General features: G+C 57.4%; 181 protein-coding genes, 5 tRNA genes and 3 pseudogenes (2 of these 189 only partly in view). 65 read left to right on the forward strand and 124 right to left on the reverse strand.

The genetic code is table 11. From position 1 onward, the window contains the following. From fcl to DESU86_RS08865, 3 genes are all read right to left on the reverse strand, one after another. Positions 1-384 carry the 5' portion of a GDP-L-fucose synthase gene (gene fcl / locus DESU86_RS08855; protein ID WP_179980716.1) on the reverse strand. It extends 561 nt beyond the left edge of the window, so the window shows 384 of its 945 coding nt (coding positions 1-384); the start codon lies at positions 382-384; its stop codon lies beyond the left edge, outside the window. A 5-nt stretch (positions 385-389) separates the two neighbouring features. Next, a complete protein-coding gene (gmd, locus tag DESU86_RS08860; protein ID WP_179980717.1) occupies positions 390-1,538 on the reverse strand; it encodes a GDP-mannose 4,6-dehydratase in 1,149 nt (382 codons plus the stop codon). Between the two features lie 110 nt (positions 1,539-1,648). Further along, a complete protein-coding gene (locus DESU86_RS08865) occupies positions 1,649-3,091 on the reverse strand; it encodes a mannose-1-phosphate guanylyltransferase/mannose-6-phosphate isomerase (protein ID WP_179980718.1) in 1,443 nt (480 codons plus the stop codon). 489 nt (positions 3,092-3,580) lie between these two features. Between DESU86_RS08865 and DESU86_RS08870 the strand changes: the two genes are divergently transcribed. Both DESU86_RS08870 and DESU86_RS08875 read left to right on the forward strand, forming a co-directional pair. Continuing rightward, entirely contained in the window at positions 3,581-4,966 is a 1,386-nt protein-coding gene (locus DESU86_RS08870) for a hypothetical protein (RefSeq protein WP_179980719.1), read from the forward strand. Between the two features lie 2 nt (positions 4,967-4,968). Continuing rightward, the gene (locus DESU86_RS08875; protein ID WP_179980720.1) at positions 4,969-6,285 is read left to right on the forward strand and encodes an oligosaccharide flippase family protein; all 1,317 of its coding nucleotides are present in this window, start codon (positions 4,969-4,971) and stop codon (positions 6,283-6,285) included. On the opposite strand, the gene DESU86_RS08880 is transcribed toward DESU86_RS08875, so the two are convergent. The 4 genes from DESU86_RS08880 to DESU86_RS08895 form a co-directional block, all read right to left on the reverse strand. Next, positions 6,241-7,251: a glycosyltransferase family 9 protein gene (locus DESU86_RS08880; protein WP_179980721.1), complete on the reverse strand. Its 1,011-nt coding sequence runs from the start codon at positions 7,249-7,251 to the stop codon at positions 6,241-6,243. The genes DESU86_RS08875 and DESU86_RS08880 overlap by 45 nt on opposite strands. A gap of 70 nt (positions 7,252-7,321) precedes the next feature. Then, positions 7,322-8,731: a phosphomannomutase gene (locus tag DESU86_RS08885; protein ID WP_179980722.1), complete on the reverse strand. Its 1,410-nt coding sequence runs from the start codon at positions 8,729-8,731 to the stop codon at positions 7,322-7,324. Positions 8,732-9,544: 813 nt separating this feature from the next. Continuing rightward, entirely contained in the window at positions 9,545-10,120 is a 576-nt protein-coding gene (locus DESU86_RS08890; protein WP_179980723.1) for a hypothetical protein, read from the reverse strand. A gap of 471 nt (positions 10,121-10,591) precedes the next feature. Next, complete coding sequence (locus DESU86_RS08895) at positions 10,592-11,776, reverse strand: tyrosine-type recombinase/integrase (protein ID WP_179980724.1); 1,185 nt, start codon at positions 11,774-11,776, stop codon at positions 10,592-10,594. A gap of 609 nt (positions 11,777-12,385) precedes the next feature. Here DESU86_RS08895 and DESU86_RS08900 point away from each other — a divergent pair. The 5 genes from DESU86_RS08900 to DESU86_RS08920 all read left to right on the forward strand — a co-directional run bounded on the left by DESU86_RS08900 (position 12,386) and on the right by DESU86_RS08920 (position 17,096). Continuing rightward, positions 12,386-13,165, forward strand: a complete 780-nt coding sequence (locus DESU86_RS08900; protein WP_179980725.1) for an ABC transporter ATP-binding protein — start codon at positions 12,386-12,388, stop codon at positions 13,163-13,165. Between the two features lie 102 nt (positions 13,166-13,267). Continuing rightward, positions 13,268-14,299 (forward strand): ABC transporter substrate-binding protein, encoded by a 1,032-nt coding sequence (locus tag DESU86_RS08905; RefSeq protein WP_179980726.1) that lies wholly within the window; start codon positions 13,268-13,270, stop codon positions 14,297-14,299. Positions 14,300-14,463: 164 nt separating this feature from the next. Next, complete coding sequence (locus DESU86_RS08910; protein ID WP_179980727.1) at positions 14,464-15,315, forward strand: ABC transporter permease; 852 nt, start codon at positions 14,464-14,466, stop codon at positions 15,313-15,315. A 127-nt stretch (positions 15,316-15,442) separates the two neighbouring features. Beyond that, the gene (locus DESU86_RS08915; RefSeq protein ID WP_179980728.1) at positions 15,443-16,795 is read left to right on the forward strand and encodes an acyclic terpene utilization AtuA family protein; all 1,353 of its coding nucleotides are present in this window, start codon (positions 15,443-15,445) and stop codon (positions 16,793-16,795) included. Between the two features lies 1 nt (position 16,796). Continuing rightward, positions 16,797-17,096 (forward strand): AtuA-related protein, encoded by a 300-nt coding sequence (locus DESU86_RS08920; protein ID WP_179980729.1) that lies wholly within the window; start codon positions 16,797-16,799, stop codon positions 17,094-17,096. 378 nt (positions 17,097-17,474) lie between these two features. Here the strand turns inward: DESU86_RS08920 and DESU86_RS08925 are convergent, their stop codons facing one another. Continuing rightward, on the reverse strand, positions 17,475-17,741 hold the full coding sequence (locus tag DESU86_RS08925) for a TOBE domain-containing protein (RefSeq protein WP_332068188.1): 267 nt from the start codon (positions 17,739-17,741) through the stop codon (positions 17,475-17,477). Between the two features lie 342 nt (positions 17,742-18,083). Next, positions 18,084-18,278: a twin-arginine translocase TatA/TatE family subunit gene (gene tatA, locus DESU86_RS08930; protein ID WP_179980731.1), complete on the reverse strand. Its 195-nt coding sequence runs from the start codon at positions 18,276-18,278 to the stop codon at positions 18,084-18,086. Positions 18,279-18,626: 348 nt separating this feature from the next. Here tatA and DESU86_RS08935 point away from each other — a divergent pair, with 348 nt between their 5' ends. The 3 genes from DESU86_RS08935 to bioF all read left to right on the forward strand — a co-directional run bounded on the left by DESU86_RS08935 (position 18,627) and on the right by bioF (position 23,662). Beyond that, the gene (locus DESU86_RS08935) at positions 18,627-21,638 is read left to right on the forward strand and encodes a glycosyltransferase (protein WP_179980732.1); all 3,012 of its coding nucleotides are present in this window, start codon (positions 18,627-18,629) and stop codon (positions 21,636-21,638) included. A 156-nt stretch (positions 21,639-21,794) separates the two neighbouring features. After that, positions 21,795-22,496, forward strand: a complete 702-nt coding sequence (locus tag DESU86_RS08940) for a 6-carboxyhexanoate--CoA ligase (protein WP_179980733.1) — start codon at positions 21,795-21,797, stop codon at positions 22,494-22,496. A 2-nt stretch (positions 22,497-22,498) separates the two neighbouring features. Then, on the forward strand, positions 22,499-23,662 hold the full coding sequence (gene bioF, locus DESU86_RS08945) for an 8-amino-7-oxononanoate synthase (RefSeq protein ID WP_179980734.1): 1,164 nt from the start codon (positions 22,499-22,501) through the stop codon (positions 23,660-23,662). A 434-nt stretch (positions 23,663-24,096) separates the two neighbouring features. Here bioF and DESU86_RS08950 read toward each other — a convergent pair whose 3' ends face one another. Then, a complete protein-coding gene (locus tag DESU86_RS08950; RefSeq protein WP_179980735.1) occupies positions 24,097-25,059 on the reverse strand; it encodes a GGDEF domain-containing protein in 963 nt (320 codons plus the stop codon). 1,167 nt (positions 25,060-26,226) lie between these two features. Between DESU86_RS08950 and DESU86_RS08955 the strand changes: the two genes are divergently transcribed. Next, the gene (locus DESU86_RS08955; RefSeq protein WP_072312028.1) at positions 26,227-27,267 is read left to right on the forward strand and encodes an IS481 family transposase; all 1,041 of its coding nucleotides are present in this window, start codon (positions 26,227-26,229) and stop codon (positions 27,265-27,267) included. 66 nt (positions 27,268-27,333) lie between these two features. Here the strand turns inward: DESU86_RS08955 and DESU86_RS08960 are convergent, their stop codons facing one another. Next, positions 27,334-27,687: a helix-turn-helix domain-containing protein gene (locus tag DESU86_RS08960; protein WP_179980736.1), complete on the reverse strand. Its 354-nt coding sequence runs from the start codon at positions 27,685-27,687 to the stop codon at positions 27,334-27,336. Between the two features lie 2,006 nt (positions 27,688-29,693). On the opposite strand from DESU86_RS08960, the gene DESU86_RS08965 reads away from it, so the two are divergent. Beyond that, on the forward strand, positions 29,694-30,284 hold the full coding sequence (locus DESU86_RS08965; protein ID WP_179980737.1) for a hypothetical protein: 591 nt from the start codon (positions 29,694-29,696) through the stop codon (positions 30,282-30,284). Between the two features lie 353 nt (positions 30,285-30,637). On the opposite strand, the gene DESU86_RS08970 is transcribed toward DESU86_RS08965, so the two are convergent. The 11 genes from DESU86_RS08970 to nifH all read right to left on the reverse strand — a co-directional run bounded on the left by DESU86_RS08970 (position 30,638) and on the right by nifH (position 43,572). Continuing rightward, positions 30,638-31,699 (reverse strand): hypothetical protein, encoded by a 1,062-nt coding sequence (locus DESU86_RS08970; protein WP_179980738.1) that lies wholly within the window; start codon positions 31,697-31,699, stop codon positions 30,638-30,640. After that, on the reverse strand, positions 31,696-32,418 hold the full coding sequence (locus DESU86_RS08975) for a Fe-only nitrogenase accessory AnfO family protein (RefSeq protein ID WP_179980739.1): 723 nt from the start codon (positions 32,416-32,418) through the stop codon (positions 31,696-31,698). The genes DESU86_RS08970 and DESU86_RS08975 overlap by 4 nt, the downstream gene beginning before the upstream one ends. Positions 32,419-32,476: 58 nt before the next feature. Then, on the reverse strand, positions 32,477-33,340 hold the full coding sequence (locus tag DESU86_RS08980; RefSeq protein WP_179980740.1) for a homocitrate synthase: 864 nt from the start codon (positions 33,338-33,340) through the stop codon (positions 32,477-32,479). Next, positions 33,333-34,427, reverse strand: coding sequence for a homocitrate synthase/isopropylmalate synthase family protein (locus DESU86_RS08985; RefSeq protein ID WP_179980741.1), 1,095 nt, complete (start codon positions 34,425-34,427; stop codon positions 33,333-33,335). The genes DESU86_RS08980 and DESU86_RS08985 overlap by 8 nt, the downstream gene beginning before the upstream one ends. Positions 34,428-34,511: 84 nt before the next feature. Next, complete coding sequence (gene nifB / locus DESU86_RS08990; protein WP_179980742.1) at positions 34,512-37,277, reverse strand: nitrogenase cofactor biosynthesis protein NifB; 2,766 nt, start codon at positions 37,275-37,277, stop codon at positions 34,512-34,514. Positions 37,278-37,384: 107 nt separating this feature from the next. Then, positions 37,385-38,827, reverse strand: coding sequence for a nitrogenase iron-molybdenum cofactor biosynthesis protein NifE (nifE, locus tag DESU86_RS08995; RefSeq protein WP_179980743.1), 1,443 nt, complete (start codon positions 38,825-38,827; stop codon positions 37,385-37,387). Positions 38,828-38,886: 59 nt separating this feature from the next. Continuing rightward, positions 38,887-40,251, reverse strand: coding sequence for a nitrogenase component 1 (locus tag DESU86_RS09000; RefSeq protein ID WP_179980744.1), 1,365 nt, complete (start codon positions 40,249-40,251; stop codon positions 38,887-38,889). 2 nt (positions 40,252-40,253) lie between these two features. Continuing rightward, on the reverse strand, positions 40,254-41,843 hold the full coding sequence (nifD, locus tag DESU86_RS09005) for a nitrogenase molybdenum-iron protein alpha chain (RefSeq protein WP_197957554.1): 1,590 nt from the start codon (positions 41,841-41,843) through the stop codon (positions 40,254-40,256). 11 nt (positions 41,844-41,854) lie between these two features. Then, positions 41,855-42,232: a P-II family nitrogen regulator gene (locus DESU86_RS09010; RefSeq protein ID WP_179980745.1), complete on the reverse strand. Its 378-nt coding sequence runs from the start codon at positions 42,230-42,232 to the stop codon at positions 41,855-41,857. A gap of 9 nt (positions 42,233-42,241) precedes the next feature. Next, a complete protein-coding gene (locus DESU86_RS09015; protein WP_179980746.1) occupies positions 42,242-42,568 on the reverse strand; it encodes a P-II family nitrogen regulator in 327 nt (108 codons plus the stop codon). A 182-nt stretch (positions 42,569-42,750) separates the two neighbouring features. Then, positions 42,751-43,572: a nitrogenase iron protein gene (gene nifH / locus DESU86_RS09020; protein ID WP_179980747.1), complete on the reverse strand. Its 822-nt coding sequence runs from the start codon at positions 43,570-43,572 to the stop codon at positions 42,751-42,753. 653 nt (positions 43,573-44,225) lie between these two features. Here nifH and DESU86_RS09025 point away from each other — a divergent pair. Next, positions 44,226-45,848, forward strand: a complete 1,623-nt coding sequence (locus DESU86_RS09025; protein ID WP_232088309.1) for a sigma-54-dependent Fis family transcriptional regulator — start codon at positions 44,226-44,228, stop codon at positions 45,846-45,848. Between the two features lie 518 nt (positions 45,849-46,366). Here the strand turns inward: DESU86_RS09025 and ggt are convergent. Next, a complete protein-coding gene (gene ggt / locus DESU86_RS09030; protein ID WP_232088310.1) occupies positions 46,367-48,124 on the reverse strand; it encodes a gamma-glutamyltransferase in 1,758 nt (585 codons plus the stop codon). A gap of 187 nt (positions 48,125-48,311) precedes the next feature. On the opposite strand from ggt, the pseudogene DESU86_RS09035 reads away from it, so the two are divergent. The 3 genes and pseudogenes from DESU86_RS09035 to galE all read left to right on the forward strand — a co-directional run. Next, positions 48,312-48,596 (forward strand): annotated as a pseudogene (locus DESU86_RS09035) (hypothetical protein); the annotation flags it as partial. Between the two features lie 512 nt (positions 48,597-49,108). Further along, complete coding sequence (locus DESU86_RS09040; RefSeq protein ID WP_179980748.1) at positions 49,109-50,515, forward strand: FAD-dependent oxidoreductase; 1,407 nt, start codon at positions 49,109-49,111, stop codon at positions 50,513-50,515. After that, positions 50,512-51,483 carry a UDP-glucose 4-epimerase GalE gene (galE, locus tag DESU86_RS09045; RefSeq protein WP_179980749.1) on the forward strand — a complete coding sequence of 324 codons (972 nt, stop codon included), beginning with the start codon at positions 50,512-50,514 and terminating at the stop codon, positions 51,481-51,483. Before DESU86_RS09040 ends, galE begins: the two co-directional genes overlap by 4 nt. 319 nt (positions 51,484-51,802) lie before the next feature. Here galE and DESU86_RS09050 read toward each other — a convergent pair whose 3' ends face one another. From DESU86_RS09050 to DESU86_RS09065, 4 genes are all read right to left on the reverse strand, one after another. After that, positions 51,803-52,786 carry a hypothetical protein gene (locus tag DESU86_RS09050; RefSeq protein WP_179980750.1) on the reverse strand — a complete coding sequence of 328 codons (984 nt, stop codon included), beginning with the start codon at positions 52,784-52,786 and terminating at the stop codon, positions 51,803-51,805. Between the two features lie 342 nt (positions 52,787-53,128). Further along, positions 53,129-53,260, reverse strand: a tRNA-OTHER gene (locus DESU86_RS09055). Between the two features lie 198 nt (positions 53,261-53,458). Continuing rightward, complete coding sequence (locus DESU86_RS09060) at positions 53,459-55,855, reverse strand: toll/interleukin-1 receptor domain-containing protein (protein ID WP_179980751.1); 2,397 nt, start codon at positions 55,853-55,855, stop codon at positions 53,459-53,461. Positions 55,856-56,003: 148 nt separating this feature from the next. Further along, positions 56,004-56,606 carry a hypothetical protein gene (locus tag DESU86_RS09065; RefSeq protein WP_179980752.1) on the reverse strand — a complete coding sequence of 201 codons (603 nt, stop codon included), beginning with the start codon at positions 56,604-56,606 and terminating at the stop codon, positions 56,004-56,006. 201 nt (positions 56,607-56,807) lie between these two features. Here DESU86_RS09065 and DESU86_RS09070 point away from each other — a divergent pair, with 201 nt between their 5' ends. After that, entirely contained in the window at positions 56,808-57,422 is a 615-nt protein-coding gene (locus tag DESU86_RS09070; RefSeq protein ID WP_179980753.1) for a hypothetical protein, read from the forward strand. Between the two features lie 53 nt (positions 57,423-57,475). Here the strand turns inward: DESU86_RS09070 and DESU86_RS09075 are convergent, their stop codons facing one another. Beyond that, positions 57,476-58,039 (reverse strand): hypothetical protein, encoded by a 564-nt coding sequence (locus DESU86_RS09075; RefSeq protein ID WP_179980754.1) that lies wholly within the window; start codon positions 58,037-58,039, stop codon positions 57,476-57,478. A gap of 838 nt (positions 58,040-58,877) precedes the next feature. Between DESU86_RS09075 and DESU86_RS09080 the strand changes: the two genes are divergently transcribed. From DESU86_RS09080 to DESU86_RS09095, 4 genes are all read left to right on the forward strand, one after another. Further along, positions 58,878-59,714, forward strand: a complete 837-nt coding sequence (locus DESU86_RS09080; RefSeq protein WP_179980755.1) for a hypothetical protein — start codon at positions 58,878-58,880, stop codon at positions 59,712-59,714. A 349-nt stretch (positions 59,715-60,063) separates the two neighbouring features. Beyond that, positions 60,064-61,122 (forward strand): tyrosine-type recombinase/integrase, encoded by a 1,059-nt coding sequence (locus DESU86_RS09085; protein ID WP_179980756.1) that lies wholly within the window; start codon positions 60,064-60,066, stop codon positions 61,120-61,122. A 344-nt stretch (positions 61,123-61,466) separates the two neighbouring features. Beyond that, positions 61,467-62,432: a XamI family restriction endonuclease gene (locus DESU86_RS09090; RefSeq protein ID WP_179980757.1), complete on the forward strand. Its 966-nt coding sequence runs from the start codon at positions 61,467-61,469 to the stop codon at positions 62,430-62,432. Beyond that, positions 62,390-63,934, forward strand: a complete 1,545-nt coding sequence (locus DESU86_RS09095; protein WP_197957555.1) for an Eco57I restriction-modification methylase domain-containing protein — start codon at positions 62,390-62,392, stop codon at positions 63,932-63,934. Before DESU86_RS09090 ends, DESU86_RS09095 begins: the two co-directional genes overlap by 43 nt. Before the next feature lie 142 nt (positions 63,935-64,076). Here DESU86_RS09095 and DESU86_RS09100 read toward each other — a convergent pair. The 4 genes from DESU86_RS09100 to DESU86_RS09115 form a co-directional block, all read right to left on the reverse strand. Beyond that, positions 64,077-64,171, reverse strand: a tRNA-Ser gene (locus DESU86_RS09100). Between the two features lie 85 nt (positions 64,172-64,256). Then, positions 64,257-65,075 (reverse strand): tetratricopeptide repeat protein, encoded by an 819-nt coding sequence (locus tag DESU86_RS09105; RefSeq protein ID WP_179980758.1) that lies wholly within the window; start codon positions 65,073-65,075, stop codon positions 64,257-64,259. Next, positions 65,069-65,932: a nicotinate-nicotinamide nucleotide adenylyltransferase gene (locus DESU86_RS09110; RefSeq protein ID WP_232088311.1), complete on the reverse strand. Its 864-nt coding sequence runs from the start codon at positions 65,930-65,932 to the stop codon at positions 65,069-65,071. Before DESU86_RS09110 ends, DESU86_RS09105 begins: the two co-directional genes overlap by 7 nt. Continuing rightward, complete coding sequence (locus DESU86_RS09115) at positions 65,932-67,203, reverse strand: glutamate-5-semialdehyde dehydrogenase (RefSeq protein WP_179980759.1); 1,272 nt, start codon at positions 67,201-67,203, stop codon at positions 65,932-65,934. The genes DESU86_RS09110 and DESU86_RS09115 overlap by 1 nt, the downstream gene beginning before the upstream one ends. 183 nt (positions 67,204-67,386) lie before the next feature. On the opposite strand from DESU86_RS09115, the gene DESU86_RS09120 reads away from it, so the two are divergent. The 3 genes from DESU86_RS09120 (at position 67,387) to DESU86_RS09130 (ending at position 70,762) form a co-directional block, all read left to right on the forward strand. After that, entirely contained in the window at positions 67,387-68,157 is a 771-nt protein-coding gene (locus tag DESU86_RS09120; RefSeq protein ID WP_179980760.1) for a tetratricopeptide repeat protein, read from the forward strand. A gap of 130 nt (positions 68,158-68,287) precedes the next feature. Further along, complete coding sequence (gene iorA, locus DESU86_RS09125; protein ID WP_179980761.1) at positions 68,288-70,144, forward strand: indolepyruvate ferredoxin oxidoreductase subunit alpha; 1,857 nt, start codon at positions 68,288-68,290, stop codon at positions 70,142-70,144. A 9-nt stretch (positions 70,145-70,153) separates the two neighbouring features. After that, complete coding sequence (locus DESU86_RS09130) at positions 70,154-70,762, forward strand: indolepyruvate oxidoreductase subunit beta (protein ID WP_179980762.1); 609 nt, start codon at positions 70,154-70,156, stop codon at positions 70,760-70,762. Between the two features lie 386 nt (positions 70,763-71,148). On the opposite strand, the gene rlmN is transcribed toward DESU86_RS09130, so the two are convergent. Then, positions 71,149-72,237 (reverse strand): 23S rRNA (adenine(2503)-C(2))-methyltransferase RlmN, encoded by a 1,089-nt coding sequence (gene rlmN, locus DESU86_RS09135; protein WP_179980763.1) that lies wholly within the window; start codon positions 72,235-72,237, stop codon positions 71,149-71,151. Positions 72,238-73,114: 877 nt separating this feature from the next. On the opposite strand from rlmN, the gene DESU86_RS09140 reads away from it, so the two are divergent. Next, positions 73,115-73,771, forward strand: a complete 657-nt coding sequence (locus tag DESU86_RS09140; RefSeq protein WP_179980764.1) for a hypothetical protein — start codon at positions 73,115-73,117, stop codon at positions 73,769-73,771. Between the two features lie 660 nt (positions 73,772-74,431). Here DESU86_RS09140 and DESU86_RS09145 read toward each other — a convergent pair. From DESU86_RS09145 to DESU86_RS09215, 15 genes are all read right to left on the reverse strand, one after another. After that, on the reverse strand, positions 74,432-75,763 hold the full coding sequence (locus tag DESU86_RS09145; protein WP_179980765.1) for an HD domain-containing protein: 1,332 nt from the start codon (positions 75,761-75,763) through the stop codon (positions 74,432-74,434). A 326-nt stretch (positions 75,764-76,089) separates the two neighbouring features. Continuing rightward, a complete protein-coding gene (dsrP, locus tag DESU86_RS09150) occupies positions 76,090-77,259 on the reverse strand; it encodes a sulfate reduction electron transfer complex DsrMKJOP subunit DsrP (RefSeq protein WP_179980766.1) in 1,170 nt (389 codons plus the stop codon). 12 nt (positions 77,260-77,271) lie between these two features. Further along, positions 77,272-78,054, reverse strand: a complete 783-nt coding sequence (gene dsrO, locus DESU86_RS09155; protein WP_179980767.1) for a sulfate reduction electron transfer complex DsrMKJOP subunit DsrO — start codon at positions 78,052-78,054, stop codon at positions 77,272-77,274. After that, positions 78,054-78,434 carry a sulfate reduction electron transfer complex DsrMKJOP subunit DsrJ gene (gene dsrJ, locus DESU86_RS09160; RefSeq protein ID WP_179980768.1) on the reverse strand — a complete coding sequence of 127 codons (381 nt, stop codon included), beginning with the start codon at positions 78,432-78,434 and terminating at the stop codon, positions 78,054-78,056. The genes dsrO and dsrJ overlap by 1 nt, the downstream gene beginning before the upstream one ends. After that, positions 78,435-80,078 carry a sulfate reduction electron transfer complex DsrMKJOP subunit DsrK gene (gene dsrK, locus DESU86_RS09165; protein WP_179980769.1) on the reverse strand — a complete coding sequence of 548 codons (1,644 nt, stop codon included), beginning with the start codon at positions 80,076-80,078 and terminating at the stop codon, positions 78,435-78,437. A 12-nt stretch (positions 80,079-80,090) separates the two neighbouring features. Beyond that, on the reverse strand, positions 80,091-81,110 hold the full coding sequence (gene dsrM, locus DESU86_RS09170) for a sulfate reduction electron transfer complex DsrMKJOP subunit DsrM (RefSeq protein WP_179980770.1): 1,020 nt from the start codon (positions 81,108-81,110) through the stop codon (positions 80,091-80,093). 121 nt (positions 81,111-81,231) lie between these two features. After that, entirely contained in the window at positions 81,232-81,765 is a 534-nt protein-coding gene (locus tag DESU86_RS09175) for an RsbRD N-terminal domain-containing protein (protein ID WP_179980771.1), read from the reverse strand. Positions 81,766-82,354: 589 nt separating this feature from the next. Continuing rightward, positions 82,355-83,380, reverse strand: coding sequence for a hypothetical protein (locus tag DESU86_RS09180; RefSeq protein ID WP_179980772.1), 1,026 nt, complete (start codon positions 83,378-83,380; stop codon positions 82,355-82,357). Positions 83,381-83,805: 425 nt separating this feature from the next. Next, positions 83,806-85,077, reverse strand: coding sequence for a sulfate adenylyltransferase (sat, locus tag DESU86_RS09185; RefSeq protein ID WP_179980773.1), 1,272 nt, complete (start codon positions 85,075-85,077; stop codon positions 83,806-83,808). 856 nt (positions 85,078-85,933) lie between these two features. After that, a complete protein-coding gene (locus tag DESU86_RS09190) occupies positions 85,934-86,473 on the reverse strand; it encodes a single-stranded DNA-binding protein (protein ID WP_179980774.1) in 540 nt (179 codons plus the stop codon). Between the two features lie 41 nt (positions 86,474-86,514). Further along, positions 86,515-86,853, reverse strand: a complete 339-nt coding sequence (locus DESU86_RS09195) for a hypothetical protein (RefSeq protein ID WP_179980775.1) — start codon at positions 86,851-86,853, stop codon at positions 86,515-86,517. Positions 86,854-87,212: 359 nt separating this feature from the next. Continuing rightward, complete coding sequence (locus DESU86_RS09200) at positions 87,213-87,863, reverse strand: biotin attachment protein (RefSeq protein ID WP_179980776.1); 651 nt, start codon at positions 87,861-87,863, stop codon at positions 87,213-87,215. 102 nt (positions 87,864-87,965) lie between these two features. After that, positions 87,966-90,215 carry an acetyl-CoA carboxylase carboxyl transferase subunit alpha/beta gene (locus DESU86_RS09205; protein ID WP_179980777.1) on the reverse strand — a complete coding sequence of 750 codons (2,250 nt, stop codon included), beginning with the start codon at positions 90,213-90,215 and terminating at the stop codon, positions 87,966-87,968. A 15-nt stretch (positions 90,216-90,230) separates the two neighbouring features. Continuing rightward, the gene (locus tag DESU86_RS09210; RefSeq protein WP_179980778.1) at positions 90,231-90,416 is read right to left on the reverse strand and encodes a DUF1847 domain-containing protein; all 186 of its coding nucleotides are present in this window, start codon (positions 90,414-90,416) and stop codon (positions 90,231-90,233) included. A gap of 13 nt (positions 90,417-90,429) precedes the next feature. Beyond that, the gene (locus DESU86_RS09215) at positions 90,430-91,869 is read right to left on the reverse strand and encodes a biotin carboxylase N-terminal domain-containing protein (RefSeq protein WP_442873483.1); all 1,440 of its coding nucleotides are present in this window, start codon (positions 91,867-91,869) and stop codon (positions 90,430-90,432) included. A 277-nt stretch (positions 91,870-92,146) separates the two neighbouring features. Here DESU86_RS09215 and DESU86_RS09220 point away from each other — a divergent pair, with 277 nt between their 5' ends. From DESU86_RS09220 to DESU86_RS09230, 3 genes are all read left to right on the forward strand, one after another. Continuing rightward, positions 92,147-93,061, forward strand: a complete 915-nt coding sequence (locus DESU86_RS09220; RefSeq protein WP_179980779.1) for a purine-nucleoside phosphorylase — start codon at positions 92,147-92,149, stop codon at positions 93,059-93,061. Between the two features lie 57 nt (positions 93,062-93,118). After that, positions 93,119-94,948 carry a translational GTPase TypA gene (typA, locus tag DESU86_RS09225; RefSeq protein WP_179980780.1) on the forward strand — a complete coding sequence of 610 codons (1,830 nt, stop codon included), beginning with the start codon at positions 93,119-93,121 and terminating at the stop codon, positions 94,946-94,948. A 553-nt stretch (positions 94,949-95,501) separates the two neighbouring features. Further along, the gene (locus DESU86_RS09230; protein ID WP_232088312.1) at positions 95,502-97,547 is read left to right on the forward strand and encodes a cache domain-containing protein; all 2,046 of its coding nucleotides are present in this window, start codon (positions 95,502-95,504) and stop codon (positions 97,545-97,547) included. Positions 97,548-97,730: 183 nt separating this feature from the next. Here the strand turns inward: DESU86_RS09230 and DESU86_RS09235 are convergent, their stop codons facing one another. From DESU86_RS09235 to DESU86_RS09245, 3 genes are all read right to left on the reverse strand, one after another. Next, positions 97,731-98,264: a GNAT family N-acetyltransferase gene (locus DESU86_RS09235; RefSeq protein WP_179980781.1), complete on the reverse strand. Its 534-nt coding sequence runs from the start codon at positions 98,262-98,264 to the stop codon at positions 97,731-97,733. A gap of 207 nt (positions 98,265-98,471) precedes the next feature. Then, a complete protein-coding gene (locus DESU86_RS09240; protein ID WP_179980782.1) occupies positions 98,472-103,607 on the reverse strand; it encodes a translocation/assembly module TamB domain-containing protein in 5,136 nt (1,711 codons plus the stop codon). Next, the gene (locus DESU86_RS09245; RefSeq protein WP_232088313.1) at positions 103,607-105,541 is read right to left on the reverse strand and encodes an autotransporter assembly complex protein TamA; all 1,935 of its coding nucleotides are present in this window, start codon (positions 105,539-105,541) and stop codon (positions 103,607-103,609) included. The genes DESU86_RS09240 and DESU86_RS09245 overlap by 1 nt, the downstream gene beginning before the upstream one ends. Before the next feature lie 334 nt (positions 105,542-105,875). Here DESU86_RS09245 and DESU86_RS09250 point away from each other — a divergent pair, with 334 nt between their 5' ends. Continuing rightward, positions 105,876-106,223 carry a DsrE family protein gene (locus DESU86_RS09250; protein WP_179980784.1) on the forward strand — a complete coding sequence of 116 codons (348 nt, stop codon included), beginning with the start codon at positions 105,876-105,878 and terminating at the stop codon, positions 106,221-106,223. A gap of 411 nt (positions 106,224-106,634) precedes the next feature. Continuing rightward, positions 106,635-107,465 (forward strand): hydroxyethylthiazole kinase, encoded by an 831-nt coding sequence (gene thiM, locus DESU86_RS09255; protein ID WP_179980785.1) that lies wholly within the window; start codon positions 106,635-106,637, stop codon positions 107,463-107,465. Between the two features lie 416 nt (positions 107,466-107,881). Here thiM and glgP read toward each other — a convergent pair whose 3' ends face one another. The 4 genes from glgP to DESU86_RS09275 all read right to left on the reverse strand — a co-directional run bounded on the left by glgP (position 107,882) and on the right by DESU86_RS09275 (position 117,484). Then, positions 107,882-112,138: an alpha-glucan family phosphorylase gene (gene glgP / locus DESU86_RS09260; protein ID WP_179980786.1), complete on the reverse strand. Its 4,257-nt coding sequence runs from the start codon at positions 112,136-112,138 to the stop codon at positions 107,882-107,884. Between the two features lie 241 nt (positions 112,139-112,379). After that, on the reverse strand, positions 112,380-113,831 hold the full coding sequence (locus tag DESU86_RS09265) for a glycoside hydrolase family 57 protein (RefSeq protein WP_179980787.1): 1,452 nt from the start codon (positions 113,829-113,831) through the stop codon (positions 112,380-112,382). Continuing rightward, positions 113,828-115,186 (reverse strand): glycosyltransferase, encoded by a 1,359-nt coding sequence (locus DESU86_RS09270; protein ID WP_179980788.1) that lies wholly within the window; start codon positions 115,184-115,186, stop codon positions 113,828-113,830. The genes DESU86_RS09265 and DESU86_RS09270 overlap by 4 nt, the downstream gene beginning before the upstream one ends. A 159-nt stretch (positions 115,187-115,345) precedes the next feature. Next, positions 115,346-117,484, reverse strand: a complete 2,139-nt coding sequence (locus DESU86_RS09275) for an amylo-alpha-1,6-glucosidase (protein ID WP_179980789.1) — start codon at positions 117,482-117,484, stop codon at positions 115,346-115,348. 838 nt (positions 117,485-118,322) lie between these two features. On the opposite strand from DESU86_RS09275, the gene DESU86_RS09280 reads away from it, so the two are divergent. From DESU86_RS09280 to DESU86_RS09300, 5 genes are all read left to right on the forward strand, one after another. Then, positions 118,323-119,444: a branched-chain amino acid ABC transporter substrate-binding protein gene (locus DESU86_RS09280; protein WP_179980790.1), complete on the forward strand. Its 1,122-nt coding sequence runs from the start codon at positions 118,323-118,325 to the stop codon at positions 119,442-119,444. Positions 119,445-119,651: 207 nt separating this feature from the next. Continuing rightward, complete coding sequence (locus DESU86_RS09285) at positions 119,652-120,557, forward strand: branched-chain amino acid ABC transporter permease (RefSeq protein ID WP_179980791.1); 906 nt, start codon at positions 119,652-119,654, stop codon at positions 120,555-120,557. Beyond that, positions 120,554-121,603, forward strand: coding sequence for a branched-chain amino acid ABC transporter permease (locus DESU86_RS09290; RefSeq protein ID WP_232088314.1), 1,050 nt, complete (start codon positions 120,554-120,556; stop codon positions 121,601-121,603). The genes DESU86_RS09285 and DESU86_RS09290 overlap by 4 nt, the downstream gene beginning before the upstream one ends. Continuing rightward, on the forward strand, positions 121,600-122,370 hold the full coding sequence (locus tag DESU86_RS09295) for an ABC transporter ATP-binding protein (protein WP_179980792.1): 771 nt from the start codon (positions 121,600-121,602) through the stop codon (positions 122,368-122,370). The genes DESU86_RS09290 and DESU86_RS09295 overlap by 4 nt, the downstream gene beginning before the upstream one ends. 3 nt (positions 122,371-122,373) lie before the next feature. After that, positions 122,374-123,084, forward strand: coding sequence for an ABC transporter ATP-binding protein (locus DESU86_RS09300; protein WP_179980793.1), 711 nt, complete (start codon positions 122,374-122,376; stop codon positions 123,082-123,084). A gap of 298 nt (positions 123,085-123,382) precedes the next feature. On the opposite strand, the gene DESU86_RS09305 is transcribed toward DESU86_RS09300, so the two are convergent. After that, positions 123,383-124,375, reverse strand: coding sequence for a DMT family transporter (locus tag DESU86_RS09305; protein ID WP_179980794.1), 993 nt, complete (start codon positions 124,373-124,375; stop codon positions 123,383-123,385). Positions 124,376-124,798: 423 nt separating this feature from the next. On the opposite strand from DESU86_RS09305, the gene DESU86_RS09310 reads away from it, so the two are divergent. Beyond that, positions 124,799-125,734 carry a LysR family transcriptional regulator gene (locus DESU86_RS09310; RefSeq protein WP_179980795.1) on the forward strand — a complete coding sequence of 312 codons (936 nt, stop codon included), beginning with the start codon at positions 124,799-124,801 and terminating at the stop codon, positions 125,732-125,734. A 191-nt stretch (positions 125,735-125,925) separates the two neighbouring features. On the opposite strand, the gene DESU86_RS09315 is transcribed toward DESU86_RS09310, so the two are convergent. From DESU86_RS09315 to DESU86_RS09375, 13 genes are all read right to left on the reverse strand, one after another. Next, positions 125,926-126,756, reverse strand: a complete 831-nt coding sequence (locus DESU86_RS09315; RefSeq protein WP_179980796.1) for a MipA/OmpV family protein — start codon at positions 126,754-126,756, stop codon at positions 125,926-125,928. Between the two features lie 9 nt (positions 126,757-126,765). Continuing rightward, entirely contained in the window at positions 126,766-127,935 is a 1,170-nt protein-coding gene (locus tag DESU86_RS09320; protein ID WP_179980797.1) for a phosphoglycerate kinase, read from the reverse strand. Positions 127,936-128,061: 126 nt separating this feature from the next. Beyond that, positions 128,062-130,062, reverse strand: coding sequence for a transketolase (tkt, locus tag DESU86_RS09325; protein WP_179980798.1), 2,001 nt, complete (start codon positions 130,060-130,062; stop codon positions 128,062-128,064). A gap of 10 nt (positions 130,063-130,072) precedes the next feature. Continuing rightward, the gene (rpe, locus tag DESU86_RS09330; protein WP_179980799.1) at positions 130,073-130,801 is read right to left on the reverse strand and encodes a ribulose-phosphate 3-epimerase; all 729 of its coding nucleotides are present in this window, start codon (positions 130,799-130,801) and stop codon (positions 130,073-130,075) included. Between the two features lie 255 nt (positions 130,802-131,056). Continuing rightward, positions 131,057-131,410 carry a MerR family transcriptional regulator gene (locus DESU86_RS09335; protein ID WP_179980800.1) on the reverse strand — a complete coding sequence of 118 codons (354 nt, stop codon included), beginning with the start codon at positions 131,408-131,410 and terminating at the stop codon, positions 131,057-131,059. Between the two features lie 373 nt (positions 131,411-131,783). Further along, entirely contained in the window at positions 131,784-134,189 is a 2,406-nt protein-coding gene (gene pheT / locus DESU86_RS09340; RefSeq protein ID WP_179980801.1) for a phenylalanine--tRNA ligase subunit beta, read from the reverse strand. 235 nt (positions 134,190-134,424) lie between these two features. Continuing rightward, positions 134,425-134,922: a translation initiation factor IF-2 gene (locus DESU86_RS09345; protein WP_232088315.1), complete on the reverse strand. Its 498-nt coding sequence runs from the start codon at positions 134,920-134,922 to the stop codon at positions 134,425-134,427. A gap of 9 nt (positions 134,923-134,931) precedes the next feature. After that, the gene (gene pheS / locus DESU86_RS09350) at positions 134,932-135,969 is read right to left on the reverse strand and encodes a phenylalanine--tRNA ligase subunit alpha (protein WP_179980802.1); all 1,038 of its coding nucleotides are present in this window, start codon (positions 135,967-135,969) and stop codon (positions 134,932-134,934) included. Positions 135,970-136,174: 205 nt separating this feature from the next. Then, positions 136,175-136,531, reverse strand: a complete 357-nt coding sequence (gene rplT / locus DESU86_RS09355; RefSeq protein ID WP_179980803.1) for a 50S ribosomal protein L20 — start codon at positions 136,529-136,531, stop codon at positions 136,175-136,177. Between the two features lie 283 nt (positions 136,532-136,814). Further along, complete coding sequence (gene rpmI, locus DESU86_RS09360) at positions 136,815-137,012, reverse strand: 50S ribosomal protein L35 (RefSeq protein ID WP_179980804.1); 198 nt, start codon at positions 137,010-137,012, stop codon at positions 136,815-136,817. Positions 137,013-137,132: 120 nt separating this feature from the next. Further along, on the reverse strand, positions 137,133-137,663 hold the full coding sequence (gene infC / locus DESU86_RS09365) for a translation initiation factor IF-3 (RefSeq protein WP_179980805.1): 531 nt from the start codon (positions 137,661-137,663) through the stop codon (positions 137,133-137,135). 1 nt (position 137,664) lies between these two features. Further along, positions 137,665-139,608, reverse strand: a complete 1,944-nt coding sequence (gene thrS, locus DESU86_RS09370) for a threonine--tRNA ligase (RefSeq protein WP_179980806.1) — start codon at positions 139,606-139,608, stop codon at positions 137,665-137,667. A 179-nt stretch (positions 139,609-139,787) separates the two neighbouring features. Continuing rightward, a tRNA-Val gene (locus tag DESU86_RS09375) sits at positions 139,788-139,864 on the reverse strand. Between the two features lie 381 nt (positions 139,865-140,245). Between DESU86_RS09375 and DESU86_RS09380 the strand changes: the two genes are divergently transcribed. The 4 genes from DESU86_RS09380 to DESU86_RS09395 all read left to right on the forward strand — a co-directional run bounded on the left by DESU86_RS09380 (position 140,246) and on the right by DESU86_RS09395 (position 143,590). Further along, the gene (locus DESU86_RS09380) at positions 140,246-140,686 is read left to right on the forward strand and encodes an MOSC domain-containing protein (RefSeq protein ID WP_179980807.1); all 441 of its coding nucleotides are present in this window, start codon (positions 140,246-140,248) and stop codon (positions 140,684-140,686) included. Positions 140,687-141,076: 390 nt separating this feature from the next. Next, the gene (locus DESU86_RS09385; protein WP_232088316.1) at positions 141,077-142,075 is read left to right on the forward strand and encodes an ABC transporter substrate-binding protein; all 999 of its coding nucleotides are present in this window, start codon (positions 141,077-141,079) and stop codon (positions 142,073-142,075) included. Then, a complete protein-coding gene (locus DESU86_RS09390) occupies positions 142,068-142,844 on the forward strand; it encodes an ABC transporter permease (RefSeq protein WP_232088317.1) in 777 nt (258 codons plus the stop codon). Before DESU86_RS09385 ends, DESU86_RS09390 begins: the two co-directional genes overlap by 8 nt. After that, positions 142,841-143,590 carry an ABC transporter ATP-binding protein gene (locus DESU86_RS09395; RefSeq protein WP_179980809.1) on the forward strand — a complete coding sequence of 250 codons (750 nt, stop codon included), beginning with the start codon at positions 142,841-142,843 and terminating at the stop codon, positions 143,588-143,590. The genes DESU86_RS09390 and DESU86_RS09395 overlap by 4 nt, the downstream gene beginning before the upstream one ends. Positions 143,591-143,671: 81 nt before the next feature. Here DESU86_RS09395 and DESU86_RS09400 read toward each other — a convergent pair. After that, positions 143,672-143,827 (reverse strand): annotated as a pseudogene (locus DESU86_RS09400) (transposase); the annotation flags it as partial. Positions 143,828-143,988: 161 nt separating this feature from the next. On the opposite strand from DESU86_RS09400, the gene DESU86_RS09405 reads away from it, so the two are divergent. Then, positions 143,989-145,971: a DUF2075 domain-containing protein gene (locus DESU86_RS09405; RefSeq protein ID WP_179980810.1), complete on the forward strand. Its 1,983-nt coding sequence runs from the start codon at positions 143,989-143,991 to the stop codon at positions 145,969-145,971. Positions 145,972-146,427: 456 nt separating this feature from the next. Then, the gene (locus tag DESU86_RS09410) at positions 146,428-147,453 is read left to right on the forward strand and encodes a hypothetical protein (RefSeq protein ID WP_179980811.1); all 1,026 of its coding nucleotides are present in this window, start codon (positions 146,428-146,430) and stop codon (positions 147,451-147,453) included. Between the two features lie 89 nt (positions 147,454-147,542). Here DESU86_RS09410 and DESU86_RS09415 read toward each other — a convergent pair whose 3' ends face one another. The 5 genes from DESU86_RS09415 to DESU86_RS14705 form a co-directional block, all read right to left on the reverse strand. Continuing rightward, the gene (locus tag DESU86_RS09415) at positions 147,543-147,779 is read right to left on the reverse strand and encodes a hypothetical protein (protein WP_179980812.1); all 237 of its coding nucleotides are present in this window, start codon (positions 147,777-147,779) and stop codon (positions 147,543-147,545) included. Beyond that, on the reverse strand, positions 147,772-148,044 hold the full coding sequence (locus tag DESU86_RS09420; RefSeq protein WP_179980813.1) for a hypothetical protein: 273 nt from the start codon (positions 148,042-148,044) through the stop codon (positions 147,772-147,774). Before DESU86_RS09420 ends, DESU86_RS09415 begins: the two co-directional genes overlap by 8 nt. Then, positions 148,037-148,294 (reverse strand): hypothetical protein, encoded by a 258-nt coding sequence (locus DESU86_RS09425; RefSeq protein ID WP_179980814.1) that lies wholly within the window; start codon positions 148,292-148,294, stop codon positions 148,037-148,039. Before DESU86_RS09425 ends, DESU86_RS09420 begins: the two co-directional genes overlap by 8 nt. Before the next feature lie 96 nt (positions 148,295-148,390). Further along, the gene (locus tag DESU86_RS09430) at positions 148,391-149,260 is read right to left on the reverse strand and encodes an IS3 family transposase (protein ID WP_269474309.1); all 870 of its coding nucleotides are present in this window, start codon (positions 149,258-149,260) and stop codon (positions 148,391-148,393) included. Beyond that, positions 149,257-149,436, reverse strand: coding sequence for a transposase (locus tag DESU86_RS14705; protein WP_442873484.1), 180 nt, complete (start codon positions 149,434-149,436; stop codon positions 149,257-149,259). The genes DESU86_RS09430 and DESU86_RS14705 overlap by 4 nt, the downstream gene beginning before the upstream one ends. 43 nt (positions 149,437-149,479) lie before the next feature. Between DESU86_RS14705 and DESU86_RS09440 the strand changes: the two genes are divergently transcribed. After that, positions 149,480-150,714, forward strand: a protein-coding gene (locus tag DESU86_RS09440) for an IS3 family transposase (protein WP_179979460.1) whose coding sequence is annotated in 2 segments (ribosomal slippage) — positions 149,480-149,837 and positions 149,837-150,714 — 1,236 coding nt in all. Because the reading frame shifts where the segments join, the coding sequence is not laid out codon by codon here. A 13-nt stretch (positions 150,715-150,727) separates the two neighbouring features. On the opposite strand, the pseudogene DESU86_RS09445 reads toward DESU86_RS09440, so the two are convergent. From DESU86_RS09445 to DESU86_RS09455, 3 genes and pseudogenes are all read right to left on the reverse strand, one after another. Beyond that, positions 150,728-150,835 (reverse strand): annotated as a pseudogene (locus DESU86_RS09445) (transposase); the annotation flags it as partial. Positions 150,836-151,120: 285 nt separating this feature from the next. Continuing rightward, positions 151,121-151,206 (reverse strand) — tRNA-Leu (locus tag DESU86_RS09450). A gap of 78 nt (positions 151,207-151,284) precedes the next feature. After that, positions 151,285-151,686 (reverse strand): hypothetical protein, encoded by a 402-nt coding sequence (locus tag DESU86_RS09455; protein WP_179980817.1) that lies wholly within the window; start codon positions 151,684-151,686, stop codon positions 151,285-151,287. 293 nt (positions 151,687-151,979) lie between these two features. On the opposite strand from DESU86_RS09455, the gene DESU86_RS09460 reads away from it, so the two are divergent. Then, the gene (locus tag DESU86_RS09460) at positions 151,980-152,450 is read left to right on the forward strand and encodes a phosphatidylglycerophosphatase A family protein (protein WP_179980818.1); all 471 of its coding nucleotides are present in this window, start codon (positions 151,980-151,982) and stop codon (positions 152,448-152,450) included. Between the two features lie 98 nt (positions 152,451-152,548). On the opposite strand, the gene infA is transcribed toward DESU86_RS09460, so the two are convergent. The 6 genes from infA to DESU86_RS09490 all read right to left on the reverse strand — a co-directional run bounded on the left by infA (position 152,549) and on the right by DESU86_RS09490 (position 156,210). Continuing rightward, positions 152,549-152,767, reverse strand: a complete 219-nt coding sequence (gene infA / locus DESU86_RS09465; protein ID WP_006008898.1) for a translation initiation factor IF-1 — start codon at positions 152,765-152,767, stop codon at positions 152,549-152,551. Beyond that, on the reverse strand, positions 152,760-153,029 hold the full coding sequence (locus DESU86_RS09470; protein WP_179980819.1) for a hypothetical protein: 270 nt from the start codon (positions 153,027-153,029) through the stop codon (positions 152,760-152,762). The genes infA and DESU86_RS09470 overlap by 8 nt, the downstream gene beginning before the upstream one ends. Positions 153,030-153,183: 154 nt before the next feature. Further along, complete coding sequence (lgt, locus tag DESU86_RS09475) at positions 153,184-154,077, reverse strand: prolipoprotein diacylglyceryl transferase (RefSeq protein ID WP_179980820.1); 894 nt, start codon at positions 154,075-154,077, stop codon at positions 153,184-153,186. Further along, on the reverse strand, positions 154,077-154,565 hold the full coding sequence (moaC, locus tag DESU86_RS09480; protein ID WP_179980821.1) for a cyclic pyranopterin monophosphate synthase MoaC: 489 nt from the start codon (positions 154,563-154,565) through the stop codon (positions 154,077-154,079). The genes lgt and moaC overlap by 1 nt, the downstream gene beginning before the upstream one ends. A 100-nt stretch (positions 154,566-154,665) precedes the next feature. Continuing rightward, on the reverse strand, positions 154,666-155,850 hold the full coding sequence (locus DESU86_RS09485; protein ID WP_179980822.1) for a metal-dependent hydrolase: 1,185 nt from the start codon (positions 155,848-155,850) through the stop codon (positions 154,666-154,668). Positions 155,851-155,859: 9 nt separating this feature from the next. After that, positions 155,860-156,210: a chemotaxis protein gene (locus tag DESU86_RS09490; RefSeq protein ID WP_232088318.1), complete on the reverse strand. Its 351-nt coding sequence runs from the start codon at positions 156,208-156,210 to the stop codon at positions 155,860-155,862. A gap of 154 nt (positions 156,211-156,364) precedes the next feature. Here DESU86_RS09490 and DESU86_RS09495 point away from each other — a divergent pair, with 154 nt between their 5' ends. The 6 genes from DESU86_RS09495 to leuB all read left to right on the forward strand — a co-directional run bounded on the left by DESU86_RS09495 (position 156,365) and on the right by leuB (position 162,980). Further along, positions 156,365-157,012, forward strand: a complete 648-nt coding sequence (locus tag DESU86_RS09495) for a phosphatidylserine decarboxylase family protein (protein ID WP_179980823.1) — start codon at positions 156,365-156,367, stop codon at positions 157,010-157,012. A gap of 51 nt (positions 157,013-157,063) precedes the next feature. After that, positions 157,064-157,825 (forward strand): CDP-diacylglycerol--serine O-phosphatidyltransferase, encoded by a 762-nt coding sequence (gene pssA / locus DESU86_RS09500; RefSeq protein WP_179980824.1) that lies wholly within the window; start codon positions 157,064-157,066, stop codon positions 157,823-157,825. A 120-nt stretch (positions 157,826-157,945) separates the two neighbouring features. Further along, positions 157,946-159,493 carry a 2-isopropylmalate synthase gene (locus DESU86_RS09505; RefSeq protein WP_179980825.1) on the forward strand — a complete coding sequence of 516 codons (1,548 nt, stop codon included), beginning with the start codon at positions 157,946-157,948 and terminating at the stop codon, positions 159,491-159,493. 338 nt (positions 159,494-159,831) lie between these two features. Beyond that, complete coding sequence (locus DESU86_RS09510) at positions 159,832-161,094, forward strand: 3-isopropylmalate dehydratase large subunit (protein ID WP_179980826.1); 1,263 nt, start codon at positions 159,832-159,834, stop codon at positions 161,092-161,094. A gap of 138 nt (positions 161,095-161,232) precedes the next feature. Next, positions 161,233-161,724, forward strand: coding sequence for a 3-isopropylmalate dehydratase small subunit (locus tag DESU86_RS09515; protein WP_179980827.1), 492 nt, complete (start codon positions 161,233-161,235; stop codon positions 161,722-161,724). 182 nt (positions 161,725-161,906) lie between these two features. Then, positions 161,907-162,980, forward strand: coding sequence for a 3-isopropylmalate dehydrogenase (leuB, locus tag DESU86_RS09520; protein ID WP_179980828.1), 1,074 nt, complete (start codon positions 161,907-161,909; stop codon positions 162,978-162,980). A 480-nt stretch (positions 162,981-163,460) separates the two neighbouring features. Here the strand turns inward: leuB and DESU86_RS09525 are convergent, their stop codons facing one another. Further along, entirely contained in the window at positions 163,461-165,752 is a 2,292-nt protein-coding gene (locus tag DESU86_RS09525; RefSeq protein ID WP_179980829.1) for a sensor domain-containing diguanylate cyclase, read from the reverse strand. Positions 165,753-165,963: 211 nt separating this feature from the next. Here DESU86_RS09525 and trmFO point away from each other — a divergent pair, with 211 nt between their 5' ends. Continuing rightward, positions 165,964-167,325 carry a methylenetetrahydrofolate--tRNA-(uracil(54)-C(5))-methyltransferase (FADH(2)-oxidizing) TrmFO gene (gene trmFO, locus DESU86_RS09530; protein ID WP_179980830.1) on the forward strand — a complete coding sequence of 454 codons (1,362 nt, stop codon included), beginning with the start codon at positions 165,964-165,966 and terminating at the stop codon, positions 167,323-167,325. Between the two features lie 622 nt (positions 167,326-167,947). On the opposite strand, the gene DESU86_RS09535 is transcribed toward trmFO, so the two are convergent. Further along, complete coding sequence (locus tag DESU86_RS09535; RefSeq protein ID WP_179980831.1) at positions 167,948-168,868, reverse strand: EamA family transporter; 921 nt, start codon at positions 168,866-168,868, stop codon at positions 167,948-167,950. Positions 168,869-169,277: 409 nt separating this feature from the next. Next, positions 169,278-169,766, reverse strand: coding sequence for a septal ring lytic transglycosylase RlpA family protein (locus DESU86_RS14625; protein WP_269474325.1), 489 nt, complete (start codon positions 169,764-169,766; stop codon positions 169,278-169,280). A gap of 34 nt (positions 169,767-169,800) precedes the next feature. Here DESU86_RS14625 and DESU86_RS14545 point away from each other — a divergent pair, with 34 nt between their 5' ends. Then, the gene (locus tag DESU86_RS14545; RefSeq protein WP_232088433.1) at positions 169,801-170,274 is read left to right on the forward strand and encodes a hypothetical protein; all 474 of its coding nucleotides are present in this window, start codon (positions 169,801-169,803) and stop codon (positions 170,272-170,274) included. A 518-nt stretch (positions 170,275-170,792) separates the two neighbouring features. On the opposite strand, the gene tsaB is transcribed toward DESU86_RS14545, so the two are convergent. The 23 genes from tsaB to DESU86_RS09655 form a co-directional block, all read right to left on the reverse strand. After that, positions 170,793-171,671, reverse strand: a complete 879-nt coding sequence (tsaB, locus tag DESU86_RS09545; protein WP_179980833.1) for a tRNA (adenosine(37)-N6)-threonylcarbamoyltransferase complex dimerization subunit type 1 TsaB — start codon at positions 171,669-171,671, stop codon at positions 170,793-170,795. Next, the gene (locus DESU86_RS09550; RefSeq protein WP_179980834.1) at positions 171,668-172,888 is read right to left on the reverse strand and encodes a M50 family metallopeptidase; all 1,221 of its coding nucleotides are present in this window, start codon (positions 172,886-172,888) and stop codon (positions 171,668-171,670) included. Before DESU86_RS09550 ends, tsaB begins: the two co-directional genes overlap by 4 nt. Then, the gene (gene dxr / locus DESU86_RS09555; RefSeq protein ID WP_179980835.1) at positions 172,882-174,213 is read right to left on the reverse strand and encodes a 1-deoxy-D-xylulose-5-phosphate reductoisomerase; all 1,332 of its coding nucleotides are present in this window, start codon (positions 174,211-174,213) and stop codon (positions 172,882-172,884) included. The genes DESU86_RS09550 and dxr overlap by 7 nt, the downstream gene beginning before the upstream one ends. A gap of 488 nt (positions 174,214-174,701) precedes the next feature. Continuing rightward, on the reverse strand, positions 174,702-175,520 hold the full coding sequence (locus DESU86_RS09560) for a phosphatidate cytidylyltransferase (protein ID WP_179980836.1): 819 nt from the start codon (positions 175,518-175,520) through the stop codon (positions 174,702-174,704). Further along, entirely contained in the window at positions 175,510-176,316 is an 807-nt protein-coding gene (uppS, locus tag DESU86_RS09565; RefSeq protein ID WP_269474311.1) for a polyprenyl diphosphate synthase, read from the reverse strand. Before uppS ends, DESU86_RS09560 begins: the two co-directional genes overlap by 11 nt. Positions 176,317-176,836: 520 nt before the next feature. Next, positions 176,837-177,397 (reverse strand): ribosome recycling factor, encoded by a 561-nt coding sequence (gene frr / locus DESU86_RS09570; RefSeq protein ID WP_179980837.1) that lies wholly within the window; start codon positions 177,395-177,397, stop codon positions 176,837-176,839. 139 nt (positions 177,398-177,536) lie between these two features. Continuing rightward, positions 177,537-178,250: a UMP kinase gene (gene pyrH / locus DESU86_RS09575; protein ID WP_179980838.1), complete on the reverse strand. Its 714-nt coding sequence runs from the start codon at positions 178,248-178,250 to the stop codon at positions 177,537-177,539. A gap of 141 nt (positions 178,251-178,391) precedes the next feature. Further along, a complete protein-coding gene (locus DESU86_RS09580) occupies positions 178,392-178,724 on the reverse strand; it encodes a DUF4911 domain-containing protein (protein WP_179980839.1) in 333 nt (110 codons plus the stop codon). Positions 178,725-178,741: 17 nt separating this feature from the next. Then, the gene (locus tag DESU86_RS09585) at positions 178,742-179,092 is read right to left on the reverse strand and encodes an AzlD domain-containing protein (protein ID WP_179980840.1); all 351 of its coding nucleotides are present in this window, start codon (positions 179,090-179,092) and stop codon (positions 178,742-178,744) included. Next, on the reverse strand, positions 179,089-180,015 hold the full coding sequence (locus DESU86_RS09590; protein WP_232088319.1) for an AzlC family ABC transporter permease: 927 nt from the start codon (positions 180,013-180,015) through the stop codon (positions 179,089-179,091). Before DESU86_RS09590 ends, DESU86_RS09585 begins: the two co-directional genes overlap by 4 nt. A 452-nt stretch (positions 180,016-180,467) precedes the next feature. Further along, positions 180,468-181,004 (reverse strand): HPP family protein, encoded by a 537-nt coding sequence (locus tag DESU86_RS09595; RefSeq protein ID WP_179980841.1) that lies wholly within the window; start codon positions 181,002-181,004, stop codon positions 180,468-180,470. 215 nt (positions 181,005-181,219) lie between these two features. Beyond that, a complete protein-coding gene (locus DESU86_RS09600) occupies positions 181,220-182,536 on the reverse strand; it encodes a 4Fe-4S binding protein (RefSeq protein WP_179980842.1) in 1,317 nt (438 codons plus the stop codon). 277 nt (positions 182,537-182,813) lie between these two features. Beyond that, positions 182,814-183,275 carry a pyridoxamine 5'-phosphate oxidase family protein gene (locus DESU86_RS09605; protein ID WP_179980843.1) on the reverse strand — a complete coding sequence of 154 codons (462 nt, stop codon included), beginning with the start codon at positions 183,273-183,275 and terminating at the stop codon, positions 182,814-182,816. After that, complete coding sequence (locus DESU86_RS09610; protein WP_179980844.1) at positions 183,250-183,798, reverse strand: flavodoxin family protein; 549 nt, start codon at positions 183,796-183,798, stop codon at positions 183,250-183,252. The genes DESU86_RS09605 and DESU86_RS09610 overlap by 26 nt, the downstream gene beginning before the upstream one ends. 269 nt (positions 183,799-184,067) lie before the next feature. Continuing rightward, positions 184,068-184,799, reverse strand: a complete 732-nt coding sequence (locus tag DESU86_RS09615) for a Crp/Fnr family transcriptional regulator (protein WP_179980845.1) — start codon at positions 184,797-184,799, stop codon at positions 184,068-184,070. A gap of 503 nt (positions 184,800-185,302) precedes the next feature. After that, entirely contained in the window at positions 185,303-186,079 is a 777-nt protein-coding gene (gene fliS / locus DESU86_RS09620) for a flagellar export chaperone FliS (protein WP_179980846.1), read from the reverse strand. A 26-nt stretch (positions 186,080-186,105) separates the two neighbouring features. Next, complete coding sequence (gene fliD, locus DESU86_RS09625; protein WP_179980847.1) at positions 186,106-189,207, reverse strand: flagellar filament capping protein FliD; 3,102 nt, start codon at positions 189,205-189,207, stop codon at positions 186,106-186,108. A 680-nt stretch (positions 189,208-189,887) separates the two neighbouring features. After that, on the reverse strand, positions 189,888-190,739 hold the full coding sequence (locus DESU86_RS09630; RefSeq protein ID WP_179980848.1) for an MlaA family lipoprotein: 852 nt from the start codon (positions 190,737-190,739) through the stop codon (positions 189,888-189,890). Then, positions 190,729-191,373 carry a Tgt2/MlaC family protein gene (locus tag DESU86_RS09635; RefSeq protein WP_179980849.1) on the reverse strand — a complete coding sequence of 215 codons (645 nt, stop codon included), beginning with the start codon at positions 191,371-191,373 and terminating at the stop codon, positions 190,729-190,731. Before DESU86_RS09635 ends, DESU86_RS09630 begins: the two co-directional genes overlap by 11 nt. Then, positions 191,374-191,826 carry an outer membrane lipid asymmetry maintenance protein MlaD gene (gene mlaD / locus DESU86_RS09640; protein WP_179980850.1) on the reverse strand — a complete coding sequence of 151 codons (453 nt, stop codon included), beginning with the start codon at positions 191,824-191,826 and terminating at the stop codon, positions 191,374-191,376. A gap of 279 nt (positions 191,827-192,105) precedes the next feature. Continuing rightward, on the reverse strand, positions 192,106-192,921 hold the full coding sequence (locus DESU86_RS09645) for an ABC transporter ATP-binding protein (protein WP_179980851.1): 816 nt from the start codon (positions 192,919-192,921) through the stop codon (positions 192,106-192,108). 375 nt (positions 192,922-193,296) lie between these two features. Beyond that, entirely contained in the window at positions 193,297-194,034 is a 738-nt protein-coding gene (locus DESU86_RS09650; protein WP_179980852.1) for a YebC/PmpR family DNA-binding transcriptional regulator, read from the reverse strand. 32 nt (positions 194,035-194,066) lie between these two features. Further along, positions 194,067-194,699: an RlmE family RNA methyltransferase gene (locus tag DESU86_RS09655; protein ID WP_179980853.1), complete on the reverse strand. Its 633-nt coding sequence runs from the start codon at positions 194,697-194,699 to the stop codon at positions 194,067-194,069. 183 nt (positions 194,700-194,882) lie between these two features. On the opposite strand from DESU86_RS09655, the gene DESU86_RS09660 reads away from it, so the two are divergent. The 3 genes from DESU86_RS09660 (at position 194,883) to DESU86_RS09670 (ending at position 197,932) form a co-directional block, all read left to right on the forward strand. Next, the gene (locus DESU86_RS09660; protein ID WP_179980854.1) at positions 194,883-195,419 is read left to right on the forward strand and encodes a superoxide dismutase family protein; all 537 of its coding nucleotides are present in this window, start codon (positions 194,883-194,885) and stop codon (positions 195,417-195,419) included. Between the two features lie 329 nt (positions 195,420-195,748). After that, positions 195,749-197,560, forward strand: a complete 1,812-nt coding sequence (locus DESU86_RS09665) for a glycosyltransferase family protein (protein WP_232088320.1) — start codon at positions 195,749-195,751, stop codon at positions 197,558-197,560. A gap of 296 nt (positions 197,561-197,856) precedes the next feature. Continuing rightward, positions 197,857-197,932 (forward strand) — tRNA-Ala (locus DESU86_RS09670). A gap of 367 nt (positions 197,933-198,299) precedes the next feature. Here the strand turns inward: DESU86_RS09670 and DESU86_RS09675 are convergent. The 7 genes from DESU86_RS09675 to hchA form a co-directional block, all read right to left on the reverse strand. Further along, positions 198,300-198,947, reverse strand: a complete 648-nt coding sequence (locus tag DESU86_RS09675; protein WP_179980855.1) for a DUF1847 domain-containing protein — start codon at positions 198,945-198,947, stop codon at positions 198,300-198,302. 40 nt (positions 198,948-198,987) lie between these two features. Then, positions 198,988-199,848, reverse strand: coding sequence for an ABC transporter permease (locus DESU86_RS09680; protein ID WP_179980856.1), 861 nt, complete (start codon positions 199,846-199,848; stop codon positions 198,988-198,990). Then, on the reverse strand, positions 199,848-200,684 hold the full coding sequence (locus DESU86_RS09685; protein ID WP_179980857.1) for an ABC transporter permease: 837 nt from the start codon (positions 200,682-200,684) through the stop codon (positions 199,848-199,850). The genes DESU86_RS09680 and DESU86_RS09685 overlap by 1 nt, the downstream gene beginning before the upstream one ends. 60 nt (positions 200,685-200,744) lie before the next feature. Continuing rightward, positions 200,745-201,839: an ABC transporter substrate-binding protein gene (locus tag DESU86_RS09690; RefSeq protein ID WP_179980858.1), complete on the reverse strand. Its 1,095-nt coding sequence runs from the start codon at positions 201,837-201,839 to the stop codon at positions 200,745-200,747. Positions 201,840-203,085: 1,246 nt separating this feature from the next. Next, on the reverse strand, positions 203,086-203,718 hold the full coding sequence (locus DESU86_RS09695) for an NAD-dependent dehydratase (protein WP_179980859.1): 633 nt from the start codon (positions 203,716-203,718) through the stop codon (positions 203,086-203,088). Positions 203,719-203,852: 134 nt separating this feature from the next. Continuing rightward, positions 203,853-204,575 carry a PA1136 family autoinducer-binding transcriptional regulator gene (locus DESU86_RS09700; RefSeq protein WP_179980860.1) on the reverse strand — a complete coding sequence of 241 codons (723 nt, stop codon included), beginning with the start codon at positions 204,573-204,575 and terminating at the stop codon, positions 203,853-203,855. Further along, a complete protein-coding gene (gene hchA, locus DESU86_RS09705) occupies positions 204,575-205,426 on the reverse strand; it encodes a glyoxalase III HchA (protein ID WP_179980861.1) in 852 nt (283 codons plus the stop codon). Before hchA ends, DESU86_RS09700 begins: the two co-directional genes overlap by 1 nt. 205 nt (positions 205,427-205,631) lie before the next feature. On the opposite strand from hchA, the gene rfbB reads away from it, so the two are divergent. From rfbB to rfbC, 3 genes are read left to right on the forward strand one after another with little or no spacing between them, the layout of a single operon-like run. Next, the gene (rfbB, locus tag DESU86_RS09710; RefSeq protein WP_179980862.1) at positions 205,632-206,750 is read left to right on the forward strand and encodes a dTDP-glucose 4,6-dehydratase; all 1,119 of its coding nucleotides are present in this window, start codon (positions 205,632-205,634) and stop codon (positions 206,748-206,750) included. Continuing rightward, positions 206,747-207,640 (forward strand): glucose-1-phosphate thymidylyltransferase RfbA, encoded by an 894-nt coding sequence (rfbA, locus tag DESU86_RS09715; protein ID WP_179980863.1) that lies wholly within the window; start codon positions 206,747-206,749, stop codon positions 207,638-207,640. Before rfbB ends, rfbA begins: the two co-directional genes overlap by 4 nt. Beyond that, complete coding sequence (gene rfbC, locus DESU86_RS09720) at positions 207,631-208,179, forward strand: dTDP-4-dehydrorhamnose 3,5-epimerase (RefSeq protein ID WP_179980864.1); 549 nt, start codon at positions 207,631-207,633, stop codon at positions 208,177-208,179. The genes rfbA and rfbC overlap by 10 nt, the downstream gene beginning before the upstream one ends. Positions 208,180-208,637: 458 nt before the next feature. Here the strand turns inward: rfbC and DESU86_RS09725 are convergent, their stop codons facing one another. The 3 genes from DESU86_RS09725 to DESU86_RS09735 all read right to left on the reverse strand — a co-directional run bounded on the left by DESU86_RS09725 (position 208,638) and on the right by DESU86_RS09735 (position 212,139). Beyond that, positions 208,638-209,777, reverse strand: coding sequence for a double-cubane-cluster-containing anaerobic reductase (locus DESU86_RS09725; protein WP_179980865.1), 1,140 nt, complete (start codon positions 209,775-209,777; stop codon positions 208,638-208,640). Between the two features lie 193 nt (positions 209,778-209,970). Further along, the gene (locus DESU86_RS09730) at positions 209,971-210,756 is read right to left on the reverse strand and encodes an acyl-CoA dehydratase activase (RefSeq protein ID WP_179980866.1); all 786 of its coding nucleotides are present in this window, start codon (positions 210,754-210,756) and stop codon (positions 209,971-209,973) included. Positions 210,757-211,542: 786 nt separating this feature from the next. Next, positions 211,543-212,139, reverse strand: a complete 597-nt coding sequence (locus tag DESU86_RS09735) for a PadR family transcriptional regulator (RefSeq protein ID WP_232088321.1) — start codon at positions 212,137-212,139, stop codon at positions 211,543-211,545. 424 nt (positions 212,140-212,563) lie between these two features. Between DESU86_RS09735 and DESU86_RS09740 the strand changes: the two genes are divergently transcribed. After that, positions 212,564-213,532: a radical SAM protein gene (locus tag DESU86_RS09740; RefSeq protein ID WP_179980867.1), complete on the forward strand. Its 969-nt coding sequence runs from the start codon at positions 212,564-212,566 to the stop codon at positions 213,530-213,532. A gap of 441 nt (positions 213,533-213,973) precedes the next feature. On the opposite strand, the gene DESU86_RS09745 is transcribed toward DESU86_RS09740, so the two are convergent. The 4 genes from DESU86_RS09745 to DESU86_RS09760 form a co-directional block, all read right to left on the reverse strand. Further along, positions 213,974-216,379: a hypothetical protein gene (locus DESU86_RS09745; RefSeq protein ID WP_179980868.1), complete on the reverse strand. Its 2,406-nt coding sequence runs from the start codon at positions 216,377-216,379 to the stop codon at positions 213,974-213,976. Further along, the gene (locus tag DESU86_RS09750) at positions 216,376-218,586 is read right to left on the reverse strand and encodes a hypothetical protein (protein ID WP_179980869.1); all 2,211 of its coding nucleotides are present in this window, start codon (positions 218,584-218,586) and stop codon (positions 216,376-216,378) included. The genes DESU86_RS09745 and DESU86_RS09750 overlap by 4 nt, the downstream gene beginning before the upstream one ends. A 20-nt stretch (positions 218,587-218,606) precedes the next feature. Further along, on the reverse strand, positions 218,607-219,404 hold the full coding sequence (mazG, locus tag DESU86_RS09755; protein ID WP_179980870.1) for a nucleoside triphosphate pyrophosphohydrolase: 798 nt from the start codon (positions 219,402-219,404) through the stop codon (positions 218,607-218,609). 190 nt (positions 219,405-219,594) lie between these two features. Beyond that, positions 219,595-220,083 (reverse strand): CvpA family protein, encoded by a 489-nt coding sequence (locus DESU86_RS09760; RefSeq protein WP_179980871.1) that lies wholly within the window; start codon positions 220,081-220,083, stop codon positions 219,595-219,597. A 340-nt stretch (positions 220,084-220,423) separates the two neighbouring features. On the opposite strand from DESU86_RS09760, the gene DESU86_RS09765 reads away from it, so the two are divergent. From DESU86_RS09765 to fdnG, 6 genes are all read left to right on the forward strand, one after another. Continuing rightward, a complete protein-coding gene (locus DESU86_RS09765) occupies positions 220,424-221,080 on the forward strand; it encodes a molybdenum cofactor guanylyltransferase (RefSeq protein ID WP_179980872.1) in 657 nt (218 codons plus the stop codon). Positions 221,081-221,320: 240 nt separating this feature from the next. Further along, a complete protein-coding gene (locus tag DESU86_RS09770; RefSeq protein ID WP_179980873.1) occupies positions 221,321-223,003 on the forward strand; it encodes an FmdE family protein in 1,683 nt (560 codons plus the stop codon). A gap of 948 nt (positions 223,004-223,951) precedes the next feature. Continuing rightward, positions 223,952-224,968: a glycosyltransferase family 2 protein gene (locus DESU86_RS09775; protein ID WP_179980874.1), complete on the forward strand. Its 1,017-nt coding sequence runs from the start codon at positions 223,952-223,954 to the stop codon at positions 224,966-224,968. A gap of 404 nt (positions 224,969-225,372) precedes the next feature. Beyond that, positions 225,373-225,855: a GtrA family protein gene (locus DESU86_RS09780; protein WP_179980875.1), complete on the forward strand. Its 483-nt coding sequence runs from the start codon at positions 225,373-225,375 to the stop codon at positions 225,853-225,855. A gap of 419 nt (positions 225,856-226,274) precedes the next feature. Further along, the gene (locus tag DESU86_RS09785) at positions 226,275-227,726 is read left to right on the forward strand and encodes an ArnT family glycosyltransferase (protein WP_179980876.1); all 1,452 of its coding nucleotides are present in this window, start codon (positions 226,275-226,277) and stop codon (positions 227,724-227,726) included. Positions 227,727-228,275: 549 nt separating this feature from the next. Continuing rightward, positions 228,276-230,686: the 5' portion of a formate dehydrogenase-N subunit alpha gene (gene fdnG, locus DESU86_RS09790; RefSeq protein WP_179980877.1), read on the forward strand. 631 nt of this gene lie beyond the right edge of the window; the window shows 2,411 of its 3,042 coding nt (coding positions 1-2,411); it begins with the start codon at positions 228,276-228,278; its stop codon lies beyond the right edge, outside the window.

Here is a 230,686-nt window from a genome sequence, read left to right on the forward strand (position 1 = left end):
CCCTGTGAGCAGATACTCTTCCTTGATGGGCTGTGGGCACATCTTGGGGTATATGCACGATGACCCCAGAAACAGCAGTTTTTTGCAGTTGTTGCTGTAGGCGCTGTCTATGACGTTGTTCTGTATCTGCAAGTTCTGGTAGATAAATTCTGCTGGATATGTGGCGTTGGCATGAATGCCGCCCACCTTGGCGGCGGCAAGTACCACGATGGCAGGCCGGTACTGCGCAAAAAAGGTTCGCACTGCCGCCTGATCACACAGATCCAGTTCTGCGTGCGTGCGCGTCAGCAGGTTTTCATAGCCATCACGGGCAAGAGCGCGACAAATGGCACTGCCCACAAGCCCGCGGTGGCCTGCTACATAAATAAGCGAATCTTTGTCCATGCGGGCTACTCGTTATGGCTGAATGTCTTGAATCCTGCCACCTTGCACACGGCATCACGCATGCTCAGGGCTAGATCTTCGCGCGCCATTTCGGCCACCATATCCTCAAAGGATGTGCTCGGCTCCCAACCCAGCTTTTCCTTGGCCTTGGCCGGATTGCCCAGCAAGGTTTCCACCTCGGTGGGGCGGAAGTAGCGCGGGTCTACCCGCACAATGACATCGCCGGGCTTGACGTGGCACTCCAGCCCCTGACGGTTGCCAGCAGCCTGCTGCAGTTTATTCAGGTCCACAGCTTCCACTGTGCCGGTCTCGTCCACGCCTTGGCCTTGCCATGCAAGCGTTAAACCCACTTCAGCCGCTGCCGTGTTGACGAAATCGCGTACTGAGAATTGTCGCCCTGTGGCAATGACAAAGTCGTCCGCTTGTTCCTGCTGCAGCATAAGCCACTGCATTTCAACATAATCCCTGGCATGCCCCCAGTCGCGCTTGGCGTCCAGGTTGCCGAGATAGAGGCAATCCTGCAGCCCGAGCACCATACGGGACATGGCGCGGGTGATCTTGCGGGTAACAAAGGTTTCACCGCGGATAGGCGATTCGTGATTAAAAAGGATGCCGTTGCAGGCATACATGCCGTAGGCTTCGCGGTAATTGACCGTAATCCAGTAGGCGTACAGCTTGGCGCAGGCGTAAGGCGAACGGGGGTAGAAGGGCGTTTTTTCGGTCTGCGGCATTTCCTGCACCAGGCCGAAAAGCTCGGACGTGGAGGCCTGATAAAAACGGGTTGTCCCCGTAAGCCCGGCAATGCGTATGGCCTCAAGCAGGCGCAGGGTTCCCAGGGCATCCACATCGGCCGTGTATTCCGGCGATTCAAAGGATACCTGCACATGGCTTTGGGCTGCCAGATTGTATACTTCGTCGGGCTGCACTTCCTGCATGATGCGGATGAGATTGCTGGAATCACTCAGATCGCCGTAGTGCAGTATAAAATGCCGCGCACTGGTGTGCGGATCCTGATAGAGATGGTCAATGCGGTCTGTATTGAAGAGCGAGGCGCGGCGCTTGATGCCGTGCACCTCATAGCCTTTGCGTAACAGAAATTCTGCAAGATAGGCCCCGTCCTGACCGGTGATGCCCGTTATGAGCGCTTTCTTCATGATCCTTATTTCCTGACCTGACAAATTGTCATAGTATTTTTTACGTTCAGATTGCTCAAGGTGAACTTATAAGTCTATATTGCATGGTGGACGATGTCCACCCGGTGGTTTCATCTGTTTTCGTTGCCGTGCGCCGGTAAATCTTCGCGTCCGTACACATCGGCAAAGCGCACAATGTCGTCTTCGCCCAGATATGCGCCGGACTGGATTTCAATAAGCACCAGAGGGATGACGCCGGGGTTTTTCAGCCTGTGCCGCGTTCCCACGGGAATGTAGGTGGACTGGTTTTCTGTATACAGGCGGGTTTCATTGCCGTTGGTCACCTCGGCCGTGCCGCTGACAACTACCCAGTGCTCGGCGCGGTGGTGGTGCATCTGGAGGGAAAGCTCCGCACCTGGATTGACAATGATACGTTTGACCTGAAAACGGCCGTCCATAACGAGCGTTTCGTAGCTGCCCCAGGGGCGGTAGACCAGCGGATGCTGTCTGCATTCGGTTCGCCGGGCTGATTGCAGGCGGCCGACCATGGTCTTGACCTCCTGCACCCGCTCGCGCGGGGCCACCAGCACGGCATCGCGTGTTTCCACAACCACAAGGTCGCGCACGCCAATGGCCGTCACCAGGCGATGCTGGGCGTTGAAATAACAGTTCTCCGCGTCTTGGGTCATGATGTCGCCGTGGCAGACGTTGCCGCTGTCGTCCCCCGCTTCCGCCTGATAGAACGCCTCCCATGAGCCAAGGTCGCTCCAGCCTGTGGACAGGGGAACTACCGCCGCACGGTCCGTTTGCTCCATGACTGCATAGTCGATGGAGTCGGACGGCGAGGCCAGAAATGCGTCCGCGTCCGGGCGGCAGAACGCGCCGTCGGCTGCGCGTCTTTGCCAGGCGGTGCAGCAGGCGGCGTGTATTTCGGGGGCGAAGCGTTCAAGCTCTTTCAGGTACACGGAGGCACGCAACAGAAACATGCCGCTGTTCCACAAAAAGCCGCCCTGATCCAGCATGGATTGGGCCGCCGCTGTATCGGGTTTTTCCACAAAGCGGGCCACGCGGAAGCCGCCGTAGCTCAAAGCTTCGCCTTGTTCGATATAGCCGAAGCCTGTTTCCGGGCTTGCGGGCGTGATGCCGAAAGTGACGATATGCCCTTGTTCCGCCAGGGCTGCGGCAGACCCCACTCCCTTGAAGAAAGCGGCTTCATTACCGATGGCATGATCGGACGGCAACACCAGCATGAGCGGGTCCGCTCCGTCGCGGGCAAGGGTGAGAGCCGCGAGAGCAATGGCCGGCGCGGTATTGCGCGGTGCGGGTTCTAAAAGAATGGTGGCGCGAACGTCACATTCGTACAATGCGGCCGTTACATAAAAACGGTGGGCCTCATTGCAGACAATGACCGGTTCCAGGCTTTCCGGAGTACGTTGCGCCCGCAAGAGCGTGTCTTTGAACAGGGTACGCCCCTCGCCCAGATCCACAAACTGTTTGGGGTAGGTCTCGCGCGAGAGCGGCCACAGGCGTGTGCCGCTGCCGCCGCAAAGTATGACAGGAGCAATGCTTGACATGGAATTACTCACAGGTGTTCAAATAAATGCTTTATACCGCACAGGGGTCTGCACGCCCGCTGTGGCGCACCGCCCGAAAGATACACTAATCGCGGGTGCAGAACAAGGTCGTCGAGCCTGACCCATGCGCTTGCCCAGGGGCCACAACTGTACCCCACGGCAGAGTTGCAACTAATGCTCAAGACATAAATTCCTATCAGAGGCAGCTATACCGCAACAAGATATGCATCTAGTTTTTATTGAGGCGCGCGTCATATGCAGTGTGACAGCCAAAAACAGCTGAATTGAAGACAATATACTTTCTTTAATTTTAATAAGTTAGATATTTTTTAATGTCTGGCAGCAATGGTTTGAATTAATGTGCTTTCTAGTTTAAAAATAATTGGTTTGCCACACGTGCCCATCTGCAAAAAAATAACATTGGCATAAAGCGGTACGCAATAAAACAACAGGCCACAAGGCCAACAAAAGATTGTTCAGGAGAGCTACATGCCACCAACAGAAATTATTTCAGACGGTATCAAGGACGGCCTGCGGCGTCTGGCCTTCTGGCTTTGGTTCGGCAGCATCTTCTCGCTTGTACTGCCTTTTGCTTGGCCACAACTTTGTCCACAGGCCGTTGAGATAAGTCTTCACCTTCTCTGGCTTGAATTTATCATAACAGGCTGTGTCTGGTGCTTTTTTGAGGACAATTGGCCCGCGCTAGTTGGGGCGGGCTGGCTTTTGGCCTGTACGCTTGGGGTGTGGCTCCCTTTAAAAGGGACTCTCTTTTTCGCGCAATCGCCCCCCTCGTTTACTTCTTTTGTCTGGATGTTGCTGTTAGGGTATTCAAGTCTCAGGCTGGGCCTGGCCTGCGCCTCTCGCATCACCTTTCTTCAGATAGGTCTGGCCAAGCTGTGCCGGATGCTTTCCCCGGAAATTATTGCACCCCGCACCTACAAGTATAGCCTTTATGGGATAAGCGTACTTTCAATCGCAACTATAATTGGATTTTATATTTACTTTGAAACAATACCATTATTTTCAGACAATCCGGCAATTTCCAGGTATCAGCACTTCAACGGGCCATATACACACAATCTCGCGAGATTTTATTACAGAATATTTTCTTCACTATCACTCGTTTCATCTTTTTTTATTGTTTCTTTGTATGCAAAGAAATTGACAACAAAAGAAAAAATATTAGCGTTCACGACTGTCATGCTGTCCTTGGGCTGCATGCTTGGCAGCGGCTCACGGGGAGATGCCGCGGCATTGTCGCTGTTTATAGCTATCATTGCCATATTCTCACTGCAAGGACGCAAACGTCTGTTTGTCGGAGGGATCTTGGGCCTGTTCTTCGGTATAGTTTTTTGTCTACTCACATATTACCGAAACAAAAGCGGCCTTGTTTCTTTTGCCGTTATTTTTCCCGAAATCGGGGATGCGGTGCTTTTGATCAATGCGGCGGACAAGCATGACGTTCCCTGGGCTTGGGGAAAAACATATGCTTCCGCGATACTTTCTTTTATTCCAAGCTCTCTGTGTCCATTCAGGATGACCTACGGCTTTGGCCGCTACTCTCTTGAGATCCTGCACATGGGGAGCAATATCCCTATCGCGCCGAGCTATGGCGGATTGCGGCCCACCTTTGTTGGCGAAGCCTACCTGAATGGAGGGATACCCGGAATTTTGATTTTCGGCTTTTTGCTTGGCACGCTTCTCGGTACATGGCGCAGCCTGCAGAAAAAAATCACCCCGGAGTCCGGAGCCTGTGTACTTTTTTTTACGCTTTCCCTGTTTACCGTTATGGTTTCCGACTTTTATGGACTTTTACATGGCCTAGCGCTCCTTATGGGACTCGTATGGCTTAGTGAGCGTATTTTTACGAGGTAAAAGTGACTTTTACGCCACAAAAAGATATTCATAAGATTATACACGGAATGCTGATTACTGCATTTTGTAAAATATTTGCAGTGTTATGTAGCTATCTACTATATTTTGTTCTGGCAAAAGTATTAGGCGTAGAGGGGCTGGGGCTTTTTTCACTTGCCTTTACCATTGTCGTGGCGGCTTCTTTTCTTGGACGTTTTGGGCTTGACTATGTGCTTTTACGCTACTCAACGCTCTATTTTTCCAGCCAGCAATTGGGCGTGTTGAAGGCATGGTACGCGCGTGCCATGCTCTTTGCAGCCGTAATATCCATGCTGCTGTGCGCGGGCATATTTTTGAGCGGCTCCTGGCTGTGTCACGTGGCCTTTAACAAACCAGGGCTACTCGCGCCATTGCTGTGGATGACCGTTGGGCTCATTCCGCAAGCATTGCTTTTCTTACAGGCCGAAACATTGAAAGGGGCTGGGCATATCAGAGCCTCGCAAATCCTCCAGGGCGATGGTGGCGGTGTGGTCGTCCATGGCACAGCCCTGGCATTTTCAATACCACTTAGCTTCTTTTATGGAGTAGAGGGGGCGTGCATAGGTTTTGCTGGGGCAAGTTGGCTCGCGTTTTTTGCGGGTTGCCGTATGGCAGGACACCTCTTTGGCGAGGTAAAAAGACAAGAAGCACCGCCCTACAAAACGCTTTTCCACCTGGGTACTCCGCTGTTTATAGCCTCGGCTCTATCTTTAATTGTTGCACGGGCGGGGATAGTACTGCTCGGTATATGGGAATCCGCGGCAATTGTTGGCATCTTTGCCCTTGCCCATAAGCTGGCACTACTCGGTTCCAATATCCAGACTGCGGGATGCACGGTGGTGGGGCCGCAACTTGCGGTACTGTATATGAAAGGTAATACGGCTGCATTGGCACAATATTATCGCCACGGCAGTCGTCTTATACTCACCCTGGCCTTTGTGGCACTGGGTGGAGCAAGTCTTTTTGCAAGCCCCTTGTTGGGGCTTTTTGGTTCGGAACTTATGGACGGAGTACCTATCCTGCGGCTTTTGTGCCTGGGGGAACTCTTGGCACTCCTGTTTGGCCCTGTGAGTCTTGCCCTCATCACAACCGGACACAGCAGGCAACACTGCATTGCGGTGGGTATTGCCAGCGCAGTGACACTGGCCGCTGGCCTGCTGCTTATTCCCCGGTACGGCCTGTCTGGAGCCGCAGCGGCAGTGGCGGTAAGCACTGTCACACAGAATGCTGCTCAGGCCATCTACGTTAAACGCCTGTTAGGCTTCTTCCCTAGTATTTTTCGCATAGGAAAAATTTCCTGAAAGGTGTTTTTGCACAGCAATAAATACCGCTTCAGGCTGAATTTGCTTCATACAAAATCTGTCAACACACGCTGCATAGTTTTTTCCATCATAGCAGGGCATGCAGGGCAGCGTCACAGGTGACTGCAAGGCGCTATGGCGCGGCGAAGGCCAGATTTTTTCACTGGCAAGTGTCGGCCCGAAAAGGCTCACACATGTGCCACCAGCCACTTTCATCAAGTGTATCGGGCCACTGTCGTGAGCGACAAGAAGTTCTGCGCTAGCAAGAAGGCACAGCAAACCTTCAAGCTTTGTTTTGTTAATATACGATGTTACCGGTATCCCTTTAAAAGTCTCTTCAAGTAGCCCCGTTGCGTCCATACCTATCAGGCCCACGCTGTAGCCAGACTCACACAACCTTCGGGCCAGATGAACATAGTGCTCCAAAGGCCATTGACGTAGTATATCCGTTGCCGCCTGGGTTGGACACCCTGGTGCAAGAAGAACCTGTGGAGCCTGAACTTTTTGCGGAAAGGACACCTGAGGTATGACAGCCTCCCCCCCAGCAAAACATTCCCGCCCTGATGCAAGCCGCATATATTCAAAAACATGGTAACGGCCAGGAATAAGCCACCGACTGCCCCGAAATGAACGAACTGACGCACAACGCGCACCCAACCGCAGCAGGTGATAGCGCCAGTCGCGGTATGGCACAAGGCAAACGTCAAACCTGCGTCCAAGAAGCTTGAAAAAAACAGATATCACGCTAGACATCTTTTTTTTCAGACATCCGTTGAGTATAGCCTGCTCGTCAACAGTAATAATTTCATCAACAAGATTTGTCATTTCAAGAAGAGGTCGTGCGGCTTTGCCTGTGATCCAGGTGACCGTATTACCGCTCTGTCGAATCTTTAGCTCGGTCAGCATGGCGGAGGCCATGACCACGTCCCCCAAAGCCCCAAGCTTGATTATCAGATATGCTGCCACTCTTTATCTCCTTGACGATAAACATACATTAATCTTCAGCAAGATTAAAGGTGCGCATCAATTCCTATATTCATGCCAATACAGCTCCGTTTCGCGACTCCAGCAGGTGCAGGAGTTCGGCGGTTTTGTCTTCCAGCAGGGCGCGGTTGCCGCGGGTTTCCACATTGAGGCGCAGCAGCGGTTCAGTATTGGACATGCGCAGGTTGAAGCGCCAGTTCGCAAATTCCAGGTTCACGCCATCCATGCTGTCTTCGTGGAGGGCGTAGGGGGCGTACTGTTCCCTCACAAGCTTCATAAGGGCAGGCGCGTCCTGCACGCGGCGGTTGATTTCGCCGCTGCACGGATAGGCGTTCATGCGCTCGGCCACAAGCTCCGCCAGGGGGCGACCTGTGCGGTGCAGCAGTGTTGCCACCAGCAGCCAGGGCAGCATGCCTGAATCGCAGTAGGCAAAATCTCGAAAATAGTGGTGGGCGCTCATTTCGCCGCCGTATACGGCGTCTTCGGCCCGCATGCGCTCCTTCATGAAGGCATGGCCGGTTTTGCCCATGACAGGCTGGCCGCCTGCGGCAAGCACCACTTCACGGGTGTTCCAGTAGACGCGCGTGTCATGAACCACCTTGCCGCCGGGAGCGCGCCGCAGCAATTCCTGTGCCAGCAGACCTATGCAGTAGTAGCTCTCAATGAAATTGCCGTTGCCGTCATAAAAAAAGCAGCGGTCAAAGTCTCCGTCCCAGGCGATGCCCATATCCGCTCCGGCCTCGCGCACGGCAGCGGCGGTGGCGGCGCGGCGTTCCGGCAAGAGCGGGTTGGGTACGCCGTTGGGAAACGATCCGTCAGGCTCCATATGCAGGCAGGTGAAATCAAAGGGCAGGCCTTTTACCAGTTCTTGCAGCACAAGGCCCGCGCAGCCATTGCCCGCATCGGCCACGATTTTGAGGGGCCTGCGGCCCTTCGCGGGCGCGTTCTGGCCCGCGCCGCTGTAATCGAGCAGCCAGCGCACGTATTCGCCTCTGAAACAATCCTCGTGCAGGGCAGGGTAGGGCGCGTCCGCAGTGGCAGCGCGGGCATCCTCCGTCAGCAGTTCAGCCACCCGGTCGCGCAGGGCGAACAGGCCGGAATCGCCACTCACGGGAATGGCCCCGCCACGCACGAGCTTGAAGCCGTTTTCATCCGCCGGGTTATGGCTGCCGGTGATCATGATGCCCGCATCAAAGGGCCTGTTGGCGGCGGCATAATAAATTTCTTCCGTACCGCAGAGGCCGATATCCGTAACATTGGCCCCGGCCGCGCGAAGGCCGCTGGCAAGGGCGTCGCGCAGCAGAGGCCCGGAAAGGCGGGCGTCCCGACCCAGCACCACATGGCGCGCGCCAAGCACTTCCACCACGGCCCGGCCCAGGGCATGCGCCAGGGGGGCATTGAGAGCATCGGGCACACGGCCACGAATGTCATAGGCTTTGAAGCAGGAAAGGGGCGTGTTCATGCGGTTCCTTGGTTTTGTCATCGCTGCGGCGCGGCCGCCATGAAACAAATATCGTGCGACACTGTTGTAGCCAACTTGAACGGACTTTGCCAAGCCCGTTTTTGCCTGCCGCAACGCAGCATATGCTGCGCGGCAGGCACGCCCTGCATGGAGAGGGGCGGCGGATCACGTTTGGAAAGTATAGTACATGCAGCAAACGGCACTACCGTGCGACAAGACTGCCAACGCCTGTCCGGAGTCCGGCGTCGCACCACGCGCGACCGTGGCGGCAGCCGTTGAAGCCAGCCGCACACTGGCCGCGCGCGCTGGCCTGGGCTGTGGGTCATGCTGGCCCCACTGGTCGTGCTACGCCCGCGCGCAGCCGGTTTTTGGGGGCAGCAGCGGGTCAAGATTGTTGACCTAGCAAATATATTTTTTTAGGCTACGCCATGCCATTGCATATTGAAAGAAGCCACAAGGCATTCTTCCTTGGCAGAGATATAAATAATCTATAACTATTTAAAATAATAAATTTAAAAATATTTTCAATATTTTTTACCATCAATCATACCAACGTTTTTTGCGGGTGAGGTCGGACTTTTGGGGACGGCCTTGCCCTTTCTTTTTGCCATGCCCTGAAAGGCATCCGTGTAAAAGCTGAAACGCGACGTATATCCAGGCGCGTGTGCGCAACCTGTCCATACCTAACTACAAGCAAATGCACGCTTTCTCCGCTTGTTGCAACCATCTCGCATAGCAGTTCGCGTTCCGTATCTTTTTGTATGTGTTTGTGCGGCGGAATGGAAAGGCGGGGCAAGAGGAGGTAGCACTACCTCAACGCATGAGGTCTGTTACTGTTTCGTCTGATTCGATAATTTTATAATTATTTTGGAAATTTTTCCAAAACATAAACATTGGTGACATGGCCTCGCTGATAAACATCAGTTCAACGGGAGATAGAAGTTCAACATCTCCCATTTTGACATAAAGCCTTCTCAGTTTTTCGCCAAGCCAATATTCGAGCAGTCGTGCCGGGATGGCATGCATTTCATTCATGGGATCATTTTGTAGAAGGTGTCGATCCGGATCGTTTTTGGCGTCCATGAAGAACTCAAACAAGGTGGTTTGCCCCATTACGCCCATAGCGTCATAGACTTTATTGCGTAGTCTTAATGCTTGAGGCAGGGGAAACAGATTGAACAACGCCTTTGAGCATTCAGCAACAGTGGCATTGAATAAGCCGTCAGAATGTGGAGCCAAGTCGTCTATCATGACTGTATCTTTTAAAAAATAATGCAAGAAGTCTTTTTTAATGTTATCGTCATTTTCTGCTGCCCAGTGATTTATGTGGACACAAAAGACTATGGCGGCGGCACTTTCGCTCATTTTTTTCTTGAACAAGCCGAACATGTTGTAATCTCCATTTGTTTAATCAAGTGCGTGAGAAGCATCACGCCGAATGCGCTGCCTTGGGGGTGTCCAGAGGGCAGGCCCTTGGCAGGCTTTGAGACGGTGTGTCACAGCCGTCATCCTGTACTCCCCTCGCGAGCCTACGCAGAAACGATATACGCAGAAGTCATCTTTGGGAAGTCCTTGAACTTACAATGGGCGGCGGGCTGTTCAGGCTTCTGTTTTGCGGTCACAAGCGAAACGGTCGCCCACACTTTGCATAGCAAAGTATAGTGGGCTAGACTTTTGGCTTTCGCAAAGACCGGAAGCAGACGCGCTCACCATTTTTCATGTCGCCAAATCCGGGGCTGTTCCGCCCTTTTTTTCTCCTGGCACACGAAGAGGGGCGGCGCGGTTTTTGTGAGCGATACCCAAGGAAATATCGCGCTGCAAAAAGCCGTGCCGCCCCGATGAGTCAGCGTTAGCTGTGGCTTACTGTTTCTCTTTCAGTGCCGACAAGTAGTCGGAAAACTCCTGTATCATTTTGCGACGTTCCGGCAGGTATTCTGCATAGTTGTAGGCCGCCCGCACTCCGTTGCGCTCACTGTGCGCAAGCTGGCGCTCTATCCAATCACGGTTGTAACCAAGTTCGTTCAGCAAGGTAGAAGCCATTGAGCGGAAGCCGTGAAAGGTCATTTGCTCCTTGGTGTACCCCATACGGCGCAGTGCCACCACCAGCGTTCCCTTGTGCATATGTGGCTCGCTCTTGCTCCCGCCGGGGAATACATAGCGTCCGCTGCCAGAAAAATTGTGCAATTCGCGCAGAATAATTAAGGCTTGCCGGGAAAGCGGCACGATATGCACCTGTCGCATTTTCATCCGGGCTGCCGGGATACGCCATTCGGCTTTTTCAAAATCGATTTCCGCCCATTCCGCGCCCGCAAGCTCACCAGCTCGCACGAATACCAGCGGGGCAAGCCGCAGGGCGCATTGCACGGCGTAGCGGCCTGAATAAGCGTCCAGGGCCCGGAGCAGAGCGCCGATTTCTTTTGGCTCGGTTATGGCGGCATGATGGTTTATCGGCTCCGGTGTGAGCGCCCCGCGCAGATCGGCGGCAACGTCTCTTTCCGCTCTGCCTGTGGCGATAGCGTAGCGAAAAATGCGCCCGCTTTCGCGTAAAGCCCGGTGCGCCGTGGTCAGGGAGCGGCCTTCAATGCGCCGCAGTATGTTGAGCAGTTCGGGAGCGGTAACGGCGCTGATGGGCCTTTTCCCAATGGCGGGGAACAAATGAACTTCCAGCCTGCTCTTGATAACCGCCGTGTAATGCGGAACCCATGAGCCGGAATACTTGTCCAGCCATTCCCGCGCCACGGCTTCAAAGGAGTTTCTTGCGGCTTCCACCGCCGCCGTTTTTGCGGCCCGCTTTGCGGTACTGGGGTCTATGTTGTCTACCAGCAGCTTTTTTGCGTCCTCGCGCCGCTCCCGCGCTTCTTTCAGGCCGATAGCCGGATATGGCCCGATAACCAATAACTTTTGCTTACCTCCAAAACGGTAGGCCATGCGCCATGATTTTTTGCCTGTGGGCGTGACGTACAGGAACAACCCGCCGCCGTCCGAAAGTTTTTGCACCTTGCCGTTGCCGTTTACCCGCCGTATGCCAACGTCCGTCAGTTTCATGCAGCCTCCCGCCTTCTTGATAAAAAGTAGCGTCCCGCACTGAAATGCTGTATGATGCCTTATTCGGAACAGACCAGCATTACAGGTCATCAGTGAAGAATTGATACCAAGAACGTACCAACAAGTCTACCAACAATGGACAGGGATTTTAGGGTATCAAAGTGGACGAAAAACGGAAATAATTTCCGCATATTTGTATGAAATTATTGAATTTTATGGCTGTACAGAGATGTGGCTGGACTGACTACATATCTCCTTGGCGGAGGGCATGCCTCCGTAAAGCGTTCACCCCTTGTCCGAAAGAAACCGGGAAGGGGTGATTCGTGAGTCTGCGCTTTTTCCCGGCAGGTTGTCGGGAATTCTTTGAAGTAAGACCTTCTCTCTGCGCAGGGGCGCGCTCTGACGTCCCTACAGCGTTGCGTCTGGTTACGGCAGCACGCAGTTCACGCCCTTTCTCTCTGTATTTCTTCGCACAGAGTCTTTTTTACGATCCCTTGTCTGTTCCGAGATTATCCAGGCAAAAATGTTGTCTGTACCATATGGCACCCCGGCGCTCTATGCTTCCGGGGTCTTTGCATTGTGGCGTACGGCACAATGCCATGGAGCAGTATGTCCGCCATTACCATTGAAAATGTGGCGTTCGCCTACGATTCCGAACCGGTATTGCAGGATCTTTCCGTGAATATTGCTTCCGGGGACTTCGTCTGCATCCTGGGGGAATCCGGGTGCGGCAAGAGCACGCTTCTGCGCATTCTGGCAGGCCTGTCGCGGCCCACACAGGGTCGGATTCTTATTGGCGACAGGGAAATCACCGGCGCCGGCATGGACAGGGGCGTTGTGTTTCAGGATTACAGCCTGTTTCCCTGGCTGACCAATGGCAAAAATATCGTGCTGGCCCTGAAGGCGCGGTTTCCTGAAAAAACGGAAAACGAGCTGAAAAAGATCGTGTATGAGGGGCTTGTGAATGTGGGGCTTGAGGCCAGCGTCTTTGACAAATACCCCTTTGAGCTTTCCGGCGGCATGCGGCAGCGGTGCGCCATCTGCCGCGCCTTTGCCCTGGACCCGCCCGTGCTCCTGATGGATGAGCCCTTCGGCGCGCTTGACGCCATTACCAGGGTCAAGTTGCAGCACCTGATTCTCTCGCTGTGGCAGAAGGACGAGAGCAACAGAAAGACCATCATTTTCGTCACGCACGACGTTGACGAGGCCTTGCTGCTCGCCAACAAAATCCTGCTCTTCGGCTCAAGCCCCAGCGGCATCATCTATACGCACAGCTTTGAAAAAGACAGCAAGCCGCCCCTGGACGACATGTTTGAGGATCACTCCATCCTCGCTCTGCGCAACGAACTGATCCGGAATCTGAACAAGGATATCATGAAGCGGGTATGACCCGTCATTGTTCGCGCCCCCACAGGGGAAGGTTTTTATGTGGTACAACTGACTGAAATAGTTGATATTTTACTTTTATCTAACTACCGTGGAGACCTCAGTATGAAAAAAGCGTTACGCGGCATTGTTTTTTCCCTGCTGCTGTCCTTGTGTGCCTTTGCGGCTTTTGCGGCGGACGCCCCGCAGACCTTCAAGGTGGCGTACAATCCACAGACCGGCAATATTCTTGGCTTTATAGCCCTGGAAAAAGGCTATGACGCGGAAGAAAACATCAAGATCGAACTGGTTCCTTTTTCCAATTCGACGGATGCGCTGAACGCCCTGCAATCGGGCAAGGTGGACGTTGCCGTTTCTTTCGGCACCACGGCCCCGCTGACCTTCGTGACCAAGGGCGCGGACTTCACCATTTACGGCGGCTATGTTTCCGGCGGCATGCCTGTCTATGCCAGGCCCGACTTTGAATACAAGGGCATGCAGTCCTTTGTGGGACACAGCGTGGCCGTTCCCCGTATGTACACGCCGGAAATCGTCTGGCGTGGAGCCATGGCCAAGGCGGGTCTGGATCCCAACTCGCAGTGCACGGTTCTGGAATTCAAAAAACCCACGGAAGTTCTTGAAGCCGTCAAATCAGGAAAAGTCGATGTGGGCATAGGCACGAACTCCACCTATTTGCAGGCCGTTGCCGCCGGGCTCAAGATCGTGACCTGGACCAATGATCTTGACCCCATGCACGTCTGCTGCCGCCCTGTGAGCAAAACGTCCCTGCTGACAGATAATCCGGCCCTCGTGGTTTCTTTTCTCCGCGCCTGGATCAAGGCCGAGCGCTTTTTGATCACCAATCCCGAAGACTGCGTGCCCATCAACGCCAACTACCTGAAGCTCGACGAAACGCAGGCACGGCAGATGCTGCTTGAAACCAACCAGGTGTTCGAATCAGACCCGAAAACCAACGGCGTGCGCTACATGTGGAAGCTGCTGGGTGACCTCAACTATGCGCAAACTGGCGGCATTGATATTGAAAAGCATCTGAATTCCGTCTTGTACGAGCAGGCCCTGAATTCCCTCGCGGCGGAAAATCCCAATGACAAAGTCTACGCCATGTTCAAGGAACGCTACGTCAAGTACAACAAATAAGGAAACGCTGATGTATTCCATTTGGCGGACTTGCTCCACTTTTTTTGAAACAGTCGAGGACGGAAGAGTCCACTCCTGCTTCAAAAAAAGAGCGCGCCTTGCCAAACGAAACTACTGCGCGTTTCCAAGAAGCTCTTTAATCAGTGTTTTCATAGGTATGCATGATGAGCGCCATTATTGACAACCAAGACCTGCGTTCGCGGGCTGGCGGCAAAAAAGCCGCCGCCCCGCGAGGGCAGGGGTTTTTCGCCCGCTGGAGCGCCGCCGTCGGGACGGCGCTCCTGGTGGGGATAATCCTGCTGGTGTACGAACTCTGCACCGATGTTTTCGGCCTTCTGGACGCCATGCTGTTTCCCGGTCTCGGCAAGATCGGCGCGGCGCTGGTGCGTTCTTTGCCGCAGCTTTTTGAATCCTGCGTAAGTTCCATGAGCCTGCTGATTCCCGGCTATATCATCGGAGCCTTGGGCGGTATTGTTCTTGGGGTGTTTGTGGCCATGCACCCCTGGTTGCAGCGGGCGGTACGGCCCCTCATTTTCGCTCTCAGCCCCGTGCCCCCGTCCATGCTGACGCCCTATCTCATCGCCGTGCTGCCCACGTTTTACGCCTCATCCGTCGCCATCATCTTTCTTGGCGTGTTCTGGCCGTATCTTGTGGGCACCATCACGGGCATAAGCCTCATTGACAAGAAATACCTGGACAATGCGGAAATTCTGCAACTGAAGGGTGCGCGAAAACTGTTTTTCGTCATCCTTCCGGCAGCGGCCCCCCATATCTTGTCCGGCGCGGGAACGGCACTGACCTTTTCCTTTATTCTTCTGACCGTGGCCGAGATGTTCGCCACAGATTCCGGCCTGGGGCATTTCATCCAGTACTACGCGGATTTCTCCGATTACGCGCGCGTGCTGGCTGGCCTCTTTTTTACCGCCGTGGTCTTTGTGTGCATCATGCTGGTGTATGAATACATTAAACGTAAAACGCTTTTCTGGATGCTGTATGGCGCCGCCAATGGCAGATAGCCAGCGTAAATTTTTGCGCGGTCGCCCCGTGGCCGCGCCCCGCAGGCATCCTGAAAAGGCTTCAGGCCGAGACGCCCCGCAGCAATAGGAACCGATGGGACGCCCCCCGTGTCGCAAGGAAGAAACCATGAAAAAAATCCGAATGAGTTGCGCTTCCGGCGGATGCACCTATGAGCGCATGGAGCCGGCCATTGAAGTGCTGGAAAAGGGCGACCTCGATTACATCGTCTTCGAGTGTCTGGCGGAAAGAACCATCGCCAATGCGCAGATGGAAAAGCTGAAAGACCCCTCCAGGGGCTACAATCCCATGCTTGAGGAGCGGATGCGGGCCATCCTGCCCCTGGTGGCCGAAAAAGGCGTAAAGATCATCTCCAACATGGGCGGAGCCAATACGCCGGGCGCTGTGGCGAAAATTCTGGAAATAGCGGCGGAAAAAGGCGTACGTGGATTAAAAGTGGCCATGGTGCGCGGCGACGACATCACCGCCATGACGCCGCGCTATTACGACGTGCCGCTATGGGATTCCGGCCAGCCTTTGCGCACGCTTGCCGACAGCATCGTTTCGGCCAACATCTATCTTTCCGGCGATCCCATCAAACAGGCCCTGGATTTGGGGGCGGATATCGTCATTACCGGCCGCGTGGCCGACGCCTCGCTGTTCGTGGGCCCTCTCAGGCACGAATTCGGCTGGGACGCGCACTCCCCCGACCGGCTCGGCCAGGCCATTTTGCTGGGGCACCTTATGGAATGCGCCAACCAGCTCACCGGGGGATATTACGCCGACCCCGGCTACAAGGACGTGCCGGATATGCACCGACTCGGCTTTCCCATCGCCGAGATCGACGAAAGTGGCGTATTTTCCATCACCAAGGTCGCAGGTTCGGGCGGCCGCGTCTGCGTGGATATCTGCAAGGAACAGTTGTTATATGAAATCGGCGATCCTGCGGCCTATATCACGCCTGACGGCATAGCGGATTTTTCGCAGGTGACTTTCGAGCAGGCGGGCGAAGACAGGGTAGTGGCCCGTCATGGCCGCGCCCTGCCCGCCCCCGACACCTACAAGGTGAATATCGGCTACAAGGACTGCTACACCGGCGAGGGCAGCATCAGCTACGGCGGAAAAAACGCCCTGGCCAGAGCAAAGCTTGCGGCGGAAATTGTGGAAAAGCGCCTGGAACTTTTGGGCGTGGCCCTGGACGAGTTCCGCGTGGACTACATAGGCTATAATTCTTTGTACCGTGACGCCATTTCCTCCGGCATTGCGCCACAGGCTCCGGCCGAGGTGCGCATGCGCGTGGCGGGGCGCTCGTCCATTCCGGAGGCCGTGGCCCGCATGACGCGCGAGGTGGATTGCCTCTATATCAACGGCCCTGCGGGCGGGGGCGGCATACGTTCCGAATTCGGGCCTGTGATCTCCGTTGAAAATATCCTTATCCCCCGGGCGGACATTACCCCGACCGTGGAACTCTTCGAGATCTGAAATGAAACTGAGAGAAATCGCTCACGCCAGGGCAGGAGACAAGGGCAATACCTGCAACATCTGCGTCGTGCCCTATGACGAGGCGCAGTATCCGCTTTTGAAAGAAAAACTGACCGGTGACAGGGTACGGGCTTTTTTCAGCGACATCTGCCTGGGCGAGGTCATCCGTTATGAGGCCGATGCCGTGAGCAGCCTGAACTTTGTGCTGAAAAATGCGCTCGGCGGCGGCGTGACCCGCAGCCTTGCCGTGGACAAGCACGGCAAAACCCTGGGCATGGCCTTGCTGGAAATTGACATCTGATGCCGCGAACCGCGTGGACGGCCCAGTTTGTTGGGTATTTTGCTTTGAAATGCTTTGTGGGGGAGGGACCCTTTTGCAAAAGGGTCTCCTCCCCCACGCCCCCACCCCCTAAAATCCTTATTGGCGTTTCAGGGGGTTACAAGGGTGTCCTGATCTGGAGCGGGATTTTCTGAGGCAACGCCTTTCAGGCTTTGCGCGCTCTCAATAGTAAGCTGCTCTGGCGCAGAGCGTTTGGCCCAGGTATTTGGGCTAGCGTCTGGCCATGGCGGCCATGCGTCTGTCCCAAGCGTCTGGCCCAAGCGTCTGGCCCATGCGTCTGGGCAACCAATTGTATTCAGCGTTCTGGGGCCGTGCGAGCGGCGCCCGCCGTGAGGCGTGTTATTCCTTGGCGGGAATGACGTGGATTGCCTTGACCAGCAATACCACCTGATCCCCTTCCTTCAGGTTCAACTCCTCAAGGGATTCGGTGCTCAGGATGGACGTCATTGTCCCCGGCTCGGCAAGTTTGCATGAGATTTGCGACATGACGTCGCCTTTCTTGACCTTCGTTACCGTGGCTTTCATTGAGTTACGTACGCCGTATTTCATCTTTGACCTCCTGAATTGGGGTTGTGGCTCTTTTTTACCACCTCGCCAGGGAGACATCAATGAAAACAGCCGCAATACGCAGATAAAGTTTGTCGGGACATTTTACTTTTTTAAAAAATGTAAATGCCCTGACTCTGCATAAGAGCGTCAGGTGTTGTAGAATGGCCTTGCCGTATCGCAAACACGTTGGCAACGTCTTTGCCCCTGCGGCAGGCAAGGCTCTGCTTGCATGTACGCGGCACGCCGTTTCAGGCGGAGTATGGAAAAAGATGCAAACGCGGTTTCCGTCACCACAGGCGCGGCATGCCACGGGCGGGCATGGCAAAGAGCGCGGCCCGAATCCCTGGACGGGGAAGGCCACCACGAGCCGCAGCGCGTCGTTCCGACGTGTTGTTGTCGTTATTCCGGCTTGTTGCCGTCTTTATCCTTGTTGCGGGCGGCGGGGTCGTCGGTTTCCTGCTCGCTGATGGACTGCTTGAAGTTTTTAATGGCCTTGCCAAGCCCGCTGCCGATTTCGGGCAACTTTTTGGCGCCAAACAATAGAATCACAACTACCAGCACAACAAGCAGATGTTGTATGCTCAGTGCTCCCATACCATGCATCCTTGCGTTGGGGTTTGTCCTTACGGGTTACAGGCTTTACTGATTGACGCTTACAGCATAGACGTCTGATCGTGCAAAGGCAAATGGCGCGCTTTCACCTCAAATCCTCTCTGACGGCGGCTTGCGGCGTGTTTCCGGCACGGCGTGCGCCTGCATGCCGCGACATGCGGTTGCCGTCATCCTCCGTTCCCTCCGCCGGATGCCGCGGCGCAATGGCTGAGGCCGCGCTCTGGCGCTGTTTGACCTTGCCCTGAGCGCATACTACTCTTCTCCGGCATGCCATGGGCGCGGTCATGACGGGCGCGGCCAATGCCGAAAGCAGAAAACTCTGGAGGGCGCATGTCCGGCCATATTGAAGCCTCAATTATCATTCCGGTCTATAATCAGTGGGCTTTTACGCGTGCCTGCCTTGAGGCCCTGGCTGCCACGACGGCAGACAAAGCCTGTGAAGTGATCGTTGTGGACAATGCTTCTTCGGACGCCACGCCGGAGCAATGCCCCCTTCTGGGGGCGCAGCTTTTTGGAGCCAGGTTCAGATACCAGCGCAGTGAAACCAACCTTAACTTCGGCCCAGCGTCCAACCTGGGCGCCAGACTGGCGCAGGGCGTCTTTCTTGTTTTCCTCAACAATGACACGGTGCCGCTTCCCGGCTGGTATCAGCCGCTCATAGACGATTTTTCGGCCTACCCGGATATTGCCGCCACGGGGCCGGTGCTGCTCTATCCTGAAAGCGCGCCTTTTGGTCATACTGTACAGCACCTTGGCGTTTTTGTTTCACCCTCTCTCAGGGTCGGACACCTCTATGAAGGCATAGCCGCTGACTGCGAACTGACAAAAAAGCGCCGTTTCTTTCAGGTGATAACGGGAGCCTGCCTGGTGATGCCGCGCTCCGTCTTTATGGACATTGGCATGTTTGACGAAGGCTATATCAACGGCGTGGAAGATGTGGACATCTGCGCCCGGCTGTATAGTCAGGGTTACAGAATGACCGTAAACCCCGATTCGCGGGTGATCCACCATACCAGCCAGACCCCGGGACGGCATCGGCATGAACAAGAGAACTTCGCCCGCCATGCGCGGCACTCTCAGTCATTGCTTACGCCTGACTGGCATCTGCATCTGAAAAATGACGGCATGTTCTTGAAGGTAGGGCCGTGGCAGACCCTGCAAGGCGCATTGCCCATACAGCAATGCCAGCAACTGGACAGAATCGCCGCCATATCCTCCCGTGATGAAATTCGGGATATTCTTGTGCGTTATCCCTTGTGGGAGGAGGGCTGGCAGGCCATGGTCCGCGCAGGCTGCGACGCCGAAGGGCCCGACCGCATCGTCGAGCGGCTTGCCATGTTAAAACTTTTTCCCTCACCGGAAAAAGCACTGGAACTGTACCCTGACGCATGCCTGGCGCGCAACAAGGACGTCGCTTCGTACGCATTCGGCAATCTGGTGGGCTTCTGCAAGTCTTTTGAAGAATATGTGGCGGCAGCGGAATCCATGCGCCAGTGGTGCGCGGACATCGGAATGGACGAACTGGCGGAGCAGTATACGGCGTGGCAGGCGGGAGCGGACGGGTTTTACGCTGCCAGCTATGTGCCTTTCATAAATGCGTTCTGGAACATGAGCAGGCTGCTTCCTCTCCCCCCTGGGGAGGACTGGTCATACACGCTTTGGCGGCATGGCGCCGGTCGGCCTTCGCAAGCCCCTGAAACCGCAGATCCGCTTTGCGCCTCGCCGGAAAAAGGCCTTGCTTTTTCCATACTCATGCCGGTTTACAATCCCAGAAAAGAGCACCTTGTCGCCGCGATAGAATCCGTGCTCAGCCAGCAGTATCCGCACTGGGAGCTGTGCATCGCTGACGATGCCTCCACAGACCCTGTGGTCAGGGATGTTCTGGAGGGCTATGCCGGCAGGGACTCCAGAATTCACGTCATCTACAGGCCGGAAAACGGCCATATCGCTGCCGCCACCAATACGGCGCTTGCCGCTGCGCGCTATCCCTATGCGGCTCTGATGGATCAGGACGATCTGCTCGCGCCCGAAGCCCTGCGTATTGTGGCTGAAGCCATAGCGGCCCACCCCGAGGGCCTGCTCTTTTATTCAGATGAGGATAAAGTCAGCGATGATGGCGCTGCCTTTTATCCACACTTCAAAAACGGCAAATGGGATTGGGATCTGCTGTACGCGCAGAACTTCGTCAACCACCTTGGCGTATACCGCACAGACCGCATGCGAAATATCGGCGGATTCAGGGAAGGCTTTCGCGGATCGCAGGATTTTGACATGCTGTTGCGGTATACGGCGGGAGAGGACAGAGCACGTTTTGTCCACATCCCCCAGGTTCTTTACCACTGGCGGGCGCATGCGGGCAGCACGGCTGTGGACGTTGGAGTGAAAAGCGAAGCCGTAGACAGCGCGAGACGGGCAGTTCAGAGCCATATGGATCTTTTTTTCAACAATGCCGAAGTGCGTATTTTGTCTCGTACGCAGTTTATGCGAGTGGAATTTGCTTTACCAGAAAAACGTCCTTTAGTCAGTCTGATACTTGATATGGGGGAATCCCTGCCGCTTCTGGAGGCCCAGCTTTCCGCCCTGGCAGCGCGCACGACCTATGGAAAATATGAGGTTCTGGCATTGCACAGCGCGGCGGCGTCCAGGGCGTCCCTTGCCAGGGTTCAGCGCCTCATATCCAAAAGTATCCGGCTCTTGCCGCATCCTGCCGGGTTTTCACAGGCGCAAAGGCTGCAGCTGGGGGCGCAGCATGCGCAGGGGCAGATTTTAGGATTTCTTTCCGGCGGTGTGGTTCCCCTGACAAAAGGCTGGCTTGAGGAACTGGTTTCCTGCCTTTGCCGTGATGGGGTTGGGGCCGTGGGCGGCAAACTGCTGCATGCAGGGGACATGCTGCACGGCGGCTATCTTGTGGACGCCAGCAGCCGACTGACCGCCATTTTTCGCGGCCTGGCTTCTGACGAGCCCAGCTGGTTTGGCTGGAACATGCTGGCCAGGACGGTAGACGCCCTGGACGGTTTATGCCTATTCACCCCTGCCGCGACGCTGGCTCAGGCTGGCGGTTTTGACGCCGCCATGCCGCATGCCTCTGTATGGGATTACTGCTTGCGTCTGGGTGACAAGGGCCTTCGTTCGGTATGGTGGCCTTTTGCGGAGTTTTTTCTGCCCCAGGCAGTTGAAAGGACGGGGCAACAGTCGCTTTCACCCTATGACGACGCCACGGCCGACCCTGCATTCATGGTCCGCTGGGCTGACCGGCTTGTTCCGTTCAACAAAAACCTGCTGGCCAGGGGCGCGGGCTGGGTGTTGTTTACAGGCGAGGCTGGCCGGCCCAGGGTAACGTAAGTTGCCCGGCGGCGCTTGAAGGCAACGGCCCATACGGGCGGTGTGGAGCGGTTTGTCTGCCATTTTCGCGTTGGGGTACTCTGCACAGACCCACACGGGCGGTGCGGAGCAATGATGTTTTTCAGTGATGCTTCAGCAAATGAGGAAGCCAAGGGCATGTTATACAGTATCAAGATGCGGGCAGAAAATGGTTCCCGCCATATTTCGGGCGCGGAGCGCATTGTGGAGCGCCATGAGATGTCTCAGGCCATGGACGCTCTGACCCGCCGCGGCATGGAACATCCCAATGGCCCGGCGGAAACCGTGACTGTGACCGTGAGGCCCGTCACACGGCCCCTTGTGACCATACAGGCCCTGCCCGTCAGCGAGCCCAGGGTGCGCAACCTTGAAGAGGCCCGGCAAGTGCTGGATGCGGAGCTTTGCGCCATGGGGCTGCAATCCGGCCCCGTGCTGTCCCTGCTGTACGGATTGCGGGAACCCATGCGCGGGGCCGTGCTGCTGGATGCGGACAGTCTGCGGAGGCTGGAGCCGGATCAGCGGCGCGGGGTGCGGGCCACATGTATGGACTATACGGGCAACAGCGGCGCGGGCAAAAACCATTTCAAGGAGGCGCTCTGCCTTTCTAGCAAGGTGGCCCATTGCCCGCAGATTATCGGCGAGTTGTGCATTTCCGACGACCCGGATTATACCACAGGCTATTTTGCTTCCCGTGATCGGGGGTATGTGCGCATTCACCACATCAAGAAATGCGGCATGCACCTGGGGGGGCGCATTTTCCTGTTCAGGGGAAGCCCAGAAAGCGTGCAGCAATGCATGGATTACCTCGAAAACCAGCCCGTCATGGTGTGTATGGAGTAGGCATGGACAATTTCGCCTCACGTATTGACGCCATCAAGGCCGCCCACCTGTACCGCGTGCTTCGCACCCTTTCGACGCCGCAGGGCAGGGACGTGGTCATTGACGGCCAGCGTGTGCTGCTTTTTTCGTCCAACAGCTATCTTGGACTTAACACCAACGACTACATCTGCCGTGAGGGCATTCGCGCCATAGAGGAATTTGGCGTGGGTTCCGGCGGTTCGCGCCTTGTGACCGGCAACATGACGCCGCACATGCGTCTTGAGGCAGCGGTGGCCCGATTCAAGGGCAGCGAGGCCGCCCTGGCCTTTACCAGCGGCTACACGGCCAATGTGGGCGTCATCAGCGCCTTGTGCCACAAGGATGCCGTGATTTTCAGCGATGCGCTGAACCATGCCAGCATCATTGACGGTTGCCGTCTGGCGCGAGGGCTCACTGCGGTGTACGCGCATAACGACATGGACGACCTGCTGAAAAAGGTGCGCCACTTCCGGCCCCGGCAGGGCTTTATTGTTACCGACAGCGTATTCAGCATGGACGGAGACATAGCGCGGCTGCCCGACCTGGCAGCCATAGCCAGGGAGCACGGCCTGACGCTCATGGTTGACGACGCGCATGCCACAGGCGTGCTGGGGGCCACGGGGCGCGGCTCGCTGGAACACTTCGGCCTGAGCCACGAAGACGTGCCCGTTGTCACGGGCACGCTCAGCAAGGCGGTTCCCAGTGAGGGCGGCTTTGTCTGCGGCAGCGCAACCCTTTGCGAACTGATCCGCAATACGGCCCGTTCCTTCATTTTCACCACGGCGCCTTCACCCTCCACGGCAGCCACGGCTGCGGCAGGCATTGCGTATATAGCCGCGCACCCCGAACTGGTGCGCCAGCTTCAGGACAATGTGGCCTATTTTGCGCAAAACCTTGCCCGGAGAGGCTTGGGCACTCACGGGCAAAGCCCCATTATTCCCATCTTGGTGGGGGACGAGGCAAGGGCCGGCCGCGCCGCCGAGGCATTACTGGCCCTGGGGGTTTTTGCGCCGTGCATACGGTATCCCACGGTGCCCAAGGGGATGGCGCGGTTGCGGCTGACGGTCATGGCCGCCCATACCCGGGAGGATCTGGATTATGCCGCGGACTGTCTTGAAAGAGCGCTTGCCGCCGCAAGGGCGGACTAGAGCATTTTACCTTTGAAAAAGTGTAAATGCTCTAACGCTGCACTTTCGTGCAGCGCGTCACAACGTGGCGTGGATTCAGCCGAGCTTTAGCCGTTGCGACGCAGGAAGCTACGGATAAAGACAGCATGAGTAACTATACATCTTGTTCTGCGTAATCGCTGTCGCCATTCGTAAGGCTCGCAGCCTCGCCAACGACTGCCGCAAAGACAGCAATTGGTTAATAGAGCGACCAGCCTGCTGATGGTTGTCGCAAATCGCATTTTTCGGCTGAATGAACACTTTGAAATGCTTCTCATTTCAAAGTTGATCTGCTCTAGGGTGTTTTATTACGGGCAAGATGGCGGATAAACGGCTGCTGCCGCCGCGCCCATGGCAATTTTAGCGTGAAACAGCCCGGAGACGCGCGCTCCGCCATTTCGGGTAAAAGGGGCCGATCAGGCTTTGGCAAAGGGCTTTTCATTGCTGACAACCTTGTTTCTGCCGCACTTTTTGGCGACATACAGGTTTTTGTCCACCAGTTTCATCGCGTTATCAAAAGCGGAGTTCAGGTTTTTATGCGGATTGTCCAGGTTGACGATCTTCACGCCAAAGCTGGCCGTCACGTTCACTTCATGCCCTTCGTAAATAATGCCTGTCTGACTGAGGCTCTGCCGCAACTGCTCCGCCACGTGAACTCCCTGCTGTATGCCGGTATGCGGCAGCAGCAGAATGAATTCCTCGCCGCCATACCTACAGCAGAGGTCATCCTTGCGCAGGCGTGATTGCAGAAGCCGGGCCGTATGGCGCAGCACTTCGTCACCACAGGCATGGCCCCATGTGTCATTGATTGTTTTAAATGAATCAAGGTCCATCATGATGATGACGGCCTGTGAGCCTTTTTCCGCATGCGTTTGCAGGGCATCGAGAGCCAGGTTGGTGAAGGCCCGGCGGTTCAGCAGGCCTGTCAGCGCGTCACGGTTGGACATCTCCTTGTACTCGGTGGACTGGGTGGTAAGCTTGGCAACGCTTTTGTCCAGCTCTTCGGCCATGGTGTTGAAGGCAGTGGAAAAGTCGCCAAGAAAATTCACGCGGTGCTGATAGTCGCCCCTGGCGATGCAGCGAGTCTGCCATGTCAGGTGGCGCAAATCTGCCTGAAGGGATTTCAGCGAACCGATGACATAGCCCTTCTCGGCGCATCTGTACTCCAGCTCTCCCCGGCTCAGGGCGTTTGTCATGTGGCGGATGCCGAAGAGCAGCGAGTTTAGCTCTTCCATGCCGGGAATGTCGCGCAGAGCGTCCGGTATCTCTTCACATTCCAGCGTACTGCGGCTCAGTACCGCCTGCACGTAGGTTATGACTTCTTCCGCCTGTGAATCGCTAGCGCGCACAGCAAAATGAGTGATAATGTCTTGAGGCATAGGCTGTTTCCCCGTTGGTACTACGCAACAACAATTCTTGCAGTGGTGTAATGGCGGAGGCAGGCACGGACTGCTGTTCTTGTTCCGGGCTTTTTCATCTGCAACGCCCGGGCTTTGCCGTGCAGGAATTGGCAAAAAAGACCGCCCGCCAAGAACGCCAGGTGTTTCCTGTGACCACTGCCGCCATCCGTAAAAAAGCGCGCACGCACGCCAACGACCGCGCAACTGGCTGTTGCGCGGTCATGGCCGTAGGGCCCGGGCATTGGGCCGCAAGGTCCGGTGGTCTACGTGCCGACTGCCGCCATTGCGCTGTAGGCAAAAACAGCATGCCCGGATTCAGAAAAGAATGCCTCGGGGATGCCTTTGCGCTTGCTGCGTCAGGTTTTGACCAGTTTTTTTCTTGAGTAAAGCCTCGTAAATAAAAATAAAGTACTGCATTAAACCCTGTCAACATATAATGGGGTCAATAATTGAGATGATTTTGTCGTCAGGCAGAACTGGCTTACTTCTTTGAGCTATTTATACGAGCCATGCTCGTGGAATAAAAGTTTCCCCCTGTCCGGGCTCCAGAACAGGAGTATGCCAGGGATATGCGGGAAGTCGGATGCGGCACAGTGTTTCTGCGCCGAGCGCTTGGTGTTTGGGGGACCGCGCCCCGGTTTTTGCCGTTGTCGGGGGTGGGAGCAGGGGGCCTTTTCTTCCGCGCCAGGCGGCATGATGCGCCTTGCCGTGCGCGTGCCCGCCAGAGCGCGGGAGGGGCACGGCTGCTCGCTCCTCCCCTGCGGGAGGTATCGGACAGCGGTAGGGCGAGGCATGAGAAGCAGGGGGACAGGGCGAGGCGCAGGGGTGTGGGGCGAGACGCAGAGGGCAGGGCGAGGCGTCGTTTGTCGGATTTTTCCGCAACTGCCCAGCGGCCAAAAGCTTACGGCATAAAAAAACCGCCAGCAGGTATGCCTGCCAGCGGCTGCGTCCTCGATGCGGCATGCTGCTCCACGCGGTCAAATTGCCCGGCCGGGAAGAACAACATGCTGTAGCAACAGGCTACGACTTTAAATGAAGTAGTCGCGATTTGATCTGACAGTTGTCCCTTGAAAAGCGAGGGGAACTCCGTTTTGATGGAAGTGTAAACGTACCATCAACCGGGCACAGCGCCCACGGAGTTTCCCCATGGAAAGTTTCAATCAAAACGTCATCAAACACAAGACCGGACTTCTCAACCTTGCTGCCGAACTCGGCAATGTCTCCAGAGCCTGCCGCATCATGGGCTTTTCCAGAGATACCTTCTACCGGTATCAAACAGCACGAGACGCCGGAGGCGTTGAAGCGCTGTTTGAGGTCAGCCGCAAAAAGCCCAACCTGAAAAATCGCGTGGAAGAGGCCACGGAACTGGCGGTGTTGGATTTTGCGATAGCCTTCCCTGCTCATGGGCAAGTGCGGGCCAGCAACGAACTGCGCAAAACCGGCGTATTTGTGTCGCCGTCAGGGGTGCGTTCCATCTGGTTGCGCCATGACCTGGCCTCAATGAAGCAGCGCCTGAACGCCCTGGAGAAGAAGTCCGCTGAAGAGGGCATTGTGCTCACCGAAGCCCAGGTACAAGCTCTGGAGCGTAAAAAACACGACGATGAGGCTTGCGGCGAAATAGAAAGCCATCATCCCGGATATCTCGGCAGTCAGGACACATTTTACGTCGGCACCATCAAGGGCGTCGGCCGTATTTATCAGCAAACCTTTGTGGATACCTACTCTAAGTGGGCGGCTGCCAAGCTCTACACTACCAAAACACCCATCACCGGAGCCGACCTGCTCAATGACCGGGTTTTGCCATTCTTCACTTCAATGGAAATGGGCATTATCCGCATGCTGACGGACAGGGGCACAGAGTACTGCGGCAGACTGGAAACGCATGACTACCAGCTTTATCTGGGCATAAACAACATAGAACACACCAAGGCCAAGGCGCGGCATCCGCAGACAAACGGCATCTGCGAACGTTTCCACAAGACCATCCTGCACGAGTTTTACCAGGTTGCCTTCCGGCGGAAACTGTATAACTCTCTGGAGGAACTGCAGGCCGATCTGGATGTCTGGATGGAACATTACAACATCGAAAGGACACATCAAGGGAAAAAGTGTTGCGGCAGAACGCCATTGCAAACACTCCTTGACGGAAAACAGATCTGGAAGGAAAAGGTCGGACAACTCAACTAACCTGACAATCGGAACCATCAAAACGGAACCGACTGTCAGATCAAGTCTGAACTACTACACTTTAAACTACGTCAGCTTTTTTCCGTCCATCGCTCTTCTGACAAGCGCAAAAAAGAACTCTTGCATTACGCAGCTTGATGATGGCCTGGACATGCTGTTTGGCAGGATCTCCGCGTTGGCCTCACCGGGGTGCAGATATTGGGCTCCCATGCCGCTGCGTACCCAATCCGGATTGATTCCCTGTTTCTTCAGCAGCTTCAGCAGCCATTCCGCAGGTATTGCCATGCGTTTCTTGGCGTCAGAAATGCATGACTGCGACACTCCAAGAAACTTTGCCAAATCTTGCTGCGTCTTGCACCCTGTGACGGATTTTATGCGCTCCATCGCAAGAGAATAGTCAAAAAAATTATTGTCCATCATTGTTGCTCCTGATCTTACACCACGGTTTCGTGGCTTGAGTGCTTTCTTGTGCAAAAGTGTTCTGACCAGAAGCGCTCAAGGCGTCTCCCCCATAGAGTCAACCACTTTTGTATGCTATATGGATACTTCTCCAGGAATGGTGTTTGGCAGGGCAGAGCAACTCCGGAGCGCGGCCCTGCCATGGCGGCAGCCCGGAGCCTCCCAAGGGGGAGCAGAATGTAGGCGAGGTGAAATTTCTTTCCGAAACAGCGGGCGTAGCTAGAGCGGATGTAAACTGCGCTTTCGCGCAGGATGAGTAATCTGTAAATGTATAACAGCTTTTTTATATGCTTGTTTTTAATCATAGGTTATGAAATTTCTGCTTAAAATGAATCCGTTGCTTATTAAAAATAGGTAATACTATGGCAAAAAAGTCTCGAAAAATCTATTTAAGAAAAACACTAAAGGTATCTTCCATTTTAAGTCAAATAATTTTGTCTTTCGATAAAATGGTAGAATGGTCTATATCTGCGCTTGTACAAAGGTGATAAACAGGCGTCAGGCCAGCACTGTTCTGCTGTAGCAGGGGGATAATTGAGATTTTCAGAGTGTGTTGTTTACACGGGCTCATAATACATCATTAAAATTTTCAATACGGTTGTACTGCTACTTTTAATGGGTAGTTATTAGAAAATTTAGTTTTTATTGTGTGCGTGCGTAAAAAATAGGTATGCAAATTTGATAATAATTTCTAATCGCGCTTTATGCGGCTATGCGATCTCTTATTTTTATAAAGATAAAGGAGCATAAGGGCAAAAACCGCGATTCACGTGGCGTTTCAGCCGACTATACGGCGTCTCGAAAACCGAAAATCCTAAATGTTGTATCGGTCAATATAGGGAGAACTGGTTTTGTCTTTTGCGATCTGGTTGAATTGGCGCATAAGGCTTGTGTTAATCGTTGACGTAACTTGATGATGGCATTAAAAATTAATCAAAGCACTAACAAATGCGGATTACTTCAGGGCAGCATCACTTTTATTGCGTGCCTTTTATGTAAAAGTTTTTCCTGGATATGCGCAGAGTATTTTTGGGTGTTATAGAGCCTGCCATAAAGTTGCGTATCATAGTGTTTTTTTCCTATTAAATAGTTGGCATAAAGAAAAAGGCTGGCGTTTTGACGTTACGCATGGGTAGGGGCTTTGTCAGAGCGGCTGCTGCAGGCACAGTATATCCGCTTGGCAGCGGCATGCGCCTGAGGGCACCCAAAGGCGCAAGTGCATTCCGTCAGCATGGTTGCGCGCTGCAACGGGCGCAGCGATATTTTTGAGTGTATATTTTTGGATCCTGGTACTGTTGAAATGCTTCATATTGCAGGGTTGTGATTCTGCAAAAGGCGATTTCCGCCAGAACTGTCGCAAGAGTGCAGCGCGCTGCACTCCCACGCAGTCTCGAAGCTTGTACCCTTTTTCAAATGTAAAATGCTCTGGATGTACTCTCATGGGTTTGCATACGCGGCCATGATGCCGTCTGGCGCAGTCGCGGCAAAAAATAGTATCCCTGGCGTTATTGGTTGATCAATCAGAGATGGGCGTGTTGTGAATAAGTCCAGAGCGGCAAACAAACGCCATGGCATGGGCCATGATGCGTATATGCCGCAACAACTACGACGTATAACGACGTGTAGAATGGTGTTCTGGTGGCTATGCAACGCATAAACAAAGGGTTCGGGCAGCCATGCGCTTAGCGATCGATGATATCTGCAGCATCTGGAGCTCGGACAATCATGAAGCCTTTGCAACAGCTCAGAGACACAGGGCTTCTGTCAAGGTGGTCTGCTGTATACCCTGGAAGGGCAAGCCTAGTGACGTGCTCCTGTACGGTCGCCTGCGCAATGTTGCCGGCAGGGAGGCAACGCTTGCGGTGCAGCAGGCGGAGGTACTGCCCAGGCGTTGCAAGATTTACCCGTACGGGTGTGATTTCTTTTTCTATCTGGACAGGAGGGATCCGGAAAATGGCCTGGAAAGGATGGGATACAAGGGTGAGGGCCGGGTACTTGGCGTAACCAGGAACGCGGGAGGCGAGGTCAGTCAGGTGCATTTGCTTCTGGCCAGCAAGTGCGTCGTCAGGCGTATGCGCCGCGACAAAAGGATAGAGTGGAACGAACACTACTGCCGGATGTCCGGCGTGCTGCATGTGCCCCAAACGCCGGAGTATGGCTGCGACCTGAAAAACATGCTGCATGAGCACCGTTGCGCGGTTGTTGGCGGAACGCCCATTGTAAATATTTCAGCCAGCGGCGCATGCCTGTGGATTCCCGACGAACCGGAAGTCAAGTGCATATCGGGCGAGCCGGACATCTTGCTGTATATGGTCGCCGTGTCGGATTCGCCCACCAATTTGCCCTATGTATTTTTAGGCAAAAAACTTGGCTATATGCGCGAGACGCAGGGAAACTTCCTGGCTGTGCGCGTAAACTTTGTGTATGAGCTGGACTGTGAAAAGTCTTCAAGCCGTCTCATCTGGAACAAAATTGCAGGCAACGGGTCGTCACGGCTGCGCACGTACCTCAGGCAGTATGAGGGCGAAGCGCGTGAGGAGGACTGGCTTGATATTTGACCCTGGAACGGCATGCCCGTGAAGCTGCCCCATGGCGGTACAGGATCTGTCCCCCGGCTGCCCCATCATCATTGCGGGCGGCGGCCGCCCGATGTGCGGGGAGGGGCGGGGGAGACGGCCGGGCTTCGGGCCGTCCGCCACAAGCCCTCTCAGGCAGCGGGCGTGCGGACAGACGGAAGGCATGGTGCTCCATAATGGAGAGGCTCACGCTGCGTCCAGGGCGTGCGGGCAGACGCAGGCTTTCGGCGCTGTGCCCGCCTGTATGTTCACGCGCCAGCGCGGGTGCGCAGAATGGCGTAACATGCGCGCAACATGCGCATAGAATGCGCGGATTCGGGGCCTGAGGGCCAGCGCTAGCGCCGGGCGTCGGCAGGGTCGCCTGAGGGCCGTGCGCGCATATCCGGCAGGCTGATATGGGGCCGTATCCGCACCTCATCCACTGCAAACGCATATTCTTCACTACCATCGTCAATGGCGAGCAGCCCGTCCGGGCCAAAGCTGAGGTGCAAGGGCACAATGATTGTGTCCAGGCCAGTCAGCTGATCTGTCTCCATCCTGGGCTGCACAATCATTGTGCGGCCGTCATGAGTGCAGTGCAGCGCCACGTTGACCGTGCTGAGGGCCAGTACCGGGCTGACTTCGCCCTGTGTCTGCCCTGGCGCGAACGCTCCGCGCGCATTTGCCGCGTCAGAAGGTCCGCTGGCGTCGGGTTGGGCCTCAAGCGTTGCGGGGCGGGCGAATTCCAGCGAGTTGACGTCGCCACAAATGCCCTGGGCCGCAGGGTCAAAGGCGCGGATGTCCCCCAGAGCCGTGGGAACGCTGACCGGCCATGCCGGTTCGCAGCTCCGCACGGAACCGTCCTCGTAAAAAGCGCAGCCATACCGCACGGGCAGCGGCCCCACAGGGGTGGGGACATTCCATACCTCGCCGGGCCAGAGGGTGACGCTGGCGCAGTGCCCGCCGGGATAAAAGCGCAGGCCCTGCACCTTGCCCGTAAAACGGCCGGGAGGCAGCAGCAGGTCAAGGCTGGGGGCCAGCGCCGCTTCATCCTGTTCCGTCCAGTAGCCGCTCAACCTGCCCTTGCGGGTCAGAATGCGCTTGAGCGTGCCGCCGGGATGCCAGGACAGCCATTCGGCGGGCAAGAGGCCCAGGGGCGTGGGCACGGGCGTCTGCTCCTGCAATTCCAGGGTGCGCCACATGCCGTTGGGGTAGAGGGTAAAGCTGCTTTCGCAGCTGCGGCGGATGTCCGAGACATCGTACAGGGGCGTGAGCCAGCCTTGGGGCGTGGGGGCCATGTCCGGCTCAAGGCAGTGGCAGGCGCGCGGCGCGCCGTTATCCCAGCGGGAAAGAACGTGCACATTGTGCATGCAGCCATAGGGCGTCATCACGGTTTCAAGCGTTGTGGCCATGCTCATGTTCTGTCTCCCATGGGGCCATTGCGGGCGTCATCGCACAGGGCGTGTGAAATGCGCAGGCGCAGGCGGCCATCCTGCGTCCGCGAACGGGAGCAGGTCAGGTTGTGATCCTTTATATGCCCTTCCAGCCAGGGCGGCATGTGGGAACAGATGATCTCGAGCTCCACAAAGGGCGTTGACGCCAGGAAGGGGCGCAGGGCTTTTTTGGAGGAAATTTCGGGGTGTGCCGCCTGAACCTCCACAAGGTTGATTGTGTACGCTCCAGGACTGTCGCCAGCCACGGGCTCTGCCGGAACCTGAGCGGAAGGCTCGGCAGAGGCCGCCACTTCTGCCGCCAGGGCGTCAAGAATTTCTGGGCTGAAACGTTCAAGTTCACACAGGCAGAAGCCCATCTGGTTCAGTTCGCTGTAGGCCAGGCCAGAAATGGAGGTTCCGGCGATGACGGCACCCAGAGGCAGGAGCTGTTCGATGGTTCTCAAACGAGTGCGCATGTCCACCAGTTCATAACAACCTGAAAGGGTGAAGGGGATGATTTTCAGCCGCCGCCATGCGCTAACGGGAGACAGGCAGGCTTCGCCGCCATGCCCTGGGGGAGTCGGGCCAGCTTCGCCGCCGTGTCCGGCGGGGGGCCGTTGCCATACAGCAAGACGAGTACACCTCTTGGTCGTGGTCAGGCATTCCTGATCGTCTTCCAGAAGGGCAATGCAGGTACATTCCATATGAGCCTCACTGGTAGGGTTCCGTTGGGTGGAACCGGTTTCAGGCAGTGCGCGTGCTTCATGAAGCGGGAAACGCGCACCGCGCCGTGTGGGCGGCGGGCACGTTCCACGCTTCCAGAAGGGCGCGCGGAATAAAGGGAGCGGCCTTTTTTTCAAGGCGGGCCGCGCCCTGACCACTGACTGCACAGATGTGATGTTCAAGGCGATCCAGAGCCGCCGTAAAAGCTCCCATGCCGCAGTTGCCCGCCCGTTCGCCAATGCCCCACAGGGTGGTGTCCACATAGCGCGCTCCCGCGTATGCGGCCATGAGCGAGTTGGCCACGGCCATGCCAAAGTCATTGTGGGCGTGTATCTCGGCCTCCAGCCCCTGCCGGAGCACAAGGCGCACGGCCTTGGCCACGGCATCCGGCGTGTACCTGCCCACCGTATCGCTGAGGCGTATGCGCCGGGCCCCGGCCTGGGCCGCCGCGGTCGCCGCCTGCGCCAGTTGTTGACCGGTGACGTGCGATATGTCCTCAAAACCCACGCTGACCTCGGCCCCGCCGGAGGCGGCCAGTTCAATGCAGCGCTGCAGGGCGGCCATGACCTTGTCCCTGTCGCTTCTGAGCTTGCAGAATATCTGCCGGTCAGAAAGAGGGCAGCATACGTGGATGACATGTGGCGTGCAGGCCAGGGAATTCTTGATGTCAGCCTCGCAAAGCCGGTTCCAGGTTGAAACGCGGGCCTGAAAGCAGACGTCCATAATCTTGCACAGGGTTTTTCTTTCGCCAGGCCCCATGGCCGGGATGCCCGCCTCTATCTGGCCCACGCCCGCAGCGTCCAGCAGGGCCGCCAGGCGCACCTTGAGACCGCGCGAAAACGCGAATCCCGGGGCCTGCTCTCCATCGCGCAGCGTGGTATCCACAAGAATGACGTCAGCCATGCCTTTTCTCCGGTTGGGCGGTTGCGCCCTTTGCGCCTTTTGCTGCGGTTGCGCCCTTTGCGGTGGCCGCGCTTTTTGTGGAGGTCGTGACGGCCCGCTGTTTTCTGCCGGAGGGCAGGTTGACGGATTCGCAAAGCGTGGCGAACTGCCTGTCGCTGAGACTGTGCTGCTGGCGCACGGCCATTTTTTGCACAACAGCCAGCAGGCGGCCTTCGCGCGCTTCGGGCAGATCAATGCCCAATTGGGCGGCCTTGAGGCGCAGGGCGGCCCTGCCGGAGTGCTTGCCCACCACGATGCTGCGCTCAAGGCCGACGCTCTCGGGCGCATAGGCTTCATAAAGGGCGGGATTTTTGGCAATGCCGTCCACATGAATGCCCGATTCCACGGCGAATATCTGCTTGCCCAGCACAGGCTTGTGGGATGAGACAGTGAAGCCCGCCTTGTGCAGCAGGGCCGCTGCCTCGGGCAGGCGGTGCAGGTTGCGCAGGCCTGTTTGCACCTCATGATTTTCAAGGCACAGGGCCACTTCTTCCAGTGCCGGGCCGGAGGATGGCCCGTGCAGGGCAGATCCGCCTATGCTGCCCGCAACCCGCCTGCCGCCCCGCATAAGCCACAAAACCGCCAGAGCGGTGGCGCAGCCCGCCTGATCGCCAGGGCAGAATTCCAGCACATCGCGCAGGGGCATGAGCCTGTCAAAAAAGCCGCATTCCGTGTAGGGGAGGCCGTGGTCGCAGCCACGCAGACGCAGCCATGATGCCTGGCCGTCTGAGGGCAGGCCCGCGTCCATGCCCGGGGTGTCTGTTATATATTCGCCGCCAGCTTCGGCATCTGGCAGAGGTTCGTACTGATTGGCATAGAACGTGCCCTGTCTCACGGTGGGCGCGTTGGGCGCGGCGGCGTGGATCGATTCCGGCAGGTCGGGCGGAATTTCCACAAAAAAGCCCATATCCTGTAAAAGAGCCAGCCATTTCACGGCCCAGGGGGTAAATTCCTCGCGTGAGAATTTGGGTCTGCGGCGGTATGAACCTGGGCGCATGGCAGTGCTGAAAAGGCTGAGCGTGGTGTCCAGCAGTTGAAACGTATGCATGTGGCATGCCTGCCTTTGGTTGGTAGTGCCCCTGAGGGCGACGCGGCCCGCCAAGCCTCGGGCCGCGCCGCGAGAAGGATGAACTCAGCCGCAAAGGGCCCTGGCTGCCTCATTAACGGCTGTGTCTACCTTCTCGTAACGTGTAAATACGCTGATGCCCCTGTTTTGCAGCTTTTCCAGAGGGCTCGCGCCGATGCGCAGGGCCACCACGCCCTCGCAGTCCTCAACGGCGGCAAGAATGCCGTCCATGCGCCCCGTCTTTTCACCGCAATCATCCATACCCTTGCAGTAGCGGGACACGCTGCGCGTTTCCACAAAGCTGGCTTGTTGTCCGTCGCTTTCATAGATGAAGAACTGGTCTGCCTGGCCAAAGTGCTGATCCACGGTGCCGCCCGTCTTGGAGGCCACGGCTATGCGTATGCGCCGGGCAATGGGCGCGGGGCTGGCTGCGGGCTTCATCGCCGCCGCCGGGGCCTGGATCTGGGCAGGGGCCGGGATCTGGGCAGGGATCGCGGCAAGCCCCGCGTCAATTTTGACGGGCCGGTAGTCAATGGAGCGGTCGTCACCCAGCAGGCCTATGGCGTCAGCCCGGCACTGCTTGCAGTGGTACATCTGCTTCAGGGTCGGCTCGCAGCGCTTGCGCATGTCCGTAAGTTCCTTGTTGCTCACAAGGGGCATGTGTTCGAAGGCGCTGCCCTTGACGGGAATAAGCTGCATGATGTTGGTCATATGCGCGCCAAGGTCGCGTACGGTCTCCACAACCTCGGGGATGTGGTGGTCGTTGATGCCCTTGAGCAGCACCGTGTTGACCTTGCAGACAATGCCCGCCGCCGTGAGCGCCCGCAGGCCCGCCAACTGGTTTGCCAGAAGCAGTCCAGCGGCGGTTTCGCCCGTGTAGCGCTTGCCGTTGAATTCGGCGTAACGGTAGACGCGCGCCCCGATGGCGGGGTCCACGGCATTGATGGTCACGGTGGCGTGGCTCACGCCCACGCGCTTCATGTCCTCCACAAACTCGGGCAGGGCCAGGCCGTTGGTGGACATGCAGAAGGTGATGGCCGGGTCTTCGGCGCGGATCATTTCCAGCGTGCGAAAGGTGGCCTCGGCATTGGCAAGGGAATCGCCAGGTCCGGCTATGCCCACCACCGTAAGGTTGGGCATGTCGCGCCGCACTTCAATGAAACGCTCAAAGGCCTGCTGAGGCGAAAGCACGGCGGTGGTCACGCCCGGGCGGCTTTCGTTGGGGCAGTCGTACTTGCGCAGGCAGTAGTTGCAGCTCAGGTTGCACAGGGGCGCGATGGGCAGATGCAGCCGGGCGGACGTGGAGCAGGCGCCGCAGCTGAAGCAGGGGTGGGACGCCGTGCGCTCGCTGATGCTGGGAACAGCAGGCGATGGCGCAGGCCGTGCCGTATGCGGCACGGCCTGCGGTTCCACCGGACTACAGGTGAGGTCGCTGATTGGGGTGTTGGCGTTTTTTTCCTCTTCTTCCCTGTAGTACTTGTGGAACAGTTCTTCGCGAAAGCTGACCTCAGTACGTGCCAACATGGCGTTGGCGGTGGACTCCATCAACGAGGTTGCTCCGTCGTACAGCACAAGGCGCGTGCGCTGGCCGCCCATCCTGTCGTGAATGGGAAAGCCGTAGCGCAGCAGGGGGATGTGGCGGCGCTCCTCAATGCGGCGGCCATCGCCATTGCCTATCATGAGGTTCACGTCGTGGTGCAGCAGCGCGTTTTCAATGGCCGTAAAATCGGCGAAATCAAGGATGTCGAAACTTTCCACAAACTGGGTTTCAGCGGCCTTGGTCAAGATCGGGCGCAGGGCCGCGTCCAGACCGGGACAACGCGCGCCCGTGGCCACGACCACCGGCGTCACGCCGTTTTCACAGCAGGCGTGCGTGAGGGCGTGCACCATGTCCGGTTCGCCGAAGATGGCGGCGCGGCATTGGGCATTGTACTTGTGGGCGTCTATCATGGCGTCCAGGTGCCGGGCGCGATCCTGCCGCACACTGTGAGGCATCTGCCCGCCCAGGGCTTCAAGGGTGGACACAAAGGCGTCGGAAAGGCTCAGGCCCACGGGCAGGCCCATGCGCAACAGGGGCACGCCGTGGGCTTCGCGCAGGTATGCGCCGGGGGAGTATTCCTCAGGGCAGAAGGGGGCCAGTTCCAGCGTTATGCGCGCCCCGGCCATGAGGGCGATGTCTTCAAGGGTCGTGCCGTGCTGGGGCAGACGGTTGTAGGTTTCCTCGTGGCCGCCGTCCAGATTCTGCGAAAGGTCGGGCAGCAGCACGTAGCCGAGCCCGCTCGCGTCCAGCAGGGCCTTGAGCGCCCGCGTGTCGGCGGCGGAAAGGTGCCCCGTGATGATGTTGACGCGGCCGTTGGGCGTGGGATTCATAGGCACCTGGCGCACCACGGCGTGCAGCGCGCGGAAAAATCCTTCATACTGCGAACCGCCGTAGCCGGGTGAGGCCACGGATATGATGGCGGCCTTCACATCCGGGTGGCTTTCGTAAAAATCCCTGATGATGGCGGGCACGTCCTCGCCAATGGTTTCGGCCAGGCAGGTGGTGGCTATGCCGATGACCTCGGGATCATACAACCTGATAAGGTTTTCCAGCCCCTTGATGAGGTTTTTTGCGCCGCCGAACACCGTGCCCTCTTCGGTCAGGGAGGAGGAGGCGATATCCACTGGTTCGTTGTAGTGGGTGGCCATGTGCCGCCGTATATAGGTGCTGCACCCTTGCGAACCGTGCAGAATGGTCATGCACTTTCTGATGCCGTAAAAAGCTGTGGCCGCGCCCAGGGGCATGCACATCTTGCAGGGGTTGGTGTTCAGGTTTACCAGGTTGGCGCTCATGGTCGTCTCCTTGTTTCCGCGGGCGGAAGCGGCGCGGTCTTGCGATATGTCTGGGCGATATGTCTGGGCTGTGCGGCTGGGCAATGCGGCTTGGCATTGCCTTTTGGCTATGCGTGGCTGGCTGACAGGGCCTGGCGCACCAGGTCTGCCTGTACTGCGGCCGTGGCCGCGTAGGAATCGGCCCCTCGCGTGTGTTTCCAGACGGGGCTGCTGATGGAAAGGTTCACCTCGCGGGTGAAGTTTTCCACGCCTTCAAAACCGCCCAGAGCGTGCTTGCGCTCGTGGTTGTGGTCGCAGAAGGCAATGCCCAGCTTGTACGCCAGGGGGCGTTCCTTGACGCCGCCCACCAGAATGTCCGCACCCTTTTCCTTCATGAAGGCTTCCAGTTCCGCCGGATTGGCGTCGTCCAGAATGACGGTGCCGGGGTTCACCAGGCCCGCGATGATTTCATAATCTTCGGGCTTGCCGGTCTGGGTGCCCACAAGCACGGTTTCTATGCCCATTTCGTTGAACTGACGGATGAGCGAGATGGCCTTGAAGCCGCCGCCCACAAAGATGGCGGCCTTTTTGCCCACAAAGTGCGGCTTGTAGCGGTCAAGAAAGTCCGTGGCTGCAACGGAGCGCTTGCCGATAATGGCCTCGGCGTGGTGCAGGGCCTGCACGTTGCCCAGGCGCTCGGCCACCTGCCGCAGGGCCGTTGAGGTGTCTTCAACGCCAAAGAAGCTGGCGCGCATCCAGGGCACGCCCAGTTCGTCTTCCATGCGGCGGGCGAGGTACATCATGGAGCCTGCGCACTGCACGATATTGAGTTGGGCGGCCGGAGCCTTGATAAGCGCCTCATAGGCCGCGTCGCCGGTGATGGCGGCAACAACGGGAATACCCATGGCGCGCAGGTAATTTTTGATGATCCACATTTCCCCGGCCAGATTGTAATCGCCAAGGATGTTGACGCCCTGGATCTTGGGCTGGCCCGCGTGCGGCAGCATGAGCTGCATGAGGGCGTTGCAGGCCATGCGGTAGCCTGTGGACTTGGTGCCCGAAAAGCCCGGAGCCTTGACCGCGATGACGCGGATGCCGTGCTTTGCTTCGGCCTGGCCGCACACGGCTTCAATATCGTCGCCGATAACGCCCACGATACAGGTGGCGTACACAAAGATGAGCTTGGGCGCGTAGTTGGCCACGGCCTCGTCAATGGCGGCGGCGAGTTTTTCCGCTCCGCCGAAGACGATGTCCTTTTCCTGAAGATCAGTGGAAAAACTGTTGCGGTACAGTTCAGACCCGCTGGTCAGACTGCCGCGAATGTCCCAGGTATAGCTGGCGCAGCCGATGGGGCCGTGCACGATATGAAAGGCGTCGGTAATGGGGTTGAGCACCACGCGCGCACCGCAGTACACGCAGGCCCTCTGGCTCACGGCCCCGGCCACGCTGGCCGTGTCGCAACGCATGCCGTTGCCGCCGCAGCCGCCACTGTTCCCCTTCGTGGTATTCGCGCCATGTTCTTCCTTGGTGTGGATGGATTGGCGACGTTCTTCAAGTATTTCTGCAGACATGGGGAACCCCCTCGCGGGGCGGAGCCGTGACGGCCCCGCCCGATTGCGGCCTTGCGGCCCTACATAACAAGTTCCAGATCTTCGTCCGCGCAATTGCGGTCGTATTCGTCCATAAGGGCGTCAGCGATCTTGGCGGCCAGATTGAAGGCCCCACGGTAGCCCACGATGCTCTGCGAGCCGTGTCCGTAGCGGTCGAGCACGGGAAAGCCCGCCCGCACCAGGGGAATGTTTTCGGCCTTGGCTATCTGCTTGCCGTGCGAGTTGCCCAGCAGAAGATCCACAGGTTCGTTCTTGATGAACTGATGCAGGTCAAAGAGGTCCTTGGCGGCAAATGCCTGACACTGCGATTCCTTGCCGTATTCCTTGAACAGGGCCGTAGCCAGCCTCACAAAAGCATCGCCGGGCGTGCCCGTGAGCACATAGGTTGGAGTCATGCCCAGTTCGAGGCAAAAGCGGGTCAGACCAAGCACCGTGTCGGGGTCGCCGTACACAGCCACCTTTTTGCCGTAGAAGTAGGGGTTGGCGTCCAGCATGAGATCCACCAGGCGGCCGCGTTCTTCTTCCAGGTAGGGGTCAACGTCGCCGCCGTTGAGCGAGGCCAGCGCCATGATGAAGGTGTCGGTGTCGGCCAGGCCGAGGGGCAGGGGCAGCAGGTCGAAGTCCACGCCGCACTTGCGCTTGAGCTGGCTTGCCGGCTCCTCACTGGTGAGTCGGCCCATGGCCATCACCTTGCGGCAGGAGCCCAGCGAGCGGATTTCATCAATGGTGGTGCCGCCGTCAGGATACATCTTGTATTTGCCGGTCATGGGGGCGTCCATGACGTTGGAGCAGTCGGGGAACATGATGTTTCTGATCTTCATGCGCTTGAGCATGTGCTTGTATTCGCGGATGTCGCCGGGGTTCACAAAACCGGGAAAAACCCCCACCGTCTCCGTGGCCTTGCCCTTGGCGGCCAGATACTTGATGAAGCCCGCCATCATGTTGGCAAAGCCCGTGACGTGCGAACCCACGTAGCTTGGCGTGTTGCAGTGCACCACAAGCTTGCCGTCGGGGATGTCCATTTCCTCAATATAGGTATTGAGATCGTCGCCGATGGTTTCGGAAAGGCAGGTGGTGTGCACGGCAATGATGTCGGGATCGTACACGTCAAAGACGTTCTTGGCACCCTGACGGATGTTGGGGCCGCCGCCGAACACGCATGCGCCTTCGGTGAAGGAGCTGGAGCAGGCGATGGCAGGTTCCTTGAAATGGCGGCTCAGATAGGTGCGGTGATAGGATACGCACCCTTGCGACCCGTGGCTGTAAGGCATGCAGTTGTGCACGCCAAGGGCCGCGAACAGCGCGCCTACGGGCTGACAGGTCTTGCAGGGGTTGATGAGCGCGCCCGTGCGATTGATGTGGGTCTTGGGTGTGAGGTCGAGCATTACTATTCTCCCACTGTGCCTTGCAGGGTGGCGCGGGTCTTCCAGGGCGGAGTGACCATGTGCCACGCCGGGGTGAAGAAGCCAAGGCAGACGTCTTTGGCGAACTGCACAGCGCCCTTGAAGCCGGCGTAGGGGCCGCTGTAGTCATAGCTGTGCAGCTGACGGGAGAGCGTGCCGGCCTTTTGCAGGGCGTACTTGTCCTTGATGCCGGAGAAAAACATGTCCGGCTTGAGAACTTCCATAAACTTGTCGGCCTCGTACATGTTGAGGTCGTCCACCACAAAGGTTCCCGCGTCCATATCACGGATCATGCCGTCGTATTTTTCCAGAGGAATCAGCGCGGTAAGCTTGTCGTACTCTTCCTGGGTGAGATAGGCGTGGTACTTCTTGTCGTCCTTTTCAACCGTGATGTGTTCGATGTTCTTGCTGTCGGCGTCGTCCTTGATGTCGGGGATGACTTCGCGGCCTTCATAGTCGTCGCGGTGGCCGAACTCGTAGCCTGCCAGCACGGTGCGCACGCCCAGTTCCTTGAGCAGGCCCTGGTAGTGGTGCGAGCGGCTGCCGCCCACGAAGAGCGCGGCGGTGAGGCCATTGAGGCGGGCCTTGGCGGCGGCCATTTCGTCCTGAACCTCGGCCAGTTCCTCGGCAATGACCTCTTCCGTGCGTTGGATGAGGGCAGGGTCGCCAAAGAAGGCGGCCATGTGGCGCAGACTTTCGATGGTGCCTTCAAGGCCGATGAAGTTGACCTTGAGCCAGTCCACGCCGTACTTGGTCTTCATCATTTCGGCGATGTAGTTGATGGAGCGGTGGCACTGCACAAGGTTGAGGTTGGCCTTGTGGGAACTGGCGATACGTTCTATTTCGCCGTCGCCCGTGAAGACGGAGACCACTTCATAGCCTATCTTTCGCAGTATGCGTTCCTGCTCCCAACCGTCGCCGCCGATGTTGTATTCGCCAAGGATGTTGACGGAATACTTGGTGGCGGGCTCATAGTCGCCCGTGCCGATGACCCTCTTCATGAGGCCGTTGTTGGCGATGTGGTGCCCGGCGGACTGGCTGACGCCCTTGTAGCCCTCGCAGTTGTAGGCCACGCAGCGGATGCCGTACTGCTCTTCAGCCTCGGCGGCCACGGCCTGGATGTCGTCGCCGATAAGACCCACGGGGCAGGTGGCCGCTATCATGATGGTCTTGGGACTCATGAGCTGCATGATTTCGTCAATGGCGGCCTTGAGCTTTTTTGTGCCGCCAAAAACGATGTCCGGCTCCTGCAGGTCAGTGGTGAAGCAGTACTGGATGAAGTTGGGCACGCCTTCTTCAGCCCTGGCCTTGTTGCGGCGTGTGCCCCAGCTGTAGAAGCCGCAGCCCACGGGGCCGTGGGTAATGAGCACCATATCCTTGATGGGGCCGAGCACCACGCCCTTGCAGCCTGCGTAACAGCAGCCGCGGTTGGTCATTATGCCGGGGATGGCGCGGGTGTTGGCCGTGATCTGCTGCGCCTCTTCCGGATTGATGCGGAGCATGTGCTCCTTGCGGTTCTTGAATACCTTGGCGTTATAGCGCTCAAGCACTTTGGCGCTGGCGTCCATAGTCATAACTACCTTCCTTATGCGTCAACGCGCTCGCCCGTACGAACCACGTAGGATTCTTCCACCGGCATGACGAATATCTTGCCGTCGCCGGGGTGGGCGGTGCTGTTGGCTTCTATGATGGCCCTGATAACGGCGTCGGCCTTGTCGTCGGGCACGCAGATGTTGAACAGGCGCTTGGGGATGAGACGGCCAACCTCGGTCAGCGATTCTCCCGTGGGAGTGCGCGGCAGTTCGCCGTTTTCCATAACCATGCGCAGGGTGGCGTTATCCATGCCTTTTTTACCCCTGCCAAGGCATTTGGCGCAGCTGAATGAAGGGCAACCCGCCTTGGTCAGGGCTAATTTTGTGGGGCCGACCATATTGGCCCGCACGATGGCGACAATCTCCTGCATGGCGGCCTCCTACAAACCGGCGGCGCCGGTGCTGATGGTCCATGCCTCGCTGACGGATGAAACAAAGATGCGCCCGTCGCCGTAGTGGCCGTTTTCGCCAGTGCGGGCCACGTGCAGGATAACGCGGATGGCGTCGTCCTTGTCTTCATCGTTGACCACAAGCATGAGCATCTGCTTGGGTATTTCGTCGTACTGCACATCGCCGACCATGATGCCTTTCTGTTTGCCCCGGCCCACCACTTCCAGCTTGGTGACCGCAGGAAACCCGGCGGACATGAGCTCGGAAAGCACTTCAGTGGTTTTTTCGGGGCGAATGATGGTGCGGATCATCTGCATTTTGTGTTCTCCCTTGTCTTGCGTCGCCTGAAGCAGCAAGGCTGTTCCGGCAGTTGGGGAAGCCGTCCGTTTTACGGTTCGGGCGCAATGTGTTTGCGCTGCGCTGTTTCAAACGGACGGTTGCCTGTGGAAAGCGTGGCTCCGTCGCAAAATCTCTTTCGCGAAATATCTTCGCGAAATATTTAGGCGTCCAGGATGCCGTGTTCCATCAGCAGTTCTTCAAGCCTTTCCTGGCTCAGGGGCTTGGGAACGACGAACATGTCGTTGCCGTCAATCTTTTTGGCCAGGGTACGGTATTCGTCGGCCTGTCCGCAGGAAGGATCGAACTCGATGACCGTCTGCTTGTTGATTTCAGCTCGTTGCACCATGTTGTCGCGGGGAACGAAGTGGATCATCTGGCTGCCGATTTCCTTGGCCACTGCGGCCACAAGCTCGGCTTCGCCATCAACCTTGCGGCTGTTGCAGATGATGCCGCCCAGGCGCACGCCGCCGGTATTGGCGTATTTTTTTACGCCCTTGCAGATGTTGTTGGCGGCGTACAGCGCCATCATTTCGCCAGAGGCCACGATGTAGATTTCCCGGGCCTTGCCTTCGCGGATGGGCATGGCAAAGCCGCCGCACACGACGTCGCCCAAAACGTCGTAGAAAACGTAGTCAAGATCCTCGGTGTAGGCGCCGAGGCGTTCCAGAAGACCGATGGAGGTGATGATGCCGCGCCCGGCGCAGCCCACTCCCGGTTCGGGGCCGCCGGATTCCACGCAGCGGATGCCCTTGAAGCCTTCTTTGAGCACCAGATCGAGGTCGATGTCCTCGCCTTCCTCACGCAGGGTGTCCAGCACGCTCTGCTGGGCAAGGCCGCCGAGGATGAGGCGGGTGGAGTCCGCCTTGGGGTCACAGCCCACGATCATGATGTGCTTGCCCATTTCGCCGAGACCGGCATTGAGGTTCTGTGTGGTGGTGGACTTGCCGATGCCGCCCTTTCCGTAAATTGCTACCTGGCGCATGTGAATCCCTCTTGCTTTGATGGTTGCGCGCCTATGCGCTTGTCACGCTTTGTGCAGAAAGTGTGCCCTTTTCATAATATGCTAAAATATTTGATAATATTCCTATAGAAAATTTTATCGTGATACTATTTTGTGCTGTGCGGGCTGTTGGGGCCTCCGCGGGGATAATTTTGTCAACATGAGGTTTTCGTTGCTAAAATGTAGAATTAATGCCTCTGGGCAGATTTTTCTGGTACATTTTTGCAACGCGCGGTAAGGCAGGACGCAAAGCCTCCACGACCGCGTGAACTAGGCTGCGCGCGCATTTGCCGCCGCAGCAAAAGCGCCTGCGCGGCATGGGGGCTGGATATAGGGCATGCGGATTCTTTTTGACGTCAGGTCGGCCTGTGGATATATTTCAGGCGAACGAGGAGTTCAGCCCTTGGGCGGGCTCCGGCTGGACGCAAGTGCCATGCTGTAATTCTGAGATGTCGCTGTACCTATGGAGCCTTTCGGTTCCACCTCCCCCCAGGGTTCAGTCCGGCAACCGCAGGCGGGCATGCCTGTTGCCGAGCGTCGCATGTTTCGCCTACAGGCGTTCATGCTGTTTCCGCCTTTAGCGCGGATGTCGCCCGTACCGGAAATTCCGGTTCAATCCTGGAAGCGAGGCCACCGTGCAGTGCAACGCGACACCCTCCCTGTTGTTTATGAATGCGGGGCAATGTCTCGACACCCTTGACCGGGTGCTGACGGCTCTTTCCCCTGGCCATTCCTTTCAAGAATCCTTGCAGGAACTTCTGGCGGCCCTTGCTGAAGACATGCATTTCGACAGGCCGCACATCGTGGTGCAGGACCCGGACAGCGGCGAGTTGCGGCTGTCTCTGTCCTACGATCAGGCCGACTCCCCGGAGGCGGCCTATGCGCCGGGGTCGGGCATCACGGGGCAGGTCTTTGCCGAGGGGCGTCCCATTATTGTGCCCTGTATGCGCGGGCGGGCGGATTTCAAGAACCGCATGTTCGGCCGCAGTGAAGAAGAAATGGCCCGCCTGGCCTTTATCTGCGTGCCTGTGCATGTGGAAAACGGCGACAAGACCGAAGTGGTGGGCATCCTCAGTGCCGATACGCCCACAGCGCCCCAGGCCGAACTGGATTTGCGCTGCCGTTTTTTGCAGACGGTGGCCATTTTGGTGGGCAGGCAGGTGGCCTGGTTGCAGGAAGAACTGAGCAGAAGGCACGCCTGCATACTTGCTGACGAACCCTTGGCCAACGGACTGCCATCATCCATCATCGCCCGGTCAAAAAGCATGCATCACGTGTTGCGACGCCTGACGCAGGCCGGGGCGGGCAAAGCCACGGTGCTGCTGCGGGGCGAATCCGGCGTGGGCAAGGAGCTCATGGCGCAGGCCCTGCACGCGGCCAGCCCCCGGCGCAATAATCCGCTGGTGATGCTCAACTGCGCGGCCCTGCCTTCAGAGCTTATCGAAGGCGAACTGTTCGGCTGGCGCAAGGGGGCCTTTACCGGAGCGGTGCAGAACAGGGCGGGCTTGTTCCGCCAGGCCGATGGGGGCACGCTTTTTCTGGATGAGGTGGGAGATCTGTCGGCCATAGCCCAGGCCAAGGTGCTGCGGGCCTTGCAGGAAGGCGAGATACAGCCCCTGGGCGACGAGCGGCGCATCAAGGTGGATGTGCGGCTGGTCTGCGCCACCAACCGTCCGCTGGAAGAACTGGTGGAGCAGGGGCTGTTTCGTGAAGACCTGTACTACCGCATCAATGTCTTTCCCGTGTTCATCCCGCCCCTGCGGGAAAGGCCGGAAGACATCCTGCCCATGGTTGAGCATTTTATCGAGATGTTCAGCAAGGAATACGGGCGGCCGGTGCGGCGCGTCTCAACCCCGGCCATTGATATCCTGCTTGCCTACCACTGGCCCGGCAACGTGCGCGAACTGCGAAACGTGCTGGAAAGGGCGGTGCTCATCTGTGACGACGCAGTGCTGCGCTCGCACCATTTGCCGGGCATGCTCCAGGGTGAAAAGCTCGGCGCGCCCATCTGGGCGACGGGCACTATGGGCCTGACGGAAACCGTGGCCAATGTGGAGCGCGAGCTCATTATCGCCGCCCTGGCCAAGGCAGGGGGCAATATACACCAGGCCGCACGGGACTTGAACATAACATATCGTATCATTTATTATAAAATGAAGAAGTACGATATTGATTTCAAAAAGTATCTGTCCCCCAGCATAACGGGTTCAAGGGCGGCAGCGCTGACGCCAGGATCAGAGACGCGCGGCATCTCGTAGCGCCAGAGCGGAGCAGCGCCGGGACGGTATTTTACAGGCGTGGCGCCGGAGACGCCGTTAGCTCGTGCTCTTCCCGTGGCGTGGCGCACTGCCGGATTTATTCACACAGGGGCATGTTGGCGTAGAGAAGCCGGCATGCCCCTGTTGCAGCGTCTAGAGCATTTACACTGTTTCAAAGGTAAAATGCTCTATCCTCTAGGGAAACGCTGATCTATTCCGTTTGGCGGTTTTGCTTCATTTTTTTTGAAACAGTCCAGGACGGAAGAGTCCACTCCTGCTTGAAAAAAGATCACGCCTTGCCAAAGGAAATACCTGCGCGTTTCCAGGAGACTCTTTTATCGGTGCTTCCCCGGATATCCGCTGTCCAGATGTCCGCTGTCCAGGGCATCACCGTGGTCGGGTTGTGCTGTACGGGCAACGAACGGCTCATGCGCCAGGAGTTTCAGGGGGTGGCCTGTGGGGGAGGGAGCCTTTTGCAAAAGGGCCTCCCCCACAGGGCATTTCAAAGGTAATCCGTTCTAATACGCAGCGGCAAGGCCGTCGCCACGGGGGTCGGTCGCGCCCTGGAGCACGCCGCTGGCCTGATCCACAAGAATGGCGCCGGCATGGCCCATGGTGTCGGTATAGTCCTCAACCGAGCGCACAGGATGTCCGCGACGTTGCAGTTCATCCACGACATTTTTGGGGATTCGTCCCTCAAGCTTGAGGTCATTGGAAGCTGCGCCCCAGGTGCGGCCATAGAGCCAGCGGGGCGCGGAGATGGCCTCTTGCGGCGTCATGCCAAAATCGACCACGCGGGTGACAATGGCGGCCTGGGTCTGGGGTTGGCCTTCGCCGCCCATGGTGCCGTATACCAGAAAGGGTTTGCCGTTTTTGAGCAGCATGGCGGGGTTGAGCGTGTGGAACGTACGCTTGCGTGGCTCAAGATGGTTCACGTGGTTTGGATCAAGCGAAAAGAAACTGCCCCGGTTCTGCAGCAGCACGCCTGTGCCGCCCGCAACGATGCCAGAGCCGAAGTCGTGATAGATGCTCTGGATCAGTGAAACGGCATTGCCTTCAGAGTCCACCACGCCAAGCCAGATAGTGTCGCCCTTGGGGTCAAGGGGCGTCACCTTTTCAGCGGCCTTGTCCATGCGAATGCGTGCGGCCTGCTCTTTGCCATGCTGCGCAGACAGCAGATAATCCAGAGGAATCGTAACAAAATCAGGGTCGGAGAGGTATTTGTCGCGGTCGGCAAAGGCTTCTTTTGTGGCTTCAATGAGGGCGTGATAATAGTCTGCCGTGCCTTGGCCCATGGCCTTGATGTCAAAATTGTTAAGCACGTTCAGGATTTCCAGCGAAGCCATGCCCTGGGTGTTGGGGGGGAAGTTCGCCGCCTTGTAGCCCCGGTAGTCGGCGTAGATGGGCTTTACCCAATCCGCCTTGTGCGCCGCAAAGTCGCTGAGCGTCAGCAGGCCGCCGTTGGCCTGCAAATCGGCCACAATACGCTTGGCAATGTCGCCTGTGTAAAATTCTTTGGAGCCTTTGTCGGCAAGTTGGCGCAAAGTGCCGGCCAGTTCGGGCAGGCGCATGACCTGACCCACCGTGTAGGGGCTGCCGTCAGGGTGCAGATAGGTTTTGCGGAAGGCGTCAAACCGCTGCAGGTTGCGGAATTCAGAGTCGGCAGGATTGGTGTTGATCTTGCTCCAGAAAGCCAGCGAGGTGCTGACAGGAAAGCCCTTGTCGGCATAGTCAATGGCCGAGGCCAGCAGGTCTTTCCAGCGCAGGGAACTCTTCATGCTGCCCTTGCTGTATTCGTAAGCTGCTCCCCAGCCCGAAACCACGCCGGGAACAGTGTTGGCTGCCAGGTAGCCGCGCGAAGGTATTTTGGAGACCCCCTTGGACTTGTAAAAATCGATGGTGGCTTTTTCGCCGGAGCGGCCGCTGGCGTTCAGGGCCTTCAGTTCTCCGGTTTTGGCATTGTAGATCAACCAGAAGTTGTCGCCGCCCAGCGTGCACATCTGCGGATAGACCACCGCCAGCGTGGAGGCCGTGGCAATGGCCGCGTCTACGGCGGTTCCGCCTTTGCGCAGAATCTCCAGCCCGGCCTGGGAGGCAAGGTAGTTGGGCGAGGTGACAATGCCCCGTGTGCTCAAGGGGTTTGTGGCGGCAGAAATGGTTGCCGTATACTGGGGGGCGTCTTGCGCATGGCTTGTGGCGACGGGCGACAGCAGGCCGCAGGCCAGCATGACCGGCAATGTCTTGCGCTTTGCCAGAGACAGAAAACTCATAAACATCTTATACTCCTTCTCGAACTGGATGTTTTGTGTGTAACTGTCTAAAACGATTGCAGTATTTATTCCATTTCAAATAGTGTTTTATTTTAGGTGTTTGAATATTTTCATTGTCGTTATTTAATACATTCTTGTTTTAACTTTGCGTTGCTGAAACGTTTTTGTCGCAAGATATCCTGCCCGTAGTGGAGTAGAGCGTGGCTATCAAAAGCATTTTCAAATTCAGCACGGCGATAACGAATTTGCAAACAAGCATTTTCACAGTAACGGGATTGTAAGTTTTTGGGCTTTTGCAAAAACTCGGCTCGTGCGGTTTAGCGGCTTGCACAAACACACTTTTTATTTTCATTTGAAAGAATGCGCGTTTCGGTTTAACCATCGGCGGCTGGATGCTCGCGCCAGGGCAGGGACGTGCGGCGCAATGTCTGCCAGAGGATACCCGCCATGCGCGCTGCGTAACAATGCATCATGTTGAAAAGAGAAAAGCCGGGGCACTCCGGCTTTTTTGCAGGTGCAATTTTAAGATTGCATGCCGTAATGGTTCCGGTTAATTTGTGGGGTTATTTTTTCATTTCCTCTCTTGTAATACGGTAATCATGCTCGCCGTGCGCCAAATAATTATTTATTTCCGCACCAGTAGGCTTGCCGTAGTGGTCAATCTTTTGAGCAGGATTCTCTATAGCCAACGGATGGACTTTAGCTGGGCCGTTGCCCGCGCCTGTTCCACTGGAATGGATGTAACACCGGCCTGTCGTTACTCTGTATCGTTTTTTGGTACTGATGTGACAACTTTGTGAATACACTGCTTGCGTTTATTTTAGAGCAATTTGAAAGTGAAATCGCTTTAGGCTGGTTTTTCCGGAGTTTTCGGAATTGGGCGTTCATGTCGCTGGAATCGGTACGGCTTTTTTTTGCCAGTTTTGTGAGACAAGGCCTTTTTGCTTGCCGTCAAACCGGCATGATAGCTACCGTCAAAAGGAGTTTTTCGTGAAAATTGCCGTCATCGGAGCAGGCCCGGCGGGGCTTTCTTGTGCGCTGGAACTGGCTCGCAAAGGGCAAGATGTTACAGTTTTCGAGGCGGATACGGCCGTGGGCGGCATTTCGCGCACCATCTCGATCTGGGGAATGAACGTCGATTACGGCCCCCACCGTTTTTTTACGATGGACAAACGGGTTGCCGATTTTTGGATAGATACCATACGCGACGATTTTATTCTCGTGGACCGGCTGACCCGAATTTTCTACAAGAACAAATTTTTTGATTACCCCCTTAAGCCTCTTAATGCTTTTGTAGGCTTGGGCTTTATAGAATCATTATATTGCGGTTTTTCCTATCTCAAGGCATCCATTGATCCAAAGAAAAATGAAAAGTCGTTTGCCGATTGGGTCTCCAACCGTTTCGGACAGCGTCTGTACGAGATATTTTTCAAAACATATTCGGAAAAGCTTTGGGGAATTTCCTGCGATGAGCTGGACGCAGACTTCGCTGCACAGCGCATCAAGGGGCTGAACCTTTATGAGGCGGTTAAGAACGCTTTGTTCAAAGGAAAAGCGCAGCACAAAACGCTTGTTGAGCAGTTCGCCTATCCGCGCCATGGCGCAGGTGAAGTGTATGAACGCATCGCTGACAGATTTGCCGCGCTTGGGGGAAGCGTTCGCCTGGGAGTATCCGTTGAACGCCTCGTCATCAAGGATGGCCGTGTGAGCGGGCTTGATACAAGCGAGGGCTTTTTTGCTTGTGACGAAGTCGTCTCAACGATGCCCCTGACCGATATCATTGAGCACACGGACGCCTTCAGCGATGCTGTAAAAAAGTCGTCCCGACAGCTCACGTACCGTAACACTACGCTTGTTTACCTGAATATCGCGCAAGCAGACATATTTAAAGACAACTGGATTTACGTTCACGCCAACAATCTTCAAACAGGCCGCATAACGAATTTCAGAAACTGGTCCCCAGACATGCTGCATGGGAAGGGTGAAGCCATCCTTATGCTGGAATACTGGTCTTATGATCAGGACGAGCTGTGGCGCATGGACGATTCTGCGTTAATTGACCTTGCGCGGCGTGAAATTACTGCAACTGGTCTGGTAGAGGGACGCGCTGTTGGGGAAGGGCATGTTGTGCGTATTCATCGTTCGTATCCCGTCTATGCCCGTGGCTATGAAACCCATCTGAAAGTCTTGCAAGATGCGGTGGACGCGGTGCAAGGGTTGACCTGCATCGGCCGCAACGGTTCATTCAAATACAACAATCAGGACCATTCCATACTCATGGGACTGTTGGCTGCAGAGAACATCGCGGACGGTGCGCGCCACGACCTTTGGAAAATCAATACCGACTATGACTACCAGGAAGGGAAAAGTGCCCTGAATGAGGAGCGGTCAAAATGAAAGTTGTCGTGACAGGTGGGGCTGGCTACATCGGCAGCCACACGTGTAAAGAATTGGCGAAGCAGGGGCACACGGTAGTTGTTTACGACAATCTGAGCACCGGCCATAGGTCTTTTGTGAAATGGGGAGACTTTTTTCACGGTGATATCCGTGACATGCAAGCGCTGCGCTCGTGCCTGAAAAAATATCAGCCCGATGGCATCATCCATTTCGCGGCGTCTGCGTACGTTGGGGAATCGGTAATTAATCCAGGAAAGTATTATTCCAACAATGTCGGCGGCACATTATGCATTCTTGAGAGCATGCGTGAAGAGCAGGTGCCCAATATTGTTGTTTCAAGTTCCTGCGCTGTCTATGGGCAGCCTGAAACATTGCCCATTGACGAGTCGTGCCCTTTAGCGCCCATCAATCCTTATGGCGCGTCCAAATTTTTTATGGAGCGGATGCTTTCAGATTTTTCAGTTGCGCACGGCATTTGCTTCACGTCACTGCGGTACTTCAATGCAGCGGGATGCGATTTTGATGGCGAAGTGGGCGAAGACCATGAGCCCGAGACTCATCTTATACCGCGCGTTTTGCAGGCGGCACTGGGGATGATTGAGCAGCTTGAAGTCTTTGGGGCAGATTATCCCACGCCAGACGGAACATGCATACGCGACTACATCCATGTCTGCGATCTTGCCACTGCCCACGTAACCGCGTTGGAACAAATGGTCAGCGGGGGAAAATCAAATTGCATTAATCTGGGAACGGGAAGCGGGTTTTCAATAAAAGAGATCATTCGCCAGACGGAAAAGATCGTCGGCAAGCCTGTGCCACATGTCATAAAAGCACGCAGAAAGGGAGACCCTGCGGAATTAGTGGCCAACGCGTCCGCCGCGCAACACCTTCTCGCCTGGTATCCACAGTACAGCTCATTGGAGTTGATAATAAATTCGGCTTTGGGCTACATGACCGCAAACAGATGACATGAAGGTTGTTGAATAACGTTTATGAATTTTGCGCTTTGTGCTGGCGCACGTATTTAGTTGAGATAGTCGCGATTTGATCTGACAGTAGCCCTTGAAAAAGAAGGGACTCTCCGCTTTGATGGAAGTGTAAACGCAACATCAAACAGGGCACTATGCTCACGGAGAACCCATTTACCTTTAAACATATGATCCCAAATAATAATTTCACACCGTACCATCTCAAAAACATCTGATACCTATCAGTGGCACACTAGCATAGTTCTGATTCGCAATAAAGGTTTATGAGAGTGTGCAAATAATACATAACACCTAACAATTATTCTGCTACTTCAAAAATTCGGCATCCCAAAGAAGTAAGCAATAATCGTCTTGCAAGGATCCGAACATTTTCTGCATCGTACGCTGTAAGGGCGCTAACTTTTTTGGGATCCAGTCTATGACTAGAAACTTTACTTCTGAGGTTGCTTGCTGCAAGAATTGCATCTCGTACATCAATAAATTTATCCCGAACATATAGGCCCCTAGACCACGGAGCCTTTGTGGCTTGAACATTTTTCAAAGCAACAGATCCAACGGTTGTTGACTTTCCACGCTGCACCCAAACAGAAGGTTGTTCGACGTCTATTCCTGCTAGCCTTAATCGCCGTGTTATGTCTATAAACACAGGCGGATTCCACTTTCCATTCATGCGTGAAGGGCAGGAAGCGGATGCTCTGACCTCAAGTTCAAGTTGTTCAATCACAGAATAGAATGTTACTATTGAGCTTGCTAAAATTATGTGTACATCTCTAAACGCAACCTTCCCCAAGTGTTCTGTCGCGTAGCTTGGATCGATCTCAACAGACGGAAGTGAATGAGTAAAACATCCCATGCGATATTTTAGCAATGCATATTGATAATCCATGGAGTTGCTTGCGCGGGCGGCTATTCTAACCCCATCAGGTATAAAGCCTATCCCACATGTCGAGTGTGTGTATGCCTCATGACCATATTTTTGGATTATTTTTTCCAATAATCTTTCGTCTTCAGGAAGGGGAAAGTACGGTGTTTCAGTTAAAAAACCATCGTTTCTTAGCGTTATTGCAGCCCCAATTAAATTAAATGCATTTGATGCCGTTTCAAGAGTGCGAGCATGCAAAACTGCTTGATAGCTATCTTTTGATGACCACGGCAAACTTGTTTCAACTTCTTCAAATGATACCGTCCACCCTTTGCCCTGAATGATCTCTTTTGGGTCCAGCTCATGACTAAATGGGAAAAAACCAGTTTGAAAGCGGTACATAGCAACCTCGTTGAGCATGGTTCATCATTACATTCCACGACAACATCACGCCGCAAAGTCAGCAAATCCACAATCTCAACTTATAAACCTATTTGCTTATGGGCAATCTAAATTTATGCGTCGCCATTATTCTCAATTGCCTGGTACATCGCGCTTGCAGTCGTACAATTCCGCAACCTCTCAATCTGGTGGCAAGCTATGCCATTATTGTTTGTTGTGCCCAAATTTTTCAAACAGATCGAACTAAAGTATGTATGACGGTATGTATTTTGGTCACACACTCGCTAAAAACATACCTTTTTCGAACGGAAAAACCGCCCAATTATCATCAGATAACTGGGCGGTTTTATTGGTGTTTTATGGCGGAGAGGGTGGGATTCGAACCCACGTGCCCCGATTAAGGGACAACTCGATTTCGAGTCGATTCAATCAGTTTTTTGGCAGATAATGATTTCAGCTAGTTGTAATCATTTCAGCACGATATTTACATCCAGCGTCACGCAGATGCATACCAATAAATCGAAAAAGTATGCATGATGGTATGCACGAGTACACGACGGAGCCATGGCTGACGCTTACAACTTACGCTGACTATTGATACTCCGAATGCTTAAAAAATATTTACAAGTAAAAAATACTTATCACCCCAAACAACTACATTTTGATTGTCCCTTTTTTTGAACAACAAAATCATAATGGCAGTAAATTTCTTGAAGACAAATTTCTTATGACATTTACTACAGTTAAGGTACTTGAATTTTTAATTTTATTATATATTAATTTTGCTGCTTCACTATTTTTTTCAGCAATATAGATACGCATCAGCAACGCAGATTGAACATCTGGACGTTTATTTTTAAATTTTTCAGTTATTTGTTTGTATATATCCCTCGCGCCTGAAATATCGTCTTGATGCTCTAAGCAACACATCGCCGCCTGAAAGCACAACTCAAATGTCGGTTTTTGAGCAATCTTAACTGCACGCATAACAAAACTATATGCCGCAGAATAATTGCTTCTAGCGAATTCAAACACAGAAGCGCGCAAAAGTGTAAAATCTGATTCTTGAATTTTAAGCATTTTTTCAATAACGCCTCTTGCCGCATCCTGTTGCCCTGTTCTTGAAAGAGCATTTGCATAAATATCTAATATAAAAATATTGTTATCATTCATTTCATATGCAATTTGTGCATGCTTAAGTGCAAGATTATCATTGGGCAAAAGAATATAGCATTGGGCCAGTTCTCGATGTATTGACGCACCCCTATACCCGTTTTCAAGTGCAAAGTTGTAGCTTTTTATAGCAAGATCAATTTTATTATCATACCTACTCAGGAAACCTTCTAAAAAATGGATAGATTGAGGCCTTCCAAACTTTTTATATCGCTCGATATACTCTTCTGCTGTTTTAAAATTATCATCATGTATATGTGATTTTATTATTATTTCAAATGCTTCAGAGCTATTTGCATCCTCATTAATTACAATTTCAGAGTATTCAATAGCTTTTTTATATTCCTTATCATTATATTCGTCTTGTGCCATTCGCAAAATATCAGAAGTAAAGCTAAACATGTCAGCCTTATTATATTTTACATTAGAAAATAGCTTTGAACGCGTTAACAATCGTTCGAATAAAAGACGAAGCTTAATTTGATTACCACATCTTTCTAAAACACCTTGGAGAACAGCAGCCATCCTAGCGTGATCCAATGTATTTATTTCGCCTTCTAATAATTTTGTAACATTATATTCAATGGGTTTCGATATTTCGTAAAAATTTCCATGTACAACCTCTAATATTGAGTTATCAATCAGATTTGAAACTATATCAAAAACTTTACCAGCTTCAGACCTCATATACTCTGAAATCATTGCTATTGATAACGGGCTGTACCGTATGAGTAGCACAAGAAGCTGTTTGGCTTCGTCTGTGATTTGCAAGTCGTTTAAGTAGTCGGCAAAAATGCTAAAAGAAGATTTCTTGATTTTTTCGATAAGAGCCTTGTCCACGCCATATCGTTCAATCAACTCTGCGGAATACTGAATAGAAGGTGGATATCCATTGCAAACGTTGACAATAGTGTCCAAATCTTCAGCAGAGGATTCTGCCTTTTGCGTCAGTTGCGTTAGGAGAATTTTTGATGCAATTTGCGTCAATGCCCGTAAGTGAAGATGTTTAAACCTTAAATCAATAGACGGTGTGCGCTTTGTAACAACAAAGACAGGCAAATTTTTCTCTAAAGAAACTTTATTTAAAACCTTAATGATATCTTCATTTGTAGTACCATCAATTTTAAAAAGACCGCCTTGATCATCCAATATAATTGCCTCGCGCCGGGACACAGCGCTTTTGATGACCGCGATAAGAAAATCATTTTTTTCATCCATATTTTTTGAACACATCGCTATATATAATAATTTTTCATCTTCTTTCGATTCAATGTCATATTTGTCCCTTATGTTAAAAGCGACCTCAAGAGGACCATCGCCAGGCTTTATATCGACGATTAACGCAATTGGCAGCGATAATTTAGTTTTTAGTATGTGTTTGGAAAAAGTCTTTCTCCCTATCCCACTCAAGCCAGAAAAAAAGTATACATTGTTTTTTTTATTTTTATCCAGCGTGAGGGCTTCAAAATCAGAGGAATCGGCATCTCTACCTATAATGGCGCTATTAGCTGATGTGCTAATGCTGTCAATTTTCGACTGTATAGATCTAGTAATATAGGAAACATCTGTTGATATTTCATACTTAATTTTTTTCATCCACGTTGGTATTTGCGTTAAGTCCACATCATCTGAAATGATAAAGGTTAGTACTGTTCTTAGAAGACTTTTTTGGTATAATTCTTTGGCCAAAGATATTTCTTTTTTTACATATTCTCTGCCTAATGTTTCTTTCCCGATTATTAAGACAAATATTAGTGAATCACTAAGTCCTGCTTGTATTGATTCGTCAAACGTAACACCGCTTTCAAATGATTGCTCATCAAAATAACATTGAAGTCTCGTGAGGTTGTCAGCAATGGGACGAACGATGTCTTTATCAGCGCTGTGATGTGATAGAAACGCTTTTACCAACATATAACCCCACTTTTAGCAAAAGATGTCACAGTTATTTTTTCAAAAAAAGTACTTCTTGATACAATATCCTTCAATTTGGGGAGATGCAATATCTATCTATACATAAACAGTGAGGTGGTGTCGCGCACGTCTATATCCCCCCCTCCTCTCACACCATCAAGAGATCATCGTCCAACACATTCAACAGGAAATCGTACAGCTCTAAAAACAACCCATCTTGCGCTAAATCCCCCCCTCGCCCCGGCTCTACTCCTTCGCATTCCGTCAGAGATACCGCAATGTCGGCATTACACAGGGCGGGCACGGCACTATCCCACCCATCATGCAGAGCAAAGAAACCCCGCACAAAGTCACATTTTAGGTATCGGGCAGTATTGCCCGCATCGATGGCATCAAGAAGGCGATTGCTGCTGTCAATTGTGCCAACTATGTACACGGAAACCAGCGGTTCGCGTTCATAAAGACCTCGGCACTCAGTGACCCACCCCGATAGCGCAGGAATGTAGTTAGGTGTATCGGGCTGGCTGGCATGAATAACGTCCAAAAAACCTTGAACTTCAGGAAATCTGTCATGGACAGCGTCTGCCGCTGCATTGCCAATGTCGCCGATGCCAATGAATGCGATGCGCTTATGGTGTTGGAGTTGACTACCGCCCTGTGCTTTAGCCAAGTGGGTCAGCTTGGTGGTTATGGATACCTCAAAGTCTTTGATGCTCGACAGGATGGAATTTGACTGTAGTGATCTTTTCATGTTGATACTCTCCTTATTAATTGTGATAATAAACTGAACAATTAATTTTTTTTGCAACAACTAGACTCATGTTTTCATATATATTGACAATTTGATGCTTTTATGATATAATAATTATGGCGTTAGCCACAATCCAAAGAAGCCATTTGAGCAATTCAAATGGCTTCTTTTTTATCAAATTTAAAAGCTATGGAGTTTTAGATGAATTACACTAAGGAGATGTGTGTATTTTTGCTGTCAAACAAAGAACTGATCGAACAGGAAAGTTTGACAGAACACGTAGAGGCCACTGTCTTTAAAGCCATCAATAGGGCTATTTCCAATCGCTTGGGCGAGCGGTCGCCGTGGCGCACTCGATTCGGGCTGGTAGTTGAAGACGAAGACGGCAACGATGATACCGTATTTGCGCCACTGGATTGGCCCACAAAACCAGGCCATGCCGACTTGGCTGTCTTCAGGCTGGCGGAGACTGACCCCAATGCCAATAGCTATTGGCTCGGCAGTGCTCTTGGACTCAACGGCTGCACGTTATGCTTTGAATTTTGGATGGATGGCAGACCGGCTGGCCCGTCCCGGTATAAAGTCAAACAGCACTTGGAGGCCTTTTTAAAGGAAAAGGAGGTTCTTCAAAAAGCAGGATTCCAGTTCACCAAGCGCGGCACACTCACCCTGCCCTTTACCCTAGATCCGGTTGTGGTCGCCAAAGAATTCCCCGACCTCAAAAAATCACTGGAACCCATGACCGCAGCTCTTGAAACGGTGCTCAAGCTCATGCCGGAGTTCGATAACTTTGTTAAAAACACACTACCCGCCTAACGGTAGCTGACATGAAAAAAGGCTCTCCATTTAATCATGGAGAGCCTTTTTATTCATATGAAATTAAACTTTTTGGCATAAAGCAGGATAAGCCAAAGTGGCATATCTTCTTTGCTCGTAAAGATGCCAGCTTTTTCTGAAGCCTCTTCACATTGATCCTTAAGATCAACACACTTAGGTATATTTTTGCTACTTTTAAGAAATTTTTTCATTTTCTCAAAAGTGTCTTCATCCCTATTTTCTAAAAATTCAATACCCATAATCGCTACAATGCGTTCAAGTGCAGCTATTCTGCTTTTTTCAGAAGGCTGCACTACCATTGGATTGTGCGATTTTATGATTTTACCAAGGACACCTGCTGTAAATCGAGCATTACTATAATAAATTATTGCTTCTGATATGAAGTCATTCAAATTTTCTCCAGAACCTTTGAGCTCATTCTTTACAGCTTTCAGAACGGAACTTGCCGCAATAGACAACTTGTGACATTGCGATGGACCTCTTTTCTTAAAATCATCTTCAGTGAGATCGTTAACATTTGGCAGTTCAATCTGCTCTTCATTCTCAGTCGTCGTTTTCATCGGCTTGTCATTTGAGTCTGTACTTGTCCTTGCCATATTCCCCTCCATTCAATGTCGTATGTCCATATTCAGCAATAAAGAAACCAGTGAAAAAAGTATTGTTAAAAACAATGCTAATAGCAATGGTCAAAGCAAAGTTTTCATCATTTGACCATGGCATATTGGGAGTGCTTAAGAAATAAAAACCTCCATGGCGTTTACTCCAAAGAAATATGCTTATGTAAAACAGATCAAATGAGTTAACGGTTAATATAATATTATTTATATAACTAGTTATTACTATAGATAGTTACAGTACTAATAACAACTTACAATCAACATTTACTATGTTTATTCGTATATAACTATCAAATTATTTCCATAATGATTGTTAATAATTTTTTATACATCAAAAAAAATGAAGCGAAGATCATTTTTTTTGATTTTTTATTTCATGACCGTTTTCACACACCCATCAAAAAAAAACAATGTTTTAAGCAATATTTTTAGCCATGAAATAAACATTGCTAAAAACATTGCTTAAAACATTGTTTTGATTCTTGCCGTGCCACATTTCAACTTAACGCGACTTAATGCCAACATAGCATTGTTTTTACCATTGCAAAAAACTTTGTTTGTAAAATTGTTTTCAGAGTAGTTTTCTTAAATACAAAAAAATGATGATCGAGCTTTGTTTTAAGCATTATTTTTATAATTGTTCAGTAAAATCAAATTTTCCATGCCGAGTAATAGTGTAATATTTTCAGCACTATTGACTTTTCTTAAATTTGTGGTATACTGCATTCTGCTTTTTTTATTTTATGGAGGTACACATGACTTGAGCCCCGTTCTTTTTCATATTTATTATAGATATGCTTAAGAATAGGAGGTCAATATGACCAAAGAGAAAAAAATGAGCTTGTCTGAAACCATCATCAGAACCCCCAACCCTCACGCAAAATACACTGCAAGGACTTGCGGGCGACTGACGATGATTTGGAGAAGTGATCCCCAATATCTCACGCACCACAACGAGCCATATCAGGGATCACTTTTTAACGGCGGGCAATACAGTCGTTTCGCAAAAAAATTTGCGACGATTGAGAATGAGCCGGACTGGTTCATTACGCTGAACTTCGACACTAGCGTGTGGAAGAGAATTGACGAAGACACCTGCGAAAGGGCGTATGACGTCTTTCAGGCGTACACAAACCTAGTCATGACGAATTTTCCCGGTGCTTGGTTTGGGTGGGGCGCTGAACTTGCCTTCCGCAACACGGGTTTGCATTTCCACACTTTCGGCTCTTTCGGCCAAGAGCTAGAAAGAGAGCAAAGGGTCTTTCTGATGAGAACCTGGCTGGAGATGACGGGCAGCACAAATAAGAGCGCGTTTAAGCCAGTTAAGGCTGAAAGCTCGATTCGTGGCTACCTTTTTTCACCAGAGAAGAAAGCCCGAAAAGAGCAATTCAGGGATATGTTTCCCGGCCGACACATGTTCGGCATTGTTGGCAAGAAAAACATCACCTTCGCCAAGGCCTCGAAGGCATACCCTATTAGCCACGAAAAGAAGCTGATGATTGAGCGGCTTGTTCTGGACAGGGTGTACTTACGCAACGACCTCGATCCAACGCGCTTTCTCAAGTACGTTAGGCGAGAATTTTACCACTTTTCATTTTACCCAAAGGAGGTTGTCGATGAGATAAGACAAATTATTAAAGACCGTAAATACTAAACAATTGTTGCCCCGGCTGAAGTACCAGCCGGGGCAACTTAATTTATATAAGGCTTGGTATTTGGAAGGAGAAGCAATGAAAACAGCATTTCTTGAGATGAACCATATAAACGCTAACAGATATAAAGAGATTAAAGATATTTTCATGCATCAATGAACCCGCAGTGCATGACATACTTAGAATTAGCAGATTTTTTAAATTTATCGCCCGGCACCGTCAGAAACAACTGGCGAAGCTACCCCCATTTTTTTGTCACTCCCGCTTCCTTCAAAAGTGAAAATTTACGGGGCGCGCGATTTAATCAAGATGATATTTTGCAATATTTTAAAATGCTGACGGAGAACAACAATGGCAATACTCGAAATCGTGAAAAAGAATGGAGTCGTGTTCCGAGCCTACTTCAAGTTTCAGGGGCACCAGTACTCAAAAATTTGCTACAGCCGAAAAGAGGCAAAGGAGTGGGAGCACGACGCAAAACTGGCTCTCAGTCAGCAGCAAGCTACGCCTCCGAGTTTGATGTATTCCCATGCTAGCAGGGTCTACTTGCAGGACTGCAAGGTGCGGTTGACGCCCAACACGTTTCTTGAGCAAAAACGCCACCTCTGCGAGTTTGCGGTTTTCCTTACGAAGGATGTCGCCATGACTGACATCACGAAGGCCATCGCTACCAGTTTCATACGTTCAATTGAAAGTGAGCGTGGGGGCAAAGCTGCTGATCGCCGCATACGCACTTTGAAAGCCCTCTGGAATTGGCACAAGGACGCTGTTCCACGGAACCCCTGGCGTTTTGTTGCCAAACCCGCTGTGGAACAATACGTCAAGTATGTGCCCACCCCTGACGACATCAGCAAGGTTCTTGCTGCGGCAAAACCGTGGCAAGCTGATTTGCTCAACACGCTGCTGCTCACAGGGGCCAGAGTAAGCGAAATTCTCAACCTAACGTGGGAAGACGTTGCCGAGCACTCATTGAAGCTTTGGACGAGGAAGCGCAAGGGAGGGGCAAGGCAGTACCGGACTTTGCCCATAGGCAGCAGCTTACATGCCATTATAACGGCCCAAAGGGCGATAACAGGCAACACGACCCATGTTTTCATCAATCCCAACACTGGAGGGCCGTATTCAACTCGCCAGCAAACCATACGGGATATGATGAAAAACCTTTGCAAGAAGGCTCAGGTCAAAAGCTTTGGTTTTCATGCCATACGGCATTTTTTCGCCGTGAGCCTTATCCAGTCACAACAGGCGGGTTTGACGGACATTCAGCTTCTCTTGGGGCATCAGAGGGCCACAACGACCGACATCTACCTGAAAAGCGTGTCGCCAGACATCAACCACTTGGCGGCTATTATTGAAAGTGCGGTTCAGCCAGCAGCTAGCCGTATGCACGAGGTTGAAGCCGACGGATAATTCTAAATGGCCATAGCGCTCAAGGGCGGGTTGATTTACGGCAACCCGCCCTATTTTAACTTGACACAACTGACAGTACTCCCGTTGCAAACAAGCCTAACGTAAGCGTTTTAGGGCCTTTTGGGGTCGTCGTTGACAAGTCATACCCTACTTAATATTCAGCTTAAAATTAAAATTTGAGCAGGTTTTGTCGAAAAATTTGACGATCTTCTACGACGCGAACAATCGGACATTGAGATTTTGAGGGCTTCAGGATAATCACGTTCTTTTTTGGTAGCGAGCTAGACTGTGATCAGATATCATGCAAAGAGGGATTACCTTGAAGCACTCGGAAGGATCAAACTATGCCTATCAACAGAAGCAACCCAGACAGATGGAAAGAAGATATTAACCAATCTGTCGATTTATATAACTCATGGTTTATGGAGTTTGCGCCCAAGGCTTTTCGTAAAACTCGGCTGAGCACTGCCACCCGTGTAGAGGAGGCTTTGAACGCCACGACCAACCTCACTAATATTTCTTCAGAACTATTAAGGAACCACCCTGAAGTATTGCCAATTCTAAGAATGTCCACTTGTCCACCAATAGCTCGCGATAGGCTTATAGGTTTGGCGGGAATTTCAAAAACTCTTGTCACTAGCATGGAAGACACGGTGAATCCAAGAATCCCTCCGCGCATCCCCACGGAACGTCTTGAAAGTGATCTAGAACGGATTTGCTACATCATACAAAAAATGGCCGACCCAGACATTTTCACTTGGCTTAACCGTGCAGTTCCTGCCTCTGACATTGAAGTTTCTCGGGCCGCCACAATTGTGGCAGACAGGTTGTGTGGAGCCGTTTCAGACCCAATTATTCGCAACGCCCAAGAAAAACGGCAACTGAACGCCATCGGCAAGTGGCTAAAACACAACGGGTACAGACACATAGAGGGGACAAAATTCAACGAAATGCCACCAGGAACTTATTCATTTAGGACAAATGTTCCTGTTTCAATTTCGGGTAGCGGTGATACCGCTAAGGTGAACATACCAGTTGATGTTGTGATTATGCCTCTAAAATCCGCTAGCGGTGATTTACCTCTCTTAATTGAGGCAAAATCTGCGGGAGATTTCACAAACGTCAATAAGCGACGAAAAGAAGAAGCGCAAAAGATGGCGCAACTTAAGATAACATATGGTAACGAAGTAAGATTTGGATTATTTCTATGTGGATACTTTGACTCAGGCTATCTTGGGTACGAAGCAGCAGAAGGGATAGATTGGGTATGGGAACACAGAATCGACGACTTGGCTCTATTCGGATTATAGACGACAACCTAGAGAAGTTGCGGGTATCCATGCAGATGGCTTTGGATTCCTGCAAAACAATTAATGAACGCCGAAAACTTGGCCAGTTCTCAACTCCAACAGCATTAGCACACGACATAGTTGCATTCGGCCTTGACTGCGTTGACACCACAAAAAATATCCGTTTTTTTGACCCTGCTTTTGGTACTGGCGCATTTTACTCTGCATTATTACAGGTTGCGGGAGAGCAGCGCATATCCAAGGCAACCGCCATTGAGATAGATCCATTATTTGCAAAGGCTGCAAATAAACTTTGGCTTAGCCACAAGATAAATATAATAAATGATGATTTTACTACCTCAGAACCTGATGACAAGTATAATTTGATTATATGCAATCCTCCTTATGTTCGACACCACCTCATAGCAAGTGACCGAAAAAGAGAGATTAGAAACAAGACTGAAGATGTCTCTGGAGTAAAATTATCTGGCTTTGCCGGGCTTTACTGCCACTTTCTATTGCAGTCCATCCAATGGATGAATGATAACGCAGTTGCCGGTTGGCTTATTCCAAGTGAATTTATGGATGTGAACTATGGCGCGGCAATTAAGACCTTTTTACTATCAGATGTTGAGTTGTTTCGAATACATAGATTTGACCCAAAGAATACACAATTCGAGGATGCCTTAGTGTCATCTGCGATTGTATGGTTTAGAAATAAGAAACCTAACAATCACAGCGTAGTATTTTCTTATGGAGGTTCACTGGCCCAACCGCAAAAATCCATAACTATAACGGTTGACTCGTTAAAACGAGAGCCAAAGTGGACGAGATTTCCATGCCAGTTACAAAAAGCTTCCAAGCAGGCCGCGCCAAAGCTAAAAGATTATTTTGACGTAAGACGGGGCGTCGCGACTGGAGGAAATGACTTTTTCATTTTGGAGGAATCACGCATAAAAGCGTTGGGACTGACGCTTGAATTTTTCCGCCCTATCTTGCCCAGCGCAAGATTCCTTAAAACAACTGAAATTGAGGCAGACGCTCATGGATATCCTATTCTTCCGCAGAGACTTTTCCTATTGGATTGCCGGTTAAACGAGGAGGAAGTCAGAGCAAGATATCCTCGATTGTGGCAATACCTTGAAAGTGGCAAAGACAGCATCGCGACTGGCTATCTTTGTAAGATGCGGAAATGTTGGTATTTCCAAGAACAGCGCGATGCCCCAATGCTGGTATGTACTTATATGGGACGTGCTAGTAGCGAACGATCTAATGCGTTCAGATTCATTCTTAATAACTCACAAGCAACAGTCACAAACTCATACCTGGCACTTTACCCTAAAGAAAAGCTCTCCGAACGAATCGCATGCGTCCCCTCGCTAAAAAGAACAATTTGGGAAATGCTAAACAGATTGCCCTCAGACAGCATGCATACCGAGGGCCGTGTGTACGGTGGTGGGTTACAAAAAATTGAACCAAAAGAACTATTGAACGTCAGCCTTCCTTGTTCATTGGAATTTTAACCCAAATTTTCTCCACAGATCGAGCCAAAGTATGCATGACGGTATGCATGGCCGTCGCGCACTCGCTAAAAGCATACCCATTTTAGACGCGAAAACGGCGTGTTGCTATCTAAAGCAACACGCCGTTTTTATTATGCATTAATGGCGGAGAGGGTGGGATTCGAACCCACGTAGGAGCTATTAACCCCTAACTCGATTTCGAGTCGAGCGCGTTACGGCCAGCTTCGCTACCTCTCCGCAGGTCAGGGCGTTGCGCCCGCGACCGGAAGGCTGTCTATAGCGCATCTTTTTTTGAATGGCAATGGCCAAGCGTTACAGTGAACTACCTGCGTTCCAGTGCGGCCGTCACTTCCAGTGCGTCGGCCTGTTCCGGGTCATCGTGCAGCGCGCGCAGGGCCATGTCTTCTGCCTTAGGGCGTTTGTGCCAGGCAAGATACAGCTTCGCCATCTTGCCGTAAGTGGAAGGGTGCCCGCCAAAGGTTCGCAGCACCGCCCTGTAGACGTTCTCGGCCTTTTCGTATTCGAGCAGTTCCATCCAGGCGGCCACCGCGCCGGTATAGGCGGCAGGGTCGCGCGGCTGTTTGGCAATGGCCTCTTCGTACGTCTCGGCGGCTTCCTGATGCAGACCGGCGGCGGCAAAAATCTGGGCCACCTGAACGCGGATGCCGTCCTCCTGACTGAATTCTTCAATCACGCGCTTGAGAAAGGCGCGCCCCTTGGCGGTCTGCCCTTCGCGTATAAACTGCAGCCCCGTATCAATAAGATGCTTTTTTCTTTCCATACGGGCTGTGGCTTCTGCCTGAACGCAGTTTTCGGATTCTTTTTGCAGAATCTTGGCAAGGCCGTCCATCACAGTGGCCAGTGCCGCTTCCTTGCCCTGCTGAAAGGGGATATTCTTGGGGTTGCCCGTCCGGGCCGGGTCCAGCAGCGGCTGCATGCACGGATGGTGCACCAGCGTGGACAGAAAATCATTGATCTGGATGTCCAGTTCCGCCCGGGCGGTGCGCAGCATCTTGACCTCGGCCATGCGGCGCAGAGCCTCGCACATGACCAGGAGCGAGCGCTCCACCTCATCCTTGCGCAGATAGCCTAAGGCTCTTGCCACATTTTCGCGTATGTCCTTGGGCGCGGTTGTCAGCATGTCGGCTCCGTCTGTCGCCAGTGTGCCTGTACGGTTTTCTCGCTCTGCTTCAGAATTTCAAAAGCCGCCCGAGGCAGCAGAAAATCCACCCTCCGGCCAGCCAGCCACAAGCTGCGCAGGCGCGACGCGCTCACGTCCAGCCAGGGCAAGGGCAGAAAATGCGCCAGCCCGCCGCCGGGCAAGGCCATACAGGGGCCGTCGCCCACAAGGGGGGGGAGCTCGCGGGCTTCGGGCCACAGCCGCCAGGCCGTGGCGATCACGTCCTGCGCTGTCTGCCCGTCGCGCGGCACCACAACAAAGTTGCACAGGCCCGGCAGTTCCAGCCCTCTGTGCCATGTGGGCAGCAGGGCAAAGTCCGGGCTGCCCAGGATGAAATACAGTTCTGTTTGCGGCTCGGCCTTACGATAAGCCAACAGCGTGTCCCATGTATAGGACGGCCCCTGCCGCTGCCCCTCAAGCCTGTTGCAGCGCAGAAAGGGCAGGTCGGTGATGCTGGCCTCCACCATGCGGGCGCGCAGATCAAAGGGCAGCATGCCTGTCATGGTTTTGTGCGGCGGCACGGCACAGGGCACGAGGTCCACGCCGCTCACCAGAGGAGCCAAAGCTTCGGCGGCCTCAATGGCCAGGCGCAGATGCCCCACATGCGGGGGATTGAAGCTGCCGCCCAAAATGGCCCGGCCAGCGCGCGGGCCTGCCGTCACGTCGGAAGCCGTTCCGTCGGAAACAACCACACCGGGAGCCGCCGCGCCGGAAACCGCCCCGTCGGAAGCCATCACATCGGATTCCTTGCCGTCGGGAGCCGCCGCGCCGGGAGCCGGGCCGTCCGTCGCCTCGTGTGAGCCGGGTTTCGCCGTCACTACTGCCGCACCTGCCCTTGCCCAAGTACCACAAACTTGGTGGTGGTCAGTTCTTTCACACCCATGGCCCCGTAGGCGTGCAGCTTGGAGGTGGAGATGCCGATTTCCGCCCCAAGGCCAAGCTGGCCGCCATCATTGAAGCGGCTGGACGCATTGACGGCCACCATGGACGCGTCGGCCTCGCGCAGAAAGCGCATGGCCTTGGCGTGGTCGTTGGTGCAGATGATTTCCGTGTGGTTTGAGCCGTAGCGGGCAATGTGATCCAGGGCTTCGTCCATATCCGCGACCACGCGCACGGCAAGGGTGAGGTTGTGGAACTCCTGCCCGAGATCCTCGGGTTTCTGGGGCACGACGCTGCCTGCGGGGGCCTTGTCCATAAGCGGCAGGGCAGTGGCGTCGGCGCGAAATTCCACACCGGCGGCGCCGAGTTTTTCCGCCACCATGGGCAGAAAACGCGCGGCCACGTCCTTGTGAACCAGCAGGCATTCCAGCGCGTTGCACACGCCGGGGCGCTGCACCTTGCCGTTGAACACGATGTCCAGAGCCTTCTCGAGGTCGGCGTCCGGCTCGATGTAGGCGTGGCACACGCCCTTGAAATGCTTGAGCACGGGCATGGTGGCGGCCTCGGTAACGGCGCGCACAAGACCTTCGCCCCCACGGGGGATGATGACGTCAATGTACTGGTCGAGTTTGCACAGGGCGTTGACGGCCTCATGTCCGGGCACGGTCACAAGCTGCGCGGCTTCGGCTGGCAGACCAGCCTGCACCATGGCATCCTGAAGCGCCTGCGCCAGGGCCGTGTTGGAATGCAGGGCCTCGCTGCCGCCGCGCAGGATAACGGCGTTGCCAGCCTTGATGCACAAAATGGCCGCGTCAATGGTGACATTGGGGCGGGCCTCGTAAATCATGGCGATGACGCCGAGGGGAATGCGCATCTTGCCCACCAGCAGACCGTTGGGGCGCTGCCACTGGCTTTCGGTGGCGCCCACCGGATCGGGCAAATTGGCGACGTGCGCGCAGGCCGCGCGCATTTCTTCCATAATGGCGGGGGTGAGCGTGAGGCGGTCAAGGCGGGCGGAGTCCTGCCCGGCGCTCCTGGCGGCTTCAACGTCACGGGCGTTGGCGGCCAGAATGTCAGCCTCGCGCTGGCGCAAAATTTCGGCCAATCCCAGCAGAGCCCTGTTTTTGGATTCGGGCGTAGCCCTGGTCATGGCGCGCGCCGCGTTTTTTGCCTGCGCGCCAAGGCGCGCCATTTTTTCCGATGGCGTCATGCGAACTCCTTGTAACAGCGGCTGTGGGCGCGCGTTTGCGGTCCTGGCCGGGGATATTTGTTTTGACAGAAGGACTGTTTGTGGCCTATGAAGAAGACTTCCGTCCTGAGTCCGTCCTCACGTGCGCGCTCTGCTTGCACGCCGGAAATGGCGGCGATCTCGCCCCTAAGGAGTTTTTGATACATGAATCCGCAAAAGAATCAAGGCGCGGACGACGCGCCCCTGCTGCGTGACCTGCAACTGGAAGTAAGCCAGGAGAGTGCGCCTCTTCTGCAATTCATGCTGCGTCATGCCGGTCTTATCGCTGGCGTGCTGGTGCTGTTTCTTCTGGTGCTCATAGGTACCGGCATCTATAACTGGCACGGCGACTCCCGGGCGGGAGAAGCCCGCGACGCCCTGGCGCGCACCCTTATTCAAAATCAGGGCGCGGATCAGGTCAAGGCTCTTTCGCAACTGGCGGAGGGCGCGCCCTCTTCCACCCGTTTTGCCGCCTATATGGCCCTGGCGCACAGCGCCCTTGAAAACGGCGATTACGCCACAGCCGCCCAGGCTTACGGCAAGGCCGCCAAAAGCACTGACGGCGCTTTCAGCCTGTCTGCTTCGCTTGGCGAAGCCGGAGCCCTGCTCAAGGCTGGCAAAAACGCCGAAGCCTTGACTCTGCTGCAAGGACTGCAAAACACCCAGCCCGGTGCGGCCAACGCTCCGCAGCTGCGGCAGATGATGGCTGAAGCCGCCATTGCCGCCGGTCAAAATGAACTGGCGGCCCGCACATATCTGGCCCTGGCCCGTGAGACTGACGGCGTCAACAGCAGCTATTTGCGCGCCCGCGCTGCCGAGCTTGACCCCAAGCTGGCCGCTGCGGAAGCCGCGCCCAGCGCTCCGGTCGCCAAGGCCGTTCCGGATGCGGACAAGGGCGGTCAAAAGCCCGTGCAGCCAGAACCGGCAAAGCCGTAACGATTTCATACAACAACCCGCAGCATGCACAGCACTGCGGGTTGTTGTGCAATAAAAGCGCGCCCACCCGGGCGCACATTGCATTTAGCAGAAGCGGCCCGCGTGCCACGCGCCGGGGCCGGGAGGAAGCATGAGCAACAACCCCCTGTTGCACGGCGCTCACGGTGAGCGTCATTTGTTGTTGGGCAACGAGGCCATCGTGCGCGGCGCTCTTGAGGCGGGCGTGCACATCGTCACCTGTTATCCGGGCACGCCTTCATCCGAAGTGCCGGACACGTTTCACCGCATCGGCGGTGAAGGGCGTTACCGGCTGGAGTATTCCGTCAACGAGAAGGTCGCCATGGAAGTGGCGGCGGGCGCTGCTCTGGGCGGCGCTCTGAGCCTTGTGACCATGAAGCACGTGGGCCTCAACGTGGCCGCCGACCCGTTGTTCACGGCCGTGTACACGGGTCTGCCCGGCGGGCTGGTGGTGCTCACCGCTGACGACCCCGGCTGTCACTCCAGCCAGAACGAGCAGGACAACCGCTATTACGCGCGTTTTGCCATGCTGCCCTGTTTCGAGCCTGCCTCGGCACAGGAAGCCAAGGACATGACCCGCGCGGCCTTCAGCCTTGCCCGCCAGCTTGAGCAGCCCGTGCTGCTGCGCACCACTACGCGCATCAGTCACATGCGCGGGCCGGTGGACTTTGACGATTTGCCAGCACCGCAGCCCAAGGTGGACTTTCGCCGCGAACCCTCGCGTTTCGTGCCCGTGCCCGCCGTGGCGCGCAGGCGGCATGTGGCGCTGGACGAAATTGTGGCCCGTGCCCGCCAGATTGCGGAGCAAAGCCCTTTCAATACGGTTACCGAACCCTCGACCCCCACGGATCTGGGCATCATTGTCAGCGGCGTCACGCGCAATTATCTGGCCGACGCGCTTTCTGCCAATGACTGGACAGACCGCGTGCGCGTGCTGGAACTGGGCATGACCTGGCCCCTGCCGGAAGAAAAAATCTGCACCTTCCTGAACCAGTGCAAGCGCGTGCTGGTGCTGGAAGAAGGGGAAGACCTGCTGGAGCAGGACATCCGCGCTCTGGCGCAGAAGCGCGGGCTGACCGTGCTCATTGACGGCAAGAATGACATTCTCACGCATCAGGGCGAGTATTCCACCACCCTTGTCACGCGCGATCTTGCGCAGTGGCTGGGAGTTTCCTGTAGCGTGCAGGAACCGCGCAGCGCCGAGCCGGATCTGCCGGGCCGTCCGCCCAACCTTTGCCCCGGCTGTTCGCACAGGGCCGTGTACTATACGGTGCGCCAGGTTTTCGGCGACGACGCCTACTATTCCAGCGACATCGGCTGCTACACCCTGGGGCTTCTGCCGCCCCTGCGCACAGCGGATTTTCTCGTCTGCATGGGTTCGTCCATCTCGGCGGGCAGCGGTTTTGCTCGCGCCTCCGAGAAGCCGGTCATCGCCTTTATCGGCGACTCCACCTTTTTCCATTCCGGCATGACGGGGCTGGCCAACGCTGTTTTCAACCAGCACAACGTGCTCATGGTCATTCTGGACAACGGCACCACGGCCATGACGGGCCACCAGCCCAACCCCGGCATGTTGCAGGATGTGCTCGGCGGCATGAGCAGCCACATGGACATTGAGACCATCGTGCGCGGCATGGGCGTGACCCAAGTGGCCAAGGTGCGGGCCTTCAACATCAAGACTCTGACCAAGACGCTGGAAGAAATGAAGAGCAAGCCCGGCGTGCGTGTGCTCATCACCGAAGAGCCCTGCGTGCTGTATGCCCGCCGCCAGCTCAAAAAGACCTCGCCCCAGGTGGCGGAGGTGGCGCAGCAGGGGCCTGAGGCCATGCGCTGCCTTGAGCAGCTTGCCTGCCCCGCCTTTTACCGCAGTGGGGACAATCTGGCCGTGGACGCGACCCTTTGCACGGGCTGCATGGTATGTTTGCAGGTGGCCCCCGGGGCCTTCAAGGCGCGCAAGCGTCAGGGATAGGTGAGAACAATGACTATGCAGAACAACCAGAAACGCATGCGCGTGTATTTTACTGGTGTGGGCGGGCAGGGCACCCTGACCGCCACGACCCTGCTGGCCCGTACGGCCCTTGAAGCCGGGCTGGACGTTGTGGCTGGCGAGGTGCACGGCATGGCCCAGCGAGGCGGCGTGGTTGAATCCGTCATGCTGCTCGGCGGCTGGCGTTCGCCCAAACTGGATCTGGGCGAGGCCGATGTCATGCTTGGCTTTGAACCTTTGGAAACCCTGCGCGGCCTGCCTTACCTCAAAAAGGGCGGCGCGGTGTTTTCCAGCAGCGATCCCATGCCGCCGTTAAGCGTGTCGCTGGGCAAGGCCGACTATCCCCCCTTGAGCCGCATTGAAGCCAGCGTGCGCGAAGTGGCGGGGCTGTGCCATTTCATCCCGTGTCGTGAACTGGGAATGCAGGCAGGCTCCGTGCAGAGCGGCAATACCGTACTTTTGAGCGCCGTTTGCGCTTCGGGCGTTTTGCCCTTTGGCGTTGACGCGCTTGAAGCGGCCATCAAAAAATTCCTGCCGGCCAAGCTTCAGGAAGTGAACCTGCACGCTCTGGAACTGGGGAAGAAGGCCCTTAAGGGCTGATAGCGTCGTTTTTAGGGAAACGCTGATTTATTCCCTTTGGCGGCGTTGCTTCCTTTTTTTGAAACAGTCGAGGACGTAAGAGTCCACTCCTGCTTCAAAAAAAGATCGCGCCTTGCCAAAGGAAACAACTTCGCGTTTCCAGGAGGCTCTTTAATCAGTGCTTCCTTAGATTATAATTGCCAAAGGCGGCCCGGCTTTGAAGTCGGGCCGCCTTTTTTGCATATTGGGCGTACTATCTGGAAGGCGCTGTTGCTGTAGCCCCCTCTCCGGATCAGAAACCACCTTGTGGAGATGCTACACTATAATAAGAGTTTTAGGGGGTGGGGGCGTGGGGGAGGAGACCCTTTTGCAAAAGGGTCCCTCCCCCACAAAGCAGCATACTCAATTTATTCGTAATCAACCCCATTCTCTTCCAACTGTTCCTTTTGCCTGGCGGCCTTGAGCTGGCCGCAGGCCGCCTTGATGTCCTGTCCCTTGCTTTTGCGCAGGATGGCCGTGACGCCGCGATCCCAGAGGTATTTCTCAAAAGCCAGCACGCGCTCATGGCTGGGCGCGGCGTAAGGCGAGCCTTCAGCGGCATTATACACAATGAGGTTCAGCTTGCCTTTGACGGAGTTGACCAGGGGCACCAGCTCGCGCGCGTGTTCCAGCCCGTCGTTGACGCCGCCGAGCAGCAAGTACTCAAAGGTGATGCGTTCCCGCGTGTTGAGCGAGTATGACTGGAGCGTGGCCATAAGGCGATCCAGAGGCCAGCGGGCGGCCTTGGGCATGATGCGGGCGCGCAATTCCTGATTGGGCGCGTGCAGCGAAACCGCCAGAAAAGCCAGGCCGCATTCGCCCAGTTCCTTGAGGTTTTTTTCAATGCCGCAGGTGGAAACCGTGATGCGGCGCGGCGAAAAGTTCAGTCCCTTGTCGCTGTTGAGGCTGACCAGCGAGCGCATGACTTCGTTAAAATTCAGCAGGGGTTCGCCCATGCCCATAAAAACGATGTTGCGCAGCATGGGCCAGTGCAGACGCGTGTCGCCCAAATGCTCGCGGGCTACCAGTATCTGCCCGAGAATCTCGGCCATGGTCATGTTGCGCTCAAAGCCCATCTGCCCTGTGGAGCAGAAGGTACAGCCCATGGCGCAACCAACCTGACAGGAAAGGCATTGGGTCCAGCGGCGTACGCCTTCACGCGAGTCCGAGGGGATGAGGACGGTTTCCACCTGCGCGCCGTCTTCAAGGCGCAGCAAGAACTTGGTGGTTCCGTCCTGGCTTTCTTCCACGGCGGTCACTTCAGGCCAGACGATGCAGGCCTTGGCGGCCATACGTTCGCGGCAGGGCCGGGAAATGTTGGTCATGATGTCGAAATCACGGGCCATGCGCTGCCAAATCCATTGCCAGATCTGCATGGCGCGGAACTTGGGTTCGCCCAGTTCGGCCTGCGTCCATGCTTCCAGTTCTGGAAGGGTGAGATTGAGAAGGTTGATCATGCTGTCCTGCCGGGGCCGGGGGCGTCCTGGCTGCTGGTTGGTGTTACGGCCTCGCCTTGTGCGTGAAGGCCCGCCCTTTGTTTACCGGGAGGAGGAAAAGAGTACAAGGGGATTTGTTTGGGTGGGGGGCATTACACGACACCCGCAGATTTACTGGCCTTCTGCATTAGTTCAAGCCACTCTTGAAGAGTATTGCTTCTTTTAGTTGGGTAGCAGTGCACCCTTTTCTCCTTAAATTAGGCCGCCCTTAGGGGATAAATTTTTCGATTTATGGCCTGTGGATGGCCGTGTTTTGTGGGGAATAATAATCAGCATGGTAAAAGCAATAATAGTAAAGTAGTTTTTCATTGTATTCGTTCGGTGTCCAGTTTAGATAGAGAAAAGGAGGATTATGTTGTTTTAGTAATAAAGTAATCTTATAATCTCCTTGCTATGTATGCGCAAATAAAATGTTTCTTTGAAAAAAGTAATAAATTGTATAGTCTTTGCCAAGTTTCATGCTAATGCAGAAAGATTCAAAGGCGAAATTAAATTATACGATTATTATCGAAGGGGTCTAGCGTGCCGCATTGCCGATGTGGGCTTGTTGATAAGGGGTACGCGCCAATCTTCTGAGGTATGCGTGGGTTGGTGGGAGGCTCAACTGTCAAGTTTGATGTCAAGCTTCATAAGCGTTCTGTGAATAGAATCGAAGCGTTCTCAAAAAATTATTGTTGCAAATGCGGTATAAACCCTTCTGCAATTGCGCTTTTGGTACATGAAACGAGGTAATTTTTTTATTGGTTTTTTGTGCTCATTTTGGAAGCATGGAGAATGACAGGCCACGACTGATTAAGCAAATTAAGAAGTATTTTTTAAAAAAGAGTGTCGTTATATAATGATAAAGAATTATCTCTGCCTTGAAAAGGCTGTAAGGGTTGTCAATGCATTTGCAACTCTAGTAATTGCTGCTTGTGTTGCGTTTTTAACGTACCAACAATATTTAGTCCAAAAGAGTCTTTCCGAACCTTTTTTCAATCTTAAAATTGAAGGGCGATACGATGATGGCCTAAAAAAATTTGTTGATGACTTCTTGGTAGTTAGAAATGATGGAGCGCATGCTAGGAATATTATTGTAGATAGCGAAACTTTTTTCTTGATAAATGATTTAGACCAAAAATTTAAATATAAAAAGTTTTACATCCCGGCAAGTTATTATACTGCATCATTTCACACCGGGAACTCACAGGGAATAATTGTAAAAAGCTTTACATTTCAAAATAGGTTAACACTCATGAATGCAATAAATAAAATTATAGAGAGTAGGATAATAATGGATATATCCGTTGTTTCGTTTACAACTATTTCATACAGGACTATTACAGGAGAAAAAAGAAAGATTTTTTTTCGTAATGAAATAGAAATAGATGAAATGCCAGATTTTATTTATTCAATGAGACATATGAGAAAGTTAGATATAGAAAACCTTTCATACTCTAGCATTTGCGAACATGTTGCTGAGGGTTCGATAATACCAATCTCTCAATCGCAATAAAATCATTGCCAGCATCAGCGTCTTTTTTTGCTGTCCTGAGAACTCGGCCTTTCCTCCATTTATTAGCTCTCATTTTTGTCTTTGTTTTACGGCGCTGCAAATTTTGGGCTGATGGGTATATCCTTTAGCACTTCCAACAGAGTGTATTAGCATTAACGTGACATTATGTTCCTAATGGACTATTTTTATTCTGGATTCAGATTAAGATTGTAACGTGAAACACAACCTCTTATGAAACAGAGGGGAGTGTTTTTGTTATAAGTGCATTACTAGGCCTCGCTATGATAGTATACGTACGTTGTCCAGGAATGACATATGACAAATACTTGCGAATTATATGGTCAAAGGGCAATCCATGATAATATCAGTTGGTTATTTCGAAAGGGTAAGAAATTAACATAAGGGCATTTTATTGCTCGAATGATGCTCTATGTAAGTAAATTGGGTGCATGTGATTTATTATTAGTTGCCGCCTCGCTTGCGAATGAACCACGGGGGATTGAGGGGCGCTATATGCGTAAAACTAATAGACTCAACAATTGCACTATCCGTCTTTTGTCGTCCACCGCCTGTCTTGTGGATAACCCCCAAAAGGGCCGTCCCCTTTTGCAGAGACGGCCCCAATAGAGCAATATAAACTATACTGCCAGGCTGCTGCAATTACCCTACAGACTTCCGCGCGTAGTCCCGCACAAAAAGCACTGCTGAATCCAGATCCGTGACCTCTCCGGCAATCTGCGCCTTGAGCAGGGCATCACGAATAACCCCCACCTGCGGGCCAGGTGAAAGCTTTGTTTCGCTCATGATCTCATTGCCGTTGAGCAGGGGTTCCAGCATCTGTTCCGGCGTTTCCGCGCGGTCCAGATACTTCATATTGTGGTTGAACGAGGTGGGGATGCCGTCACGCGCCTTGAGGTCCGCCCGCGCCATGGCGATAAGACGGGGGTAATCGTCCAGCGCCTTGAAGCGGCGTATGCCCCTGTCCGTCATCATGAAGTGGAAGCGCATGTGATTGCGCACCAGGTTGCACAAAAGGTCGATGTCTTCCTGGGTAAAGTGCAGGCGGCGCAGTATCTTGCGCGTGACCTTGGCGCCGACGCGGTGGTGCTGGTAGTAGGTCCACAGGCCGTCATAGTACTCGCCGGTGTAGAGCTTGCCCACATCGTGAAAGAGCATGGCCATGGTGCCCAGCCAGTCGTAGTGAAAATCCTCTTCGGGATAGCGCTTCATGCACTCGAGCGTGTGTTCGAACACGTTTTCGGTGTCGCCTTCCTTGTTGCGCATCTGCGTCAGGCAGGAGAGCGACGCCACCTCGGGGATGAGCCCCTGAAGAATATGAGCGTCAAACAGCAAGCGGACGAAGCGGTACATGTTTTCGGCGGCAACCTTGCGCCATTCATCCATGATGTCGGTGGCGGGCACGTAATCAAGCACACGGCTGGAGGCGCGGATAATGGCCAGCCAGGTGTTGGGCTCAATGGGCAGATCAAAGTTGGCGGCAAAACGCAGGGCGCGGACAGCCAGCAGATAGTTGTGGCGCAGGGTCTCGTCCGGCAGGCCCGCGAGGCAGATGGCTCCGCTCTTGATGTCTTCAAAACCGTCATACACGTCACCACTGGGTTCGGGCGCATTGAAGCCAGTAAGGCGCAGCTTGAGGCGTTCTTCCGGGCTCAAGAGTGCGATCATCGTGGGCGTGATCCTGACCAGCGAAAGTTCGGGGTGCCCGGCGGCGGCCACTTCAAGAGGATAAAAACGGAATGTGACGCCGTTTTCTTCCATAACGGCCAGTGCCCGATTTTCGGATGTGGGCGTGGCTTTGGGAAAAAGCTTGAACAGGGTGTCCATGTCCGGCTCGCAGGCAATGTCCACGGCCAGATGGTTAACCTTCTGGAGCAGATGTTCCTGCAAGGGGGCATTGATGACATGCGCGTCATAGCCGTTGCGCAAAAAAGTTTTGCAAATGGTTATGGCGTCTTTAAGCGCTTGCTGCATCGTGATCTCCTTGCAAATAATGATGGCAATGGTCTGTACTATGCCTTTTGGGGGCAATGAAAGTCAAGCATGCCGCCTTGTTGAGCTTATGGCTCTGACTACGCGCCAGCGGCTTTGAACGTGTTGGCGCGTGCGCCTGTGCAAAGGCTTTGCCGTGTTTTTGTTTTTTCACGCGGGCGTGGTTGCGGGCGGCTCCGCGCGCTTCAAGGTTCACAGGCTCTGATAAGGGAATTTTATCACAAAGGGATGATAGATGAAAGCCCCCGTGCGAACACGGGGGCTTTGGTAACGGATTTTTTCACCGTATGGCCGACCTCATGGTCAACCTAGTCGTGCATGTGATCCACTTCCATCTTGACGCCAAGGGCGATACGCCAGAGCAGCGAGAGCACCAGAGCGCCGACGCCGTAGACGCCGAGAGCCACGGCAATTTCCTTGGCGCTGGGCATGTAGGGCGTGAAGGCTTCAAACATGTTGGGCGTGAAACCGGCCACCAGCAGGCCAAGACCCTTGTCGATCCAGGAGGCCAGCACCAGCATGATGAGGGCGATGGGCAGCAGACAGGGGTTTTCGCGCAGCTTGGGCGGAATAAGCAGGGCCAGAGAGGCAAAGGCCATGATAACAGCGCCCCACATCCAGTAGCTCACCCAGGGCAGATGACCTTCGTGCCCGAAGAAGAGGAAGTGGATGGGTTCTTCATGCCCGGGAACGCCGCTGTAGAAGGCGGTGAAGATTTCCAGCAGGTAGAAGAAGACGTTGATGCACATGGCGTACACAATGATGATGGTCAGGGTCTTCACGGCTTCCTTGCCGGGCTCGAAGCCCGTCAGGCGGCGCAGCACCATCATCAGCAGGAGCAGGATGGCAGGACCGGAGCAGAAGGCCGAGGACAGGAAGCGGGCGGCCATAATGGCGGTGAGCCAGTAATGGCGGCCGGGAATGCCCGCGTACAGGAAGGCCGTGACCGTATGGATGGAGAAAGCCCACAGGACGGAGATATAGATAAGGGGCTTGATCCACTTGGGCGGCTCAATCTCGTGCCTTTCGGCCTCAAGAGTGACCCAGCCGATGATGATGTTCAGACCCAGGTACCCGATGAGCACCATCATGTCGTAGAACATGACGGAATGGGGCGAGGGGTGAAGCATGACGTTGAGCATGCGCTGGGGCTGACCAAGGTCCACCACGATGAAGAGCGCGCACATGACCACGGCCGCGACGGCCATGAATTCACCAAAGATGATCATGCGTTTGAACTTTTTGTAGTGATGGAAGTAGGTGGGCAGCACCAGCATGACGGCCGAGGCCGCCACACCCACGAAATAGGTGAACTGCGAAATGTACAATCCCCACGAAACGTCACGGCTGAGGCCGGTGACGGAGAGACCGTTCTGCAACTGATCGAGGTACACAAGGCCGCAACCCGCGATAAGAACCAGCAGGAAGATCAGCCACATGTAGTAGGTCTTAGGACCGTCGAGCAATTTTTCAAGCATGGCCTGTTCTCCCTAGATAAGGTAGTAGACGCCGGGCTGGGTGCCCAGGCTGGGCTTGCGGCGAATACTGTAATTGGCGGCCAAAGCCTGGCGCACCGTTGAATTGGGGTCTTCCAGGTCGCCGAAAAGTATCTTGCCATTGGCCGCTTCCACGCAGGCGGGCAGCTTGCCTACGGCAAGGCGCTCGGCGCAGAACGTGCATTTCTCCACCACGCCGATCATGCGCGTGGGGTATTCGGGATTGGGCACGGGGTTGGACAGGAACTTGCGCGGGTCTTTGAAGTTGAAGGAACGCGCGCCGTAGGGACAGCCAGCCATGCAGAACCGGCAGCCGATGCAGCGGTGATAGTCCATGGCCACAATGCCGTCTTCCATTTTGTAGGTGGCCTGTGTGGGGCACACGCGCACGCAGGGCGGATTGGTGCAGTGGTTGCACAGCAGCGGGTACAGAGACTCGCGGGAGTGCGTGTTCAGGTGCGCGTTCATGTCGTCAGGGAAGACATGGGCGTAGCTGTCCAGCCAGAACCACTTGATTTCCTGGTTGCCGGGAATCTGCGGTACGTTGTGGAAGGCGTGGCAGGCGTCGCTCAGGGGCTTGTAGTCTTCGGGGCCCGCGAACTGGCGCGTGTCGATGACCATGGCCCAGCGCTTGGCATGCAGTGCATTGGCCGCGGGTTCATACTTGCCGGGGGCAATCTGCGCCTGGGCAACGCCAGACAGGGCAGCCATGCCGCTGGTAAGGGCGAAGGCCGAAAAGCCCGCCACTTTCAGAAAGCTTCTTCTGCTCTTGTTCATTACTTGCTCCCCTGGGGAATAATGTGGCAAGTCCAGCAATAGGGATCAACGCCGTTAGCCGTATGGCACTTTTCACAGAATCCCTTGTAGTCATTATGGCACTTCAAGCAGGTATTCTGGAGGCTGATGTTCCACTTTTTGCCGCTGGTGGCCACATAGACGCGGTTTTCCTTGCGCAGGGCCTCGTCGCGCCATTCATTGAGCAGGCGCATGTGCTGGTCGCGCATGAACTGCACGTCCTCGATGCAATCCTTTTCGCCCTTGGGCAGCTCAATGCCGGTGCTCTTGTAATCCTTCCCCATCAAGCTCAGCCAGAAAGGGGAGGTGAACAGGGCCACAAATACTATGATTCCAACGATAACTGCTTTGGCGTTATACATTTATTGGCCCTCCCCCTGTGCTTCGGGCGCGTCCTCGTCGTCCACCACATTGGGCAGGTCTTCCTGACGCAGGTCCATGGTGCGCTTGCTTTCGCCCTTCATGACCAGGGCGTTGGCCACCAGTTCGTGCAGGCCGCTCACATTGACGCCCGGCGCCCAGTAATTGGCGAGCGGGGGCAGGGTGGCGCGGTCAATGGCGCAAACGCAGGCCATGTGGTTGACACCGTACTTTTCCTGCACAAAGCGCAGGGCGTTGCCGCGCGGCATGCCCGCGCGCATGCGCAGTTCCATGATTTCTTCCGTATTGAGGCCGGAACCGGCGCCGCAGCAGAAGGTTTGCTCACGAATGGTGTTTTCGGGCATTTCATGGAAGTTGTTGCACACGGCTTTGAGCACGTAGCGGGGCTCTTCCAGCAGGCCCATGCCACGGGCCGGGTTGCAGCTGTCGTGGAAGGTGGTGATGATATGGTCGTTACGGCTGGGATCAAGCTTCAGCTTGTTGTGATGAATGAGGTCAGCCGTAAATTCCGCAATGTGCACCATCTTGGTGGAAGCGGCATTCTTGAACACCGTGCCCGTAATGGGCGACACGGGAACTTCCATGCTGGCCGGGGCAGGGCCGTTGTAGGTGTCCATGTACTGGTTGATCACGCGCCACATGTGCCCGCACTCGCCGCCGAGGATCCACTTGGAGCCCAGGCGTTCGGCCTCGGCGTACATCTTGGCGTTGAGCTTCTTGGCCATGTTGAAGGTGGTGAAGGAACCGAAGTTGCCGCCTTCAGAAGCGTAGGTGGAGAAGGTGTAGTCCAGATCAAGCTCGTGGAAGAGCATGAGGTAGCCCATGAAGGTGTAGATGCCGGGGTCGGCAAATACGTCGCCGGAGGGCGTGATGAACAGGATTTCGTGGCCCTTTTCGTTAAAGGGCGTCTTGGGACGGATGCCGGTGACGGTTTCGCAGTCATCGGCCAGCATTTCCACGATTTCCACAAAGGAGTGGGGCTGGATGCCAAGGTGGTTGCCCGTGAAGCTGCAGTTTTTCACAGGATCCATGATCCAGTGGGTGCCGAGGCCCACTTCATGCAGCAGTTCGCGCACGATGGCGGTGATTTCGGCCGTGTCGATGCCGTAGGGGCAGAAGAGCGAGCAGCGGCGGCACTCGGTGCACTGGTAGGCGTAGTAGAACAGTTCTTTGACTACGGCCACGTCCCAGCCGCGGGCGCCGACCTTCTTGCCAAGGATCTTGCCCAGCATGGTGTAGTCGCGACGGTAGAGCGAGCGGAGCAGCTCGGCGCGCAGCACGGGCATGTTCTTGGGATCGTTGGTGCCAAGGAAGAAGTGGCACTTGTCGGCACAGGCGCCGCAACGCACACAGATGTCCATGAACAGCTTGAGCGAGCGGTGCTTTTCAAGCCTGTCGGCAAAGGCGTCGCACAGGATTTGTTCCCAGTTTTCGGGCAGGTTCCAGTCCTCGGCGGACGGATCCCACTCGTGGGGATTAGGCATGTGCAACAGTTCCATGGTGTCTTTCTTGGCCGGATAGCAGAAGCTGCCCGGCGTAAATTCCGGCTTGACGTCAAGCCAGTCTTCGACCGGGAATTCCGGACGGCTGGCTACAAGCATTTGCGGCGTAGGTAATTTTGCCATGATGAAGACTCCTTACTCGGCGGCCTTTTCGGGTTGCTTATCCAGCGGCAGCCCGGCTTCAGCCATGGCGTCGCGATAGGTATCCTCGTACTCGGCATAGGTGAAGTACTGCTTGGGCGGATTCCAGGGGTTGATGTGGCGTACCCGGCGGGAATTGTTGGCCAGGTTGCGCGTGGGGCTGAAGAACACGCCCGGCATATGCATGAGCTTGGAGAAGGGGAAGTAGAGCAGCAGTACGCACACCAGAGTAAGGTGGGTGAAGAAGAGCGCGTTGATGCCGGCAGTGGTCACGGGGGCAAAGTGGGTAAGCCCCATGACGAAAATCTTGACCTGGGCTATTTCGGTCTTGTCGAAATACCGAAGGCACAGGCCGCTGCTGATGATGCCAATGATGAGCCACAGCGGAAAATAGTCGTTGAACAGCGAGATGTAGCGCAGGCGCTTGTCATAGATGCGGCGGCCAAGAAGAAAGAGCACGCCCACGAGCACCAGACCGCCGGTCATGAAAAAGCGGGGCGAGCCCACCTGCATGATGCCGTCGATGGTTTCGAGAAATTTGATACAGGAGGGGATGGGCTCCATAAAGAAGCGGAAGTGCCGGATGAAAACCAGCAGGAAACAGTAGTGGAACAGCAGGGCGAAAACCCACAACCACTTGGAAGAAAAATAGATGGTACGCGGTCCCTTGCTGATGGGGTCGTTTTCGCGCACATCGGCCACAGTGTTGCGGAACAGCGAACGGAAGAAAAACACTTCCAGAAACATGCGCCGCACCACGTCCCAGGTGTTGCTGGGACAGTCGATCCGGTTGGGCTTGATGAAATCAAGCGACACTTCCTGCCCGCCCGTGGTGGGGATGCAGAAAGGCACGGGCGATTTGGCCCAGTACACCATGCGCCAGATGACACCGGCGACGAAGACGACGACTGCCACATATGGCAACACAACGCCGAACAGAGGCGCAAGCCCTATGGCCGCTCCCGCCCAGGCTGTGGCTCCTATGAGCAGCACCAGCAGTAATGAATTGAACATTCCCTACCTCACTTCCACTAAAGTTGCCTCAAAAGCCCACCACGGGATATTGAGAAATGCCTGGACCGCACGCCTGAAAAACCCGGCAAGGGCAAGATGCCGGGCAAAAAGCGCGTGGATTTCAGCGTTCGTCAGCCGGATGCGGCGAGCCGCCTTCCAGCTGTTGCGCCCAGCGCGCCAGTTGGGCGTGCTGGTTGCGAATTTCTGTGATGCGCAGGTTGGCCAGAACCTCGCGGGCCTCTGTATACATGTCGAAGGCCAGCAGGGTCAGACTGTCCAGGCGCGATTCGGCTTCCAAATAGGGCGCCACGTCGCCCAGAGCCATGAACTTGGGCAGCAGATGCTCACGCAGAATGGGCTTCATGAGAAAAAAAACGCCCAGTCCCTGGCTTGGAGCAAATTTCTGCACAGCGCGCAGCTTGATGAACCGCTCAAGAGCGTGCTTGGTCTGGCCGGGATCAACGTGTTCGCCAGACATGGCGTCGTACAGCGCGTCGGCCGCTTCCTTGGTCATGTTGGCGACAGGATTGCTGAACGGGTCTTCGCGGGTACGCAAAAACCCCGTCGTTTCAAACGGGTAGGTGTTAAAAACCTCTTCAGCCCAAAGGCGAACGATTTCACTTTTGTGCTCTCTGAACAAAGCCATTGCTTTCATGCCGCCCTCATGCCTTAACGGGTAAGGCTGTTTCATATAAAGTGGAAGAGTAAAGGGCGTCAAGCCCCTTTACCGCTTGCCTGCACTACTTACGTTATTTTTTGCACAAAGGGGGCTTTCGCCGCATCCGTGCATGGGGTGACTGTCCATCCCACAGACCCCAAGCGCCTTTGCGCCACTGTCAGTCACGGTGCTTTTATCATTTCAACAAGGCGCTCCGGCCTGACGCCGTAACGTCGCGCGCCTGTTCCCGCCGTTGTCAGAGCGAGCGCATTGTGACGTCTAGAGCATTTAACACTTGAAACGCTCGCGTACGGCAGGCAAAAGCCCGCCTACTCGCATTTCGTGGCAAGGATTTTCAGAAAAATCCTTGCAGAGCATTTAACTCATTTCATTCGTAAACTGCTCTATCCCAAGCCGCTGGCGGCGGACTGTCCTGTCTGGGGCAGAGTAACTTTGAAATGCCTCACATTTCAAAGTTTTCATCCAGCCGAAAAATGCGATTCGCGGCTGAATCCACGCCACGTTGTGGCGCGCTGCACGTTCGTGCAGCGTTTGAGCATTTACACTTTTTCAAAGGTAAACCGCTCTAGTCGGGGCAGGGGGCAGGGCCGCTGCACTGTCCCGCTATCTGCGGATCCAGCGGCAACACGTCTGCGCTGCCTTGCGGTCTCTGCGCTGCGGCCGCGCCAGCGCCGCCGCCCGTCATGCCTCCGGCAGGCGCGCCCATGTTGGCGGAAGAACCCGCCGGGTTACGCTGCCCGGAATTCTGGCCCTGTTTGACCAGCATGGAAGGCAGGCCGTGATATTCAAGGAAGGGCACGGAATGGGAGCCCGCCAGAAAAACATGGGACTTGTTGCGCAGCAGGCGGAAGCGCAGCCAGAGCATGTCCAGGCTCCAGTTGGCGAGGCCGCCGGGGGCGGTCACGTTTTGCGCGTGCGCCAGGGCTTCGGCCATGCTGTCGCCCTGGTTCAGCCTGCGCAGCATGTGGGCCACGCGGTAGACGTCCGTGTCATTTTCCGCCAGGGGGTAGAAGGCCACATCCACATGGCCGGAAAGACGGGCAATGCCTTCGCGGCAACTGGAGCAGGAGGGCGAAAAGTACATGTGCACCGTGGCTTCCTGCGCATTGTCGGTAATGGCCCAGACAGTGGCCTGCGATTTGGCCACAGCGCCCAGATTGACGATAAAAAGCAGGCCCCAGACAAGCACAAGCGCTGAGCGGCCCGCCTTGCCGGAGCGGGTGCGCGCGGCCGCCGCCTGGCGAAAGCTCGCATAGGTAAGGGCAAAGAAAATGGCCACGATGAGACAGCTTACGCAAGGGGCGGTGAGGGCCATGACCAGCAGCAGCGCCACATCACCCGCAAGCGTCAGGGCGGCAAGAATACGGCCCCAGTGCGCAAGGCCGAGCAGGGCCAGAAAACTCAGGACAGCAAAAGCGCCTGCGCCAAGCCACCACAGTGAAATGCCAGCCAGGGCCGTATCTTGATATAATGAGCAGCCAGCCGTTACGCACAGATTGACCTCGTTGCCAAGGGCGCTCCATGCGCAGAATGCCGCGCCCAGCAGGGCAAGGCACAAGGCGCCGGTAACGATTTCGTGGGATCGGTTCATGGACCACCTGTAGATGGGTTTGAGCGGGAACCGCCTGGGCACGCACAAAGCGCAGGCCAGAGGTGGCCCGCCCGCCGGAACATTCGGGCCGCCCGTTCATGGCAGCCAGCAACGACTTCTTTGCCCGAAATGTATCATTTAGCTATAGGCTTTTTTTTGCCTCAGGTAAAGCGCGGGCTGCTCCGGAAGGCAATGTCTCTCAAAAATACGGCAGACCACCGCCGAGGTGGGAGCGTCGAGATTTTTCGGCAAAAATGGCAGTTTGTTAGCTCAGAAGCGAACAGCTCGCAGTCCAGGGTATGCAGCACGGAGGACGCATACAGGGGCCGCACGGCGGGGGGGCAGGCGCGCGCCTGCCAGCGGCGCTGCGGCAAAACAAAAGGACGCCCTTGCGGGCGTCCTTTCGCGTTGTGACTGCGGCGTCCTTACATGGTGGAACCAGAGGCGGCACGCTGCATCTTGACTTCGACTTTTTCGGTAAGGCTGGAATAGTACTCGCGCAGGATGGTGAGCACTTCTTCGCGACCGAAGTGATCCGGCACTTCCGCGCCTTCGGAGAGCATCTTGCGCAGCTTGGTGCCGGACAGGATGACGCGATCGTCTTTGCCGTGCGGGCAGGTGCGCATGCTGGCCATGCCGTCGCACTTTTTGCAGTAGAAGGTCCAGTCGATATTCAGGGGTTCGCAGAGCAGGCGTTTGCTGGGGTCAGCAGACGCGGGCATCTTGCGGAAGATTTCCTGGGCTTCGAACATGCCGTAGAAGTCGCCCACGCCAGCGTGGTCGCGGCCAACCAGCAGGTTGTTGATGCCGTAGTTCTGGCGGAAGGTGGCGTGCAGCAGGGCTTCACGCGGACCAGCGTAGCGCATGTCCAGGGGGTAGCCGGCCTGGATGACGAAGTCTTTCACGAAGTACTTGTCAACCAGGGTGTCGATGCAGCGCACGCGCACTTCAGCGGGGATGTCGCCGGGTTTCAGGGAGCCCACCAGGGAGTGGATGACCACGCCGTCGCACACTTCAACGCCGATTTTGGCGAGGTATTCATGCGAGCGGTGCATGGGGTTGCGCAGCTGGAGGGCGGCAACCTTCTGCCAGCCGCGTTCGTCCATCTTGGCGCGCAGCTGGGCGGGGGTCATGTAGACGCCGGGGAACTTTTCGGGGAATTCGCCCTGCGAAAGCACTTTGACGGGGCCAGCGATGTTGAATTCTTTCTGGGCCAGAACCATTTTCACGCCGGGGTGGTCTTCGGGGGCCACTTCCCAGAACTTTTCAGAGTCGGGGCCTTCGCCTTTGAAGACCAGTTCGCATTCCAGTTTCTTGTCGGCTTCAGTCATTTCATAGACTTCTTCGACCTTCATGGTGGCCATGATTTCACCCTTACGGACCAGGGCCACTTCTTCGCCAGCCTTGATGGTCTTGGCTTCGTCAGCGGAGATGTCCAGGGTCACAGGCACGGGCCAGAAGGTGCCGTCGGTGAGAGTCATCTTCTCGCACACGCTCTTCCAGTTGGCCTTGTTCATGAAGCCGTTCAGAGGCGAAAAGCCGCCAATGCCCATCATGATGAGGTCGCCCTTGGCGCGGGAAGAAATCTCGATCTGCTTGAGGCCTGCAGCCTTTTTCTTTTCGTCTTCCAGGGCCTTGCCTTCAAGCAGGCAACAGACCAGACCCTTACCGCCGTGAGGAGCTACCAATTTGGACATCGCGAAATCCTCCGTGTTTTAGTTATGACAGCCTCCCCCCGTGGAATCACGTTGACCGGAATGGGAAGGGCTTCTTTCAAACAGCATCTTGTGAATAATCTAACAAAAAGTCAACCACCTCTCGCAACTTTTCCTGACAACATCAGCAAAAATATACGAAAAGGCCTTGATCCCCGCCGAAAAACCTAAATGCCATCATACTGCAAGTTTTTAAAAAAGAGAAGCCCCCAGCCGGAAAAAAACGCGCAAGACCGCACCTCCGGGGGTAAAAAAAACATGCGTGAAGGGTAAAGTTATCATGGCGGTTTTTCATGATATTTTGCTGCCGCCACAGCAAGGATTGTCGCGCTAACATGCTAAAATTGTAATAAAAAGTTCATATAAAAAGAATAATGCGACAGCAGGGCACGCTGGGGGAGGCGCCACGCCGATTCTGGCATTGCATGATGCGATACGGACGATGGCGCTTTTTTTCGCAATCTCGTCTGCAGAAGCATCTTGCGTGATTATTGGGGCATTGACGGCAGGTTGGGAAAAGCTGCGTGAAGGGCCGCGCGGAGTGTTGAAGGTTTTCGGGGGAGGGGGTGTGGGGAGGGACCCTTTTGCAAAAGGGTCCCTCCCCCACAAAGCATTTCAAGCGTACTCTGCTCTACAGAAAAGGCCGGAACCTGACGGTTCCGGCCTTTTTCAACAATGCAGGCTGCAAAGGCGAATCGGTCTAGAGCAATTTCACCTTGAAATTGCTCTGCTGACGCGAAGGCGGCAGCCGCCACGAAGTGGCGTGGATTCTGGTGAAAACCACGTTTTTCGCCAGAATGATGCGTTGAAACAGGGAGTGTTTCAAAAGCAAAATGCTCTAGAAGGGCACATCGTCCATATTGGAAGCTTCGGAGGGAAAGGCCGGGCCAAGATCCTCATCCATGCCTTTGCGGCCACCCTGGCCGCCGCCCTGCGGCTGCTGCCGAGCGCCTCCGGTCTGGCCGCCGCGCGGGGCATTGCCACGGGGAGCGGCTGCGGGCGCGCCGTAGTCTTCTTCATAGCCACGTCCGCCGGTTTCACGCGGGGCGTCGCCCTTGCGGTCAAGAAACTGGACACGCTGGGCCTTGATTTCGGTGGTGTAGCGGTCCTGTCCCTGCTGATCCTGCCATTTGCGGGTCTGCAGGCTGCCTTCCACAAAGACCAGGCTGCCCTTGGTAAGGTAGTTGGCGCAATTTTCCGCCTGACGTTGAAAAACGGACACGCGGTGCCATTCTGTGCGGTCAACCTTGTTGCCCTCGCGGTCAGTATAGGATTCGTCAGTAGCAATATTGAGGCTGGCCACGGGCGAACCGCTCTGAGTGTAGCGCAACTCGGGGTCGCGGCCCAGACGGCCGATAATCATAACTTTATTCAGCATGCGAATGCTCTCCGATAATAGACTGCTGCGTTCAGGATACGTCAGGCAACAAAAGCCTTTTCCAGAGTATCCAGTACGTCTTCCAGTTTGTCACTCAAAATGTTGGCCTCACGTGGCTGCCAGTCAGCCAGGGCGTTTTCCAGCGCCTGCTTGAGGCGGGCGGCCTCTTCAATGCCGGGGCCCATGGCTTTGCGCCTTGCCTCGGACCAGGGCAGGAACTGCAGGCCCTCGTGCAGGGCGCGCACCATCTCGAGCACGCCGTGCTTCTCGTGCTTGATGGGCACGCTGAAGGCCAGTTCCGTCAGTTGGGGCCACAGTTTTTCGAGCAGGTCTTCGTTCCAGGTCACGGCAGTGACACGTATTTGCAAGGCTTCGCCCATGATGACCCTCCGTGTTGTTGGCTGGCTTGTTACGAGGGAGCGTCTGGCCGTTCAGCCCCGGGAATGCGTATTCCCAGGGGTGCGGCATGCCCCCTTGCGGCGCGTCACAGAGCAGCCACCCTGTGTTTGCGCCTTCACGGCGCAGGCCTGTCCATGCAGCCTTCACGGCAATTTCAGCGTGAAATTGCTCCGGTTCAAAGGTACATTGCTCTAGAGCAGATCAACTTTGAAATGAGAAGCATTTCAAAGTGTTCATTCAGCCGAAAAATGCGATTTTCGGCTGAATCCACGCCACGTTGTGGCGCGCTGCACGAAAGTGCAGCGTTAGAGCATTTACACTTTTTCAAAGGTAAATTGCTCTACTCTTTTTCCGTCCATTCCGTCTGCACGCGCATGATCACGTCCTGAATGGCGGGCAGTTGATCCTTGGGGCACACGCCAAGAAGGGGCGCGCCAGCGTCCATATTGTCGTTGATCTTGAAGTAGACCGCGTAGATGACGCCGTCAGGACCCGTGTAGTTGAGGGGGACCTCACGCTTCATGCGCGACATGATGAGCAGTTCCATGCCGTCGCGAACAGCCACAGACTGCGCGTCCGCCGCGCGGATTTTTTTGTCCACATCGGGAGTGAAGTAGTATTTGGCGCGTTCGGGCGCACGGAACAGGTGCAGGGTTTTTTGCAGAATGATGCTCTGCACCTCGTCCTTGGTCAGCATATGCCGCAGCACCGCCAGCGGAGTTCCGGCCTCCACGAACTGGCCCTCAAGGTTGCTGTGCACAACGCTTACTTCGCCCTTTTCAGATGCGTAGATGGGCTTGGGATTGCGCTCGCGCTCTAGCGTGGCAATGAGGGTGCCGGGTTTTTCCTTCCACTGGCCCTGGGGGCCGACGGCCTTGTCGCCCTGCGTGAGTCCCGCGAACGTGACCCGGCCCGTATGCGGGGTGCGGATGACGATTTCGCGGTAGGGAGAGGCTTTAATTTCGTCCAGCAGCGAAGATATATTAATCATGCTTGGTCCGTTATATGCTTGGCGCGTGTGCCGCCGGGGCGGCGCGGGCGTTCGGGTTCTCTCGTGGCGTGCCCGGTGGGGCGCGCATCCTTATTCCACCACCTACCGATAGTACAGGTTTCTGCCGCCGATGGTGAGTAAAGCTTGTTTCAGGTTGGCACGAACCTGCCTTCTGTCCCATATGCCCTGAATGTGGCCGCGGGACAGGGCGCGGTACGAGCGATGGTACTTGGGCGGAATGTCCATGCCAGTGGTCTCCTTGATGACGCCGGGGCCGGCAAAGCCGATATTGGACGAACGCACGGCGAACTGGTAGGGCGAGCAGCCAAGAAAGCTGGCCACGGGCCCGGCAAAGGAGTTGGTGTCGTACAGCACCATGTACAGGCCGCCGGCTTCAATGTAGCGGCGCACGGCCACTGTGCAGCGCGGCATCTGTATGACGCCGTGGGTGCCTTCCTGAATGCGTATGCCCGCCGTGCCGTGTACATAGGCCAGGAAGGGATAGCGCTTTTTGGCGGCACGCTGGGCGGCTTCCACAAACTTGTAGCCTTCGGCGGCCCCGACGGAGCCACCGCGGAAGGTGCCCATAAGCATGGCCACCACCATCTTGGTATTGTCGATGCGCGCCTCAAAGGTCATGCAGCCGCTTTTGGCTCCCGTCTTTTTTTGCGCGTCGCTGATGCGGTCGCTGAAGCCAGGAAAGTCCAGGGGGTTGCCCGCTTCGATTTCGCTGTTGAACTCAAAGACCGAACCAGCGTCAAAGACGTTTCTCACATACCATTCCGGTTCCATCGGGAAGTGGTAGCCGCAATGGCTGCACACGCCCGCGAACTCGGCAAAGAGATCCGGCCCCCACAGGTCGAGACAGCCGTAGGAAGCGCTGTTGGGGCAGGTGACCGTGCGGTCGATCTTGTACCGCGGGGATATGTAGTTCCACTTGAGGCGGCGCGAATCGTCCGCCCAGGTGGAAAGGGCCATGAGTTCCTTGGCCTTGCTGTCCTGCTTGCTGGGCAACTTGCGGGTGAGCTTGTGCCAGGGAGCCAGCAGGCGGCCCTTGAACACTTCCCATTCGTTGTCCATTTCTTCCACAAAGGTGCGGATGCGCCTTTGGTGCTTGCGGTAGAAGTCGTACTTGAAGCTGACCCAGGGTTTGGAGATCCAGTCCCAGGCGGCTCCCGCCAGCTTGGTGACAAAGGGCCTGCGGTCACGCGCGGCCTGGCGTGAAAGGCGCAGAAATTTCTGCTGCCGCCGTTCGCGCAGGCAATCCTTGGCGTTGGATGAAAGCCCCCAGCGGGTATACATTTCGTCCAGGTTGGCGTCGGGCTTGCGCAGGCGCGAGAGAGCCAGGCCTTTGAAAATGGGCATTTTGCGGGTGGAGACCACCACTTCGTCGGTGGCGCGGATGACTTCCTGCCGCAGGTTGCGGAAGAAGTCGAAGTGCCAGGGGCGCGCGCCCAGGGGCGGCTCCTGCACGATGCGGTCGATGTACCCGAACTTGAGGTTGTCCTGCGCCGTGATCTTGAGGTTCTGGGCGCAGTGTTCAATGAGCTCTGGGGTGGCGCGCTCTCCCGATTTGAGGCGTCCCTCGATGGCGGCGGCCCCTTCGGGCGAAATGACCGAATAGTAGCCGTGCGAAAGCATGAGCCTTTTGTCGGCAAGGCCAATGGCCTCGGCGCCGCCCGAGCCGCCCTCGGAGATCACGGCAATGACGGGAACACGCAAGCCAGCCATGCAGTAGATATTGCGGGCAATCTGCTGTGCCGCGCCAGGGTAGTCCTCAATGGGATACGAGCCGGGCGTGAAGATGTACGCATGAATGGGAATGCCCTCGGTTTCGGCCACGCGCATGTACTGCTGCGCCTTGGCGTTGCCCCAGGGCTTGACCGAGCCGCCGTTGCGGAACTCCGCGCCGTGGCCCTTTTCCTGCCCGATGACCATGACGGACTGGGTATAGGTTTTTTTGCCGCGCCGCCGGGTGATGACGGCCCTGGCAATGAGCATGCTGGGGTCGAGGCTGTGTTCGTCCTGTCCGCCGACTTCCGTGAAGTTGTCGTAGACGTTTTCCAGGATATCACGCAGGCAGACACGCTGCGGGTGACGCACGATGCGCACCTTGTCCATGGCGGTAATGCTGCCTTCAAGGCGGCGTTCCACATAGGAGAAAAGGTCTTCGACCGTGGCCAGCTCTGCGTAGGGGTCTTCAATGTCCCCCGCCCGGACGCGGGCCGCAAAGGAGGTGAGCTTCTCTTCCAGCAACTGGGCGTTGTCTTTGTGCTTGCCGGCGAAAATGTCCACCAGGTAGCTGAGCCTGTCGCGCAGGCTCTGGATGCGTTTTTCTATGTTGTTATCCATGACTCGCGTGTGCCGCTAAACGGGTGTTTTAAGGTAGTTGGAGGAGGACGAGCGCAGAGCGGCCAGAACCTTCAGTTCCACACCGGCCCCGTTCATGATCTTGGCCTGCAGCACCGGATTGCGCATGGTCCCCGTCGTTGCGGGTTTGTGCGGGCGCCTGGCCTCAAGCCCCAGAGTGGCCTTGGACACGTTGTCCATCATGCATTTCCCTTGTTCAAAAGCGGAGGATTCGTCCGGTGTTGGCCGCTAAAAAATTGACATTGGACTTCAGTTCTTGGCCTGTGCCGTTGTGTCCCTCAAGGTGCAGGTCATTCAGAAACTCAAGGCCACGGGCCTTGGCTTCTTCCAGATCCTTGCCCCAAATGATGGCAAGAGCCAGGTTTGGATCGAATTCTGTCGGGATTTCGTAGGGTTCTTTTGTCGGCACATGGGTGAGCATGGTCAGCCAGGGCTGGTCGCTCCACTGGAAGCGCTCTATACGACCCACCCAGGGGGTAAAGTTGTTGTCGGGATCTTCGGCGATAAGGCGGTATTCAATGCCCACGCCGTCAAAGGTGATGTCGGACTGGCCGTAGCCCAGGGGTTCGCCGAGGCCGATGCGGATCTGCTCGGCGATGATGTCCACGTTGCCCTGTCCCTTGACCTTTGAAATGCGGGCTGACACGCCGTTTTCCACCTGGATGCGGGTGTTGACCTCCATAAGGAAGGGTTCGCCCTTGCGGGTGACGATCCACTCCCAGGTGCCCACGTTGTCGTAGCCCACCTTGCGGGCCATGGTGAGGGAATAGTGAACGATGTCGGTCAGCACCTTGCCCGCGTCAAAGGTATATTTGAGTTCGTCGGGCACAAAGCCGGGGGCGACTTCAATGCGCTTTTGCAGGCCTGTGGACTGGATGGAGCAGTTGCGGGTGCCGAAATGCACGGGGTTCATGCCCGACCGGTCGGAAACAACCTGCACTTCCAGATGGTTGAAGTCGGTGATGCGCTGTTCGATCAGCACGCCCTCGTCCTTGAACTGGCGCAGCGCGTAACTGCGTATGCGGCGGTAGACGGAACGGAACTGATCGGGGTCGTACACTTCCTCAATGCCCATGCCGCCGCCGCCAGCCGAAGCCTTCACAAGCACAAGGGGCCTGCTGATGCCCTGCTGGGCCTGAAATTCAAAAATGCTCTTGGCAATGCGTTCGGCTTCCATCTCGTCATAGATGGGGCGGTCGGAACCGGGCACCGTGGGCACGCCAAGGCTGCGGGCCAGGCGCTTGGTGTTGATCTTGTCGCCCAACTCACGGATGATTTTCCACGAGGGGCCGATGAAGATGAGCTTGCGGTCGCGCTTGGCAACGCGGCGGGCAAAGCGGAAGTCCTCGGCAAAAAAGCCGTAGCCGGGGTGTACGGCGGTGCAGCCCGCCTCATCGGCCACGGCCATGAGTTCGTTGGCGTCGTGGTAGGAAGAGACGCGGAAAAGGCTTTTTGCGCCCCCTTCTTCCCGCGCCATGCGCACGTGCCCGGAAGCCGCGTCTTCGGCGGTGAAGATGGCTGTAAAGGCCACGCCCAGCTTGCGGCAGGCTTTCATGATGCGAATGGCGATTTCGCCCCTGTTGGCTACCAGAATTTTATGCTTTTGCAGGGGGATGGTTTCCTGAGCTTTGTCCAAGCCTGTCTCCGTATGCAGCGCCGTAGCGGCGCAAATAGTTGTTGTCTGTTTATTTCGGGCGGCCGCAAGCACGGCGAGCCGGAAATTGAGTCGAATCTGCCCGTGAGCCCTTGTGGGACAGGGCCGGGCGGGATATACAGAGTTTGTATCAAACGAGTATACGCACTTTCCGTGCGAAAATCCACACGCACAGTTGCTGTGCAGGTGGAAAAATCGCGTACCCGTTGCGGCTGCTGGGTTGCGGTTTTTTCGCCAGATCGGAATCAGGAGGGATAATATGCAAAATTCGCAGGAAGTCCAGTCGGCGACGGCGGCTCTGCGTGCGGCTTTGGAGGCAGCCAGCGGCGCCTTTTCGCAACCTTTTGGCGCGCACTGCATTTCGTGCGGCTCCACAGAAAAAAATGCCTCGCCCATAGGGCTCATACTGGGCACCGGCCTTTCCGGGCTGGCGGACAGGCTCGCCGAAAGGGTGGCAGTGCCCTATGCCGACCTGCCGGGCTTTCCCGCATCAAGCGTGGACTCCCACGTGGGCGCTTTTGTGTGGGGGCGGTTTCCCACGGCCTGTGGCGAAGATGACGACGTGCCGGGTCGGCCCGTGCTCATCCAGCAGGGGCGGTGCCATTTATATGAAGGGCGCACCCCGGCGGAAGTGTGCATGGGCGTACGCGTGATGGCGGGTATGGGCGTCAAGACCCTCATCATCACCAACGCGGCCGGGGCGCTCAATCCCACCTTTGACGCCGGTTCCATCATGTGCATGACGGATTTTATCAACCATACCGGGCATTCACCCCTGGTGGGCTGTAACTGCGACCAGTGGGGGCAGCGCTTTCCGGACATGAGCATGCCCTTTGACGCGGAGCTTCGCGCTCTGGCCATGGAAACCTCGGCCAAGATGGGCCTGCGGCTTGAGCGCGGCGTGTATATCGGCGTGCGCGGCCCGGAAATGGAAACCCCGGCCGAGACGCGCATGTACCGGCAGTGGGGGGCTGACGCCGTTGGCATGAGCACAGTGCTTGAGGTCATTGCCGCGCGGCATATGGGCATGCGCGTGCTTGGCCTGTCCTGTCTTTCCAATAAAAATTTGCCGGACTGTATGACCCCGGCTCCTTTGGAAGAAATCATCCTTGTGGCTGCTCAGGCAGGCAAAAATCTGGGTCGCCTCATACGGGCAATGGTGACAAAACTCTGAAAAATGCGTACAAGCGCTGCCCGGACACTTTTTTTTCTACCAAAAGGCAAGCGCTCTATGCAGCACAATGAATCTCTTCGCAATGTAGCCATTATAGCACACGTTGACCACGGCAAGACCACCCTTGTGGACGCACTCTTCAAGCAGGGCGGCGTTCTTCGCGCTGGCCAGCAGCTTGACGATCGCGTCATGGACAGTATGGATCTGGAACGCGAGCGCGGCATCACCATTGCCGCCAAAAACTGCGCGGTGTCGTGGAACGGCGTCAAGATCAACATCATCGATACGCCTGGCCACGCTGACTTTGGCGGCGAAGTTGAACGCTCGCTCTCGATGACCACGGGCGCCATCCTGCTGGTGGACGCCTCCGAGGGGCCGCTGCCCCAGACCCGCTTTGTGCTGCGTAAAACCCTTGAGGCCGGGCTGCCTGTCGTGGTCGTCATCAACAAGATCGACCGCAAGGACGCACGCCCCCAGGAAGTGCTCAACGAAATTTACGACCTTTTCATCGACCTTGACGCCAACGAGGCGCAGCTCGAATTTCCGGTTCTATACGCCATCGGCCGCGCGGGCGTGGCCATGAACAACATCGATGACGAACAGAAAGACCTGTCGCCGCTTTTTGAAGCCATCCTCAAGTATATCCCCGGCCCGGCGCACGATCCCGACCAGCCCTTCCAGATGCTGGTGGCCGACCTTGACTATTCCGACTATCTGGGCCGTCTGGCCGTGGGCCGCATCATGCACGGCCATGTGCAGAGCAAGGAATCGCTTGCCTGCATAGGCGAAGACGGGCAGCCCCGCCCCCTGCGCGCCACCAAGCTTCAGGTGTATGACGGCCTGCAGCTGGCCGAGGTCGAAACCGCCCAGCCCGGCGACATCGTCGTGCTGGCGGGCATTGAAGATGTGACCATCGGCGACACCATCTGCACCCGCGAAAATCCCCGCGCCCTGCCGCGCATCCGCGTGGACGAACCCACCGTGGCCATGCGTTTTGGCATCAACACCTCCCCACTGGCCGGGCGCGAAGGCAAACTGGTGCAGAGCCGCGCCATCCATGACCGCCTGGTCAAGGAAACGCTGCGCAACGTGGCCGTTCGCGTTGAAGACACGGCAGACCGCGACGCTTTTCTCGTCAAGGGCCGTGGCGAATTCCAGATGGCCATTCTTATCGAAACCATGCGCCGCGAGGGATTTGAACTTTCCGTGGGCCGTCCCGAGGTCATCCTGCAAAAGGACGAAAACGGCAAGACCCTTGAGCCCATTGAACGCCTCTATGTGGACTGCGACGAGACCTTTATGGGCGTGGTCACTGAAAAGCTGGCCCAGCGCAAGGGCCGCATGGTCAACTGCATCAACAACGGCACCGGCCGTGTGCGCCTTGAATTCAGCGTGCCCGCGCGCGGCCTTATCGGCTACCGCGACGAGTTCCTCACGGACACCAAGGGCACGGGCATCATGAACTCCTACCTCGACGGCTATGAAGAATGGCGTGGCGATTTTCTCACGCGCTACTCCGGCTCCATCGTCGCCGACAGGGCGGGCAGTGGCGTGGCCTATGCCCTCTACAACCTTGAGCCGCGCGGCATCCTTTTTGTGGAGCCGGGCGACCCTGTGTACGAAGGCATGATCATCGGCGAGCACAATCGCGATAACGACATCGACGTCAATGCCACCAAGGAAAAGAAGCTCACCAACCTGCGCGCGTCGGGCAAGGACGAAAACGTCACCCTTACGCCCGTGAAAAAGATGACGCTGGAGCATGCCCTGCACTTTGTGCGCGAAGACGAACTGGTGGAAGTGACGCCCCTGTCCATCCGTTTGCGCAAGTCGGAACTTTCGGCGCAGAAGCGGTACCAGACCGCAGGCAAGCGCAAGAGCAGCTAGCGTTTTTTATTTTTGAAGGTTCTTGTGGGGGAGGAAACCCTTTTGAAAAAGGGTTTCCTCCCCCACGCCCCTAAGGAAACGCTGATTTATCTCGTTTGGCGGCGTTGCTTCACTTTTTTTGAAACAGTCGAGGACGGAAGAGTCCACTCCTGCTTCAAAAAAAGATCGCGCCTTGCCAAACGAAATAACTGCGCGTTTCCCTAAAACTTCTATGTCAGAGCGTGTGCCCTTTTTCAAAGGCAAGATGCTCTATTTGCGGTAGAGGACAACGTCCGCCTTGTGACTGGTCTTTGCCCGGTTTTACACAGCCCGCCCCCTCGGGCTTCAAAACAGTGATCACGGTATTGGTGCGGCAATCCGAACGATGGAAGTGAAGGCTTCCCTCGCGGGTTGCCATTTTTTTTTGCTGTGCACGCGCTTTCGCAACGCAGGCACTGCAGCTTGCCGTACCTGCGCGAGCGTCTTCACGGCGGGCTTGTGCCCACACAGTCACGAAGGCCCGCTTCCTATGAACGTGCGAATCATTATGCTCCGGGTGTGAGCGAGGTGCTGCATGCTGTGCGATCTTGATGCCCATACAAAGGCCGCTGTTGAAAAACTGGCTCCCTTCATGCCCGAAATCGGGCGCTGTCGCGCGGTGTTTTCGCAGCTTGAGCGGCAATGGACGTGGATTGCCCTTACCGGCAAGATCAACTGCAATGCCATCGCGTCCACGCTGTTCGATTTCATCTTCAAAACGCGCGATACCTTCGGCAACCTGCGCCACGACCTGATCAGCATGCTGGCGGAAAAGCTGCTTGAAAAAGCCGTACGCGAGATGTCGCCCGTGGCCCAGGTGGTCATGGACATCATCAAGCGCAATCTTTATGAGCGCACGGCGGACGTCAGCTTTCTGGCCACAGATGGAGAGATTGTCCGCTTTCTGCAGCAGGGTGGCGGCGACGAGGCCGGCATGCGCGCCCGGCTGCATGCCTATCGCTCCAAGTACAGCGTGTACCGCGATATTCTTGTGCTCGATGCGCAGGGGAATGTGCGCGTGCAGCTCAACACCGCAAGGCCGGTGCGCGTCTCGCACGATCCGCTCATGGGGCAGACGCTGGCTGCAACGGATTTTGTGGAAACCTTTCGCCCCACAGATCTTTCCCCTGACGGGAGCGCGGCGCTCGTCTATTCGCACGTGATCCGCGCCGAGGGCGAAGCGGCCCCGCTGGGGGTGCTCTGCCTTGTTTTCGATATGGAAGGGGAGGCCGCCGATCTTTTTTCCGGCATGGCCCGGTTTGCCGACGATATGGTTGTGCTGCTGCTGGACGGGCAGGGGCAGGCTTTTGCCAGCAGCAGCGCCGTACGGGCTCCTGCGGGCCGTACCTATGACCTTGGCGGCGACGCGAGCTTTTCCATAACCGGCTTTGGCGGCCAGACGTCCCTGGCTGTTTCGCGCCCTTCCGACGGCTACCAGGGATACACAGGCCAGCCCTGGTGCGCGCAGGTGCTGCGCAGCGCGCAAAGCGCCTTTGCCGACAGGCCCGCAGATGGCCTGGATGCCGCGCTGGTGCGCCGCGAGGCGGATTTTTCGGCCCAACTGACCAGCATTGAGGAACAGGCGGGCGATGTCATGGGCGATCTTACGCTGGCGGCGCTCAACGGACAGATCATGGCCGCCCGCCAGAGCGGCAATGCCAGGGATGACGAGCGGCACGCCGCCCAGGCATTGCCCCCCATTCTGGACGCGGTGCGGAAAATGTGCAGGGAAATGGAGCGCGAGTTCCACCGCTTCACCGACGGCCTGCTGAACACGGTGACGGCCTCGCGCCTCAACGATGCCTCGTTTCTCGCATCCATCACCGTTGAAATTATGGACCGCAACCTTTACGAGCGCGCCAACGACTGCCGCTGGTGGGCGCTGACGCCCGACTTTCGGCGGATACTGTCGCAACCCACTGTCAGCAGGAGCGATCTGACCCGGCTTGAGGGCGTGCTTGAGTACATCAACAGCTACTATACGGTGTACGCGAACCTCTTTCTGTACGACGCGCGCGGCGTCATCGTGGCCTGCTCCCGGCCAGCGGAGCGCGGCCATTATGGCGAGCAGCTCAATGAGGACTATGTGCGCCGCACCCTGGCGCTCACGGATTCCGACGATTTCGCCGTTTCGCCCTTTCGCGCCACAGACCTGTATCAGCCGGACGGCCTGCCCCGGCCCTCCTACATCTACAGCGCGCCGGTATTTCCGCTCGAGGGCGGCCCGGCGGTGGGCGGCATCGGCATTGTCTTTGACTCCCTGCCCCAGTTCGCGGGCATGCTGGACGATACGCTGCCCAGAGACTGCGCGGGCAAGGTGCTGGCTGGGGCGGAAGGCTTTTTTGCCGAGGCCGGGGGCATTGTGGTGGCCGCCAGCGCGCCGGGCCTGACGCCGGGCGAAAGCTGCCGCCTGCCCGACGAGTGGCTGGCTTTGGCCCAGGGCCAGTGCGCCTCGCGTCTGGAATCCGTTGACGGCGTGCTCTATGCCGTGGGCTGCGCATGTTCGCGCGGCTACCGGGAATACAAGCGCGACGGCCGCTACGTCAACAACGTGCTGTGCGTCATGCGCCTGCCCATTTAGAGAATTTTAACTTTAAAAAAGCGTGAATAACCTAGATTATTAAGTAAAGAGCCTCATGGAAACGCGCAGTTGTTTCGTTTGGCAAGGCGCGCTCTTTTTTTGAAGCAGGAGTGGACTCTTCCGTCCTCGACTGTTTCAAAAAAAGTGAAGCAACGCTGCTAAACGAAATAAATCAGCGTTTCCCTAGGGCCGTCGCCATTCCATATGTAACAGCGGGTACGGGCGGCCCTGCCCGTCCACGGGAGAGCGCCCCGTCACCACAAAGCCCATGTGTTCATAAAAAGCCAGGGCGGCGGGGTTCTGCTCATTGACGTCAAGGGTCAGCGTCGCGCTCTCCGCCATGGCCCGCTGCTGGGCATGGCCAAGAAGCATCTTGCCGATGCCAAGGCCGAAACATTCCGGCTCCACAAACAGCATTTCTATCTGCGGCCAGTTGCAGCCCATAAAACCCACAGGGCGGAGCGTATCCGGGTCGGGTACATTTGGGCCGAGCGCTTCTGGGCTGGAAGGCTCGTATTCCGCCACCCACAATTCTTCCACGCCCGGCAGGTATTCCCGCAGGATGGCAGTATACAGCTCGTCCACGGCCTGCGGCGTGAGAAAGTGGTGTGTTGCGACAACGCTGCGCTTCCAGAGGGCGGCCAGGGCGGCATGGTCGGCGGTCACGGCGCGGCGCAGACGCGGCGCTGCTCCGGTAGTGGGGGTGGGCTGTTGCATGTTCGTTGTCCTGAAATTTTGTGAAAAAAAAGCATCCTGCCGCAGTGCTGCAGGATGCGTCAAGCGCGCGTGGCAACCGTGCGATGGTGTGCCGCAGGACAATAAAGTTTTTAGGGAAGCACTGATTAAAGAGCCTCTTGGAAACAACTGCGCGTTTCCTTAGGAGGAGGGGGCCCTCCCCCACAAAGCCTTTCAATTCTACCGGCTCTAGTAATTGTACTTCCAGCGTATGCCGCCCCAGGTGTTTTGCTGTTCGGAGCGCAGTTCCAGGCTGGTGCGGGGCGTGATCTCAAGCTGTATGACAAAGGCCGTGCTGCCCTGCTTCATGCCCTGCTGTATGCCCAGGTAGATGATGTCTGTGATGTACTTGCCCATTTCCACCGAGGTGCCGGCACCCATGCCTTCGTCTTCGGACTTGCCGCCAGAGGCGGAGTTTGGCGTGGAATTCAGCCGCAGCACATCAACGCCCAGCGCCTTGCGGGTCAGGTCAAAGATGCCGTCGCCACCGGAGCCAAAGCCCGCGAGCTGGGCCACTGCTCCGGCGAGCCGCAGGTTTTCCAGCCGTCCCAGCTCGTTGGTGCTTTTGCCAAAAAGAATCTGGGCCAGGATTTCGTCCCTGGGCATTTCCGGTTCACTGCTCAGGGTCAGTTTCATCTTGCGCACTGTGCCAGATATGTTCACAAAGGACGTGAGATTGGGCGTTTCATTGGAAAGGCTGATGTCCAGCAGGGGGTTGCTCAGCGAGCCTCCGGCAAAGGTGATGTTGCCGCGTGAAAGCTTGAAAATCTTGGTCAGGAAGTCGAATGTGCCCTTGATGGCCGTGATTTGTCCCGTGATCTGCGGGTCTTCAGGAGTGCCGGACACCAGCAGGTCGGCCTTCCATTCACTGGTAAGTCCGTGTCCTTCCACAAAGAAGCGGCCGGGAATCACAATATTCAGGTTCAGGTTGCCCTGCGCAACGGGCTTTCCGGGGGCAACGGGCTTTTCGGAGCCGGAGGTCTGTTGCGCAACCTGAGACGGGTTGGGCGCTTCTGTTATGGGCAGGGTGGTAACGCTGCCGCCTACGGCCAGCTTGTTAAGCAGTATAAGCCCCTGATTGACGACGATCTTGCCTGTCACCTGCGGGGCGGCGGCGCTGCCGGTTACGCCCGCTTCGCCTGAAAGTTCGATGCGTATGTCACGGCGGCTCAGGGGCCGCAGATGGTCGATGGTGGTCTTGATGTCCAGCCTGCTGCCGTCAAGATTGGCGAATCCGGCCACGCGCAGCTTGCCGCCGAGGCCGCCGGAGGCGTCCAGTTCCAGCCGGGCCACGCCGGGCAGGCCACCCTGTTTTTTCCCGGAACTGCCGCCGCGCCCTTCCTCAAGGTTGAGGCGCATGGTGATATTGGTCAGCAGTACACCCTGGACCAGGTTTTCGTACTTGCCCTTGTCCACCAGGACAGCGCCCTTGGCGGAAGGGGCAGCCAGGGTGCCGCCCAGATCGGCGTTTACGGCCACGTTGCCCGCGAAGCGCTGATCCGCGATGGGCAGCAGGGACCAGAGCGGCCCGGCGGCCCCTTTCCAACGAACCTGACCGCGCAGGGGGCCCTGCATGTTGGGCTGCGGCAGGCCGTCCTTGCCGAACAGCAGGGGCAGGCGCACTTCAAGCCGCGCTTCGCTGCCGCCGAGCGCCTCAACGCTTTCCTTGTCCATATCCAGCCGGGCCACAAGGCTGCCGCTGGAGCCGCCGCTTGCCTCTATGCGGCCGGTGAGTCCCACATTGAGGGGCTTCAGCGGGCTGCCGGGAATGCGCAACTGCCGGACGCCAAGGCGGAAACTGCCGCCGGGCTGCGAGGGGCTGCCCGTAAGGCGGGCCTGCGCTTCCACCGTGCCTTCGGGCAGGGCGGGCACAAATTTTTTCCACGGGGTGAGGGCGAGTCCTTCAAGGTCAAGGCGCACGTCCATCTTGTCCTGGGCAAGAGATGCCTGGGCGCGCAGTCTGCCGCCGGGGACAAGGCGGATGTCCAGTCCTTTGAGATCAAGTCCGTCATCGCCGTAGCGCAGGGAGGCTCCCGGCGTTGCGCGGAAGCCGAGATCGCGTCCGCTTATATGGGCCTCAAGCCTTTGCACCTGCACAAGGCCCGGCTGCCAGCGCGCGTTGACGTGGGCGGCCACCGTGCCGCTCGTTTCAATGCTGGCGTCCAGGGGACCGCTGAGAGCACCGTTTGCGCGCGCCTTGACGCCAAGAGAGAGATCGCCCTGATGGACAGTGCCAAGGTCTATGCGCGCGGTGAGACTGCCGGGCCCGAAAGCGTCCTTGAGCGTGAGCTCGCCCGCAAGATTGCGCAGGACAAGGGGAGCGTCGGCCCCGGCGCTGTAGCTCAGGCGGGGCACGTTGAAGCGCAGTTCGGCCTTCTGGCTGTATCGCTGCGCCGGGGCCGCCGTGGCGGACGCGGGCGCGGCAGAGCCACCGGACGCAGCGGGCGGGTTTTCATTGCCCGCCTGCGAGGCCTGAGCGGTCTGGGCTGCCTGAGCGTTTTGGGCGGTTTTGCCAGTTTGGGCCGCCTGCGAGGCCTGCGCGGCTTGGGCGGCAGCGCCGTGCCCGTTCTGGTCGTTGGGGGAGGCGGTGTTGCTGCCCGTTGTGGTCACGGCCACGCGGTCGGCCCGCAGTTCAAGGCTCAGGGCAGCCTCGCCGTCCAGGCGCGCGCCCGGCACAAGGGTGGAAAGCGCCGCCCAGTCAGCCACGCGCACATCCAGCTTGCCGTCACAGGCAGGCATGGAACCTGGGGGCAGAGAGGCCGTCACCTGTCCGGCGGCTGTAATCCCCAGGGCGTTGAGGCGCAGATTGCGCAGGCCAGCCTGCAGCATGTCTTCCTCACTCCGGCCCGCAAAAATCTGGCTTTCAAGGCTCAGGGGCTGACCGTCCCAGCGGCCGCTCACGTCCAGTTGCAGCGTGAGTCGCGGTCTTTGGGCCGGGGCGGCTTGTGGGGGCGCGGCATCGGCATCCTGTGCGGCAGCTTTATTGGGCACGGCATCGTTATGGGGCGCGGCGTCGGGAGCCTTGGGGGATGCGGTTGCCGGGGCGGTCGGAACGGCGTTGGGGGCGGCAGGATCCTGTTCGTGATCCTGAACCACCATTAGGGCTTCCTGCCAGTTCAGGGGGGCCGCGCCAAGATGCACAACTGCCTGTTCAAGCTTGTGCGCGCCCATGCGCAGCTCGGCGCATTCCACGTGCAGGGTAAGGTCAGGAGCGGCCAAAGGCCCGGCGGCGGTGAGGCGCAGGGTGGCAGGAGCGGCCAGCATGTCCAGCGGATCCGCGCTTTCTTCGGTCGCGGCGGTCTGGCTAGTGGTGTGGCCCGTGGTCTGGCCCGTAGTCTGGACAGTAGCCTGAGCGGGGGCCTGTGCGGCGGCCTGTGTACCAGCCTGGCGGGCAGCCGGGGCGGCAGCTTGCGTGGCGGTTGTGGACGCGTTTCTGGAGGGAGCGATGCTGACCTGCAAGTCCACATCCAGGGGGCCTGAAAGCCACGAGGATTTCTGCGGGGAAGTTTTTTGCGACAGTGAGGCTTGTGACGGTGTGGCTTGCGCGGGTATGGCCTGCGGGCTTGCGGCCTGCGGGGTTGCGGTCTGTGCAGGGGCTGTGTGTGGTGACGCGGCCTGTGAAGATGGCGCTTGCGGGGTTGGGGGTTGCGCAGGAGCCGTCGATGGAGTTGCGCCTTGTGCAGGTGTCGCCAACGGGGATGCGGCCTGAGGCACAGCGGCCTTGGCAGGCGCGGCGGGCGCGCTTTGCCAGAAGGCATGCCCTGCCGTGGACAGCGGGCCAGCCTGAATGGAAAATTTGTTCAGGCCCACACGAGCGACAGTGGCCATGGCCTCCGGCGAGCCCGGAGCGCCGGGTTTTGCGGGGGCTTCCACTTCCGCGCCCAAGGCCAGCGAAATGCGGGCGCCGCCGCCGAGCAGGGTTGCCAGAGGGCCGGAGGCGGCTTTTGTTGCGGAGGTCTTGTCCATGCCCTGCGCGGCAACAGCAGCGGGTGCGGCAGCGGCGGTTGTGGTGGCTGCGCCAGAAGTGGCAGCGGTGGTTGTGCCGGAAGCAGCCGTGGCTGTGGCGGCGGGCGTGGCGGAGGGTGTTGCCTGACCAGCCTGTGCGTCCGCCGTCCCGGTGGACGGGTCTGCATGGGCGGCCCCGGCATTTCCGACTGGCAGCACCGTGGCTTCAAGCGTGCTGTCCACGGTCAGCGCCAGGGCCGAGGGCGTGACTGTTCCCGATTGGCGCGGGGCGAAATTCACTTCAAGACTGGCCTCAAGGCCGCTGCTGGGCACGCCGGGCAGGGGCAGGGGGGCACTGTTTGCGCCATGGGCAGTCAGCAGGGCCGTGAGGTTGCCCCCCGCGCTTCCGGCCCTGAGGCTGGCTTCAACCGTGGCCAGAAAATAGCTGTCTGCGAGCAGGTTGGCAGCGGGCAAATTGTCATCGGCCAAATTGGCAGTTGGTAGAGCCGCAGTGGGCGACGCTTCACCCTTGGCCACATCAGGAGTACCGGCGGTCGGGGCATTGGCCGGAACATCGGGTTTGGCGTCTGGTTTGGCGTCTGCGCCGGAGCCTGTTGCGGCATCGGCCTTGGCATCAGCCTTGGTATGGGCTGGCGGCAGCGCGCCAAGCAGGCTGGCAGGAAGCTGCGCGTCCACAACGGCCACCCTGTCCAGAAGCACATCGGGCAGCCAGCCCGGCAATGAGCTGATGGCGCGTACCGTTTCGCCGAGCGCTTCGCGCAGCGACGCTTCCGTGAGCGGCGGCGAAGGCGGTTCAGGGAGCGAGGCGGGCAGGTCGGGCAAACGCAGGAGGCGCGGCGTTTTGCTGGTCAGTTCGGCAATGTGCACACGGCCCGGCAGGGCGGTCCAGTCCCAGATAAAGGTGTTTTGCGGCGCTTCAAGCCACAGGCCGTGGGCGTCGGCCAGTTCCACACCCATTTGCGCCGTGAAAGGCAGAGCGCCCGAAAGGTGCGTCAGACGGATATGCAGGCCGCTTTTTTCCGCTGAGGCGGCCAGAACGGCATTGACCTCGTCCTTGATCCATGCCTGGACGTTTTCATTGCGCAGGGCCAGCAGCACGCCAGTCAGAAAGAACAGCAGCAAAAGCAGCACAAAGGCCAGCCCGCGCCAGAGTACAGACCAGATGCGGGCAGCCGCGCCCCGGTTTTTATGGCTTTTGCCAGGCCCCTGTGGCGTGCCCGGCCCCGCCTCGGCCGCGCCAGATGCCGCCGCGCCAGAACCAACTGCGCCAGAACCAACTGCGGCAGCCGATCCGGCTCCGGTTCTGGAGCCGTCCGCCGTGGCGTCAGTCTGCGCGGGATGTGTGGATGCGCTCGTCATCAGAAGGACTGCCCTATGCTCACGTAGATTTGTATGGGAGGATCACCCTCCCTTGGTCGCAAAGGTGTGGCCACGTCCAGCCGCAGCGGCCCGATGGGCGTGAAATAGCGCAGGCCAATGCCCGCGCCCCAATCCATGTCGCCCAGGATGCGGGGCACTTCGTCCCTGTAGACCATGCCGCCGTCCAGAAAGGGAACAATGCCCACATCATCGGTAATCTTGTAACGCGCCTCAAGGCTGATTTCCTGAAAGGATCGTCCGCCAAGGGGATCGCCGTTTTTGTCCTCCGGCCCTACGGACTGATAGGGGTAGCCGCGCACCGACCCCGCGCCGCCAGCGTAGTAGCGCAGGCTGCCGGGAATGTTGCGCAGGGCCGCGCCGGACATGGCCCCGGCCTCAACCCGGCCCGCCAGGATCAGCTTGTCGTCGGGCCGCCCGTCTTTGTGGAAGGGCGCGTAGTAGCCGCTGGCTTCCAGCGAACCGGCCATGACCGTAAAGCTTTCGCCGTAGAAACCTGTGGAGGGGTTGGCCTTGACGATGATTTCAGAGCCGCGCGTGGGATTGAGGATATTGTTGCGGCTGTCGCGCCGCACGCTGGCCTTGGGGCCAATATAGCCGTAAAACTGTTCGGACTTGTCGTTTTCCTTGATGGAGCCGCTCTGGCCCCCGGCCCCGAGGCTGGCCCACCAGAAACGCGAGACGCGCCGCTCCAGCGCGGCGGAGGCGCTGCCTGCCGTGCTTTTGTACGCCTCTGTATTCTCACGCAAGGCCGAGGCGGAGGCCAGCAGACGCTGCTCACGCACAAGAAAGGCGGGTTTTTCAAATGCCGCCTTGATGCCTTGAACCTGTGTGGCGATGGGGGCGCTGACCACCAGCTTTTCCCCATTGTCGAAAAGATTGCGGTGTTCCCAGAAGCCTTCCACGCCAAGGCCCGTATCCGTGTCATACCGGGCGCTGCCGCCCACGGAACGGAAGGGCAGTTCGGCCACGGTCACTTCCAGGGGCAGCACGGGCACGCCGTCCTTGCTCCTGGTGGGTGCGCCGTTGGCAGCGGACGCGTTCTTGGCCAGCAATTCTTCCTGCGGGCGTATGTCCACGGAGCGGAAAAGCCCCAGCCCGCGCAGGTTGTTGGCGTAGTCGTCCACCAGTTCGGCGTCCCACGGTTCCTCGCCGGGAACCCAGAGGGCGAGCCTTTGCAGGTAGGTGGCGTTGACGCCCGCATTGCCCTTCACGTCAATGCGGCCCATGAGGGCGGGCGGGCCGGGATCAAGGGTGATGTCGGCGTTGACCTGGCGTTTTTCGGGGTCAAGCGTATAGCGCGACTGGGTCACTGACGCCAGGGGGTAGCCCTGGGTACGCAGTTTTTCCGGCAAATCTTCAACGGCGCTCAACAGGGCGTCGGCCACCACGGGTTTGCCCACGGCGACCCCCGGCAGGGTTGCCGGAAAGGACGGCGGCGGCAGGGTTTTGGTTTCCAGACCCCAAAAGCCCACTTCACGCTCGCGGGTCTTGAAATAGCCGGGCACGTCGGGCGGCGGATCGTAGGTCACGTTGGCGCGGCCCAGCGTATAGCGCGGCCCGGCCGTAAGAGTGAGGGTCACGCGCACGGGCTTTGTCTCTTCGTCCAGACTGAAGGCCGCCGTGCCTTCATAATAACATTGGGAGTGCAGAAGTTTGACGGCTGTTTCCACATCGGCGCGGGCGCGGCGTTCCAGGGCCAGCATGCTGTCGGGCGGCTCCTTGGCAAGCTGCTCCAGCTGGCTCACGGACTTCATCTTGCCTTCAAGGGAGGAGGGCCCGTCCTTGACCTTGATGCGCAGGGTATAGGGCACAGGATCCCCACGCCATGCGGCTTCAAGGGATTCCTGCTCTTTTTGCTCGTGGGGATCCTCGGTCTTTGCCGACAGCAGGCCGCAGCCGGAAAGCTGCAGCAAGAACAGCAGCGCGCAAAGCGCGCGTAGCGGTGCAAGCCGGGGGCCTACGTATTTGCCGGGGGAGCTTTGGGCATGGAGGGGCCGTGCGGGCCGCAGGGGTTTTATGCTGAATACACTGCACATACGTAACTATACGCTGTATGGTTTTTCTTAGCAAGAAACATTCGCATATTGTATGCTTTTTATGAGCAATATTGATTAGCTACGGTGACTTCTTCTCCATACGCCGCTTGGCAAAAGGTCTACCCCCTGCTACTACTTGTGTTGCAGGCGGCGCTGTGCGAGCGCGCCGTCGCCACCTGTGTTTCGGCTGCAATTTTACTGGAGAATGGATATGAACTACGATCTCTGCCTGCACATAGACAGCAAGGAGCCAGCCATTCTGAAGCTGGTTCTGATGAACGCGGCCAATTACATCAAGGCCTTGCCCAACGAACGCTATCAACTTGTGGTGGTGGCCAACGGCCCTTCCGCAGTCCAGTTCCACAAGAGCAATGAAGAGTTCCGCGCCATGGCCGCGCCCTTGCAGGAACAGGGGGTGCGCATCCGGGTTTGCGCCAATGCCCTGGCCAACAGCAATATGACGCCCGAAGACCTCTGGCCCGGCTGCGAAGTCGTGCCTGCCGGTCTGGTTGAAATAGTGCGTTTGCAGCGTGAGGGCTTTGCCTACATCAAACCCTAGACTGTGCCGTCTAGGGAAACGCTGATTTATTCCGTTTGGCGGCGTTGCTTCACTTTTTTTGAAACAGTCGAGGACGGAAGAGTCCACTTCTGCTTCAAAAAAAGATCGTGCCTTGCCAAAGGAAATACCAGCGCGTTTCCAGGAGGCTCTTTAATCAGTGCTTCCACAGAGCAATTTCATGTTTAAATTGTTCTGGTGGATGCGGGCGTCTTGGAAGCATTAAGAATATACGTTTTCAAAGTTTGTGGCACGCTCACAACGGGGTTTAAGCGCGCAGGCAAAGAGCGCAGATGCCTCCGTAGTCGGCGGCAGGGCGCGGCAGGGCGGGTTCAGGGCTGCCGTGGCCTTTTTCGCCCCTGAGCGGCGTATGCTTGCGCATGGTGATCCGGCTGTGGCCGGAAGGAGAAGTGCATGAGATTCTTTGCGGATATTCTGGATACCGTGCGGCGGCGCGGGCCTGTGGTGCACTGCATTACAAACTACGTCACCGTGAACGACTGCGCCAACATGATTCTTGCCGCTGGCGGGTCGCCCATAATGGCCGACGACATTGCCGAAGTGGAAGATGTGGTGGCTCTGGCGCAGGCTCTGGTCATCAATATAGGCACGCTCAACAGCCGCACGGTTGAGGCCATGCTTGTGGCGGGCCAGCGCGCCAACAGCCTGGGGCGGCCGGTGGTGCTTGATCCCGTGGGCGCGGGCGCTACGGCCCTGCGTAACAGTGCCTTGCAAAGTCTGTTGCGCGAAGTGCGCTTTGCGGCCATCAAGGGCAATATTTCAGAGATAGGCTTTCTGGCCGGCGAGGACGCCAGGGCCAGAGGCGTGGACGCCGAGGACGCCTCCCTTGTGACCGAGGGCAGCCTCAAGGCCGCCTCCGACATGGCCCGGCGGCTGAGCGACAGCACGGGAGCCGTGGTGGTGATCAGCGGAGCCATAGATATTGTGGCCCACGCCCAGGGGGTATGGACGGTGCGCAACGGGCATCCGCTCATGGCGCGCATCACGGGTTCGGGCTGCATGTCGGCGGCCGTCGTCGGCTGCTGCCTTGGGGCTGCGCCCGACGAAGGGGCCCAGGCATGCCTGTGCGCCGTAAGCAGCATGGGCGTGGCAGGGGAAATCGCCGCTGAAAATATGGTTGGCGCGGGGGGCGGCACGGGCAGCTACCGCGCCCTGCTGATTGACGCCATGAGCATGCTTGACGGCCCGACGCTCACCTGCCGCGCCGACGTGAAAAACGGGTAGCGCAGCGCGAACGCGCGGTGAAGCCACCAGCCCGCCTGATGCTTTTTGCGTCCCTGCGCTTTCTACGCCAAGTGCTTTTTGAGCACGATACTTTCTTGCCCGATGCTTTCCGGGTCTGTGCGCCTCTGGCGAACAATCTTTTGAAACCGTCCGCCCGTCCAAAGCGTTGTTACGCGAACATGCTCCGGTGAAACAGTAAGAAAGCGCAATGACCAGCAATGAAAGCGGGCCGCCCTGAGGCGGCCCGCTTTCTGTCAGAACAGTTTTAACGCAGCGTAAGCCACTACCGTTACGGCGGGCAGTTACGCAGCCGCTATGCCAAGTGATAATAAGAGTTTTAGGGGAAGGGGGTGTGGGGGAGGAGGTCCCTCCCCCACAAAGCATTTAAAGCGGCATGGCTCTGGACTTCCCGTAACCTATGCCCACAGGACGAGGCCCGTTTCAAGCGGCGAGGCCAGGTCTTTATGGAAGGGCATGATGCGAACGCCATAGCGGTACTGCCCGCTTTGCGTCGGTATGTAGGTGGCCGCATAGGTTTTGCCGCCGTTGCCATTGTCCGAGGTGCGGGATTCAAGCCGCAGGATTTCGGGTTTGTCAATGAAGTTGCCGTCAATGAGCGCGCGGCCGATGACAAGCTGGGCCAGGATTTCTTCGGGCTGCATTTCGCCTATGTCGATATGCAGGCGAACGCTCACAGGCTCGCCGCAGATCATTGTATTGTTCTCCACGCCGCTGATGAGCATCTCCTCCACCTTGACGGTACCGAAACGGGCGGGCAGGTCTTTTGCCCATGCGGCAAGCTGGCGGCAGGCGGCCCAGTCGTTTTCGGCCAGCATGTTGCGACGGCGCGCCGCCCGCAGGTAGTACTGGCGGATGTAGTCGTTGAGCATGCGATTGCTGCTGTACATGGCGGTAAGGCTTTTGAGCGAGCGCTTGCCCATGGCTATCCACTGTGCGGGAAGGCCGTTCTGGTTGCGTTCAAAGTACAGGGGCAGCACGGCATTTTCCAGCAGGCCGTACAGCGATTCTGCGTCGATGTAGTCGTTCTGCTCGCTGCTGGGCAGTTCATTGGTGACCACGGGGCCGATGGTCCAGCCGTTTTGCCTGTTGTAGCCCTCGCACCACCAGCCGTCGGAGATGCTCAGGTTCACGCCGCCGTTGACGGGCAGTTTCATGCCGCTGGTGCCCGAAGCCTCGTGGGGGCGGCGGGGCGTGTTGAGCCAGACGTCGCAGCCCTGCGACATGAGCCGCGACACGGCCAGACTGTAGTTTTCGAGAAAGAAGATGCGCCCCAGAAAGCGTTTGTCCTGGCACATGCGCATGACTTCCTGAATGAGGTTTATGCCCGCCTCATCCGCGGGATGCGCCTTGCCGGAAAAGACCAGCACCACAGGGCGGTCGGGATTGTTGAGAATGCGCGCCAGGCGGTCGGGATCGGCAAAGAGCAGGGTGGCGCGCTTGTAGGGCGCAAACCGTCGGGCAAAGCCGATAATGAGCGTTTCGGGCTTGAGCAGGGCCTCCATGTCCTTGCGGGTGGCGGGGTCCAGCTTGAAGCGCTGGGCAAAGACGGGAACCCGCTTGCGCAGGGCGTCGAGCAGGGCTTCTTTCTGGTTCTGGCGGGCAGCCCAGAAGGCTTCGTCGGGGATTCCGTCCACCTTGTCCCATGTATCAGCGCCGGGCTGGGACTGCATCCAGCCGGAGCCAAGGTGCTTGAACAGCAGTTCGTGCATCCAGCTGCCCACGTAGGAGGGGGTATGCACGCCGTTGGTGACGTGGCCTATGGGCGTTTCGGCCGTGGGCAGGCCCTTCCACAACTTGTTCCACATGTGGCGGGAAACGATGCCGTGCAGGCGGCTGACGCCGTTGGCCCAGCAGGAAAGGCGCAGGGCCAGCACGGTCATTTCAAAGGACTGGCTGTCGCCGCCCTCGATCTGTCCCAGTTTGATGAACTGCTGCCACGAAAGGTTGAGGCTTTGCGCCATGCCGGTGAAATAGCGGCCCATAAGTTCGAGAGAGAAGGATTCGTTGCCCGCCGATACGGGCGTATGGGTGGTGAAGAGCGTGTTGGAGCGCACGCGCGTAATGGCTTCGTCATAGTCCATGCCCTGGGTCATGCAGTCGCGTACCCTTTCAAGAGCCATGAAGGCCGAATGCCCTTCATTCATGTGATACACGCTGGGGATGATGTCCAGGGTGCGCAGAAGGCGCATGCCGCCCTGGCCCAGCAGGATTTCCTGCAGCAGCCGGGTTTCGCGGTTGGCTTCGTAGAGGCGGTCCGTGATGCGGCGGTCTTCATCGGTGTTGCGGGGGGTGTCCGTATCCATAAGGAAGAGCGTCACCCGGCCCACCTGCAAGCGCCACACGCGGGCAAAGAGGATGCGCCCCGGCAGTTCAAGCTGCACATAGATGTCTTCGCCAAAGGCGTCCTGCATCTGCTTTATGGGCATCTGGGCAAAGTTGTTGACGGGGTACTGGGCCACCTGACGGCCGTTGGAGTCGATCTCCTGCATGAAGTAGCCGCTCTTGTAGAGCAGGCCGATGCCCATCAGCGGCAGGGCCATGTCCGAGGCGGATTTGAGATGGTCGCCGGAAAGTACGCCAAGGCCGCCGGAATAGATGGGTATGGACTCGTTGAGCCCGTATTCCGTGGAAAAGTAGACAATGGGGTTTTCGGGCGTCACGTCCTGACTGAGGGAGCGGATGGGTTCGGCCATATAGGCGTCAAAACTCTCCATCACCTTGTGGTACATGTCCATGTACTCTTCGTTGGCCATGAGCTCCTTGAAGCGGGCGGGCCATGCTTCTTCAAGCATTCTCAGCGGATTGCGGCAGGCTTCCCACAACTGGGGGTTCAGGGCCATGAACAGGGCCTTGGCGTAGTCGTGCCAGCACCACCAGACGTTCTGGGCAAGCTCGCGCAGGCGTGCAAGCTCGCGGGGCACTTCGGCCACGGCCATGATGGGGCGCAGAAAGGGTGTGGCCGAGCAGGAGGCCGTGAGCACCCGCGTCAGCGCGCCGTGCCCTGCATCGTGATCGGCGCGGGTTTCGGATTTTGTGAGAGCTATGCTAAATGCTTTCAAATAGTTATCGAAAAAATAACTCCAGGATGTTTTTTCGGCCAGGGCGCGGGCGTGGCCGCGCCAGGAGTGCATGTCCTCGACAGCGCAGGTGGAGGCAACAAGGATTTTTTCGTGCAGCACTTTGGCGCTCTGCTCAAAGTTCATGCCGCGCCGGGGCATGACGTACACGCCCCTGTGATCCATGCCCGCTTCCTTCATCTTTTCCCTGGCCCACATGCCGAAGCCCGAAAGGTCGGTGGTGAGCGTGGGCACGGCCCAGGCCGCGCTTTCCTGCGGCGTATAGCCCCATGGCTCGTACCAGGAGGGGAAGAAGCCCACATCGCAGGCGGCCAGTATTTCCTCGTAGGGCATGTTCAAAAAGCCGTCATGCCCGTCAAGCATGGCGGGCACAAAGATGACCTTGATGCGTCGCTCCGGCCTGTTGTTGAGTCCGAGGCGGCGGCAGGCGTTGATAATGGGGTCCTGCGGGGCGTTCCACACATAATGGGTGCAGATGAAGGGCTGGCCGTTGTCCGTTTCAGCCGGGTCGCCGGACACGGCCGCCGGGTTGACGCCCGTGTGGCCGCCCATGACCATGCAGAGAACCAGAACGGAGGCCTCAGTGCCGGACAGGTTGCGGTCGGCCTGGGCCAGGGCGTCCAAAAAGATGTCCACGCCCTTGTTGTGCATCTCATAGCGGCCTGAAATGATGAAGATACGGGTGTGATCCGGCAGGGGGCCGCGCAAAAAGCGCCCTGCGGCTTCCATTATCTTTGCCCGCGAGGCCGAAGGCACGATGCGGTCTTCGGAATAGTCGGGTATGACGCGCAGATCCAGACCGTTGGTGGTGATGACGTCGGGCTGGCGGCCCAGAAAGACCGTGGATTCCTCGCCGGTGATGGGGCTCACGGTGGTAAAGGCGTCGGCCTCGCGCGCGGCGGTGCTCTCCATGGACCATTTGGCCGTGATGTTCAGCGCCGCCGCCTCGTTGGCCGGATTGATGTTGCGCATGTTGCTGTAGATGTCGCGGCCGGTGGCGGCCAGGGCACGGCCCAGCATGGTGGCGTGGGTGGTAAAGACCGTGCCCACCCCCGGCGCGAGCTTTTTGACCATGAGCAGGCCTGCGGCGCACATCCATTCGTGAAAAAGGGCCACGCTGTGCCCCTGCATGGGCTCCACACGGCTTTCGTGCACGGCGGCGATGACCTCACCGCAGGCAGCGGCGAACATGACGGGCTCAATATAGTCCCAGCCGCCGGAGAGGGAGTCCACGCCGTAGTTTTTCCACATTTCAAAAAGCAGCTGGTTGCTGGCGTAGCGCTTGTCGAACTCCACCAGTATGACCTTGGGGCGTCCGGGTATGTTCCAGCGGCCCAGGCGGCATTTGAGGTCACGGGTGGCAAGACCTATGCGCAGGGAGTCCCAGGCGTGTTCGTCGGTTTCTTCAAAGCCGGGATTCTGCTTCAGGGCCGGGCCCAGAAGAAAGTAGTCTTCGCCGAAGTGTTCAACGGCCTGAAGGGCCTTGCTGGTGACGACGGAGTGAATGCCGCCCACCTTGTTGCAGACTTCCCAGCTCACTTCAAACAGGGTTACCGGGGAGGAATTGAAGTCCATGTCATCTCCTTGCTCAAGATATCAGTAAGGGGCGCACCTAGTGGCCCCTTCGTGTCGGGGTATCCGTTTTCAGGGCAGTTTCACTGGCCATGGGCCGTCCGCAAGACTTTGCGTCGCCCGTCGGCAGCCGCGTGAACGCGCTCTGGCGGCGGGGTATGCGGGCGCTTGCCGTGAAGGCGCACACGCGGGACATCCGCGCGGAGTCGCGCCTTCACGGGCGTGCCGTGGCCTTTGTGTGTTCTCAAGGCCGATCCGCTCCTGCGGGCGAAGCGGCGGGCTTTTTTTCTTTTGTGGTGGCCCCGGCCTTGGCGGCGGCTTTTTTCTTGGCTGGCTCCGCCTTTTTGGCGGGCGCTGCTTTTGTGCCCGTCACTGTTTTTTTGCCGGGCGTTTTTTTCGCAGTTTTGGGCTGCGCCCCGGGGCTTTGGCCTGCAGGGCTTTTTGCCGGAGCAGCCTTTGTCGGATCAGCCTTGGCCGGGTCAGCCTTGGCCGGGTCGGGAACCTTTGGCTGTTCCTCAACAACCTTGAGGCGCATTTCAAAGTCCGCCAGCACGTTCATGAAGGTGATGTAGGCGTCATAGGGACTGCCAAAGGGACTTGGCCTGTCCGGGGCCTCGCTGGAAAACCACTTGGTGGACATATGGCGGAAGTGGTCGGCGGTCTGTAACCTGTCGAAATCATGGCGCAGTTCGGCCGATCCGCAACGATCCGCCTGTGGGGCCAGGGCGTAGAGGGCGTGTATGGCGTCTTTTTGCATGTCGTTGCCAAGCCACGCGGTGAGGTCGCCGCTCTCGTCCTCCCAGGATATGAACTGGGGGATGTCCATCTTGCCCACAGGCTTGAATTGTTTGACCGCCACGGCGGGCGTGGCAAAGTAAAAGTCTTTGCGGGCCAGCAGAGCCTCCGGCAGGGCTTCCAAAAAGTCAAAAATGCCCGACTCCTTGCTGTGGCGCAGGCCGAACACGTGATAATCGTTGATAATATTGATGACATCAGCCGAGTCGGCCAATCCGTGGCACCAGGAGGCAAAGGCGTCGGCCGTGAGGGGCCATGCGGGCCAGGCAGTGTCGGAAAAGCGCAGGCCGATGTCGTTGGAAAGGCTGGTGTTGCGCAACAGCAGGCCAAGGCCGGGGGCGCTGACGGGCTGGTACAGGTAGTTGGCGCTGCGCCAGCCCAGCACCTGATCCGTGCCCTCGGCCAGCACGGCCTTAAAGCCGAGTTCGGCCACAGCTGCGGCGAGGTCGTTGTTGTACACGCATTCCGTATGCTTGAAGGTCACGGGCTTGACGCCGAAGAGCTTTTTCAGGCGGGCCGTCTGCGCCTGCACCTGGCGGTCAAACTCCTGGCGGGAATAGAGAAAGGCCAGGGAATGCGGCGCGGTCTCGGCCACAAATTCCACGCAGCCTGTTTGCGCCAGGGCCGTAAAGCTTTCAAGCACTTCAGGAACGTACTGCTCAAAGAGGTCAAGGGCAGTGCCCGAAATGGCGTAGGAAACGTGAAATGCCTTGCCGTAACGGCGGATGAGCTTGAGCATGAGCTCATTGGCGGGCAGGTAGCACAGGCGTGCCGCGCGCAGCATGGCGTCGCAGTTGTGGTCATCGTCTTCATAAATGGAATTCTGACCCATATCAAAAACCGTATAGCGGCGTAGCTGATAAGGTTCGTGAACCTCATAGCACAGGCATATGGCTGTCATGAGCGACCTCCGTGTACGTTGTGGTAAATGGCCAGCAACTGGTCGGCGGCATTTTCCCAACGGATGGACTTCATTTCTTCGCGGCAGTTTTTCACCAGTTCAGCCGCCAGGCAGGGATAGCGCAAGACGGCGCAGATTTTGTCGGCCATGTCGCGGGTATCCCAAAAATCGGCTTTAAGGGCGTGATCCAGCACTTCGGATACGCCCGATTGACGTGAGAGCAGCACAGGAACGTCGTAGAGCATGGCCTCAAGGGGCGTTATGCCGAAGGGTTCGGAAACCGACGGCATGACGTAGAGATCGCTGAGGGCAAACATGCGGTCCACCTCCTCCCCCTGCAGGAAGCCAGCGAAGTGAAAGCGGCTGCCCATGCGCAACTGGCCGGCCCTGCGGATGAGACGTGGCAGCATGTCGCCGCTGCCAGCCATGAAAAAACGCACGTTGGGGATTTTTTGCAGCACCAGCCGTGCGGCCTCCATGAAATATTCCGGCCCCTTCTGAAAGGTGACGCGGCCCAGAAACAGCACGCGCTTTTCGTGCCGTATGCGCGGCGGGATGGGATAATGGCGCTGGGCCTCGTGACGGGCCACGGCGTTGTGCACGACCATCACCTTTTCCGGGGGGATGCCGTAGCGTTCGATGACGGTTTTGCGGGTGAGGCGGCTCACGGCCACCACCACATCGGCGGCCAGCATGCCCGCCCGTTCAATGCCCGCCACCTGTTCGTTGATGTCGCATCCGCTGCGGTCGTATTCGGTGGCGTGAATGTGGACCACAAGGGGTTTGCCCGTGAGGGTTTTGGCCAGCATGCCCGCTGGATAGGTCATCCAGTCATGGGCGTGGATGACGTCGAAGTCTTCCTGGACGGCCAGGGCTGCGGAAAGGCGGCTGTACCGCAGCACCTCGTCCATAAGGCTGGGGCCGTATCCGCCTTGCAGCGTATAGGTAAAGGATCGGGATTGACGGGACTCTTCTTCTCCCGCCGGGTGCTGCATCAGGCGATACGGTTCTCCCGCGCAGGTGCGGCCGCTGAGGCGGCCCAGCGCGCCGACGTAGTCCTGCGGGGTGAGATAGGGCATGAGCGGGCTGTCCACTGGCAGGCAGCGTATGCCGTTGCGCCAGACTTCCTGTTGCGCCCAGTCCATGCGCTGTACCAGGTCTTCAGTGATGGGAGTTCCGGATGCCGAACGCAGACGCAGAAATTCCCCTTTCCCCTTGCTGTCGTCGATACGGGGCAGTACAAAGATTATTTCCGCTCCCCTGCGGGCCAGGGCCTGGGTCATGCCAAAGCAGGCTGTGCCCAGACCTCCGCTGATGTGAGGTGGGAACTCCCAGCCGAACATAAGCACTCGCATGTGTTCTCCCTCATGCGGCGGGGATTCTCCCGCCGGATTCAGCGGCCGTTCCTGTGGGCCGCCACAACTCTTCCCCCGCTCCTGTTCGAACATTCTTTTTGCTATTCGTGCCTGGCGGCGAAGCAGTATGGCCGCGCAGGCATGGTTTGCTGGCTTTTTTTACGGTTGTGCTGCGTCCGGCGCGCACGGATGCTGTTTCTTGCAGCCTTCCAGTGTCATGCTCACGCGGCAGACTCCCGCCGTATCGCCAATGACGGGGTGGGCCATGCGGTGCGCCGCCAGTTTTTGCCAGCGCTCGTAGACTGCGGGAGCGGCTTTTTGCAACCGCAGCAAAAGGCGCAGGCATTCGGCCACACTCCAGGCCTGGGCGATGCAGCCATTGGGTTTGTACGGGGGCGAGCCGTCAAACACTTCAGAAATGCTGCCAAGGCCCGCCTGGGAAATATGGTCGCAGTAAAGTGGCGTGAGCGTGTCCAGAAGCGCCATGGCCGCGCCGTCCACATCCCAGGCCGTGCGCAGCAGGGCGTCCGCGTAGTGCCCCAGCAGCCAGGGCCAGACCGTGCCCTGGTGATAGGCCGCGTCCCGGCTGGCCGGGCCGCCGTCGTACCGTCCCCTGTAGTGCGGGTCGTCCGGGGCCAGGGTGCGCAGACCGTAAGGCGTGAGCAGTTTGTTGCGCACGCATTCCACCACCTGGGCCTGATAGTCTTCAGACAGCACGGGATGGGGCAGGGAAACCGCGAAAATCTGGTTGGGCCGCACACTGACGTCGAGCTTGCCGTTCTGCCAGACGTCGCCAAGGTAGCCCCCGCCGCCGTATACCCAGAAGCGTTGGAAAAATGCCGTGCGCATGCGGCGCAGGACCATGTCCCCCGCCAGGGGCTCCTCGCCAAAACGCGCGGCGAGCTGGTCCGCAAAGGCCAGGGTGTTGTACCAGAGGGCATTGATTTCAACCGGGCAGCCCTGCCGGGGCGTCACGGGGGCGTTGTCGGCCTGCGCGTCCATCCAGGTGAGCTGGCTGTGGGCGTTGCCTGCGTGCAGCAGGCCCTCGGCGTCCACATGGATGTCCAGCTGTCTGGCCCTGCCCTGGCCCGCACGGTAGCCGGAAATGACAGCCTTGAGCGCGGGCCAGGCATTTTCACGCACCCAGGCGAGATGCCCGGCGTCCACCTCAAGGCAGCTTTGCAGCGCAAAGGCGTACCACAGGGCGGCGTCCACGGAGTTGTAGGCGTGGTCGCCCTGGGGCGAAAACATGTTGGGGATGAGCCCGTCCTCGACATGCCTGCCCATTTCGGCCAGAACGCGCAGGCCAAAATCCGTACGGCCAGCATGAAAGGTCAAGCCCGGCAGGCTGATGAGGGTGTCGCGGCCCCAGGCGTCAAACCAGTGGTAGCCCGCCAGCACCTCGGGCCGTCCCGAAGGGGATTCGATGCAGAACTGGCGTCCGACCTGGGCCAGATGCCCGGTGAGTCCGAAGCGGGCCTTGTGGGCCTTGGTGCGTTCACGGCTGGAATCATCCCACATCTGGCGCAGATCCTGCCCGCAGGGGTGGGTTCCCACCGCCAGGTAGACGCAGCTTTCCGCGCCTTCGGCAAGGGGGGGCATGCCCACGTCCAGCACGCCCGGCGTAAAGAGGTCTTCGCTGTAGGGAAAGCCGCGTTCACGCTCTTCAAGGTATTCCACATTGCGGCACCAGTCCGGGCGTGGCGTGAAAGAATGCTTCTGGTTTGTCTGGCACTGGATGTAGAGCGTGGGCAGCCCTTCATAGGGGGTGATGCTGAAGCCGTCGGACAGTGGGGTGGTTTCTGCGCGCAGGTCAGGATTGGCGTGGGTAAGCTTGTGAAAATTGCGGTAGGCCAGCAGGGGGCGCAGGCGTAGTGTCAGTGGCGGTACGGGAGTGGGTCCGCGCACGCTGAAGCGCATCAAGAGCAGGCTTTCCCCACGGACAAGCAGGATTTCACGGCACAGGCGCACGTCGCCGACGCGGTAGACGCACTGTGGCCACTGATCCAGGCGGAATGCCTCAAGATAGTCGTGGCCGTGAGGGTAGAGCGTGCCGGGGTGCTGGCGTGTGGAAAGCGTGAATTCCTTGCCGCCGCCCATGATGGATTCTTCAAGGGCGGAGAGCAGCACATGGCGGCCATAGGGCGTATTGACCGTGAGCAGGCCGTGGTATTTCCGCGTATTGCAGCAAAGGATGGTGCTGCTGGCGTAATCGCCAAGGCCATTGGTGAGCAGCCATTCCTTGCGCAACGCCCTGCGGGTGTTCTGGCAGGCAGCCTTGTCAAAGCTGAACCGCATACAGCCTCCGGCGGTACGGGTGCTTATGGGAAAGCGCTGCGTGAGGCGAGTGGGGGGAGGTGAGGTCGCAGCGGGCCTGTATGAGACTGCTGAGGGTGTGGAACCGGGCGGCGGAGAAGGTCGCGTGGTCAGGGCGGAAAGAACACTTGCGGCAGCGCTTCGTCGTGCAATGCCTCTGAATCGCCAGCAGCAAGGTTCTGCCCGAAGCACGGTTGCGGCACATGCCGCGCACAGGGCGACTGCACCTTTTCCAGCCTCTTTGGACTTTATCGTACCTCATGTTTTTATATCTGTCGAGTTTTACAGCTTTGCGTCAGGATTGCGGCAGAATTTGTACAGGCGGAATGGGCAATGCGTGCCCGTTAGAGCATTTTACCCTTGAAAAAATATAAATGCTCTAACGCTGCGCGGAAGCGCAGCGCGCCACAACGTGGCGCGGATTCAGCCGAGCTTTAACGGATAAAGCTCGGCTGAATGAAAACGTTGAACCATGAAATATATCAAAGGTAATCTGGACTGGTTGTGCGATTTTTGTTCGGAGCGGAGAGCTTTTGTGAACATGCATTTGCAACATTCAGGGTACGCTCTTGTGGCGCGCTGCGAAGAGATTGCGTTTACGGCGCATTCAGAGGGCCGATTGCCCGCCTCGCCGGCACAGACCACGCGCTGCGCGCAACGCGCGGAAAACGCGCCGCCGCGCTCCCTAAGGCCATCCCTAAGGCCATCCCCGGCTGTATCCGTAGGAATTGCGGGCAGAAAATCCGGGCTTTTTCTTTGTGACATTTTAGGGTATGCTATTTTGTTACTATCATCATCGCACAACGGACGGGGGATTTTTATGAAAGCACTTGGTCGTTTGCTTGGGGCTCTGACCCTTACCCTGCTGGTGCCCGTGGCGGCTCTTGCCGGAGACGTCAAAATCGGCCTCATGTGCCCGCTCACGGGTAAATGGGCCTCTGAAGGGCAGGACATGAAGAACATCGTCAGTCTGCTGGCTGACGAGGTGAATGCCAAGGGCGGCATCAATGGCCGCCAGGTCAAGATTGTGGTGGAAGACGACGCGGGCGATCCGCGTACCGCCGCTCTGGCCGCGCAAAAACTGGCTTCGGCCGGAGTGGTGGCCGTTATCGGCACCTATGGCTCCGCTGTTACCGAAGCAAGCCAGAACATTCTGGATGAAGCCCAGCTGGTGCAGATAGGCACGGGCTCCACCAGCGTGCGCCTGACGGAAAAGGGCCTGCCCCTTTTCTTCCGCACCAGCCCTCGTGACGACGCGCAGGGCCGCGCCGCCGCCGCCGCCATTGTGAAGGGCGGCTACAAGGCTGTGGCGCTTTTGCACGACAATTCTTCCTATGCCAAGGGCCTGGCCGAAGAAACCAAGGCCATCCTGGACAAGGACGGCGTCAAGGTGGTCTTTTATGACGCTCTTACCCCCGGAGAGCGCGATTACACGGCCATTCTGACCAAGCTCAAGTCCGCCAAGCCCGACCTTGTGTTCTTCACCGGCTACTACCCTGAAACGGGCATGCTGCTGCGCCAGAAAAAGGAAATGGGCTGGCCCGTGCCCATGATGGGCGGCGATGCCGCCAACCATCAGGATCTGGTAAAGATTGCGGGCAATGAGGCGGCGGAAGGCTATTTCTTCATCAGCCCGCCCCTGCCGCAGGATATGGACACCGCCGAGGCCAAGGCTTTTCTTGACGCCTTCAAGGCCAAGTACAACACCGTGCCCGTTTCCGTGTGGGCCGTGCTGGCTGGCGACGCCTTCAAGGTTATTGAAGCGGCCCTTGCCGCTGGCAATGACAAGCCAGCAGCCATCGCCGCATGGCTGAAAAACCTCAAGGGCATGCCCGGCCTTTCCGGCAGCCTTGGCTTTGACGCCAAGGGCGACCGCGTGGGCGAGTTCTATCGCACCTATGTGGTTGACGGTAAGGGCGTATTTGTCTTGCAGCCCAAGTAAACTGGCCGTACAGTGTGCCCCGCGCCTGCGTTTCAGCGGCGCGAAAACAGTCAATATGTCATCAACGCCCGTGGCGGCGGCCCGGTTTTTTCCGTGCCGCCGCCCGGATGCGCCAATGGGAGCCGACCCGCGCGGCTCCAGCGGCGGAATTGCGCTCTTGCCGGCGACCTCCCCGGCAACAAGAGCGTGGCAAGGGTACAACGCTTTATGGAACAGTTTTTACAACAGCTTTTGAACGGTCTTGCCGTGGGCGGCATCTACGCCCTGGTGGCCCTGGGGTACACGATGGTGTACGGCGTGCTGAAGCTTATCAACTTCGCGCACGGCGATCTCTTCACCATTGGGGCATACCTTGGTCTGACCCTGCTTGTGAGCTGCAACTTTTCAGGCATGCTCAGCCCCATGCTGGCTGTGCTGGCCGTCTTTGTCATGGTCGCCCTGCTGGTGGCCATCATAGGTTTTCTTCTGGAGCGTACGGCCTACCGTCCCTTGCGGAACGCCAACCGTCTTTCCGCCGTGGTTTCGGCCCTCGGGGCCTCCATATTTTTTCAGAACGCCATCATGCTCATCTACGGCGCGCGCTTTTACGTCTACCCCGACTACCTCAGGCCCGACTTCACGGTGCATCTGTTCGGCCTGGCCGTTCCCGGCGTGCGCCTGCTGGTCATTGCGGCCAGCGTCATCCTCATGCTTGGCCTCTGGGCCTTTATCCAGCGTTCGCGCACCGGCGCGGCCATTCGCGCTGTGGCTATTGACCCCGGCGCGGCCCAGCTTATGGGCATCAACGTGGATCGCATCATCAGCCTGGTCTTTCTTATCGGGCCGGGGCTTGGCGGCGCAGCCGGACTTATGGTGGGCATCTATTACGGGCAGATCGACTTTACCATGGGCTGGACGTACGGCCTCAAAGCCTTTACAGCCGCCATCCTGGGCGGCATAGGCAATATCCCCGGAGCCATGATCGGCGGCCTTTTGCTGGGCGTTATCGAGGCCCTGGCCGCAGGCTATATCGCCATCGCCTGGAAGGACGCCATTGCCTTCTTTGTGCTTATTCTCATTCTTATCATCCGCCCCACGGGCATTCTGGGCGAGCGCACGGCGGACAAGCTATGATAACAGAGCCCATCCGCATTGCCGTCAGGGTCGCTTTGGCGGCCGTCATCTGCGCGCTGCCCCTCTTCAGCAACGCCTACTGGACAGACGTGTGCGTGAGCATAGGCCTTTACGCGCTGCTTTCGCTGTCGCTCAACATCATTCTGGGGCAGGCGGGCATCTTTCATATGGGGCACGCGGCCTTTTTTGCCGTGGGCGCATATGTTACCGCCATACTGAACACCCTCTGCCATTGGCCCATATTCTGGACCATGCCCGTTGCCGGGGCGGCGGCGGCCCTCTTTGCCCTGCTGGTGGCGCGGCCCATCATCCATCTGCGCGGCGACTATCTGCTTATCGTCACCATTGGCATTGTGGAAATTGTGCGCATAGCCCTTATCAACGACGTTTTCGGCCTCACGGGCGGGGCCAACGGCATCTTCGGCATCAGCCGCCCCAGCTTTTTCGGCTTCAAGATAGTCAAGGGCATACAGTTCTACTATCTGGTGTGGGGCATGGTGGCCGTAAGCCTGCTGCTTTTCTACGGCCTGTGGCATTCACGCTTTGGCCGCGCTCTGAACTATATCAAGGAAGACGACGTGGCCGCCGAAGGCTGCGGGGTCAACGTCACCCATTACAAGCTCATGGCCTTTGTGCTGGGCGCGTTCTGGGCGGGCATGGCCGGCACGCTCTACGCCGCGAAAATGACGACCATTTCGCCGGAATCCTTCAGCTTTATGGAATCCGTCATTATTTTTGCGGTGGTCATCCTTTCGGGCGGCAGCCAGATCGGCGTGCTTATCAGCGCCTTTCTTTTCATCGGCCTGCCGGAACTGCTGCGTGAGTTTTCCAATGCGCGCATGCTTATTTTCGGCCTGGCCATGATGATCATGATGGTGTGGCGTCCCCAGGGGCTGCTGCCCCCGCGCCGCCGCCGCTACCATGTGAAATCACTGATGGAAAACGAAAACGGTGACGGTTCCGGGCCTGGCCCCGGCAGCCCGGAGGCCGGATCTGCCGTTGCTGCTGCAAGCGACGTACAGGCCGCTGGCGGGAGGCCCGCATGAGTCTTTTGCGCTTGCAGGAAATAACCAAGGTTTTCGGCGGTCTTGTGGCTGTCAACGACCTGACCTTCAGCGTGGAGGCGGGCAGCGTGGTTGGCCTCATCGGCCCCAACGGCGCTGGCAAGACCACGGTATTCAACTGCATCACGGGCAACTACACACCGGAGAAAGGCCGCATCTTTTTTGACGGCGAGCCAGTGGCCGGGCTGCGCCCCCACAGGGTGGTGGAGCTGGGCATAGCCCGCACCTTTCAGAGCATCCGCCTGTTCGGCAAGCTTTCAGTGCTGGAAAACGTTCTGGCCGGGCGGCATTGCCGCATGAAGTCGGGCATGCTGTCCTGTATGCTGCATTTGCCCTGGCAGCGCCGCGAGGAGCGCGCTGCCGTGGCCCGCTGTATGGAGGAACTGCGCTTTGTGGGGCTGGCTGACCGCCACGCCGAAGCCGCCGGGGGCCTTTCCTACGGCAACCAGCGGCTGCTCGAAGTCGCCCGCGCCCTGGCCTCAGACCCGCGCCTGCTCATTCTTGACGAGCCCGCTGGCGGCATGAACGACCAGGAAACCGCCGCCCTGGTGGACACCATCGCGGCCATACGCGACAGAGGCATCACCGTGCTGCTCATTGAGCACGACATGCGTCTGGTCATGAAAATCTGTGAAAAACTGGTGGTGCTGGAACACGGCACCATGATCGCCCAGGGCGAGCCTGAGGCCGTGCGCCGCAATCCGGCCGTGGTTGAAGCCTACCTGGGCGTAGAAGACGAGAAGTGGTGAGCCATGTCCCTGCTGCAACTGTCGAATATACGGGTCAGCTACGGCAGCGTCGAAGTGCTGCACGGCATTGATCTGCGGGTGGAAGAGGGCGAGATCGTCACCATTCTCGGAGCCAACGGCGCTGGCAAAAGCACCACTTTGCTTTCCATCAGCGGACTTGTGCGGCCCTCGTCGGGCGAGATTCTTTTTGACGGGCAGGATTTGCTGCGTCTGCCAAGCCACAAGGTCGTGGGTCTGGGCATTGCCCAGTCGCCCGAAGGGCGGCGGGTTTTCGGCGTCATGAGCGTGCTTGAAAACCTGCGGCTGGGCGCCTTCTGCATTGAGGACAAGGCCCGCAAGGAACGCACCCTTGAATGGATATTCGACCTTTTTCCGCGTCTGCTTGAGCGCAAGGATCAGCTGGCTGGCACGCTTTCGGGCGGCGAGCAGCAGATGCTGGCCATAGGCCGGGCGCTCATGGCCGAACCGCGCCTCCTGCTGCTTGACGAGCCTTCCCTGGGCCTGGCCCCCCTGCTGGTGCGCTCCATCTTTGAGACCGTGCGGGCCATCAACAAGCGCGGCGTCACGGTGCTGCTGGTGGAACAGAACGCCCGGGCCGCCCTCAAGCTGGCATCACGCGGCTATGTGCTGGAAGTGGGCAAGGTCGTTATGGAAGACAAGGCCCAGAGCCTGCTCAACAATGCCAGCGTGCGCGAGGCATACCTGGGCGGATAGGGCTGCGCGCGCATGGTTGCCGTTGCCGCGTGCTGTACGTGGCGCTTCTTTTTTTGAAATACTTTGCGGGGGAGGGACCCTTTTGCAAAAGGGTCCCCTCCCCCACACCCCCACCCCTTAAAACTTTTAGTACACTTTGGTATGGCATGGGGTTGCTCGTTGCCACGTGCTGCGGACGTACGTTTTTCCCCCATGTAAAAACTGAATTTCCGAGCCGCCCGGCCACGTCCGCCAGCGCATGCCGGCGTTTCACGCAGAGTATTTCATGACAGGCCCTGTTCTTACGCAAGGACGGGGCCTATTTTTGCGCCATTTGGGGGGCGTGCCCCGGACGCAGGGCCACGTACAGCCCCGCCACAATGGCCGCAGCGCCCACGACATCCTGAACGCCAATGGCAGTGCCGAGAAGCAGGGCGGAGAGCGCCAGTCCCGAAAGGGGGTTGAGCATGTTGTAGGAAGCGGCCATGGACGGGCCTTGCGTGCGTATGAGCAGCAGCCACAGGGCCATGCCCGCCAGACTGACCACTACCAGCCACAGCAGCGCGGCCAGCGCGGGCCAGGTGATGTGCAAAGGGTTTGCCGGGGTCATGAAGGCGGCGGGGGCAAAGCAGAGCATGCCGCAAAGGGTCATCCAGAAGTTCAACGCAAGCAGCGGCAGGGCGTCGTACTTGCCGCGAAACAGCACCGCGCCAGCCGAAAAGGACAAGGTGGCGGCGATGGCCATGCCAAGCCCAAGCCCCGCGCCTTCGTGCAGGCCCGTAATGCCCACCATGACGACCACCCCGGCAAAGGCCACGGTAAGGCCCAGCAGTTTTCTTTTGTCAAAAGATTCCTGGCCGCGCAGGGCCGCCATGGCCATGGTCATGAAGGGTGCGCAGGAAACCACGATGACGACCCATGAAGCGGCCAGATAGCGCAGGGCGGAAAAATTCAGGCCCAGATAGACCACGTTATTGAGCAGCCCAAGAAGCAGGCCGGGCAGCATGGCCTGTCTGCCCTCAGGGCCAAGAAGTTTCTTGCCGCAAAAAAGCAGAAGCACCAGTACGGTCAGCGTAAAGCGGTAAAACAGGGTGGCGAACGGCCCCATTTCCATCACGACCACCTTGCCCGCGATGAATGCCGAACTCCATATGACGCTGAAAAACACGCCCACGGCATAGCGCTTCCACCGCCGTCTGCCGGAGCGTGCTTCAGCCGTGGCCGGAGGTTGGCCTTTATCCTCCGATATGCTGGCCTGACGGTTTTCTGCGGGGGGCTGACTCCTGCCCTGTTCGGTATTGTTCTGAAGCATATGGCTGTTCCCTGTCAGAGCGCATGGCGTGCGGTTTTGACCGGCAATGAGGCCGTCTTCCGTATGCAGCATACGCGAAAAATGGTTTCATCGGCTTGAAGCGGTGCGGAGCGCCATTGTGGAGTCACAGGTTTTGGGCAGCAATCAGCCATGAAACCGCATGCAACGCCATTTCACGCGGGGCTGGCCCCATCATGCCGTTTGTCATAATACGGCGGCGGCGCAGCTTTGTATTTGCCCGGACAGACCGCGCCTTGCGTACCCTCCAGGGCAAAAACAGCAAGCCGGTAAAAAGGCCTGCTCACCTGCCTGCTGCCGGGGTTGAAAATATTTCCCTGGTCACTGAAGAGTATTTTTTGCTTGATAATTTGTAAAATTAATATTTAGCATGTTAAAATAAGTTTGATTGATATTGGGGGAATTATGGCTTCAGATGTACTTGCTGTATCACAAAGCCGTGCCATTACGCTCGAACATTTGCGGGCCTTTGCCGAGGTTGCGCACTGCCGCAGCTTTCAGAAAGCGGGGATGAAGCTCTGTCGCAGCCAGTCAGCGATCACCCAGGCTGTGAGAAGGCTGGAGGCGCACCTCAATTGCACCCTGCTGCACCGAAGCCATGGTCATGTTGCGGGGCTCACGCCCGAAGGCGAACGTATTCTGCCGGAAATTGTCGATGTTCTTTCGCGTCTGGATCACGTGATTCAGGCTGCCAGACGGCCGGAACTCAAGGGGCGGATTCAGGTGGGAATTCCGCCGAGCTTCAGCGCGGTTGAATTGCAGGGAGCCGTTGCCCGCCTGCTGGCACTGAATCCCGGTTTGCAAATAGGCATCATATCGGGCATGTCCCGTGATCTGCACCAGATGCTCATTGAGGGAAGTCTGGATGTGGCCCTCATCAACCAGTACAGGTTTGACGACGGTATGCCGCCGCAGGGGATGTTTCAGGAACTCTGCCGCCAGCCCCTACTGTGGCTGTGCAATGCGCCGAGAGTTGTGAACCATGCCGGGGAGATCCCTCTACTCACGTATTCGGCGGGCAGCCCCTGGCGTGCTGCTGCCGTGGATGCGCTGGAGCGGGCGGGTCTTGCCTATAATTTCGCCTATGTAAGTGCGTCCTATGAAAGCTTGTGCAGTTCGCTGCTGGCCGGGTTCGGCGTCACGGCATTGCCCGTATGGGATATTGATGAACGCTTTTGCGTGGTTGACGCCAGTCACAGTTTGCCGCCGTTGCCGCAGGTGCGCACGGTGCTGGCAAGCCGTTTGTGCAGCGAAGTTGTGGAGCAGTTTTGTGAATTTATCGCTGGATTGCCCTTTTTTGTCAGGGCCAGAGAACGCTGGCATGGCCTGGGATTTGGTTAGAGCAAGGTCGTGATGGCATGAATGCCGTGTGATGAAAGAAGCGGGAGGGCAGCGTTAGAGCATTTACGCTTTTTCAAAGTTAACATGCTCTAACGTATAGAAGTTTTAGGGGGAGGGGGCGTGGGGGAGGAGACCCTTTTCCAAAAGGGTCCCTCCCCCACACAGCATTCTAACCTAACTCAACCCTTACACTAAAATGCGTAGAGCAAACCAGCGCTGAAGGAGTATGTTGTGGTGCGTTCCACCATGGGGCTGTCGGTAATCTCGTTGCCGAGAAAGAGCGCTTTGGCATTGGCAACGGCGCTCCAGTCCTCGGTGAGGATAACCCGCATGGTCAGGCCGGCGTAGGGCGAAAAGGCGCTTTCAGGGCTGTATTCCTTGAAGCCGCTGGCGCGGGATTCGCTGGAACTGATGCTGTAGTAATAGTCGTTATAGTTGGTGTCCGTCCACTGCACGCCCACGGTGGGCGCGATCATGACGTTTTCGAACCGCACGGGGTAGGCGTAGGCCACGTCGGCCTTGATGCCGTTGTTGACGCCCAGGGTGTCGGTGGACACCGTGGCGGACGCCTGGCCGTAGGGCGTGCGCAGCGTATAGTTCAGTCCGGCCATGAGTGTGGAATACCTGTCGTCCAGACGCTTCATCCTGCTGTTGTCGCTCCAGGACGCATAGAAGTTCTGGGGCAGGTAGGACAGCTGGATGTTGAACTCCTGATAGTGGTCCCTGTACACGTGTACGCCGCCGTCCAGGCCGCGCAGGTACAGCCACTTGCCCTCATAGCCGATAAGGGGAAGCGGAGAACCGAGGGAGTCAATGCCCTTGTATTCCGACGTGCGCAGGCTTGCGCCGAGGCCGGTGTTGAAGCCCCATTTGTCGCCCTGGGCGGCTGCGTCAGCCGGATTTTCTTCCCAGGCTTCCTGAGCCGGAGCGGCAAAGGACGTGCCGGGGGTAATGGTCAGCAAGGTCAGCAGGGCCAGCAACGTCATCGAGGCCAGCCCGCCGAAGGGTATACGTTTTTTCATTAAACTACCTTAGCCCCGGTCCTCCAGGGCAGCCACCGAAGGCAGCTTTTTGCCTTCAAGCAGCTCAAGGGACGCGCCGCCGCCAGTGGAAATGTAGCCCATGCGGTCGGCAAGTCCGTATTTTTCCACGGCAGCCACACTGTCGCCGCCGCCAACGACCACAAAGGCCTTGGAATTGCCAAGATATTCGGCCAGGGCCTTGGTGCCGTCCCCAAAGGGCTCGATTTCGAACGCGCCCACGGGGCCGTTCCACACCACAGTGGCGGCCTTGGCCAGATACTTTTCATAGAGTGTCAGGGTTTCGGGGCCCACGTCCAGTATCATCTGGTCGCCGGGCACGTCGCCCACGGCGTGCAGCGAGGCGTGCTGGCCAGGGGCCAGTTCCTCGGCGGTGATCACGTCCATGGGCAGGGGAAGTTCCTTGTTGAGGGTCTTGGCCTGTTCCATAACTTTTTTGGCTTCAGGCACCAGATCTTCTTCGTACAGAGACTTGCCCACCATGTAGCCAGCCGCCGCCAGGAAGGTATTGGCTATGCCGCCGCCCAGGATCAGCACGTCCACCGTGTTCAGCAGGTTTTCGAGCAGGCCGATCTTGGTGGAAACCTTGGCTCCGCCGATAATGGCGACCAGGGGACGGGCGGGATTGTCGAGCACTTTTTCAAAGGCGTGCAGTTCTGCCTGCAGCAGGGGCCCGGCGCACGCCACTTTCGCGGCGCGTACCGCGCCTTCGGTGGAGGCATGGGCGCGGTGCGCTGCGCCAAAGGCGTCCATCACGTATATGTCGCCAAGGTCGGCCAGTTTTTGGGCCAACTGGGGATCATTCTTTTTTTCGCCGGGCAGAAAGCGCACGTTTTCCAGCAGCACCACCTGACCGGGCTGCACTTTGGCCTCGTCCAGCGTTTTGGCCAGCGTCACGGGCTGACCAAGCTGCTTTTCAAGGCAGGCGGCCACAGGGGCCAGAGAAAACTGTTCGTCATACTGCCCTTCGGTGGGGCGGCCCAGGTGCGAAAGCAGAATGACGCCCGCGCCTTTTTCCAGCGCCAGTTTGATGGTGGGCAGGGCAGCGCGGATGCGCTTGTCATTGGTGACCTGGCCGTCCTTCATGGGCACATTGAGGTCTTCGCGGATAACAACGGTTTTGCCAGTGAGGTCCAGGTCCTGCATGTTCTTTATAGGCATAGCGCGCTCCCTTTGTTGCTTGCAGATATTTCGTTGAGGCAACCGGCCCTGAGGGCCTTGCGTGCATGGGGCGCGGGGGAGGCCAAGGCCCGGCCCCCGCGCGAAACAGCGTCAGATGCGGCCCGTTCAGATGCGGCCCATGAGGGTGCGGGCCTTTTCCAGAGCGTTGGCCACGGTAAAGCCGAGGCGCTCGAAAACCACCTTGCCGGGGGCGGATGCGCCAAAGCCTTCCATACCGATGACAGCGCCGTCCAGCCCCACGTATTTGCTCCACCAGTCGCTGGCGGCGGCCTCAATGGCCAGGCGGGCGCGTACGGCGCGCGGCAGCACGCTTTCCTTGTATTCGGCGCTCTGGGCGTCAAACACTTCAGCGCAGGGCATGGACACGACACGCGCCTTGCGGCCGTCGGCGGCGAGCTGTTCGGCAGTTTCAAGGGCCAGGCCCACTTCGGATCCGGTGGCCATGATGATGATTTCGGGCGTGCCTTGGCAATCGCGCAGCACGTACCCGCCACGGGCGATGGCCGCCACCTGCGCCTCGCTGCGCGGGCAGAAGGGCAGGTTCTGGCGTGAAAGGGACAGGCCGGAAGGCGTGTGGACGCTTTCCAGCGCGCAGATCCAGGCCGCAGCGGTTTCCACAGCGTCGCAGGGCCGCCAGAGATTGAAATTGGGCATAAGCCGCAGCATGCCAAGCTGTTCCACGGGCTGGTGCGTGGGGCCGTCTTCGCCCACGCCGATGGAGTCGTGGGTCAACACCCAGATTACACGGATGCCCATGATGGACGCAAGGCGCAGGGCGTTCTTGGCCTGATCGGCAAAAGCCAGGAATGTCCCGGCGTAGGGGATGAAGCCGCCGTGCAGGGCAAGGCCGTTCATGATGGCGCTCATGCCGAATTCGCGCACGCCGTAGGAAATGTAGTTGCCCGTGTGCTCCTTCACGTCCATATGCACGGAGGAAGACGTAAGCGTGCCCACAGAGCCGGTAAGGTCGGCGGAGCCGCCCGCCAGTTCGGGCAGGCGCGGCACAAGGTATTCAAGGGTTTTTTTGGAGGCAACGCGGGTGGCGATGCTTTCGCCCTTGCTGATGGCGTCCTGCAACGCTCCGGCGGCTATGGCGGCCCAGTCGGCGGGAAGCTCGCCCTGCATGCGGCGGGTCAGTTCGGCGGCCAGTTGGGGATGGGCCTTGGCATAGGCGTCAAAACGCGTGTTCCACGCGGCTTCGGCGGCTTTGCCCGCGTCGTGGGCGTTCCAGGCCGTGTAGATGTCCTGCGGAATGGTAAAGGGCGCTTCGTGCCAGCCAAGGGCGTCGCGCGTGGCGGCAATGCCCTCTTCACCCAGAGGGGAGCCGTGGCAGGAGGCCGAATCGGCCTTGGGCGAGCCAAAACCTATGTGGGTATGGCAGATGATAAGGCTGGGGCGGGAAGTGTCGGATCTGGCCTCGGCCAGGGCCTTGTCCAGAGCGGCGGCGTCGTGGCCGTCCACAGGGCCGATGACCTGCCAGTTGTAGGCGCGGTAGCGGGCGGCCACATCCTCGTTGAACCATCCGTCGATCTTGCCGTCAATGGAGATGCCGTTGGCATCGTACATGACAATAAGCTTGCCGAGGCCCCAGGTGCCAGCCAGGGAGCAGGCTTCGTGCGACACGCCTTCCATAAGGCAGCCGTCGCCCAAAAAGGCGTAGGTGTGGTGATCCACCACCGTGTGCTCGGGCGTATTGAACTGGGCGGCCAGCATGCTTTCGGCCAGGGCGAAGCCCACGGCGGAGGCAATGCCCTGACCCAGGGGGCCAGTGGTCATTTCAATGCCCAGATGCGGTTCGTATTCGGGATGCCCGGCGGTCTTGGCCCCCCACTGGCGGAAATTGCGAATTTCGTCCATGGGCAGATCGTAGCCCGTGAGGTGCAGCAGGGCGTACAGCAGCATGGAGGCATGCCCGTTGGACAGGATAAAGCGATCGCGGTTGAACCACAGGGGATTGGCGGGATTGTGCCTGAATCCGTGCCGCCAGAGGGCCTCGGCCATATCGGCCATGCCGAGGGGTGCGCCGGGGTGGCCGGAGCGGGCTTTTTCAATGGCGTCCATGGCAAGGGCGCGGATGGCGTTGGCGCACTGTCTACGGGTAGGCATGATCATTCCTCTATTTTTGCTTGGGATGGGTATCGGCTGAAGATTGTCGCAAGGCTGCAGCCCGAACGGCGGGGCGTGGTTCGTATCCGGCCAGGGGAGCCATAAAGGCGGCCAGGCGCGCGTCATAGGGTTTGTGCCCGAAAAAGGCCGAGCCAGACACAAGGACGTCGGCCCCGGCTTCCACCAGCTGGGCCGTGTTTTCGGGGCAGACGCCGCCGTCCACCTGAATGAGCACGTCCTCGCGGCCACAGGCGTCCAGCAGGCGGCGGGCGGAGCGGATTTTGTCAAAGGTGGCCGGAATGAACGTCTGACCGGAAAAACCGGGGTTGACGCTCATGATGAGCAGCATGTCCATATCATTGACGAGCCAGCGTATGGCGCCGAGGTCCGTGCCGGGATTCAGGGCCACGCCCGCCTTGCAGCCCATGTCGCGTATGGCCGAAAGGGTGCGCTGCGGGTGGCGATCGGCCTCGGCATGGATGACCAGCATGTCGGCCCCCACGTCCCTGAAGTCGCGGATATAGCGGGACGGATCCTGCACCATGAGGTGTACGTCAAAAAAAAGCCCGCTGCCAGGCCTGAGAGCCTTGATCAGCGGGGGACCAAAGGTAATGTTGGGCACATAGGCGCCGTCCATCACGTCAAGGTGCAGCCAGGTGACTCCGGCGGCTTCAAGAGCGTGCAGCTCTTCGGCCAGACGTGAAAAATCGGCGGAAAGCAGCGAAGGTGATAGAATCATAGGGGTATTCTGTTTGTTTTCACGAAGGCGGAATCTTGGCGATTTCTGCCATCCGTGGTTGCCGCCTGTTCTTTGGCCGCAAGCGGTAAAAGTGAAGCAACGCCGTCAAACGGAATAAATCAGCGTTTCCCTAGAGCATTTAACACTTGAAATGCTCGATTACGGCAGGCAAAAGCCTGCCTTCTCGCATTTCGTGGCAAGGATTTTCAAGAAAATCCTTGCAGAACAGTTAACTCATTTCATTCGTTATCTGCTCTAGCCGCGGTTGAGCAGGCGGCGCACCGCCGTCAGTTCCCGCTTGAGCATGCGCATGAAGTCCGGGTCAGGCACGGCGGCCACCCGTTCCGGCAGACTCTCGTCCACCACGGCGCTGCCTTGCAGCACACGGCGCGCGCCTTCAATGGTCATGCCCTGTTCGTGCAGCAATTGCCGAATGCGCCGCAAAAGGCCCACATGCTCCTCGGTGTAAAGGCGCTGCCCCTTACCCGTGCGCAAAGGCGCCAACTGGGGAAATTCCGTCTCCCAGAAGCGCAGCACATGGGTTTTGAGGTTGAGCAGTTCCGCAACTTCACCGATGCGGTAGGTTTTTTCGTCGTTGTGGTCCGGCATGGGGCCCCCTGACGTCCTCCAGAGCATTTTGCTGCATACAGCGCAGCGACGTTACGTGTCAGTGCCGCGCAAGCGCCAAACGCCGGAAACATGGCCTCCATGCTCCGGCAGGCGAAAAAAACTGTGGCGCGTACGGCGGGGCCACGACCTCGCAGCGGCACGACGCCGTTAAACGGCGGTGTTCCCGAGCCGTTAATTCATTTCATCCGTAAACGGCTCTAAGGAAGCACTGATTAAAGAGCCTCCTGGAAACGCGCAGTTATTTCGTTTGGCAAGGCGCGATCTTTTTTTGAAGCAGGAGTGGACTCTTCTGTCCTCGACTGTTTCAAAAAAAGAGAAGCAACGCCGCCAAACGGAATAAATCAGCGTTTCCCTAAATCCTGACGCCCAGCGTCGCTGCCAGAGACTGTGCCACTTTTTCCCTTTCCTTGTCCACTTCCGCGTCCTTGAGGGTGCGGTCTGCGTGGCGGAACGTGAGCCGGAAGGTGAGGTTGCGCACGGCCTCCTGACCTTCGGCGGCCTTGGGCTCAAAGCAGTCCACCAGCACGATGTCTTCCAGCAGGGGCAGGCCAAGGCCGCGCACATGGGCCGCAATGGCGCTGACCGTGAGGCCCTGGGCGGCCATGACCGTGATGTCGCGGCGAACCGGGGGGTACACGGGCAGGGGGCGGAAGCGCACCTCGGCGGCGTCGTACAGTTCGCGCAGGACTTCCAGGTTCAGTTCGGCCAGCCAGACGTCCTTGCGGGCGTGGAATTCTTCGGCCATGGCAGGCCGGATCCGGCCCATGACGCCCACAACCCGGCCGTCAACCGTGACCTCGACGCAGGGCAGCAAAAAGGGATGGCTTGCGGCCAGGGCGCATTCCGGCGCGGGCAGGTGCAAAAAGCGCAGCAGGTTTTCAACAATGCCCTTGATGTCCGCATAGTCCAGGTCGCCCTCGGCCTGGGGCCAGGTCGCGTCAAAGCGCGCGCCATAGAGCAGCACGCCCAGCATGCCTGTTTCACGGGCCGTGGTTTCGGAGGTGGCGTCCGCCTCAAAGATATTGGCCAGTTCAAAGAGGCGCAGTCCCTGAACCCCCTGGGCCAGGTTGTTGCGCAGATCATAGAGCAGGCCGGGAGCCAGGGCGGTGCGCAGGGCGTCCTGCTCCGCAGAAAGGGGATTCATGATGGATATGCGCCCCTCGCGCGGCAGACCCAGGTGATCCATATCCTTGTGGCCCACAAAGCTGTAGTTGACGGCCTCGTTGAGGCCAAGGCCAGCGCCCCAGTGCTTGAGGCGCGACCAGAAGCTGAAGCGCGATTCCGGCTCGCCCGCGCGGTCAAGATTGCCGGCCACGGCGGGCAGTTCGGGGGCAATGGTGTCCAGACCGTGCACACGGCCCACTTCTTCCACAAGATCGGCCTCGCGGGTGAGGTCGGGCCGCCAGGACGGCTGACTCACATGCCACACGTCCGCAGAGGCGTCCACGGTGCAGCCCATGCCGGTAAGCACTTTCTGGTCAAATTCCGGGGTCAGGTGGACGCCCAGCAGGGCGTCGGCGCGGGACGGGCGAAAGCCGATGTTCGCGGCCTTGAAGGGGCGCGGCTCGGCAATGGAAAGCCCCGGCTGCACAGCGCCGCCGCTGATGGCGGCCATCATGGCGCAGGCGCGGTCCAGCGCCCAGACGGTGCGCTGCTGGTCTATGCCGCGCTCAAAACGGTAGGACGCCTCGGACGAAAGGCCCAGGCGGCGCGACGTTTTGCGGATGGTGCCGGGACGGAACACGGCGCTTTCAAGAAAGACATTGCTGCTGGCGTCGCCGATTTCGGTATTGAGGCCGCCCATGACGCCAGCGAGAGCCACGGCGCGGGAAGCGTCCCGGATGCAGAGATCCTGCGCGGTGAGGGCGCGTTCCTGACCGTCCAGGGTGGTGAATGTTTCGCCTTCCTGCGCGCGGCTGATCTCGATGCGGCCGCCTTCAAGCTTGTCCAGGTCAAAGGAGTGCAGGGGCTGGCCGCATTCAAAAAGGATGTAGTTGGTCACGTCCACAATATTGGATATGGGGCGGACGCCCACGGAGTGCAGGCGGTGGCGCATCTGCATGGGCGAGGGGCCGATTTTCGCGCCGGTGATGACCCGGCCGGAATAGAGCCAGCAGAGATCGGGGTCTTTGATGTCAATGGGCACGAGGCGCTGGGGCGCGCTTTCGTCGATTTGCAGGGGCATGGCCGGAATCTGCAACGGCAGGTCAAAGGCAAGAGCCGTTTCGCGGGCCAGGCCCAGCACAGAAAGGCAGTCCGCCCTGTTGGGCGTGATGGAAATGTCCAGAACTTCACGGTCAAGGGTCAGCTGATCCACCAGGGGCTTGCCCACCACAAAGCTGTCGGGCAGCACCATAATGCCAGAATGGTCTTCGGTCAGCCCCAGTTCGCGCTCCGAGCAGATCATGCCGCAGGAGGGCGCGCCGCGCAGTTTGGCCTTCTTGATGACCATGCCGTCGGGCATGACCGTGCCCACAAGGGCCACAGGAACCTTCTGGCCTTCGGCCACGTTGGGCGCGCCGCACACGATGTCCAGCAACTCGCCCTGGCCCGCGTCAACCTTGCAGATATGCAGATGGTCGGACTCCGGATGATCCTCACAGGCTGCCACAAACCCCACCACAATGGAGCCGATGGAATCGTAGGGCCGCCTGATGTCTTCCAGCTCAAGGCCGAGCATGGTCAGGCGGTCACCCAGAGCTTCAGCCGTGCCTTCGTAAGGCGTAAATTCACGCAGCCATGAAAGTGAGAGCAGCATAGCATGTCCTGTTAGTGCGGGGCCGCGGGCCGCCGCGTTGGGCGTCATTGATGGTATTCTGTACAAATCTGCGGCACTGGGGCGCACGCGTCCTCTGGCCTGCCAGCTTTAGAGCATTATTAACACGTTAAATGCTCGGGTACGGCAGGCAAAAGCCTGCCTGCTCGCATTTCGTGGCAAGGATTTTCAGAAAAATCCTTGCAATGCAGTTAACTCATTTCATTCGTAAACTGCCTTAATTGAAACTCCAGGCTGGCGTAGTATCTTTGGGCGTCAGGTCCGGCAGGGGGCGGTCATGCTCCTGCATGCCCCTGTTGCCGTAAGCTCCGGGGCCGGGCCTGCGCCTTGGGGCCTTTTCTTCCGGCTGGGAATCGGTGACGGTGTTGCCGTAGGCATCCGTATACCCCATGCCGCCTTCGGCGGTGCGGCTCACGTTTCTGCCCGGCAGTCCTTCCATAGGTTTGGGGCCGCCCGGTGGTTCAATGCCGGGATCGCGCGCGTTGGAGGGCGACTTGGCCCAGGCTGCCCCAGCAGCGCCGTGCATGTCCGCAGTGGGCCAGAGGCCGGGCGCAAGCGCCAGAAGCGCCGCTGCCACGAAAGCCAGCAGCGGGCCGCGCCGCCACAGGCCGGGCCGCCAGCCGCCAGGCAGGACACGCCGCCAGATTCCGGGCAGGCCACGCAGGGGCGCGGTTTGCCTGGCGGTAGTGCGTGTGTTGTCCTGGCGCGGGAACATATGCCTGTCCTAACGGGCGAACTGGCCCAGAAAACGGGTGTCGTTCTCAAAAAACATGCGCAGGTCGCCGATGCCGTATTTGAGCATGGTCACGCGCTCCACGCCCATGCCAAAGGCAAAGCCGCTGACTTCGGGATCATAGCCCACAGCCTCGAACACGGCGGGGTCCACCATGCCGCAGCCGAGAATTTCGACCCAGCCAGTGGTTTTGCACACCCGGCAGGGGGCGTCGCCAATGTGGCCCTTGCCGCCGCATATGCAGCAGCTTATGTCCACCTCGGCCGAGGGTTCGGTAAAGGGAAAAAAGCTGGGGCGGAAGCGCACCTGGGTGTCGCCGCCGAAAATGGCGCGCACAAAGGCAGTGAGCGTGCCGCGCAGATGGGCCATGCTGATGCCTTCACCCACCATGAGACCTTCAATCTGGTGGAACATGGGGGTATGGGTGAGGTCGCTGTCGCGCCGGTAGACCTTGCCGGGGGCCACCACGGCCAGCGGGGGCTTGCGGTGCAGCATGGTGCGCGCCTGCACAGGCGAAGTGTGGGTGCGCATGAGCACCGTGTCGGTGATATACAGGGTGTCCTGCATGTCACGGGCAGGATGTTCCGGCGGCATGTTCAGGGCCTCGAAGTTGTAATAGTCGATTTCCACTTCGGGGCCGGACACGATCTCAAAGCCAAGGCCTTTGAAAATCTCGCAAATCTCTTCCATCACCAGGGTGGTGGGATGCAGGGTGCCGCTCCAGGGCGCGCGACCGGGAATGGAGGGATCAAAGCGCTTGAGGGCTTCGGCCTCGCGCCCGGCTTCCAGGGCCTGCTTGCGGGATTCAAACAATTCGTTGCAGCGCTCTTTGACGCTGTTGGCCGTCTGGCCCACGGCGGGGCGCTGTTCAGGCTCCAGCTTGGGAAGCTGGCTCATGATTTGGGCGATTCTGCCCTTGCGGCCCAGAAAGTCCACCCGCAGGGCTTCCAGCCCTTCCAATGAAGAAGCCTGATCCAGACCTTTTTCAAGCTCGGGGACCAGGCCTTCCAGTGCAGAAATCAGATCCATACGGATTCCCAAGGCCGCCTGTGCGGCGCTGACGTTGAATAGTGTAAATGTAAAAACAAAGGGCGTGGGCAGCGCATCGCACCGTCCACGCCCCGTATAGCATGCATGACCCTGCTCCCGCAAGCCAACCGGCGCACGGAGTTATCCGTACTGGCCAGCGCGGCCTGGAGCCTTGCTCCGGCGCGGGGAGCGCCAGCTCTGCGGCTTATTTGCCCAGAGCGGCCTTGGCCAGTTCCACGATCTTGGCGAAGTCGTCCTTCTTGTAGACGGCCAGGTCGGCGAGAACCTTGCGGTTCAGGTCGATGCCGGCGGTCTTGAGACCGTGCATGAAACGGCTGTAGGAAAGACCGCTCAGGCGGGCGCCAGCGTTGATGCGCAGAATCCACAGGGTGCGGAAGTCGCGCTTGCGCAGCTTGCGGCCCACATAGGCGTACTGCAGCGAACGTTCCACAGCCTCACGGGCGGTGCGGTACAGACGGCTGCGGCCGCCACGAAAACCCTTGGCAGCGGTCAAATATTTTTTGTGACGGCGATGTCCGGTAAGACCTCTCTTGACACGCATGGTGTAACCTCCTTCTCCCAACCAGGCGGAGGAATGCCCGTTGGGGGGTGTAAAGATCATCTGCCCTCTTGGAGGGGAGCGGATTGAACGTCAGTTGCGGCTCCGCACGCGCCGCGACGCTTGCGCGTCATGGGATTTTATCAATGTTCCGCAGGCTTGAACCCTTGCCGCGCCTTGTAACCAAGGTCTTGCGGCATTTCGCTGTCAGCGCGCGCCCGTCACGGCAGTGCCGTGCGTGGAGCGAGCCGTGGCCGCTGTGGCCGACAGGCGAAAGAACAGGTCTTTAGCCGTTGGGCAGCATGCGGCGCACAGCTTTTTCGTTGGTCTGATCCACTGTGGTGGACTGACCAAGACGCATTTTGCGGCTGGCGGCCTTCTTGGTGAGAATGTGGCGCAGGTTCTGGCGACGACGCTTGAACTTGCCGCTGCCAGTCTGCGAAAAACGCTTGGCGGCGGAACGCCTGGTTTTAATCTTGGGCATGGCGTACTCCTTAACGAAAGCATATACCCGGCATGTCACAGGACGCACCAGGGGAAGGGCATAATGCCCCAAAGCGCCTCGAGGCGCAAGCGGTAATGTCGGATGCCCCGGCAGCAAAAGCTACTTTTTGGGCACCAGCATCATTTGCAGGGTACGGCCTTCGGCGCGGGGTTCCTGATCAACCTTGGCGATGTCAGCCAGGTCCTGAACCACCCGTTCCAGAATGGACATGCCGCGATCCTTGTGGACAATTTCGCGGCCCCTGAAGAATACCGTTATTTTACAGCGGTCGCCTTCCTGAAGAAAACGACGGATGTGGCGGACCTTGGTTTCGTAATCGTGGTCGTCCGTTTTGGGGCGAACCTTGATTTCCTTGATCTGCACCACGGTCTGGTTCTTTTTGGCTTCCTGCTTTTTCTTCTGCTGCTCGTACTTGAATTTGCCGTAGTCCATGACGCGGCAAACAGGCGGCTCCGAGTTGGAAGAAACTTCAACGAGGTCCAGGCCCGCTTCTTTAGCCAGGGCAATGGCCTCATTACGCTGCAAGATGCCAAGCTGCTCGCCATCGGCAGCGATCACGCGCACTTCACGGGCGCGGATCATCTCGTTGCGACGCACGCTGTCTTGCGGCATGTCGCGGCGGAATCTCATATTAGGCGAAGCTATAGCGCATCCCTCCTTTTTTGAAAGGCTCTTCGGCGTCTGCGCGAATAAGCGCGGCGATTTCAGCCACAGACTTGAGCCCCAGGTTATCACCGTTGCGCAGGCGCACATTTGCGCCGCCCGCCTGCACTTCCTTTTCTCCTACAACAAGAATGTACGGCACTTTTGCCAGTTGCGCCTCACGCACCTTGAAACCCAGTTTCTCATTGCGCGTGTCCGCCTGGGCGCGGATGCCCAGAGCTTTGAGTTCGTCACGCATGCTGGCGGCGGCTTCGTCGCCGGCATCGGTGACCGTGAGCAGGCGGGCCTGCTCCGGGGCGAGCCATGTGGGCAGGGCTCCGGCAAAATTCTCCACCAGGATGCCGATAAAGCGTTCAAGCGAACCCATGATGGCCCGGTGTACCATGACCGGACGATGGCGCTCGCCGTCCTGACCCACGTAGGTGAGGTCGAAACGCTCGGGCAGGGTGAAGTCCACCTGTATGGTAGAACATTGCCATTCGCGGCCAATGCAGTCCAGCAGGCGCACGTCGATTTTCGGACCGTAAAACGCGCCGTCGCCCTCGTTGATGGTGTAGGGCAGACCGGCTTTTTCCACAGCCTGCACAAGGGCGCTGGTGGCCATTTCCCACGCTTCGTCCGTGCCTATGCTGCTCTCGGGCCGGGTGGACACAGCCACCTTGTATTCAAAGCCGAAGAGGTGCATGAGGTCGCGGATAAGATGGATGACTTCAAGGATTTCGCCTTCAAGCTGTTCCGGGGCGCAGATGATGTGGGCGTCGTCCTGGGTGAACTGGCGCACACGCAAAAGCCCGTGCAGCACGCCGCTTTTTTCGTGGCGGTGCACAACGCCAAGCTCAAAATAGCGCTGCGGCAGGTCGCGGTAGCTGTGCAGCTCGTTGCCGTAAATGAGCATGTGCGCAATGCAGTTCATGGGCTTGACGCCGTAGGCGTCTTCCTCAATCTGGGTGAAGTACATGTTTTCGCGGTAGTGGTCGTAGTGGCCGGACTTCTGCCACGTTTCCACGCGCAGAAGCTGCGGGCCCTGCACGATGTCATACCCGCGTTTGAGGTGCTCCTTGCGCCAGAAGTCCTCAAGAATGGTGCGAATGAGCATGCCCTTGGGCAGCCAGAACACCATGCCGGGGGCCACGTCTTCCTTGAAGGTGAAGAGCGAAAGTTCGCGTCCCAGCTTGCGGTGGTCGCGGCGTTTGGCTTCTTCCATCATCTTCAGATAGGCGGCAAGGGCTTTTTCGTCCGCAAAGGCCGTGCCGTAAATGCGCGACAGCATGCGGTTTTTTTCGTCGCCGCGCCAGTAGGCGCCAGCCACGCTCATGAGCTTGGAGGCCTTGGTAAAACCCGTGTGCGGCACGTGCGGGCCACGGCACAGGTCTGCAAAATCACCGCAGGTATAGACCGACACCGTGTCGGCGTCGATGCCTTCAATGATTTCAACCTTATAGTTCTCGCCCAGAGCCTTGAAGCGCGCCACGGCATCGGCCTTGGACAGCACTTCATGGGTGAAAGGCTCGCGCGCGTTGGCAATGCGCTGCATTTCAGCTTCAATGGCGGGAAAATCTTCGGTGGAGAAGGGCTTTTCAACGTCAAAGTCGTAGTAAAAGCCGGTATCGATGGAAGGCCCGATGGTGACCCTGGCAGTGGGGAAGAGTTTTTTCACCGCCGCAGCCATGACGTGCGCGGTGGAGTGGCGGATCATCTGCAGACCTTCGGCCGAATCGGCGTACACGGGCTCGAGGCCTTCACACCCGGCGGGAACCGGAGAAGAGAGATCAAGCAGGCCCTCAGCGCCGCCAAGCGCGCGGGCAGCCACGACGGCCTTGAACCTTTTGCCGCTCAAGGCTTTCTGGAGCACGGAGGCCACGCTGTCGCCAGCCTGCCCCTCAACCATTTGCCCTTCCACACGGACTTCCATGAAAAACTCCTTAGCGTGGCCGGGGGCGCTGTCCGGCCAGACGAAAGGCCAAAACAAAATGGGGAGGTAAACCTCCCCACTGCGCCGATACCGGTCATTCGGCCATCTTTCGATAACCTGTGCTATGGGCGGGGCCAAGGCCTTCCGCCGTTAAGGGGAATCAACCCCAAAGTTTCTTTTGGTAGGAACGAACAGACTTGAACTGTTGACCCCTTCCGTGTCAAGGAAGTGCTCTAGCCACCTGAGCTACGCTCCTACATGAGGCAGAGGGTTATATAGCCACTCCTTACCCGCCCGTCAACAATTTTTTGGCCTTTTTCGCATTTTATTCGGGCAATCCGCAGTGTTTGCCCCGAGTTGCGCTGATAACGAGCTCCTGGAGATGCGGTGCGCGCGCCGGAAATTCAACGACGGCATGTGCGGATATGGGCCAGCCGCCTGTACGCGTGCCTATGTCGAAAATTCGCGCGCGGGCCGTGATTGTTGCGGATATGTCAGGTTAGAGGTAACTAGTTGGTAAAGGATGATGTTCCGGGTGCAAAGCCAGCGCTGCCGCGCATATGGGTAGTCTACGGCTTGCCAAGATTCGCGGCAGGCAAGCAGTCTTAAAACATAGGAATTCAGTATGGGAAATGGCATGGGAATTATTAGGGCCATCTGCACCAGTGCAAAAAAAGGCACTGCCAAAAAGACCGTTCCGTCCGCCACCCTTGTGGTGGAGCACGGCATTGAGGGCGACGCGCATGCAGGCAAGTGGCATCGTCAGGTCAGTCTGCTGTCCTGGCAGGCCATCGAGGATTTCAAGGCCAGGGGAGCCATTGTTTCGCACGGCTGTTTTGGCGAGAACCTTATTGTGGACGGCATCGACTTCGCGGCCCTACCCGTGGGCACGCGCCTGTCCTGTAACGAGGTTCTTATGGAAGTGACGCAGATAGGCAAGGAGTGCCACAGCCACTGCCAGATATTTCACGCCATGGGTGACTGCATCATGCCCCGGCAGGGCGTGTTCGCCAAGGTTCTGCACGGCGGGTTTGTGCGGCCCGGTGACGAGATGCTTGTGCTGCCCGCCGAAGCGTGAGCTGGCGCGGGGCGGTAAGTCGATAGGATGCGGCTACTGCCACGCCGGTTGCAGCGGGAGCCGGGGCGCTCACGTCCTTCCATTTTTCCACTCAATGCCATAGCCGCAGTCTCATCACGCAAGGGGAAGTTGACATGCCCCTTGAAGTGGCGTTTCTTATTTCCCTAGTAGACCAGATCAACTAGAGCAGTTTACGAATGAAATGAGTTAAATGCTCTAGCGGGGACGCCATGCGCGCATTCCTGAACCTGGTCGCTGTCTGCAACCTTGCGGTTGAGTTGATATCTGCGTGTGCACATCAAGCGGCATACGCTTTGGGACGTTTTATTAGAGCAATTTCTCTTTGAAAATGCTCTAACAGAAGGGGGCAATGTGGCGGCAAGGAAAAAAATGGCGACAGGCGCACGTCTTCGCGGCATCTTTTCTGTTCTGACTCTGATGGGCGTCAGCGGCCTTTTGATTCTGATGGCTGCAGGCTTGTCCGTGGCAGGCGAAGTCTGGCATGTGGGTACATGGAAGACCGCGCAGACCATACAGCCTTTTTTGTATGAAAAATATGCGGCGCCGACGAATCCTGGCCTCAAGGTTGACGTGCGCCCCTTCACCAATCCTGCCGATCAAAAATCCGCACTGCTTGCGGGCAGCCTCGACATGACAGGCACCACGCTGGCTCTGGCCATTCAGGCCGCTTCACGGGGTGAGCCTGTCAAGCTTGTGGCAACGCTGGGCAACAAGTGCTCGGCGCTTGTGGTGGCCAAGGATGGGCCCATAAAAAGCGCCAGCGACCTCAAGGGCAAGCGCATCGCCTACGTTCCCGGCACCATGCACGAAATCTTGCTGCGCGAAGTGCTGCACCGTGAAGGCATTGACCCTGATCGCGACGTCACGCTCATGCGCATTGATTTTTTTGATATGGGCACGGCTCTGGCCAAGGGGAATGTGGACGCCTTTTTATCTGGCGAGCCCTTTCCCACGCAGGCCGTGATGCAGGGATACGGGCGTATTCTGGCCTATCCCTATTATGGCGACAGCATAGGGACCATCAACAGCGGCATGCTCATGCGCGAAGACTTTATACAGGCGCACCCGGATAAGGCCCTGCGGATGGTAGCCGCGCACAAGGCCGCCACACAGGCTTTGACCGCGGACAAAAAACTCTGGCTGGATACGGCAGCCAGCCTGTTCGGCGTCGATAGGGCCCTGCTGGAAGCTTCTGCTGGCAATATCGAACTGGTTTGGGACATGGACGATGCGTTCATGCGTCAGTTGGCGGCATTGGGCGCGCGCATGAAAAGTCTCGGCATCATTGCCCAGGAACCGGATTACGCCAAGCTTGTTGATCGCAGCTTTGTGGATGCCCTGCGGGCCGATTCTGCCAATCATGAATGATGGCAGGGGGGCGCGAATCCTGCCCTGGTGCCTTCCGCTGCTGTTGCTGGCGCTATGGTGGGGAGCCGCGGCATTTCGGTTGATGCCGGAATGGCTGCTGCCTTCACCTGCGGGGGTGGCGCGCACCATGTTCGCATATGTGGCTGGAAACCCATCCGTCCCCTATGGCGGGCGCTTTTGGAGCGACGCCGCCGCAAGTTTGTGGCGAGTTGCCTGCGGATTCACGCTGGCTGCCATACCTGGTCTGATTTTAGGGCTCTGGTCGGGCAGAAGCGCGACAGTAGCGCGCCTGCTGTCTTTTTCCATCAACGGCGTCAAGTCCGTTCCCGGCATAAGCTGGCTGCCGTTGGCGCTCATCTGGCTGGGGGTGGGCTTTATGACCACCGTCAGCCTCATAGCCCTGGCGGGATTTTTTCCGATATATTTCAGTGCGGCAGCTGCGGCCGCGTCTGTGCCGCAAAATCTGATAAATGCGGGCCGCATGCTCGGTCTTTCACGCGTGAAGCTCTTTGCCAAGGTGATCCTGCCGTGGAGCATGCCGCAGATATGCGCGGGTTTGCGGGTGGCGCTTGGCATGAGTTTCGCCTATCTGGTGCTGGGGGAACTTACCGGAGTGCCGGACGGCCTGGGCGCGCTTATTATGGATGCCCGCATGAATGGCCGTGTGGACGTGCTTTTGAGCGGCATTGTGCTCATAGCCGTGCTGGGGGGCATTTGTGACGGTCTGCTTGTCCGGTTTTTATCCAGGCTGCCGGGTGTGGTGAAATGAAGGAATATTTCCGTTGCAGGGGCCTGCGGAAAAGTTATGGCCCGCATATTGTTTTGCCCGGCATTGACATAACGCTTGGGCAGGGCTCCATAACTGCGCTCATCGGAGCCAGCGGTTGCGGGAAAAGCACGTTTCTGCATGTGGTGGCAGGGTTTGTGCCGATGGACGCCGGGGCCATGCTGCTTGAGGGCGTTCCCTGTGGTGAACCCGGCCCGGACAGGGTTATGGTATTTCAGGACGACGCGTTGTTGCCGTGGCTGAATGTCAGGGAAAACGTGGAATTGGGCCTGAAAACTGCGGGGATGGCTCATGCGATGCGGCAGGAGCGGGTGCGGCACATCCTGATGCAGGTGGGGCTGGAGCCATGGGCCAATGCCTTGCCTTCGGAACTTTCGGGAGGGATGCGGCAGCGGGTCGCCTTGGCGCGCACGCTGGTGCTTCGCCCAAAGCTTTTGCTTCTTGACGAACCCTTTGCCGCCCTGGACGCCATTACACGCTCGCGCATGCAGCGCCTGCTGGCGGATCTGCAACTCCAGACCGGCGTTACGGTGCTGCTGGTCACGCATGACGTTTCGGAAGCCTGCCTGCTGGCGGACACCATACACCTTATGGGAACGGGACGCGGCATTGTGGAGACGTGGACGGTTGCAGCGCCCCGCCCGCGAGATCCCGATGATCCTGCCTTTGCGCAATTGAAGGTGCAAATCCGCGCCAAGCTGGAAGCCCTGGCTGAGCCCGTGTTGTGAATATGGCAAAATAAGGCTTGTCAGTTGCGTGAAGTGTTACAGTGGGTACTTGAGATAATCATCCCCTTTTTAGTAGCTCTTCAACGTAGAGCCTATGCCGCCGAACTTGGCTCGCCATTTGTAAAAAGACGCGCGACTCATGCCGTGCTCACGACAAAGTTTGGGAACCGGTACCCCATTTTTGGCCTGCTTTAAAATCACCAAGATTTGACTGTCCGTGAATCGTGACTTTTTCATCGTAATATCTCAAGATTGCTTATTTTCGGAAATTCTACTTTGAAATATTACTTTTTTCTTGGGGGATTACCATATGATGACTAATCAGTTATTTTATAATATATTGCACTAACTTATCCACATAAATAATAACTTAAATATTGGCTCTGGGGGATTCACTAATGAAACAGCTAGGTCGCGCCTTTTATCATAGCTCAATTGCCAATTTTATTAGTGAGTCACGCTCAAACATTTTAGGGGTATTGGCAGAGAATAATCATTTTGAATTATCCCAAGAGCAACGAAGTGCCTGGTTATCTGAGATAAATATTTTGCAACAAACCTTACAGCCATATACTGGCTATATTTTATTTGAATATGTAATTCCTAGAATGGGGAAGCGTGCTGACGTTATTCTTCTCATTCAGCAAAGCATTTTTGTAGTCGAATTCAAAGTAGGTTCGCATCGTTTTGACAAACAAGCTTCGGATCAGGTGATGGACTACGCACTGGACCTAAAGAACTTCCATGCTGGGAGCCAACATCGCAATATTTATCCTATCCTAATTGCCACGAGTGGAACTCCATTGACGGAACAAAAAATTGTTCTTAGCGATGACGGAGTTTGTGCTACTTTATTTGGTACGCCCGAAAATCTGGCAAATTTACTATGGCGCTGCCTGGCTGAAGAATGTGACGACAGTATAACATGGCAAAAGGTGTGGGCAAGTTCAGGCTATCATCCCACGCCAACAATAATCGAAGCTGCTCAAGCCCTTTACGCAGGGCACTCGGTAGCAGAGATTAGTCGTAGCGATGCTGGCACCATCAATCTGTCTCAGACAACAGAGGCAGTCAAAGCTATCATCAACCAAGCAATGACGCAGCATAGAAAATCTATTTGCTTTATTACAGGAGTCCCAGGAGCTGGAAAAACTCTGGCAGGTTTGAATATTGCGAGTGCCTGGCAAGATCCAAAGAATCAACAACATGCGGTTTTTCTTTCAGGTAATGGCCCCTTGGTGAGTATTCTACGCGAAGCCTTAAGTCGCGATGAGCACGAAAGAACAAAGCAGTCTGGCCTGAAAAAAAATAAAAAAGAGTGTGAACGAGAAACAGCCGCCTTCATTCAAAATATTCACCATTTTCGCGATGATATGCTTCGTTCTGATGACGCACCTATTGAACATGTTGTCATATTTGATGAAGCACAGCGCGCCTGGGATAAAGAACAGGCTAGCTCATTTATGCAACGAAAGCGCGGGCTCGCTGATTTTTCCATTTCAGAACCGGAATTTTTGCTTTCAGCGATGGATCGCCATCAAGATTGGGCTGTGATCATTTGTCTCATTGGTGGAGGGCAAGAAATAAACACTGGGGAAGGCGGTATAGGGGAATGGTACCAAGCTCTGCGCGACAGATTTACAGGCTGGCAAGTATGGGTTTCTCCCAACCTAACTGACAGTGAATATCTAATAGGAACATCAGGAAAGACGCTTCTGGATATTAAGAGCAAAGAATGGAAGCCAGAGTTGCATCTTGCAACGTCGGTGCGATCTTTTCGCTCTGAAAAAGTTTCTACCCTCGTCAAATCGCTTCTGGATATAAACCAAACTGAAGCACAGCTCTTACTAAGTGAAATCAGCGATAAATATCCTTTAGTATTAACCCGTGATTTAGATGTGGCTCGCCACTGGCTTAAGAGCCATGCGCGTGGCACAGAAAGATATGGCATCATAGCCAGTTCTGGGGCTCAACGATTGAGGCCTCTTGGTATAGACGTTAAAAGTAGCATTGATGAAATTAGCTGGTTCCTTAACAATAAAGGAGACGTACGGTCTTCTTACTATACGGAGGTGGTTGCCACAGAATTTCACATCCAAGGTCTCGAGTTAGACTGGACAGCCCTTGTGTGGGATGCAGACTTACGTTTTATCAATGGCAATTGGGAATACTGGCAGTTTAGAGGTTCTTCTTGGCAAGCGATTCGTAGTGAGCCTAACCAACGGTATTTAAAAAATGCCTATAGAGTCCTTTTGACACGCGCACGGCAAGGTATGATTATCGTTGTCCCTAAGGGTAATGACAACGATCATACGCGGCCTCTGAAATTCTATGATGAAACATACAACTATCTGTCAGAACTAGGTATTAAAGAAATTTAAATCATTTTATCCAAAATGCCTAACTGCTAGAAGGCAGATGTATTACATGACTAACAAAACAGATCGTCTAAGGTCATTTTCTTTCAGTTCCTCGAGAAAAGAAAAGGATTCACTAGCGCTAATGTCGATCCCAAAAATTAAATTTCCGGATTCGTCATTTCGACGAATCCGGAAATTTCGGAGCGGGACTTAATTGTGTATTATAACATGCTTAAATTAAACATTATTCTAGATAGTAGCGTTTTAGTTGCCCCCAAAGTTGCCCCCTTTTTTATTCGGTGTGGTACTGGCGAGAGTGTCGCAGATGCTGCACCATCAATTCGCGTAGTGTGTAATCGCGCACTCTGTCCTTCCACCATTCAAATCTTGCCGGTGTCGTAATTTGCGGCAAGGTCGAGTAGGCTAAATAATATTAAGTTATCTCATGATGTCATGCAATAATACTGGGAGGAAGACATGATACATATTGAAAGAATTCTGCAAAATTGCTCAGAAGACCATTTGCTCAAAGTTTTATTTCAGCATAAAAATGACTATCTTTTCTCTTCCTCATTCTTGTGGCACTTAAATAATACATTAAGCCTGTTGTTGGAAGTTGACCTTAAAGCATATAATGATTTTATTTTTAATAAATTACCAGCTAAGAACCGTGATTCGTTTGATATCCATTCTTATATTTCTTCATTATGTGAACTTGCAGTGATGTACTCTTTTTTAAATATCGATGGTAAAATAGAATTTTTTATGTATGAGCCGTGCCTTAGAGATGATAATAAAAAAAATGTTGAATTTTCAATAAAAATAAATTCAATAATCTACAATGTTGAAGTTAAAGCTCCTAACTTAGAGGCACACTATAAAACAATTAGCGATAAAATAGATCAATACGGTGTTGTCATAAGGTTAGATTCTCGAGGGATAAAAAGGCCAAATAATGAAAATGAAATTCCATCTCCGACAATGCGAGTTAAAGATTTTTTAGTAGATGCAAATCAAAAATTCCCCCAACGGTCTGAGGGGGGTAGCTTTAATATCCTATTCATAGCTTGGGATGAAAACACAGATCAACCTTGCATTGCATTGAAAGAACCAAGACATGGATTATTAGTAAAAAATAGTGAATTTAGAGATGTTGATGGTTCAGCATTTATATTTGAAAATATAGATTTAATTTTCGTCTCAGATTTGTATAAAAATTTTATTGTTCACATCGCAAGTACTAATAAGCCTCTCCTGGGTTTTATAGCTGACGTTCCATATTTTGATAATGCTCTCAAACGTGTCCATCCCTTTGAGGTGAATCCATTTATACTTTCATTTTCAAGAAATCTTGTTGTTAGTGCCAATTGTGATCTGCAGGATAGGCATGTACAGGATTCTATATATCAATTGCCAATTGCATTCTCTAGTCAGGATGTGTTTATTGTTGATGAAGATTTTGTCACAAAAAATTGTGCTGGAGTAAAGTTTTCATTTGGCTAGCCATTTTTCGTCAATTAAGGCCGCAAAAAATCCCGGTCCATGTACTGAGTCGGGATTTTTGTTTCAAGCCGTCAGGTGGCAATTGTGGGCTATTTTTTGACTCGCTCAAGCTCATTCTGACATTGTTCCATATAGTCGCCCAAGTTCTTAGCAGCGATGGCAATCATGTTCAGCCCGGCATAAAGGGAATGCTCGGCGGTAGTGTCGTCAGCGTGCAACCCGTGGTCGAGGAAGGCTTCCCGCAAGCCCGACGCCATGAGCTCAATGGATTCAGAGAGCATGATTGCCCTGCCGTGGTCATGGGTGGTCAGCGGTGCCTTATTCATGGTTGGTCCCCCATTCACTGTTGCTAATGACCTCTTCGCAGCGGAGTGCAAGCCACTGGCAATGCTCCATGATAAGAGCCAGCCCTTGGGCGCAATTCGCATCCACCTCAAATAGAACTTCTTGGCCCTCTGACACATTGAAAAGGCCAGCCATTGCGCTTTGCAGATGGTGCACGTCCCACAGGGCGACGCAGGTAGCGGCACGAGCTTCGCTGTCAGTTGTGGCCTTGTCCAGCAGTTCAGCGGTCTTAGATAGCTTACTCATGTCTGGCCCTCTTTCCGTCGGCGGGCGCAATGCCGATGGCGTCAATAGTGAGATGCTCGCAGTGCCTGAGGATTCGTCCAAGCCCCTGGCGTCCGCTGTCGCTCATTTCGATTTCAACGTCACGGCCATTGCTGTATTGGAAAAGGTCACTGAGGCAGGCAAGAACTTCGTGGGCTTCCCATAAAAGGTCGGAGAGTGTCGGCTGTGCCTCCTCAAACTGGTATCCGGTGAGGGCGGGGTTTTTACTCATGGCTTTCACTCTCCTGCAGGGTTGCGACGGCTTCGGGGTCACCACCAGCGGCCATAACCGCCAACTGGCAGAGATGAAATGCTTGCTGTTCTGACCTTACCCCACTGCGTATACCACTCGTAAGTTAGTGGTTCCCAATGGGTTGCAGGTTATATTCTTTGCGCGAAATTCTTCCGGTGCCAGCCAGCCCAAGGAACTGTGCGGTCGCCGTTGGTTGTAATCCTGCCGCCAGGCTTCGACTGTTCTGCGGGCATCGTGCAGGGACAGAAACACGTTCTGATTTAAGCATTCATCCCGAAATTTTCCATTAAAGCTTTCAATGTGCCCATTGTCCGTGGGCTTCCCCGGACGAGTGAACTCTATCTGTATTCCATGCTCAAAAGCCCAAGCGTCCAAGGCCTTACCGCTAAATTCTGGACCGTTATCAACCTTGATACGTTGCGGTAACCTTCCTTGGAGGCGTAGTTTTTCAAGGACGCGCACAACTCGAGCTCCAGGCAACGACATATCCACTTCGAGCGCCGGGATTGAACGATCCCACAGATCAGCAATTGTCAAAATCCGGATGCGTCGCCCTCCCATAAGGGAGTCGCTTACAAAACCCATCGCCCATTGTTCATCTGGGCCATCAGGGCCAGCCTGGACAATACGGGCATGGCTTGGACGCTTCACGCGTTTGCGAGTACGCAACGAAAGGTTTTCTTCCTGGTAAATCCTTTCTGTCCGCTTGTGGTTCTGCACCAACCCTTCCCGGCGCAATAACGCATGTAGGCGCGGAGAACCGAAACGCCGCCGATCTTCTGCCAGTTCCAGCATCCGCGTCCGTAAAAGAAGATCACGGTCTTCAGATGGTGATCGCCTGGCTGAACAGCGGTTAAACTGAATCACTCGGCAAGCCCGCCGCTCTGAGTAGCCATGATCCGCTTGAATGTGCTGCACGGCTGCCCTATTAGCTGCGGGCTTCAAAAGTTTTTTGAGATCACGTCCTTCAGGACGACAATATCAAGTGCCTGCTCGCCTACAAGCCTTTTCAGCCGTGCGTTTTCTTCCTCTAACTGGCGTAACCGCTTTGCGTCAGAGATGTTCATTCCACCGAACTTGCTTCGCCATTTGTAAAAGGTCGCATCTGGAGTAGCCCCCATTTCGACCGGACACCCCTCTAACTAAGGAGGAGGTGCTGGAACTATGTCTGGAACTAGTGCTAAAACAAGTTCAACGGTGGAGATAGTAAACATAACGCCCCGTCGCCGTTGGTCTGTCGGCGAGAAAGTTCGCCTGATAGAGGCCAGCATGGCCCCAGGTCAGTCGGTTTCTCTGGTGGCACGAACGTATGGCGTTGCTCCCAATTTGCTTTACCGCTGGAGAAAGCAGATGAGTGAAGGCGGCAAAACAGCCATTGAAGCCAATGACGAGGTTGTCAGCGTTGCCGAAGTAAAGGCCCTGAAAAAGCGAATCCGTCAGTTGGAACGCGTCCTTGGCAACAAAACACTGGAAGTGGAAATCCTCAAAGAAGCTGTTCGCATTGGCCGCGAAAAAAAACTTATCTCGCGGCTGCCCTTGTCCGGCGTGGAGGATTTCCAGTGAAACGGGTCACAGACGCCCTGGCGGTGTCCCGATCCAACACCTATGAACGTAGCCGCAGCCCACGGCCTCGCCCGGAACGATACAGCAAAGCAGAAGACGCATTCCTTCTACCGCTGATCGTCGAACTTTTGGGCGGACGCCAGACCTACGGCTATCGGCGTATCCAGCGACTGCTTAATCGGCAACTGGTTGCCGATGGGCGCACTCCGGTCAACCATAAACGTGTGTACAGGATAATGAGGCAAAATAACCTGTTGCTGGCACGGTTTACTGGCAGCCAACCTGACAAGGCACACACGGGCAAGGTTTCCACACTACAAAGAAATCAGCGTTGGTGCTCTGACGGGTTTGAGATTGCCTGCGACAACGGTGAGCGGGTGCGCGTCATTTTTGCCCTGGATACTTGCGACCGAGAAGTTATGGCCTATGCCGCCACCACTGGCGGGTACAGTGCTGACATGGCGCAAAGCGTCATGCTGGCATGCGTTGAAAAGCGGTTTGGGGATGTCAAAACATTGCAGCCAGTTGAATGGCTCTCCGACAACGGCTCCTGCTACACGGCAAGAGAAACAGTAACGTTTGCCGCCGCCTTGGGCATCGTCAGCAAGTTTACTCCAGTTCGCAGCCCTCAAAGTAACGGTATGGCTGAAGCTCTCGTCAAAACATTCAAAAGGGATTACGTCTTCTGCAATGATCGACCGGATGCCGAAACTGTGATGGCGCTACTCCCTTGCTGGTTTGAAGACTATAATGAAAATGCCCCGCACAAGGCCCTGCGGATGCTCTCGCCTCGTGAGTTTATCCGTTCATTGCAAATCTTGGAGTGTCCGGTTTAGCAGGGGCAACTCCAGCATCCGAGATGCCATGCTGACGGCATAGATCAACGACACGAACTCCAGCCTCAGCCTGCCGCAAAATCCCAATAATTTGCTCTTCGGTGAATCTGCTACGTTTCATTCTTGTGCTCCTATGTCAGGAACACTAACTTTTCAATGGCATACTTTTAGGGGGGAGGGTCACTCTGTCGAACTTGTCCGAAGCACAAAGAAAAAGGTCAAGGCCAAGTAAGGCGCATTGGGTGAACTCTTGATTGCGGGCTAGCATCAGGTTCATGCCAAACTCTCAGCGGAGTAGCGCAGGAGTGACGAGAAATAGTGGCATAATAGTGGCACAAAACATGTAACTAAAAAAACTTGCATCCTCAAAAAAAATGAGTATGCAAGTTTTTTTTAGTTATTTCAGTGGTACCCGGAGCGGGACTTGAACCCGCACAGCCTCGCGGCCCAGGGATTTTAAGTCCCTTGTGTCTACCATTCCACCATCCGGGCAGATGTGATCCTGCAAGCGGCTGCCTGAAAGGCAGCTAATCTTTTCTTAGGGCAGGGCACTGTCGGCCCTGGATTCCGCTATCTGGCGGCTCCGCCTGTTTCCCAGGTTTTAAGCCCCTGCGGCGGCTCGAAGGGAACGGAGCGTTCCTCTTCCTGCCATTGTCCCGTGCGCAGCCAGTATATATGCAGGGAATTGAAGTCCTTGTCCAGACACAACAACCGTCCCCGCACCCCTTCCGGCAGAAGGGTCGCTGTTTCGAAGGCGATTTTGCGGTATACGTAAAGCTTGTGCGCTTCAAAAACACACTGAAACATGAGCGCGTCGCCCTGCGGCGTGAAGTCCAGGTGGCTGGCGCCCGCCCGCAGCAGCAGGTTCGTCATTGCGGCAGTAAGAGCTTCTTCCAGTTCCAGCAGATCCTCATAGGTGAGGTCATCGTCATAGCTGAAGTGGCCAAAAAGTTCGCTGCGGTTTTTGTCCATTTCTTGCCTATACGGCAAAGGGCTTTCTTAGGCAATGCGCGGGAATACTATCGCTGCCGGCAAGGAGAATACCGATCTCATTGCTCGGTATTCCGCATGGTTCCGTTCTGGTCTTGCGCCTAAAAAATGAGTAGACTGCAAAGGCATGCCCTGTGCGGCATGTCGTAGCTGCCCCTGGCCGCGCGGCAGTCACGGGCTGTTCGTGCCCGCTCGCGTGCCGCCCCTGCCTGCCATGCCTGGCGGGAATTTTTGTCGGTCGGTTTGCAACCTGCCCATGCCAGTCTGGAGGACATATGCGCCTGATGGATCAAATAACCCTGTATTTCTGCCGCCTTGGCGTGGCAGGTCTGGACCCCAAGGCCCCCGGAACCTGGGGCACGGCCGTGGCCTGCCTGCTGGCCCCGTACATTTTTTTGCCCCTGAATTTCTGGCTGCGGCTGGCCGTGCTGGTCGTGCTGTTCTTTCTTGGGGCCGTGGCGGCGACCAGGGCGGAAAAGTTGCTGGGGCGCAAAGACCCCGGCGAGGTGGTCATTGACGAACTGGTGGGCGTATGGCTGGTATTGCTGCCTTTTCCCCATCCCAGCTTTTTTCTGGTGCTGGCGGCCTTTGTGCTTTTTCGCATCTTTGACATCGCCAAGCCCTGGCCTGTCAAGGCTTCGGAGGACTGGCTGCCCGCAGGCTACGGCGTCATGATAGACGACGTGGTCGCCGGATTGTGGGCCTTGCTGTGTCTGAGCGTGCTGGCCTGGATGGGGCTTTCGTAAAGCAAAGGCAGCCGACTGGCTGCGAAAGGGAAGAGGGGGCGCGGCCACGGGCGGTTCAGCCACGTCAGGTGGCGGTAGAAAAGCCGCCGCGCCCGCTGCTACTTCATGCGGTAGGTGATGCGTCCGCGTGTGAGGTCGTAGGGCGAAAGCTCGACCTTAACGCGGTCGCCGGGAAGGATGCGGATGTAGAATTTGCGCATTTTGCCGGAAATATGGGCCAGCACTTCGTGGCCGTTTTCCAGCTCCACGCGGAACATGGCATTGGGCAGGGCTTCCTGCACCACGCCGTCAACTTCTATGGAACCTTCTTTAGCCATGTGATCTCCGTAAAAAATGTTTGGGATAAACGGCGGTCAGCTTCACAAAAAAGCGGGCAAGTGTCAACCTGTGCGGTTGCTCACAAACCCGCCGGGCGCGTTTTTGCCCGTTGATGCCCATGCAGCCGTGGATATTCACCGGCCACATGGGCATGAGTAATTTTTTCTGGCCTGCGTAAATCTTTACAGGGTTTTGCTTTTGAAACATTCCTTGTTTCAACGCATCATTCTGGCGAAAAACGTGGTTTGCGCCAAAATCCACGCCACTTCGTGGCGGCTGCCGCCTTTGCGTCAGCAGAGCAATTTCAAGCGGCAGCCGTTAGGCGACGAAGAAGCCTTACGGATGGCGCGACAGCATCGCTAGTGAAATTGCTCTGGAGGATTTTCAGGCGGTTGTTCCCGATACTACAGGGCGGCTACTTTTTGGGCCTGTCTTTTCCGTTTTTGGACGCCTTGCCGTTGCCGGATTTTGGCCCGGAGTCTCGACCAGACTTTGACCCGTCCGGGCGGTTCAGTTCCACACGAATGTCGGGTTGCATTATGGGGGCCTGGCGGCAAAGCAGCCACAAGCCCACGGCCATGAGCGGAAGGCAGAGCAATTGCCCCATGGTCAGCCAGCCAAAGGCCAGATAGCCGAGCTGGGCGTCAGGCACGCGCACGAATTCCACCGTAAAGCGGAACACGCTGTAGCCAAGGGCGAACAGGCCCGAGACGGCCCCGCGCTTGCGGGGTTTCAGCGCGAATATCCAGACCACGGTAAAGAGAACCAGGCCTTCCAGAAGGCCTTCGTACAGCTGACTGGGATGCCTGGGATAAGGGCCGCCGCCGGGAAAAACGACGCCCCAAGGGCTGTCCGTGACCTTGCCCCAGAGTTCGCCGTTGATATAGTTGCCCATACGGCCAAAGAACAGGCCCGGGGACACCAGCGGGGCCACCAGGTCCGAGATGTCCAGAAACGCGCGGTGGCGGGTGCGCGCAAAGTACCAGAAAGCGCCAAGAACGCCGAGCAGGCCGCCGTGAAAGGACATGCCCCCGTTCCAGATGCGCAGTATCTCCATAGGATCGGACACGTAGACGGGCAGGTCGTAGAACAGCACATAGCCCAGGCGGCCGCCCAGAATGATGCCGATCATTACGCAGGTCAGCAGGTCGTCCACATCAGAAGCGCGCCAACCGGAATTGGGACGGGATGCGCGCCAGCGCCCCAGCCACCAGCCCAGGCCGAAGCCCGCGAGATACATGAGGCCATACCAGCGCAACTGAAGGTTGCCGAAACTGAGGGCAACGGGGTCGATATGAGGCAGGGTCATTAGTCCATGTCCAGTGCGTTGAATTCGCCGCTTTTGCCGCCGCGCTTGTGCAGCAGGCGCACCCGGCTGATGACTATGTCGCGCTGCACGGCCTTGCACATGTCATAAATGACGGCGGCAGCGGTTTGCGCGGCCACGATGGCTTCCATCTCTACGCCGGTGTTGCCGACGGTACGGGTTTCGGCCTCAATGCGGATGCGCGGGGGCATCTGGCTCACCTCAAAGCGTATGTCGGCAAAGCTGAGGTTGAGCGGGTGACACAGGGGGATAAGCTCCCCGACCCGCTTGGAGGCCATGATGCCGCCGATCTTGGCGCAGGTCAGCACATCGCCCTTGGGCAAGGCCACCTTGAGCAGCAGTTCGAGGGTGGCCGGGCTCAGCTCCACAACAGCCTCGGCAATGGCGACGCGTTCGGTGGCGGCCTTGTGCCCCACATCCACCATGGTCACGTTGCCCTGTCCGTCCAGATGCGAAAAGTTGGTATCCATAGCAATCCTCGAAAGTTCTGGAGTTATTCCGGCATGGGCCGTCCGGCAGCGCGCGCCGGGGCGTTATGGCGCGGCAGCAGGCCGCCCGCCGGACAAAATGTTAGCGCAGCCCCATGATCCAGTCACGGAACGGGGGCGGAGAAGGCAGCCTCGGCTTTTGCCAGAGCGAGTCCTTGCCGCTGTCAGAAAAACGCAGGCGCTCGCGCACAAGCCGCACGCCGCCGGGATTCTGACCGGCCTCCACTAGAGCCGCAGATTGGCCCGGATTGGCGAGTTCCAGCTCCACCATATATTTAAACGGAACGTCGGCATTGGGACGGTGGGCTATGATGGCGCGCACGAAGGCGAGATCGCTGCCAAAGCGCAGGTCGTTAAACAGTGCGTAGGTGGGGCGCGTTTGGGCGGCCGGGCCGTCCCCTGCCGTCGCCGCAAGGTTTTCCGCAGGTGTGAAGTCGTCTGCCAGCGGGCTTATGACCGGCAGCAGGGTGAAGTCGAAAAAGGCGTCAGCCGCGACGGACTGCCGGGCCAGTTCCGCCAGAAGTTCCGGCGGCGCGGCCCTGCGGGACGACGGGGCGGTGCGGGGCTGGCCCAGGGCGTTGAGGCCCTGACTGTGGACCATCCGGCCGTCGGGCCCGTCCGTTTCGTACAGGGCGCGCCAGAACAGGGGGCCAAAGGCGTCGGGCAGCAGTACAACCTGCCGCACCGCCTGCCCGGAATTTTGGGCTTCGGCGGCCAGGCGGTCTTGGGTCTGGGCCGTGTGCCAGGCATTGAGAGAAATGCACAGCGCCGGATAGACAAAAACCCAGGCCAGGGCCAGGCGCATGAGGCCGCGTTTGGCCCGCCAGCGCAAAACGGCCCAGAGCAGGGGCAGGGTCAGGAAAAGATCAATGATATACACGGCGTTAAGCCGCACCCTTTCGTGGGAAAAGGGCAGATATATCATGGTGCCGTAGGTGGTGATGACATCCAGCCAGATGTGCAGCAGCACCATGCCGATCATGAACAGCCAGACCTTGGGGAAGCTCCAGTGCCCTGGCGTGGCGGATTTCCACAGGGGGCGCGCCAGCAGCGTCAGCAACAGGCCCAGCAGCGGGGCCGCCGCCAGGGAATGGGTGATGCCCCGGTGCAGGAGCAGAAATTCAAGGGGGGGGTGGCAAAGGGCTACGTCAATATCGGGGGCGGCCGAAGCGATGGCGGCCAGCGGCACGGCCCACCGTGTGGCGGGTCGGCTCGGCATGGACAGCATGGCTACAGCGCCGCTGGCGGCATGTGTAATGGGATCCATAGACGGCTGCTACTGCTTGAAAGGACTGCGTTGTTTGGGCACGGCCCTGTAGGCCGGGTCTTCAGGGCTGGCGTCCTTGTCCAGACCGTGAATCGCGTTGAACTGCCGCAAACGCCACTGTTGCGTGTTGGCCATGATGTCGGGCCTGTTTTGCAGGTAGAGCAACTGTTGCGTCCTGTTGCTGCCCGTAATGGGGTAGCGCATCTGGTCTTCGGCGTTTACGCCCAGGGGGGGCGCTTCACCCGCAACAGATGTGCCCTCGCCGACGTCCTTGGGGCCGCACGCCGCCAGCAGGCCTGCAAGAGCAAGACTGCACAGCAGAACGCAAAGCTTCAAACGGGGGCCGGACGCGTTACTCATGTCTCCACTATAATCCCGTGCCGGGCATACGGCAAGGGGAGGTTTTTCCGGCCGGGCTGTATGCTTGTGCTTGCCATGCGTCGGATGTGCGACTATGCTACCGCCTTGATTGCGCAACTGCGCGGCCAGCCGCGCACTACGAACTGGAGCAGCCATGCGTACCGCCCATTGCGGCATTACCCCTGAAGGATGGCCCTGCATCGGGCTTACGGGCTTTTCGGCTCTTGTGTTCGCCGCCCTGGGCTGGTGGCCTCTGGCCCTGATTTTTCTGGCCCTGTGCTGGTTCAGCATGCATTTTTTCCGCGATCCCGAGCGTGTGACCCCGCAGGGGCCGGGTCTGGCCATAAGCCCCGCTGACGGCAAGATTATTCGCATCGAGGAAAAACCCGATCCCTTCAGCGGTGAAAAGCGCCTGTGCATCAGCATCTTTATGAATGTGTTCAGCGTGCACGTGAACCGCTCGCCGGTGTCGTGCACGGTGGAAGACATACGCTATTTCCCCGGCGCGTTCGTCAACGCGGCCTTTGACAAGGCCGCCACGGACAACGAACGCTGCGCCTACAGCCTGCGCGACGACAGCGGAAAGCACTGGACCATGGTTCAGATTGCCGGGCTTGTGGCCCGCCGCATAGTCTGCCGCACGGATATCGGCGACGTTCTTGAACGCGGGCAGCGCTATGGCATGATACGTTTTGGTTCTCGAGTTGACCTTTACATGCCTGAAGGGTATGTTGCTGCTGCGCAGTTGGGCCAGCAGGTCTTTGCCGGGCAGTGCATTGTCGCCCGCGCGGGCCAGGAATAGGTTTTTACGCTCCGCTGCCGAAAAGGTTGAGCGCTTGTAATATGGTGAAGAATGACCACAGAAAGTAAAAAGCCACGCAAGGGAGTATACCTCCTGCCGAACATGATCACTACGTTGAGCATGTTTCTTGGCTTTTTGTCTATGGTATGGGCAGGGCAGGGGCGTTTTGAGTCCGCCTGCATGGCCATCCTGCTTTCTGCGGTTATGGACGGCCTGGACGGAAAGGTGGCCCGTCTCACCAACACGGCCAGCGAGTTTGGCGTTCAGTACGACTCCCTCGCCGATCTTGTGGCCTTTGGGCTTGCCCCGGCCATGCTGCTCTGGCAGTGGGAACTGCACGACTTCAACCGCATGGGCATTGCGGCGGCCTTTATCTACGCCGCCTGCGGGGCCTTGAGGCTGGCGCGTTTCAATGTCAGCACCGCCGCCACAGGCAAGCGCTTCTTTATTGGCCTTCCCATTCCGGCGGGCGGCTGCACCATTGTGACCTTTGTGTTTTTTGCCAGCATGTTTCCCGAGGGGTTCCAGCCCATCAAGCCCTACCTGGCCCTTTTGCTGGCCGTGGGCGTGGGCGTGTTGATGGTGAGCCGCGTGCGGTATTTCTCCTTCAAGGAGTATGACTTCCTTCGCGCGCATCCCATACGCACCATGCTGGTGTTCTTGCTTATCTTGTCCTCCGTCGTGTCCTTTCCGCGCGTCATGGGCTTCGTGCTCTGTGCCGTGTACATCGCCGGTGGCATCCTTTACACCTTTGTCATCCTTCCCCGCCGCGACCGTCAGCTACTACGCGCCCTATCGCCTCAGAGCGATTAAGGTTGCGTAACGGTTCGCCGCCCATTGGGCGGAATGACGCTCCCCTGACCGCCGCCCTCAACGGTGGCCGTTATGCAAGAATATATCATATATCACTTGCCATATTCAGAGGAGACTGTCATGAACAACCGCGTCTATTTTTTCGATACCACCTTGCGTGACGGCGAACAGTCGCCCGGCGCAACCATGAACTTGCAGGAAAAACTGCGTCTGGCCCATCAGCTTGAGGTGCTTGGCGTGGATATTATGGAAGCGGGCTTTCCCGCCTCCAGCCCTGGCGACTTTGAATCCGTACAGCGTATCGCGGCCCAGGCCGGCGACATCCAGGTGGCCGGGCTTGCCCGCTGCGTGGCTGGCGATATCGACCGCTGCTGGGACGCCATCAAGATCGCCAAAAATCCGCGCATCCACATCTTCCTGTCCACTTCCCCCTTGCATATGCAGCACAAGCTGCGCAAAGACCCCGCCGAAGTGCTGAAAATGGCCGTGGACGGCGTCAAGCGCTGCGCGCAGCACACCAGCAATGTGGAATTTTCCTGCGAAGACTTTTCGCGTTCCGAGCCGGAATTTGTCTGCCGCGTTGTGGAGGCCGTCATCAATGCCGGAGCCACCACGGTCAATCTTCCCGACACCGTGGGCTACGCGCAGCCAGCCGAGTACGCGGCCCTTATTGATCATGTGATCCGCAACACGCCCAACAGCGACAAGGCCGTCTTCAGCGTGCACTGCCACAATGACCTGGGCCTTGGCGTGGCCAACACCCTGGCTGCGCTCAAGGTTGGCGTGCGTCAGGCCGAGGTGACCCTCAACGGCATTGGCGAGCGCGCCGGCAACACCTCCCTTGAAGAGGTGGTCATGAACCTGAGCGTGCGCCACGACTTCTTTGGCCTTGATCACAATATTGTCACCGAGCAGCTCTATCCCTCGTGCCGCCTGCTTTCTATGACCATCGGCCAGCCCATCCCCACCAACAAGGCCATTGTCGGGGCCAACGCCTTTGCGCACGAATCGGGCATCCATCAGGACGGCATGCTCAAGAACCGCGAAACCTATGAAATCATGACGCCGCAGTCCGTGGGCCGTACCGAGAGCAATCTTGTCATCGGCAAGCATTCGGGCCGCAATGCCGTGCGCAACAAGTTCGAGAATATGGGCTATACGCTGGACGACGAGCAGCTCAATCTTGTGTTTGAAGCCGTGAAGCAGTTGGCCGACCGCAAGAAAACCCTGCACGACGACGACCTCATGGCCCTTGTGCAGGAAGAAGTGTACCGCATGCCCGACCGCTTCCGTTTGCGTCATGTGAGCGTGCAGAGTTCCGACGCGGGCGGCGTGCCGCCCACGGCTGCCGTTATTATGGATGTTGACGGCATCGAGAGCAGCAGCGCGGGCTTTGGCGTGGGGCCGGTGGATGCGCTTTTCAACGTCATTGCCGATATGGTGGGCCGCGAACCCGAGCTTGAGCAGTATGCCATCAACGCCGTTACCGGCGGTACGGACGCTCTGGGTGAAGTGACCGTGCGCCTGCGCGAAGGCGAATTCAGCGCCGTGGGACGCGGTACGCACCCCGACATCTTTGTGGCCAGCGCCAGGGCCTATGTCAATGCGTTGAACCATCTTTTCAAAAAGGAAGAGGAAGGGCCGCGCCTGCATTGCCAGCATGGCTAGCAGCGGCGATTCTCCTGGCTTTTTCCGGGCTGGCGGCCTTCATGATCGCGTCATTGCGACCGCAGTCACAATGACACGATCATGAAGCCCCGTCCGGCAAAGGGCGCAACCCGCACTAGAGCAGTTTACGAATGAAATGAGTTAAATGCTCTGCAAGGATTTTTCTGAAAATCCTTGCCACGAAATGCGAGTAGGCGGGCTTTTGCCTGCCGTACGCGAGCATTTCAAGTGTTAAATGCTCTAACGGAAGGCTGAAAGGGCAGACGCCAGCGCCTTTTTCATGCCGTTTTTATAAACATGTATCGATGGAACCGCTTCAGGATAGAAAGGAGTTCAACATGGCTCAAACGCTTGCGCAAAAAATTTTGCAAGCCCATACGGACGAAGCTGTGGAGCAGGACGGGCAGATTGTTCAATGCCGCGTATCCATGGTGCTTGCCAATGACATTACCGGCCCGCTCGCCATCGAGTCTTTTCGCGGCATGGGTGCGAAAAAGGTTTTTGACCGCAATAAGATTGCTCTTGTCATGGACCACTTTACCCCGCAAAAAGATATAGATTCGGCCAATCAGGTGCTGATCAGCCGCAAATTTGCCGAGGAGCAGGGCATCGTCCACTACTATGAGGGCGGCGACTGCGGCGTGGAACACACCCTGTTGCCCGAACAGGGGCTCGTGGGCCCCGGCGATCTGGTCATAGGGGCCGACAGCCATACCTGCACCTACGGCGGCATCGGGGCCTTTGCCACAGGCATGGGCTCCACCGACATTGCGGCGGCCATGGCTCTTGGCGAGACCTGGCTCAAGGTTCCGCCCACCATCCGCGTGAATATCCGGGGCCACATGCCCAAGTGGCTGCGCGGCAAAGACCTCATGCTCATGCTCATCGGCGTCATTGGCGTTGACGGCGCGCTGTACAAGGCCCTGGAATTCGGCGGCTCCGTGGTGGAAGATCTCTCCGTCGAAGGACGCCTGAGCATGGCCAACATGGCCATCGAGGCGGGCGGCAAGGTGGGCCTTTTTGCCGTGGACGCCAAAACCCGCGCGTACTGCGCCGAGCACAAGCGCCCCGGCGTGATGGACAATATGGCCGCCGACCACGGCGCGCACTATGATCGCGTGGTGGAGCTGGACGTCACCGGCAAGGAGCCTGTGGTGGCCTGCCCGCACCTGCCCTCCAACGTGAAGCCTGTTTCTGAAGTGCGCAACACAGCCGTGCAGCAGGTCATCATCGGTTCCTGCACCAATGGACGCATCAGCGACATGCGCGACGCCGCCGAAATTCTGCGCGGCCGCAAGGTGGACAAGAGCGTGCGCTGCATAGTGCTGCCCTCCACGCCCACAGTGTGGAAGCAGTGCCTCAAGGAAGGCCTCATCGAGACCTTTATGGACGCGGGCTGCATCGTGGGCCCCTGCACCTGCGGCCCCTGCCTTGGCGGCCACATGGGCATCCTTGGCGACGGCGAACGCGCGGTGTCCACTACCAACCGCAACTTCAAGGGCCGCATGGGCAGCCTGAACTCGGAAGTCTATCTGGCCAGCCCCCTGGTGGCCGCAGCCACGGCCGTGACCGGCTTTGTGGCAGGGCCGGATCAGTTGTAGGCAGCGGCTTTGGCCGCGCCGTGCGGGGCGACGCCGTCAGGCTGCAGCCTGCGCCGGGCCCGCTTGCCGCGAGGCCAGACCCGCAAGAAACAGAAAAACTCTTCTACGTCACGTTTTTTGACAGGAAGGATCAGGAATATGAACTACAAAGGCAAGGCCCACAAAGTGGGCGAGCATATTGATACGGACGCCATCATCCCCGCGCGTCTTCTTGTGACCACGGATCGCCAGAAGCTTGGCGAAAACTGCATGTCCGGCCTTGAGCCCGACTGGGCCAAGCGAGTCAGCCCCGGCGACATCATGGTGGCCGGACGCAACTTCGGTTGTGGTTCCTCGCGCGAGCACGCGCCCATCGCCATTCTGGGCGCGGGCATGCCGGTGGTCATCGGGCACAGCTTTGCCCGCATCTTCTACCGCAACTCCTTCAATATGGGCCTGCTGCTCATGGAAGTGGGCGATGAAGTGGACAAGATCAACGACGGCGACGAACTGGAAATTGACGCTGCCACAGGGATTATCCGCGATCTCACCAATGGCGCTGAAATTACGTGTCCACCGCTGCCTGCCTCCATGTCCAGAATTCTGGACAAGGGCGGGCTTGTGAACTACGTGAAGGAAAGGATCGCCTGATCCCCGCCTTCTTTTTCCGCGCCTTATACAGCTCCGGCGGCAGGCATAAGGCCGACGCGCTGCACAATGACGCTATCGGGACCCCTGCCCAGGAAGGGTTCGGGCAGGGGTTCCGCCACGAAAAAGCCGCCGCAGAAAAGGCTGAAGTGCTACGGCCTGCAACATTGCCACAAGGATATTGCATGAAAAAGACCATCTGCCTGTTGCCGGGTGACGGCATCGGCCCGGAGATTATCGCTCAGGGCGTCAAGGTTCTGGAAGCCACGGCCCAAAAATTCGACCATGAGTTTGTCTTTGATACCGCCCTCATTGGCGGCGCGGCCATTGACGGCGCGGGCGATCCCCTGCCCGAAGCCACGGTGCAGAAGTGCCGTGCCGCTGATGCCGTGTACCTTGGCGCGGTGGGCGGCCCCAAGTGGGACAACCTGACGCCGGAACTGCGGCCGGAAAAAGGCCTCCTGCGCATCCGCAAGGAACTGGGGCTGTTCGCCAACCTGCGCCCGGCCATGCTGCTGCCCGAACTGGCCGGAGCCTGCCTGCTGCGGGCCGATATCGCCGCCAGGGGGCTTGATCTCATGGTGGTGCGCGAGCTCACGGGCGACGTCTACTTTGGCGAACCGCGCGGCATCGAAAGCCGCGACGGCCTGCGCACCGGCTACAACACCATGGTCTACAACGAAGAAGAGATCCGCCGCATCGCCTGGGTGGCTTTTGAAACGGCCCGCAAACGCCGCAACAAGGTCTGCTCGGTGGAAAAGAGCAATGTGCTGGAATGCTCCCGTTTGTGGAAGGAAGTGGTCATCGAGATGCACCGCGAATACGCCGACGTGGAATTGAGCCATATGTATGTGGACAATGCCGCCATGCAGCTGGTGCGCGACCCCTCGCAGTTTGACGTGATCCTCACCGGCAATATTTTTGGTGACATCCTTTCTGACGAAGCGTCGGTCATTACCGGCTCTCTGGGCATGCTGCCCTCGGCCTCCACCGGAGCCGACGGGCCGGGCCTGTTTGAGCCCATACACGGCTCCGCGCCCGATATCGCGGGCCAGGATGTGGCCAATCCGCTGGCCACCATCCTCTCCGCCGCCATGATGCTGCGTCTGGGCCTCGATATGCCCGAAGAGGCCGACCACATTGAAAAGGCCGTGCGCAAGGCGCTGGCCGACGGTTTCCGCACCGCCGACATTATGGAGCCGGGCAAGGAACTGCTGGGCTGCAAAAGCATGGGCGACAAGGTGGTGGAACGGCTGTAGCCGCCCGCCCGGCCCTGTGGCGACTGCGCGGGGCGATTTATTTGGCGGGTAGTGCCATTTTATTTTTGAATGCTTTGTGGGGAAGGGACCCTTTTGCAAAAGGGTCGCCTCCCCCACGCCCCCACCCCCTAAAACTCTTCAATCAGAAAGACCCGCAGTATGCGGGTCTTTCTGATTTGTTGTGCTGCGGGCAATGGTAAGAAGGACGACCTGACTGTGGTCACGGTGGGCATCTGCCCGCCATGTTGCGTGTCTATCATGGCAACCTTTTAGTGGCCGTAAGCGCGTTCTAGAGCAGATAACGAATGAAATGAGTTAACTGTTCTGCAAGGATTTTCTTGAAAATCCTTGCCACGAAATGCGAGAAGGCAGGCTTTTGCCTGCCGTAATCGAGCATTTCAAGTGTTAAATGCTCTAGTCCGTTGCGTGGCAGGTCTGCCGGGCGAGGCTTGTCTGCGTTCAGGGAACCATGCGGCGGTATTACGCCTCTTTTCCCTCTGCCTGCCGGGATTCGCGGGCGCTCTGCTGTTCACTGGCGGTGAGTTCCGCATAAAAGACGCACTGGTTGCGCCCGCGCCGTTTGGCTTCATATGTGGCCATGTCGGCATGCTTGTACAGGTCGGTAAAGGTGCGCCCGTCAGTGGGGTCACAGGCTATGCCCACGCTGGCGGTCAGAGCGATGTCGTCATCGTCATGGTTGCCGCATTGCAGATGCAGTTGATTGACAAGCACCATGGCGCGTTCCCGTATCTTGTACTGGGGCATGGGCTCGGTGCAGAACACCAGAAACTCGTCGCCGCCCACGCGGCCCACAATGTCCGTGCTGCGGAAGTTGCGCCGTATGATCTGGGCCATCTGATAGATGGCCTTGTCGCCCACCGCATGGCCGAACTTGTCGTTGATGCTTTTGAAATTGTCAAAATCTATCATGAACATGGCGAAAACATCAGGCCCGAGATTGTTGTGCAGGCTCAAAAAGCGCGAGATGGCCTGCTCTGTGGCGCGCTTGTTGTGCATGCCGGTGGCGCTGTCGCGCGTGGCCTGGGTGCGTAGTCGCAGTTCAAGCTGTTTCTGCTTGTCGATGTCGGTGATGATCCCAATAATATAGACGGGTTTGCCCTGCGCGCTGATGAGATTTGAAGCCTCGACGCGGTACCAGTGGTACAGGCCGCTGGCGTCACGCAGGCGCAGTTCCACAAGCACCTTGCTTTTACGCAGAGTGTTATGAACGTTCTTCTGAAAGTCTTTAAGAAGCTCCCTGTCATCCACATGAACGGGAATAAGACCCGGCTCGGCTTCTGGCTCAAGGATGTTGAAAACCCTTCCGAAGGTCTGGAGCCATTTGGCGGAACAGGAAAAATGCCCGCTGATAAGATTCTGCTCAAAGATGATGATGTCGTGCTGCTCCAGAATAAACTGGTAGCGCTCGTCAGAAATGCGCTTGGCCTGAATGGCTTCCTTGTTGTGCGTGATGTCGAAAACAATGCTCTGTATGTAAGCCTGCCCCGGACCGGGCTGCACGAGCGAACCTTTATGGTACAGCCAGACAAGGTTACCGTTTTTTGCGGTGGTGCGGTACTCCACATCAATGGGAATGCCTGCATCCAGTTGCTGCTGCATGGTGCGCAGCGCGGTTTCGCGGTCCGCTTCATGGATGGACAGGGCAAAATTCTCTCCAAACCTTTGCGCGAATTCTTCCGGCCGATAGCCAAGCATTTTGAGAAAATTGGGGCTGATAAACTGAAAAGCGCCATGCAGACCGGAGAACTTGATGACCCCCCCCGAAATGCTTGAGATGATGGAGCGGTAATCCTCCTGCTGGCGGCGAATGGTGCGGTTATCCCGTTGCAGGATGGTTATGATGAAAACCAGCACCAGAAGAGCCAGCACAGACATGCGCCAGGCCAGGGTGGAGGTAATGGCGTTCTGTCTGTCCACCAGATGGTCCACGACCTCTTCCGGCAGCAGAGAGACCACCTGCAAGCCATATTTTTCAAGGGAAACGTGCGTCAGGTAATAGGCGTGATTGTCGTCCCTGATGAAACGGTTGGGACGGTTGCCCGGGTTTGCGAAAACAGCCAGCAGATGTTCCTGAAGCGAGGACGGCAGGCCCTTTTCTCCCAGTTGCGGAAACGTCTGCTCAATGTCGTAGCCAGGGGCAACGGCCCAGAACAGCAAGCGCCCTTTGTCATCAAAAACCATGTTGCTGGTCTTGTCGCCAAAGGCCCTTGTGACAAGAGTTTTTTTCATGATACTGTCTTCAAACTCACCCAGAAGAATGGCAGTAACCTTGTCGTCCCGAATCAGGGGAACAGCTATGGCCAGCTTGGCGCCAGTGCCGTCTGAAATGGCGCCAAACCCCGCCGTGCCGCTGAGCGCACGGAGAAACAGCTCTTTTTTATAAGTGCGCTCAAGGTTAAAGGCAGATCCGCTTTCGGAGCAGAAGCCCGTGCCGTCCAGAGCCACCAGAGCAAATTTTTTCATGCCCGCTGCGCGCAGCAGGGGGGCGTAGTGCTGCAGGCATTTGCCGGGTTGCGTGCAGGCATCCTGCGCCATGAAGTTGGCTATACTTTGCAGTTCGTTGAGTTGCAGATCGATATTCTGTCCAAATTCGTCAGCGGCACGTTGGCTCACTTCGGCAAGACGGGTGGTGATGTCCTGCGACAGGTGGCCTGTCGTTTCTTTGGTGTATTCGCGCACGATCACAAGCAGTGTTGCAAAAAACAATGCTATGCAGAGAATGGTTGTGAATGTGCTGCCCGGTTTGGCCATGGATATTCCTAGATGATACTAATCGTTTTATAGTACTTTTTTTACCTGTTAAAGGGAAGAGTGCCCGGCCCTTGTGAAAAAATAATCTGTCTGTGCGCTGCGCGTGTCGCGCCGTTTTGACTTCCGGAGGCAACGGCCCGCGTTGCCCCTGGTTACGGGGTGCTTGCCATAAGTACGCTTTTCTTAGAAGCTGCCCGGCAGAGGAGATCATATGCAGAAATTGTCCGTAGCCCTGGTGGGCGGTGGTCTTGCTGGTTGTGAATGTGCCCTGCGGCTGGCCCGCAGCGGGCACGAAGTGGTTTTGTTTGAACAAAAGCCCCTCCACCGTTCCCCAGCTCACGTCAATGACAATCTGGCCGAGCTGGTTTGTTCCAACTCGCTGCGGTCGGACGAACTGACCTCCGGCGTGGGGCTGCTCAAGGCCGAAATGCGCGCCCTGGGCAGTCGCTTTATGGAGGCGGCCGATGCCTGCCGCGTACCGGCGGGCAAGGCTCTTGCCGTGGACCGTGAGGCTTTTGCACGGCAAATGAGTCAGTTGGTGGAATCGGAAGGCAATATACGTCTTGTGCGGCATCAGGTGCAGTCTCTGGACGACACGGTGCTGGCTCCTTTCAGGGGAGAAGGGCGCGCCATTGTCGTGGCTGCCGGGCCTATGGCTTCAGACGGGCTTTCTGCCTCTCTGGCCGGAGCGCTGGGCGAAAAGCACTGCTATTTTTATGACGCCATCGCCCCCATCGTCTGGACGCACTCGTTAAATATGGATGTGGTTTTTCGCGCCTCCCGCTACGGCCAGGAAAACGGCGAGGGCGAAGGCGATTATCTGAACTGCCCCATGAGCCGTGAGGAATATGACGTTTTTTATCAGGCCCTGCTGGACGCTCAAAAAGTGGCTGCGCACGAATTTGAGCAGGAAAAGCATTTTGAGGGCTGCATGCCCGTGGAAGCCCTGGCAGAGCGCGGCCCCCGCACCCTGACCTTCGGCCCCCTGAAGCCCGTGGGTTTTGTGGATCCCCGCACAGGACGCCGCCCGTGGGCCATTGTGCAGCTTCGTGCCGAAAATGCCAACAGCGACACGTGCAATCTTGTGGGCTGCCAGACCAAGCTGACCCAGGGGGAGCAGGCCCGCGTGTTCCGTCTGGTGCCGGGGCTGGAAAAGGTGGAATTCGCCCGTTTCGGCAGCATGCACAGAAATACCTACGTAAACGCGCCGCAAGTGCTGGCCGAAGATCTGTCGCTCAACGTGCTGCCGGGCGTGTTCCTTGCCGGACAGATCACCGGCGTGGAAGGCTATGTGGAGTCCGCCGCCAGTGGCCTGTGGTTGGCCCTGCTGCTGGACGCCCGCGCCCGGGGGGCCAGGCTGCCCACGCCCCCGGCTGAAAGCGCCCTTGGCGCCCTGATCAACCATTTGCGCACGCCTGTCAAGCGTTTTCAGCCGTCCAACGCCCATTTCGGCCTCATGCCGGAGTTGGGCGAAAGGGCGCGCAAAAAAGACCGCAAGGCTCTGTACTCCGCCCGCGCTCAGGAAGCCTTCGGCTCGTGGCTTCAAGAGGCCAGGGCCGCCGGATTGGTCTGAGTCTCCTCAGGAGGGAGCAAGCCGTGAAATGTCTTGTGGGGGAGGGACCCTCTTTAAACCAGACTAACTTTGAAATGTTTTACATTTCAAAGTTGTCATTCAGCCGAAAATGCGATTTGCGGCTGAATCCACGCCACGTTGTGGCGCGCTGCACCCTCGTGCAGCGTTAGAGCATGCAATTTTTTTCAAAATTGCATGCTCTAAAAAAGGGTCTCCTCCCCCACGCCCCCTCCCCCTAAAACTTTTATAGTAGAGCATGTTAACTTTGAAAAAGTGTAAAGGCTCTAACGCGCACGACCGTGCAGCGCGTCGCAACGTGGCGATGATTCAGTCGGGAATTATGATTTTCGTCTAAGGCAAAACTTTGAAATATAAGGCATTTCAAGGTTGATCTGGCCAGGCATAGTACAGCGAGAGTACTGGTTTGAAACGGGTGGGGGGAGCAGCCACGCCCTCCAGGCGTCGCTTCCCTCAACGTGTATCTGCTCTGCGTCCACAAAAGCGGTGACGCCGCCCGGCGGTATTTGGGGCTCTTTGCTCTGGATGCCGCCGGGCGTCTGTTTTTGGCTTGTCAGGGCGCGTGCAGCGAGGATTGGCCGCTCAAAAAAGCAGCCTGAAAGGTTTAATCCTGTTTTGCCGCCTTGCGCCGTGCCAGCAGCAGCCGGATATGGCCTCCCAGCATGATCAGCACCACGGAGGCGGCAATGAGAACAATGCCCAGCAAAAGCGGCAGGCTGAAAGGCTCCTTGAAAACCAGTATGCCCACGATAACGGCGGTAACCGGCTCCAGGACGCCCAGCACCGACGTAAGGGTGGAGCCGATGCGCTGCACGGCCAGAATGAGGGTGAAGTTGGAAATTACGGCAGTGATCACGGCCAGCAATATGGCCAGCGCCAGTTCCTTCCAGCTGCCCAGCAGTTGAAAGCTGCCGGAAGCCAGAGAATTGACCAGCGAGCAGAGCGCGCCAAAAGCCATGACATAGAAGGTCAGCATAAGGCCGGTGACATTGGTGATGCGCGCGGCGTAAATGCTTGTGATGTAAATGGCGTTGCACACGGCCGAAGCCAGCGCCAGCATGAGACCAAAGGCGTTAATGCCCTTGGCGCTTCCCGCAGGGCCTGCCCCAGCAGGGGTCCCATTGCTGAGCAGGTATACTCCGGCAATGGCAAGAACCACGGCCACAGCCGTGATCCAGGAAAAACGCTCGTGAAAAAAGGCGATCATGATGAGCATGACCATGACCGGATAGGAAAATTGCAGCGTGGCCACGACGCCGCTGGGCAGGTGCGTGAAAGCCTCAATGAAGAGCAGGGCGGCCAGGGCATACATAAGGCTCATGCCCGCCAGTTTGAGCAGGTTGCGCCCAGACGTGTAAAAGCGCTCGCCGCGCAGTACGAGAAAAAGTCCCAGTACAATGGTAGCTATGAAAAAACGGTAAAAAAGCACTGTGGCCGGTGAAAGGCCCTGTGCCATGAGCGGCAGGCTGAACAGGGGGATGAGCCCAAAGGCGGCTGAGGAGAGCAGACTGTAAAAAAAGCCCATGACATCCTTCTTTATGCGCAGGTGCGCGTTTCTTGAATATCGAATAAAGTAAATTATGGCAATGGGTTGGACGATCTTGGGAAAGCTTGTGTTTGTCTGTTTTTTCGCGTGGTTAGCGATGCAAAGGCTGATAAAAACGGCCCGTTCTGTGTTATACAGAACGGGCCGTATGCGGGCATTCGGGTGTCGTCAGGGAAGGTACAGGGCATCGGGCCGTAGAACAGGCCGAATCTCCCCGTGACGCAACGATGTGCCGCGCCAAAATTGCTGGCGTGTGCTGACGCTGGAGCAGTTTACCAATGAAATGCGTTAACTGCTCTGCAAGGATTTTTCTGAAAATCCTTGGCACGAAATGTGAGAAGGCGGGCTTTTGCCTGCCGTACATGAGCATTTCAACGTGGTAAATGCCCTATCGGGACTGGTCAAGCACCACTTCGGCCTCGGGGTGGGCCTGACGCAGGGCCTCATGCATGGCGGCGGCGTCAGCAAACGCGCGGAAGGGGCCGATGCGTTCGTCGCCCATGGCCGCGCTGTAGTGCACATAGTAGGCCAGGTCCGCTTGCAGGGGGGTGCCGCTTTCATCGCTGACGACTTCAAGCTCCACCTTGCCAACGCCGCGCCTGCCAAGATCAAGCTGCTTGGCTGCGGCAAAGGAAAGGTCGATGATGCGCCCGCGCACAAAGGGGCCACGGTCAGTCACGCAGACCATGACGCTTTTGCCGTTTTCCTGATCGGTAACCCGCACGACAGTGCCCATGGGCAGGGTGCGGTGGGCGGCGGTGAATGTATACATGTCATAGCTGAGGCCGCTGGCAGTGGCGCCGCCGTGCGAATCACGGCCGTACCAGGATGCCTTGCCGGCAAAAACTTCACTTTCCTGGGCGCGCTTGAGCCAGATGTCGCGGTTGTCGGCGCCCTGTTCGGAAACCTGCTTGGTTTTCGTTGAAGATTTTGCGGCCTTGCGGCTTTTTGACGATTTGTCCGAGCTGTCAGACTTGGCCGACTTGCCAGATGAGGACGCTTTTTCAGATTTGTCTGAAGATTTTGATTTTTTTGACTTTTCAGACTTGGCTGAGCGCGATTCGGACTTCTGTGACTTTTTCGAGGCGGCAGAAGCGGATACACCAGAGGAGGTATTGTCAGAAGGAGAGCTTGCTGAAGCCGCGTCGGCTTTCATGGGGGCGGTCAACAACATACATGTGACCGCAACAGCCAGCATGGAAGGCCAGCGTGAATACTTCATGATCATTCCTTGGTTACTGTTCGAGGCTGCCCGGCAATGCGGACGGATCACGCCCGTGATCCTGACCCTGGAGACCTCCGATGACGGCAGATGCGCCTTGCGCCCTGAACCAGTCAGTCTCAATCAGGGAGTGCCTTTTCTTGGTGCCAAGAATATACAGTAATAAAAACTTCGGTGTCAAACAGATAAAATTTTTAATTACAGGTAGTTAGCGTAAAACTTTTTCTAGAGAATCACTAGAGAGGCTGTAATTGGCAGTAATTATCATTTGTAAGGCCGAGATCCGGAAGCCTGATGAAGGCAAAAAAGGGCAAAATTTCTGGGATGTCATCTGGACGGCACGAGCAGATTATCTTTGCGATGATCTGAAGCCAGGAAGGCGCGGCATTAAAAAAACATGCACCCAGGGGAACCCCTGTCGTCAACTCAGACACGAACAAAGGTTTTAGGGGGTGGGGGCGTGGGGGAGGGACCCTTTTGCAAAAGGGTCCCTCCCCCACAAGGCCTTGCACCATGTTCCCTATTGCTAAGGAAGCCCTGATTAAAGAGCCTGCTGGAAACGCGCAGTTATTTCGTTTGGCAAGGCGCGATCTTTTTTTGAAGCAGGAGTGGACTCTTCCGTCCTCGACTGTTTCAAAAAAAGAGAAGCAACGCCGCCAAACGGAATAAATCAGCGTTTCCCTAAATGTCGCTCTGGGGCGGGCGCTGGAGCAGGCGCTCCAGGGAGGCCGTGGCCTCTTCTCCGGTCAGGCCCTGGCGCGGAGCCAGTTGGGGCAGGTTTTCCACAGCGTCGCAGGGCCGCACGTACAGGGGTTCAATGTCCTTGTCGTCAAAATCACCGTGACGGGCCAGCAGGCACAGGGCATTGATGTCTGGCGTTACCAGTTCGTCCAGCGTGACGATGGGCGCGCCTTCATCGGCCTTGGGGCCTGTGCCGTCCAGGGAGGGACGCATCAGATCCAGTGGGCAGAAAACAGCGGCGTTGCGTGCAAGGCCGCTGCCGCAAACCCATATGGTGCGGCTGCCAGCGGGCACGCCGTCGGGCAGGGGGGCCGTGCGGCTGGCCACGATGCGTTTGAGGGCCTCCTCCGGGGAGCACAAGTCCACTGTGCTGCCGGGCTGCGCCGGAATCATGGGGCCGTAGGACAGAAAAGACTGGCAGTGCACGAGGTTGCGCCTTGCGTGGGTCAGCACCCAGATGGTTGTGCCGAAGAGGAGCTGCCCGCGTAGCGCGGCTGTTGTGGCAAGGGCCTGCATGTAGTCCAGCCCGGCGACGGCGGCCGTGCCCGTTCTGCGCAGGGCTGCGGTTGTCGCCAGAACAAGCCGAATGCCCGTGAAGGAGCCCGGCCCCCGCACGCAGGCAATGCGGCGGAAGCTGGTGGGTTTTATGTCCAGAGCGGCGCAGAGGCTTTCCAGCGCGGGAGCGAGAATTTCCGTGGCGCGGTCGGCTTTGTGCCATTGCTGGGAGCACAGCGTTTTTTCATCGTCGGTAACGACAATTTGCAATACGCCTTCAGCCGCGTTGAGGATAAGCTCGAGTCCGGTGGAATATTGGCTCACGATCCGCTCCCGAACCAGCCGGCGCTTTTGACGATGCGCCAGAGGTCATTGTAGGTGGCCAGCAGCATGAGGGCGACCAGCAGGGCCAGACCGGCCCGCATGGCGTATTCCTGCACCCTGGCGTTGACCGGGCGGCGGAAAATCATTTCCCACAGGCAGAAGACAATCTGGCCGCCGTCAAGCACGGGAATGGGCAGGAGGTTCAGTACCCCGAGGTTGATGCTGATGAGCGCGGCCAGGGCCAGCAGCCCGGCTATGCCTTCATGGGCCTGTTTGCCCACCATCTGCATGATCATGATGGGCCCGCCCACCTGATCCAGGGGAACCACCCTTTCAACCAGTTTTACAAAACTTTTCCAGGTCAGGGCAAGCATATCCGAGGCCTGGGACGCGCCTGCCGCAGCCGCACCCCAGAATCCGTGCTGCACAAGGCGCACCGCGCCCGTGTTGCGTATGCCCACAAGCCAGGCTTTTTCATCTTCGCCGAAGATGGTTTTTCTCACGGACATTTCAGGCCGGATTTCAACGGTCATGATGCTGGGGGGGAGATTGCCCTGGCCGGATGCGGCATCTGCCGTTGTGTTTGCAGTAGTTTCGGCACCGGATGTTCCGGCAGGGGCGGTGGACTGGCCGTCCTCGCCTTCCGCGCCATTGACGGCGGCTTTGTGGGGGCGCTCAAGAACAACGCTGAGCGGCTGTCCGTTGCTGCGGGCAATGGCGCGGGTCATGTCGTCCCAGGCAACGATGGGCTGGCCGTCAATGCGCACGATGGTGTCGCCAGCCTGCACGCCCGCCTTGGCGGCGGGGCCGTTTTCCACCAGTCCGCCCACCTGCGGCAGCAGCAGGGGCGTGCCCCAGCCAAAGGCCAGAATCCAGCACAAGAGCCATGCCAGCAGCATGTTGGCCACGGGGCCTGCGGCCACAACCAGCAGGCGCTGCCAGGCTGGCCGCAGCGAGAAGCTTTCTTCCCGTGTGAAGCCTTCGGGCAGTTCGCTGTCCTCCTGCTCGCCCACCAGGGCCACGTAGCCGCCCAGGGGAACCAGGGACAGGGCATATTCGGTCTTGCCCCATGTGCGCTTGAGAATTTTGGGGCCAAAGCCCAGAGAAAAGGTGGAAACTCCCATGCCCAGGCTGCGGGCCACGGCAAAATGCCCCAGTTCGTGAAAGAAGATAAGGCCGCCAAGGACAAGGGATACAGCTATAATGGTTATCAGCATGCGGATTCTCCGTCGCGGGCAAGGGTGCGTACAAGCTCGCGGCTCTGGCGGTCAAGGCGCGTGAGGCGCTCCGCCAGGGTATGGGCCTCGCTTTTCAGGGCGGCCATGCGGTCGGAGGGCATGGCCGCGCCCTGTTCGAGCGGGGCGCAGAAAGGCTGGTGGCCGGGATCGCTGGCGTCGTGCGCCTTGAGTGCGGCCCCGATCAGCCGGGGTATGTCAAGGAAGGCGCAGCGGCCTTCAAGAAAAAGCTCCACGGCGGCCTCGTTGGCCGCGTTGAGAACAACACAGCGCCCGCCCCGCAGTGCGAGGGACTGGCGCGCCAGATCAAGACAGGAAAAAACCTCGGCATCCGGCTCATGAAAGGTCAGGGCCGTGGCCGTAAGGGCAAGGGGAGGCACGTCCACAGGCAGGCAGCGCGGCCAGAGCAGGCAGCTGGCGATGGCCAGGCGCATGTCCGCCGTGCCGAGCTGCGCCAGTTGCGAGCCGTCTTCAAATTCCACCAGCGAATGTATCACCGACTGCGGGTGCACCAGAACCTTGATGCGTTGGGCGGGCGTTCCGTAGAGGTGATAGGCCTCGATAACCTCAAGGCCTTTGTTCATAAGCGTCGCGGAATCTATGCTTATCTTGGCTCCCATGTTCCAGTTGGGGTGCTTGAGCGCCTGCGCGGGGGTGATGCCCCGCAACTCTTCACGGCTGCGGCCACGAAAAGGCCCGCCACTGGCCGTGAGGATAAGGCGCTTCACCTCCTGCCCGCGTCCGGCAAGGCACTGGAAGATGGCGTTATGTTCCGAATCCACGGGCAAGATGACGGCCCCGGTGCAGGCGCAGATGCGGCGCACCAGATCGCCAGCCAGAACCAGCGATTCCTTGTTGGCAAGGCAGACGACCTTGCCCGCCAGGGCTGCGGCCAGGGTTCCGTCCAGACCCGCCGCGCCGACCTGGGCCGAGAGCACGGTGGAGGCTTCGGACAGGGCGGCCATGTGGGCGTAGCCCTCGCGCCCCACCAGAATGGTCGGGGCATAGCCTTGCGGCAAAAGCTTTTTGAGCCCGGCGGCAGCGGCCTCGTTCAGCACCGCCAGATACGGCGGACGCCAGCGGGCGGCCTGTTCGGCCAGACGTTCGATCTGGCGGGCGCAGGCAAGCCCGACAATGCGGAAAGCCTGCGGATGACTTGCAACCACGGCCAGAGCGCTGCGCCCTATGGACCCGGTGGAACCCAGTATGCACAGGCTGCGCGGCCATGCGCCGTTCCAGGCGGCATCCGGCGGGCCGGAGATATAGTCTATGGAAGGGCCGCCCTGACCCGGCCAGAGTTGTGCCATGTCTGCATCCTGTCTGTTGCCGCCGTGATTGGAACCTGCTGCCATGGGCAGGCGGCATGCTCATGTGTAAAAATAGGTCCGGCGCTGGAAAATTCAAGCGGCCCTTGAGCCGGGCCGCTGTAAAAAACCGTGTACCCCGCGTGGCGTACCGCAAACTTTTTTGCGGCCCTCGCCGGGAGCCCGTCGCTGCCGAACCACAGCCACGGGGCTGGATCATTTTACCTCAAAAAAAAGCAAACGCACCGGACGACGCCGTCACGAGAGGAATTTCCAATCATATCAAGACGAAGTTTAACGCAAAAATACCAGGAAAGGCGCTCGTGACCATATTGTTTAAGGAAGCGCTGAGTAAAGAGCCTCCTGGAAACGCGTAGTTATTTTGTTTGGCAAGGCGCGATCTTTTTTTGAAGCAGGAGTGGACTCTTCTGTCCTCGACTGTTTCAAAAAAAGTGAAGCAACGACGCCAAACGAAATAAATCAGCGTTTCCCTAAAAGAAGAAAAACCACTGGTCCACAACGGCCACCATGGGCATGGCGAACAGCAGGCTGTCGGCCCTGTCCAGAACACCGCCGTGACCTGGCAGCAGGTGGCCGGAATCTTTCACGTTGACCGAGCGCTTGAGGGCGGATTCAAAAAGGTCGCCCACCTGGGCAAAGGCGTTTACCGCAATGCCCAGAAGCGCAAAGGAAAACCAGCCTGTCTTGCCGAAGATCTGTCCGTAGACGGCGCAGAAGATGACGCAGGCCACAAGGCTGCCCACCGCGCCCTCGGAGCTTTTCTTGGGGCTGACGCGGGGCCACAGCTTGTGGTGGCCAAAGCGCGTGCCGACAAAATAGGCCGCCGTGTCGGAAATGGCCACAGCGGCTATGACAAAGATGAGCTTGGTGGTGGAAAGATAGGTGGCAGGCAGGAGCAGCAGGGGCACATAGGCCAGGCCAGCCATGAATATGCCGCTGGAAACGAAGGCGTTTTCCTCTTCAAGCACGTCCCACCGAAAAAGAAAGCTCATGGCTGAAAGCACGAAACCCGCGCCAAGAAACACAAGGGCGTCTTGCGGGCGGTGCAGCCAGGTCAGGCACAGCATGCCCCAACCAAGGGCAATGGCGCAGACGCGGCTGGAGATGCGCCCGTTGGGGCCCCAGAAAAGCGAATAGAATTCCCACAGGCCCAGGGCGGAAACCAGCAGGATGAAGAACAGCAGGGGCCAGCCCCGCAGCCAGAGCACCAGCATCAGCACTGCGGCCAGAGCCACGCCGGTTATGATGCGTCGAAAGTCGATGGGATTGGTGGTGGGTTCAATGGGCATCAATTTGCTCCTGTGTTTTGCCAAAGCGGCGCGAGCGCGCGGCGTAGGCTTCCAATGCCAGGCGCAGTTGCGCGGCGTCAAAATCTGGCCAGGGTGTCGGAGTGAAGTACAGCTCACTGTAGGCGCACTGGTAAAGCAGGTAGTTGCTCAGGCGCTGCTCGCCGCTGGTGCGGATGAGCAGGTCCGGGTCAGGTTGCCCGGCCGTATAGAGGTGCTGCGCCAGGCTTTCTTCGGTGACGTCCTGAGGCTGCGCGCCCTCGCGCAGAAAAGACCGGACAGCACGGACCAGTTCGGCTCTGGAGCCGTAATTGAGAGCAAGATTCAGGGTCATGTGCGGCCCGGGAGCGGTGCGCTTTATGGCGTGGCGCAGGGCCGTGCGCTGTGCCAGCGGCAGGCCGTCCAGATCGCCCAGCACCTTGAGGGCAATGCCCTGCTCTTCAAGGCGGGGCAGTTCCTGGCGCAGAAAATCCAGCAGCAGGGCGAAGAGGGCGCTTATTTCCGTCTTGGGGCGGTTCCAGTTTTCACTGGAAAAAGTGTAGAGCGTCAGGTGGCGTATGCCAATTTTACGGCATTCGGTGACAACGGCGCGCACGGTTTCCGCGCCAGCCTTGTGCCCGGCCTCGCGCGGCAGGTTGCGGGCCTGCGCCCAGCGTCCGTTGCCATCCATAATAATGGCCAGGTGGGTGGGCAACAGTTCGGGCAAAAGCTCCGACGGCGGTCCGGCCTGCGGGGCGGGATCCGTGTCTGGCGTCCGGCTGGGAGGCTGGCCGGACGGGGGCGTGCTTTGTTGCGTCATACTTTCAGCCTGTAGGGAAAAATCCCTGGGGTATTGGCCCGTCCGGGTTCTGCGCCAGAACAGTCCGGCGGGACAGGCGAACCGCGCCGCAACCCGCCCCGTCCTCAGTGAACGCGGCGGGCCACGGCCCGTAGCGGGACTATCCGTTTTTCAAAGGCACATTGCCCTTGGGGAGCACTGATTAGAGCAATTTCACTAGCGATGCCGTCGCCATCCGTAAGGTTTCTTCGTCGCCTAACGGCTGCCGCTTGAAATTGCTCTGGCGGCTGCGTGAGCAGGCGCCCGCCGCGAAGGCGTAAGCGCAGTTTATCTGCGCGGTTAAACGCCGTAGTGAGCGTGCCTTAAACTTTGAGAATGTATATTCTCAAAGTTAATCTGCTCTAAAGAGCTTCCTGGAAACGCGCTGGTATTTCCTTTGGCAAGGCGCGATCTTTTTTTGCAACAGGAGTGGACTCTTTCGTCCTCGACTGTTTCAAAAAAAGTGAAGCAAAACCGCCAAACGGAATACATCAGCGTTTCCCTAGATTTCCATTATTTCCTTTTCTTTGGCAGCGCACTTTTTGTCCACATCAGCCACGTACTTGTCCGTGAGCTTCTGCACATCCTCGGTGGCGCGCTTCTGGTCGTCTTCGGTAATAACCTTGTCTTTTTCAAGCTTTTTCAGGCTGTCGTTGGCATCGCGGCGCACATTGCGCACCGCCACCTTGGCGTCCTCGCTGTACTTGCGCGCCACCTTGCTCAGGTCTTTGCGGCGCTCTTCGGTCAGAGGGGGCATGACAATGCGGACGACCTTGCCGTCGTTGACTGGCGTAAGGCCAAGGTCTGACTTGAGAATGGCCTTTTCAATGAGGGCTATGCCGCCCTTGTCCCAGGGCTGGATGGTCAGGGTGCGGCTGTCGGGCACGGCTACCGAGGCCATCTGGCTGATGGGCGTGGGGGTTCCATAATAGTCGGCCTTGATGCCGTCCACAAGGGCGGTGGTGGCGCGTCCCGTGCGCAGTTTGGCAAACTCGCGGTCAAGAGCGGCAAGGGCTTTTTCCATGCGGTCTTCGGCATCGAGAAGGATGCTGTCGATATCCATAAATATTCTCCTTGGGGCTGCGGCCTGCGGCCTGTTCCTGGGGGGATGGCGCTGCGCCTCCCTTAGTGAAAATCTGATGCGGGCTGACATGCACTGCCAGACCGCACGGCGCGAGCGTGACTGCCGCGCCGCAGATGCATCATGCGTTGCGTACTGTAGTACCCACAGACTCGCCCATGACGGCACGCCTGATGTCGCCGCCAAGCATGCGGCAGACGATGATGGGCACGTTGTTGTCGCGCACCAGGGCAAAGGCCGTGGCGTCCATCACGCCGAGGTGGCGGGACAATGTTTCATCATAGGTGATGGTTTCAAACTTTACGGCGTCGCTGAATTTGGTGGGGTCCTTGTCGTAGATGCCGTCCACCTTGGTGGCCTTGATGATGGCGTCGCACTTGAGTTCCATGCCGCGCAGCGCGGCCGTCGTGTCGGTGGTGAAGTAGGGGTTGCCCGTGCCTGCGGCGCAGATGACCACGCGGCCTTTTTCCATGTGGCGCAGGGCGCGGCGGCGGATGAAGGGCTCGCAGACTTCCTGCATGGTGATGGCGGAAAGCACGCGGGTGGGATAGCCCTGCTTTTCAAGCATGTCCTGTACGGCCAGGGCGTTGAGCACTGTGGCCAGCATGCCCATATAGTCGGCTGACGAGCGTTCCATACCCTTGGCGGAGCCTGAAAGCCCGCGAAAGATGTTGCCCCCGCCGATAACCAGGGCCATTTCCACGCCCATGGCAAGCACAGTGCCGATTTCGCGGCATATTTCGGCCACGGTTTCAGGGTCGATGCCCGTTTTGTTGGAGCCCGCAAGGGCCTCGCCGCTCAGTTTGAGCAAAATTCGCTTGTATGTCGGTGACATATGTCCGCCTTAGTCTGGATAACCGGCCTGTTTGCCGGGCGATTGTGCAAGGGATCGCCTATCACGCGGGCGTGAAAAAACGGGACCGGGCCTCCCCGGGCCCGTTCTCCCGCAACAGGGCAGTCATAACAGAAAACGTGGCTAGCTCAAAGCCTTTTTGCGCACCTGCGGCAGGCGGGAAAAGGGCCATTCTTCAACGCTGAAGGGCAGGCTGCGGGCCATTTCAGCAAGGGCTGTCCTGGTCTCTCTTTCCAGATGGGGCGAAAAGACGATTTTGAGCAGGGCCGTTTTGGGCTCGAGCACGGTAAAGTACGCCGTATGATCGTAGGCTTCCAGAAGAAAGCGAAAAAGAGCCGTATGGTGCGGCGCGAGACGAACCAGAAGACGCCCGCTCTGTTCCGGGGCGGCAAGGGCCGGGGCGGGTTTGCGGCGTTTGCGCAGGGCCGGAACCTCGGGGGCGGCGGCAAGAGGCATTTCTTTTTCCTCGCGCATCAGTACAGACCCGTATACCGCGCCAGAATCACCAGGCCGATGCCCACGGCAATGGTCAGAAAATAGTTTTTGAACCACCACGCCACCAGCAGGGTGGGCAGGCCCGCCATGAGAAAGAGATTGGAGGGGCTTATGCTGAAATGGCCTTCGTAGATGAAAATATCAGGGCCAACCAGCGCGGCCATGACGGCCACAGGCACAAAGGACAGCCAGTGGCGCAGCACCACGGGCAGATTGTCGCCCTTGAGAAAGGTCACGGGCAAAAGCTTGGACAGCAGGGTTACGACAGTGCAACCCGCGATGCACAGGATAAGGGCAAGGTGGGCCTCAAGCCAGCTCGTTCCATTCATGACTGCACCCCGTCAGTGTTTGCCGTCAGCAGGTCTGTTGCATCCGTCCGGCTGGAAGCGTCGCGCTGTTCCTGGCCCGCCGCCCTTCGGGCAGGCTCCGCTTGTGTCGCGCCAGGCGCGTCAGGTGCACCAAGGACATGAGGCGATCCAGGCGCGTCACCGGTTTTTTCCGCAGCGGCCTGTTCCACGCAGGCGCAGCCGGGTTGCCGTGCGCAGGCGGCGTCCTTTTTATCCTTGTACAGCAGCAGGGCCGTGCCGAGGCTGGCACCCACCACCGTGGCCACGGCGACGTTCCATTGGCTCATGCCTGCAGCCTTGAGCGCGATGGACAGCGTCATGGTGAAAATGGCGACCAGAACGTGCAGGCGGTTCACGCACTGCGGCACCAGCAGGGCCAGAAACATGGCGGTAAGGGCGTAGTCCAGTCCGAGCGGTTTGACGTCGGTGACAAGCTCCCCGCAAAACGCGCCAATGGCGCTGCCGCCCACCCAGGCGATCTGCGTTGTCTGGTTGCAGACAAAAAGAGTGGTGAGGTTGCGCTTCCAGCCGTTCTGGAAGGCCGTGACGTGAACGGCAAAGGTTTCGTCCGTGAGGCCAAGACCCAGCAAAAAGCGCTGAAAGCGCGGCAGACCGGCCAGCCAGGGGGACTCCGCGGCGGACTGGAGCAGATACCGCAGATTCACGATAAAGACCGCCGCCATGATGGACAGGGCGCCTGCGCCCGCGCCCCACATGCCCGCGAAGACAAACTGGCCGGACCCGGAAAACATGAGCACGGACATGGCCACGGCCAGCGAGGGAGGAATGTTGTTTTTGACCGCCAGAACGCCGAAGGCAAAGCCAACGGGCGTATAGCCGAGCACAATGGGCAGTGCGCGGCGCAGGCCCTCCGCCAGGGGGGAAGCGGGGGAATCGCTCGACATGTGACAGCACCTCGTCAACTGTTAAAAAACGCTGATTTATGCCGTTTGGCGGTTTTGCTTCACTTTTTTTGAAACAGTCGAGGACGGAAGAGCCCACTCCTGCTTGAAAAAAGATCGCGTCTGGCCAAAGGAAATACCTGCGCGTTTCCAGGAGGCTCTTTAGAGCAGATTACCTTTGAGAATGCATATTCTCAAAGTTTAAGGCACGCTCATTTCGGCGTGTAACCGCGCAGATAAACTGCGCTTACGCCTCCATGGCGAACGTCTGCTCACGCAGCCGTCAGAGCAATGTAAAAGTTATATTGCTCTAATCAGTGTTTCCTTTAAAAAAATATGGCTACTCTTTTTGATGCTGTGTGGCAAGTGGCGGGCGTTCTACGCTCCTGTGATATGTGTTTCGTGTATGCGATAATAAAGGGCGGCGTCCTCCCCCAGAGGGCGCTTCGGGCGCATTACCACCAGAATACGGGGTATCTTTTACGGGCGGCAAGATTGTTGGCCGCCAGAGCCAGCACAAGCATGCATGTGGCCCCGGCGGCGCAGGGCAGCAAAACGTACCAGTAGCCCATCTCATGAATGCCGGGGCCGCCGATGACGGCAATAAGGGCCGTGGCTCCACCCGGAGGGTGCAGGGTCTGGGTCATATGCATGAGCGCAATGGCGGTGGAAACGGCCAGGGCCGCCGCCAGCACGGGTTCCGCGCCCATCATGGCCTGGCTGCTCACGCCCACAAGGGCGGACAGGACGTGCCCGCCCACCAGGTTGCGCGGTTGGGCGAACGGGCTGTGGGGCGCGCCAAAGGCCAGCACGGCCGAGGCTCCGAAGGAACCGATGAGCAGCGGCAGATTCCATTCCTGCGCGCAGACTTTTTCCAGCAGGGCCAGGCAGGCGACGGAAAGGCAACTGCCCGACCAGGCCCAGAAAATTTCATTCCAGCCTACGCGGGGCTGGGACTGGCTTGAGCGGATGCGGTTCAGGATGCGTGTCATTGAGTGTCCTTGTCCTTTGTCCGGTGGAGGTGTCAGACAGTGCCGTCGCGAGCGCCTTTCCAGTTATTTCTGCGTCGAACATCGCCTTTTATTCCGGTCGAGTACCATCAGAGTACACTCCCTGCATAAAAGGCTCGTTCTCCTTGATATAACTGGAAATTCATCTCGTGACGACACTGTCTGGAGCATGTTCGCAAATTCAAAGTGAAATTGTGTCAGATCCGGGCCATGAACAGAAAGGCCGCGTGCAGTCCGGCCAGCAGGGCGATCATTACGGTTCCGGCCCACGCGGCGCTGGAGGCGCGGCCAAACCATGTGACGGCCAGGGCGTGTCTGGGACAGACATTGGCGCAGTCGCGGCAAAGATGACAGGCCGTGGTGGGACAGCCGCTTTCAAAGGCCTGTTCCGTCATGGCGTCCTGACGGCACACGCGAACGCAGGCCCGGCAGCCGCTGCATTCCCCCACACGCCGGATGCGCCAGGGTGAAATGCGGCCAAACCACTGGGCCAGAATACCCAGCGGGCAGATGCCGCGACAGTAGGAGGCGTACCCCCTGATCCGGCTTATGAGCAGGGCGCAGGGCACGATCAGCAGGCCCAGCAGCAGGCCGCAGGTCAGGGCCGCCACAGTGGGCGCGCCCGTAAGGCGCAGGCCCAGAGCCGTGGCAAGGGTCAGGGCCAGGGAGGCCATGCGCAGGCGGGGCAACCAGGCAGGAGCAGGGGTGTTTTTTGCCTCGCGCGCGGCCGTGGCGTCCCACACGCCGAAGTAGCAGAGCTGGCTGCACCACGCCGCACCCACAAGCAGGGTGGACAGGCCGAAAAGGCCCAGCATGAACCAGCCGCCCCCGCGATAGACCGGCCCGGCCACAATGAGGCCAGGCACGGGCAAATGCAGGCTGCCCGTGAGCAGAAAGCGGCTTTCCACCGCCAGTCCCAGCACAAGCTGGCCGAAAAAGACCAGTGAAAACAGCCGCCACAGCCGCATGCGGGCGCGTGGGGCCGTGCGGCGGTCGGCAAGCCAGCCTGCGGCAAGCGCGGCCCACAGGGCGGCCAGCATAATCTGGGCAAGGCCGCCTTGCGGCACAAAGCGTTCCAGCACCAGCAACTGCGGGTTCATGAACCACACGGGCAGCAGCAGCGCGAGGCATACGGCCATGGCTCCCATCTGGGCTGTGGCGGCCTCTTGCCTGTGGCAGTAGCGCTGCTGTGCGCTGTCTTTGAGCAGCAGCAGGGCGGCGGCGACGGTAAACAGGGCGACGGATAAAAGGATGACCGCAAGGCGCATCCAGGGCTGCTCCATGAGCTGGCGTATCTGCACAAACTGCGCGGTGGTCCATATCCAGCGGGCGGCCAGAACCGGCAGGGCCAGCAGCAGAAACTGCCGCACCCAGGCAAGGCGCGTCCACGTCAGCACGGCCATAAGGCCGCAGCCTGCGGCCAGGGAGGGCCATCCCGCCCGCCAGAAGTGGGCCCCGGCCAGGGCAAGAGCCAGAAAACTCGGCAAGGGAATAAGACGGGAAGCTCCGCCCATGTCAGACTTCCTTGAAAAAAGCGTGTTGTGCAGGATTGCCAGCGTGCCGCCATGGCGCGGGCAGCGCCGCCACAGTGGGCAATGCGCTGTTTGTGCCGCTGACCGCGCCGGTGGAACGTTCCCGGCGGGCCTGGAGCAGAGTAACGTTGAGAATACACGTTCTCAACGTTCAGGACACGCTCGCTCCGGCGCTTAACAGCGCAAATAATAGCGCTTACGCCTTTGCTGCGGGACACTGCCCATGCAGTCGCCAGAGCAATTTCAACGTGAAAATGCTCTACGCCGTTCCAGAAGGCAACTTACGCTTGCCCGTCAATTCTTCTATGTCTATGCGCACAATGGCGGTGCGTTTTATGCTGGCCGTGGGGGTAGGCTGCGGGCACAGGGCCGCGTAGCGCTGGGCGATGGCGTCCAGGGCGCGGCCTTTTTCAGCCTCGTCCTCAACGATACAGGCCGTGCCCTTGCCGCAGAGAGACTTGAAGTAGGTGGTGGATTTTTCGCGGTGGATGGTCACATCGGCAATGAGGGTAAAGGCCACACGCGGATTCTGGCGGATGCAGTCCAGCTTGTGTCCCTCAAGGGCGCAGTGGATATAGAGGGCCTGGCCCTGACGGACAAAGTTCAGGGGCAGCACATAGGGATATTCGCCGTCGTGCATGGCCAGGAACAGGTCATCGGCGGTGGAGAACACTTCGTCAAAGAAGGCCGGATCGTTACATTCGCTCTTGTGTCTGCGCATTTGGGAATCCTTGGTGGTGAAGGGTGGCGCGGACGGCTGTCAGGCTCTGCAGCCAGCGCTGGCAGGCGGCCTGCAAGTCCTCCGCATCGGGATGGCGGGCTGCTTCCCGCAGGCGTTCCTGCCGGGCTGTGGTCATTGGATGGGTGCCCTTGCGTTGCGAGGCAGCCACAACCTGGGGGCTGACCTTGCCCTGGCACAAAAATCCGTCCAGTACGGTATTGCCGCCCTGCTCAAGCATGGCGGCCGTGGCACGCGAACAGCGCAGGGCATGTTCCGACTGCGGCCATGCGCCCAGCGTACCGAAATAAAAAACATTTTTGTTGTGAATGCTCTGTATGTAACGCAAGGCGCGGGCGTCAGGCAGGCCCTGGCGTACCCAAAAGCCCACGGCCAGCAGATCGTATTCCTGCGGGGAGGGGGCGTGGCGCACGGCGTGGCAGGCAATGCCCGAAGCTTCGGCCATGGCCTCCGCCACTTTGCGGGTATTGCCCGTGCAGGAAGAATAAACAATGCAGGCGCGCATGCCGTACCTCAATAGCCTTGCTTGCCGGAGTTTTTCCAGCGGTTGAAACAGTGGGCTTTCATTGGATGTGCCCCAGGGAATATTGCCACGATTGATGCTGTTCTGCGTTGGTCAGAACCGAACTCGCAGTGGACGCAGCTTTCTAAGAACGCACTGGTTAAAGAGCCTCCGGAAACGCGCAGTTGTTTCGTTTGGCTGCGTTGCTTCACTTTTTTTGAAGCAACGCAGCTAAACGGAATAAATCAGCGTTTCCCCAGGGATAATAAGTCCTACCCCTGTGCCCTTTGCAGTAAGGCATCGTGATCCAGCAGGGTGATGCTGCGGCGCTTGTGGTCAATGATGCCTGCGGACGAAAGCGCGGAAAGTTCGCGGCTGAGGCTCTCGCGGCTGATGCCCATAAGGCGGGCCAGTATTTCCTGGGTGACGCCCAGACGCAGGGTGGCGCTTTTTTCCATCTTGGAGCGGTGCAGCAGCCATGCGGCCACGCGCCCGGCCACGGATATGCGGCCCTGTGATCCGGCTATCTTGGTAATGAGCAGGCGCTGGCGCAGGCTCATGGCCCCCATCAGGCTGACGGCCAGCGGGGCGTTGTTTTCAAGCGTGTGCAGAAAGGCCCGGCGGTTGAGGCTCAAGACCGTGGTGGGCTGGAGGGCCACGGCGGAAATGGGCAAGCCCCCTTCATAAAACAGCACGCCCACATCCAGGAATTTGCCGGTGTGCACAAGGTGCAGCACGCATTCCTTGCCCTGACTGCTGTGGCGGCACAGCTTGACCAGGCCGGAGAGCAGAAGCATGGCGTCCGCGCTTTCGTCGCCTTCCTGAAAAAGGGCCGTGCCGGGGGCGAACGTTTGCAGGCGCGCGTGCCGGGAGAGGGCATCCCTTTCATTGGGGGCAAGCGCGGCCAGCAGCCCTGTGCACAGGGCATCGGCCACGGTGGCGTGCAGTGCGTGTTCTTCGCCCATGACGGCGTCCATATGGGCGTTGTGCTGCGGAGATGGCATAAAACCTCCTGGTTCCCTTTGTTGGGGCTGCCCTGCGACCGTTGGCCGGGGAAAGCATCGTGACAGTGTAGCGGGCGTAAAGCCAGTATACAACACAAAACCCCTCCCACTTCTGTGACTGTGCGCACAATTTCAGTGAGAGACACATTTATTCCCTGAGGTGCGGCAGGGGCATAACTGGTTTGCAAGCAACGGACTTGCGCAGTTGCCAGAATGTTCCAACATTGAACTGCTCAAGAACTGTCATAAGCCACAATAAAGGTTTTAGAGCAGCTTACGAATGAAATGAGTTAAATGCTCTAGGGGGTGGGGGCGTGGGGGAGGAGACCCTTTTACAAAAGGGTCCCTCCCCCACAGAGCAAAATATCTCAAGCCCCGCTTCTGTGGCGCAGAAGCGGGGCTTGAGATATTTGCCATAGTATGTGGCGTGGGCTTGGCAGGCCCGGCGTTTTCATGGCCGGAAGGCTTCAGCGCTGCCGTGGCAGCGCACTTCGGCGCAGGCGTCAGCCGCGCGGGGGAACCTTGCCGTATGCCCCTGGCAGGCGGCCGGGAGCAAAGCCATTGGACGCCAGCGTCCCCTGGTTCATGGCCTGGTCAAAAGACTGCACATGGGCCCGAGGCATATCCTGCGCCTGGGAGGGCACGGCAGCGGAGGCCGCAGTTGCGGCCGTTGCGGGAGCGCCCTGCATGGCGGCGGGGGCAGGCGAATACCCCGGCAGGTTGGGCTGCGGCATGGCGGCATCGGGAGCGCCCATGGTCTGGGGCGGCATCATGGCGTTGCGCCCGTAGGCCGCCTGGGCATGAGAACGCGGCACGGCCGCGCCCTGATGCTGTGTGATGGGCTGCGCCGTCTTGCTTATGGAGCCCGCAGGCTGCATGCGGTTCGCTATGTCAGCGGCGGCTTTGCGCGCCTCGGGCGTTTCGATGATCTGGGCATAGGCTCCGCGCAGGCCGGACAGTATGCTTTCCACACTGTCGAGAGATTCCACGTCCATTTTGAGATTTGCGCGCAACAGACGGGCAGTGCAGAGCAGGTACAGGTTGTTGAGGTTGACGGCCAGGCTGCCGCCCTTGTCCATATTGAGGGATGCCGCCAGCTCATTAACAATGTCGATGACCTTTGAGATCATGATGCCCTTGCCCGCAAAATCCTTGGCCAGCATCTTGGTGCGTGCCTGCTGGATGTACTTGAGGGCTCCGTCATAGAGCATGAGCAGAAGTTGCCCCTGGTCGGTAGTGCCAACCTTGGTCTGAAAGTACGCGTTTGCCGCCTTGTTCATATAGCTATCCTTGTGCGTGCCGGTTGCTAGCTTTTGCTGCTGCTGGTGCTATTCAGCTTGGTTATCTGCGATTCCAGCTGGGTCTGCATACTTTTATAGTTATTCAGCAGTGTTTCCAGATTGGCAAAATATTTTTTCTGCCGTGTTTCCCAGAGCGAGATGCGATCCTGCTCCTGGCTGATCTTTTTATCAATGTTCTCCATAATGGTCTTGTAGTTGTCGCGCAAGACCATGAGGGCGCCGTTCTGCGATTTGAGGGCCAGGGCGTCGGCATTTTTGCTAGGATCTGTGGAGGACAGGTTGACGTCATTGAACACCATTTCGCTTTTCAAAAAGCTGTTGACGGTCTGTATCAGCCCTTCCTTGATGCGCACCTGGCCTGTGTGTTCGCCCGCGCTCAGGTCATCGACGATGATGGCCAGACCGCGCGCGTCGCCGGAGCCAACGCTGTAATAATAGCCGGGCTGGCTCAGGTCGCGCTTGGCCTCAACGCCGCCCACCATCACTTTTTCAATGTTGCCGCTGGCGTCAACGGTATAGTTGACGTCATATGTTCCGGCCTTGGTAATGCCGGCAACGTGACTGCCGTAGCGGAACGACGAAGAAGTGCTGGAACCTGTGCCGTCGGTGCAGAAAAAATCTACCACACTTTCCAGGTTATTGGTGATCATGTCGGTGTAGTTTTTCTGATCCAACTGCTGCAAGGCGGCAATGCTGGATGCAGGCGCTATCTCAAGCAGACCGAATTTGTCGCTGGCTTCGTTATTGTTGACCTTGATGCCCAGGTTGGCCAGGTTGGACAACACGTCGCCCGAGAGCAGATCTTCAGCGCTGGTACGGCTTTTGAAGCCTGGCGGCGACGCCCCGAGAAGGCTGTTGAACCGCGACTTGAAAAGCTGCACGCCGTAGTTGCCCTGAAGCAGACCGCCTTTTTCAGCCGTGAGCTGCGAAGGACTGTAGTTGCTGTTGGTGGTCTTTTTCGGGTCGTTGGTTGTAGTTACCTTGTCCTTGTCGTACTTGGTGAAATCGCGAATGGTCAGAAGGACGGAGTTTACGGCGTCCAGAAATGTCTGGATGGATTTTTCCACCGAGGTGACGTCGGTGCTGACGCTGACGCGCGCCTGGCCCTTGTCGTGGATGGTAAAGACCACGCCCTCAATGACGTCGCTGACGTTGTTGGAGGCCGACTCCATCTCAATGGGCCAGTTGTCCACGGTAAAGCGGGCGTTGGTGGCTCTTTGGATGTTCCAGTTGGAAGATTCGGCCACCTGCCCCTTAATGCCGGGGCCACTGACGCTCTGTGCGTTGGTGATGGCAAGAAAGCTTTCTCCGTCAGCCGCGCTTGTCCAGTCAGTGCCGTCGGCCTTTACAAGCTTGGCTGTCGCCCCGGCGGCCTGCGCAGAGGAGTTATTGGCCAGCGCCTGCTGAATGGCGGTCACCGCGTCCTGCATGCTGGAGCCGCTGGCGAGGGGGGGCACGCTAATCTGGGTGCCGTCGTTAAGAGTGACCGTATAATTGAGGGGAGGCTGCGTGGCGTCCAAAGTGTTGCCAGGCGTCAAACCTGAGGCCAGCGTGGTGGTGGCCGTGCTGGTTGTCAGGCCGTCCATGCCGCCGCCCGGGCCCTGGCTGACATAAAACTGAAGGGTATTGCCGAGCGAAAATGACAGGTTGCCGCTACCATCGGTTGTTGCCGCAACGCCGGTCTTGGTATGGATGGCGTCCGCCAGATCCTGATACGTTTTGTTGTTGGCCAGGGTTATGGTCTGGACAGCGCCGGTGTTGTCAACAAGGGTGTAGGTAAAGTCCTTGCTGCCGTCGGCGCTGCTGCCGCCGAGCTTGTCGCCAAGCATGCTGGCCTTGAAAACAACGCCGGTGGTGGCGGAAGCGATACTTCCGATGGGGTTGCCCAGGTTTTTTGCAGTGGTGGTGGTGGTAAACAGGGCGGTATCGGCAGCATTGGCGCTGGGATCAAAAGTGATGCCGGTAATATTGGCCAGGTCTATAGACCAGTTGCCGCCGCTGTCCATGCTCAGGTCCGCCGACTTCATGCCAGTGGCCTGGGCCATCTGGATGAGGGCGTCCTTGAGGTTGGTGCCTGCCTTGATGGTAAGATTGCGCGTTCCGGTCGTGATGCCGTCGTCGTAGTCCAACGTCATGGTCAGGTCAGACTGCAAGGTTGTCGTGCTGGGGTTGGCTCCCACCGTGACCTTGGTGCTGGCCGGAACGGATTTTGCGATGGCGCCGACGTCGCGCTGGTACATGGCGGAAACGCTCGTGAGAGTCAGGTTGCCGCTGCTGTCCAGCGCTGCCACATTGCGCCCTGTCTGGGTATTGATCTGGTCTGCCAGATTCTGATTGGTCTTGTCGCCCGTGATGGAAACGGTAAACTTTGAGCCGTCCTCCATAATGAGGTCAAAGGCGTATTTATTGGGATTGGTGAGGGTTGCGCCGAGGTTCAGCGCGCTGTTGCTTTTCCACACCGACGAGGTGCCCGCCGAGTTCATGCCCACAAGGCCGCTGCTATGAATGACGAGATCGTTTTCCGCTCCCGTGCTTTTGCCAGCCACCTGAAAAACATATCCCGTGCCCGTCTGCACAAGACTGATCTTGATGCCGGGATTTTCTGTGGAATTGTTGACCATGCTGGCAAAGGATTCCAGCGTGGTCTTGGGGGGCACCTTTATGCTCTTGGTGGTTCCGGCATAGGTGAACGTGAAGTTCTGGTCCACGCCGGAGTCATTGATGACGTCGGTTTTGGAGCTGAAGACGTGCCCTGTGTTGGCCCACACGGAGTTGTTGGCCATCTGCAGCACGTTGATGCTGTGCTGCACGTCCTGCGCCGAGGCGTTGGCGACGGCCGTCAGGATATTATCATTGCTGCTGGCGACGTTTTTGGTGACGAAGCTGTTTTTGTTGCCAATGCCCGTGAGCACGTTGCTGGCTGTCTGCACCTGCTGGATGATGGTGCCAAAGGCCTCATAGCGCAGACTCCAGTCGGACTTCCAGGCAGTCAGACTGTTGAGCTGTGTGGATTCGATCTTCTTGAGTTTGGCAAGAGTCTCGTCAAAATTGGTGTCCATGCCACTCAGGCCGGAAACGGCGTTGGAACCGGATATGCTGATGGCCATAGGCGCCTCTCATCAAGATATTTTATGCCTGGCGTGCGGAGCATATGTGCCGGGCGCTGTCAGTGTTGCAAGATGCGTGCAACTCTAAGGGGCATTTTTTGCCCCCCGTTGGGGCGCGCGCCTGGGCGAACGCACAGAACCGTATAGTGGAAATAACGGTCAGAGGGCGAAAAAGTTTAGCGCAGGGGCGAGCAGTCTGACGGAGCAATTGTGGCGCGCTGCCCTCTTGTGCAGCGTTAACGCATTGAAAAAGCGGATGTCCGTGACGTACATCCGCTTTTTCAAGAATTGCCGTATTGCCGCACGGAATGCGCCCACGGGGCTGCATTTGTACAGTGCTAAAATGCCATAAGAGTTTTAGAGCATTTTAACTTTGAAAAAGTGTAAATGCTCTAACGCTGCACGAAGGTGCAGCGCGCCACAAAGTGGCGTGGATTCAGCCGAGCTTTGGCCGTTGCGACGAAGGAAGCTACGGACAAAGACAGCACTTGGTTAATAGAACGAGCAGCCTGCTGATGGCTGTCGCAAATCGCATTTTTCGGCTGAATGAAAACTTTGAAATGTGAAGCATTTCAAAGTTAATCTGCTCTAGGGGGAGGGGGTGTGGGGGAGGAGACCCTTTTGCAAAAGGGTCCCTCCCCCACAAAGCCTTTCAAAAAGATGGTACCAGCCCGTGCCGGCTAGCGCATGACCTGCGATTTACGGAAGTTCACGTAAGCTTCGCGCATGGCAAGATAGGGATCAAGAGCCACGCTGTTCAGGTCTTCATAGAGGGGCAGTACGTCGCCAAGGGCGTTGAAGCGAAGGCCGCCGCCCACGCCAGCCCCGAGTTCCCAGGGTTTCAGGTAAAAGAGCGGATCGGCAAAGAGGTCGCCCACGCGGCCAACGGTGTCTCGCGCGGAGCTGGGGCCAATGATGGGCCACACCAGGTAGAAGCCCTGTCCTATGCCCCAACGGCCCATGGTCTGGCCGAAGTCTTCGCCCGTGGGATCAACTGGCACAATGGGTTTAAGGCCCTTGGCCACATCGGCGAGGCCCAGGCTTGATGTGGTATTGACGATAAAGCGGCCAAACTCCACACCAGCTTCCATAAACCGGAATTGCAGGATGTTATTCACAAAACGCACGGGAAAGAGGAGGTTTGAAAAGAAGTTTTTCAAACCGCCACGCACCTGATGCGGCGTGACGAATACCCAGGCGTCATAAGCTGGCCGGGCAATGTACAGATAAAAGATGTCATTGAAGTGGAACCAGAAGCGGTTCCAGGGTTCAAGAGGGTCGGCGATGCTGCCGATGTCGGCGGTATCGTAGTCGTCCAGATCGTTGGCGTCACGCAGGGAGGCATAGGGCGTGACGGTAACGGCTCCGGCGGGCAGCATGGGCGCGCCGCCATACACCGTTGAAGGCGCGAGGGACTGCCTGACGCCTTGAGCCGCCATGGCCTTGTTGCCGTCGAGACCAAGGATGCCGACCAGCAGCAGGATGCCCAGCGTGAGTGTTCGCGCCTGGCGCGCAAGGGAGTTATTTGGCATGTTCCTGCTGCACTTCCACTGCCTTGGCCTTGATACGGGCAATGAGGTTTTCCGGCGAATCCGTGTTCAGGATGTCCTGAAACTGGGTGCGGTAGTTTTTGACCAGGCTGATATTTTCGATAAGTACGTCGTAGACCATCCATTTGCCGTTTTTGGGCAACATGCGGTAGGCCACGGGCACTTTTTTGCCGTCCTTCATGGTGATGACGCTGCGCACTTCGACCCGGTCGCCCTTTTCGGAAGCCACTTCACCGGTGTAGAGCACCTGCTCGCCGTTATAGCCGTCAATCTTGTTGATGTAGGTGCTGATGAGAAGGTCGGCGAAAGCGTCGCTGAAGGCTTTTTTCTGTTCCGGCGTAAAGGTGCGCCAGCGGGGGCCCACGGTGCGCGAGGAAAATTCGCCGAAGTCGAAAATGTGCAGAACTTCATCTTCAATCTGCTGACGGATGGGCCTGCGTGTGGCGGGATTCACGTAATCAGGATTCTTGATGAAGTCCAGGATGCGGTTGGTGGCCGTTTCAAGAGCCTGCCGGGCCGGAGAATTGGCCTGCGCTGCCGAGGGCAGTAAAACAAAGGCCAGCAAAAGTCCGCACAGGGCAAGAGTGATGCGCCGTGAAAATGCGTGGGAGAACATCTATTTCACTCCTCCGAAAGCATATTTGCTGATAAGGGACCCCAGGTCAACTGAGGATTCGGTGTCTGTAATGGTGTCGCCGGGCGCAAGCATGTGTTCCGAACCGCCCCGGGAAATACTGATGTATTTGTCACCGATAAGCCCGCTGGTGCGCACAGAGGCAATGCTGTCATCAGAAAGATGCAGGTCCTTGTCAAAGCGCAAGCGCACCACGGCCTGACTGCGCATGGGGTCGGGGTCAAGCCGGATGCCGGTGACCTTGCCCACGGGCACGCCCGCCATTTCAACATCCGCGCCCACGCGCAGGCCCGACACGGAGTCGAAACTGGCATTGAGCTCATAGCCCTGGCCAGTGAAAACTTCCATTTTGCCGAGCTTGATGGTCAGGTAGGCAACACAGAGCAGGCCTATCAGCACAAAAAGGCCCACAGCGGTTTCTCTTACGGTATTCATTGGGTTTGCATCTCTCCCCCATAGCCGAGGCTACAGTCATTCTTCGATACTATATGAAGGCAGGCGCAAATTTTCAAGCATTATGCCTAACATACCAGGATTGTCTTGCTGACGGCGTGTCGGATTCACTACAGAATTCCGGCAGCGCGCCCTGACGGCCTGCCTTCAGGCAACAGCCGCCTTGCTGCGCTGCGGGGCAAATTTTTCTGACGCAAGGGGCGCGGGGCGTCCCCAGGCACGGTGAAAACCGGGTGTGCCACGCCCGTGCGCACAGCGTGTCTATGAAGCCAGCCAGTTGTCAAGGGCTTTGCTTACCACAGGGTCAATGGGCTGGTGCAGATCGCGGCGCTCGTCACCAGCTTCGCGGTGTAAAAATTGGCGCAGGTATGGGTCGTCGCTGGCCTCAAGTTCGGCCAGAGTGCCGGAAAACAGCGCTTTGCCGTCCGCCAGCACGAGCACGTGGTCGGCAATGGCCCGCAGGCTTGCGAGATCATGGCTCACCACGACCACGCTCATGTCCGCGTACTGTTCGCGCATGGCCAGCAGCAAATCGTCCATGCGGGCGGCGGTTATGGGATCAAGCCCGGATGTGGGCTCATCACAAAGGAGCACGCGCGGTTCGGCCACAATGGCCCGCGCAAGGCCTGCGCGTTTGCGCATGCCGCCGGAAAGCTGGTTGGGATAAAAATCGGCAAATTCGTCAAGGCCGACCATGCGCAGCACGCGCAGGCCCGCCTCGCGCACCGTGGCGGGGGGCAGGCGCAAATGTTCGCTCAGGGGCAGGGTGACGTTTTGCACCAGGGTCAGCGCGCCGAGCAGCGCGCCGTCCTGAAAAAGCACGCCCATGTGGCGGCGGATACGGCGGAAGTCGGCCTTGCCAAGGGAGAAAAGATCGCGCCCGCCTACGAGCACATGGCCGGAAAGGGGCCGTGAAAGACCGATAATGTGGCGCAGCAGCGTGGATTTGCCGCAGCCGGAGCCGCCCAGGATGACAGACACCTTGCCGCCGGGCAATACCGCGTTGACATCGTGAAGAACTACATGGCTTCCGTAGCCAACGGTGAGATCCTTAAACTCTATGTCCCATGCTTGCATGTGCTGCCTGCCTTAAAAGAATCGCCAGGGCTGCCGGAGCAAAAACATTGGCTTTTTGGTCCGCCCGCCAGGGGTAACGTGTAGCTTACCCCAGGCGGAGCGGGGGAACAAGTTCGACTTTTTGACCAGCCTAGAGCATTTTCGCATTGAGAATATCTATTCTCGCGGTAGCCGTTGCCCGCTCCTGCGGGCTGTCCTGCCCCGTAAGGCGGTTTCCGCCAACGGTTCAGGCAAACCCTGCGGCAAAGGCTGAAGCTGCGCTTACGCCTTTGCGGCGAGCGTCTGCTCTCGCATCCGTCAGAGCAATTTCAAGCGGCAGCCGTTAGGCGACGAAGAAGCCTTACGGATGGCGACAGCATCGCTAGAGAACGTGCTCTAATCCGTAGGCATATCGTCGGGAAAGTCAACGTTGGCGTACACGTTCTGCACGTCGTCATTGTCGTCCAGGGCGTCCATGAGGCGCAGAACCTTCTGGCCCATGTCGGCGTCAACACCCACCAGGTTTTGCGGCACCATGGCAAGCTCGGCCGACAGCATGGCAATGCCCGCGGCTTCCAGGGCGTCACGCACGGCGGTGAAGTCGCTCATGGCCGTGTGGATGGTCCATTCGTCCTCATCATCGATGACGTCGTCGGCTCCGGCTTCCAGCGCCGCTTCCATAATCTTGTCTTCAGGATAGGCGTTTTTTTCAATGCTGATGACGCCCTTACGGTCGAACATCCAGCCAACGCTGCCGTTTTCGCCCATGGAGCCGCCATGCTTGGAAAAAAGGTGGCGCACTTCGGCAACGGTGCGGTTCTTGTTGTCGGTGGCCACTTCAACCATGACGGCAATGCCGCCGGGGCCGTAGCCTTCGTAGAAGGTTTCGGTGAGATCGCCGCCAGCGTCTTCGCCGGTACCCTTGCGGATGGCGCCCTCAATCTTGTCCTTGGGCAGGTTCACCGCCTTGGCTGCCGCGATAGCCGCGCGCAGGCGGGAGTTGCTGACAGGGTCGCCGCCGGTCTTGGCGGCGATGATGATTTCCTTGGCAGCCTTGGTGAATATCTTGCCGCGCTTGGCGTCCTGACGCCCCTTGCGGTGCTGAATATTGGCCCATTTGCTATGACCAGACATAAAACCTCCGAAACCTTTAGGGAATAATTGTTTTACCGGCCCGGCGGCGTCGCCACAGGATCGGTCTGGTCCGGCTTGCCGTGAAAACCAAGGCCAACAAAAAATGTTTCCTTGCTTTCGGCACGCGAACTCTTGGGTTTGAAGGACTTGACCGTTGCAAAAGCCTGACGCATGGGCGCCAGCAGTTCCTGAACGTCCGGGCCCATGAAAATTTTCACCACAAAGCCGCCGCCCGGCTTGAGATACAGGCAGGCGACAGCCAGAGCCTCCACGGCCAGATCCAGCGAGCGGGCCTGGTCGGTAAAGCGGGTGCCTGTCGTGCGTGGGGCCATGTCGCTTATGACAAGATCAAAAGGGCCGAGTTCCTGCAGCTTGGTTTCAAAGGCCGAAGAGCGGTCAAACACGTCCTCTTGCATGAAGGTAACCTGGGGGGGGAAGGTCGTCTCCGTGCTTTGAATGTCACAGGCGAGAATCAAACCCTTGGAGCCTACCTTTTCCGCCGCGCCCAATGACCATGAGCCAGGGGCTGCCCCCAGGTCCAAAATCTTTTGGCCGGGCCGCAACAGGCGGAACTTGGCATCCAGTTCCTTGAGTTTGTAGACCGAACGCGCGGGATAGTTCTCGCGCTTGGCCTTGAGGAAGTAATGGTCTCGATATTCCTTCATAATAAATACCAACACGTGACCATACTCTTTTTTATCCGCTTCGCCAAGTGGCGCTTTGGGGAGAAGGCCGCGAAAAAAAAATGACGCGTTGACCAGACCGTGTGGATGCGCTAGCTTAATAGTAGGTTTTCACAGGTAGCGACGATTCCCCTCGTTGCGCGCCAAAAACTAAGGAGATAGAATATGAAAAAAAATCTGCTGGCTTTGTGCTTCATGTGCTGCGCCCTCCTGATCGGAGCAGGCGCCGTGCAGGCGGAAAGCGTCAAGGTTCCTGTCAATAAAATTACCGATGAAGGCGTGGGCGACGCCATCGGCTTCATCACCTTTACTGATGACGGAAAGGGCGGCGTGGATATTCTGATGGACGTGGTGGGCATCAGCGAAGGGCAGCACGGTTTCCACGTGCATGAAAATCCCTCGTGCGCCGCTGTGGAAAAGGACGGCAAAAAGGTGGCTGGCCTCGCCGCTGGCGGCCATTTTGACCCCGATAAAACCGGCAAGCATGAAGGCCCCGGCAAGCATGGTCACAAGGGTGACCTGCCCGCCCTTACCGCCGACGCCAAGGGCGAAGTCAAGGGCAAGCTGCACGCCCCCAACCTGGCCGTCAAGGACCTCAAGGGCCGCTCCGTGATTATTCATGCCGGCGGCGACAACTACTCCGACCAGCCCGCGCCCCTGGGCGGCGGCGGAGCCCGCATAGCCTGCGGCGTGATCAACTAGAGCATTTAACACTTGAAATGCTCGCGTACGGCAGGCAAAAGCCCGCCTGCTCGCATTTCGTGGCAAGGATTTTTCAGAAAAACCCTTGCAGAGCATTTAACTCATTTCATTCGTAAACTGCTCTAGCACGTCATATCCTTTCTTTATTGTACTGGCCCCGCCGCGAAATGTGGCGGGGTTTTTTTGCGCGTCGGGCTTGCCCGTGGCGGCAGGCATTGGCTATGCTGCGCGTCAGCGGGGCAGGGCAAAAAAATTTCAGCCGCCCTGGGTTTGTGCCCCGGCATGCCCGCAATGGCGACGCAACGGTAAACAGCCAATCAGGAAAACTCTTGAGCACAGAACACGCATCCAGACCACAACGCATCCGGCTGCCCGATTTTACCGGGCGCATGCAGACGCTGCCCGACGGGCAGGAGTCCTGGCGGCGTATGGGCGGCGGAGAGGACGCGCTGGTCTTGGGGCTTGGCCCCGGCTGCCCGTGGCAAACGCCTCTTGCGGCAAACGCGCGGACTGTCTACTGGCTTGAGCACGCCCCAATCCTGCAAGCCCTGCCGCCTCTTGACCAAAGGGGCGGGGCGGGCCTGCCCGCCCATTGGCGACAGGTTTCCGCCGAGGCGGCCGTGGCCCTGGCCAGGCGTTGCGCCTGCTACTTTTATGGCCCTGGCATGCGTCTGGCTCCGGAGTTCTGGGGCCCGCTGCTGGGGCGCGTGGACGCCGCGCTGCTGGAAGCCTGCGCGCAGGCGGAAGGGGCGGCGGAAAACGACGGCCCTGCACATGGCGCTCCTGCCGGGGCCGTTGCGCCTGGCGGGGCCACTGCGTTCGACAAATCTGCTGCGTCCGACAGACATGCCGCGACTGCCGGGGCCGTTGTGCCTGACCAGCCTGCCGCGCCTGGCCTCAAGTGTGCCGCATCACGTGCGTTCCGTAAAAAATCGCGCGGGCCTGTGCTGCTGCCGGGGCATGACGGCCAGTTGCTGCATCAGGAATTGCGCCAGGCGCTGACGGCCTGCGGGCTGGGGCCAGTGCTGCCCATGCCGGAGCAATGGCAAGCGTGCGCGGACGTGCACGCCGTGTGGCGCGAACTCTTTTGTCAGGGCAAACCGCGCCTGCTGTTGTCCGTGAATCTGCGCGGGCTGGACGCCGAAGGGCGGGTGTTCCATCTCTGCCGGGACATGGGCGTGCCTGTGGCCCTGTGGCTGGTGGACAATCCCTGGCACGTGCTGTCCGCCTTGCGGCTGCCCTGGTGGCGCGAGGCCCGCATCTTTGTGACGGACGCCTCCTTTATGCCGGAACTGGCGGCGGCCGGGGCGCGTCATGTGCACCATCTGCCGCTGGCGGCGGCCCCGCACATGTGGCGTGCGCAGGAAGCCGTGCCTGCTGCGCCGGAAAAGGCTGAAGCGCTTTTTGTGGGGCGCTCCGCCTTTCCGCAGAAAGAGCGGTTTTTTGCAGCGGCCAGTGTGCCGGAACGTCTCCGGGATGAAGCGCTGGCACTGCTTGAGAATAATGAAACCCCGTCGGGCGGGCCCAATTATTTCTGGTGGCGGCATCGGCTGGGAGGGGCGGCCTGGCCCGGTTCCTCCGTGCGCGGGGCTGGGCTTGGAGCGGAAATCTGCGCCCGCGCCAACCGCGCCAGATGGCTGCGGACGCTGCTGGAGGGCAGGACGGGCAAGTGTGATGGAACAGGCGGGGAGGAACGTCCGCCGCTGCGGATCATCGGTGACGCGGGCTGGAAGGTTCTTCTGCCCGGCGCGGACATTCTGCCCCCTGTGGATTACTATGCGGCCCTGCCAGAATGGTATGCCCGCGCTGTGACGCTCAACGTCACCAGCCTGCTTTTGCCGCACAGCCTGAGCCAGCGCCACTTTGACGTCTGGGCCGCAGGCGGGGTGCTGCTCAGTGACGCCACGTCCGGGCTGGACATATTTGCCCCGGATATTGCTGATGCCGTTCGCCTTGACCGGCCCGAAGATTTCTGGCCGCGCTGGGACGCCCTGCGCTCCCGGCCCGCGTATGCGCGCGAACTGCGACTGGCCTGGCGCGAACATTTGCGGCAGGGCCACGAGTACACGCACCGGGTAGGGCGCATCTGCGAACTGGCTGGCATTGAAATGGCGGCTGCCGGGCAGGACTTTTCGTTGTGACAATGCCCGCGTTGCCAGAAGCGCCCTTTGCTCTCGTTGCTCTGGGCAGGACTTGAAGGTGGGACGGGCTGCGAGACGATCTGCGAACCATGCTGCGCGCCGGACTGCGAGACAGGCTGCGGGATGGGTTGCGCGACGGACTGCGAGCCTGACTGCGAGACGGATTGCGCGCGGGCTATACGCATGGCGCGCGTTTGCAGGGTTTGCGGCAGGGGGGTGCATCCGTGCGGATGCAAAGCACTTGACAGTAGTGCGCGTATTGCCTATTGCTTTCTTCCTGCGATGTTTCCAATCGTGGGGAAGTAGCTCAGCTGGGAGAGCATCGCCTTCGCAAGGCGGGGGTCGAGGGTTCAAATCCCTTCTTCTCCACCATTTTTTTAAGGGGTTACCTGATTTACAGGTAACCCCTTTTTGTTTTTCAGCGCCTTCTCGATACGTGTGCGCTGAAAACAAGCAGCAACCCCCTGATAGATGGAAAATCCATCAGGGGATTGCTGGAATTAGAGCATTTTAACTTTGAAAAAGTGTAAATGCTCTAACGCTGCACGAACGTGCAGCGCGCCACAACGTGGCGTGGATTCAGCCGAAAATCGTATTTTTCGGCTGAATGAAAACTTTGGAATGTGAAGCATTTCAAAGTTAATCTGCTCTAAGACCGTAAGGCAATGACAATCTGCGCCGTAATCATTCTCCTACCTGGTCATGATCACTTCTCTGCAGTTTTGCCAAACAGATAAAACTAGGCTTTTATTCTTTCGTAATAAGAGTTCAGGGTGTAAAGCGCTGCGGCCGGATTATGAGCCAGTACCCTGTCTTTTACGATCATCACTGTTGTTGGGGCTTCTATATAATGCAAAAAAATAGCGTCATGCCCCGGGCATAGGCCCATTACTACATTGAACTGCGTGCCTTTTGTGTTGAGATACAAGGCTTGCAGAGCCGGATTGCACATGGATTCGTGCTCAAACTCAGGGTGCAGTTTCTCATCTTTGCCCAAGCCAAGAAATTCCTTGTCAATAGCGCCTACCTTACACCCAACAGCCAAATAATTTATGCCACGTTTTTCAAGTATTCTGCAAAAAATACTGCATTCCCTAAGGAGTCCTATGCAGGTCGCAACACCCACAAGGCTGTATTTCTGACGCAAAATCAATTCGATGGTTTCTTCAACACGTGTGTACTTGCAGTAAAACTCTTTTTCTATGCGTGCCACATCACGGGCCAGGGATTCAATTGCGGGGTCACTCTTGTACAAATCAAGTGCCTGATCCACAAGGGATTGATCGATGTTTTTGCTCACGCATTCGTCAGGGTATTTATCACGCGCGTCATGCGAGCAGGCCATAACGCCACAGGTAGCGCAGGAGAATAACTTACTGTTGTTCATGGTTAATCGCTTGGTATATCTGAGTATATTTGAGTGTACCCTACTTCACGTCTTTTTGCCAATTTATGTTTTTTTGGGTTTCGAAAAATTTGAAAATACAGTCGAAACACACTCCTGTTAAGCCAATGCAGAACATCCCGGCAATAACAATATCAGTCCGCCCGACTGAAAAGGCATGAGTGATTAAATAGCCTAGTCCGGAGGGTGTGCCGGGAAGCATTTCGGCAGAGACAAGGCATGTCCAGGCCACACCGAGGCCGATGCGCATTCCGCTCAAGATATTTGGCAAAGATGCCGGTAAAAGTACTTGAATAAAAATGTTTCTCTTACTTGCGCCAAGAACGAGAGAAGCGTCAATGAACGTCTTGGGCACCTGCTTTACGCCATGCATGGAACTGACCAAAACGGGGTAAAAACTCCCAATAAAAATAACAACGATCATTGAGATTTTTATATTGTTGAAGAAGCTGTAGTAGGGGCCCGGTTCAACCCCCAAAATGTTGCCCAGGCTGTTCATGCCGCACCATGCGAGTACCAACGGCACCCAGGCAAGGGGTGGAATGCAACGCACAAAGGCGACAGTTCCGGAAAACAGCCGGTTGGCGTTATGGCTGTATCCCATAAAAATTCCAAGTGGAATGCCAATGGCACTGGCCATGAGAAACCCCGAAAACACTCTTGCCAGGCTCATGATGAGATTTGTGAACATTGAACCGAAGCCCACCAGGTCGTGGAAAGGAGCCATAATGACTGAAAAGACTTGTGTGGCTCTCGGCAGGATGGTGGGATTGTTTAATACTCCAGCAAATACCTCCCACATGGTCAGCGACAGCAGGGGGATGACCAGAGGGGTGAAAAACGCCAGCGTCAGATGCACTATCCGTTCATGTACTTTTGGCATTAGCGAACCCGCCTTGCCCAAGCGAAACACCGTTCTTCCCACTGGTGGAAAAGCCAGTCCATCAGGGCGCCAGTGGCCCCAATGCAGATCATTCCGGAAATAACAACATCAATGCGAGCCATGTTGTAGGCGTGGATAATAAGATAGCCGACTCCAGATACGCTTCCTGGCAGCATTTCAGCGGCAATCAAGCAGGACCAGGACAAAGCCAGAGAGATGCGCAGGCCGTTAACAATGCCAGGAGCAGCCGAAGGAAGGAGAACCTTGAAAAAAATGTCTTGTTCTTTCGCACCCAAGACTCTCGCCGCGTCGATGAAAGTTTTGGGTGTTGAGCGAACCCCGCGGATGGTGCTTGTCAGCACCGGAAAGAAACCGCCAATGAAAATAATGAACAACATGGAAATTTTAATGCGATCAATGTACGGGTACAATGGGCCGCCTGAAACATGGAGCACGTTGGCTAAACTCAGTATGCCTGTCCATGCGAGCATCAGCGGGACCCACGCCATTGGAGGCAGCGGTCTGAAAATTTCAAGAAAGCCGCTGAAAAGCCGGTCCATACGGTAGCTATAGCCAATGGCTATGCCGAGAATGATCCCACAACTACCTGATATAATGTAAGCGACGCCCACGCGGATGAAACTAATTATGAAGTTTTGAAACAGGGAACCCATGGCGATAAGGGGTGAGAAAGGGTCACTGATAATAGCGTATACGCGATGCGGTGGCGGCAAAATCATATTGTTGTCGATCATTGGCGACAATACGGACCAAATGAGGAAGATCAGCATTGGAATAAGGCATGGCACTATAAAGCTGTGTATGACTTTTTTCATGTGCATTCCTGATAAAATTCAAGGGCTACATAGGTAGCCCTTGAACTTTGTGCAGCAATCTTATTCTTTGATAAACTTTTGGTCCAAAATCAAAGTCTTCACGTCATCGAAATTTTTTCCCTCCAAAGCGCCGTTGAAGTATCCAAGCTTGTTGAATGAATTCACGTAGAATGATGCTCCAACCATCCAGCTTGGCGTAAAAGAATTCAAATAGGTGGGCATCAGCTTGGCACTGGCTTCAGGGCTAATGCCTTGCATTTCACCTGCGATTTTTCCAGCTTCCTGGGGATGTTCATTGCACCATTTTCCAGATGCTTGCAAAAAATTAACCATGGCTTGCACCAGATCGGGATGTTTATTTATAAAAGCATCAGTGGCGATCATCGCGCAGCACGGGTAGTTTTCCCATTTGCCGCTAGGCGGCATTTTTCTAAATTCAACAATGTAACGCCCGTACCCACGCTCCTCAGCAACTTGGGGGAAAGGATCGGGACCCGCAACCATGTCAATTTGCCCGCTGGCCATGGCCGGGTGCAGGTTTGGCCATCCTTTGAGATCTACATAAAGTATATTGGCACTGGTGTCATAAGGATCGTCCGTGCCTTTAAGACCGGCGAGTTCAAGAGCACCACGGGTGATGATAATTGGAGCGCTTGTTGGCGAGTGGTAGCCAATTTTAACTGGCCTGTCGGATTTTTTGATATAGGCCACCATTTCATCCCAGTTGTGCACTGGAATTTTACTTTGGATAACCAGTCCGCCAGTGGCCAAAACATACGGTGAGACGATTTTTATCTTGATGCCTTGGTCTATGGCCGCGATGGCCGCGCTCATAGAAAAAGTCGCAAAGTCTGCATGGCCTTGCCCCATAAGTATGGCAAGGTCAGAACCGCCCTTGCCAATGATAATGTCTACCTGGGCAATGGGTTTGCCTTCTTTTAAGAAAAGATATTTTTCTTTTGGTACAACGGTCTTAAGGGAATAGCCGTCACGCACATATTTTTCACCTTCGGTAATGGCAACGATGAAAGAAGTTTCATTGGAGCCGATCGTGTAGGCGTAACGCATTGTTGGAAGTTCAGCAGCAAAAGCTGTTGCGCTGAAAACGGCCACTAGGAAAAGGAAAAGAAATGTAAGGGGGGATTTTTTTTTCATTGGACATCCTCTATCATTTTGGGGGTTAATGAACTGGGATATGCCGTATTTGAACCCGTTTGAACCTCTTCTTTGTCTTGTTTGAGCATGCCGATAATGGACAATCCGACATAAAAGCATTTGAACATGGAAAACCAAGAAAGAATGAGAACCCTGACAGAACACGCCGATGTATTCTCTCGGCGTAACCAGCTTATTTTAAAAAAATAATATTTCTTCAGATCTACTTTTTCCCCGACCCGAAATCAGGCGCAACACCGTTGATTTGCCACATCCGGAAGGTTCGACAAAGCATATGAATCCTTTTGTCTGGATGCTTGTGCCGGTGCTTGCGACAGGTGCAGCTGCCGCGCCTTTTTCGTATAAAATTCGAGAGGTCTTTTATTTCTCAAAGTACACTGCCGTACATTATTGGTGGAGGCCTTAGTTTGCCACAACGTAATACATTTAATCTACAAACGAAGCGAACTAGAGCAGATTAACTTTGAAATGCTTCACATTTCAAAGTTTTCATTCATCCGAAAAATGCGATTTGCGGCTGAATCCACGCCACCTTGTGGCGCGCTGTACTTTCGTACATCGTTAGAGCAGTTACACTTTTTCAAAGTTAAAATGCTCTAGTATGAAAAAACACAGTAGAATAAGATCAGAATATTTTAAAAATTGAACTCTATGACTTTATTGAAGATGCTGCTGTGAGCAACAAAATTTTCGCAATGTCAGATTTTTGTCTTCATATGCATTCATTGGTATAGTAACAATAAAATTGTTTTGTGTTGTTCCATTAAGGTGTTCCGCACAACACGTGATGTATTGATTACACGAAAAGATAAATATTGCTTTCATCAATATTTATCATTGGATGCAGACTTGTTATTATTTTCACTTGTCTGTGCTATGCTATTCAAGTTTTTTCTAAAGTCAAGGTGGCGTGGATTAGCTTGAAAATCGCATTGTTGGCTGAATGCAAACTTTGAAATATAAAGTAATTCAGAGTCGTTCAGAACCCAAAGCAGAGTAGTTTCGGGTTGCTGCGATACCAGAAACTCCGGCCGCAATTCGGAAAGCATTGAGAGTTTTAGGGGGAGGGGGCGTGGGGGAGGGACCCTTTTGCAAAAGGGTCCCTCCCCCACAAAGCATTTCCAAGCTGAAGTTTTTTTAACGCACGCGCACAGGGACAGCGGGGCCGCCTGGGGGCACCGGGATTACCTGGGACAGCGGGACCGCCAGTTCGTCGGATGGCTACTTACGACATTTGCGCGGAGGAGATCACCCTGATGCCCGTCCGGCCTTGCAGGGCGGCATTGAGAAGAGCCTGCGCGATGGTTGCGCCGGCATTGATGCGCAAAGACTTTGGAATCAACGGATTGAGCAGTTGCAGCGCCTTCATGGCCATTTGTTCGCCAGGTCGGCGCTCCTTCCTGTGGCCGCCGATGAGCGCCGGGCGCACCAGTGTGAGCGAGGGAAAGTCCAGCGCCGTCAAGTCGGCTTCCAGTTCTCCCTTTACCCGTGAATAGAAGAAGAGGGAGTTGGGGTTCGCCCCCATGGCGGAAACGATGGCGAAACTCGGAGTGCCGTGCATTCTGGCGAGCCGGGCCACGGCGAGAGGATAGTCGTGGTCCACCTCGCGGAACTTTTCCCTGGAACCGGCCTTTTTGATGGTCGTGCCCAGCGTACAAATGGCAGCGTCGGCCTGCCACCAGTCGGCGTCCGCCGGCAGATCGTCAAAACGCACGATTGGTGCGACCAGTTTGTCATGGCTCGTCGTCAGGGGGCGGCGTACGGGCGTCACCAGCGTGTGGACGCGCGGGTCGTCAAGCGCCTGGCTCAGAACCTGCTGCCCGACCAGGCCAGTGGCTCCCACAAGAAGAAGTTTCATGTCAGCCTCCTCAGGCTCGCCGTGTGCGGGCGTCGGCGATCACTCACGCGCCGTGCGCATGCGATGCATTTGCCCGTTGCATTTGGCCGATGCATTTTCTTGGCCTGCCCGCCTGACTCCCGCGACGGATGGCGTCACGCGACGATCTCGCCATTGCGGATCGCCACCCGGATGGCCTGCGCCGTTGTCACGACGCCCAGGCGTTTGCGTATGCGGCGCAGATGGTTTTCTACCGTGCGTCCGGAAAGGCCAAGGGTTACGGCGATCTCGCCCTGCCGCCGTCCTGCGGCTGTCCAGGCCAGCACCTCGCGCTCACGGTCGGACAGGGTGCCGATGGCATCAACAGGGGGCGATTCCAGCAGTCTGCGCGCCGCGAGAAAGGCCGCTTCAGCAAGAAGTTTCAACGCGATCCGAACCTGCGGGGAAGCGTCGATGCGCTCCCCGCCGAAGCTCATGGCTCCTTCCAGCCCCTGCGGGCCGAACACGGGCACCTGCAGGCCGTGAACCCCTTCCCCCTGGGGGGTGCGAACGACGCGGTAGCATTCGCCCTCCTTGCTCCTGGTCTTGGACCAGAAGAAGGGCTCGCGGGCTTCCAGAATGTGCCGCGTCACCGGGCAGCTGCGCACATAGGTCACGGCGTCAACCGGCTCATGGGTGCCGAACCAGTTGCCCTCGACCCAATAAATGCTCTCGACCGTATCGTCCCGGCCGGCGGATGCCGAGAACAGCACAAAACGGTCATAGCCGAGGGGAGCGCTGAACGCGCGGATCTCGTTTTTGATCACGGAAAGGGTATTGGCGCCCTCGATGGCGAGGGCGCTCCTAACTGCCGCTTCCAGCATGATCTTTTCCGGCATCAGGCGGGGACTTCCTTGAGCAGCGTCTGCGCCGCGAGCTTGCCAAGGGCGTTGGCTGCCAGCGGGCTGTCGCCGGTGAGCAGGTTGCGATCCCTGTGTACCGTGCCGGAAATGGCATCTCCGTTGATGATTTCAAAGCCGAGGCCTTTGAGTTTTTCGCCAAATTTCCAGGTCAGATGCCCTGGTGTGTAGCCGATATCGGGGAGCATGGCGTCAATGACGTCGGGGAAAGCGCAAATCTTGTAGCCGCGATACATGTCGCTGTCGCCAACGGCGAGAAAGGCCGCAGGGCCGTGGCACAGAGAGATGACGAACCTGTTGCTGTCCGCCGCCCATTTCAGGGCCGCGCCCACATCCTTGTTCTTTGGGATGTCGATGAGCGCGCCGTGGCCACCGGGAATGAAGATGGCGGCGTAGTTGTCCAGACCCTGGGCAATGGTCGCTGACAGCGCCAGGGGCTGCTTGAACTGTGGATGGTATTTGGCGAAGAAGCTCTGCACTTCCTGGTCTTCCGCAGGCATGGCCCAGTATTCGAACTTGACGGGATTTCCCGACAGGGTGGCCACGTCAAAGGCAAAACCGGCCTTGTGGAGATGGTACATGGGCAGCAGGGTTTCCACCGGGTGGTTGCCGGTGGAGAAGAACGTGCCGTTGTCGGTCAGAAGATAACGCTCGTCAGCGCCTATCATCAGGATTTTTTTTGCGCCTTTATAAGGGGCAGGGTAGTCGGCGCCGCCCAGATCGGACTTGGGCGAGGTGAACTGACTCAGTGAAAAGCTTGAAGGAAAGAACGCGTCCTTTTCCGCCGGATCGGGTTGCGGCCTTTTGTCGGAAATATTTTGATCAGTCATAACGACCTCCATGAGTTGTTCGTTGCTGTTTCGAGCATGTCATGACGGGTAGCCTGGTGCAATGAGGGATTTCCGCAGTGCTGCGCTTGACGCGCATGGGCGCGGCCCAGTTTTTTACCCTGTTGCCATGCCTTTGCACATTTTGTTAGTCTGCAAAAACCTTCGGGTTTTCTATTTGAACTCTTTTGGAGGACTACAGGCTGCCATGAACAGTTTTTCAGATCAAAAAGATGTGCCCGCGCCCTGCCAGCTGGTAACCGGAGGCGCCGGATTCATCGGCTCGGCCTATGTGCTTGAGGCCCGCCGCGCCGGAATCCGCGTCATCAATCTCGACAAGCTCACCTATGCGGGCAATCCGGCCAATCTGTCTTCCCTGGCAGGCGACCCGGATCATATCCTGGTGCGCGGCGACATCGGCAATGAAGAACTGGTGGCTTTTCTGCTCCAGACGCACGCGCCGGACGCCGTGGTCAACTTTGCCGCTGAAAGCCATGTGGATCGCTCCATTGTGGACCCGGACGCCTTTGTGCGCACCAATGTGCTGGGCACGGCGTCCCTTCTGCGCGTGGTCAAGGACTGGTGGCGCAGCCTGCCCGCCCACAGGGCGGAGAAGTTTCGCTTTCTGCACGTGTCCACGGACGAGGTCTATGGCGCTCTGCAGCCTGGCGATCCGGCGTTTACCGAGGCCACGCCCTACAGTCCCAACAGCCCGTATTCCGCCTCCAAGGCGGCCAGCGACCATATGGCGCGCGCCTTTCACGAAACCTATGGCCTTCCGGTGCTGCTGACCAACTGCTCCAACAATTACGGGCCGCGCCAGTTCCCTGAAAAGCTTATTCCGCTGGTGATTCTCAACGCGCTTGAAGGCAAGCCCCTGCCCGTGTATGGCAAGGGAGCCAATATCCGCGACTGGCTGCATGTGGAAGACCACTGCGCCGCCATAGCCCGCGTGCTTGAATCGGGCGCGGTGGGCCGGTGCTACAATATCGGCGGCCACGCCGAGCGCACAAATCTTGAGGTGGTGCGCGCGGTCTGCGCCATTCTGGACGAACTGGTTCCTCTGGGCCAGGGCGGACATGCCGACCTCATAACCTTTGTGACGGACAGGCCGGGCCACGATTTTCGCTACGCCATCGACTGCTCCAGAATCGAAAAAGAACTGGGCTGGAAGCCGGTGCACGCATTCGAGAGCGGCCTGAAAGAAACGGTTGCGTGGTATCTTGCCAACAGGCCCTGGGTAGACCATGTGCGCAGTGGCGCGTACAGGGACTGGCTTGCCGTCAATTACGGGCAGCGCGCCGCCGCAACGGGAGGAACGCCATGAACCAGTGGAAAGGCATCATTCTGGCCGGGGGGTCTGGCTCGCGCCTCTATCCCCTGACCCTCAGCGTGAGCAAGCAGCTCATGCCCATTTACGACAAGCCCATGATTTACTATCCGCTGGCCACCCTGCTCATGGCGGGCATCCGCGACATCTGCCTCATCTCCACGCCAGAGCATCTTCACCTGTATCGGGCATTGCTGCATGACGGCTCACAGTGGGGCTGCTCCATACACTATGTTGAGCAGCCGCGCCCCGAAGGGCTGGCGCAGGCCTTCCTGCTGGCTGAAGACCACATTGCCGGGCACAATACCTGCCTTGTGCTTGGCGACAACGTCTTTTTCGGCCATGGCATGCCCGAACTCACCCATGAGGCCATGACGCGCGAGAACGGCGCCACCATTTTCGGCTATCATGTGCGCGATCCGCAGCGCTACGGCGTGGTGGAATTTGACGCAAACCGCCATGTGGTCAGCATTGAAGAAAAGCCTCTGACGCCCAAGTCCAATTTCGCGGTCACGGGACTTTATTTCTATGACAGCGACGTGGTGGACATTGCCCGTGCCGTGCGCCCGTCGGCGCGCGGCGAGCTGGAAATTACCGACGTCAACAATGCCTATCTAGCCCGTGGCGATTTGCATGTGGAGCTTGTGGGGCGCGGCATAGCCTGGCTGGATACGGGCACCCACGATTCGCTCATGGACGCGGGGGCCTTTGTGCAGGCGGTGGAAAACCGTCAGGGGCTCAAGGTGGCCTGCCTGGAAGAGATCGCCTGGCGCAATGGCTATATTTCCTCCGATGACGTGCGCGCTCTGGCGCGGCCCATGGCCAAGACGGGTTACGGGCAATATTTGCTGGATCTTGTAGATACGGGGATAGGACAGTGGAAGTAGTCGCAACGCCCATAGGGGGCGTCACGCTCATAAAGCCCAAGGTATGGGGCGATGCCCGCGGATATTTTGTGGAAACCTGGCAGCAGGAGCGGTACGCCGCTGCGGGCATTGACCTGCCCTTTGTGCAGGACAACCATTCCCGATCCGCCCATGGCATTTTGCGTGGCCTGCATTTTCAAAAAACACGGCCCCAGGGCAAGCTGGTGCATGTCTCCCTGGGCAGCGTCTTTGACGTTGTTGTGGACATCCGGCCGGGGTCGCCCAGCTTCGGGCAGTGGTACGGCGTTGAACTGACGCAGGACAACCAGTGGCAGTTGTGGGTGCCGCCGGGGCTGGCGCACGGTTTTGTGGTCACCAGCGAATACGCCCATTTTCACTATAAATGTACGGAATATTACTGCCCCCAGGACGAAGGCGCCATACGCTGGAATGACCCTGACCTCGGCGTGGTCTGGCCGGTGGAATGCCCCGTGCTGTCGGACAAGGACAAAATTGCGCCCTCGTGGCGGGAATTTCAGGCGGGACTAGCGGCAATATGACCGGCAACGGGCATTGGCAAACCCCAGTCTGACGCGCTTGCGGCAAACCAGAAGCTCCCCACCGAAACGGGGAGCTTCTTTTGCGTTTACAGTAGCTGCCATAAAAACGGAAATCCAGGGCAGAGTAACTTTTGAGATGTTGTGATGCCTGAAAGGCGCGGCCTCCAGAATCCCTGTCCAAAAGTAAAAAATACTTTGTACACTATCAAAATACAGGAGACAGTGCCGTCACGAGATGAATTTTCAGTTATATCAAGGAGAACAAGCCTTTATGCAGGGAGTGTACTCTGATGGTACCCGACAGGAATAAAAGGCGAAGTTCGACGCAGAAATAACTGGAAAGGCGTTCGTGACGGCACTGTCCAAGAGTTTTAGGGGGAGGGGGCGTGGGGGAGGAGACCCTTTTGCAAAAGGGTCCCTCCCCCACAGAGTCTTTCATACTGAAACTATTCTGGGGCCTACAGCATTTCCAAAAAGGCTTCGACGCGCACCTTGAGCTGTTCGGTGTCGGTTTCGGAGTAGTCGGTTTCCACCTGAAGGTAGGGCAGGCCCAGGTCATTCTGCACAAATTTTTTCAGGGTCCAGGCTTCCACGGCATAGGTCTGGCATCCCTGCCAGGTCAGATCCACCACGGCATCCACAGAAAAGTCGGACGCCATCTGGCGCAGGGCGTCGTAGCGGTTGGGGTTGGGCGACATGACGGCGCAGGGCACGTCAAGGTAGCGGCGGGCCATGACGGTCAGCGGGTCGCCGTCTTCTTCCATCATGACGCGGGTTTTTTTGTAGGCCGAGCAGTTGTCCAGGCAGACGACGCTGCCGCCGCATTCTTCAATGAGGCGCACCACCTTGTGCGAACCGAGGCCCACGGGAACGCCGGTCAGCAGAATGCGCGGGGCTTCGGGGCTGGTTGCGCCCTGACCCGCGTCGGCCAGACGGCCCATTTCTTCCGCCAGGTCTTCCAGCATGGCGATGCCCACTTCCTTGTCCGGAAAGAAGGATGTTTTGAAGGCGATCTCCACCAGTTCCACGCCGGTGACAGGCGAGGGTTTGCGCTGGGCCAGATCCATGACGGCCTTGAGCGCCAGGCGTTCGCGGTTCATGAGCCTGATGGCGTCGCGCAGCTTTGCATCACTGATCTTTACGTCGAATTCCTGTTCAAGACGGCGCACAAGGCCCTCAAACTGGTTGCGCCAGTAGTTCAGCGCGTCATTGTCCTGAATCTGCGGCAATTGCAGGAGTGCTATGGGCTTGTAGGGCGCTAGCAGTTCATACATTTTTTTCTTGCCGTCACAGGTGGTGTCGGCCACCACGATGTCGGCGGCGGCCAGATAGGGGCAGCTGTCCTTGAGGGCAAAGCCGAAGCTGCTCTTGATAAGGGGGCAGAGGGAGCGGGGCAGGATTTCTTCCGCCGCCGGGATGGAGTCGTTCTTGGTGCCGCAGAGAGAAACCGGAATGGCCCCGGCGGCCAGCGCGATTTCTGAAGGCGAGTACAGGCAGAACTGCCCGACGACCTTTTTGCCCTTTTCTTTGGCTTCCGTAAGGTTGAGCACGTTTTTTTCAAAAGCTGTGGTGATTTTGTCAAAACTGGCGCACTTCATGACTGCTCCTTTGTTTTGGCCTTGAGCGGCCGGAATATTCTTTAGGAAACGCTGATGTATTCCGTTGGGTGGCGTTGCTTCATTTTTTTTGAAACAGTCGAAAACGGAAGAGTCCACTCCTGTTTGAAAAAAGATCGCGCCTTGCCAAACGAAACAACTGCGCGTTTCCAAGAGGCCCTTTAATCAGTGTTTTTTACTTTTTCCGTTCAAGCCTTTGAGCTGCCAGCAGGGCCGCGCCCAATGCCCCCACCAGTTGCGGCTGCTCTGGCACCTGCACGGGCATGTCGAGTTCCTGGGCAAGAAAACCGCAAAAGGCCGGGCTGGTGGCCAGCCCCCCTGTGAACACGCACTGGCCGGTAAAGGCGATGCGGCGGGCAAGGCCCCGCATGCGTCTGGCTATGGACACAAAAACCCCGGCCGCCAGATCGGCGGGCGGGGTTCCCTGCGCCAGAAGACCCACAATTTCCGTTTCCGCAAAGACGGCGCACATGCTCGAAATGGGCACCGGCGTGCCGTTGGCGGCGGTTTGCCCCAGTTCGTCCAGGGGCATGCCCAAAATGCCTGCCAGCACCTGCAAAAAGCGCCCTGTGCCCGCGGCGCATTTGTCGTTCATGACAAAGTCGCGCACGCCGCCGTGCTCATCCAGGCTGATGGCCTTGCTGTCCTGCCCGCCGATGTCGAGCACAACGCCGGAGCCGGGGAAAAGCCACGAAGCCCCTTTGGCGTGACAGGTGATTTCAGTAACGGTTTTTTGCGCAAAGGGCAGGGCAATGCGGCCGTAGCCAGTGGCCACGACCTGCCCGAGGTCATGACGGCTTGCGCCTGCCTCACGACAGGCGGCGTCCAGAACCGCCTCGCCAGCTTCGCGCGTATTCCACCCCGTAGGCAGCAGGGCGCTGCCGGCCACGGTTCGGGCGGCAGCATCAAAAATCACGGCCTTGGCGGCCACAGAACCCACATCTATTCCGGCTGAAAGCATTATTTTTCTCCTGTGCGCAGCGCGCGTCCGTCGCAGTGAGCGCGCGCGGGCGCATCCGACTAGAGCATTTTCCAAGACGCTCGCTCCGGCGTTTAACCGCGCAGATAAACTGCGCTTACGCCTCCGCGGCGGGCGTCTGCTCCCGCATCCGCCAGAGCAATTTCAAGCGGCAGCCGTTAGGCGACGAAGAAGCCTTACGGATGGCGACAGCATCGCTAGAGAAATTGCTCTAAAGGCCAAAAAAAGCCCCGCTGATGGCGGGGTTGCGCTGTGAAGGAGAAGAACCGGCGGAATCTCTGAACCGCCTTCTGATAAAATACTCTGGCGCTGTTCAGAAATTCAGGCGGGACAACCTGCCCCACAGCGCCAAAACTCAGGTCATGCCGGAGCGCGTCAGGCTCCGGCCGTCACAGGACGCGCACGCCGCGCACTGGCCGCAAAGGGCCGAAGGCGTCAATGCAACCGCCCCCCGTGCGCGCGTCAGCACCTGTGTTTGCATATATTCTCCAGAGGCGTCAGAGCCGTTTTTCGCACCTGTCGCCGACGGCGTCAGCCTGTGCCCGTGAAAGCGGCGTGCCGTAATGGTTTGGCGCAATCGACCTGCCACAATCGACCTGCCACAATCGGCCTGCCACAAGCGATCTGGCCGATGGTTTGGCGCAATGGGCTTTGGCCTGTCCTTTTCCAATAGGCCAGACAGCCCCGATGGGCCGGGCCAGGCCGGGCAAACAGGGCCAGACCTCAGGCAACCACGCATGGGTATGCCTGTAAAAGCGCTCCTGATGCTCAACTATCCCCAAAAGAATCAGAACTGTCAATTGGCGCGCTTTGCGGCGCGGACGCGCAGCAGCACGGCTTGCCCGCGCTGACCTGGCCCGCAGGTGGAACTGAAGGGGTGGGCTTGGCCCGCGCCGCCCCCGGCGCGGCATCCAGCACCCGCCGTATGTCGTCCACAAGCTCGCCAACGGAAGCGAAATAGTCTTCAAGGGTGCCCAGCCACTGTTCGAGGCAGGAGCGCCCCCTGGCCGCAAGGGCGTACTGCCTGCGTGCCGGGCCGCTGCCTTGCAGATCCCAGGCGCAGTGCACGAGGCCCTCCTGCTCCATGCTCTTGAGCACGCGATAGATGCCCGCCGGGTCCGGCGGCTGCCCGTGAAACATGGCCATGCCAGCCAGGCGCTCAAGAATGCGGTAGCCGTGCAGACTTTCCTCGGCCAGCACCGTCAGGATGGCAGGGCGCACCAGCCTTACGAGGTTTTTGCCAGTACAGGCGCAGCCCTCGAAGGGGTTTTCGTCCTGAACAGGAAAATCCTGTGGGGCTGCCATGTCAGCGTCATCTTGCGCGACGGGATGGGGCAGGGGCTTGCGTTCGTTCATTGGATTCATGCGTATTCCGTGACGGTTGTCCCCCATGCGGGGCAGGCGCGCGCGGCAGCAACCCGCCGCCGGACGCCACGGGGAAAGCGCCGCTCCCGTGCATATTCTAGCCAGAGGCGCGGGCCTTGTCGAGCCTGCCCGGCGGGGGATTGCCTCGATTCCGCACGGGCATAAGTAAAGTGTGTTGCTCTGTTATTTGACTTGGTCTAGTAGTGGGGGGTACTCGAATACTACCGGTTCCAATGACAAGCGTGCGTCATATACGGGCAGGGCGCAGACAGTGCGCTGACAGGCCTGACAGTGCGCGGGCCAGGCCCGGAAAAGACCCGAAAAAGGCACGTAAGGACGCCCACAGGCGCGGATACGCGCGTACATGCGCGGGACATGCGCGGACATGCGCGAAAAAGGCGGTATCGCCGCCGGGAGGCATGCCATGCCAGAGGCTACGGCGAAGGAATTATCCGTCAGTGAAGAAGCACGTCTGTTGCTGGATACCACCGTCAGCGACAGGCGCATAGCCCATCTGCTTGAAAAGGCGGACGGCATGAGCCGCAGCCTGGCAGACAGCCGGGGTTTTGTCTGGGCGGCCATAGGCATTGACAGCACGCCCTGTGACATGGGTTGCACGTTTTGCAGTCAGGCCGCGCGCTGGGACGTTTACAAGACTGCCCCGCCCCTGACGGCAGAGACTATTGTGGAAAAGGCCGGGCAACTGGCCGACGGCGGGGCGGATTTTGTGGTTTTGCGCACGACGCAGCACTATCCCCTAGAGGTTTTGCAGCGCCTGGGCCGCCTGACGCGGGATCGCATCGGCAGCGATATCCATCTTGTCATCAATACGGGCGAAATGGGTTTTGAGGATGTGAGGGTGCTCAAGGATTCGGGCTTTACCATGTCCTACCATGTGGTCAGGCTGCGGGAGAGCGTGGACACGGGGCACAGCGTGGACATGCGCATGCGCACCATCGAGAATGTGCTCAAGGGCGGCCTTGAATTGCAATATCTCATCGAGCCGCTGGGGCCGGAACACAGCGCTGCCGAAATACTGATCGAGGCCCGTCGCGCCCGCGTGGTGGGCGCATCGGGCACGGGCGTCATGGCCCGCGTGCCCGTCATGGGCACGCCTCTGGCCCGTTACGGGCAGGTATCCGACGCCTATCTCAAGCGGGTGGCGGCCCTTGCCCGGCTGGAGTATCCCGACGGCGGGCGGCATCTCTGCGTGCACCCGCCCACCCCTGCGACCCTGCGCTGCGGGGCCAATACCATTATTGTGGAACAGGCCGCCAACCCCCGCGATACGTCTTCAAGCGCCAGCCCCTGGCGTGGGTTTGACCTGCCCGGCGCACGCGCGGTGCTGCGCGAGGCAGGGCTTGAGGTGCGCCAGGCCAGGGCCGAAGCGTGAAGCTTGCTAGGGCATGGGGCGTCCTGTTTATTTACTGCGGTTTGCGCGGCCAAGAAAGAATTATCGGCGGCGCAGGATAGTACAGAAGCACTTTGAAATGCTTCACATTTCAAAGTTTTCATTCAGCTGAAAACGCGATTTCCGGCTGAATCCACGCCACGTTGCGGCGCGCTGCACGTTCGTGCAGCCTTAGAGCATTTACACTTTTTCAAAGTTAAAATGCTCTAAAACACAGTAAAGGTTTTAGGGGGTGGGGGCGTGGGGGGAGGCGACCCTTTTGCAAAAGGGTCCCTCCCCCACACAGTCTTTCACCCTGAAATTATTCTGGATTGTATTATTTATACTGTCATTCTGGCGGTGCTGCCTGTCTGGCAATAACAAGCGCCCTCTGCGTGCGGCAGAGGGCGCTAATGTATTCCAGGGGGTCAGAGGCTTGAGGGCTTACTTGGCCTGCTGGTCGCCAGAAGCTGCGGGAGCCGCAGCCGGAGCTTCCGCCGGAGCCGCAGCGGGTGCGGGAACCTGCGGCGCGGCGCTGACGCCGTCGGCAGCTCTGGGAGCCGCATCAGGCTGCGCGGCTGGCGCTGCTTCCACTGCCGGGGCAGCGGGGTCGGCCCCGGAGGTTCCAGAAGCCGCGCCCTCACCCTTGACCTCATCCTTGCCTGGCGCGGGCGTGCTGGCGGCATCACCGTTCTTGCCGAACTTGCCATTTGTTTCTTCCATCACCTTGGCGTCGTAGTCCGAGGCTTCCGAAGCGGCCTTTTTAAGCGCCTCGTCAATGGGGGACGCCTGTTTGTCCGAATCCGGCTTGGCGCTTTCAGGAGCGGGGGCCTGCGGCGCGGCGGCGTCGGGGGAGCCCGCTTCGGGCGTTGCAGATTCGCCGGCAGGCGCGGCGGGGGCCGTCGCTTCAGGGGCCGTATTTTCCGGGGTTGCGCCTTCCGGGGCCGGGGTTTCGCTGGCGGGAGCTTCAGGCGCGGGCGCGGGGCTCAATATTTCTTCAAGATGGCTCAGTTTGGCCTGGGGAACGGCCTTGAGCTGCGGGCCAAGCAGCAGGGAGCCGGGCTGGGCCAGCAGGATGACGATGACCGTGCAGATGAGCAGCGCGCCGCCCATGCCGCCATGCGCGCCCTTGCGCACCATGCGGGCCAGAAGCACGGCGGCCGCGATGCATATGACGCCGATAATGGGCAGGGCCTTGAGGCCGAGGACTATTGCGCGCTGGTCTGCGGTGAGGGTGAACTTGAAGAAGCCGCCCATCCAGTCCAGTGTGGGGCCGAAGCCCGCCGCCGTCAGGGCCATGCCCGCGTGCAGCAGGCAGAGCGCGGCGAAGATGAAGAACAGGCGGCCGCCCAGGCCCGTGAGGCGCAGCAACGCCTTGCCCAGCAAGGGGGCCGCGAGGCATATGACGGTGAGCGCGGCGCTGACAGGATCATAGGCCGTGAGGCTCAGCACAGCGGCCACGGTGACGCTTATCCACATAAAGGCGATTCCGGCCCTGTCCTTGCGCGAGGCCGCAAGGTCGCCGGGGGCGGTGCGCAGCACGCGCACCCAGGAAACGCAGGCAACAATGGCAAGCCAGGGCAGCAGGCCTGCGGCGGCTATGAGCAGGGGCAGCCACCATTTGGCGCTGGGCCAGGGCCAGAGCATGAGGCGTTCGCCCAAAAATTTCAGATACCCGTCGGGCTGCTGCCAGAGCATGACGCCGCCAAGCCAGCAGGCCACCATAAGCAGCAGGAGCACAAAGCCGGTCACGCCGTCCAGTCCCTGCGCCCGGCGGAAAGAGCCACGCCAGCCCAGGAAGAAGATACTGGCCACCAGGGGCAGCATGATGTGGAAGAGCCCCCCCGTGAGTCCGGCCAGCGCCGCCAGCACAAAGCCAGCAGGCAGGATTATCCAGGCCTGGGGTTTTTGCCAGCCGTGGCAGAGCAGAGCCAGGGCAAAGAGGGTAAGGGCGGCGGCAAGGCTTTCCGGCCCGGTAAAATGGGCCAGAGGCACAAAGAGCGGGGCGGCCAGAAGAATCATGCCTCCTGCCAGCGCCTCCTGCGCGTTCAGGCCAGCCACGCGGGACAGCGTCCACGCGCCCAAAAGGCAGAGCAGCGCGCCCGCAAGGCCCGCAAGGGGGAAGAGCAGGGGGCCAAAGCCCGGGCCAGCCATGGCCATGAGGCTCTGCATGCCCGCGAGGTACCAGTGGTACACCGGCCAGTGGGCAAGGCCAGGAGCGGCCGGGGCCAGCCACAGCCCGGTCTGGCTGGTCTGGTTGAACACAAGGATGCTTTCGGCTTCGCGCGGGCAGTACAGGGCATTGCCCATAAAGGCGGGCCATGCCTGCGCCAGTAGTATCAGAAGCAGAAAAAACGGGCCGACGCGGCTGGCGGCTTCAAAAATCTTTTGCGCGGCATTGGGCTTTACCGTGGCGTCCGGGGCCGCGCTGGCGGCAGCCGTGGCGGCGCTTTGCCCGTCAGCGGTTTTGCCCGCCCTTGCCCGCCATGAGGAGAGCATGCCCCGGCCTTTGGGCTTGCCGTCGTCCATGTCGCCATCCTGGCTGGCCGCGTTCTTGGCGTAGTCCTGCTGGACAGAACCGGACGCGGGGCCGAACGAGGGGCCGGACGAAGGGCTGTACGCATGGCCGTGCACAGAGCCAGCGCTGTAGGTATCCTGCGGAGCTTGCGGCGGGGAGGAGGCGTCCTGCCGGTTGGCGGCTGCCCGGTCGAAAGACAGGGGGCCTGTCCCCTGCGCGTCGCCAGCCGCGTTGGCCTGAGCGTCCGTGGCGGGCCCGCTGGAAGGGGCATGGGCCGCATTGTCCACGCGGCTGTGCTGGTCGTCTTCAGGCGTGGTGGGGTTCTGGGTCATGGATTCGCTCCTTCAGAAGTTGCCGCCTGTCCCACGAGCAGCACATGCCGGGACTGGCGGGCGTCAAGGTCAAGTTCCACAGTATGCCCTTGCACGGGCAGGTTCTGGCCGTTCAGGATATTTCTCGCGCCGCGCACAGGGGCTGGCAGGGTGCAGGCAAGGCGCTGGCTTTTGCTGGAAAAATTGGCGGCCAGCAGCCAGTAGCCGCCGCCGGGCAGGGCGCTCAGCACGCCCACGCAGCCTGCGGGGCCGGAAAAAATGGCCACCACGCGCCCAGAGGCCAGCCCGGCATCGCGGCGGGCGCGCAAAAGCGCGGCCAGTTCATGAACAAAACTCTGTTTGTCCGCCCACTGCCTGTCCAGAGCGCCAAAAGCCAGGGGCGCTGGCGGCACGGACCCCACAAGGCCCATGCGCTCTTCCCACAGGGGCACGTTGCCCATGCTGGCCGGCAGGCCTGCCGGGGGCTGCGGCAGGTTGAGCGCGCCTGTCATGTCCTGCGGGCTCATAAAGGCCAGCCCCGGAAGCCCGATGCGGAAAGAAAGCAGCAGCAATACCGTTTGCCGCATGGCCGCAGTTTGGGCGGGTTTGGCGGCGGTTGTGGCGTCCAGGCCAAGGGCCAGGGCCGCAAGGCCAGCCTGCGTGGTCCACAGCGTGGTGTCTTCGGGCGAGGCCTTGGCCAGCTGCTGCGCCCGGCGCACCATGTCCCTGCCCTGCGGAAGATCCAGCAGGGGCCGCCAGTCCACGCGCTGCACGTCCTTTTGCCCGCGCGCCAGGCGGCTGTGATCCACGCCCTGCTCCAGCGAGGCGCGCAAAAGCCGGGTCAGGGGGGCGGCGTCGCCGCTCAACAGGGCGTAAGCCGCAGCGGGTTCGGTAATGACGTCGCGGGTAAAATCCACGGCCGTGTCCAGCACCGCTTTGGTCAGGGAGGGCGGCAGGACGTCGTCCTGCATGGCCCAGCCGCCGTAGCGGTGTATCTCGCGCGAAAGGGCGTCCAGCGCTTCCAGCCCCGGCGTCAGTTCCGCCAGACTGGAGGCATCGGCCTGACGGCTGGCAGACGGGCCTTTGGTTTTGCTTACGGAGGGCTTCATGGCCTGGCCCATTTCCTGGCCAGGCGTCGCGCTTGCCTGTGCGGCGGGCACGTCCAGCCCCATGAGCGCTTCCAGGCGCAAGCCTGCAAGGGTGTGCTGCTGCAAGCCGGTATGGCGGATGACCGCTGCCGAAAATATGCGCCGGGCTTGCCCCGAAGGGTCCTGCCACAGCAAGACGGGGCGCAGCGCGTTCCCGCTGTAGCGGTACACCCAGCGCCGGATCTGCCCGTCCGCGCCGCGCACCTCCCCAGTGACGGCCCAGCCGCCGGGCGTTGCCCAGGGCAAGGTGTCGCGGCTGAGGTCCGCAGGCAGAAGTCCCCGCTGCACAAGGGTCTGCACGGCCTGCGGGCGCAGGGGCAGGCAGTCCCATTCGTCACCGGTGACAGGCAGGGCGTCCCAATCTTTTTGCGGCACGGCCATCATGGCATAGAGGCCGTCAAAACGCGAGGCGCGGCGCGCCTGCAGGATAAAGTCCGGCCCAAGGCCCGTGGCGGCCGGGGGCAGTTCGCCGCCCATCTGGATGTCCTGTTTTTCCAGACGGGACGCGGTGTTCTCAAAATCTTCCTCTGTTCCCACGGCCGGGTCCAGACGCAGGGCCGTCACATTGACGCCGCCGGGCGTGGACATTTTCTGGCTGCCCCAGATGTCGCCCTTTTCGCCCGTGGGCGCGGCAAAAAGGCCGTTCAGGCCAGCCTGACCAAGAAATTCCGGCAGCCCGGACAGGCCGAGGGCCTTCCAGAAGGGCTGACCCGCCGTGACCGTATGCGGATTCACGTCCAGCCATGTAGGCGCGGCGGAGAGCAGCAGGGGAACCCGGCGGGCGGCGGCGCTGTTGCGCCAGATGCGTTCCGTGCCGGAAACCTGGGCGGTCAGCTCCTGGGTGGAGCCGAGCATGGACTGGCGCTCAAGCCATTGCAGATAGCCGGGATCAGCGCGCGGCAGAACGCCGTTTGAGGCGGAAACCGCCTGAGCCGCGCCGGACGCGCGCCGTGCAGCGCCCTCCTGCCGTGGCGTACAGGCGCAAAGCAGCAGGGCCAGCACGCAAAAAAAGAGCGCCAGCAAGCGCAGCGGCAACACGGAAGCCGCAAGAAAAGGGCGGCGTTGCGCCGCGCACGACATGGGCCGCTTCTGCCCCGAGATCAGGACCGGGCCTCTTCCTCTGCCTTGGCCGTATTCCACAGTTCGTCCTTTTCATCGAGGCTCAGGGCCGTAAAGTCCTGTCCCTGCTGGCGGGCCAGTTCTTCCATGCGGGCAAAACGCTTCAGAAAGCGGCGCGTGGCAAGGTCCAGGGCCTCGCTGGCCTTGATGCCCTTGCGGCGTCCCAGTTCGGTAATGCTGAAAAGCAGGTCGCCCAGTTCGTGCTTTTGCGCCTCGGCATCGTTGCTGGCGGACGCGTCCAGCCACTCCAGCCATTCGGCTTCAACCTGCTGCTCCACTTCTTCGTCCTCGGGCCAGGTAAACCCGACGCGGGCAGCCTTGGAGTGGATGCGATAGGCCTTGAGCAGGGGGGGCAGGCTTTCCGGCAGGCTGTCATAGAGCCCCTTGGGCTTGCCCTCTTCGTCGGCATGCTCGGCCCTTTTGATTTTTTCCCAGGCTTTGAGCTGCTCGTCCAGGCTGTCAAAAACCGTGTCGCCAAAAACGTGCGGATGGCGGCGGATCATCTTGGCCTTGTTGTTGTTGAGGGCGTCGGCAAAGCTGAACTGCCCTTCCTTTTCATACAGGCGGGCCACAAAAAGCAGCAGAAAGGCCACATCGCCCAGCTCTTCGCGGATGTCGGCCACATTGCCGGAGCGTATGGCGCTGACCAGCTCGTGGCTTTCCTCAATGACGTAGTCGGCCAGGGACTGGGCGGTCTGCTCCTTGTCCCAGGGACAGCCCTCGGGGCTGGTGAGTTTGTCAATGACGGCCTGCAATTCTTCAACTGCGCTCTTTTCCATAGAGTCTACGCTTCCTTGCCTGTTACGGATGCAGTGTTACGGAAATGCTGATGTTTTTCGTTTGGCGGCCTTGCTTCATTTTTTGGGAACAGTCGAGGACGGAAGAGTCCACTCCTGTTTCAAAAAAAGATCGCGCCTTGCCAAACAAAATACCTGCGCGTTTCCAGGAGGTTCTTTAATCAGTGCTTCCTTAAAGCCCAAGACGCGATACGAGGTCGGGCGGCAGCCAGCCCCGAACCTGCGCCGAGAGGGCGACAAAATAGGGCGGCACGCGGCTGTGCTGCATAAAGGCCGCCTGTGAGAAATATTTTTGCAGCACAAGCATGCACAAAGACCACAGCAACGCGCCCTTGGCAAAGCCCAGCGCTGCCCCGGCCAGCCTGTCGGCCCAACTGACAAAAGAAAGGGAAAGAATTTTTTGCAGCAGGCGGGCCAGCAGGGCCACGGATATGAGCACGCCCAAAAATACCAGAACATAGGCCGCAATGGTGCGCCACCCCGGATCAGAAATGAGGCTCAGGTGGGGCGAAAGCAGATGGTGATAGGTGTGGGCAGCCCAAAAACCGCCCAACAGCGACACAATGCCCGCCACTTCGCCAACAAAGCCGTTAAGATAACCGCGTCCGGCAAAGAACGCCAGCGTCAGAACAACAATGAGGTCAAAAATATCCTGGCCCATGGTTTCTCCCTGAACGTGCCCCTTGCGTGTGCCTTTGGCGTCGCGCTGGCGCGCGTGCGCCAGCGGGCAGCGCCAGACACCATAGCAAAAGCGTGGGCGCGGCACAATGCGTCAGAGAGGGGGCCTGCGCCCGCGCAAAGGGCATCGACCCATGGTGGTTTTGACATGATCCGTGCAGTGATTACAGTGGGCAGACATGGCGGCGAGAACGGCAGCCATTCTGGCCAGTTAAAAGCCAGTTTACAGTCAGTGTAAAACCAGTTCACGGCTCGTTTAAGCCCCAGTTAAAGCCAGTTTTATACGCAAGCCCCGTTCGCATGGCGCAATGGGGGGAGGGGACATGACAGTACAGCAGGACAGGGGCCCGGTTGCCGGGGTCGTGCTCGCGGGCGGGCTCTCCCGCCGTATGGGCAGGGACAAGGCCCTGGAGCGTCTGGCTGGCCCGCCGCCCGTTGGGGCCGCAGAGGATATGACGGGCGGCCATGACGGCAGCATGCTGAGCCGTATTCACTCTCTGGTGCGTTCCCTGGTGCCCGTATGTTTTGTTTCCTGCCGTGAAGACACGCCACGGCAGGGGTATGACTGCGTTTTCGACGCCGTGCAGGGTGCAGGCCCCACGGCAGGGCTGCAAGCGGCCTTGCGACGGGCCGAAAGTATGGGCTATACAGCCGTGCTGGCGCTTTCCTGCGATCTGCCCTTTATGGACGCCCCCACCTTGCGCCAGTTGCTCGCGGCCAGAACTGCGGCCCCGGCCACGTGCCTTGTCACGGCATACCGCGAACGGCATACCGGGCGCGTTGAATCCCTCGTCGCCGTGTATGAGGTGGGGGCCCTGCCGTATTTTGATGGCGCTCTCGTTCAGGGGCAGCGCAGGCTTTCCAGTGTTATTCCTCAGGAATTACAGTGTCTTTTGGATTACGGTCCTGAAGAGGCCGGACCCTTTTTCAACTGCAACAGCCCCGAAGACCTGGCCCAGGCCCGGGCCAGACTGTCATAGAAAATCACGATTTTTTTAAAACCGTGATTTATTAATAATACCTTTATGTTATCAGGATATGCCGTTCTGTGACGAACGCACGCCTTTGGCGGAAGGCCCCGTCATCCGTTCACAAGAAGCTGCCCGGCCATGTCGAGGCAGCGCGGCGGGCGGGTAGCAATAAAGAGCGACTTGGCTTACACAAATCCTGAGCATAGTCCCCCATCTGTCTGCATATGGCAGCATTTTTTGGAGAAGCGCATGAACATCGGCTCCTATACTTTTGACGAATTTCGCCGTCTGGCGGAGAATTTTCACGGTTACGCCGCTCCTGGCCTGCTTGTGGGCGGGTACATGGTTGAGCTGGCCAAGAGGCATCTGCCCGAGGGCACGCTTTTCGAAGCAGTGGTGGAGTCCGGCAAATGCCTGCCCGACGCGGTGCAACTGCTGACCCTGTGCAGCATAGGCAACGGCTGGATGAAGATACACAATCTGGGCCGCTACGCCGTGTCGCTTTTTGACAAGCATACGGGCGAAGGCGTGCGCGTGAGCGTTGACCCGGTGAAAATGGCCGCGTATCCCGAAATCGAAGGGTGGTTTTTAAAGAAAAAAGCCAAGAAAGATCAGGATGTTCCCCGTCTTGAGGCCGAAATAGAACAGGCTGGCGACACCATTTGCAAGATTGAGCCGATTATGGTGAAGCGCCGCTTCATCGGGCACAAGCATATGTCGCGCATTGTCTGCTGTCCTGTGTGCGGCGAGGCCTATCCCGCTGAGGACGGCCCCGTGTGCCGGGGCTGTCAGGGCGAAGCGCCGTACGTGGTCGCCCGGCGCGAAATCAAGGCTGCAGAACGCCACGAGGCCGCCACTGGCGTGCGCGTGGTGCCTGTGCAGGAAGCCGTGGGTCAGACCCTGGTTCACGATATGACCCGCATAGACCCTGGCCAGTTCAAGGGGCCGGAATTCAAGGCCGGACAGCGCATCAGCGTGGGCGATATCTGCCGCCTGCAACAGATGGGGCGTTTTCATGTGGCGGTGACGGACGCCCCCGCCGGGGAAGGGGCGGCTCCTTCCTTTGCCTCTGGCGAGGACAATCTTGTCCACGAAAATGAGGCGGCCGAGATTTTCGCCCGCCGCATGGCGGGCGAGGGTGTGGCTTATTCCCTGCCGCCGCGCGAAGGCAAGGTGGAATTTACCGCAGCCAGGGACGGCCTTTTCAGCGTGGATGTGGAACGCATGCGTCAGTTCAACCTTGTGCCCGAAATAATGGTGGCTTCGCGGCAGGACGCCACCCTGGTCAAGCAGAACGGCCCCCTGGCGGGCACGCGGGCCATTCCGCTTTTCATCTCCCGCGAGCGGCTCTCACAGGCGCTTGAGGTTCTGGAAGGCGGACCGCTCTTCAGCGTGCTGCCCCTGCGCAAGGCGCGTGTGGGCATTCTGGTCACAGGCACGGAAGTTTTTCAGGGCATCATCGAGGACAAGTTTATTCCCGTTATTACGGCCAAGGTCACCATGCTTGGGTGCAGCGTGGTCAAGACGGATATCGTTCCCGACGACAGAGAAATGATGGTCAGGGCCGTGGCTGGAATGCGCGAGGCCGGGGCTGACCTGCTGATCACCACAGGCGGCCTTTCCGTTGATCCTGACGATGTGACGCGGCATGCCATGATGGATGCCGGCCTGACCGACGTGCTGCACGGCGTGCCCGTGCTGCCGGGCACCATGAGCCTTATGGGGCGCATCCCCGGCCCCGACGGCGACATGCAGGTGCTCGGCGTGCCCGCCTGCGCGCTGTACTTCAAAACGACGTTTCTGGATCTGGTGTTGCCGCGTCTTTTGTCCAACCGCGGGATCACCCGCGCCGAACTCGCGCGTATGGGCGACGGGGGCTATTGCCTCTCCTGCCATACCTGCACCTGGCCAAAATGCTGGTTTGGCAAGTAGACGGGGAGCGCATGCAGGCTGAGGCCCCGGCCTATGTTTTTTCTTCTGCTTTGCTGCAGTAGCAAGGCGGAACAGTATTCAGAGTAAAAAGTGCAACATAAAGGCTGCCAGCAGAACAGTGCTGGCAGCCTTTATGTTGCACTTTTATTATCTGGGAAACTTCATTGCAGAGTGTTGCTATGTTGAAATGCTTTGGCGGATGCGGGAGCAGACACCCGCCGCAGAGGCGTAAGCGCAGTTTATCTGCGCGGTTAAACGCCGGAGTGGGCGTCTGGGAAGCATTGCTTCAGGCGTTGTGACGCAGGAAAGTACGCCTGAAGACAGTAATTGGTTACACGACATATAAGTGGAAGAATCGCTGTCGCTATCCGTAGCGGTGCTGTCCTGCCCCGTAAGGCGGTTCCCGCCAACGGTTCAGGCAAGCCCGCAGGAGCGGGCAACGGCTACCGCGAGAGTGGATATTCTCAAAGCGAAAATGCTCTAGGTGTAGAGTGTCAACACGTTGTTCCCCCCTAGCTTCGAAGCTGGAGGGGCTATTGAAAGCGGGCCTCCCCACCCACAAAGCATTTCAAAGTGGCGTTACGGCCAGGGCAGATTACCATAGAAATATTTCACATTTCAAAGGTAATCTGCTCTAGTCCACAGGCAGACGGCCGTCAGTAACCTACAAGCCGTTTTGCGCAGGCTTGCTCCCTTGACGGCCAGTGAAACAAGCTCTACACCCGCCGTAACTTCGCGTTACGCTCCAGCCTCCGCAACGGTCACCGCCGAGGGCAAGGCTGTCTGCACATTGAGGGAATTATGGATTTGAGCAGTCTTGTCTATGTGGCAATCAGTGAGACCGGCAAGCCCACGGTCTTGAAACAGGTTGCGTTCAGAGCCGCTGGCATGTAGCAGGTAGTCAGGCTGCGCGCAGGTATTTTCGACGTGATACGACCGGAGAAAAAAATGAATCGACCTGGCATTCCTTTATTGGCGCTGATTGTGCCTTGTTATAATGAAGAAGAGATTTTGCCCAAAACTATGGACGCGCTCTCGAGCGTGCTCACAGAGTGCAAGGCCAAGGGGCTCATCCAGGATGAAAGCTATGTCCTGTATGTAAATGACGGCAGCGCGGACGGCACCTGGCGCTTGCTTGAAGAACGCCATGCCGCCGATCCCTTTTGCAGGGCCATCAGCTTTGCGGGCAATGCCGGTCACCAGAACGCCGTATGGGCGGGTATGATCACCGCGCGGGACTGGGGCGTTGATTGCATCATAAGCCTTGATGCGGACCTGCAGGACGACATTGCCGCCATTCCCAGGATGCTGGAGCAGTATGCCAATGGCAGCGATATCGTTTACGGCGTGCGTTGCGACCGCAGTACCGATACCGCCTTCAAGCGACGTACCGCGCGGATGTTCTATGGTTTCATGCGCTGGCTGAAAGTTCCCCTCATTCCCGACCATGCCGACTATCGGCTTGTGAGTCGCCCTGTGCTTGAGATTCTTGACAATATCCGTGAGCAGGGGCTGTTTTTGCGTGGGCTGTTTCCCTCTCTGGGCTTCAGTCACAGCGAGGTGCACTATGAGCGCCGCGAGCGCACAGCGGGTGAAAGCAAGTATCCTTTCTGGAAGATGGTTTCTTTCGCCTGGAAAGGGATCACCTCATGCAGCGCGGCCCCGTTGCGCCTTGCTGGATTTATGAGTTTTATCCTGATGATTGCCGCTCTGGCCTACACGTGCGTTTCGCTTTTCAAGTATGCCATGGGCGAAACAATCCAGGGCTGGACGTCCATGATTATCGTGGTGCTGCTGCTTGGGTCTGTACAGTTGTTTTGCCTTGCGCTCATGGGTGAATATATCGCAAAAATGTTCGCTGAGGTGAAAAACAGGCCCCGCTATATAGTGGAAAAAAAATTATGGGCAGGGCCGTCCACCAGGACATCCTTGCCAAAAGGCGACGGCCCGGGGCAGGACGCCTAGGGGCTGTTTCTTGAGCAGTTAACCAATGAAATGAGTTGCCTGCTCTGCGCGTTTCCAAGAGGTTCGTCAATCAGTGTTTCCTTAAATGCCCTGGCCGCGCCATCGGTTCCGGCGCGTGTCCGCGCAAAGAACCGCCAGCGCGTCTTGACGAGCCTGCGCGAAAATGTGGACGCCGGGCGGCGCCGTGAAAAGGCGCGCCAGTCGGCTCCCGAGCGCTTTTGGCCCTGACAGCTTTATATCTTGGGCAAGCTACCCTTTTTCTCAGGCAAACGATCAGATCGGGCGGCCTCTGTATTGTAATTTTTTACTGATGCGTATAGGTTGGCGAATTCAATACATTCGGGGCTCGGCGACGGGTTTTTTCCGCCTTGGTGGGGTTGATTACTACGGGTTCTCAGGATCGTATGTTTAAATTTTTGATCTCTCGAAACTTTTTATATTTTATAGCTTTTGGGGGCACAGCCGCTCTGGTGAACCTCATCTGCGGCTATTTCTTGTACAATGCTGAACTTTTTCCATACATAGTTTCTGTTTTTATTGCAGCCAGTGCGGGCCTGCTTGTAAACTTTTTCCTGAATTACAAGCTGAATTTCAAGTATAAAGGCCGCAAGCTTTCACAGCAGTTTGGCACATTTCTGGTTGTTGCTACCATAGGCACGGTGCTGACGGCCATTGTCGCCCATTTTTCCATGCAATTGCTTCTTTTTTTTGAAATTGAAGACGTTGCCCTGGCTGGTTTTGCCGTTTCTTCACAGTTTGTTGCACACGTCTTTTCTGTGGGCGTTATCACTGTTTATTCCTTTATCGCGCACAAATATTTTTCCTTCAATGTTGGTATACGCAGTCAGGTGCGCAGGACCATCGCAAATATCAAGAGTGGTACATAAAAGCACCATTATTAGTGCTGCTGGTCCGGCCGGGCTGACCCGGAGCTTGAAGACAGGGCTATGCTCCTGCGCGATGGGGTTTCAAGAATCGATTTCGTCAAACATTTTTTCCACTACCCGCGCAGCCTCAACTTGGCGATTTTTTTTTACTATGGACCTGTGCGCACCATGCGGGCCGGATTTTTCTGCCTGTGGTTCCGTGTGGCCAGGGGCCAGAGCATTTTGCCCTGAGCATGATATCTGGAAGATCCATGCAGAAAATGAATATCATGAAGAAAAACAGGAAAAGCAGGTGTTCCTGATGGCGCTGACGGGTCTGCGGTACAAGGGCAGAGGCAGGGCAGGCCGCCTGGCCTGCGGTAAGGACTTCAAAAAACACCCCCGTGGCTTATGCCCCTGGGTGGCCTGCCATTTCTAGTATGAGCGCCAAACCAGCAGCCAGGGACGCGTCACGCGCCAACCTTATGGACAGGCCGTCAGTCTCTCTTCTTTGTGTTTTTCTTTTTTGCGTCAGTCTGCTCATTCTGGGGTATTCCGTACTCTATCGCCCTCTGAATCGTGACGAATATGAGCACCTGTATTCTTCATACCTCATGGTGCAGGGGCAACTTCCCTATAGGGATTTCTTTCAGCACCACCACTTCTTATCCTGGCTTTTGCTTGCTCCAGTAGTAAAAATTTTTTCAGATACGCCATATCTTCTTTATATAGCACGTTGCCTGTCGCTTTGTGCGATTCTTGCAACCGCATTTTATACGTACAAAATATCTGTGCTGAAAGGAGGGGACAAAAGGAGCGTTTTTCTTTTTGTCACCGTATTGTTAAGCATAGACATCATTGTTTGGTCAGGCATTTTGGTGCGGCCCGACATGTTTATGGTTGCCGCTTTTTTTGCGGGTTTGTATTACTATATCATTTATTTAAAATATAAGAACATATTCCCGCTAGTTCTTTCTTTTCTCCTTTTTTTTGCTTCATTTCTGTTTCTCCAAAAAGCGATTTTTCTGCTCTTTGGTTTTGGCATTTGTGCCATCTACCATCTGTACAAGAAGGAGCTACGTCTTCGGGATTTTCTGACAGCACTGGCGCTCCCGCTTTTTCTGCTCGCCTATCTGCTGTACTTCATGCTGAAGGAGCATGTGCTCATTGACTACGTAGAGCTGAACTGGCTTTTCAATTTTATGATTCCTTTTGAGTATGGCAAGATCCTCGTGAAGCCGCCTCTGCTTTTTTGTAGCATTGCTCTTATTATGGCGGAAACAGGCATAATAAAAAGGGCTAAATTTCAGTTTACGTCAGTTATATTTTTGGTTTTTTGCGTTTTTTTCGCTATTTTGCCCACTCCGTATTGGCAGTACTACATACCTCTTTTTCCTTTCATTATCATGACGCTCTCAAGCAGTTTCAGCATAGTGCAGGATCGCAAGAACAAGAATGCAATTGTTGTCCTGCTTCTGCTTCTTGTCATATTCAATGCTGGGCTAAATATTTACAAATTCGTATGGGTTAAAACGAATACGTGCGTCAAACGGGAATATGACATCGTGTTGCGTGTTACCGGTGAGAATGAGGAGATTTTGGGAAGCCATGAAATTTGCCCTGTCCGCAGGGACGCTCTCGGGTACTACGGGCATATCCTGGAGTTGTGCCAACTGGAGAATGCGCATTTTTCCCGAGGCAAGGAGCTTTATGATATCCCCGAGTTGATCATGACGAAAGCTCCAAAGGTGCTCTGGTCTGGTCTTGTGGAGGAATACTTTGATGACAATGGGTTCAAGACGTATATAGAGCAAAACTATGTCAAGATTTGCCGCTTGTATGTAGCCAGAAGCATCCCGCCAGAGAAATATCAAAATGACCGGGCGCGCTGACCTTGATGCCTGCGGCGTGGTTCTTTTGGGTTTGCGGGGGGAGATTTTGCAAACGGTTTGAGATGAAATTCACAACGAGCTTCAAATCCTTCAATACGTAACTACACAGCCATGTGCGCTGATTTTGACAGGCCGCCCGGTATCCGGGCGGCCTGTCTGCATGATCGCCGCGCGTTTTTTTTTGGTTGGCGCAAAAAAAATCAGGCAATGGCAAAAATAAAATCGTCAAGCAAAAATATAATTATTCAGCGCAGATGACGGCGCAAGGAACGCAAGGATTTTCAGGAAAACCCAAAACATTAAATGCTACACAATCAGTATACATCTGTAATGGTATGACATTTTACCATGTGGGGAAAAATATCACAAAGTACTGAGAATCCAATATAAAAAAACGTACGTCCTTGCGACATCACGATTTTTATAATATGGTGACTTCGATTCTTATTGTCGTAAGAGGGCGTCCGCATAGAGGTCGCCACAGCGATTTTTGCGCGCCCGCCTGCCTCGGCCCCGCGCATGTGATAGGCTCAAACAAGGAGAGGTCTTATGAAAAGCACCCGACGGAGTTTTCTCAAAGGTGTCGGTGCAGGGGTATTATGCCTGACACTGGGGAACCTGGGCTTCGATCTGGGCGAAGCTCAGGCTTACGCCGTTAAACTCAAAATTGAAGGGGCTCGCGAAGTATCGAGCATTTGCCCCTTTTGTTCCGTTCAGTGTCAGATCATCGCCTATGTGAAAGACGGCAAGCTCGTCTCCACCGAGGGTGACCCTGATTTTCCCATCACTGAAGGCGCACTCTGTGCCAAGGGCGCGGCCCTCTATTCGATGTACACAAGCGATCATCGTCTGAAAAAGCCCCTGTACCGCGCGCCTCACAGCGATAAGTGGGAAGAGAAGGACTGGGACTGGACCCTTGAGCAGATCGCGCGGCGCGTAAAAGACGCCCGCGACAAGGACATGATCCTCAAAAACGAAAAAGGCCAGACGGTCAACCGCCTGGAAACCATATTCTGGATGGGAACCTCGCACGCCTCCAACGAGGAATGCGCCGTTATCCATCAAGCCTTGCGCGGCCTGGGTGTTGTCCATATGGACCACCAGGCGCGGGTCTGACACAGCCCCACTGTTGCGGCTCTGGCAGAGTCGTTCGGACGCGGTGCAATGACCAACCACTGGATCGACATCAAGAATGCCGATGCGGTGCTTATTATCGGCAGTAATGCCGCTGAACATCATCCCGTGGCTTTCAAATGGATCATGAAAGCCAAGGACAACGGGGCCGTGCTCATGCACGTTGACCCCAAATTCTCGCGCACATCCGCCAGGTGTGATTTCCACGTGCCCCTTCGTTCCGGCACGGACATCCCCTTCCTTGGCGGCATGGTCAACTATATCCTTGAAAACGGCTGTTATCACAAGGATTACGTTAACAACTACACTGACGCGGCCTTTGTGGTGGGCGACGGCTACGCCTTTGAAGACGGACTCTTCAGCGGCTTCGACGCCGAGGCCCGCAAGTACGACAAAAAACTGTGGGCCAAGGCCGCAGGGCCTGACGGCGCGCCTGTCATCGACCCCACGCACAAGAACCCGCGTTGCGTCATCAACCTGATGAAAGACCACTATTCCCGCTACACTCTCAAGAATGTCTCCGACATTACGGGCGTGTCGCAGGAAAACCTGCTCAAGGTCTACAAGAACTTCTGCGCCACCGGCAGCCCTGACAAGGCAGGCACCATTTTGTACGCCCTGGGCTGGACTCAGCATACCGTGGGCGTGCAGAACATCCGCCTTTCCACCCTTGTGCAGCTTCTGCTGGGCAACATCGGCGTCGCTGGCGGCGGCATCAACGCCCTGCGCGGCGAACCCAATGTGCAGGGTTCAACGGACCATGCCCTGCTGTACAACAACATCCCCGGTTATCACGGCACCCCGCAGGCTCCGTGGCAGACCCTGGCCGACTACAACAAGGCCAATACGCCGGTCACCACCCTGCCCAACAGCGCCAACTGGTGGGGCAACAGGCCCAAGTACGTGGCAAGTCTGCTCAAGGGCTGGTTCGGCGACGCCGCCACGCCAGAGAACGACTTCTGCTACAGCCTTTTGCCCAAGCTGGAGCCGGGCGAAGACTATTCGTACATGTATATGATGGACAGGATATATAACAACAAGATCAAGGGCGGCTTCATCATGGGCGTGAACCCCATGAACAGCTTCCCCAACACCAACAAGATGCGCACAGCCCTGGACAATCTGGACTGGCTCGTCTGCTCTGAAATCCACAACTCCGAAACCACGGATAACTGGAAGCGCCCCGGGGTTGACCCCAAAACCAAGAAGACGGAAGTCTTTTTGCTGCCGTCGGCCCACCGCATTGAAAAGGCGGGCACCATCAGCAACAGCGGACGCTGGCTCCAGTGGTTTGACCAGGCTGTGCAGCCCGGCGGCGAAGCGCGTAACTTCGCTGACGTGGTCGTGCCCCTCTTCAACACCATCCGCAAGATGTACGCGCAAGAGGGCGGCGTGCTGCCCGATCCCATCATGAAGATGCACTGGACCGACAAGTACGATCCCCAGGACTGGGCCAGGCGCATCAACGGCTTCTTCTGGGCCGACAGCAAGGTGGGCGACAAGACCTACAAACGCGGCCAGCTTGTGCCCGCGTTTGCCGCCCTCAAGGACGACGGCTCGACCTCTTCCCTCAACTGGATATACACGGGAAGCTGGACTGAAGAAGACGGCAACAAGTCACGGCGGCGCGACCCCAGCCAGACGCCCATGCAGGCCAATATCGGCCTCTTCCCCAACTGGTCGTGGTGCTGGCCCGTCAACCGCCGCATTCTGTACAACCGCGCCTCGGTGGACGTGAACGGCAAGCCCTTCAATCCCAAGAAAGCCGTTATTGAATGGGACGGCAGCAAATGGGTGGGCGACGTGCCCGACGGCCCCTGGCCGCC

The sequence above is a fragment of the Desulfovibrio sp. 86 genome, assembly GCF_902702915.1.
Taxonomy (GTDB): domain Bacteria; phylum Desulfobacterota; class Desulfovibrionia; order Desulfovibrionales; family Desulfovibrionaceae; genus Desulfovibrio.

What these genes read in the sequence shown, in the direction of transcription:
- DESU86_RS09140 (WP_179980764.1), top strand. Translation starts at nt 73,115, where the DNA reads ATGATAAAGAATTATCTCTGCCTTGAAAAGGCTGTAAGGGTTGTCAAT.
- lgt (WP_179980820.1), bottom strand. Translation starts at nt 154,077, where the DNA reads ATGACCCTGCCTCATATCGACCCCGTTGCCCTCAGTTTCGGCAACCTT.
- DESU86_RS08925 (WP_332068188.1), bottom strand. Translation starts at nt 17,741, where the DNA reads ATGTCTCCCTGGCGAGGTGGTAAAAAAGAGCCACAACCCCAATTCAGG.
- nifH (WP_179980747.1), bottom strand. Translation starts at nt 43,572, where the DNA reads ATGCGCCAGGTAGCAATTTACGGAAAGGGCGGCATCGGCAAGTCCACC.
- rplT (WP_179980803.1), bottom strand. Translation starts at nt 136,531, where the DNA reads ATGCGTGTCAAGAGAGGTCTTACCGGACATCGCCGTCACAAAAAATAT.
- DESU86_RS09115 (WP_179980759.1), bottom strand. Translation starts at nt 67,203, where the DNA reads ATGACGCCATCGGAAAAAATGGCGCGCCTTGGCGCGCAGGCAAAAAAC.
- nifB (WP_179980742.1), bottom strand. Translation starts at nt 37,277, where the DNA reads ATGAGCGCCAACCTGGTAAACCTGAACACCAACCCCTGCAAGATGTGC.
- DESU86_RS09675 (WP_179980855.1), bottom strand. Translation starts at nt 198,947, where the DNA reads ATGAACAACAGTAAGTTATTCTCCTGCGCTACCTGTGGCGTTATGGCC.
- pheS (WP_179980802.1), bottom strand. Translation starts at nt 135,969, where the DNA reads ATGGATCTGATTTCTGCACTGGAAGGCCTGGTCCCCGAGCTTGAAAAA.
- DESU86_RS09130 (WP_179980762.1), top strand. Translation starts at nt 70,154, where the DNA reads ATGACTATGCAGAACAACCAGAAACGCATGCGCGTGTATTTTACTGGT.
- DESU86_RS09490 (WP_232088318.1), bottom strand. Translation starts at nt 156,210, where the DNA reads ATGAGTAACGCGTCCGGCCCCCGTTTGAAGCTTTGCGTTCTGCTGTGC.
- DESU86_RS09075 (WP_179980754.1), bottom strand. Translation starts at nt 58,039, where the DNA reads ATGGCAAGGACAAGTACAGACTCAAATGACAAGCCGATGAAAACGACG.
- DESU86_RS09390 (WP_232088317.1), top strand. Translation starts at nt 142,068, where the DNA reads ATGAATGATGGCAGGGGGGCGCGAATCCTGCCCTGGTGCCTTCCGCTG.
- DESU86_RS09700 (WP_179980860.1), bottom strand. Translation starts at nt 204,575, where the DNA reads ATGCCGGAAAAGATCATGCTGGAAGCGGCAGTTAGGAGCGCCCTCGCC.
- DESU86_RS09145 (WP_179980765.1), bottom strand. Translation starts at nt 75,763, where the DNA reads ATGCAGCAAGCGCTTAAAGACGCCATAACCATTTGCAAAACTTTTTTG.
- DESU86_RS09740 (WP_179980867.1), top strand. Translation starts at nt 212,564, where the DNA reads ATGCCAGAGGCTACGGCGAAGGAATTATCCGTCAGTGAAGAAGCACGT.
- DESU86_RS08955 (WP_072312028.1), top strand. Translation starts at nt 26,227, where the DNA reads ATGGAAAGTTTCAATCAAAACGTCATCAAACACAAGACCGGACTTCTC.
- DESU86_RS09000 (WP_179980744.1), bottom strand. Translation starts at nt 40,251, where the DNA reads ATGCTCGACCTCACACCCAAGACCCACATCAATCGCACGGGCGCGCTC.
- DESU86_RS09310 (WP_179980795.1), top strand. Translation starts at nt 124,799, where the DNA reads ATGGCTTCAGATGTACTTGCTGTATCACAAAGCCGTGCCATTACGCTC.
- DESU86_RS09595 (WP_179980841.1), bottom strand. Translation starts at nt 181,004, where the DNA reads ATGACACGCATCCTGAACCGCATCCGCTCAAGCCAGTCCCAGCCCCGC.
- DESU86_RS09425 (WP_179980814.1), bottom strand. Translation starts at nt 148,294, where the DNA reads ATGAGTAAAAACCCCGCCCTCACCGGATACCAGTTTGAGGAGGCACAG.
- DESU86_RS09120 (WP_179980760.1), top strand. Translation starts at nt 67,387, where the DNA reads ATGAATCCGCAAAAGAATCAAGGCGCGGACGACGCGCCCCTGCTGCGT.
- DESU86_RS09210 (WP_179980778.1), bottom strand. Translation starts at nt 90,416, where the DNA reads ATGATGGACAACGTGTCCAAGGCCACTCTGGGGCTTGAGGCCAGGCGC.
- DESU86_RS09690 (WP_179980858.1), bottom strand. Translation starts at nt 201,839, where the DNA reads ATGAAAAAAAAATCCCCCCTTACATTTCTTTTCCTTTTCCTAGTGGCC.
- DESU86_RS09015 (WP_179980746.1), bottom strand. Translation starts at nt 42,568, where the DNA reads ATGCAGATGATCCGCACCATCATTCGCCCCGAAAAAACCACTGAAGTG.
- DESU86_RS09630 (WP_179980848.1), bottom strand. Translation starts at nt 190,739, where the DNA reads ATGCCAAATAACTCCCTTGCGCGCCAGGCGCGAACACTCACGCTGGGC.
- DESU86_RS09485 (WP_179980822.1), bottom strand. Translation starts at nt 155,850, where the DNA reads ATGGATCCCATTACACATGCCGCCAGCGGCGCTGTAGCCATGCTGTCC.
- DESU86_RS09615 (WP_179980845.1), bottom strand. Translation starts at nt 184,799, where the DNA reads ATGCCATCTCCGCAGCACAACGCCCATATGGACGCCGTCATGGGCGAA.
- DESU86_RS09010 (WP_179980745.1), bottom strand. Translation starts at nt 42,232, where the DNA reads ATGCAGGAGATTGTCGCCATCGTGCGGGCCAATATGGTCGGCCCCACA.
- DESU86_RS09175 (WP_179980771.1), bottom strand. Translation starts at nt 81,765, where the DNA reads ATGAAAGCAATGGCTTTGTTCAGAGAGCACAAAAGTGAAATCGTTCGC.
- infA (WP_006008898.1), bottom strand. Translation starts at nt 152,767, where the DNA reads ATGGCTAAAGAAGGTTCCATAGAAGTTGACGGCGTGGTGCAGGAAGCC.
- DESU86_RS09060 (WP_179980751.1), bottom strand. Translation starts at nt 55,855, where the DNA reads ATGTTGGTAAAAGCGTTTCTATCACATCACAGCGCTGATAAAGACATC.
- DESU86_RS08870 (WP_179980719.1), top strand. Translation starts at nt 3,581, where the DNA reads ATGCCACCAACAGAAATTATTTCAGACGGTATCAAGGACGGCCTGCGG.
- leuB (WP_179980828.1), top strand. Translation starts at nt 161,907, where the DNA reads ATGAAAAAGACCATCTGCCTGTTGCCGGGTGACGGCATCGGCCCGGAG.
- DESU86_RS09775 (WP_179980874.1), top strand. Translation starts at nt 223,952, where the DNA reads ATGAATCGACCTGGCATTCCTTTATTGGCGCTGATTGTGCCTTGTTAT.
- DESU86_RS09220 (WP_179980779.1), top strand. Translation starts at nt 92,147, where the DNA reads ATGCAAAATTCGCAGGAAGTCCAGTCGGCGACGGCGGCTCTGCGTGCG.
- uppS (WP_269474311.1), bottom strand. Translation starts at nt 176,316, where the DNA reads ATGACGCAACAAAGCACGCCCCCGTCCGGCCAGCCTCCCAGCCGGACG.
- DESU86_RS09345 (WP_232088315.1), bottom strand. Translation starts at nt 134,922, where the DNA reads ATGTTCCCGCGCCAGGACAACACACGCACTACCGCCAGGCAAACCGCG.
- rpe (WP_179980799.1), bottom strand. Translation starts at nt 130,801, where the DNA reads ATGATTCTATCACCTTCGCTGCTTTCCGCCGATTTTTCACGTCTGGCC.
- DESU86_RS09385 (WP_232088316.1), top strand. Translation starts at nt 141,077, where the DNA reads ATGGCGACAGGCGCACGTCTTCGCGGCATCTTTTCTGTTCTGACTCTG.
- mlaD (WP_179980850.1), bottom strand. Translation starts at nt 191,826, where the DNA reads ATGAATACCGTAAGAGAAACCGCTGTGGGCCTTTTTGTGCTGATAGGC.
- DESU86_RS08885 (WP_179980722.1), bottom strand. Translation starts at nt 8,731, where the DNA reads ATGAACACGCCCCTTTCCTGCTTCAAAGCCTATGACATTCGTGGCCGT.
- pyrH (WP_179980838.1), bottom strand. Translation starts at nt 178,250, where the DNA reads ATGTCACCGACATACAAGCGAATTTTGCTCAAACTGAGCGGCGAGGCC.
- DESU86_RS09250 (WP_179980784.1), top strand. Translation starts at nt 105,876, where the DNA reads ATGAACTACGATCTCTGCCTGCACATAGACAGCAAGGAGCCAGCCATT.
- pheT (WP_179980801.1), bottom strand. Translation starts at nt 134,189, where the DNA reads ATGCTGCTCTCACTTTCATGGCTGCGTGAATTTACGCCTTACGAAGGC.
- mazG (WP_179980870.1), bottom strand. Translation starts at nt 219,404, where the DNA reads ATGGAAAAGAGCGCAGTTGAAGAATTGCAGGCCGTCATTGACAAACTC.
- DESU86_RS09280 (WP_179980790.1), top strand. Translation starts at nt 118,323, where the DNA reads ATGAAAGCACTTGGTCGTTTGCTTGGGGCTCTGACCCTTACCCTGCTG.
- DESU86_RS08975 (WP_179980739.1), bottom strand. Translation starts at nt 32,418, where the DNA reads ATGGAATGTACCTGCATTGCCCTTCTGGAAGACGATCAGGAATGCCTG.
- DESU86_RS09610 (WP_179980844.1), bottom strand. Translation starts at nt 183,798, where the DNA reads ATGCGCGCCTGCATTGTTTATTCTTCCTGCACGGGCAATACCCGCAAA.
- thrS (WP_179980806.1), bottom strand. Translation starts at nt 139,608, where the DNA reads ATGGAAGTCCGTGTGGAAGGGCAAATGGTTGAGGGGCAGGCTGGCGAC.
- DESU86_RS09600 (WP_179980842.1), bottom strand. Translation starts at nt 182,536, where the DNA reads ATGGGCGGAGCTTCCCGTCTTATTCCCTTGCCGAGTTTTCTGGCTCTT.
- DESU86_RS09295 (WP_179980792.1), top strand. Translation starts at nt 121,600, where the DNA reads ATGAGTCTTTTGCGCTTGCAGGAAATAACCAAGGTTTTCGGCGGTCTT.
- DESU86_RS09285 (WP_179980791.1), top strand. Translation starts at nt 119,652, where the DNA reads ATGGAACAGTTTTTACAACAGCTTTTGAACGGTCTTGCCGTGGGCGGC.
- DESU86_RS09695 (WP_179980859.1), bottom strand. Translation starts at nt 203,718, where the DNA reads ATGAAACTTCTTCTTGTGGGAGCCACTGGCCTGGTCGGGCAGCAGGTT.
- dsrK (WP_179980769.1), bottom strand. Translation starts at nt 80,078, where the DNA reads ATGGCAAAATTACCTACGCCGCAAATGCTTGTAGCCAGCCGTCCGGAA.
- rpmI (WP_179980804.1), bottom strand. Translation starts at nt 137,012, where the DNA reads ATGCCCAAGATTAAAACCAGGCGTTCCGCCGCCAAGCGTTTTTCGCAG.
- rfbB (WP_179980862.1), top strand. Translation starts at nt 205,632, where the DNA reads ATGAACAGTTTTTCAGATCAAAAAGATGTGCCCGCGCCCTGCCAGCTG.
- DESU86_RS09275 (WP_179980789.1), bottom strand. Translation starts at nt 117,484, where the DNA reads ATGCGGTTCAGCTTTGACAAGGCTGCCTGCCAGAACACCCGCAGGGCG.
- DESU86_RS08890 (WP_179980723.1), bottom strand. Translation starts at nt 10,120, where the DNA reads ATGTTCGGCTTGTTCAAGAAAAAAATGAGCGAAAGTGCCGCCGCCATA.
- DESU86_RS09760 (WP_179980871.1), bottom strand. Translation starts at nt 220,083, where the DNA reads ATGGGCCAGGATATTTTTGACCTCATTGTTGTTCTGACGCTGGCGTTC.
- fliD (WP_179980847.1), bottom strand. Translation starts at nt 189,207, where the DNA reads ATGGCCATCAGCATATCCGGTTCCAACGCCGTTTCCGGCCTGAGTGGC.
- DESU86_RS08865 (WP_179980718.1), bottom strand. Translation starts at nt 3,091, where the DNA reads ATGTCAAGCATTGCTCCTGTCATACTTTGCGGCGGCAGCGGCACACGC.
- DESU86_RS09785 (WP_179980876.1), top strand. Translation starts at nt 226,275, where the DNA reads ATGAGCGCCAAACCAGCAGCCAGGGACGCGTCACGCGCCAACCTTATG.
- DESU86_RS09270 (WP_179980788.1), bottom strand. Translation starts at nt 115,186, where the DNA reads ATGCGAGTGCTTATGTTCGGCTGGGAGTTCCCACCTCACATCAGCGGA.
- DESU86_RS08970 (WP_179980738.1), bottom strand. Translation starts at nt 31,699, where the DNA reads ATGAGCATGGCCACAACGCTTGAAACCGTGATGACGCCCTATGGCTGC.
- tatA (WP_179980731.1), bottom strand. Translation starts at nt 18,278, where the DNA reads ATGGGAGCACTGAGCATACAACATCTGCTTGTTGTGCTGGTAGTTGTG.
- DESU86_RS08980 (WP_179980740.1), bottom strand. Translation starts at nt 33,340, where the DNA reads ATGGCTGACGTCATTCTTGTGGATACCACGCTGCGCGATGGAGAGCAG.
- DESU86_RS09510 (WP_179980826.1), top strand. Translation starts at nt 159,832, where the DNA reads ATGGCTCAAACGCTTGCGCAAAAAATTTTGCAAGCCCATACGGACGAA.
- DESU86_RS08920 (WP_179980729.1), top strand. Translation starts at nt 16,797, where the DNA reads ATGAAACTGAGAGAAATCGCTCACGCCAGGGCAGGAGACAAGGGCAAT.
- dsrP (WP_179980766.1), bottom strand. Translation starts at nt 77,259, where the DNA reads ATGCTTGAAAAATTGCTCGACGGTCCTAAGACCTACTACATGTGGCTG.
- DESU86_RS09495 (WP_179980823.1), top strand. Translation starts at nt 156,365, where the DNA reads ATGCGTACCGCCCATTGCGGCATTACCCCTGAAGGATGGCCCTGCATC.
- rfbA (WP_179980863.1), top strand. Translation starts at nt 206,747, where the DNA reads ATGAACCAGTGGAAAGGCATCATTCTGGCCGGGGGGTCTGGCTCGCGC.
- DESU86_RS09085 (WP_179980756.1), top strand. Translation starts at nt 60,064, where the DNA reads ATGGCAATACTCGAAATCGTGAAAAAGAATGGAGTCGTGTTCCGAGCC.
- fliS (WP_179980846.1), bottom strand. Translation starts at nt 186,079, where the DNA reads ATGAACAAGGCGGCAAACGCGTACTTTCAGACCAAGGTTGGCACTACC.
- DESU86_RS09235 (WP_179980781.1), bottom strand. Translation starts at nt 98,264, where the DNA reads ATGCAACAGCCCACCCCCACTACCGGAGCAGCGCCGCGTCTGCGCCGC.
- DESU86_RS09335 (WP_179980800.1), bottom strand. Translation starts at nt 131,410, where the DNA reads ATGCCGGACCACAACGACGAAAAAACCTACCGCATCGGTGAAGTTGCG.
- DESU86_RS08985 (WP_179980741.1), bottom strand. Translation starts at nt 34,427, where the DNA reads ATGCATACGTTTCAACTGCTGGACACCACGCTCAGCCTTTTCAGCACT.
- DESU86_RS09290 (WP_232088314.1), top strand. Translation starts at nt 120,554, where the DNA reads ATGATAACAGAGCCCATCCGCATTGCCGTCAGGGTCGCTTTGGCGGCC.
- typA (WP_179980780.1), top strand. Translation starts at nt 93,119, where the DNA reads ATGCAGCACAATGAATCTCTTCGCAATGTAGCCATTATAGCACACGTT.
- DESU86_RS09780 (WP_179980875.1), top strand. Translation starts at nt 225,373, where the DNA reads ATGTTTAAATTTTTGATCTCTCGAAACTTTTTATATTTTATAGCTTTT.
- DESU86_RS09380 (WP_179980807.1), top strand. Translation starts at nt 140,246, where the DNA reads ATGGGAATTATTAGGGCCATCTGCACCAGTGCAAAAAAAGGCACTGCC.
- DESU86_RS08900 (WP_179980725.1), top strand. Translation starts at nt 12,386, where the DNA reads ATGTCCGCCATTACCATTGAAAATGTGGCGTTCGCCTACGATTCCGAA.
- DESU86_RS09105 (WP_179980758.1), bottom strand. Translation starts at nt 65,075, where the DNA reads ATGCTGACAACCGCGCCCAAGGACATACGCGAAAATGTGGCAAGAGCC.
- DESU86_RS09205 (WP_179980777.1), bottom strand. Translation starts at nt 90,215, where the DNA reads ATGGATAACAACATAGAAAAACGCATCCAGAGCCTGCGCGACAGGCTC.
- DESU86_RS09660 (WP_179980854.1), top strand. Translation starts at nt 194,883, where the DNA reads ATGAAAAAAAATCTGCTGGCTTTGTGCTTCATGTGCTGCGCCCTCCTG.
- DESU86_RS08940 (WP_179980733.1), top strand. Translation starts at nt 21,795, where the DNA reads ATGTTATACAGTATCAAGATGCGGGCAGAAAATGGTTCCCGCCATATT.
- sat (WP_179980773.1), bottom strand. Translation starts at nt 85,077, where the DNA reads ATGTCCAAATTGGTAGCTCCTCACGGCGGTAAGGGTCTGGTCTGTTGC.
- DESU86_RS09730 (WP_179980866.1), bottom strand. Translation starts at nt 210,756, where the DNA reads ATGCTTTCAGCCGGAATAGATGTGGGTTCTGTGGCCGCCAAGGCCGTG.
- nifE (WP_179980743.1), bottom strand. Translation starts at nt 38,827, where the DNA reads ATGTCTGCAGAAATACTTGAAGAACGTCGCCAATCCATCCACACCAAG.
- DESU86_RS09605 (WP_179980843.1), bottom strand. Translation starts at nt 183,275, where the DNA reads ATGCGCAGACACAAGAGCGAATGTAACGATCCGGCCTTCTTTGACGAA.
- DESU86_RS09095 (WP_197957555.1), top strand. Translation starts at nt 62,390, where the DNA reads ATGGGAACACAGAATCGACGACTTGGCTCTATTCGGATTATAGACGAC.
- DESU86_RS08950 (WP_179980735.1), bottom strand. Translation starts at nt 25,059, where the DNA reads ATGCCTCAAGACATTATCACTCATTTTGCTGTGCGCGCTAGCGATTCA.
- DESU86_RS08915 (WP_179980728.1), top strand. Translation starts at nt 15,443, where the DNA reads ATGAAAAAAATCCGAATGAGTTGCGCTTCCGGCGGATGCACCTATGAG.
- dsrO (WP_179980767.1), bottom strand. Translation starts at nt 78,054, where the DNA reads ATGAACAAGAGCAGAAGAAGCTTTCTGAAAGTGGCGGGCTTTTCGGCC.
- DESU86_RS08905 (WP_179980726.1), top strand. Translation starts at nt 13,268, where the DNA reads ATGAAAAAAGCGTTACGCGGCATTGTTTTTTCCCTGCTGCTGTCCTTG.
- gmd (WP_179980717.1), bottom strand. Translation starts at nt 1,538, where the DNA reads ATGAAGAAAGCGCTCATAACGGGCATCACCGGTCAGGACGGGGCCTAT.
- hchA (WP_179980861.1), bottom strand. Translation starts at nt 205,426, where the DNA reads ATGACTGATCAAAATATTTCCGACAAAAGGCCGCAACCCGATCCGGCG.
- tkt (WP_179980798.1), bottom strand. Translation starts at nt 130,062, where the DNA reads ATGCCTACCCGTAGACAGTGCGCCAACGCCATCCGCGCCCTTGCCATG.
- DESU86_RS08910 (WP_179980727.1), top strand. Translation starts at nt 14,464, where the DNA reads ATGAGCGCCATTATTGACAACCAAGACCTGCGTTCGCGGGCTGGCGGC.
- DESU86_RS08935 (WP_179980732.1), top strand. Translation starts at nt 18,627, where the DNA reads ATGTCCGGCCATATTGAAGCCTCAATTATCATTCCGGTCTATAATCAG.
- glgP (WP_179980786.1), bottom strand. Translation starts at nt 112,138, where the DNA reads ATGGACTTCAATTCCTCCCCGGTAACCCTGTTTGAAGTGAGCTGGGAA.
- thiM (WP_179980785.1), top strand. Translation starts at nt 106,635, where the DNA reads ATGAGATTCTTTGCGGATATTCTGGATACCGTGCGGCGGCGCGGGCCT.
- DESU86_RS09265 (WP_179980787.1), bottom strand. Translation starts at nt 113,831, where the DNA reads ATGACAGCCATATGCCTGTGCTATGAGGTTCACGAACCTTATCAGCTA.
- moaC (WP_179980821.1), bottom strand. Translation starts at nt 154,565, where the DNA reads ATGGATACCAACTTTTCGCATCTGGACGGACAGGGCAACGTGACCATG.
- DESU86_RS09320 (WP_179980797.1), bottom strand. Translation starts at nt 127,935, where the DNA reads ATGCCTATAAAGAACATGCAGGACCTGGACCTCACTGGCAAAACCGTT.
- nifD (WP_197957554.1), bottom strand. Translation starts at nt 41,843, where the DNA reads ATGACTATGGACGCCAGCGCCAAAGTGCTTGAGCGCTATAACGCCAAG.
- DESU86_RS09725 (WP_179980865.1), bottom strand. Translation starts at nt 209,777, where the DNA reads ATGAAGTGCGCCAGTTTTGACAAAATCACCACAGCTTTTGAAAAAAAC.
- DESU86_RS09080 (WP_179980755.1), top strand. Translation starts at nt 58,878, where the DNA reads ATGACCAAAGAGAAAAAAATGAGCTTGTCTGAAACCATCATCAGAACC.
- DESU86_RS14705 (WP_442873484.1), bottom strand. Translation starts at nt 149,436, where the DNA reads ATGGGGGCTACTCCAGATGCGACCTTTTACAAATGGCGAAGCAAGTTC.
- DESU86_RS09550 (WP_179980834.1), bottom strand. Translation starts at nt 172,888, where the DNA reads ATGCTGATAACCATTATAGCTGTATCCCTTGTCCTTGGCGGCCTTATC.
- DESU86_RS09745 (WP_179980868.1), bottom strand. Translation starts at nt 216,379, where the DNA reads ATGACCCAGAACCCCACCACGCCTGAAGACGACCAGCACAGCCGCGTG.
- DESU86_RS09200 (WP_179980776.1), bottom strand. Translation starts at nt 87,863, where the DNA reads ATGATTAATATATCTTCGCTGCTGGACGAAATTAAAGCCTCTCCCTAC.
- DESU86_RS09455 (WP_179980817.1), bottom strand. Translation starts at nt 151,686, where the DNA reads ATGGACAAAAACCGCAGCGAACTTTTTGGCCACTTCAGCTATGACGAT.
- dsrM (WP_179980770.1), bottom strand. Translation starts at nt 81,110, where the DNA reads ATGTTCAATTCATTACTGCTGGTGCTGCTCATAGGAGCCACAGCCTGG.
- ggt (WP_232088310.1), bottom strand. Translation starts at nt 48,124, where the DNA reads ATGTTTATGAGTTTTCTGTCTCTGGCAAAGCGCAAGACATTGCCGGTC.
- DESU86_RS09580 (WP_179980839.1), bottom strand. Translation starts at nt 178,724, where the DNA reads ATGCCTCTTGCCGCCGCCCCCGAGGTTCCGGCCCTGCGCAAACGCCGC.
- DESU86_RS09420 (WP_179980813.1), bottom strand. Translation starts at nt 148,044, where the DNA reads ATGAGTAAGCTATCTAAGACCGCTGAACTGCTGGACAAGGCCACAACT.
- DESU86_RS09070 (WP_179980753.1), top strand. Translation starts at nt 56,808, where the DNA reads ATGAATTACACTAAGGAGATGTGTGTATTTTTGCTGTCAAACAAAGAA.
- DESU86_RS09195 (WP_179980775.1), bottom strand. Translation starts at nt 86,853, where the DNA reads ATGGGCGAAGCCTTGCAAATACGTGTCACTGCCGTGACCTGGAACGAA.
- DESU86_RS09560 (WP_179980836.1), bottom strand. Translation starts at nt 175,520, where the DNA reads ATGCCCATTGAACCCACCACCAATCCCATCGACTTTCGACGCATCATA.
- DESU86_RS09765 (WP_179980872.1), top strand. Translation starts at nt 220,424, where the DNA reads ATGACAGTACAGCAGGACAGGGGCCCGGTTGCCGGGGTCGTGCTCGCG.
- trmFO (WP_179980830.1), top strand. Translation starts at nt 165,964, where the DNA reads ATGCAGAAATTGTCCGTAGCCCTGGTGGGCGGTGGTCTTGCTGGTTGT.
- infC (WP_179980805.1), bottom strand. Translation starts at nt 137,663, where the DNA reads ATGAGATTCCGCCGCGACATGCCGCAAGACAGCGTGCGTCGCAACGAG.
- DESU86_RS09240 (WP_179980782.1), bottom strand. Translation starts at nt 103,607, where the DNA reads ATGACGAGCGCATCCACACATCCCGCGCAGACTGACGCCACGGCGGAC.
- DESU86_RS09525 (WP_179980829.1), bottom strand. Translation starts at nt 165,752, where the DNA reads ATGGCCAAACCGGGCAGCACATTCACAACCATTCTCTGCATAGCATTG.
- DESU86_RS09635 (WP_179980849.1), bottom strand. Translation starts at nt 191,373, where the DNA reads ATGTTCTCCCACGCATTTTCACGGCGCATCACTCTTGCCCTGTGCGGA.
- DESU86_RS09300 (WP_179980793.1), top strand. Translation starts at nt 122,374, where the DNA reads ATGTCCCTGCTGCAACTGTCGAATATACGGGTCAGCTACGGCAGCGTC.
- DESU86_RS09645 (WP_179980851.1), bottom strand. Translation starts at nt 192,921, where the DNA reads ATGCAAGCATGGGACATAGAGTTTAAGGATCTCACCGTTGGCTACGGA.
- iorA (WP_179980761.1), top strand. Translation starts at nt 68,288, where the DNA reads ATGAGCAACAACCCCCTGTTGCACGGCGCTCACGGTGAGCGTCATTTG.
- frr (WP_179980837.1), bottom strand. Translation starts at nt 177,397, where the DNA reads ATGGATATCGACAGCATCCTTCTCGATGCCGAAGACCGCATGGAAAAA.
- DESU86_RS09735 (WP_232088321.1), bottom strand. Translation starts at nt 212,139, where the DNA reads ATGAATCCAATGAACGAACGCAAGCCCCTGCCCCATCCCGTCGCGCAA.
- DESU86_RS09315 (WP_179980796.1), bottom strand. Translation starts at nt 126,756, where the DNA reads ATGAAAAAACGTATACCCTTCGGCGGGCTGGCCTCGATGACGTTGCTG.
- DESU86_RS09590 (WP_232088319.1), bottom strand. Translation starts at nt 180,015, where the DNA reads ATGTCGAGCGATTCCCCCGCTTCCCCCCTGGCGGAGGGCCTGCGCCGC.
- DESU86_RS09680 (WP_179980856.1), bottom strand. Translation starts at nt 199,848, where the DNA reads ATGCCAAAAGTACATGAACGGATAGTGCATCTGACGCTGGCGTTTTTC.
- DESU86_RS09405 (WP_179980810.1), top strand. Translation starts at nt 143,989, where the DNA reads ATGAAACAGCTAGGTCGCGCCTTTTATCATAGCTCAATTGCCAATTTT.
- DESU86_RS08960 (WP_179980736.1), bottom strand. Translation starts at nt 27,687, where the DNA reads ATGATGGACAATAATTTTTTTGACTATTCTCTTGCGATGGAGCGCATA.
- DESU86_RS09650 (WP_179980852.1), bottom strand. Translation starts at nt 194,034, where the DNA reads ATGTCTGGTCATAGCAAATGGGCCAATATTCAGCACCGCAAGGGGCGT.
- DESU86_RS08895 (WP_179980724.1), bottom strand. Translation starts at nt 11,776, where the DNA reads ATGAAACTGACGGACGTTGGCATACGGCGGGTAAACGGCAACGGCAAG.
- DESU86_RS09535 (WP_179980831.1), bottom strand. Translation starts at nt 168,868, where the DNA reads ATGGGCTTTTTTTACAGTCTGCTCTCCTCAGCCGCCTTTGGGCTCATC.
- DESU86_RS09065 (WP_179980752.1), bottom strand. Translation starts at nt 56,606, where the DNA reads ATGAAAAGATCACTACAGTCAAATTCCATCCTGTCGAGCATCAAAGAC.
- DESU86_RS09750 (WP_179980869.1), bottom strand. Translation starts at nt 218,586, where the DNA reads ATGTCGTGCGCGGCGCAACGCCGCCCTTTTCTTGCGGCTTCCGTGTTG.
- dsrJ (WP_179980768.1), bottom strand. Translation starts at nt 78,434, where the DNA reads ATGTATAACGCCAAAGCAGTTATCGTTGGAATCATAGTATTTGTGGCC.
- DESU86_RS09515 (WP_179980827.1), top strand. Translation starts at nt 161,233, where the DNA reads ATGAACTACAAAGGCAAGGCCCACAAAGTGGGCGAGCATATTGATACG.
- DESU86_RS09395 (WP_179980809.1), top strand. Translation starts at nt 142,841, where the DNA reads ATGAAGGAATATTTCCGTTGCAGGGGCCTGCGGAAAAGTTATGGCCCG.
- DESU86_RS09685 (WP_179980857.1), bottom strand. Translation starts at nt 200,684, where the DNA reads ATGAAAAAAGTCATACACAGCTTTATAGTGCCATGCCTTATTCCAATG.
- DESU86_RS09410 (WP_179980811.1), top strand. Translation starts at nt 146,428, where the DNA reads ATGATACATATTGAAAGAATTCTGCAAAATTGCTCAGAAGACCATTTG.
- DESU86_RS09770 (WP_179980873.1), top strand. Translation starts at nt 221,321, where the DNA reads ATGAACATCGGCTCCTATACTTTTGACGAATTTCGCCGTCTGGCGGAG.
- DESU86_RS09585 (WP_179980840.1), bottom strand. Translation starts at nt 179,092, where the DNA reads ATGAATGGAACGAGCTGGCTTGAGGCCCACCTTGCCCTTATCCTGTGC.
- DESU86_RS09460 (WP_179980818.1), top strand. Translation starts at nt 151,980, where the DNA reads ATGCGCCTGATGGATCAAATAACCCTGTATTTCTGCCGCCTTGGCGTG.
- DESU86_RS08965 (WP_179980737.1), top strand. Translation starts at nt 29,694, where the DNA reads ATGGGATACAAGGGTGAGGGCCGGGTACTTGGCGTAACCAGGAACGCG.
- DESU86_RS09180 (WP_179980772.1), bottom strand. Translation starts at nt 83,380, where the DNA reads ATGAACCGATCCCACGAAATCGTTACCGGCGCCTTGTGCCTTGCCCTG.
- galE (WP_179980749.1), top strand. Translation starts at nt 50,512, where the DNA reads ATGAAAGTTGTCGTGACAGGTGGGGCTGGCTACATCGGCAGCCACACG.
- DESU86_RS09090 (WP_179980757.1), top strand. Translation starts at nt 61,467, where the DNA reads ATGCCTATCAACAGAAGCAACCCAGACAGATGGAAAGAAGATATTAAC.
- DESU86_RS09655 (WP_179980853.1), bottom strand. Translation starts at nt 194,699, where the DNA reads ATGAAGGAATATCGAGACCATTACTTCCTCAAGGCCAAGCGCGAGAAC.
- DESU86_RS09230 (WP_232088312.1), top strand. Translation starts at nt 95,502, where the DNA reads ATGCTGTGCGATCTTGATGCCCATACAAAGGCCGCTGTTGAAAAACTG.
- bioF (WP_179980734.1), top strand. Translation starts at nt 22,499, where the DNA reads ATGGACAATTTCGCCTCACGTATTGACGCCATCAAGGCCGCCCACCTG.
- dxr (WP_179980835.1), bottom strand. Translation starts at nt 174,213, where the DNA reads ATGGCACAACTCTGGCCGGGTCAGGGCGGCCCTTCCATAGACTATATC.
- DESU86_RS09050 (WP_179980750.1), bottom strand. Translation starts at nt 52,786, where the DNA reads ATGCTCAACGAGGTTGCTATGTACCGCTTTCAAACTGGTTTTTTCCCA.
- DESU86_RS09505 (WP_179980825.1), top strand. Translation starts at nt 157,946, where the DNA reads ATGAACAACCGCGTCTATTTTTTCGATACCACCTTGCGTGACGGCGAA.
- DESU86_RS09190 (WP_179980774.1), bottom strand. Translation starts at nt 86,473, where the DNA reads ATGCTGAATAAAGTTATGATTATCGGCCGTCTGGGCCGCGACCCCGAG.
- DESU86_RS09415 (WP_179980812.1), bottom strand. Translation starts at nt 147,779, where the DNA reads ATGAATAAGGCACCGCTGACCACCCATGACCACGGCAGGGCAATCATG.
- pssA (WP_179980824.1), top strand. Translation starts at nt 157,064, where the DNA reads ATGACCACAGAAAGTAAAAAGCCACGCAAGGGAGTATACCTCCTGCCG.
- DESU86_RS09305 (WP_179980794.1), bottom strand. Translation starts at nt 124,375, where the DNA reads ATGCTTCAGAACAATACCGAACAGGGCAGGAGTCAGCCCCCCGCAGAA.
- rlmN (WP_179980763.1), bottom strand. Translation starts at nt 72,237, where the DNA reads ATGATCAACCTTCTCAATCTCACCCTTCCAGAACTGGAAGCATGGACG.